The sequence below is a fragment of the Pacificimonas pallii genome (assembly GCF_019204005.1).
Taxonomy (GTDB): domain Bacteria; phylum Pseudomonadota; class Alphaproteobacteria; order Sphingomonadales; family Sphingomonadaceae; genus Pacificimonas; species Pacificimonas pallii.
In genome coordinates, this window is the sequence record NZ_JAGSPA010000002.1 from 394,609 (window position 1) to 621,065 (window position 226,457).

The window sequence follows — 226,457 nt, forward strand, 5'->3', positions numbered from 1 at the left end:
TGGGCTTCGTCTATCAGTTCCATCACCTGCTGCCGGACTTCAACGCGGAAGAAAATGTCGTGATGCCGCAGCTGATCGCCGGACGAAAACGCGCCGCGGCAGAGGAGCGTAGTCGCAAACTATTGACCGAACTGGGCCTTGGCGAGCGGCTGACGCACCGCCCAAGCCAGCTGTCGGGCGGCGAGCAGCAGCGCGTCGCCGTGGCGCGGGCGCTGGCGAACGATCCCGTGCTTGTCCTGGCCGATGAACCGACGGGCAATCTCGACGAGGCGACGTCGGAACGGGTGCTGGGCGAGTTTCTGAAAGTCGTGCGCGGCAAGGGCAGTGCCGCCCTGATCGCGACGCACAATACAGCGCTCGCACGGCAGATGGACCGGATCGTCGAACTGCATGAGGGGCGCCTCGTTTAGCGGGCCATGAATGGGGTTTCTGGAACACCGCCATCGTGCTGACTGTCGAATATTCTTACACTTTTGTTTTCGCTTCACGTCGAAAGTGTGAAACATCATGCGCTTAGCGGATTGGCACGAAGCTTGCTTTATTAACGGCAAACAGACGATCCGTCGGTATGCCATGTGGGCAGCGTTCGGTTCACGTCATCTTAGGAGCAGATCATGTCGGTGTTTTCCAAGAGCATTCTTCTTATCGGTACGACCATCGCCCTTGGCGCGTCCACTGCGGCGGTGGCAACGCCGCTATGTGCGGATGGCGGATATGGTCCCGGCGACTATGCTTGTCTGTATGACGGCCTGAAAGGCAATACGAACGACAACACCGCGAATGTGCAGGCGGCGATTCTGGCTGCGACCAGCAACGCGGTCATTTTGACTCAATATGGCAAGAGCGACGCCAACGGCGCGCTGTTTACATTTACGAATGCGACATTTTCCGGCGGTGAATGGGACTTTTCATCGCCTGATACGAATTTCAGCATTCTGGATGACGCCCTCGCGGCGACCTATATCACTGTGAAGGCGGCCAATGATTTCATCCTCTTTCATTATGAGGATGGTATCAGTGCGGGAAGCCTGGTCACGGACATCGTTAATAATGGCGGGAAAATCGCCGATATTTCACACGTGACGTTCTGGAATATGGTATCGAACGATCCTGGCCCCAGTAACAGTGTGCCCGCACCGGGTGCGCTCGGCCTGCTGCTGCTGGGTGTTGGCGGGCTTGTTGCGGCGCGGCGCAAGGCCTGATCCACAGGCACGTGTAAGCGGGCCGGTTAAATATAAAGGGGGCGGTTGCCTGGTCCTTTGGGACAAGGCTGCCGCCCCCTTATTTTGCGCAACTAGCGAAGATGCCGGTTTTCGCGACGATGCGTCATGCATGACTTCGACGTTGTCTTCATGTTTGGCAATGCCGCCTGTTTGGAAAGCGCCGCCGAACCTGCCGCGGACAGCAAGGTGATGGCGGATCGGACGGCGGCAGCCTTGGCTTTCCTTCGCGCGGTACGGCGACTGTAGTGCGCGCGGTCTGCCGCACTTGCCCCAATCACCGGCAAGACCCGCGCGGCGATGGTCTTTGATAAAATGAGCGAAGGGAACGCGAATAATTTCAAAGCACGCAGCACATCGGTTTCATCGCTGCCACCGCCCCGTTGATCTTCATCCTGTCATTCTTTGCTTGACCGGCGACTCGCGGCGTGATTCAAGTCGGGCAGGATGAGAATTTCCGACGCCTTTCGAGAGACCTGGGAAAGTCATGTGCGGCCCGTGCTGGCGCCGTCGCTGTTTCTGGTCGTTCTCGCTTTCTTCGGCTGGCATTCGCTGGCCGGCGACACCGGACTGCTGGCGCTGGGCGGCTATAAAGAGAAGCAGGCGCAGCTGGAGATCGAGGCCGCCGCGCTGGCCGAGGAACGCGCGCAGCTGGAGCATAAACTGTCCCTGCTGGGTGACCGGGTCGAAGCGGATTATGGCGAAGAACTGGTGCGGCAGAAGCTGGGCCTGATCCACGATGACGAGATGATCGTGCGCCTGAAAGACTGAAACTGCGAATCGGTCTTATTCGCACATCCAATCGATCGTTCCGGGCGTGCGGCCTGGTTTTCTTAAATGTTCATTTCGAACCCATTTGGTTGCCAATATTTTTGAGTAGAACTTTTTACATGTTCTGCCATTGTAGCGCCGCCTTTGCTTGGCTAGCAGCAGGCTGAGGCAGTTGCACAAGGGATGCGGTATGGCACCGAAAAAGGCGGCGAGAAAGCAGACGAAGACGGAACCATCGCGGGTCAGGGTCAGCGAGGCCCGTCCGGGTCTCGATCCTATCGAAGCCCCGGGCCGCTATGAAGCGACGCGCGAAGAGCTGACGGAATTCTATCGGCAGATGCTGCTGATCCGCCGCTTTGAGGAGAAGGCCGGGCAGCTTTATGGCATGGGTCTGATTGGCGGCTTCTGCCACCTTTACATCGGACAGGAAGCGGTCGTCGTCGGCCTTCAGTCCGCCATGAAGGAGCAGGACAGCGTCATTACCGGCTACCGCGATCATGGCCACATGCTCGCCTGCGGCATTCCCGCCAAGGTCGTCATGGCCGAACTGACCGGCCGCGCCGCGGGTATTTCAAAGGGCAAGGGCGGCTCCATGCACATGTTCAGCGTGGAACACGGCTTTTACGGCGGGCACGGCATCGTCGCGGCGCAGGTGCCGCTGGGTACCGGCCTGGCCTTCGCGCATAAATATAAGGGCGATGACGGCGTCGCGACCACCTATTTCGGTGACGGCGCGGCGAACCAGGGGCAGGTTTACGAGAGCTTCAACATGGCCGAGCTCTGGAAGCTCCCCGTGCTCTACGTCATTGAGAATAACCAATATGCCATGGGCACATCGGTGAACCGCGCATCGGCGGAGCATGAGCTGTTCCGCCGCGGCGAGAGTTTTCGGATCGAGGGCATGCAGGTCAATGGCATGGACGTGCTCGATGTGCGCGGCGCGGGCGATGCGGCCTATGACTGGATCCGTTCCGGCAAGGGCCCGCTGCTCATTGAGATGATGACCTATCGCTATCGCGGCCATTCCATGTCCGACCCGGCGAAATACCGGTCACGCGATGAAGTGACGGACGTCCGCACAAAGCGTGATCCCATTGAAGCGGCGAAGGTGCTGCTGCTGGAAATGGGTGAGACCGAGGACGGGCTGAAGGAACTGGAGAAGATTATCCGCGCTGAAGTCAACGAGGCGGCGGACTTTGCCGAACAGACGCCGGAGCCGGAGCTGAAAGAACTATATACCGACGTGCTGGTGGGGAGCTACGGCTGATGCCTATCGAAATCAAACTGCCTGCGATGTCCCCGACGATGGAGGAGGGCACGCTCGCCAAATGGCTGGTGGCTGAGGGCGACACGGTGGAGCCCGGAGCGCTGCTCGCCGAGATCGAGACCGACAAGGCGACGATGGAGCTGGAAGCGGATGAAGGCGGGACGGTCGCGAAGATCCTGGTCGCCGATGGCACGGAGGATGTGAAGGTCGGCACGCTGATCGCGATCATTGCCCGGGAGGATGAGGACGCCAGTGCCGTGGAGGCGCCGTCCGCTACGGCACCGGCATCCGCCGAGACGCAGCAGGCAGCGGCGACGCCCGATGTCGAGAATGTGACGCCGAAGGCCGGTGAAGACCCCGCAAGCCTGTCCACCGACCCGGAGGTTCCCGAAGGCACGGAGATGAAGCGCCAGACCGTGCGCGAGGCTTTGCGCGATGCGATGGCGGAGGAAATGCGCGCCGACGATACCGTCTTTGTCATGGGCGAGGAAGTTGCGGAATATCAGGGCGCCTACAAGGTGACGCAGGGCCTGCTGGACGAGTTTGGCGACAAGCGCGTCGTCGACACGCCGATCACGGAATATGGCTTTGCCGGTCTGGGTACGGGCGCGGCGATGGGCGGCCTGAAGCCAATCGTCGAGTTCATGACGTTCAACTTCGCCATGCAGGCGATCGACCACATCATCAATTCCGCGGCGAAGACGAATTACATGTCGGGCGGTCAGATGCGCTGTCCCATGGTGTTCCGCGGGCCAAATGGCGCCGCAAGCCGTGTCGCCGCGCAGCACAGCCAGAATTATGGACCGTGGTATGCAAGCGTGCCCGGACTGATCGTGATCTGCCCCTATGACGCCGCGGACGCCAAAGGGCTTTTGCGGGCGGCGATCCAGTCGCCGGACCCGGTTGTGTTCCTGGAAAATGAGCTGCTTTACGGCCAGAGCTTCGACGTGCCGGTCATGGACGACTGGGTGCTGCCCATCGGCAAGGCGCGCACGATGAAGTCCGGGACGGATGTATCGCTGGTCAGCTATTCCATCGGTGTCGGCGTTGCGCTGGATGCCGCCGCCAAGCTGGCGGACGAGGGAATCGACGCAGAGGTCATCGATCTCAGGACCCTGCGACCGCTCGACAAGGCGGCCGTGCTTGCCAGCCTGAGGAAGACGAACCGCATGGTCGTGGTCGAAGAAGGCTGGCCAACCTGCTCCATCGCGTCGGAAATCCAGGCGATCTGCATGGAGGACGGCTTTGATCATCTGGACGCGCCCGTGCTGCGTGTCACGAATGAGGACGTACCGCTGCCCTATGCCGAGAATCTGGAGAAGGCCGCGCTCCTGAAGGTGGAAGACGTCGTGAAGGCGGCGAAACGCGTTTGTTATAAGGACTGATCGAAACGAGTATTGAGTTTTTTCCGCATCCGTCATCCCGGTGCACGCCGGGGGTGACGAAAACGAAAAGGCAAGAAAACTCTTCGGACGATTTAGACGAGGTGAAACCGGAATGCCCATTACCATCACAATGCCTGCCCTGTCGCCGACGATGGAACATGGCACGCTCGCCAAATGGATCGTGAAGCCGGGCGATACCGTTGCACCCGGCGACCTGCTGGCGGAGATCGAGACCGACAAGGCGACGATGGAAGTCGAAGCGGTCGATGAAGGTACGGTCGCGCAGATCCTGATCGATGAGGGCACGGAGGAAGTGGCCGTCGGCACGGCGATCCTGCTGCTGGCCGAAGAGGGTGAGGATGCGGGCGCTGTAAGTGCGGACGCCGCGACGTCGAGCGCGCCCAAGACGGATGCGCGCGAAGAGGACAAGCCGGCTGAGGCGGCTGCGGCCGAGCCGGAACCAAAGGCGGTCCCGGCGCCGAAATCCGCGGATAAGGGGCATGGACGCGAGGCCGCGCTGTCCGGCGACCTGCCGCGCGCGGGCGCCGCGCCCAAGGTGGACGGCGACCGGGTGAACATCACGCCGCTGGCACGCCGCATTGCCGAGGCAAGGGGCCTGGACCTGTCCGCCATCAAGGGCTCGGGCCCGAAGGGCCGCATCGTGAAGGCCGACGTTGCCGATGCGAATGCCGGAGCATCCGCCCCCGCCGCCGCGGCCGCGAAATCCCAGCCATCCGCCGCACCCGCACCGGCGGCGGTGCAGACCGAAGCCAATGCGGATGCGCCGCACGAAATCGTGAAGCTGTCGAATGTGCGCAAGGTGACGGCGCGCCGCCTGACGGAATCGAAACAGACGGTTCCGCATTTCTACCTGACGCTCGACTGTAATCTGGATAAACTCTTGAAACTGCGCGGCGAATTGAACGCCGACCTGGTTGAGAAGGGCGTGAAGCTGAGCGTCAACGACCTCCTGATCAAGGCGCTCGCCGTGGCACTGACAGAGGTGCCGGAGGCGAATGTTCAGTTCGCGGGCGATAATCTGATCAAATATGACCGCGTGGACGTCAGCATGGCGGTCGCCATTGACGGCGGCCTGATCACGCCGATCATCCGCAACGCCGCCGAAAAACGCCTGTCGTCCATCGCGACGGAGTCTAAGGATCTTGCGGGCCGTGCGCGCGAAGGCAAGCTGAAGCCCGAGGAGTTCATGGGCGGTACCTGCTCCATCTCGAACCTTGGCATGTACGGCATCAAGGAATTCGGCGCGGTCATCAACCCGCCGCAGGGCATGATCATGGCCATTGGCGCCGGCGAGAAACGCCCGCATGTCGTCGACGAAGCGGTCAGCATCGCCACCGTCATGAGCGCGACCGGCAGCTTCGACCACCGCGCCATCGACGGCGCAACGGGCGCGGAGCTGATGGCGGCGTTCCAGCGGCTGGTGGAAAGCCCGATGGGGATGCTGGCGTAACGTATTTTCCTCTCCCCTCGAGGGAGAGAACAAGTGGAGCCTGGCAGCGTACTGCATGGCGGAACTTGGCAAGGGCGCCTTGAAATTTGGGAAAGAGATGCGAAATGTCCGCTAATATTTACGACCTCATCGTCCTCGGCTCCGGACCCGGCGGCTATGTCGCGGCGATCCGTGCCGCGCAGCTTGGCCTGAAAACGGCGATCGTCGAGCGGGAAAAGCTTGGCGGGATTTGCCTCAACTGGGGGTGCATCCCGACGAAGGCGCTGCTCAGGTCTTCCGAAGTGAAGCACATGATGGACAATGCGAAGGATTACGGGCTTTCGGCGACGGGGGTCAGTGCGGATCTGGATGCGGTCGTGAAGCGCTCGCGCGGTGTGGCGGGGCAGCTCAATAGCGGCATCAAGCATCTGATGAAGAAGAACAAGATCGACGTTCATGAGGGCGACGGCAAGATCACCGGCAAGGGCAAGCTGTCCGTCACCAAGGACGGCAAGACCACCGACCTTACGGGCGAGCACATCATCGTGGCAACAGGCGCGCGGGCGCGTGAGCTGCCGCATCTGAAGGCGGACGGGAAGCGCGTATGGACCTACCGCCATGCCATGACGCCGACGGAAATGCCGTCGAAGCTGCTGGTCATTGGGTCGGGCGCGATTGGCGTTGAATTCGCCAGCTTCTACAGCGACATGGGCGCGGACGTGACCATCGTCGAGATGATGGACCGGATCGTGCCGGTGGAGGATAAGGACATCTCTGCGCATATGCTGAAACGGCTGAAAGCCGACGGCATGACCATCATGACCGAGGCCGCCGTCGAGAAGATCGATGTCGGCGCGAAGGGCGTGAAGGCGTCGATCAAGGACAGGGCGGGCAAGGTCGATGTGACCGAATTCAGCCATGTCATCCTGGCCATCGGCATTGCGCCCAATACGGAAAATATCGGCCTGGAAGAGCTGGGCGTGAAGACCGATCGCGGGCACGTCGTCAACGACGCCCATGGCAGGACGAACGTGGAGACTGTGTGGGCGATCGGCGATGTCACCGGCGCACCGTGGCTGGCGCACAAGGCGTCACATGAGGGCGTCGTCGCGGCGGAAAGCATCGCGGAACAGCTGGGCAAGGGCAGCGGACATGCGCCGCATCCAATGGACAAGTCCAACATCCCCGGCTGCACCTATGCCCGCCCGCAAATCGCCAGCATCGGCCTGACAGAAGAAAAGGCCAAAGAGGCCGGTCACAAGCTGAAGGTCGGCCGCTTCCCGTTCATCGGTAATGGCAAGGCAATCGCGCTCGGCGAAGCTGACGGCATGGTGAAGACCATCTTTGACGCGGAAACAGGTGAGCTGCTCGGCGCGCACATGATCGGTGCTGAAGTCACGGAGTTGATCCAAGGCTTCGTCGTCGCCCGCCAGCTGGAAACGACGGAGGAGCAGCTGATGCAGACCGTCTTCGCCCACCCGACGCTAAGCGAAATGATGCATGAGAGCGTTCTCGACGCCTATGGCCGGGCACTTCACTACTGATTCCCTGACAGCTTTTGCGTCAGGGAATCAGTAATAACGATTCCGAATTAAGACTTCGGACGGCGACCCGCTGCAAGGAAAGCAATTCCGCCAAGCAGAAATAGCGATCCGGCGGGTGCAGGTACGGCAATGCCCCTTTCCGTTGCCGTGAATGTGCCGGATTCAATCAGGCCATTCTCATCGAAGTACTCCGCTTGTGACAGATTGGCATCATTGAACTGAATGCCTGTGGGAAAGCTGCGCGAAATATCCTGATGCAGAATATTCAGAGCGCCATCGTCAAAAAATGTTAACGTTCGGCTTCCCACGGCTCCGGAGAGCTGGATGCCTTCACTTACGAGGGAGTCCGTCGACGGAACGTCGCCATTCGCGGACGAAAGAAACAGGCCGAACCCGGCGATGTTAAACTCCCAGGAGAATCCGGTGAGCGAGGCAAATGACGCCTTGTTCGACGGATCGATGTCATCGAACTCATAATAGCCGCTGCCAGCCATCACGCCGTCCGCATCGAGAAACTCAAAATCGAAAATCACCGCATTAGCCGAGGCTGACGCCATAAGCAGGCTCAACGCCACAGCTGCTTTCCCACCAAAACCGATTGATATGGTCATCATATACTCCCCGCAAAAACTGTAATAAGTCGTCAAATAAAACTTCATGCAAATATTGCGCCAATTTCACATATTCTTTATAAGATATTGAAAAAGGACAAAACATAAATTTGCGAGTATATTGCTACTTGTTCATTCTGTAAAATTTGCCGACACCACAGCCCCGGAATCTTGATTTTCTGGAATTCACATGTTCGGGCTGATGGCGCCTGAGCTTCTGGTGAGGTTTGATAGAATGAGCCTGATCGGCACGTTTGTGGATATTTTTATAAATACAAAAGATTATGGAGTATGGTGAATGCATGTCAGTTGTCGGCGGCGCTATGTGATGGCAGTGGCTCCCCTGTTTCTCCGGACCTTCATGCTGGCCGCGATGGTGCACGCAGCAGCGCTGCCAGCGCGCGCCGAACAGGCCGGCGCGAGCGCTGTGAAATGGCAGTCTGCCGCCACTGAACTTAAAAAGCTTGTACCGGAAATATATGCCTATCCAGAACGGCTGGACAACACGGTCGGTCATGAATCAGACCTTCTTCGCGCCGAACGCCTGGCGATCGAGACGGAGCGGGACCTGTTCCTTTATGCCGAGAAGGTTGCGCTCGCGCTGGCCGACCATCATGCCTCGCTGAACCGATCCTCAAAACAGAGCTTCGCATTGGTGCCGACCTATGCGGACATGTGGGTCGAGGTTCAGGATGGCGCTTATGTGATCTCGTCCGTGCGGCGGGGGTCCCCCGCGGCGGGGGCCGGAATTGCCGCCGGGAATATGCTGGTTGCGGTGAATGGGACGCCTGCCGCCGAGGCGGTGGCGGCGTTCTGGGATGCGCTTGGATATGAGCCGGACGACGAGCGGAGAGGCTATGCGGCGCGGCTGCTGGCGAATGGCCGACAGGGCGGGGACCGCAAGCTGACGGTCAGAGACGCGGCGGGGGCCGAAACCGCGCTGACGTTGCCGACGTTATATGACGCGCCAATGCCGGAGCGGTCCGCCGTGACGGTCGAGGAGCGCGGCGGCGTACCGATCATCCGCATCGGCAATTCTTTGGGTGATATCGACACGGTCACCGCCTTCGATGCAGCAATGGCGGCCGCCAGCGTCGCGCCTGAGATCGTCATCGACCTGAGGGAAACACCGAGTGGCGGCAATACGTCGGTCGCGCGCGGGATCATGGGCTGGTTCGTCGACACGCCGACGCCGTATCAGGAGCACAGGCTGCGCGCGGACGCCGAACCGATGGGAATTACAAGGAGCTGGCGTGAACTCGTCTCGCCGCGGGGGACCGCGCGCTATGCCGGCTGTGTGACAGTGCTCGTCGGACGATGGACCGGCAGTATGGGCGAGGGCATGGGGCTTGGGTTCGACGCGATGGGTGCGGATGTGGTCGGGACGCTGATGGCAGGTTTGCTGGGGGCGATCGAGCAGTTCACGCTGCCCGAATCGGGTATCCGCATCAGCCTGCCCATTGAGCGGATGTACCATGTGGACGGCACTCCGCGCGAAGACTTCGTTCCGGCAGAGACGGCCACAACATGCCCGGTTGCCTCGACATGGGAGTCGGTCGGCGGAGAGCCGGGGTTTAGGCGATAAATCGCGCGGATGGACGGAACGTGCGGCCTGGCGGCTCGTTGTGACCGCCATGACCATCATCACCCGCGGCAGGACCGCCATTGCTCTTATCCCCGTCTCGTTACTGATGCTGACGGCATGCGGCGATGGCGGTGCCACGGATGCCGGCCCAACGCCTGATGAAGTTGTTGCGGATATCGAAGCCGAGATGCAGGCGGCGGAGATTGCTGTCGCGAATTCCGGAGAGCTGACCGAGGCACAGGATTTTATCGATAGGGTAGCCGCGGCAGGCGGGCTGATGGTGGGGATCGCGGATATCGCTTCGCGCGATGCCAAGCGCGATGACGTCAAGGCTTATGTCGAGAGCAGCATTGCGGATCACCGTCTCATGCTGGCCAGTCTGAAGGCCGCCATGCAGGAAACGTCCCCGGACCTGACGATGAACACCAAGGGAGACGCGTTCGAGCAGGCGATGGCCGAGATGCGCGGCGCGCTGAATGCGGACGACATGTATCTCAAGAAGACACGCGCAGCCCGCCGCGAGTTCGTCGCGGCCATTGACGACTATCTTGAAACCGGCACGTATCCGGCGCTGGTGTCATGGGCAAAGGACGTCAAAATCACTACCGAAGCGCATGGCGATCAACTCGCTAAATTATAGCGCAAGGCAGCCGCGCTAGATGCCGACTTCGTTGGGATCGAGCGGTTTGAACTCATTGTCCTCGTCGTCGAGCCGATAGAGAATGCCCTCCGCGATGCCGAAATAGGTGCCCTCCAGGCGGAGGGTTCCGGCGGCTTCGCGTTCCCTGACACTGGGGAAACTGCGCAGGTTCTTCAGGCTGACGCGGACGGCGGCGAGTTCCAGCGCGCGCTGGGCGTCAATATCCGGGTTGGTCCTTTTCAAGGCGGTCACCCGGTCGCGCTCTTCAGAAAGCATGCGCATCCATTCGCCGATGAAAAAGCCTTCGCCGACGGCCGCGTCATTGAAATCGCCCGACAGCGACGCCTTCACGCCGCCGCACTGCGCGTGACCCATGATGACGATATAATGCACCTCCAGCTGCGTGACCGCGAATTCCAGCGCTGCGGACACGCCGTGCAACCCGCCGCCATCATCGAAGGGCGGGACCAGATTGGCGACGTTGCGCAGAACAAAGATCTCACCGGGCTCGACATCGAAGATCTGTGCGGGATCGACGCGGCTGTCGCAGCAGCCGATGATCATCAGGCCAGGCTTCTGGCCGTGGGCGGCGAGGGCGTCGTAGCGCCGCCGCTGATCCTGATAAGGGCCGGCGCGAAACCGCCGATACCCGTCCAGCAGCGCTTTGAATTCCGGCACTAGTAGCGCTCCCCGCGCACAACTTCGACGTTGGATACGAATAGAACGAGACCATGGCTGTCGAGAAACGGTGTCAACGCTTCTATGAACCGGTCGGACGTCTCTTCGTTGCTTACGGCCAGGAACATGCGCTTTGCAAGCGCGCCCGTTAGCTGGTCATCGGACCAGCGGCCCGTATGCCCGCGCCCGGAATGCGCGGCGAAGATGGTGTAATGTTCGATCCCCGCCAGCTCAGCGTGCTTTTCGACAGTGCTCATCAGGGGCTTGTCCACGAGCACCTCGATACGGCGGCGGCGAACGGTGGTGGTCATGCGATAACTCCGGCGAACCAGGAGGCGAGCGCCGTGTAGAGCGGTATCCCCACGGTGATGTTGAACGGGAAGGTGATGCCAAGCGAAAGCGCCAGATACAGACCCGCATCGGCGCGGGGCAGCGCCATGCGCATGGCCGCAGGAACCGCGATATAAGACGCGCTGGCGGCCAGGATGGCAAGTGCGGACGCGCTGCCGACATCAAGGCCGATCAATATGCCGACAAGCGCGCCGATGGTGCCATTGAGAATAGGCAGCGCAATGGCGAGTACCGACAGGCGGACGGTGAGCGCGCGGGACTGTGTCAAACGGCGCGCCGCGACCAGACCCATGTCGAGCAGGAACAGGCAGAGGACGCCGCGAAACGCGGTTTCGAACATCGGCGCGATGGGCGTGAACCCGTCCTTGCCCGCGATGATGCCGATAAGGAAGCTGCCGACCAGCAGCACGACGGAGCCATTCAGCAGGACTTCGCGCCACAGCGCGCCGCCCTTGCCCTCTCCATTGCCGATGGCCGCGCCGCTGCGGTTCGCCAGAAACAGACCCACGAGGATCGCTGGCGTTTCCATGAGCGCCAGGACGGCAACCATATATCCGGCGGGCGCAAGGTCACCCACGGTCAGGACTTCGACGCCCGTTACGAAGGTGACGACACTGACGGAGCCGTAATGCGCTGCGACGGCACCGGCATTGACGCCGTCCAGCCTGCCGAACCAGCGCAGCGCGGGATATGCGATAAGCGGCAGGATGAAGCCCAGCGCGAGACCGGCGGCGAGCGCGGCGACGATGCCGAGGCTGAAGCCCGCTTCGGCGACCTGCACGCCGCCTTTGAGGCCAATCGCCGCCATCAGGTACAGCGACATGCCCTTCGCAATGCTCTCCGGGATGGCGAGGTCGGACCGCGCGAACCCGGCCAGCCCGCCGAGAATGAAAAACAGGATGACCGGCGAGAGGAGAGTCGAAATTGCAGCGTCCATGAATCCCGCGCTACTATGGAGCGTCAGAAGAGGCAATCTCTGACAGTTTCGGGCTCTGCCTGCGGACCATTACGTGAACCGTCGTGGCAGCCGACCTTGTATGGAAAAACGGCCGCCCCCGCATTCGCAGAAGCTGCCATTTTTCATGTCATTCGAGCGGTGAACTTATGCGCGGCGAGCGCGGCCCGCCATTACCAGAAGGCCAAGACCCAGAAGACCGAGCGCGCCCGGTGCGGGTACAGGGCCTGCGTCTACGCTGTTATACGAGAAGTTCATGAAGCGCAGACCCGACGCATCGGTGTTGTCACGAAACGCGACGCCGCGGAACGTGCCGAGCCCGCTATACGTGTAGACCTCATAACCCGACGGGACGAGCGCCTGGGTAACGGAACTTTGAAGGACACCGAGATCCGAATAGAAATCAATGGTGATCGTGCCCGAAGATGACGAGCCCATCGTCAGTGTCAGTGCATCGGCATCATCGTCCAGGAGCATGGCGAGCGGCGCGTTATTACCGGGCTGCGGCAGGAGCGAATTTGAAGCCGCCGACACGCCAGGGTCAAAAAAGCCGACTCAGCATCCCCGTCGCGGCGGCGCTCAGATCAACGTCAACGAGCGCAGCGTGTGCCGGAAGAGCGGCGGCAAGACATGCAACGGTGGCGGTGCACAGCTTCTTCATGTTTCGGTCCCTTTTGATGGTACCCGTTCGCGGGCAAATTTCGCACCAGAAAGCTAAGCCCTTCGATCAAAAGGTTTGATCGGACGCGCTATTCGATATGTGTGAAGGATACCGACACTTTTCCTGCCTTGCGGTGACTTGTCGCGAACCGATTGATTCTCCGCCATGGAACGCTACATCGGCAGCATGGCAACAGCACCCGACCAGATCCGTACCCGCAAGCCTGACTGGCTACGCGTGAAAGCCCCGACCTCCGTTGGTTTTGCCGAGACGCGCAAGCTGATGCGGCGGCTGAACCTGAACACCGTGTGCGAGGAAGCGGCATGTCCGAATATCGGCGAATGCTGGACCCAGAAACATGCGACGGTGATGATCCTGGGCGACACCTGCACGCGCGCCTGCGCCTTTTGCAATGTGAAGACGGGCATGCCGCAACCGGTCGACCCGCTTGAGCCCGAGCATGTCGCCGTGGCGGCGGGCGAGCTTGGCCTGCAGCATATCGTAATCACGTCTGTCGACCGGGACGATCTGGCCGATGGCGGCGCGCGCCAGTTCGTGCGCGTGATCGAGGCACTGAGGAAGAACGCGCCCAATACGACAATCGAAATCCTGACGCCCGATTTTCGCAACAAGGCGGATGAGGCGGTGCGGATGATCGTCGACGCGCGTCCCGACGTCTATAACCACAATCTGGAGACGGTGCCGCGGCTATATCCGACGATCCGGCCGGGCGCGCGCTATTTCCATTCGCTGCGCCTGCTCGAACGGGTGAAACAGCTCGATCCCACGATTTTCACGAAGTCGGGCATGATGATGGGCCTGTCGGAGGAGAGGCTGGAGGTGCATCAGGTGATGGACGACATGCGCTCCGCCGATGTCGATTTTCTGACGCTTGGCCAGTATCTGCAGCCGACACCGCGCCATGCGAAAGTCGTCGATTTCGTGACGCCGGATCAGTTCAAATCCTATGGCGACATTGCGCGCGCCAAGGGGTTCCTGCTGGCCGCATCATCGCCGCTGACGCGGTCAAGCTATCATGCGGGTGATGATTTCGCACGGCTGAAGGCCGCACGGGAAGCCAAGCTGGCGAAAGCCTAGGGCGGCGGAAAGCTGCACGCCAGCCGAACTGCTCTCTTTCCCCTGGATGTGCATGGTGAAAGGCGCGGCTAACCAAGGATATCTTATCCCGCGCCGGGCCATTCTGCCGATACTCCCCATGCTGACGGGTGTGAAAGCGGACGCTTTTGGCTAGGGTCGCGACAACCATGAGCGATATGAAATCTGACAAGCGAAACCCGCGGCTTTCGTCAGTGCTGTCAAAGGCGGCCGCCGCAGAGGTGACGGTGACGTCCATGACGGCCCTGTCCGGCGGGGCGGCGTCCATGAGTTATCTTGTTGAGACGGAGCGTGATGGCGGGCCATGGCCGCTGGTGCTGCAGGTTTCCTCCGGCGATGAAACTGGCGATCCATCGCGGACGATGTCACGCGCGGTGCAGGCGGCACTGCAGCAACGCGCAGCGAATGCGGGCATGCGCGTGCCGGCGATCGTCGCGGTCCTGGAACCTGAGGATGGGCTGGGCGACGGTTTCGTCATGGAATTCGTGAGCGGGGAAACACTGGCCCCGCGCTATTTGCGCAAGCCCGAATTCGCGGCGGCGCGGGAACGGCTGACGACGGACACGGCACAGGCGCTCGCGCAGCTACATGGTATCGCGCGCCTTGAATTCGAAGGGCTGGGCCTGCCTGTCCTCGACGGACCGGCACAGCTCGGCCATCTGCGCGATGTGTACGACAGTCTCGGCGGCGGCGTACCGGTTTTCGAGATGGCGTTCGCACGCCTGAAGGATCGCCTGCCGCCATGTAAGGCGCCGGTTCTGGTGCACGGCGATTTCCGTTCGGGAAATTTCATCGTCGGCAAGGACGGTCTGAGGTCGGTGCTGGACTGGGAGCTGGCACATATTGGCGATCCGCTTTTGGACATTGGATGGCTGTCGACGAACACGTGGCGTTTCGGGAACTGGCAAAAGCCGGTCGGCGGCTTTGGGCAGCGCGAGGCCTTTTACACCGCCTATGAAGCCGCGGGCGGGCGGCCGGTCGACCTGCGGACCGCGCTTGCGTTTGAAATGCTGGGATCGCTGCGCTGGGGTGTCATGTGCATGCAGATGGCGGCCGCGCATTTGAACGGAACGGCGCAAAGCGTCGAGCGGGCGGCGATCGGTCGGCGCGTTTCGGAAACGGAAGCGGATCTGATCCATATCATGAAACATGGGAGTGTCTGACATGGCAGGGCCGGTTTCCATCGCCGACCTTGCGGAGTCGGTGTCGATGTATCTGGACGAGATCGCGCCCGGCCTGTCGGGGCGGCAAGCCTTTCACGGGAAGGTGGCCCGCAATGTGCTGGCGATCATCGCCAGGGAGGCGCGGGCGGTCTCGCTCGCCGCGGAAGGCGACTGGTATGCGGCGCGGACCGGTGCGACGGGCGAGGCGGCACGGCGCGAATATTGCCGCCTGATCCGCAGCGGCGATGTCGATCCCTTCGATGACGGACTGGTCGCGCGGATGTCCACGTTCGTGGCGGCGCGGCTTGCCGTGGACAATCCCGGATTTTCGACGCTGGCGCGTTTGCAGGAGACAGAGTGATGAAGACGATCGACAGGAGCATCGATCCGACGGCGGATCAGGTCCGGGCATTGCGGGACAGTGACGTTTCCGGACCCGTGGTGATGGTCAACATGCTGAAATTCCGGGACCGGGCGGATTATCCAGAAGATTTTACGGGTGACCGCGACCTGTCGGGCAGGGAGGCCTATGCGCGTTATCAGCACGCCTTTACGGTGACCGTCGGAGAGACGTCGAAGGCCGAGGTTCTTTATGAAGGGCCGGTCCAGCAGGTCTTTATCGGCAGGGAAGGCGCGGCGGAGACCGACTGGGACGCGATGCTGATCGTCCGCTACCCGGACAAAGCGAACTTTCTTGGCATGATGGCGAATGAAGAATACCGCGCCGCGCTGGTGCACCGATATGCCGGTCTGCGGCGCACCGTGCTGCTGCAATGCGGCGGCTAGGCGTCTGGTCCGGGACCGTCTGACCGGAGGCGGATTTCCAGGCTGCGGGCCGCGCGTCTGAGGGCGGCATGTGGTGCTTCCGCGTCGCTTTGTCGGTTGCGGTCGCGCGGTCTTGGCGTAAAGACGGCCACGAGCACATATAATCATTGATGATAGCAGTAGTTGTAAGGGACGTTTGAACATGGCGACACGGCCGCAGGTAGGCGGAGGCGGGAGACCGCTTTCCCCGCATCTTTCGATCTGGCGCTGGCGCATCCATACGGTGACGTCGATCGTTCACCGGATCACCGGCGATGGGCTGGCGATCGTGGGCGGCGTTTTGTTTACATGGTGGCTGGTCGCGGCGGCAAGCGGGCCGGAAGCCTATCAGACCTTTCTGTCGGTCGCGACGGGGCCTGTAGGGCTGATCGTCGGGATCGGCCTGACCTGGGCGATGTTCCAACATGCCGCGTCGGGTATCCGTCACCTCGCCATGGACACCGGTGCGGGCTACGGACTTGAGATTTCCAAGACGACGGCGACACTGACCTGGGTCGCCTCCCTCCTTCTGACGGGCCTGCTCTGGGCCTTCATCCTGCTGCGTTAAGGAAAGCTGAAGACATGGCTGTTGAAAGAGGAACTGCTCTTGGCCGCGTGCGCGGTCTTGGATCTGCAAAAGGCGGCGCGCACCACTGGTGGGTGCAACGCCTGACGGCGGTCTCGAATCTGCTGCTGCTGACGTGGTTCGTCGCGTCGCTGGTCAGCCTGCCGACACTCGACTATTTCACGATGAGCGAATGGCTGTCGCAGCCGCTGGTCGCCGTACCCATGGCGCTGTTGATCCTTAGCGTTTTCTATCATTTGCGCCTCGGCCTTCAGGTCGTGGTGGAGGATTATGTCGACGGTGGTGCGCGCATTGCGCTGCTGCTGTTCATTTCCGCCTTCGCCATTACCGGTGCGGCGCTTTCGCTCTTCTCTCTCTTCACCATCGCCTTTGGGGCGTAGGGACACAAAATGACTGCCAAGCTGAACGAAGCCTACCCAATCACGGACCACACCTATGACGCCGTCGTTGTCGGCGCCGGTGGTTCGGGCCTGCGCGCCGCCATGGGGATCGCGGAAACCGGGCTGAAGACCGCCTGCATCACGAAGGTGTTTCCGACGCGTTCGCATACCGTTGCGGCGCAGGGCGGCATTGCGGCTTCGCTGGGCAATATGGGGCCGGATCACTGGACCTGGCACATGTACGATACGGTCAAGGGCTCCGACTGGCTCGGCGATCAGGATGCCATCGAGTATCTTTGTCGTGAAGCGCCCGCCGCGGTCTATGAGCTGGAACATTACGGTGTTCCGTTCAGCCGCACCGAAGAGGGCAAGATCTATCAGCGCGCCTTTGGCGGCATGACGCAGAATATGGGCGAAGGCCCCGCGGCGCAGCGTACCTGTGCCGCCGCCGACCGTACCGGCCACGCCATGCTGCACGCGCTCTACCAGCAATCGCTACGATATGACACTGATTTCTTTATCGAATATTTCGCGCTCGACCTGATTATGGACGAAGATGGCACTTGCCGCGGCGTGATTGCGATGGATATGGAAACAGGCTTGATCCATCGGTTTCGGGCGCACAACACCGTGCTGGCCACCGGCGGTTATGGCCGCGCCTATTTCAGCGCGACGTCCGCGCATACCTGCACGGGCGATGGCGGCGGCATGGTGCTGCGCGCCGGCCTTCCCATGCAGGATATGGAGTTCGTGCAGTTCCACCCGACCGGCGTTTACGGTGCCGGTGTGCTGATCACGGAGGGTGCGCGCGGCGAGGGCGGCTATCTGACCAATTCCGAAGGCGAGCGCTTCATGGAACGCTATGCGCCGTCCGCAAAGGATCTCGCGAGCCGCGATGTGGTGTCCCGCTCCATGGCGATGGAAATGCGCGAAGGCCGCGGTGTCGGTTCCGAGGGTGACCATATCAACCTGCACCTCGACCATATCGATCCGGAGACTCTGGCGGAGCGCCTGCCGGGTATTTCGGAGACGGCGAAGATCTTCGCCGGTGTGGATGTCACCAAGGGTCCGATCCCGGTGACCCCGACCGTGCACTACAATATGGGCGGGATTCCGACGAATTATCACGGTGAAGTCGTCACCAAAAAAGATGGCGACCCTGATTCGGTGGTTCCCGGCCTGTTCGCCGTGGGTGAAGCGGGCTGCGTTTCCGTGCACGGCGCCAACCGGCTCGGCTCGAACAGCCTGATCGATCTGGTTGTCTTCGGCCGCGGGGCCGCGCATCGTATTCAGGAAATCACGAAGCCCGGAACGAAGCACGGCGATATCAACGCGAGTGCCGATGAAAAGGCACTGACACGCCTCGACGGTTTCCGTCACGCGAAGGGCGGCTCACCCACTGCGGAAGTGCGCCTGGCGATGCAGAAAACCATGCAGTCGAACTGCGCCGTGTTCCGGACATCGGAAGTGCTGGATGAGGGCAAGGCGAAAATCAACGCGGTGTATCAGCGTATGGCGGACCTTTCGATCACCGATCGTACGCTTGTCTGGAACACCGATCTCATCGAAACGCTGGAGCTCGACAATATGATCGGGCAGGCGGTGATGACGATGGACATGGCGGCGAACCGTACGGAAAGCCGCGGCGCGCACATGCACGAGGATTTCCCTGACCGGAACGATGCCGACTGGATGGCCCACTCGCTGGGCTGGTTCCGCGACGGCAGGACCGAGCTCGAGACGCGCCCGGTGCACAGCTATACGCTCTCTCAGGACATTGATTATATCAAGCCGAAGAAGCGCGTTTACTAATAGCTGGCTGAACTGTCTTTCGGGATGATCGGTTTTGCTGATGCGGCGCGGCGGAAAGGCCGCTCGCCTTGCGTCGCTAATCACCGCTATCGTCTGGCGGGGCTTCGTATACGGGCAATGTGCACCCCTTGTGAACAGCATGACCTTTCAGATAGGATCGGCGCGCGACGCCCGCGATGACGGCCGCGCGGTATTCCCGCTCTTTTTTCGCGCTGCCGGAGATCTCGCGAACCACGCCGCGAAATGGGATCAACAGTCCCGCCCCGACACGGCCGGCAAGCCCAAGTGCGGCATCGCGGCGTTTCTTGGCATCGCTATTTTCCTGCGGGACCAGATCGTAATCCGGGCCAAGGACCTGCTCTAGCTGGCCAATCTCCGATGAGAGGCGCGCACAGCTGACGGTTTCGGGCAGGCGATAGGGTTCCTCCAGAATGCGCATCAGCGCGGCGTCGATACGCGGACGCATGATGCCCACATCGGTAAGCGGCTGCATCGCCGCATCGCGAGCGATCTCGCCCGTGGAGCGGTCGCGGGCCGTGCGGCTGACGGCACAGGCCGACAATGCCGACATCAAAAGGGCACTCGAAGCGAGTGCGGCGAGTGCCCTGTGTGATGTCCGTGTCAGCGCTTTTCCAGCGGCAGATATTCGCGCTGCACCGGGCCTGTATAGAGCTGCCGGGGCCGGCCGATACGCTGATCGGGATCCTCGATCATCTCATTCCACTGCGCGACCCAGCCGACAGTGCGTGCCAGCGCGAACAGCGCGGTGAACATCGACGTCGGAAATCCGATCGCGCTCAGGATGATACCGGAATAGAAGTCGACGTTCGGGAACAGCTTCTTCTCGATGAAATAATCATCGTTAAGCGCCATTTCCTCAAGTTCCAGCGCCACGTCGAAGACGGGATCGTCGACGCCCAGCGAGCCCAGCACCTCGCGCACCGTCTTGCGCATGACCGTCGCACGCGGATCGTGGTTCTTGTACACACGGTGGCCAAAGCCCATCAGGCGGAACGGATCGTTCTTGTCCTTCGCACGCTCGATATAGCCGGGAATCGCGGACGGATGGCCGATCTCCTTCAGCATGTTGAGCGCGGCTTCGTTGGCGCCGCCATGGGCGGGACCCCACAGGCAGGCGATGCCCGCAGCGATGCAGGCGAACGGATTCGCGCCCGAAGAACCCGCCAGACGGACCGTCGAGGTCGACGCGTTCTGTTCGTGATCGGCGTGCAGGATGAAAATGCGATCCAGCGCGCGCTCGACGACCGGATTCACTTCGTAAGGCTCGGCCGGAACGCCGAACGTCATTTTCAGGAAATTACCTGTGTAGCTGAGCGAATTATCGGGATACAGCGTCGGCTGGCCAACGGCATATTTGAATGCCATCGCGGCGATTGTCGGCATCTTTGCAATCAGGCGATGCGAGGCGATCGTGCGCTGCTCGGGATCCTTTATATCGGTGGAGTCGTGATAAAAGGCCGACATGGAGCCGACGACGCCGCACATGATGGCCATCGGGTGCGCGTCGCGGCGGAAACCGCGATAAAGCTCGCGCAGCTGCTCATGCACCATCGTATGGAGCGTGATCGTCCGGGTGAAGTCGTCATAATCGTCCGGCGTCGGCAGTTCGCCGTTCAGGAGCAGATAAGCCACCTCCATGAACGAGGAATCCTCGGCCAGATCCTCAATGGAATAGCCGCGATGCAGCAGAATGCCCTCTTCACCGTCAATATAGGTGAGCTTCGATTCGCATGAGGCAGTCGATGTGAAGCCGGGATCGTAGGTGAAGCGGCCAGACTGGCCGTACAGCTTGCGGATGTCGACGACGTCGGGACCGATGGTGCCTTTATGAACCGGAAATTCCACCTTGGTTTCACCAAGGTCCAGCGTTGCGGTCTTCTCGCTCATACTTACTCCGTTCAGTTCGTGCGGCCGTTCAGGACAGCCGATCGTCAATCCGTGCGAGACTTTCCTCGCGGCCAAGTAGTTCCAGAACCTCAAACACGCCCGGCGATTGTGTCCGCCCGGTCAGCGCCGCCCGCAGTGGCTGCGCCACCTTGCCGAGACCGACAGCCTCCGCTTCAGCCAGCGTCCGCAGCCGGTCGCCAAGAGGTTCCGTTTTCCATTCGTCCGCTTCGGAAAGAGCCTGACGGGCCTTCCCAAGCAAGACGCCTGCGTCCTTCTCTAGCACTCCTGCGGCCTTCTCGTCGAGATTTAAGGGGCGGGTGCGAAACAGAAACAGCGCGCCATCGGCCAATTCATTGATATTTTTGGACCTTGGCTTCAGTTCGGGTATTGTGCGTAGCAGCAATTCGCGGTCGGTTTCGGTGAGTTCGCGGCCCAGCGCAGCGCAAATGATAGGTTCGACGATCCCTGTAAGCCGCGCATCATCGGCTTCGCGCAAATAATGCGCGTTCAGGTTTTCCAGCTTCTTGGTGTCGAAACGGGCGGCATTGCGGCCAATATCGCCGAGTTCGAATATTTCAATCGCGCGCTGGCGGTCGACAATGTCTTCGTCGCCGTGCCCCCAGCCCAGCCGCAGCAGGTAATTTTCCAGCGCTTCGGGCAGAATGCCCATGTCGCGATAGGCTTCCACCCCAAGCGCGCCATGGCGCTTTGACAGCTTCGCGCCGTCAGATCCATGGATCAGCGGGACATGTGCCCATGTCGGCAATGCCCAGCCCATCGCGTCGATAATCACCTTCTGGCGAAACGCGTTATTGAGATGATCGTCGCCGCGGATTAGATGCGTGACGCCCATATCATGATCGTCCACGACGACCGCGAGCATATAGGTCGGAGTGCCATCCGACCGCAGCAGAATGAAATCGTCGAGTTCCGAATTGGGAACGACGACCGTGCCTTGCACGGCGTCATCGATCGTGGTTTCGCCGTCCCTGGGTGCCTTGATCCGCACAGTATAGGGTGCGCCGTCCGGGGCTTCCGACGCATCGCGATCACGCCAGCGGCCATCATAGCGGATCGGGCGTTTTTCAGCCTTTGCGACCTCACGCATTTCGGTGAGCTCTTCAGGTGTCGCGTAGCAGCGATAGGCGGCGCCCTTCTTCAGAAGGGCGTCCGCGACCTCGGCATGGCGATCGGCGCGGGCGGACTGATAGATTTCCTCACCGTCCCAATCGAGGCCCAGCCAGCGCATCCCCGATAGAATCGCGGCAATGGCGTCATCGGTTGAGCGGGCCTTGTCCGTATCTTCGATACGCAGCGTGAACCTGCCACCATTCGCTTTTGCGAACAGATAGTTGAAGAGCGCAGTCCGCGCCCCGCCAATGTGCAGATACCCGGTCGGTGAAGGCGCAAAGCGCGTCACGATCTCGCGGGAGGCGTTGCCTCTTTCCATCATATCCCCTGAAGCTATTGTGACGCACCGACGGGTTGAGGGGGCCAGTGCAGAAATGTCGTCTAGCAGCGCAGCCCGCCGCATTCAAACCCTTGCAGGCTGGCGCATATCCGGGCTTGAAAGCTGGCTGGCGGAGGAGCGCCACCAATTACCGCTGTTTATTCCCGTCTTTCTGGGCGCGGGCATTCTTTCCTGGTTCGCAATCGCGGGACCAGGCGGGTGGACGGCAGCGATATGCCTGGCCCTCGCCTTTGCGATGGCGGGGCTGCTTGCGGATGGCCTGATACGTCTTTCCGTGATGGCCGCGGGCATATTGTTCGCGCTGGGGGTCGCGCTGGTGTGGTTCCACGCGGGGCGTGTTTCCGCGCCGGTACTGGATGACAGCCGCTTTGGCGTGCAGCTGATTGGCGACGTGATCGCGGTCGAGCGCCTGCCGGCGCGGGAACGAACGCGGCTGCTGATCGCGCCGGATGATGACTTTCCGGCGGGGATGAGAATACGGATGTCGCTGCGGGGCGATGCACCCGACGGGATCGGGCCAGGCGCGCGGGTCGCTATGAAGGCGACCGTATCGCCGCCGCCCGGTCCGAGCGTTCCTGGCGGTTATCATTTCGCGCGCCGCGCCTGGTTTGAGGGCATCGGCGCGACGGGATATGCGCTTGGCGGCATTGAGGTCGTGACGCCCGCGCCGCCGCCCGGCGGACTGTCGGCGCGGCTTGCGGAACTGCGCGCCAATATGACGCAGCGTCTGCAGGACGGCGTCGGGGGCAGGGCAGGGGGCGTCGCGGCGGCTCTTGTCACAGGCGACAGGGGCGGCATTCAGCCGGAGGTCAGCGAGGCGATGCGTGACAGCGGGCTGGCGCACCTGATCGCGATCTCGGGACTGCATATTGGCGTTGTGGTTGGCGGAACGCTGTGGCTGGTACGACGCGCGCTGACGCTGTGGCCCTGGTTTGCGCTGCGCTACGATGCGCGATTGGCGGCCGCACTGGTCGCGGCGTTGATGGGCGTTGCTTATACGTTGATTGCGGGCGCGAGCGTGCCGACGGTTCGCGCCTGTATCGCGGTGCTGATTGTGCTCGTAGGCTTGTCGATCGGCCGGGAAGCGATCAGCTTGAGGCTGGTGGCCGCCGGGGCGACGGCCATCCTGATCTGGCGACCGGATTATGTGCTCAGCCCGAGTTTCCAGCTCAGCTTCGCCGCCGTGACGGGCATTGTCGCCTTGTACCAGTCGCCATGGGGACGGCGCTGGAGCGCGCCGGACGCGGACCGTCGCTGGCCCGCGAAAATGGCACGCGGCGCGCTGGCGCTGGTGTTGACCGGAATAGTCGCCGAGATCGCCATCGGGCCCATCGCGCTGTTCCATTTCAACCAGATGGGTCTTTACGGTGCGGGTGCCAATCTGATCGCGATCCCGCTGACAAGTTTTGTGATTATCCCGCTGCTGATGATGTCGGTTCTGACGGGTCCGTTCGGGCTGAGCGCAGGGCCGGATCGCGCGCTTGGCTGGACGCTCGACAGGCTTATCGACCTGGCCGAGGCGACATCGGCGCTGCCGGGGGCGGTCGCGATGCTGCCGGCGATGACGGGACTGGCGATGGTGCTGATCGTCGCGGGTGGACTATGGACGGCATTGTGGCAGGGACGCAGACGATGGTTTGGTGTCTTGCCTGCTGGTATCGGTATCGTGTCGGCATTGCTGACGCCGCGTCCTGACCTGCTGGTCAGTCCGGATGGCACGCATCTGGCAATTATCGACGGCAGCAGGATCGCGATGCTGCGACCGCGCGTCGGCGACTATTTGCAGGACATGTGGGGCGGCGCGGCGGGCGTGCGCACTCATGAGCGCATGGAGGAGCGGGCAGATACCGATTGCTCACGGGACGCGTGTCAGGTCCGGCTGGCGAGGGGCGGTCGCGACTGGAATATCCTGGCGACGCGAAGCCGCAACCTGATTGGACGGGCGGAATTCGAGACCGCGTGCCGACGAAATGACATCGTGGTCAGCGCGCGGCGGCTGCCAGACTGGTGCCGGCCGCGCTGGCTGCGTCTTGGGCGGGCCGAACTGGAACGACTGGGTGCCGTTTCCATTGATCTGAAGGCAGGAGCGATAAGAAGCGCCGCCGCGGAGGACGGCGCGCACCCATGGTCGCGCCGCACTGCCAGCGATAAGGGTGAAACAGGCTCATGATCCTCCCGGTCCGTGGTGCCCGTATGTCTTCTTCTCGCCAGCGCCGCCGACCTTTGGGACGCGCTTGCCCCTCTAGCGATGTTGCAGAAAAGCGGGCTTGTAGGCGCTAAAAATACAGCAGGGCCGATCATGCATGACGCACGACCGGCCCTGAACCGCATCTTCGTGTGAAGGGGCTAGAGGGATGCCTCTGACTTGGCGGCACTCGCAGCCGTTTTCGCGGCATCGACGGCCTGATCCTTCAGATCTGTCAAATGCGCCTTTGCCTGATCCTTGACGCCAAGCTCATCGGCGCGCTCCAGACCTGCATCCTTGGCGGCGCGCGCAGCCGCACTGGCCTGATCGAACAGCCCGTCACGAAGGCCGCCAATCGTGCGGTTCTCCTGACGTGTACGCGGCAGAAGGAACCCGAGAGCCGCACCGGCAATCAGGCCGATACCCGCGGCCACAAGTGGGCTGGCCTCTATTTCCTTCGCGGTACGCTCACGGGCGACAGCGGCGTTTTTCTGCGTCTTCTGCCAGCTTTCAGCGCCATATTCACGAGCGGCGTCGTAGCGCGCCTTGGAATATTCGCGGGCCTTCGAGTAGCGATCGGCGGAATAATCACGCGCGGCAGCGTATTTCTCCGCGCTATAGTCCTTGGCGGCCTTCGCCTGATCGGCCGTGTAATCGCGCGCATCGCCAGCTTTGCCCTTGACGGTTTCGGCGGCGCTGAGAATGGTTCCTTTCGCACGATCGATACGGCCTTCGGATCCATTTGTTTCCATGTTTGATTTGTTGGTCATTTCAAGCTCCAGTCTATTTATCGTTTGCCAGTCGCCGGGCTGCGATCAGGCCAATCACTGCGCCGAAGAAACCGACAGCGACAGGATGGCGCTGCAAGGTACTTCGCGCCGCCTCCACATTGCGTGCCGCATGCGCTTTGGCGGCGGTGGCGGCATCGTCGATCAGGCGTTCCGGAGAGAGGCGTGTGTGCATCCGGTCGATGATCTCGGCGATCCGCGCTCTGGCGTGATTGGCTTCCGCAGCGTTAACGGCGATTTTTTCGTGCGGATCGACCTTCATGGCCGCTTGCCCAGCGCGACGGGACGGCCGCCGAAGGTTCGCGCAAACCTTTCCTTGCCCATTTTCATGAGCAATGCGCTGATCACCAGACATACTGCCGCGACAATGAAGGCCGCGGCGACAGTGCTCAGCATCGTCGCCAGCCACGCCCCAAAAGCGAACATCACCGTCAGGAGCGCGATGAACGCGAATGACCCGGCCGCGCCCAGCATCATTATGGCCGGGCCGGAGGTATTCACGCGCTGCGCGAACTTCGCTTCCGCGAGATTTATCTCCGCATGGACAAGATCGCTCGCCGCAGCGGAAAGTTCGTGCACCATCTCCCCTAGGGAAGGTTCCTCGGGTCGCGCCCCCATCTGTCCGCCCTTACGCGTCGTAACGCTGCGTCGTGACGGACCTGTCGTCGGCACGATCGGTCGCCTTCATGAAGCGCGAGATCATGAAGCCAACTGCCGCTGCCGCACCAATGGCGATCGCCGGTGAGCGGCGAACCATTTCGCGGACGTCGTCGACGAGTTCATCAACGCTCTTCTCATCCAGAGTCCTGCCGAATTTCTCGATACTGTCCGCGGCGGTCTCAACATAGCCGGTCAGCGCCGCGGCCTGTGTTCCCTCAAACTGCTTCGCGGCATCCCGTGTGGACTTGGCGAGCGAGCCGATCGTTTCGGCAGCCTTCGCCTTGCCCTCTTCGGCAGCGCCGCGCGCCTTGGTACCGACTTCTCCGGCCAGGCGGGACGCTTCGCCCTTGATACGGTCGCGGCGGCCATCATTGCCAGTGCCCTCATCCTGATGCTCGGCGATGACGGGATGCGTCTGCGCGCCCATCGGTGCGGAGGGAGTTGTGACGACGGTTTCGCCTGGAATGTTATTTGCCATGTCTAACGGCTCCTTTCATGTGTCTTACGCTAACAATGCACCACAGGTCCGTCAGTTCCCGCGCCGGTGAGCATATCAGCCCCAGCATTGTTGAGCTTATATGCTGCACCCGCTAACAGCGCGCGCAAACGTCATTTCGACACACAGCATTTGGAGCCGTTCGCATGACCGCCATTATCGATATCCACGCCCGCCAGATTCTCGACAGCCGCGGCAATCCGACCGTCGAGGTCGATGTCCTGCTGGAGGATGGCAGCCTGGGCCGCGCGGCGGTCCCGTCGGGCGCATCGACGGGCGCATATGAAGCTGTCGAACTGCGCGACGGCGACAAGGATCGCTGGATGGGCAAGGGCGTGCAGAAGGCCGTCGATGCCGTGAACGGCGAAATCCTTGATGCCCTGCTGGGCGCCGAAGCCGAGGACCAGCTCGACATCGACAATGAAATGCGCGCGCTTGACGGCACGCCGAACAAGTCCCGTCTGGGCGCGAATGCGATTCTGGGCGTGAGCCTGGCGATGGCAAAGGCGGCCGCAGAGGCGCGCGGCCTGCCGCTTTACCGCTATGTCGGCGGCACGGCGGCGAATGTCCTGCCCGTGCCGATGATGAACATCGTCAATGGCGGCGCGCATGCCGATAATCCCATCGATTTTCAGGAATTCATGGTGATGCCGGTCGGTGCCGAGAGTTTCTCGGAAGGTCTGCGCTGGGGCACGGAGATCTTTCACACGCTGAAAAAAGCGCTTTCCGACAAGGGACTGTCGACGTCCGTGGGCGATGAGGGCGGCTTTGCGCCGGACCTCGCGAGCGCCGAGGCGGCGCTCGACTTCGTCATGGGCGCGATCGAAACGGCAGGTTTCAAGGCCGGCAGTGATGTGATGCTGGCGCTCGACTGTGCCGCCACGGAATTCTGCCATGACGGTGTCTATGACTTCGCGGGCGAAGGCGTGAAGCGGAGCGGCGACGAAATGGCCGCCTATCTGGCGAAACTGTCGAACGACTATCCCATCCTCAGCATCGAGGATGGCATGGATGAGGATGACTGGGACGGCTGGACCGCCCTGACCAATATGATCGGCGGCAAGGTCCAGCTGGTCGGTGACGATCTGTTCGTCACCAATCCGGAGCGTTTGAAGGCCGGTATCGAGAAAGGCGCGGCAAACTCGATCCTGATCAAGGTCAACCAGATCGGCACTCTGTCGGAAACGCTCGATGCCGTGAACATGGCGCACCGCGCGGGCATGACCAGTGTCATGTCGCACCGGTCGGGCGAGACCGAGGATGCAACCATCGCCGACCTCGCCGTCGCCACGAATTGCGGTCAGATCAAAACGGGCAGCCTTGCCCGCTCCGACCGGCTGGCCAAGTATAATCAGCTTTTGCGCATCGAAGAAGCGCTGGGCGAAGCAGCGGTTTACGCCGGGCGGAGTATTTTGCGCGGGTAAAACCCAGGCATATCGAATCAGGTGCGCTGGCGGCGATCCGGCGTTAGCCTTCCGCCATGCCAGAAACACCTGCTGCGACGCCTTACGTCCCCCTTCGTATCCAGTCGGCCTATTCGATGCTGGAAGGGGCGATGTATCCCGCGACGATTGCCGAGATCTGTGTGGCGGGCGGGATGCCGGCGGCGGCGCTGACGGACCGGGATGTACTGTTCGGCGCGATGGATTTTTCGCAAGGGCTGCGCGCGAAGGGCGTGCAGCCGATCATCGGGACGATGCTGTCTGTCGAGCGTCCCGGCGGGCGCAGGATCGGTTCGCGGCCGGTTATCGATTCCGTCGTGGTGCTGGCGCAGAATGAAGAGGGATACGCCAATCTGATCGCGCTGATTTCCGCGGCGCATCTGGGGAGTGAGCCCGCGGATGGGCCGCATGTCACGCTGGACGAGCTGGAGGCGCGGTCGAACGGCCTGATCGCGCTGACGGGCGGCGCGGACGGTGCGGTGGCGCGGCTGCTGGCCGAGGGACAGGCGGCGGCTGCGGAGGCGTATCTGGACGAATTGTCCGGGATGTTCGGCGACCGGCTTTATATCGAGATCGCGCGCACGGGCGAAAAGGTGGAGCTGTTGTCGGAAGCGGCACTGATCGAACTGGCACATGCCCGCGAACTGCCGCTTGTCGCAACCAATCCGGCGTGCTTTCCCGAGGAAGCATTTTCACCCGCGCATGATGCGATGCTGTGCATCGCCAACACGTCATATCTCGAAACGCAGGACCGGCGGCGCAGCAACCCGGGATGCTGGCTGAAGCCCGCGAAGGAAATGCGGCGGACTTTTGCCGATCTGCCCGAAGCGTTGGAGAATACGGCGGTCATCGCGCGGCGCTGCGCCGTCATGGCCCCGGAGCGTGATCCCATTCTGCCCAGTCTGGCGGGTGATCTGGACGGTGAGGTACAGGAACTGCGCCGACTTGCCCGCGAAGGCCTTGCAAGACGTCTGGAGCGCGATCCCGAGGCCGATACGAAGATATACGAAGACCGCCTGGAATATGAGCTCGGCATCATCGAAGGCATGGGGTTTCCCGGCTATTTCCTGATCGTCGCCGATTTCATCCAATGGGCGAAGGGAGAGGACATTCCGGTGGGGCCGGGACGCGGGTCGGGCGCAGGCTCCGTCGTGGCGTGGTCGCTCACCATCACCGATCTCGATCCCATTAAACTTGGCCTGCTGTTCGAGCGCTTCCTGAACCCGCAGCGCGTGTCGATGCCCGACTTCGATATCGATTTCTGCGAAACCCGGCGCGGCGAGGTCATTCGCTATGTGCAGCAGAAATATGGTCATGGGCAGGTTGCGCAGATCATCACCTTTGGAAAGCTGAAGGCGCGCGCGGTGATCAAGGATGTCGGCCGCGTCCTCCAGATGCCCTATGGCCAGATCGACCGGCTGGCGAAGATGATCGACAATAATCCCGCCAATCCGCAGGATCTGAAAACCGCGTTGGATGAGAACCCGGATCTGCGCCGGGAACGCAAACAGGACCGGCAGGTCAGGAAACTGATTGACCTGGCACTGAAGCTGGAAGGGATGCCGCGGCATTCCTCCACCCATGCCGCCGGTGTCGTCATTGGCGACCGGCCGCTGGCGGAGCTGGTGCCGCTGTACCGCGATCCACGCTCCGACATGCAGGTCACGCAGTTCGACATGAAATATGTCGAGCAGGCGGGCCTGGTGAAGTTCGATTTTCTGGGTCTGAAAACACTGAGCGTGTTGCAGCGCGCGCTGAGCCTGATCAAGGAGACAACGGGCGAGACGGTCGATTTGAGCGCGATCACATGGGACGATCCCGACGTCTACGCTTTGATCACGCGCGGCGACACGGCGGGCGTGTTCCAGCTGGAGTCGCCCGGCATGCGGTCTGCGCTGGCGCAGGTAAAGCCTGATAAGTTCGAGGATATCATCGCGCTGGTATCGCTCTATCGTCCGGGGCCAATGGACAATATCCCGCAGTTCGCGCGGCGCAAGCACGGGCAGGAAGACCCCGACTATCTGCACCCGCGGCTGGAGCAGTATCTGACCGAAACCTACGGCGTCATCATCTATCAGGAACAGGTGATGCAGGTGGCGCAGGAGCTGGCAGGCTACTCGCTGGGCGAAGCTGATCTGCTGCGCCGCGCCATGGGCAAGAAGAAGAAAGAGGAAATGGATGCGCAGCGCGTCCGGTTCCTGTCCGGCGCGAAAGAACGCGGCGTCGAAGAGCGGCAGGCGGGCGGTATCTTTGACCTGGTGGCGAAGTTTGCCGGATATGGCTTCAACAAGTCGCACGCCGCGGCCTATGCGCTCGTGAGCTATCAGACGGCATGGGTGAAGTCGCATTATCCGACGGAATTCTATGCCGCGACCATGGCGTTCGACCTGGCGCTGACGGACAAGCTCGCCGTGTTTCTTGAGGATGCGCGCAGGCTGGGAATTCAATGCCTGCCGCCCGATATCAATGCGTCAGGCGCGGATTTCACGGTCGAGGTCGGTGAGGACGGCGTACGTCGGGTACGCTGGGCGCTGGCGGCGCTGAAAAGCGTTGGGCTGAAAGCGATGCAGGGCATCGAAACCGAGCGAAAGGAAAACGGGCCGTTCAAAAGCCTTGGTGATTTTGCCAATCGGGTGGACCCGCAGCTCCTCAACAAGCGCCAGATCGAGCAGCTGGTCGGGGCAGGGGCGTTCGACAGTCTGGAGCCCAATCGCGCCGCGGCTCTGGCGATGGCGGAATCCATTCTGGCGGCCGCGAACAGCGCCGCGGAGGCGCGCCGAACCAATCAGGGCGCGCTGTTCGGTGGCGATTCCGGCGGCGGCGGTGAGATCGCCCTGATGGCCCCGAAGAATGTCGAGAAATGGTCACTTGCGGAAACCATGTCGCACGAGCGCGATGCGTTTGGCTTTTTCTTTTCCGCGCATCCCCTGTCGGCCTGGCAACATGTGCTGGACGACAAGCATGCCCGAACGTTCATGCAATTATGCGAGCGCGGCGGTCCGGCGGATGGCAAGGAAATGGCCACCATGGGCGCCATGGTCGATTCGGTACGCTGGCGGACCGCGCAGAAGAGCGGCAGGAAATATATCTTCGCGACCCTTTCGGATCAGGGCGGCCAGTATTTCGCGAGTGCCTTCGACGAAGACATGCAGGAGGTCTTGCAGGAGGCCGCCCGCTCCGGCGAATGCCTGCTCCTGAAGGTGGAACTGCGCTGGGGCGGTGACGAGGGCCCGCGCATCGCCGTTCGCGGTGCGACGCCGCTGTCCGACCTGGGCGGCGGCGGCCGCGCGACCATCGATATAGAATTGACGGACATGCGGTCGATCGACCTGTTGTCGCCGCTGTTCGCGGCCGAAGAGGGGAACGGCATCGCCTGCATCAATGTGCCATTGGCGGGCGGCGGGCGTGCGCAGATGAAGCTGAAAAGCGGCATGAATGTCGACTCAGAACTGGCGCATCGAATCGCCGACCTACCGGGAGTTGCGAGCGCGCAATTGCGGATCTGAGCGGGGCTGGGCGAGAGGCGCGCGCCGTGGCGGGCATGAGAAGATGTTATCCTCACCCTCCGATAACCATCGGATTTATAAGTCGAATTCATCCTGACAAGAGCGGGTCGTCAACTTAATTTGATTGCCACTCAAAATAACGCTTGCCTTTAATCTGAGTGTCACTTTAAAGGTTCACTCAGTTAAGTTGAGCGAAACTCAGAAACTAAGGACCTCCCCCCATGAATCGTTTCATCGCCATTACCGCTGCCCTCGCTGTCGCTTCCCTAAATGTGGGTATGGCCGTCGGCCCCGCCCACGCCAAGATGAGCGCCGAGGAGCAATGCGAAGTCATGCCCGCAAATATTCGCGCCGCCGTGCAGGGCGCCGAAGCCAGCAAGGCCCGCCGTGCGCTTTCCAAAGCCAGTATCGGTGCCGCCCTGTGCGAAGCCGGTAATGAGCGCGAGGCGCGCAAGAAGTTCGCACAGGCACTGAAGGCGCTCGGCATGACCGAGACGGAACTCGCTCAGCGCTAATATTACGTTCACGTTTCCTCCCCAAAAGGAAACACTGGGCCGTTTGCGACATCCCCCCGTCGCAAACGGTCCTTCTTTTTGCGGCGGTGGTCGCGGGCGCGATTTCAGGCTTGCGCCGCGCCGCCAACTCGGCTTCGTCGCCCCCGGTGATGAAGAGTTACGAACAGATAGAGGGCGGTGCCGCCATCCTGCTGCTTGCGGATCATGCGGGCAGCGACGTGCCCGACGGCATCGACCTTGGCATTTCGGATGAAGAGCGGTTGCTGCACATCGGTGTGGACATCGGCATTGCCGCACTGACGCGGCGCGTCGCGAAGGCGCTGGGCGCGCCCGCCCATCTGTCGCGTTTTTCACGGCTGGTGTTCGATCCGAACCGGGATGCGGACAGCGCAGGGCTGGCCCCGGAGGAAAGCGATGGCATATGCATTGCGGGCAATGTGTCGCTGACCGCAGAACAGCGCCGTGTCCGCCGCGCGCTACATGAGGAATATCACGGCGCGCTGACGGCAAGGATCGAGATGGCGGCGCCGGAGATGCTGGTTTCGATCCATAGCTTTACGCCCGTTCTGGCGAGCGCACCTGAGGCCGCGCCGCGGCCCTGGGACACCGCTTTCCTGTATAATGAAGACGCCGCGACGGCACGGATCGGTATCGACTTCATGACCTCTGAAGGTTTGCGTGTTGGCGATAATGAACCCTATTCCGGTGCGCTGACCGGCTACACCGTCATTCGCCATGCCGAGAGCCGCGGGATTCCTTCACTGTTCATCGAAATCAGGAACGATCATCTGCGCGGCGATTCGGGTGTGGACCAGTGGTCATCAAGGGTTGCGAGGCTGATCCGACATACGCAGAAGGTGCTGAACGAACAGAAGGGGGACCCATTCGATGGCCGATAAATCAAAACTTCCCAGCCGCCATGTATCCTCCGGACCGGAGCGCGCGCCGCATCGTTCCTATTATTACGCGATGGGCCTGACGGAGGAGGAGATTGCGCGGCCATTCGTCGGTATCGCATCGGCCGGCAACGATTCCGCGCCGTGCAACACATTGCTGGATGAGCAGGCCGACGCCTGCCGTATCGGCGTGAACGAGGCGGGCGGTATGCCGCGCCGTTTCAATACGATCACCGTGACCGACGGAATCGCCATGGGCCACCAAGGCATGAAATCCTCCCTCGTCAGCCGTGAAGTCATTGCCGATTCCGTCGAACTGAGCGTGCGCGGACATTGCTATGACGCGCTGGTTGGCTTTGCTGGCTGCGACAAGAGCCTGCCGGGCATGATGATGGCCATGCTGCGCCTGAACGTGCCGTCGGTGTTCGTCTATGGCGGTTCCATCCTGCCAGGACGTCACCACGGCAAGGATGTGACGGTGGTCGATGTGTTCGAGGCTGTTGGCGCGCATGCGGCGGGCAGTTGCCCGCTGCAGGAGCTGATCGCGCTGGAGAAAGTGGCCTGTCCCGGGCACGGCGCGTGCGGCGGCCAGTTCACGGCGAATACGATGGCCTGTGTGGCAGAGGCCATCGGCCTTAGCCTGCCCAATTCCAACATGGCCCCGGCGCCGCATGAAAGCCGCGAGGCCTACGCCATTGCGGCAGGCCGGGCGGTCATGAACGCCTTGGAAATCGGTTTGAGACCGCGTGACATCTGTACCCGGGAAGCTTTTGAAAATGCTGCGCGTGTTGTCGCCGCCACCGGTGGGTCAACGAATGCGGCGCTGCATCTGCCGGCGATGGCGGCAGAGGCGGGGATCGCGTTCGACCTGTTCGACGTTGCGGAAATTTTCAAATCCACGCCGTACATCGCCGACCTGAAGCCCGGCGGTAAATATGTCGCGAAGGACATGCACGCGGCGGGCGGCATTTACATGCTGATGAAAACCCTGCTGGCCAATGATCTGCTGAATGGCGATTGCATGACGATTACCGGCAGGACGCTGGCGGAAAATCTTGACGAGATCCGCTGGAACCCTGACCAGGACGTGATTTACGACGTCAAGAGTCCGCTATCGCCCACGGGCGGTGTCGTTGGCCTGCGCGGCTCGCTGGCACCCGATGGGGCCATCGTGAAGGTCGCCGGGCTGGAACATGTGACGTTCACCGGCCCCGCGCGGGTGTTTGAGTGCGAAGAGGATTGTTTCGCGGCCGTCGAAACCCGCGCCTATGAAGAGGGCGAGGTTCTGATCATCCGTTACGAAGGGCCAAAAGGCGGCCCCGGCATGCGCGAGATGCTGTCGACCACCGCTGCCCTTTACGGACAGGGGATGGGCGACAAGGTCGCCCTGATCACCGACGGCCGCTTTTCTGGCGCGACACGTGGTTTCTGCATCGGCCATGTCGGCCCTGAGGCGGCAGAAGGCGGCCCGATCGGGCTGGTGGAGAACGGCGATATCATCAGCATCGACGCCGATACCGGCACGATTGACCTGCATGTTGACGAGGCCGAGCTGGAGGCGCGGCGTGGACGCTGGATAGCGCGGCAGACGGACTATCAGTCAGGCGCGTTGTGGAAATATGCGCAGGGCGTGGGTTCGGCGCGTACCGGCGCCTGCACGCATCCGGGCGCAAAGGCGGAAACGCACGTTTACGCGGATATCTAGGCGCGTTCCTAGCGGAGCGGGCGGTCAGGGCTGGTCGGTAGCGGCTTGATGTCCGGAATATCCGCCGCGCCGCCGCCGAAACTCGATCCGACTTCGGTGATCGCGGGCGGGGGCTTCATTGCCGACAGCACGGGCTTGCCATAGGCATTCCGGGGCACTTCACCGGGTATCAGAACCTGTCCCTGAACATAATAGGGAGATGGCGCACAGGCCGTCATGGAAAGTGCGCCCGCACAAAGGAGGATCAGATTACGCATGCGTTGTCGCTATCATATCCATATTCCTGATTTCCAGCATAAGATGCGGTTAGAGATATGAATCGGGACAGAAAGATTCTCACGGGCGCGGAAATGCGCGCGTCTGAGCAGCGTGCCATCGCGGCCGGTGCGTCGGAGGCGGGACTGATGCAGGCGGCCGGAACCGGTGCCGCGGATTTGATCGCGCCCCTGGTCGAGGGACGTCCGGTTCTGATCCTGTGCGGCAGTGGCAATAATGGCGGCGATGGCTATGTCGCCGCGGAGGCGCTGCGCCGTGCCGGTGCCGAGGTGACCGTCGCGGCGTTCGCGGTCCCGGGCAAGGAGCCCGCCTCTATGGCGGCCCAGGCGTGGCGGGGAAAAACGCAGGCGCCGCAATCGGCAAAGCCTGCTGCGGTGTTTGTGGACGCGCTGTTCGGCACTGGCCTGACCCGGCCCGTCGGGGATCCGTACCATGCGGAACTGATGCGGCTCGCAGATGCGGCGGAAATGCGGATCGCGCTGGATATGCCGAGCGGAATCGATGCCGACCATGGTGCCTGCCTGTCGGATGTCGCCCGCTTTGATCGGACGATGGCGTTTGGCGCCCTGAAGCCGTCACATCTGCTTTACCCCGCTGCGGCGTTCTGCGGCCAGATAGAGGTGGTGCCGCTCGATATTGATACCGCCGCCGCGGCGGCTTTTGTGCTCACAGCACCCGAGCGGCTTGAAAGCGATCCAGCGGCGCATAAATATCAGCGCGGGTCGGTCGCGATCGCGGCGGGGGCGATGCCGGGCGCGGCCTGGCTGGCGGCGCGGGCGGCGCAGCGCGCAGGCGCTGGCTTTGTGACCGTCGCGGGTAACATCCATGCGTTTCCGCCATCGTCGCTGGTGATGCGGGATATTGGCGATTTGAAAGCGCAGCGAATTGATGCCGCCGTTGTTGGTCCCGGCCTTGGACAGGGCGATGACGCACGGCAGGCGGCGATATCGTTTCTCGATCTGGACATCCCCCTGGTGATTGACGGCGATATGTTTTCCCTGTTCAGCGAGGAGCATGTTCGCCTCGCCGGAAGGGGTGACATCATGACGCCGCATGAGGGTGAGTTCGTCCGGTTTTTCGGCGAGGTGCCGGGATCAAAGGTGGACCGCGCGCGGGCCGCCGCCATGAAGAGCGGCAATGTTATCGTGCTGAAGGGGGCCGATACCGTGGTCGCATCGCCGGACGGAGAGGTCGCGGTGAACGAACATGCGCATCCGCGTCTTGCCGTGGCGGGAAGCGGAGACATATTGGCAGGCGCGATTGCCGCGGAACGCGCGCGGGGGCGTCCGGCGTTCGAGGCGGCGTGCGCGGGGGTCTGGCGTCATGGCGATGCCGGGATCAGGGGCCGGGACGGCCTGATCGCCGAGGATCTGCTGGAGCTTATCCGACAATGACCCGGATCGTGCGAATGGCGGCGCGGGGCGACGGTGTGACCGCCGACGGTACCTTTGTCGCGGGTGCGGTCACCGGCGATGCTGTCGATGGCGGCCGGGTCATTCCCGGCCCGCACCATGTCGAGCCCGTCTGCCGACATGTCTCGGATTGCGGCGGGTGCCAGTTGCAGCATGCGGACGAACAGGTGCTTGCCAAATTTGCCGTCGGCCGCGTCCTCGCCACGCTGGCGAGCGTCGATCTGCAACCGGAGACAATGCGCCCCGTCCACCTGTCCCCGCCGAAAAGCCGCCGCCGCGTGTCGCTCCGCGCGGCGCTGACAGCGGAAGGGCTTGTGCTGGGCTTCAATCAGGAGGGGTCGCACAGCATCTTCGACATGACTGAATGTCACGTGATGACAGATGCGCTGCTGGCCTGCGTCCAGAGCCTGCGGCCAGTCATTGCCGGGCTGTTGAAACCGGGCTGGATGAGCGCGGTGGCGATCACCGAGACGGCAGGCGGCTTCGATGTTGTGCTGTCCAATCTGGAACCTTCACCGAAGACGACATCGGTGCTTTCGACATGGGCGAAACGTGCGGGCGCGGCGCGGGTGTCGCTGGAAACGCATATGGGCGTGGAGACGGCCGTGCAGCGGGCGGTGCCGACGATGCGATTTGCGGGCGTGGATGTGGAATTGCCGCCGGGGGCGTTCCTGCAGGCCACGGCCGATGGCGAAGCCGCACTGGTGGCCGCTGTCCGGCAGATGTGCGAGGAGGCAGGGCGTGTCGCCGACCTGTTCAGCGGGCTGGGCACGTTCGCGCTGCCGCTGTCGGATCATGCACGCATCATGGCGGTGGATGGGGCGCGGCCCGCGGTGCAGGCGCTGGCGACCGCCGCGCGCAGAGCCAGGCGGCGCATCGAAGTGCAGCATAGGGATCTGTTCCGGCAGCCGCTGGCGGCGAGGGAACTCGATAAATTTGATGTCGTGGTGCTTGACCCGCCCCGTGCGGGCGCAAAGGCGCAGGCCGAGATGATCGCCGCGTCCAAGGTCGATAACATCGCCTATGTCTCTTGCAATCCAAATACATTCGCGCGCGATGCGAGAATATTGTGTGCGGCTGGGTTCCGGATCGCGGAATTATGGCCTGTCGGGCAGTTCCGCTGGTCCACCCATGTCGAGCTTGCTGCCCATTTCATCCGCTAGGAAGCGGCAAGGCCGGATTGCGGGCATCTTGGGCGCTTCGGATCAGTTGCGGCCAAGCTTCGCGTCGAGCGTGATCGTGTCATCCTCCCGGAAAGCGATCATGACGACCGTTGCGACGGCGACGCAAAAGCTGGGGAAGAACAGCAATTGTCTGCTGTTTTCATCAAGCAGATACATGCCAAGCGGATCGAGAATATATTTCCAGATCGCAAGGGCGCCGACAATCAGCATCAATGCCTGTAGCGGGTAGAAAACTTTCCGGAACAGGCCAAGCACGACCATCAGGCCAACCCCGATCTGCGCCAGGCCGAAGGGAGTCTGGATCATTTCCGCCGAGACAAGCCCGCCATAATATTTGTCCGAAACGCCGATGGACGCCTCGGGCGCACCGATCTTCACCACGCCCCAGGCCATGAGCAGAACGCCCGTTGAAATGCGGAGCAGCAAGAGCGTAATGGCCTTCATGATCGTTCTCCCTGGATATTGATCGCCGCTGGCGCGGGTACAGTTATCGCACTCATTCGCGGCCCCGCGTCTGAAGGTTACAGTTGCAATCGGCAAGAGCGCGGCCTATGTGCCCCGCCATCTCACAGGCATGAGATCATATCCGGTGGGCGGCGATTGCCGCCTTATCACTCATGCCGAGGTTTAACTGGAAGGAGTTTATCCATGGCTGCACCAATCGTGCAGATGTCGGCGCTGCTTGAAGCCGGCACGCATTTCGGACACCAGACGCATCGCTGGAACCCGAAGATGAAACCATACATCTTTGGCGACCGTAACAACGTCCACATCATCGATCTTTCGCAGACCGTACCGCTGTTCCAGCGTGCGCTCGACTTTGTCGATGCGACGACAAAGGCCGGCGGCAAGGTTCTGTTCGTCGGTACCAAGCGGCAGGCGGCGGATCCGATCCGCGAAGCGTCGCTGCGTTCGGGCCAGCATTACGTCAACCACCGCTGGCTGGGCGGCATGCTGACGAACTGGAAGACGATTTCGGAGTCCATTCGCAAGTTCAAGGAGCTGGAAGAGCAGCTCGCCGGTGACACGTCGGGCTTCACCAAGAAGGAAGTCCTGAAGATGACGCGCCAGCGCGACAAGTTCGAGGCCTCGCTGGGCGGCATTCGCGACATGGGCGGCCTGCCCGACCTGATGTTCGTTATCGACACGAACAAGGAAGATTTGGCCGTGAAGGAGGCCAATGTTCTTGGCATTCCCGTCATCGCCGTGCTCGATTCCAACTCGGATCCAACCGGCATCGCATTCCCGGTACCGGGCAATGACGACGCGGCCCGTGCCATCCGCATGTACTGCGACATGGTCGCCGACGCATGCGCCGGCGGCGAACAGAGCCGTCAGGCCGATCTGGGTGTCGATATCGGCGCTTCGGCGGACGCTCCGGTGGAAGCCGCTGTGGCTGAGACGGCACCGGCAGAGGAAGCAGCGGCACCCGCCGAAGCTGCTCCCTCCGCTGAAGCGACCGCTGAGGAAGCCAAGGCGTAGGCGGTCCGCAGACGCGGATTTGTAATGAACCGGTGGCAGGCACGGGTGGCGAAACCGCCGCTCGTGCCTCCCGGTATTTATAGGAAAGGTTTATTGAAATGGCTGAGATCACCGCAAAGCTCGTGAAGGATCTGCGCGACAAGACCGGCGCAGGCATGATGGATTGCAAAAAGGCGCTGAACGAGACCGATGGCGACTTTGAAGCTGCCGTCGACTGGCTGCGTACGAAGGGCCTCGCCGCGGCTGCGAAGAAATCATCACGCACGGCCGCAGAGGGCCTGATCGGCGTGGCGACCGACGGTACCAAGGGCTGCGCCGTCGAAGTGAATTCCGAAACGGACTTCGTTGCCAAGAATGACAGGTTCCAGGGTTTCGTCCGCGAAGTCACTGAACTGGCGCTCGCCAGGGGTACCGACGACATTGAGGACGTGAAGACGGACATGATGGCGAACGGCAAGACGGTCGAGGATACGCTGACGGAGAACATTTCCACAATCGGTGAGAACCAGTCGCTGCGCCGTGCCGCGACCATCACCGTGGGCGAAGGCGTCGTGACGCCCTATATCCACAATCAGGCGGCGCCGGGCCTTGGCAAGATCGGTGTGCTGGTTGCGCTGGAATCCGCTGCGGACAAGGACGCGCTGAACGCATTCGCAAAGCAGCTCGCCATGCATATCGCGGCGGCGGCGCCGCTGGCCCTGGACGAGAGCGGCGTTGATCCTGTGACGGTCGAGCGTGAGCGCGCCATCGCCATGGAGAAAGCCAAAGAAAGTGGCAAGCCCGACAATATCGTCGAAAAGATGGTTGACGGTACCGTGCGCAAATTCGTCAGCGAAAACACGCTGCTGGGCCAGGTTTTTGTCATCGACGGCAAGGCAAAGGTCAGCGATGTCGTCGCGGCGAAGGCGAAGGAACTGGGTGCCGATATCAGGATCGCCAATTATGTCCGCTTCCAGCTGGGTGAGGGCATTGAACGCGAAGAAAGCGACTTCGCCGCGGAAGTCGCGGCCGCCGTCGGCGGCTGATTTCCTCCTGCGCTCCCTACGGGCGGGGGCGTATGCGAAGTCTGTAAAATGGGCCGGGTCGCGGGGATTGGTTCCTTGCCGCCCGGCCAGCGCGCGTCTAAGACCCGCGACAACTTGCCGTTTCTGCTGGAGTACAGGCCTGAGATGCCAACCCGTTCTTATAAACGCATTCTCCTTAAGCTGAGCGGTGAAGCCCTGATGGGCGACCAGCAGTTCGGCATCGATACCGAGACCGTCGCCGCCATTGCCGGGGAAGTGAAACTCGCCAAGGAAGCCGGTTTCGAACTGTGCCTGGTCGTGGGCGGGGGCAATATTTTCCGCGGCCTTGCGGCTGCGGAACAGGGGTTCGACCGGGCAAGCGCGGATTATATGGGCATGCTGGCGACCGTCATGAACGCTCTTGCGGTGCAGAATGCGCTGGAGCAGCAGGGGTGCGACACGCGCGTCATGTCGGCAATTCCGATGGCGAGCGTGTGCGAACCCTATATCCGGCGCAAGGCCGTGCGGCATATGGAGAAAGACCGGATCGTCATGTTCGCCGCCGGGACCGGCAATCCCTATTTCACCACCGACACCGCCGCGGCCCTGCGTGCGGCGGAGATGCAGTGTGACGCGCTGTTCAAGGGAACGAGCGTGGACGGCGTCTATACATCCGATCCCAAGAAGGACGCGAACGCAACCCGCTACGATACGCTAAGCTATGACCGGGTCCTTAGCGACAATCTGCGGGTGATGGATGCCTCGGCGGTGGCGCTCTGCCGCGATAATGACATCCCGATCGTGGTCTTCAACATTCGGGAACGCGGTAACCTCGCCCGCGTTCTTGCCGGAGACGGCGTCTCCACAACTGTAAGCAACTGACTGAAAGATAAAGACATGTCTGCTGGATACGATAAAGCCGATATTGAACGCCGCATGGACGGCGCGATTGACAGCCTGAAGGGGGACCTGGCCGGTCTGCGCACGGGCCGCGCCAATACGGCATTGCTCGATCCCGTAACCGTGGAAGTCTACGGCGCCAAAATGCCGCTCAACCAGGTCGCGACCGTGACGGCACCCGATGCGCGCATGCTGGCGGTCAATGTCTGGGACAAGGGGAACATCCAGCCGGTGGAGAAGGCGATCCGCGCGGCGGGCCTGGGGCTGAACCCCGTCACCGATGGTCAGAACATTCGCCTGCCGCTGCCTGACATGACGGAGGATCGCCGAAAGGAACTCGCCAAGCTGTGCTCGCAATATGCGGAAAAGGCGAAAATCGCCGTCCGCAATGTCCGCCGCGACGGTATGGAAGCGCTGAAGGCGTCAGAGAAGAACGGCGACATCAGCCAGGACGAGCAGAAAAAGGGCGAAGGCGAAGTTCAGAAAGTCACCGACGTGAAAATCGGGGAAATCGAAACCGTAACCGCCGCCAAGGAAAAGGAAATCATGAGCCAGTGACGGCCGCGACCGCCTCTGCAAAGGCGGGCGGTGCCGTCGCACCGCGCCACGTCGCCATCATCATGGACGGCAATGGCCGCTGGGCGAAGGCCCGGCACCTGCCGCGCGTCGCGGGGCACAAATCCGGTATGGAATCGGTGCGCAGCGTCGTGAAGATGGCCCCCGACCTGGGCATTGAGGTCTTGACGCTATATGCCTTTTCTTCTGAAAACTGGAAGCGTCCTGAAGAGGAAGTCGGCTTTCTCTTCAATCTCTTGAAGTCTTATCTTCAGAGTGAAATTGCAGAGCTGGATGCGAAGAACGTGCAGATTCGCTGCATCGGAAACTGGCGCGCCTTACCGGCGGATTTGGTGACGCTGATCGACGGCGCCATCGAGCGCACGAAAGACAATGCCGGTCTGAAACTGGTGCTGGCGCTCAATTATGGCAGTCATGACGAGATTACCCGCGCCGTTCGCGCCTGTGTCGCGGACGGATTGACGGGCGGCCAGATCGACGAGGCCGCGATCGAGGCACGCCTTGATACCGCCGGGCTTCCCGCGCCCGATCTGATCATCCGGACGTCTGGGGAGGAGCGCCTGTCGAACTTCATGATGTGGCAGGCTGCTTATTCCGAATTTGTATTTACGCCGGTGCTCTGGCCCGATTTTGACGGTGACGCCCTGGCGCGTGCCTGTGATCATTTTGCCGTGCGGGAGCGGCGTTATGGCGGTATCTGAGACCCCGCCCGAACCAGCCGGTGCGGAACCAGTCCGGTCTGAACGGACCCGCGAGACCCTTCGCGTTCGCTATAAGGATTTGATGCCGCGCTTTATCGTCGGTGTGCTGCTGATCGCGATTGCGATTTTCGGCGGCTGGCAGGGGGGGCTGTTTTTCAACTTCCTGATGGGCATCGCCGCGCTCCTCGTCTTTCGCGAGTGGACCCGAATGGTCGGCACGACCGCCGGAAACGACCGCATGGTCGGCTTTATCGGCATCGGTGCCGCGGTCGTTCTGGGTAATGACGGCCTTGTTATGTATGGCTTTGCCGCGCTTGCGGTGGCGGCGATCTGGTATCTGTTCACCGATCGCCGGGCGGCAATGGGCATCCTTTATGCGGGCCTGCCGTTCATGTGTCTGATCTGGCTGCGCTATCAGGAAAACGGATTTGGCCTGATTGTCTGGACGCTCGCCGTCGTGTGGGCGACGGATATAGGGGCGTATTTCAGCGGGAGGACAATCGGCGGGCCAAAGATCGCTCCGGCCATCAGCCCATCGAAGACGTGGGCCGGACTGGCCGGCGGCATGTTCGCCGCAGCAGGTGTCGGCGTTCTCAACGACTTTATTTTCCAATTGCCTTTCGAAGCCGTGCATGCCGCGGCGCTCGGTGCCCTCCTTGCCGTTATCGCGCAGGTGGGAGATTTTTATGAAAGCCATCTCAAGCGGCGGGCGGGTGTCAAGGATTCCGGGCACCTGCTGCCCGGCCATGGCGGCGTCATGGACCGTTTGGACGGCCTGGTGCCGGTGTCTATCCTGGTCGCCAGCGCGGTGTGGTTCATAGGACAATAATGCGATCCGTTTCGATATTTGGCGCGACGGGTTCTGTCGGCATTTCCGCGCTTGAGCTGATCGCGCACGAGCCGGACAGATGGTCGGTCGATGTCCTGACGGCCAATAGCAGCGCGGGCGATCTTGCCGCTCAGGCCAAGGCCTGCGGCGCCAGACTCGCCGTGGTGGCGGATGAAGGTGCCTATGGCGATCTGCAGGCCGCCCTTGCGGGTACGGATATCGAATGTGCCGCCGGAACCGCCGCGCTTGAAGAGGCGGCACGGCGCCCGGTTGATGTCACGCTCGCGGCCATCGTCGGCGCGGCCGGCCTGATGCCCACCCTGCGCGCGGTCGAGCGCGGCGGGATCATCGCGATTGCGAACAAGGAAGCGCTGGTGTGTGCAGGACCTCTCGTCACCGCGGCCGCGCGGGATTCCGGCGCGAAGTTACTGCCCGTCGACAGCGAGCATAACGCGATCTTTCAGGTTTTCGACTTCGAGACGCCTGAAAGTGTGTCGCGTATCATCCTGACCGCGAGCGGCGGTCCGTTTCGTACCAAAAGCCTGGACGAAATGCGGGCCATGACACCTGCGCAGGCCGTCGCGCACCCGGTCTGGTCCATGGGCGCGAAGATCAGTGTCGACAGCGCGACATTGATGAACAAGGGTCTCGAGATGATCGAGGCGGCCCGCCTGTTTCCGGTGCGTGCCGACCAGATTGACGTGATCGTGCACCCTCAGTCTATCGTCCATAGCTTTGTGGAATATGTTGACGGGTCCGTGCTGGCGCAGCTCGGCTCCCCCGACATGAAAACGCCGATTGCCTATGCGATGGCATATCCAAAGCGTATCAAGACGCCCGTGGCGCCGCTTGACCTGATTGCCGCCGCCAGACTGGAATTCGAGGAACCGGACCCCGTGCGGTTTCCGGCGCTTCGGCTTGCCCGCGAAGCCATGGTCGCCGATGGCACCGCACCCGTGTCGCTGAACGCGGCGAATGAAGTCGCCGTGGCGGCGTTTCTCGAGGACCGGCTCGCGTTTCTCGACATCGCGGCGGCGGTCGATCATGTCATGGCGCGCATGAGTACCTGTGCGGTCGCCACACTCGGCGATATTTTCGCATGCGACGCCGAGGCACGCCGCATTGCGAAGGATTTTGTCTCCGCGAGGGGTAGATAGATCATGCCCACGACTTTCGAACAGCCGAGTTTCCTGTTTACCGTCCTGATGTTCATCCTGATGATCGGCCCGCTGGTGTTCGTTCACGAGATGGGACATTATCTGGTCGGGCGTCTTTTCAGGACGAAGGTCGACAGCTTTTCCATTGGTTTTGGTCCGCAGATTGCCGGCTGGCGCGACAGGCGGGGGACGGTCTGGCGGCTAAGCGCTCTTCCGCTTGGCGGCTATGTGAAATTTGCAGGCGACGCGAATGCGGCGGGTGCGGGAAGCGAAGGCCTCAGCGATATTCCGCTAGCGGAACGCGGCGACTATTTCGCGTTCAAGCCGCTATGGCAGCGTGCCCTTATCGTGCTGGCGGGTCCGGCCATCAATTTCCTGTTCGCAATCCTGATTTTCGCAGGGTTTGCCTTCACCATGGGGCAGATCACCATGCCTCCTATTGTCGGGCAGGTGCAGGAGGGGTCCGCGGCTGACGCGGCAGGCTTTGAAGTCGGTGATCGCATCACGTCGATCGACGGGCGCGAGATCAATGAATGGCCAATCCTGGTGCAGGAAGTCCGGATGAATCCGGGCGTGCCCATGACGGTCAGCCTGGTGCGAGATGGCATGCCGCGAGAGGTTACCCTGACGCCAAAGATCATCGAGATGGAAGATCGGTTCGGTAATCGCGGTCGCATCGGCCAGCTGGGCGTGGCGAATGCCGACGCGCCGGAGGTTCGTCAGGTTGGCCTGATTGAAAGCGTCGGGATCGGTATTTCCGAAACCGCCCGCACCGTACGGTCCATGGTCGATCTGCTCAGCCAGCTGATCCGCGGACAGCGTTCCATCGAGGAACTGGGCGGCCCGCTGAAAATCGGTCAGATGTCGGGGCAGGTGGGCACGCTGGGGGCCGCGGCGTTCGTGTCGTTCATGGCGCTCATTTCCATCAATCTGGGGTTCATCAACCTTCTGCCAATTCCCATGCTCGACGGCGGACATCTCGCGCTTTATGCAGCTGAGGCTGCGCGCGGGGGCAAGCCGCTACCCGAAAGGGCGCAGCAATGGGCATTCATGGGTGGTTTCGCACTGGTAATCTCTTTCATGTTGGTCGTCACGTTCAACGACCTTGCTTCTTTCGGGGTCTGGCGTCATGCCCTCGAACTGCTCGGTTGAGACATGTGCGGGTGACGATTGCCGCAATGTTCGTAACAGATAAAAAATAAAGGTAAGGGGTTTGATGTCAGCTTTTTCCGCCGCGCGGTCGCGTCTGGTGCCGGGGCTGCTTGTCAGCTCCGCGGTACTTCTCGTTCCCGCCGTTGCTGCTGCCCAGGTCGCTGAACCAGTCGCCGAGACGTCAGAGGTCGACGCCCTGGATGCTGCGCCTGCCGCCGAAGAGGAGCGCCGCGTGCGGTCCATCACGGTGCGCGGCAATGAGCGTCTGGAGCCGGAAACGGTCGCCTCTTATATCGGTCTGAGCGCAGGCGAGCCCTATGATCGCAATCGTCTCGATACGGCGCTGAAGAGCCTTTATGCGACAGACCTGTTCGCGGATGTGACGATCCGTGATCGCGGCGGCGACCTGCTGGTCGAGGTGCAGGAAAATCCGGTCGTGAACCGGATCATTCTGGAGGGCAATCGCCGGGTCAAGGAGGACAAGATCGCGCCGGAAATCCGGCTCGCACCGCGGCAGATCTTCACGCGTGCGAAAGCACGCAGCGACGTCGCGCGTATCGTTGAACTCTATCGCCGTCAGGGCCGCTTCGCCGCTGCCGTGGAACCGCAGATCGTTCCGCTCGATCAGAACCGCGTCGATGTCGTTTTCGAGATCACCGAAGGTCCCAAGTCGAAAGTGAAGCGGATCAACTTCCTTGGCAATGAGCAGTTCGGTGACGGCAAGCTGCGCGGCGAAATCGCGACGCGCGAATCCAAATGGTTCCGCCTCTTCACATCGAACGATACCTATGATCCCGACCGCTCGGCCTATGACCAGCAGGTTCTGAGGCAGTTTTATCTGACCGAAGGCTATGCCGATTTCCGCGTCGCATCGTCGGTTGCGGAACTGACGCCGAACAATGAAGACTTCGTCCTGACCTATGTGATCGACGAGGGCGAACGCTACAATTTTGGCGAAGTCACGCTGGAATCCGAAATCCGCGATATCGATGAGACCAGTTTCCGCGCGCTCATCGGTATACAGGACGGCGACGTCTATAACGCCAAGCGTATCGAGGATACGATCACGGTGCTGCAGGAAACCGCTGGTCTGCTTGGTTATGCCTTTGCCGACGTCCAGCCGCAGTTCACCCGCAATCGCGAAGATCTGACCATGGATGTTGCGTTCGTGATCCGCGAGGCACCGCGTGTCTACATCGAGCGCGTCGATATTAACGGCAATGTCATCACGCGCGACAAGGTCGTACGCCGCGAGTTCCGCCTTGTCGAGGGCGATGCGTTCAATACGTTCAAGGTGAAGCGCACGCAGGCGCGTATCCAGAGCCTCGGCTTCTTCCAGGAAGATCTGGAGATCGAGCAGAAGCCCGGGTCCGGCCCGGACAAGGTCATTCTGGAAGTGAACGCGCAGGAACAGGCGACAGGCGAATTGCAACTGTCCGCCGGTTTCTCCTCGCTTGAGCGTTTCCTCGTCTCAGCGTCCATTCGCCAGCGCAACTTCCGCGGCCTGGGCCAGGAATTGCGGGCATCGGCAAACATTTCCAGCTACTCGAAATCGGTCGATGTCGGCTTCACCGAACCCTATCTCTTCAACCGTAACCTCGCGCTTGGTTTTGATGTGTTCCGCCGCGACTTCAATAGCTTCAATTTCAATGCGAGTGGCAATCGAAATACTACTTACGAGCAGGTGACGACCGGTCTGCAACTTCGTACGGGTTTCCCGATCACCGAGTTCTGGTCTGCATCCGTACGGTATAATTTGCAGCTCGACGACATTTCGTTGCCGTTGAATGCGAGCCGTTTTACCGATTTCAATGGCGATGGGGAATTCACCGAGGATGAGTGCGATCCGATCCGTTCGGGCCGCTTCCTGTGCGATGCGCTCGGCAAGCGCACGACCTCCGCCATTGGGTATAGTCTTGCCTTTGACAACACCGATAATCGTATCCGGCCGAGCCGCGGACAGCGTGTTGTCTTCAGTCAGGATATTGCCGGTCTTGGCGGCATCAAATATCTGCGCAGCCAGATTGACGCGGATAAATATTTTCGTATTGGCCGCAGTGACTTCATCGTCGGCGTTGGCCTCGAGGCAGGGTATATAACCGGCTATGGCGGTGACGATATTCGTATCAATGATCGCTATTTCCTTGGCGAACCGCGCATGCGCGGCTTTGATATTCGCGGCGTTGGTCCGCGTGTAATTCGTAACCGCTATATACCGGCAACGGCCGATGGCGACGGAAATTTGCCGGATGGCGCGATTGCCGTACCGGACCTGAACGGGTCGCCAGGCTTTGTTGTTATCGACACCAATCCCGATCGTCAGCAGGACGATTCCCTTGGCGGCCAGGCCTATTATCTTGGCCGCGTGGAGATGCAGATCCCGCTTGGCGAGGGTGTCGCTGAACTTGGCATTCGGCCCTCTATATTCGTCGATGTCGGCGCACTCTGGGATGTTGACTTCGACCCGGACAGCCAGCTGATCAATCGGCCGACATTCGATGTCCAGCGCTTTGTCGATGCAGATGGTGATGGTCGTCCTGATGAAGACGCGGACGGAAACCGGATTACCGAGACGGTGGGCACGCCAGGCTTCCGTGAACAGTTCTTTGGTGACAGCCCCAAACCGCGCGTATCTATCGGTATTGGTGCGTCGTGGAACTCGCCATTCGGACCGTTCAGGTTCGATATCGCCAAGGCTTTGCTAAGTGAGCCGGGCGACGATACGCAGCTATTCCAATTCAATGTAGGAACTTCATTCTGATGACTATTTCAAAAACCCTCCTCGCCGGTGCAGCTCTTGCGGCGGCGGCCATGACGACCGCTTCGCCCGCTTTCGCGCAGGCGCGCGCCGTTGCCGTTATTTCCACCGATGGTGCCGTTCAGGGCAGCACGGCTTGGACGAATGCGCAGACGGCGATCCGTTCGACCTATGCCGCGCAGATCCAGGCGCTGGAAACACGCCAGGCGGCACTGGCCGCGGAGCTGAAGCCAATGCAGGATGCGTATAACAACGCCGCGCAGCAGCCTAATGCGACACGTGAGAGTGTCGCTCCCTATGCGCAGCCCCTGGCACAGAAGCAGCAGGCGGCGCAGGCCGAAATGCAGCAGCTGCAGCAGCCGGTCGCACTGGCGCGTGCCTATGTCGCAGAGCAGATCAGCGTGCATCTGGACGCCGCCGCCAAGGCGGCAATGGCTGCGGCTGGCGTCGATCTGGCACTGCGCCCTGAAGGCGTGCTGGTCGTCGGCCAGGGTTCGAACGCGAACCTGACGGATGAGGTTGTGGCCGAGTTGAACAAGCGCGTGCAGAACGTGTCGGTAACGCCGCCGGCCGGATGGCAGCCTGGCCAGCTACAGCAGGCTGCCCAGCCGCAGCAGTAACATTCTGTAGGTAAAGAGAAAAAGGGGCGTGGCCGTGATGGCCGCGCCCCTTTTTCCTATGCGCTTTCAAGCTGTTTCATGCCGTTTCCGCGAAAAGTTCGCGGCCAATGAGGAAACGGCGGATTTCGCTGGTACCGGCGCCGATTTCATAGAGTTTCGCATCGCGCAGAAGGCGGCCGGTCGGATATTCATTGATGTAACCATTGCCGCCGAGCGCCTGAATGGCTTCGAGCGCCATCCATGTCGCCTTCTCCGCCGAGTAAAGAATGGCACCCGCAGCGTCCTTGCGCGCGGTCTCACCGCGATCGCAGGCCTTTGCCACTTCATAGACATAAGCACGCGCCGTGTTCCAGGCGACGTACATGTCGGCAAGCTTTCCCTGCATGAGCTGGAATGTGCCAATGGGTTTGCCAAACTGGCTGCGCTCGTGGACGTACGGCACGACAACGTCCATGCAAGCGGCCATGATGCCAAGCGGCCCGCCGGAGAGGACGACACGCTCATAATCGAGGCCCGACATCAGGATCTGCGCACCTTGTCCCTCTTCGCCAAGACGGTTTTCATAGGGGACTTCGCAATCCTCAAACACCAGTTCACAGGTGTCGGAGCCGCGCATGCCAAGCTTGTCGAGCTTCTGCGCCGTCTTGAAACCGGCCATGCCCTTTTCGATGAGGAAGGCGCTGATCCCCTTGGGACCCGCTTCCATGTCGGTCTTGGCGTAGACGATGAGCGTGTCCGCCTCCGGACCATTGGTGATCCACATCTTATTGCCGTTCAGGATATAGCGATCGTTGCGCGTCTCCGCGCGTAGCCGCATCGAAACGACGTCGGAGCCCGACCCGGGTTCGGACATGGCGAGTGAGCCGACATGTTCGCCGGACATCAGCCTGGGCAGGTATTTCGCCTTCTGCTCCGCATTGCCCCAGCGGCCAAGCTGGTTGACGCAGAGATTGGAATGCGCACCGTAGCTGAGCCCGACGCTGGCAGACGCGCGGCTGATCTCCTCGACGGCGATGGTATGCGCGAGATAGCCAAGGCCGGTGCCGCCATCCTCTTCTGAAATCGTGATCCCGAGCAGGCCGAGATCGCCAAGCTGGGGCCAGAGGTCGCGCGGAAATTGATTGCTTTCATCAATTTCGGCTGCCCGCGGGGCAAGCTTGTCGGTCGCCCAGCCGCGGATGCTGTCACGCAGCATGTCAATGGTTTCGCCGTGATCGAATTTCAGGGTCTGCATGGGAATAATGTCTCCGAAGGTGGCGAAGTTTGTGCCGGAATACGGTTTGTCTTGACGATACCGCAATAGGATTCGCCGGGTTCACAACATTTGATCATGAATTGGATGCGTAGGACAGGGGTTCCTTCATCTCCGCGTCGTGCCCGGGGGCTAGTCCGCTTCGATCTTCATCAGCATCGTCCCCTCGGCGACCTGGTCGTCCTTTGCGGTGTTGAGCGCGGTGACGGTGCCGGCGAAAGGCGCGGACAGGCGGTTTTCCATTTTCATGGCTTCCAGAACGCAGAGTCGGTCTCCCGCCGCGACCTTCTGTCCTTCCTCAACGTCAAGCGACAGGATGCGGCCGGGCATGGGCGCCAGAATGCTGCCATCGCTGGCCGCCCCGCCGCCCTGGCTTTCCGCGGTAAGGGCGAAGTTGTGGACGGCGCCGTCAAGCCGCACCTCTATCTGTCCATCCGAGCGGATAATGACGGCGCTGTGCAGCATGTCGTCAATGGCCGCCTCGAAGGCGGTATCGGTTCGCCAGTGCCCCGTGGCACTGTACGCATTCTCAAGACCGCTGATGCGGAATGTATCGCCATCACGGCGAAGTGTGAGATGCACCGGGTCCGACGAGACGGGGTAGAGGTCGATGAACCGGTCCACCGGCAAATTGTTGCGCCAGCCGGGGAAGCGGGAAAACATGGTCGCGGAAGTTGCCACCGCTCCCGCCTGAAGTTCAGCCAAAGCCGCGATGATGTAGGCGGCCGCCGGGATGGAAGTTGTCGGCGCGATCTCCTCGGCATGCTGTTCGATGAAGCCGGTATGCACCTCACCGGCGCGGAACGCCTTCGTATCGACGAGTCGGGTCAGAAACGCGCGATTGGTCTTCACACCAGTTACAATGGTTTCGCCCAGCGCGCGCACAAGCGCATCATTGGCGGCGGCACGGGTGGGACCATGCGTGATAATCTTGGCGATCATCGGATCGTAATGGACGCTGACTTCGCCGCCTTCTTCAACGCCCGAATCAATCCGGACCGAGCGGCTTTCCGCCGGGTAGGCAAGCCGGGCAAGCGTGCCGGTTGAGGGCAGAAATCCGCTTTCCGGGTCCTCCGCATAGAGGCGGGCCTCCATGCTGTGCCCGGTGATGGCGATGTCATCCTGCAAGAGCGGGAGCGCCTCACCGCGGGCGACGCGGATCTGCCATTCCACAAGATCTGTGCCGGTGATGAATTCCGTCACAGGATGTTCGACCTGCAGCCGCGTGTTCATTTCCATGAAGTAGAATGGGTTGTCGCCGTTTTCGTCCATCTGTTCGGTGTCGAGGATGAATTCGATGGTGCCGGCGCCGCGATAGTCGATGGCGCGGGCCGCCTTGACCGCCGCCTCGCCGAGCGCCGCGCGCGTCCGGTCGGACAGGCCGGGGGCAGGGGCCTCCTCAATCACCTTCTGATGACGGCGCTGCAAAGAGCAGTCGCGTTCGAACAGGTGGACGACATTGCCATGATCGTCGGCGAATACCTGCACCTCGACATGCCGGGGACACCCAATCAGTTTTTCGATAAGGACATTGTCATTGCCGAAACTGGCTTCACCCTCGCGTTTGGCCGCGAGCAGGGCCTCGGCGAATTCGTCTTCGCTGTCGACGCGACGCATGCCCTTGCCGCCGCCGCCGGCAACGGCCTTGATTAGGAGCGGATAGCCAACCGAGCGGGCCGCCGATTCAAGGCGCTGCAATGACTGGTCATCACCCTGATAGCCGGGCGTTACGGGAACTTTCGCCTTTTTCATGAGCGCCTTGGCGGCGTCTTTCAGACCCATCTTGTCGATCGCACTGGCGGGCGGGCCGACGAAAATGATGTTCGCCTCTGCGAGTTTGCGCGCGAAGTCGGCATTTTCGGACAGGAAGCCGTAGCCCGGGTGGACGGCGTCGGCGCCCGTCTTCTGCGCGGCCTCGATGATGCGGTGCGGCAGCAGATAGGACTTCGCCGCCTCGGCCGGGCCGATATTGACGGCCTGCGTCGCCTCGCGAACGTGCGGGGCGTTCGCGTCGGCGTCCGAATAGACCGCGACCGTCTCGATCCCCATGGCATGAGCTGTGCGGATGACGCGGCGGGCGATTTCGCCGCGATTTGCGATGAGGAGTTTATGCATTTGGATGGGTATCCGCGTGAGTGTTTGATGTGATGTCTTGAACTTCATCATCCCGAGCGCAGTCGAGGGACGCGTCATTGTTTTGCAGCAGCTTGAGTGCGTCCCTCGACTGCGCTCGGGATGATTGAGATGGAGTTTTGGTATCGGCCAAAATTCGCTGTTGGCGCTCCTTGGGCGGGGTTGCGAGAATGCTGAGGTCGCTCCAGCGTTGCTCCATGAACGCTTCTTTCTTGGCCCGAGACCAGCTTTTCAGACGGCGTTCCTGCTCAAACGCCTGCGTTCTGGTTTCGAATTGGTCGGCGTATACCAGGGTGCAGGGCAGGCGATTGGCGACGAAGCCATCGCCCTCACCGGACATGTGCTCACCGATTCTGCGGTCAAGGTCGCCAGTGTGACCGACATAATAGTGGCCCGTTCGAAGCTGCAGGATGTAGGTCCAGTAAGCGCTCATTGGCTGGACAACTCACCACGGCGACGCAACCGCTCAAATTCAATCATCCCTCGACTGCGCCCGGAATGATCGAGATTGGTGGGTTGCATTGGAAGCAGCGTCACCACTTCGGAGCGCGTTTCTCGAGAAAGGCGGTCAGGCCTTCTTTGCCTTCGGGGTCTGCGCGGCGGGCGGCGATGCGGTTTGCGCTGTCGGTGCGGAGCTCATCCGTAATTTCTTCGCCGGCATAGTCCATGATCAGCGTTTTCGCGTCCCGCACGGCGCCGGGCGCCGCTTCGCCCAGCAGCTCGATCCATTCGCCGATCTGCTGATCCGCATCGCCCGACGTGGTGAGCGCGCGGTGGACGAGGCCGATGCGGCGCGCTTCGGCCGCTGAAAAAGGCTCTGCGGTCATGAAATAGCGACGGGCGTGGCGCGCGCCGATGGCCTTGATCACAAAGGGGCTGATCGTGGCGGGCGTGATGCCAAGGCGGATTTCCGAAAGCCGGAACTGCGCGGTCTGTATCGCGATGGCAAGGTCCGCGCAGGCGATCAGGCCAACGCCGCCGCCATACACCGCGCCATGAGCGACGGCGATTGTCGGGACGGGGCAGGTGTAAATCGCGTTCAGCATGTCCGACAGGCGCTGCCCGTCGGCGATGTTTTCCGCTTCATCCCAGCCGCCCGCCTCTTTCATGTAACCAAGGTCGGCACCGGCGGAGAAGCTGCGCCCCTCGCCCTTCAGCACGACGGCGCGGATGCCTTTCATCCGGGCAATGGCGTCGAAGGCCGCGTGGAGGGCGGCAATGAGCTCGGGCGTGAAGGCGTTGTGCCGCTCTGGCCGGTTCATGGTCAGTCTGGCGACGTCGTGATTGTCGATCTCGGCAAGAAGCACGTCGGAGGTCGGGAGCGAGGCGGGGATGTTGTCGTTCATGATGGTGCGGTCTCCTTCTCCGAAGCGGTTCCCCTGATTTCATCATCCCGAACGCAGTCGAGGGACGCGCGGTCGTTCTGCAGCGGCTTCGTGCGTCCCTCGACCGCGCTCGGGATGATCGGGCCTTGCGTATCGCGGCCGTTTGCCATCACATCCGGAACACGCCGAACTGCGTGTCCTCAATCGGTTGCTGCAATGCCGCGTCAAGGCACAGTGCAACGACCGTGCGGGTGTCGGCGGGATCGATGATGCCGTCGTCCCACAGGCGCGCGCTGGAATAATAGGGGTGGCCCTGATGGTCGTACTGCGCGCGGATCGGTGCCTTGAAAGCCTCTTTCTCGGCGTCGGATTCGAAGCCGCCGCGCTTGACCTCGGCCAGCACGGACGCCGCCTGTTCGCCGCCCATGACGCTGATGCGGGCATTGGGCCACATGAACAGAAAGCGCGGGTCATAGGCACGGCCGCACATGCCGTAATTGCCGGCCCCGTAGCTGCCGCCAATGACGATGGTGAGTTTCGGGACGGCGGCGCAGGCAACGGCGGTGACGAGCTTCGCGCCGTGCTTGGCAATGCCCTCATTTTCATATTTGCGGCCGACCATGAAGCCGGAAATGTTCTGGAGAAACAGCAGCGGGATTTTCCGCTGGCAGCAAAGCTCGATGAAATGCGCGCCTTTTTGCGCGCTTTCGGAAAAAAGAATGCCGTTATTCGCGATGATGCCGACGGGCAGGCCCTCGACATGCGCAAAGCCGCAGACCAGGGTTTCGCCGTAGAGCGGCTTATATTCGTCAAACGCGCTGTCGTCGGTCAGGCGCGCGATAATCTCGTGCACGTCCACGGACTGGCGCGTGTCGGTCGGGACGAGGCCGTAAAGGTCGTCGGCGGGGAAACGCGGCGCGGCCGCCTTCTGCCGGTTCACCTGCGCACCGGGGACAGGCGGGAAGGTCGCCACGATATCGCGCATCAGGCGCAGGGCGTGCGCGTCGTCATCGGCCAGATGATCCACCACGCCGGACAGGCGCGCATGAACATCGCCGCCGCCAAGATCCTCTGCGGTGACTTCCTCGCCGGTCGCCGCCTTTACCAGCGGCGGGCCGCCGAGAAAGATGGTGCCCTGGTCCTTCACGATGATGGACTGGTCGGACATGGCGGGGACATAGGCGCCGCCCGCCGTGCAACTGCCCAGGACAGCGGCGATCTGCGGAATGCCCAGGCCGCTCATGGTGGCCTGGTTGAAGAAGATGCGTCCGAAATCGTCGCGGTCGGGAAAGACCTCATCCTGATTTGGCAGGTTCGCGCCGCCGGAGTCGACCAGATAAAGGCAGGGCAGGCGGTTTTCGCGGGCGATGGCCTGCGCGCGCAGATGTTTCTTGACGGTGACGGGGTAGTATGTGCCGCCCTTTACCGTGGCATCGTTGCAGACGATGACGCAGGTGCGTCCGCTGACCTGGCCGACACCGGAAATCATGCCCGCGGCGGGAATGTCATCCTCATACATGTCATGCGCGGCGAACAGGGACAGTTCGAGAAACGCGCTGCCCGGGTCGAGCAGGCGTTCGACACGCTCGCGCGGGAGCAGCTTGCCGCGATCGGTATGGCGCGTCCGGGCGCGCTCATTCCCGCCCTTCGCGATCATTTCCGATTTTTCACGGAGGTCTACAAGAAGGTCCGCCATGGCGGCGCTATTCGCCTTATGGTCGGCGTCGGTCTGGGCGAGGGGCATGCCGATGTGACGGGTCATGAGGGGTGCATAGTCGCAAGCGTAACCAGTCTCAAGTGGGGTTCAGCGGCTTGCATCCGGGGGCGCGCGGCGCTATGTGGCCGCCACCTCGCAATATCGCGATCCCATTGGCCTGCCGGTCTGTAATCGGCGGGTGCACGGAAAGTTTGTAACGCCATGAAGACCGATATCCATCCCGACTATCACATGATCAACGTCGAAATGACCGACGGCACCACCTATCAGACCCGCTCCACCTGGGGCAAAGAGGGCGATACGCTGAAGCTGGAGATCGATAGCGTTTCGCACCCCGCATGGACGGGCGGTAACAAGAAGTTGCTGGACACGGGCGGGCGCATGGCGCGCTTCAACAAGCGCTTCGGCAATATCTCGCTGGGCAAGAAAGCCGCCAGCTAGGGCTGAATTGCGGGCGACGTTTTTTGCGCCTCCCGCCATTATCCGGGCGGCGGTCGAAATCATCCCAGGAGGTGACGTGATCGCCGCGCAGGATGGCGGGGCCGCCGTGATCAACGACCGCTCCGAGCCAGGCGGCAATCGCGCCGAAGCTGAAGTCGGCCATGTCTCGTTTCTCCCCCTATCCCGGCATCAAACGCGGTCGTGCCGCCAGCCTGCGAGCACGGTTTCCAGGGCCGCGGCGAAAGCGATTGGCTGGTCCAGCATCAGATGATGGTGCGCATGGGGTATGCCGGTGATCGGAATCCTGGCGCCGATGCCGCGCAGCCAGTCCGCGGACTCGCCGTCGAAAAGGCGGCTTTCGCGGCCATGGATGATGGCGGAGCGTCCCGGAATGCCGACGATACGCTCGCCCAGCGTTCGCCAATAGGTTTCCCGGTCCCGGTCGTCGGCGAGGACGCGCGGGTCGAATTTCCAGCTATAGCCGCCATCCACGGTGCGCAGCGAGTGATACGCCATATATTCGGCGAGAATCGCCTCCCCCACGGGCTGCGGCGGCGACAGGACGAAACGTTCGCGCGCGGATGGGAAATCCGGATAGATCCGGTGCGGGCGGTTCGGGTCGCGCCTGCTCGGCGGGCCTGCGCCGCTTGAATAATGCCTGGCCAGTCGTTCGGGGCTCATCGCCATCATGTCACAGATGATGAATCCCGCGAACCGGTCATGATGCCGGTACATGGTGTCGAGACCGATGCCGCACGCATAGCTGTGCGCGATGAGAACCGGTTTTCTGTCCGCATCCATCAGGCCGGTATGGTGGGCCACCTCGACCATTTCCGCGACCCGCACGTCCTGAGGATATGACGGCCGGGACCCGCTGTCGCCCATGCCGGACAGGTCATAGGCGACGATGTGATAATCCTGTGCCAGGAACGGTGCGATGAAGGCGAAGCAGCGTGCGTGGCTGAGGAACCCATGTGCCATCAGCAGTCCGGGTTTCGACCGGTCGCCCCAGCGGAAATAATGAATTTCGGCCCCGGCCGCCTGGACCATGCCCTCTTCGCGCGGGACCGCGAGCGCCTGTCGCAGCCAGTCTGGGAGCGTATCGGGGTCGGCTGCCCATTCCGGGGCGATGTCATTCATATGCATGCGTGCGGGTGATTTCTCTGATCGGTTCGCCGGTAGAATGCCGGATCAGCCGCCCGGTTTCACGCTGCCAGAGTGGATAGAAAGGGCAATTGCCGGACCTTGCGCGCCCAAAGCACGCTTTTTTGCGCGCCCGCGCCGCGTCCGCAGGCCTCACCACCCCCAGCCCCTCCATCAGGGGAGGGGTGTTTTTCCAAGGCCTGCGCTTCAGAACCTGCCGCTGATCGTAAAGCGCGCATTCAAAGGTTTGCCTGTCGAGATATTGTCATTGCTGTGCGCGTCGGGAAAATAATCGGTGTTCGTCAGATTTTCGACGTTCAGCTGCAAACGCAGGGCATCGCTGACATCGTAGAAGACGGCGGCGTCGAGGCGGGTATAGCCGGGGACGCGCACGCTATTGTCCTCACGCACAAAGAATGAGCTTTGGTGGGTCAGACCGAGGCCAAGGCCGAGCTGTTCGGTCGCCTGATACTGGCTCCATAGCGAGACCATGGTTTCGGGGGTCTGGCGCGTCTTGTTGCCGTCCAGAGTGCCGCCATCGACATCGCCGTCGAGATAGCTGAAGCCCGTGTTGAGCGACCATTTATCCGTAAGCCTGCCGGTCAGCGTCAGCTCGATACCGTCCGTCACGACGCCGGGCAGAATGATCGAGCTGCCCTGATCCAGCGGGTCGACCGTCGTTACGCTCTGCTGTTCAAGGCGGAAGAGGGCAAGGGTCGCTGACAGGCCGTCACGAATGTCCCATTTCGCGCCGATTTCCAGATTTTCGAATTTCTGCGGCTCGAGCGCTTCGCTCGTGGGGCTAAGCGTCAGGAACTGGTCGCCGGAACGTGGCAGGAAGCTTTCGCTGTAGCTGCCGTAAATGGACAATGTTTCCTGCGGTTTCAGGATGAAGCCGATGCGCGGTGTGATCTCCTCATCCTTGCGGGACAGCAGGCCGTCATTGCCGTCGGCGGCGCCGTCATTCACCTCGATAATGTCGGTGACATCGATATCGAACCGGTCGAACCGCAGGCCGCCGACAATCTTCAGCCAGTCGGTGACGTCGACCTGATCCTGCAGGTAGATGGAAAGGAATTCGACCTGCGACGCGCGGTTGCGGCCGAGCACCGGGAACGAAAAGGCCGGGATGTTCAGTGGATCGGTGAACGGGATCACAATCTGATCGTCGCCATTTTGCGCGAAAAGATTGTCGGCGCGGCTGTTCTTCGAATCCTGGTCACCATATTCAAAGCCGAACAGAAGCGTATGACCGAAGCTGCCCGTGTCGAATTCACCAACCAGATTGGCCTGCATGATCAGGTTCTGCCGCTTCGTGATGTCACGGTAGCCATCCAGTTCCACGGACGGGAATGTGCCATTCGTGACAACGACCTCTTCGCTGGCGAACAGATTCTGGTACAGCTTGTCATAGTCGGCATATTGCGCCGTGAAATTGCCGCGCAGGCTGTCCGAGAAGGTGTGATCGACATGCGCTTTCACAATGTGCGCCTGCAGCGTGGTATAATTGGCGTCGGGCGAACCGAAGAACGTCCTGTCGAACCCCTTCAGCGGCACATCCGGTCCGTTCGCGACATTCTGTGAAGGTACGCCGCGATCGATGGTGCGGTCATCGTCGACATATTCATATGAAAGCACAATGTCGGTATTCGCGCCCGCCTTTAGCGTTACGGTCGGATTGAGGGCGAAGGCATCGCCGCCAACGAAATCACGATGGTTGTCGAAGCCGGTATAATAGCCGTTGAGGCGCACCGCGGCGCTGTCACTGGCGGCGAAATTCAGGTCGCCGGCAAGATAGACGGAACCGAACGTATCGACGCTGGCCGTGACGCCGGTGAATGTTTCGCTGAAGTCCGCTCTTTTCGTCACCCGGTTGATGACGCCGCCGCCGCCGCCGCGGCCGAACAGAAGCGCGTTCGCGCCGCGCAGGATCTCAACCTGTTCCAGATTATAAAGTGGGCGGTAATATTGCACGTCGTCGCGCAGACCGTCGATGAAGAAGTCCGCCGTCGTCTGGTTGCCGCGAATGATGATCGCATCGCGGTGCCCTTCGCCCTGGCTGGCCGATACGCCGGGCGTGTAGCGGGTAATGTCGCCAATGCTGGTGAACGCCTGATCGGCGATCCGGCGGCTGTCGATGATCGAAAGGCTTTGCGGGATATCGATGAGCGGTGTCGGTGTCTTGACGGCGTTCAGCTTGTCGATCGACAGATATTGTCCTTTGACAATGATTTCCCTGTCCACCGCGCCCGCGTCCATTTCCGCTGAACCGGCGGCAACATCAGCAGCCACGTCCGCAGCATATGCCGCAGCGGGAAACAGGGTCGTGGAAAGAATCGTGGTAACCGCAAAAGCGAATTTGTGCCGCATGGAAATATGAGCCTTTTTGAATGATGTGCGGCGCTGCTATTGCAAGTGTATATGCAAATCAATCGCAAAAAAGACGTGATGCGTGATCGTCATGATTTCCGAGCGGCTGGGTCAGCAGAAACACATGCCTGCCGGAATGTGCAGACGACATTATCCGCGGATATCAACGCTGAGGTCGCAGACTGGCACGCGCATTGGCGCGGTCCGGCGGGAGGCGTCCATCAGCGATAAATATTGGACTGGAGGAGATGTCACCGAACGGGCGCGCGGTCACGGCGCCAGCTGCGGAGGCTTTCAGCCACTTGTCGCCGCGTTGATGGACCGGGAACATGGATAGAGCGCATTCGTTTCGACAACACGTGCATTCCGCACGAGGATGACGATCATGAGCGAATATAGCGACAAGGCGGAGGGCAAGGCCAATCAGGCCGCCGGCAACATCAAGCAGGGTGTCGGCAAACTGACCGGTGACAAGGAAATGCAGCGCGAAGGACAGACGCAGGAGACCAAAGGCGACCTGCAAGAAGGCGTCGGCAAGGTAAAAGGCGCCGTCAAGGATGTCATCGACGACGTCTGATCACATTTGCAGGCCAGTTGCGCAGCAGCACCGCCCGTGAATTTCACCCGTCCGCCCCGGCTGTGAAATCCACGGGCGGCGGCCGTCCGGGGGAGGACGGCTCCGTCTGTCAGGCGGATGGCGGAACTTCGTGAGTGGGCGGACAGGAATCATGCCGAACCCGCCTATCTGGGGCGGTGTTTGCCTTTGCCGATCCTGAATTTTGATCCTGCTCAAGATACGGCAGGCTAGCGCAAGGCAAAGGCGGGGTCATGTGGACCTATCATCATGATCTGCTCGCCCGGCCCGTGCCGCGCTATACGAGCTTTCCCACCGCCGCCGAATTCTCTCCCGATACGTGCGCCGGCGATTATGCGGACGCCCTGGGCGCGGTTCGCGAAGACGCCGAAATATCGCTTTACGTGCACATCCCCTATTGCGAGCAGATCTGCTGGTATTGCGGCTGCAATACCGGCCGCGCCAATGGCAGGGCGCGCGTATCGAGCTATCTAGCTGCCCTCTTCGAGGAGATCTTTACGGTCGCCAAATGTCTTGGCGCGCGCGGGAAGATCGGACGCATCGCCTTTGGCGGGGGCAGCCCCAATGCGCTGAAGGCCGATGAATTTCAGGAGCTTGTCCGGCGGCTGACGAACAGCTTTGCGGCGGAGTCGCCGCTCGTCTCCGTCGAGCTTGACCCGCGCGGTTTCGGCCCGTCCTGGGCGCAGGCGCTATCGGAAGTTGGCGCGGCGCATGCGAGCCTTGGCGTCCAGACATTCGCGCCGCACGTGCAGCACGCCATTGGCCGCGTCCAGCCGGAGGCGGACATCCGCGATGCCGTGGCGGCCCTGCGCGCGGCGGGCATCCGTTCGCTTAATTTCGACCTGATGTACGGTCTGCCGGGACAGGATAGCGATGATCTGAGGGAAACGATCGAAACCGCCATAACCCTGCGGCCCGAGCGTATCGCGCTGTTCGGTTATGCCCATATGCCGAAAGCGATCCCGCGTCAGTGCCGGATTGACGCCCGCAGCCTGGCGGGTGCGGCGGAGCGGTTCGACATGGCGGCGCGGGGTCACGACATGCTGGTGGCGGCGGGCTATGAAGCGATCGGCTTCGACCATTTCGCGCTGCCGCATGACCCGCTGGCGGCAGCGGCGCGCGCGGGCAGGCTGCGGCGGAATTTTCAGGGCTTTACCGAGGACGGTGCGGACGTACTGATCGGTTTGGGTGCATCAGCGATCAGTCAGTTTCCCGACCTGATCGTACAGAATGAGAAAAATATCGGGCGCTACCGCATGCGTGCGGGCGCGGGACAGCTTTGCGCTGATAAGGGCGTCAGGCGCTCCGCCCGCGACCGGGCGCGCGGCCGGGCGATCGAGACCCTGCTCTGCCACGGCCATGCCGACCTGACGGGCACGGGGCTGACAGAGGCGGAATGGTCGGCATTCGCCGTCTTCCAGCGTCGCCAATTGCTGACCGTGGACGGCGGCACATTGCGGCTGGCCGCCGATGCCGCCCCCTATGCCCGCAGCATTGCCGCCGCGCTCGACCCCTATCGCCAGAACAGCGCAGGACGGTTCAGCCATGCGGTTTGACCGGGCCGCGCACATCCTGGCGACGCTCGCTCTGCCGGCCGCGATGCTCTCGCCCGCACCGCCCGCAGAAGCGAACATGCTGCGCCTGCCGCTATGCAGTGGCGGCAGCCTGGAAATTCCGTTTGACGGCGAGGACACGCCGCCCGCGCCGTCCCCGGCCTGTCATGCCGCCTGCCTGCGGGAACGGGAACCGAAATCCGCCGTGAGGAAATCCGTCGTGAGGCGGGCTGCTGCCTAACGATCCGCGTAAATGAGCCGGCCGGGGCCGAGCCGGTCGAGGACGCCCGCGATTTCCGATTGTTCGAACGCGAAACACCCCTGACTGCGGCCAATGCGGCCCTGGTCGCGCGCCATGCCCGAATCGACATACCAGGCGCCGTGCACGACAATGGCGCGGGGTTCGGCATTGCTGTTGCTGTCGTCCAGCCCGGCAAGGCGCAGCGACCGGCCATATTTGCCGCGATAATAGGTGGTGGTCAGATAAGCGCCCGATGACGTCGCGTGCGAGCCGGACCGGTTTGAGAAACGCTGCAGAAAGCCGCTATGATCGGGGTCGGAGCCGCTGCCATGGGCGACAAGCAGGCTTTGCGCCGCCCCGCTGGCGATATCGACGATGTGAAAGCGTGCCGTGCCGGACGGGCTCGCAAAGTCGGCGATGCCGATGCGGTCCCTGTGCGTGAATATATCGCCGTGCCGGTCAAGCGCGGCAAGGGCCCGGTCGAGGAGCCTTGGCCGGGCTGCCGAAGCGGCGCGGGCAGGAAGGGCGCGGGCGGCGGCAGCGGCGGCGGCGGCCAGCGTGATCATGCGCCGCCGTGTCATTGTAGACTTATCCATATTTGTCACTGCCCTGAAATTTCCATCTCCTGAACATGGCGGTTCGCATGGCAAACGCAGGTGCGGAGGGGAGCGTCGCCAGCGGTCACCCCAGGCATTCATAATCCAGGCCGTGCGGGCGCGCGTTGATCCCGGTCAAGCGGCAGCATCCGCGGATTTCCTAAGTCTCCTGCCATTCCCGATGGGCCGTGCGGCCTGGAAAGAGGCGACCGATGCGCGTTACACCAATATCTCCGAGTGCCATTAGCAGACGTGCCTTCGGCAAGGGGGTGCTGGCGGCCTCCTCCGCCGGCCTGCTGGCCGGATGCGGCGCTGCGGGCGCGATGGGCGGTTATGAGCAGCTTGCCGCGGCGCTGCGCGTCCCCCTGAGCGGTGAAGCGACCATGCCGGAGCTGATCCGGTACGCGACGCTCGCCGCCAACGCGCATAATGCCCAGCCCTGGCTGTTCGTGCCGGGAGAGGGCGGGACGCTTGCCATCATGCCCGATCCGTCGCGCCGGACGCCCATTGTCGATCCCGACGATCATCATCTTTACGTTAGCCTGGGCTGCGCGCTCGAAAATTTGCTGATTGCGGCGGAAGCGACGGGGCAGGCCGCGCTTCCCCACCCTCTTGCCGCCGCCAATCCCGGCGTGGGTGTGGCGTTTGGCAGTACGGGCAAACCGCCCGGGCCGCTATTCTGGGCGATCACGCGCAGGCAGTGCACGCGCAGCACCTATAGCGGGACGCCCGTCGCGAAAGCGGATCTGGACAAGCTGCTGTCGGCCGCCGCGATGGATGACATCGATATCCGGCTGATAACCGATGCGGGGCGCATGGCGCGCGTCGCGGAATATGTGGTGGAGGGCAATGAACGGCAACTCGACAATCCTGCGTTCATCGCGGAACTGAAGGACTGGATCCGTTTCGATACGAAAAGCGCGCTCAGGACGCGCGACGGGCTGTTCAATGCCGTCTCGGGCCAACCCGCCATTCCCGCCTGGCTCGCCAAAGGGCTGTTTCCTCTGGTGTTCAGGAAAGACAGCGAGAACAGCCGTTACCGGGAGCAGATCGCATCTTCCGCCGGGATCGCCGTGTTCACCGCCGCCGGCGAGGATCCCGATCACTGGATCCGGGTCGGCCGCAGTTATCAGCGGTTTGCCTTGATGGCGACGGCGATGAACATTCGTCACGCGCATGTGAACCAGCCTGTCGAGGTGGAAGACCTGCGCCCGGATTTCGCGCAGTGGCTGGGCGTCGGCGATGCCCGGCCCAGCCTGGTGATCCGGTTCGGTTATGCGCCCGCGCTGCCCATGTCGCTAAGGCGTTCGGTGGCGGCGGTAACGCGGCCCACCCGGACGAGCCCCTCTCAGGCCAGTCCCGCCTAGGCCGGGCGGGGATCAGCCAAGTGTCTTCGTTAACACCACAATGCTGCCGTCATCGGGATCGCTGGCGGCGGTAAAGCCCATTTCGCGTTCCATCTGGATGGCGGCGCGATGCTCGCGGCTTTCGATGGACTTCAGCGTCTGGAATCCGCGCGCTTCGGCAAATCGCGCGACATGGCTCAGCAGCGCCCAGCCTATGCCGCGGCCTTTATAATCCTCATGCATGACCATGGCGACTTCAGCCGTCTCCATCCTGTCATCGCCGGCCAGCATGGCGGTGGCGACCAGGTCATGTGTTTCCGCATCGAAGGCAAGGAAGTTTTCCGTTCGGCGATGATCGACGTGCGACAGGGCGTGGATCTGGTCCTCGCTCACCTGCCGCATCGGCGACAGGAAGCGGAAGCGCAGATCCTCGGGTGTGACGTGGCGAAAAAACGCATCGAGCCGGGCTTCGTCATCCTCGTGAGCGGGGCGCACACGGATATCGCGGCCGCTGCGTGTTTCCAGCCTGCCGCGCCAGCCATTGTGCGCATCGGGCAGGCCGTCTTCGATTTCGAGCATGGTCATGACGGTCTCTCCTGAAAAGCATGTGCCGACCTGCTAGGCGATGTTCGGAGGCCGGATATTGACGGGCATCAACCGCAGCCATGCGCACGCGCCGCAAGCGGCGGTGTCGATGCAGCCCGCGGCCTATGGCGAGAGGCGGCGGCAGGCACCGGTCAATCGGGCGGGCCTTCGCCGTTTGTGCCCCGCATGATGAGACCGCGGCTCAGCACCGGACGAGGCGCGAGACTGTCGGGGGTGACCACGACGGTCGTTCCCACGACGAGTTCCGCCGCCAGCAAATTCCGAAATGGCAAGGCGAGTCCCAGTTTGGCGCGCTCGTCAGCCGAAATTTGAACGGGCTGGTCATTGTCATCTGCGAGGGGGACTTTCAGCCACCGAAAGCTGTCCGCCTCCGGGTTCGCCGCAGCGAGCGTATAGACCTCAAGGCCGGTCACGTCGCGGCCAAGGACCACTGGTGCCGCGCCGATCTCGACGCCGTTCCTCAGCACGTGAATCTCGCGATCGGCCGCACTGACGATGATGGAAATCGGTCCTTTCGGCGCGCGTTCGGGATGCCAGCTAAGCTCCAGATGGTCCAGCGCGCCCTGCGGTTCGTCAGGCGTCAGAAGGGCAGGGCCAGGCGCAATGCGCGGGATGCTATCCACCTGCGTGACGATGACGGTCATGCCGACCGCGGATTCATCGTATAGCAGGCGGGCGAAGGCCTGCGGCAGGCGGATGCAACCGTCCAGAACCGGGCAGTGCCCCGCGTCATGGCCATGGAGCGAAACGCCCGACCAGGTCATCCGCTGCATGAAAGGAACGCGGCTTTCCGTACCTTCACTGGCGCGGTGCTCCAGCTGCTTTTCCAGGATGGTGAAGACACCGGGCGGAGCCGGTGCCCGCGGCGTTCCGGCATTGATGGCGGCGATGCCGATGGGAATGCCGTTCCTGTACATATAGGCGCGCGACGTCGGCACGCTGACGACCATCAGCAGTGGCCCTTCGGGTGCGACCGCTTCGGCCCAGAGAAATTCGCCTGGTTTTAACGCGGCGACGCGGCCCTCGATGGTCCCCTCGGTCAGCGCATGCTGCGCCGCGGTCGGCACGGCGAGCAGCATGACGAAGAGGCTGATGATGATCCTTATCATAATGGGGCTCCTGTTCCGGTTGCCAGCACGTCTGCCAGCTTGCCGCATCCCGCCACTTGAGCAGGATCAACAGCCGCCCGGTTCGAAAGCATAAGCGGAACAGCAGATCTTACGCACCAGGAGCGAATCACATGACACAGATGATGAGAGCGGCCGTCGTGACGGAACTCGGCAGGCCGCTGGAACTGCGCGAGGTTGCCGTTCCCGAAGCCGGACCTGGTCAGGTTCTTGTAAGGGTAAGGGCGTCGGGCGTCTGTCATACCGATCTGCACGCGGCCACCGGCGACTGGCCGGTAAAGCCCAGCGTTCCCTTCATTCCCGGCCATGAAGGTGTCGGCGAGGTCGCCGTCGTGGGGCAGGGCGTCACGCATCTGAAGGAAGGCGACCGGGTCGGCGTTCCGTGGCTGCACACGGCCTGCGCCCGCTGCGATCATTGCATGGGCGGCTGGGAAACATTATGCGAAAGCCAGCAGATGACCGGTTACACGGTCGACGGTGCCTATGCGGATTATGTCCGCGCTGACGCCGACTATGTCGGTGTGCTGCCCGACAGTCTCGATTTCGGAACCGCGGCGCCTGTCCTGTGCGCAGGGGTCACTGTCTATAAAGGGCTGAAGGAAACCGAAGTCCGCCCCGGCCAATGGGTCGCCATTTCCGGTATTGGCGGCCTTGGCCACATGGCGGTGCAATATGCCAAGGCCATGGGGATGCGGGTGATCGCGGTCGATATCGCCGAAGACAAGCTGGCGCTGGCACGCGATCTGGGCGCGGACGAGACCATCGACGCCTCCCGTAGCGACGCGGCGGCGGAGGTTCAGGCACAGATTGGCGGCGCGCATGGCGCGCTGGTGACGGCGGTCGGCAATGCGGCCTTCTCGCAGGCGGTGGCGATGCTGCGGCGGCGCGGTACGATCGCCATGGTCGGCGTGCCGCCGGGCAGCTTTCCGCTGCCGATTTTCGAGACCGTCGTAAAACGGCTGACCGTCCGGGGCTCGATCGTCGGCACGCGTCTCGACCTGAGGGAAGCGCTTGGGTTTGCCGCGCGCGGCGAGGTCAAGACGCATTTCAACTGGGGCAAACTCGATGATATCAACGGCATTTTCGATCGGATGCGCGCGGGGAAGATCGACGGCCGCGTTGTGCTTGAGATATGAACGCGCCGCTGATCGCAGGCCGGACCCGTCAGTCCTCGCTTTCCGGCGCCTCGATATTCCCCGCCTCCATGATGGTCAGCGGATCGCCGGTGCTGTCGCCGCGCAGCGTGTCGGGTGTCAGGATGACCGACGTGCCCGGCACGAGCACGGTATCGAGATGCTTCCGGAAGGCCCTGCTCGTGCTGAATTGCAAAGGAGCATCGTCGCTGAGTTTCCGGTCGCGGCCCAGCAGCTGGACCTCCAGCCACTCGATCCCCGTGTCCCCCTCCTGAATGACATAGGCATGGGTGGCATCGCCCGGCCCGGTGAGTTCGACAGGCGCGCGTCCGATTTCCCTGCCATTCCTCAGGATGTGCAATTCCCTGTCGGCGGCGCTGACGACGATCGAGACCGGTCCGGTGGGTGACAGGTCCGGCCGCCAATAGGTCATCCCCCGCTGGTGCGCAGGCGGTATCGAGACCCTGCCGTTCAGGAAAATCCCGGGTTCCGGCGCGAGCCTTGGGACCGCGTCGGCGTCGGTGATGACGACCGTGATGCCAAGTGCGGTCACGCCATAAAGCAGTCTGGCGAATTCGTGGGGCAGGCGGATACAGCCATGCGAGGCGGGATAGCCCGGCAGATTGCCCGCATGCAGGGCGACACCGCCCCAGGTCAGCCGCTGCATATAGGGCATGGGCGCATTATTGTAGAGATTGGAATAATGTTCGACGCGCTTTTGCAGCACGGTGAATAGCCCGGTCGGTGTTTCGTGTCCCTTGCGGCCCGTGGAAACGGTGGAAATACCGATGGGAACGCCGTTTCGATAAACATATGCCCGTTGCAGCGGGCGGCTGATGACGATGAGGACCGGACCCTGCGGCGCGGCGTTTTCGGCCCAGATGAAATCGCCGGGCGAGAGATCCGCCACCAGCGCCTCCACCGTGCCGCTGGTAAGCGGCGTCTGGGCCGCGGAAGGGAGTGCGGCGAATGTCAGCGCGAAGGTGGCGGCGAGGGAGGCGGCAAAGGGAACGGGTAGGAACGGTTTTGTCATCTCACATACTTTTTCCAGGATATTCATATGGCGGGCGTAATGTCTGGATGTCGTCCCGCCTTGTCGCCGGTCAAGTGAAGCCCGCCTGCTCCTGCGCGAAGGGCAGGGACCGGCCATGGACCGGCGGGAGAACACGCATTTCCCGCCGAACCGACGGGCGCGGTGTCGCTGTCGCGGACTGACGCGTTCGCGGCACTTGCGCGCGATCAAACCGGCCCCGTCGGGCAGCGCGTAACCTCCGGATACACAAATTCGGAAAAAGGAGGCCAACATATGAGCTGGTACCGGATCAGGCTGGAAATGGGCCGTACAAGGGAAAATCCCGAGGGGTCTCCCTCCCATGCCTATATGCTCACTCTGCCCCTGAATGCCGAAGGGCGGGTCGATGCCGCGACCTATGAGAAGGCGCCGGCGCGCGCCTCCATCCTTCACATGTCGCCCGAAGATGGCGAGGAAAGCGGGCGGTTGATCCTTCGCGCCGACGGCAAATGGGCGTTTTCCTATGAACCTGGCGACGAGGATGACGAAACCATCTTCGCCCTGGCGACACACGCCATTGAAACCGGCAATTACATTACCGTCACGGAACCGGACGGCGATCAGGTCCCCTATAAGATCGTCAGCGTGCGTGAGCTGATGGCGGTAAAGTCCTGAGCCTGTTTGGAGAGCGCCGAATGAAAACCCACAGGATCGCCATTTTCCAGTGCCATCCGGACCCCTCCGAAGAGCGTCTGTGCGATGCGCTGGGCGAAAGATATGCGCGTGCGGCGCGCGGGGCGCGGCACGAGGTGCGTGTCATCCGCACGGCCGATCTGGATTTCGACTGCATTCGCACGCAGCAGGAGTTCGAGGAGTCGGCGCTGCCCCCATCGCTCGCGGAAAGCCAGGAGGTCATTCGCTGGTGCGATCATCTGGTCATCATCTTCCCGCTATGGCTGGGCGACCTGCCCGGCCATACGAAATGTTTCTGGGAGCAGATCATGCGGCCCGGCTTTGCCCTCGGCAAGCAGGAGGAAGGATTTCCGCAGCGCCTGCTGAAGGGAAAATCGGCCCGGCTGATCACGACAATGGGGATGCCGGCGCTTGCGTACCGGCTCGCTTTTGGTGCCTTTGGGGTGCGCGCATTCGATCGCAGCGTCCTTAGACTGTCGGGCATTTCACCCGTGCGGCACAGTTTTGCCGGGCAGGTACATGGTGAGAACCGTGACCTTGGCGCGCTTTTCTCGAAAATCGACCGCCTCGCCAGAAGGGCCGGGTAAAGGCCGCGGCACTTGACCAGGCGGGAAATCCAGATCTTCGCCCTTCGATGTCGATGCCGATAAGGGCGTGAACGAGGCCCTGCTCCAGGCCCTTGGCAGGGCCTTCGGCATCGGAATGGCGCTATTGAAACGACATCGCCGCCAGCGCGCCTGGATCGACGACGTCGATCCGGTTGTGACGGGGCATGGCGATGACGCCGCTATCACGCATCTTCTTTAGCGAGCGGCAGACGGTTTCGGGCGTCAGCGCGAGATAATCCGCCATGTCGACCTGCGCGATGGCCTCTATGGTCGCGCCGCCCAGACGCCGGTAAAGTCCCGAGATGAAAGCGCACATGCGCTGCAGCGCGCCGTGGCGGCAGAGCAGTTGGCTGTGCAGTTCATCGGCACCCAGCTCCGTCTGCACGGTTTCGAACAGCCGCGCCGCGCCGCCGCTGCGGACATCATCGGCCAGCCTGTCGAGCAGAACCGCCGTGTAGGTGACATCAGTGACGGCCTCGGCGGTAAAGCGATACGCCCCCGCGACAGGAACGCCGATCATGTCTCCGGCAAAGTAAAAGCCGACGATATTGCGTTCGCCTTCCTCGGTGTAGCGCACACCGCGCACAATGCCGGACTCGATCCTGTAGAGCCGCTCGGCGGCATCGCCTTCCCAGAACAGCGTCTCACCCGTGGCGGCATGCGGCGCAGCCGTGACGGGCGCGGGACTTGCGGACATGATGATCGTCTGGGCAGGCATTGGATGCTCCTCATCGACTGTTGCGATGAGACGTAAAAAGCATGCGCGGGTGCGCGGTTTGAGTCGTGAAATCTACCTACGCATCCGATCGGTACGCAGCCGGTATAGCGGTAAATACCTACTTGCCGCCCGACAGGCCGCCCTCGACAGCCATGCGGACGAGGTCGGCCAGATTGCCCGCCTGCATCTTCGTCATGACGCGCGACCGGTGGATTTCCACGGTCCGCTGGCTGCACCCCAGATGATGCGCGATGATCTTGTTCGGATGCCCGGCGATGAGTTCATGAAACACGTCTGTTTCCCTGGGGGTGAGGCGGCCGAACCGGTCATGGACGGCATCGTCAGCGCCGGACGCGGCCTGCGCCGAGCGTCTGGCGCTGACCGCCTTCTCGATGGCATCCAGCAGGCGCCGGTCGGCAAACGGCTTTTCCAGAAAATCCATTGCCCCGGCCTTCAGCGCCGCGACGGCCAGTTCGACGTCGCCGTGGCCGGTCATCATGATGACCGGGAGGTGCGGCGCCCGTGTCCTGACATGTTCAAGAACCGCCATCCCGTCCGTCCCCGGCATCCGCATGTCGAGCAGAAGGCAGTCGCTTTCGTTCACATTGGCGGTCTTCATGAAGGCGGCCGGATCGGCAGAGGCGATGATGCCATAGCCCTCCAATTCCAGCCGCAGCGTCAGCGCGTCGAGGACGGCGTCGTCATCGTCGAGAATGAGGACCTGCGCTTTCGTCACGGGCGGTCCGCCGCGGGAAGCGTAAACCGGAAGCAGGTGCCGCCGCCAAGCGCGTCTTCGGCTTCAATCTGGCCGCCATGCGCCGTAACGATCGACCGGCATATGGCAAGGCCGATGCCCAGACCGTCGCGCCTGCCCGTTCTGAACCGCTCGAACAGCTGATCCCGCATATTGGGCGCGATGCCCGCGCCATTGTCCTCCACCACGATCTCTATCCTGCTCTTTCCGGTCGCGCGCGCCTTCAGCCTGATGACAGGTTCACTGGTTTCGTGCATCGCCTCGACCGCGTTTCTGAGGAGATTGTGCACCACCTGCTGAACCTGCACCGGTTCGCACAGGACGGGCGGAAGGTCGGCAGGAAGGTCGAAGCGAACGTCGATGCGCTCCATTTCCCGGTCGAGGAGGGAAAGATCGACGCTTTCCGACAGCAGGCGCGCGACATCGCACGCTTCGCGCCGTCCGGTTTCCGTTTTCACGAAGCGGCGCATCGAGCGGACCACGTCTCCCGCCCGCTGCGCCTGCGCGTTCGCCTTCCGCGCCAGTGCGCCTATGCCGGCGAGGTCGGGGGCATCCATGGCAAGGCTGGCGTTCAACGCGCTCAGATACTGAGTGATGGCGGTCAGCGGCTGGTTGAGTTCATGCGATATTTCGGCTGCCAGCTCACCCAGGGAAGCGACCCGCGACATATGCTGCATCGCCGCGCGCAATTCCTGTTCACGGGACTTCAGCGCTTCTTCCTCAGTCAGGTCGTGCAACATGCCGAGAAACATCGGCTCGCCGCCGTCCCACACCTCGGCGACCCGAAGGAATAGCGGAAACAGTTCGCCGTCTTTCCGCCGCCCGCGCACCTGCCGTCCGATGCCAATGATACGCGGTTCGCCCGTGGTCAGGAAACGCTCAATATATCCGTCATGCTGTTCCCGATCGGGCGAAGGCATCAAAATGGCGACGTTCTGACCGACAAGCTCATCATGGGCATAGCCGAACATGGTCTGGACAGCCTGCCCGAGCGACTGGATAATACCATGTCTGTTTATCGTGATGACCACATCTGGCGACAGTGTGAGCAGCGCCTTGAGCAACAGTTCATGCCGCGCCAGTTCGTCGGCGGGACGGTTCGGCACGTGAGCGGATCTGGACATGGCGATTCCTATCCTTGAACCAGCCATCTACCATCATATTTCATATTCTGCCATTTCCGGATTTCGTTGAATTTCGCGAGCGCCAAAACCCTTTTTCCGGCGGATATTGGCACCATATTCGCTGTGCAAGTTCGCATGTCCCGCCGGCAGGCTAATCGTGTGAAGAGCTATTGAGGGGGGTGCGCTTCAAAAGCCATTCACGGCCCTTCAGCATCCCTGCCCAGTAAAAATTCGGGATGATGTAGCGCTTTATCAGCCAGCCGAGGCGTGTCGCCCTGACGGGGTTGTTCAGCAGGCGGGGGACGCTGGGCAGCAGTTTTCCCTTATAACCAAACTCGGCGAGCAGCGCCTTGCCGCGTGCGACCGTCAATGGACAGGACCCATAACCGTCATAGGCGCGGGTGAGGGGCGCGCCGTTTAGATACTGTACCAGGTTTTCGGCGACGACCGGTGCCTGAGACCGTACCGCCGCCGCGGTTTTGGCATTGGGCGCTGAACAGCAATCGCCTAGGGCGAAGACATTGGGGAAGTCGACATGTTGCAAGGTTTCGGGGTCCACTTCCGCCCAGCCCTCGGCATCGCTCAATTTGCTTTCGCGCAACGCCCGCGGCGCCCGCTGCGGCGGCACGGCGTGCAGCATGTCGAAATGCCGCGTTTCCTGCCGTGTTCGGCCGTCAGTCTGGGTGATGGCGAACGTCGCCTGCCTGGTGGGGCCATCCACAGCGATCAGGCGCGACCCGAAATGGGGTTCGATCCCATAATGATCCACATAGCGGTTCAGTTCGGGAATGAAGTCCTTCACGCCGAACATGGCCGCGCCGGGCGTGTGGAATTCCACGTCGATATCGTTCAGCCGGTCCTTGGCGCGCCAGTGATCGCAGGCCAGGTACATTGTTTTTTGCGGCGCACCTGCGCATTTGATCGGCATGGGCGGCTGGGTGAAGACCGCCCGGCCGCCCTTTAGTCGCTCGGCAAGTTCCCACGTATAGGGCGCGGTCTCGAACGTGTAGTTCGATGTCACGCCATTTTCGCCGAGCGTTTCCGCCAGGCCGGGAATGGCGGTCCAGTCGAGCTCGATTCCCATGGCGAGGATAAGCGTGGCATAGGAAACCAGCCGTCCATCCTTCAACATCAACTGGCTATGTTCGGGATCGAAGCGAACAGCCTCCCCCTCCACCAGCGCCGCCCCGTGCGGGAGCAGGGGACCGAGGGGCCGCTCGGTTCCGGCGCGTGGATACAGACCGGCACCCACCAGCGTCCAGCCGGGCTGGTAATGGTGAACCCGCTTTGGTTCGACAATGGCGATATCGAGCTTTTTCCCGCGCCGCTTCAGACTTGCGGCGGCGGCAATGCCAGCGGCACCGCCGCCGATGATGACGATCTGGTGCGCCAGGGCGGGCGGCTGCCGCCTCCGTTCCCAGCTTTCCAGCTTTTTCAATAGGGCATCGCTGCCTGCCCGTGCGGCGAGCAGGTCCGAAGCCACCTCTTCCCTGGGCCGGCGGCGCATCTGGTCCAGCGCCCATAGCGTCGCCGAGCGCGTGCCGGAACGGCAGAAGGCAAGGACGGGCTTTGGCAGCTCCGCAACCGCCCGCACGAAATGATCGACATCCGTGTCATGGATGGCGGTCACGCTGCTCACCGGGACGCTGACGAAGGCAAGATTGGCACTCGCCGCCGCGCTGCGCAGCGCCAGCACGGGCAATTGCCCAGGTTCCTCCCTGTCCGGGCGATTCATGACGAGCGAACGATAGCCCGCCGCCGCGGCCGCAGCGATATCGGCGATCCCGGGCATTGACGAAACCGACACATTCTCGTCGAGTTTGCGGATTTCCACGACCTCAGACCTTGTCGATGGGAATTTTAAGATAGCGCGTACCGTTCGATTCCGCAGGCGGCAGATGACCGGCGCGGATATTCACCTGTACGGAGGGCAGTATCAGCCTCGGCAGATCCAGATCCGCGTCGCGCTTCGTGCGCATGGCGACGAAATCCTCTTCGGTAACGCCGTCATGGACGTGGATATTGTGCCTGTGCTGCGCGGCGATGGTCGTTTCCGTGACGAAGATGTCCCGCCCCGGTGCCTTGTAGTCATGGCACAGGAACACGCGCGTATCCGGTGGCAGCGCCAGCAGACGGCGAATGGAGCGGAACAGCGTTGCCGCGTCGCCGCCCGGAAAATCCGCCCGCGCCGTGCCATAGTCCGGCATGAACAACGTGTCGCCGACAAAGGCCGCATCGCCGATGACATAGGCCATGCAGGCAGGCGTGTGCCCCGGTACATGCAGGCAGGTGACCGGCATTTCGCCGATGCGGAACTGCTCGCCATCGTCGAACAGATGGCCGAATTCCGAACCATCAGATGAAAAACCCGCCTCCAAGTTGAACAGTTTCGCGAAGATATGCTGCACTTCGGTGATGTGCGCGCCGATGCCGATCGTGCCGCCCAGGCGTTTCTGGATGTGCGGCGCGGCGGACAGATGATCGGCATGGGCGTGGGTTTCCAATATCCATTCCACATGCCAGCCCTCCCGCTCGACCCGGGCGACGATTTCATCCGCCTTCCCTGTCGAGGTGCGGCCCGATGCCGGATCGTAGCCGAGCACCGGATCGATCACCGCGCAGCGTGTCGTTGCCGGGTCGCGCACGATATAGCTGGCGGTGAACGTATCCTCGTCGAAAAAGCGCACCACTTCGGAAACCAAAGGAGGATCCTCCCCGGCGGATCTGATCTGTGACGACGCCCTTTCCAGCGCCCGGTCCGTTCCCGGCATCTCGGTCATGGTGAAAAATCTCCATTGATGTGTGGAAGATAAGGATGTCGAAGAATATCGAATTGACGTCTGTCAAGCGCATCATAGACACCGCGCGTCACCATGGAACACACCGCAAAAAGGAACCTTGCCATGTCATATCTATCGGACGGCCTACCCGTGATGGAAATCGCCGGTGGTATCATGATCGGCCTGGCGGCGGTCCTCCTGATGGGCTTCAACGGCCGCATCATGGGGGTGAGCGGTATCGCCGGCGGGCTGATGACGCCGAAGCGGAATGACTGGGCGTGGCGACTGATGTTCATCGCCGGCCTCGCTGCGGCGCCCGTCGCCGTGACGCTGTTCGGCGGGTCATTGCCTCCCGTGCGGATGACGGGCGGCGCCGGGATCGCCGCCGCGGCGGGACTGCTGGTCGGCTATGGGACGCGGCTCGGGTCGGGTTGTACCAGTGGACACGGCGTCTGCGGCCTTGCCCGGCTCTCCCCCCGTTCACTTGCCGCCGTCATTATTTTCATGGTCGCGGGTGCGCTTGTCGCCAGCCTTGTCCATCCCCTGCTTGGGGAGGTCTGAGCCATGCAGTCCCTTATCGCATTGTTCGCCGGCCTTCTTTTCGGACTGGGCCTGACGGTTTCCGGCATGATCGACCCGGCCAAGGTTCAGGGGTTTCTGGATGTGACGGGACGCTGGGACCCCCGCCTCGCTTTTGTTCTTGGCGGCGCCGTACTGACCAGCTGGATCGGTTTCCAGATCCTGTTTGAGGCGAAGCGCCCGGTGCTCGCGGACAGCTTCACCTGGCCAACGGCGCGTCAGCTCGATCGTCCGCTCGTCATCGGTGCGATTCTGTTCGGCGCGGGCTGGGGGTTATTCGGATATTGCCCCGGACCCGCTTTGGCCGCGCTGTCGCTGGGACATCCGCAGACGATCATTTTCGTCATCGCGATTCTCGCCGGCATGGCGGCGCACCGGTTGACGCCCGTCAAGCGGCCACCCGGTTCGTCGCGGCAGAATGCCTGAAGCGGCACGAAAGCCGCATGACCATTCGAAATGAGGAGAGCATCATGACTGAGACGTCCCTGATCCCCGCGCTGCGCGCCGGGCGCCTTCCCGCCATCCATCCCTTTCGCAGCCTGCAGCACCAGATCGATCGCATGTTCGATGAGTTCGGGGCCGCCAGTGACGGCGGGGAGAATCTCGCCCTGCGCCCCAGGATCGACATTAGCGAAGATGACGGCGCCTACAGGATGACGGCGGAATTGCCGGGCGTTCCCAAAGGCGATGTCGACCTTCGCGTGGAGGAGGACCAGATTGTCCTGCGTGCGGAAAAGAAAAACAGCCGCGAAGAAAAAGACAGGAACTATCACCTCATGGAGCGCAGCTTCGGAATCTTCCAGCGCTCGATCGGCCTTGCCCATCCCGTCGATCCCGAAAAGGTCGAAGCCAGCTTCGAAGACGGTGTTCTTAACGTCACGCTGCCCAAACGCGCCGAAACGAAACCGAATACCCGCCGCATTCCGCTTAAGTAGAGCCGGGCGGATTATCCGGTCAGCCGGAAGGCGCATCGCCGAAGACCGGCATATGATCATCGCCTCTGGCATCTTAACGCTGGCACCGCGCTACCCCACCCCCACCTGACGCGGTGTCAGCGTTTTTTGTCCTGGCCGGGGGTTTCCAGAACGAATCGGCTCACCTGCGGGAGGGCGGGGCCGGACCGGGCCTGCCGGTCCATTCCGGAATGCCGGTGCCGCCTTTTCCGGGCAGAGGAAAGCGTGTGCCGCCTATCGACCTGCCGCACGGAGAGAAGCGCCGCCCTTATATTCAGGCCGCCGGTCATGGCGGGCTTCATCCCTTGCGATTTCCTCGCACCGGCGCGGCCATATCGCGCGGCGGTAACACTTGTCTGGCATCAGCCCGCTCGGCAATCGCACCGATCAGGAGAACACCATGAACAGCTCAGCGCCCGTCCATCCGCATCATGACCTTGCCGCCGCGCTGATCGAGCGGGCGCGGGCAGGGCGCGCGCCCCTGAGGACGGCGGTTGTGCACCCCGTCGACGCGGCGTCGCTGGGCGGTGCCATCGCCGCCGCCGATGCCGGACTGATCCGGCCGGTGCTGATCGGTCCCAAGGCCCGGATCGAGAGCGCCGGACGCGTGTCCGGCCATGACATGATCGACGTGCCGCACAGCCATGCCGCCGCCGCCAAAGCCGCGGCCCTGGCGGGCGCGGGCGATGTGGATGCGATCATGAAGGGTGCGCTCCACACGGACGAACTGCTCGCGGCCATTCTGGACAGGAAAGCGGGCCTGCGCACCGCGCGCCGCGTCAGCCATGTTTTCGTCCTGGATGTGCCGGACCTCAACCGACCGCTTTTCATCAGCGATGCCGCCATCAACATTGCGCCGGACCTCGCCGCGAAGCGCGATATCGTGCAGAATGCCATCGACCTCGCCTGCGCGCTTGGAATCAAGGAGCCGAAAGTGGCGATCCTGGCCGCCACCGAGGAGGTCGTGCCCTCAATGTGCGCGACGCTGGACGCGGCGGCGCTTTGCAAGATGGCGGATCGCGGCCAGATCACCGGCGGTATCCTCGACGGCCCGCTCGCCTTTGACAATGCCATGTCGCCCGAAGCGCTGACCGCGAAGGGCATGACCTCGCCCGTGGCCGGCGCCGCCGACATTCTGATCGTTCCCGATATCGAGGCGGGCAATATCATGGCCAAGCAGCTCGATTATCTATCGGGTGCGGACGCCTTTGGGATCGCCTTGGGCGCGAAGGTGCCGATCATCCTGACAAGCCGCGCCGACAGCATTGGCGAGCGGCTGGTGTCGGCGGCGCTGGCGAAGCTGGCGGCGCAGGCGCAATGAGCCGGGTCCTTACGCTCAACGCCGGGTCTTCCAGTATCAAATTCGCGCTATACGGCGAGGGTGGGAGCGAAACGCCCCTGGTGAAGGGGCAGGTCGTATTCGGTATAACGGAAAATGTCCTGCAGGTCGGCGGCGAAGCGGACATGCCCTTCCAGGCGGCGGGCGGTCATGCTCCGGTGGCGCTTCTCGAACATCTGCGCGCGCGCCCCGGCTTCGACGGGATTGCCGCCATCGGTCATCGCATCGTGCATGGCGGCCGCGATTTTGAAAGGCCGGTGCGCCTGACCGAAGACGTGATGTCGAAGCTGCGGGCGCTGGTTCCGCTGGCCCCTTTGCACCAGCCGCATAATCTGGCGGGCATCGCCGCGGCCAGCGCGATATGGCCGGAGGCGGTTCAGATCGGCGCCTTCGACACCGCGTTTCACTATACCCAGCCGCGGGTGGCCGGGATTTACGCGCTGCCCCCCGAATATGAAGCGCGCGGGCTGATCCGCTACGGTTTCCACGGCCTTTCCTACCAATATGTCGCCGAGGAACTGCGGCGCCGGGACGGCGGAATCCCGGAGCGCACCATCGTCGCGCATCTTGGCGCGGGGTGCAGCATGGCGGCGCTCAGAAACGGGCGCAGTATCGCCACCAGTATGGGATTCACGGCGCTGGACGGCCTGCCGATGGCGACCCGCAGCGGCCGCGTCGACCCCGGTCTGATCCTGCACCTGATCGGGCACGAGGGCATGTCGGCGGCCGAGCTGGGCGATCTTCTCTACCGGAAATCCGGACTGGCCGGTCTGTCGGGAACGACCGGCGACATGCGCGCCCTTGCCGCCAGCGACGCGCCCGATGCCCGCTTTGCCCGCGATTATTTCGCCTATTGCTGCCGCATGGAGATCGGCGCGCTCGCAGCGGCGCTGGGCGGCTGCGACGCGCTCGTCTTCACAGGCGGGGTCGGCGCGAACGATACCGCCATCCGCGCAGACATCATGCACGGCCTGGACTGGCTTTGTGTGCCGACGGTCCTCGCCATGCCGACGGATGAGGAGCGTGTCATCGCGGAAGGCTGCGCCGCGCTCCTCGGTGAGGTCAATGGGTGAACAGGACGGGAAATTCACGCTGGGTCAGCATGTGCTGCGTCACGCCGCCAAGCATCATCTCTGCCATGCGCGGACGGCCATAGGCGCCCATGACGATCAGATCGGCGGCAACGCCCTTGGCGGCGTCGAGGATCGTGTAGGAGTCCGTCTCCTTCTCGACGAGTTCGTCGATTTCGACTTCCAGCCCGTGATAGCCAAGATACCGGGCCGCGGATTCCAGGCCTTCATGGCCAACCTTGCCCTTGCCGACACGCACGACAAGCACATTGTCCGCCTGCTTGAGGAAAGGGATGCTTGACCGCAGCGCGCGGGCGGCTTCCTCGCTGCCGTCCCATGCGACAAGGACCTGCCCTTTTGGTTCGAAGCGCTTCAGGTCCTCGGGTATCCCCAGGACAGGGCCGCGAATGCCGGTGACGATCTCACCCAAAAACCGTTTGCTGCTTTGTATGCCCATATCGCGGTCGGTAAGGCTGACGATGGTGAGGTCGGCAAGGAGCGCCTTGCGCTGAAGTCCGTGGGCGCTGTCGATATGCAGCCGTGCCCAGGTCCATGGCACGTCTTCCTTGGCCAATTTGGCTTCCCACTTGTCGCGAAATCTCTGCCAGGCCTCTTCGGCTTCCTTTCGCAGCGCGTCGGTCGGGTATCCGGTCCAGACGCCGAGGGGATAGGTGTTGACGACCAGTGACGATAGCGAAATCGAATGGCAGCAGGTCAGATGCGCATCCATCACCCGCGCGGTCGCCAGCGCCGCCTCCATGCGCGAGCCCTGCGCCTCGTCGTCATTCATGTGCAAGAGAATGCTCTTCATCATCCCGTTCCTTTCCCGTCCCCCGAACAGCGATCCGGTTCGCATTCTCATCTGAAGGAACAGGGGCCGCGCGGGATTGACGCCCGTCAATCCGGGTCGGCGGAGAGTTCGGAACGGTATTCGAACCCGGCGCCACGCACACGGGGCCGCCGTGGTGGCTGCGCGCAGCGAAGAGTGGCGGACACGGAGGGATTCGAACCCTCGGTACGGGATAAACCGTACGGCGGTTTAGCAAACCACTGGTTTCAGCCACTCACCCACGTGTCCGCGCTGGCTTGGCCAAGGCGGCGGACTTAGCGAGGTCGCTCGTCGCTTTCAACGCTCTTTCGGCGGAGATTCGGTTTCCGGGCGATTTGCAGCTTTCAGTTCCTCGACAATCAGCTTCACATCCTGCGCACGGTCGCGGGGCAGGGCGACCACCGCGTCGCCGGTCGCGATCAGGACGATATTGTCCAGTCCCACGGCCGCAGCGAGGATGCCGTCGCCCCAGACGAGGCTGCCCGAGCAGTCTTTCGCGATGGCGTCACCCATAAGCGCATTGCCGTCCGCATCCTGGGGGAGAACGCCGTGCAACGCGTCGAAGCCGCCAATGTCGGACCAGCCCATGGTGACGGGAACAACCGCCTTGCGTTCGGCGGGCTCCATGATGGCGTAATCTATGCTTTGCGAGGCACAGGCGGCGAAATGACTGGCGTCGGGGCGAATGACATTGCCGGATGCGGTGCGACCCGCCCACGCCGCTGCACTTTCGCGTGCAATGTCGGCGGCGTGCCTTTCAAGGGCCTGAAGGTAACTGTCGGCGCGCATCAGGAAAATGCCCGCGTTCCAGTAATAGCCGCCTGCGTTTACATACGCCTCCGCTACGGCGAGTTCAGGCTTCTCCTTGAAGCTGCGGACGCGTTTGCTTTTTCCGGACAGGTCCTCTGCGGCTTCAATATAGCCATAGCCGGTTTCGGGGCGGTCGGGTTCAATGCCGAAGGTCACCAGCCATCCTTCATTCGCCGCCGGAACGGCCGCGGCGATGGCGGCGTGGAAGGCCGCCTCGTCCGCGATCAGATGGTCGGATGGCATGACGAGCATCAGGCCATCGGCGGCGGACTGGGCGACCATATGGGCCGCGAGCGCGATGGCCGGGGCGGTATTGCGCGCGGCCGGTTCCAGGATGAGGCCGGAAAGGGCGGTACCCTGAAGAGCCTCGGTCACGAGCGATTCGTGCGCTGCGCCTGCGACAATGACAGGCGCCGCAAATTCCGCACGGTTCGTCCGGGCCGCCGTTGCGGCGATCATGCTTTGCTGCTGGCCGAGATGCAGCATCTGCTTGGGTCGCAGCGCGCGTGACAGCGGCCAGAGCCGTGTGCCGCTGCCTCCGGAGAGGATGACGGGCCAGATCGAGGGGGAGGCGGTGGTCATATTTATCGTCCGGAAAAATGCTGTTTTTGAGGCGCGGCATGGGCAGATGGCGGTGTGCAGGCCGTCTCTATCCCGTGACTGCCCGCGTGACCAACTGTATGATGGAATTGGTAACGGTTTCGTTCTAAGCACCGCGGTTAATTCAGAGCCGATGTCCCCCACCTCGTTTTCCTGGAGTTGTCCTCGCCGTGATCCGGCTGTTCAAACATTATTTGCCGCGGTCATTGCTCATGCTCGGCATGTTCGAGATCGTGCTTGTCTTTGTCGCGGCCGTGCTGGCCTGGGAATTCGCCTGGATCATGGCGGATTCCGAAGCGCCGGCATTATCAGGCTTTATCGTGGAGGCTGTCGTCTTCACGGTGACGGTATACACGATGATGCTGGGCCTTGGCGCCTATCAGCTGTCGTCGTTCCGGTCATTCCGGATGACCAGCGCGCGTCTGGTCGCGGCCATGATGATGAGCATCGTCATTCTGTCGTTCCTGATGCTGATCGTGCCGACGCTGGTCGTCTGGCGCAGCGTGCTGCTGTACGCGGTGATCCTGTCTTTCCTGTTTATCGCGCTGACCCGAATTCTGTTTCTGGCGATTATCGGCTGGCAGCGGTTTCGGGAGCCGATCGTGGTACTGGGCGCGGGCGAACAGGGCGCGCGCATGCAGGAACTCGCGGCGGACCCGTCGGCCTCATTCGAGATTGTGAAACATCTGAGCCTGGCTCGCGATGAAGGCAATCTGGCGAGCGCCGAACCATTCGACGCGATCGGATCGCTGCGCAACTATTGCGCGGACCATGACGTCGAGGAGATTGTGCTGTCGCTTGACGAGCGGCGCGGGTCGCTGCCGTCCGACGCGCTTTTGAAAGCGAAGATGTCGGGTGTGAATGTGACCGACATGTCGTCATTCCTGGAACGCACCACCGGCCGTGTCGACCTGCGGTCCGTGCATCCAAGCTGGCTGATCTTTTCTGACGGGTTCCTGGGGTCGTCCGGGCTTGCCGTCGCCTCCAAGCGATTGTTCGACCTGGTGGCAAGCGGCGTGCTGCTGCTGCTTTCCTCGCCCATTCTGATTGTCACCGCAGCCGCCGTGAAGCTGACCAGTCCGGGACCCGTATTCTATCGGCAGGAGCGTGTCGGGCAGTTCGGCAAGACTTTCGAAGTGATGAAGTTCCGTTCGATGGTTCAGGATGCGGAGAAGGACGGCGCAGTCTGGGCGCAGAAGGGCGACGCGCGTGTCACGAAGGTAGGCAAGATTATCCGCGCGACGCGCATTGACGAAATTCCGCAGATTTTCAATGTCTTCAACGGCGATATGAGTTTTGTCGGACCGCGTCCCGAACGGCCGATGTTCGTTGAGGAACTGGCGAAGCAAATTCCGTTCTATGACGAGCGGCATGTCGTAAAGCCCGGGATCACCGGCTGGGCGCAATTGAACTACCCCTATGGTGCGAGCGTCGAGGATGCCCGGCACAAGCTGGAATATGATCTTTACTATATCAAGAATTACAGCCTGTTCCTGGATATCGTGACGTTGATCCAGACGGTGCGCGTCGTGGTGTGGCAGGACGGCGTTCGCTAATGGCCGCGTCTAGATGACGGCAGCTGAGGCAGTCCTCAGCCACTGGGTCGCGGCCGCGGCCTTTGCCGTCATGGCGATCGTTCTCGTGCTGCGCCCGCGCGGCGCGGCGCCGCGATGGCTCGCCCTGGCCGCGATCGTCATGGCAATCTGGGGCGCGGTGTTCGCCAACGCCGCGGCGACGGGTGTCAATTTCGCGCTGACGGTCTCCCTGGGCGAGACCCTGCGCAGCGGCGTGTGGATTCTTTTCATCGCCATGCTGATGCAGACGAGCTGGCAGGGTCAGGATCAGAACCCCTCCAGGGTCGTGCTGCGGGTCATGCTGCTGATCGTCGCTGCACAGCTGACGCTGGACATCGGCCTGATCATGGGCGCGGGCTTCAGCCGCGTGCTGGATTTCATGTCCGCCCTCTTTCGGGTGGCGGTCGCGATTGGCGGCCTCGTCCTTACGCACAACCTCTATGTGTCGAGCGCGCCGGCGAACCGCTGGAGCCTGAACATTCTGTGCATCGGGCTTGCCGGTATCTTTGGTTACGATCTCAACCTCTTCACCCTCTCCATGCTCGACGCCTCGCTGGAGGACCAGTTTCTGGATGCGCGCGGCTTTGCCAATGCGCTGACGGTACCGCTCTTTCTGGTGGCGGCGCTTCGCAACCGGTCGCTGGCGCTACAACTGTCGCGGCAGGCGGCGTTCCAGACATTCGCGCTGGGGGCGGTGGGCATCTATCTGGTCGGCATGTCGCTGGCGGCTTACGCGCTGGGCGCGCTGGGCGGCGACTGGGGCAGGCTGTTCCAGATCGTGCTGGTCTTCGGCGCGATTCTGCTGGGCGCGGTCGTCATGTTTTCCGGACGCGCGCGGGCCTGGCTGAGGGTCAAGATCAACAAGCACTTCTTTGCCTATAAATATGATTACCGCGAGGAATGGCTGCGATTCATCGCGACGGTATCGCGTTCCGGGCCCGGTTTTGGGGAATTGCCGGTGCGGGTCATCGAGGCGGTTGCCAGTATCGTCGATTCGCCCGGCGGCGCCCTCTACGTGCGCGACGATGACGGCGTTTTTCAGCCCGAAAGCAGATGGAATTTACGCAGCCTCGATCTTGCGCCGCTCGCACCTGGCGCCGAGCTGCTGAACGACATGGAAGCGAACGCGCGCATTATCGAATGCGACGGCGCCGACGGACTGCCGCCGGAGATCAGCGGCAATCCGCGCTGCTGGCTGTTGGTCCCGCTCGGCCATGTCGAGGCGCTGAGTGCCATTATTCTGCTGGAGCGCTCACGCTCCAAACGCGAGATGGACTGGGAAGACTATGACATTCTGCGCACCGTCGGCCGTCAGGCAGCGAGCTATATCGCCGAACAGAATGCGCTCGAAAGTCTGGAGGAATCCCGGAAATTCGAGGAATTCAACCGCCGTTTCGCGTTCATCATGCACGATATTAAGAATCTGGTGTCACAGCTGAGTCTGGTGGCGCGCAATGCCGAGCGACACGCGGATAAGCCGGAGTTCCGCGCCGACATGGTGGCGACCCTGCAAAGTTCCGTTGGAAAGATGAACGATATGCTGGCGCGCCTGTCGCAGGAAACCGCGAAGGACAAGCCAAGCGACCGGTTTGACCTGCGTGCCCTGCTGGAGGAGATTGCCACGGACAAAAATCGCGGCGGTGCGAATGTCCGCCTGGACGCGGAGGCTTACCCCCTTGAGATTGCGGGCACGCGTGCCAAAATGGAGCAGGGGATCGGACATCTGGTGCAGAACGCGATTGACGCGAGTATACCGGGAGCGCCGGTGGACCTGCGGCTGAGGAACGAGGCGGGGGCAATAAAATTGATCGTGGAGGACCGGGGTAGCGGTATGAGCGCGGAATTCATCCGCGACGGCCTGTTCAAGCCCTTCCGGTCCACGAAGGCCGCCGGATTTGGGATTGGTGCCTATGAATCCCGCGAAATCATTCGCGGTGCGGGCGGACGTCTGGATGTTCACTCGGCAGAGGGCGAGGGGACCAGCTTTATCATTCACTTCCCGGTAAGTCCGGCGCGGCAGGAATAAATTCGATATTATGGCGGATGCTGAAACCCGAACATTGCTCATCGTCGAGGATGATGAAGGCCTGCAGCGGCAGCTGAAATGGGCTTATGAGGACTATGAGACTGTCATCGCGGGCAACCGAAAGGAGGCCATCGAGGCGATCCGCCTGCATGAACCCGACGTGGTGACGCTGGATCTTGGGCTTCCGCCGGACCCCGACGGGACCACGGAGGGCTTTGCGACGCTTGAGGAGATCATGCGCCTGAAGCCCGATACCAAGGTGATTGTCGCGTCCGGCCACGGCGCGCGGGAAAGCGCGCTGAAAGCGATCAGTTCAGGCGCGTATGATTTCTATCAGAAGCCGGTGGACATCGACACGCTCGGACATATCGTCAGCCGCGCTTTCCACCTGCACGATATCGAAGTCGAGAACCGCGCACTGTCGGCGAAGGAAGCCAATACGGAACTTGGCGGGCTCGTGACCGGCGCCGAATCCATGCAGAAGGTCTGCCGCATGATCGAGCGCGTGGCGACGACCGATGTGTCCGTCATGCTGCTTGGCGCGTCAGGAACAGGCAAGGAACTGCTTGCGCGCGGTCTGCACGATGAGAGTCACCGCGCCGACAAGCCGTTCGTTGCCATCAACTGTGCGGCGATCCCGGAAAATCTGCTGGAATCCGAACTGTTCGGTTATGAAAAGGGCGCATTCACCGGCGCGGCGAAAACCACCGAGGGCAAGATCGAAATGGCCGAGGGCGGCACCCTGTTCCTGGACGAGGTCGGCGATATTCCGCTGCCGCTACAGGTGAAGCTGCTGCGCTTTCTGCAGGAGCGGGTGATCGAACGCATCGGCGGCCGCAAGACCATTCCGGTCGATGTCCGCATCGTCTGCGCGACGCACCAGAATTTGGAAGACATGATCGCCGCCGGATCATTCCGCGAGGATTTGTGGTACCGCGTTGCCGAAGTCGTCGTGCGCATCCCCTCCCTTGCGGAACGCGTGGGCGATCCGGTGCTGCTGTCCAATTTCTTCCTGCAGAAATTCGCCAAGGCGATGAAGCGCAAGGTAAAGGGATTTGAGCCCGGCGCGCTGTCCGCGATCGAGAATTGGGAGTGGCCGGGAAATGTTCGCGAGCTGGAAAACCGCGTCAAGCGTGCCATCATCATGGCCGACGATGCGTTCGTGTCTGCGACCGACATGGACTTTAGCGACGGTGAAGCCGCCGAACCGCTGAACCTGAAACAGGCGCGGGAAGAGGCCGACCGGAATGCGATCCAGGTTGCGCTGGCGCGAACAAAAGGCAATGTATCGAGTACGGCGAAGCTTCTGGGAGTGAGCAGACCGACGCTGTACGATTTGATGAAACAGTATGATTTTGAAGCGTAGTTTCGTATCCGAATTCAGGGACATGCGCCGCGCGCGGCGTAACAGGAGGAAAATATGAACAATAGCAGGATCGTTAACAGGAAAACCAGATTGTTGCGCGGCGCGGCGCTGGCGGCAGCCGTTGGCCTGTTGACACCGCTGGCGGCCACGCCTGCGCGCGCGGACGCCGAATCCGAATCCAACGAAGCCTATACCAAGGCCTTTGAAAGCTATTATGGCGGCGATTTTCGTACGGCCCGGATTCAGCTGCTCAACGCGCTGAAACAGAACCCTGAAAACAGCCTTGCCCGCATCCTGCAGGCGCGCGTGGCGCTGGAACTGGGCGGCGGCGTGCAGGCGCAGACCGAACTGGAGCGCGCCGTGGCGTCGGGTGTGCCGGGCGACAAGGTCCGGCACCTTCGCGCCCATGCGTTTCTGTTGCAGGGAAAGACCGATGAGGCGCGGGATCTGCTGCAGGCTTCGACTATCCCGCCCCAGTTCGAGGCGTATGCATCGCGCCTTCGCGGGTTGCTGGCGTTTCGCAAGCGCGACTTCGAGCTCGCCGAGCGCGAATTCAACCGCGCCCTGGCCCTGGCGCCCGAAGACCCCGCCACGGTGAACGCCGTTGCGAAGTTCATGGGCAGTATCGGCCAGCACGGCCAGGCCATTGAACTTCTTGACTATGTGCTGGAACGGCGCCCGACCCACGTGAAGACGCTGGTGGTACGCGGTGACATGGCGCGCAACGCCAAGGGTCTTGAGGCGGCATTGCCGTTCTTCAACCGCGCGGTGGAGATCGATCCCAATAATATCGAGGCGCTGCTGGAGCGTGCCGCCACGCTTGGCGATCTGCGGAAGGAAAAGGAAGCGCGCGCCGATATCAAGCGCGTGAACCAGCTGGTCGAAAAGCATCCTCTGGCGCTTTATCTGGAGGCCGTACTCGACACGCGCAATGGCCAGACGGACAATGCCCGTACGCTGATGACGGAAACGCGGGGTGTCCTCGACGATTTCCCGCCCGCCGTGATGTTGCAGGGCCTGCTCGCGCTCGACGCGGGTAATATCGAACAGGCGACCGATTTCCTGGGGAAGCTGGTCGGCATGATCCCGAACAGCAAGACGGCGCGGAAGCTTTATGCGACGGCGCAGTTGCAAAAGGGTGATCCGGAGGGCGCATTCGCCTCGATCAAGCCGATCCTGGACGCCAATTCGGCCGACGCCCGGACCTATGCGATTGCGGGCGCGGCGCGCGCGCGCGTCGGCATGATGAACGAAGCGCAGGATTATCTGCAAAAGGCGCAGGAGGCTGGCGGCGAGGTCGCCGTGCAGAACCAGCTGGCGATGACCCAGCTGCTGCAGGGCCAGACGGATCTGGCCGAGGAAACCGTCGCCACGGTGCTGAGGGACGATGAGACCTCATTAAGCGCAATGATGATGCAGACGCTGATCGATATGCGTCAGGGCGACTTTCAGGATGCCCTGAGATCGGCCTCGAAGATCGCGAAGGAACATCCCCAGCTTCCCATCGGCTGGAATCTGAGGGGCGGCGCCTATCTTGGCCTTGGCGACAGGGACAAGGCGGAGGCGTCGTTCCGCGCGGCCCTGAAGCGCAAGCCCGATTATCCCGAAGCGCGCCGCAACCTTGCCCAGCTGCTGATCGCCAAGGGCGACGCACGCGGGGCCAAGCGCCAGCTGCGCCAGGTGATCGCCAATGACGGCACCGACGTCCGTGCCCTGCTGACGCTGGGTGAACTCGCCGGCGTCGAGGGTGACCGTAAGGAACAGCTGGAATGGCTACAGCAGGCCGCGGGCATCAACCGCGGTGCCCCCGGTCCGCGCATCGCGCTGACGGACGCGTACATGGCGGCCGGTAACGAGAATGCCGCGAGCAACGAAGCCAATGCGTTGCTGCGGGACTTTCCGGAAAATCCGGATGCGCTGCTGACGGCGGCGCGCATCTATGAACAGACCGGGCGGCAGTCGCAGCTGGTATCGCTGTTCGACAGGATGGTATCGAGTGCGCCCGATGCGCTGCTTCCGCGCATTCTGCTTGGCCGTGCGCTACAGGCGAACGACCGGGTCGACGATGCCCGCAGCACATTTCAGCGCGCGCTGACGATCACCGGCGAATCGACCGTGCCTGCCTATCTGGAACTGATCGCGCTCGAGGCGCGTGCGGGACGGATGGAACAGGCGCGCGAATGGGCCGTGCGCCTGCGCAACGAGCGCCCGGATTCGAATATTGCCGAAAATGCGCTTGGCCGCGCCTATATGATTTCCGGCAAGCCCCAGGAAGCGCTCGCATCCTTCGCGTCGGCGCGGAAGAAGAATTTCGATCTGGCCACGGCACGCGGGATCGCGGATGCCTATGTGCGCCTGAACCGCCGCGACGATGCGATCAAGGTGCTGCAATCCTACCAAAGCGCGAATCCAAAGGATTCAGGCGCGCTGGCATCGATTGCGGAATTGCAGCTGGCACAGGGACAGTACCGGCAGGCGATCGCGAATTACGAGCAATTGCGTGAAGTTATCGGCAACCGGGACCCTGCGATCCTGAACAATCTGGCCTGGGCCTACATCCAGCTGGAAGATCCGCGGGCGATCCCGGTGGCGAAGATGGCGTATAATTTCGCGTCCCGGAACCCCAGCATCGCCGATACCTATGGCTGGGCCATGCTGAAGGCGGGCGGCGACAAGAAGGAAGCGCTGTCATTGCTGCGCCGCGCGTCACGCGCACTGCCGCGGAGCGCGGAAATCCGCTATCACCTCGCCGAAGCGTATCTTGCGAACGGAAAGCGCGCCGAGGCGTTGACGGAAGTGCAGCGGGCGCTGAAATCAAACCAGCAGTTTTCCGAGCGGACACAGGCGCAGGTCCTGCTGCGGCGCCTGCAAGGCAGCTGATCTCACTTGCGTTGCGGCGGGGCGCCGACTAAGGCCCCCGCCACGGTCGGAGCGTGGCGCAGCCTGGTAGCGCACTACACTGGGGGTGTAGGGGTCGCAGGTTCGAATCCTGTCGCTCCGACCAGCTTTTTCGGGAATAGGATAATTCTTTCGTGCCTTTTCAAAGAGCGCGGGAAATTTCCTGTTGTGAAATAGGATTTATGCTGTCTCTTGGTCTGGCTCCTGAAGATGAGGAGTGAGACGATGACCCGACCTATTGACTGTCTGCTCGACGAATTGATCGAGCGTGAAGGCGGCTTTGTTGCCCACCCGGATGACCGGGGCGGCCCTACGAAATACGGCATCACGCGGCAGACCGCCCGCGCCCATGGCTATGAGGGCGCGATGGCGGACTTTCCCCGCGCGCTGGCCCTGGAAATATACACGCAGCGCTATTGGGAAGGCCCCCGGTTTCATGAGGTTGCGAAGATCGCGCCGCATGTTGCCGAGGAACTGTTCGACACAGGTGTGAATATGGGACCGGCGACGGCCACGCTGTTCCTGCAGCGGGCGCTGAATGCACTGAACCGCAAGGGGAGGGACTGGGCGGATGTCGATCTGACGCGGCGTGTCGATGACGCAACGCGCGGTGCGCTGTCCGCTTTCCTGCGCAAGCGCGGCACGCGGGGAGAGACCGTGCTGGTGCGGGCGCTCGATGCGCTACAGGGCGCGCGCTACATCGAATTGGCGGAAGGGCGTCCGGCGAATGAAAGCTTCGTCTATGGCTGGCTGGCGAACCGGCTGGGCAATGTCGACGGCGCGGACCGTCGCGGAGGTCTGGCATGAGCGTGCTGGGCACCCTGATCGGGCCTATCGCCGGACTGCTGGACAAGATCATCCCGGACCCCGACGCACGGGCGCAGGCGAAGCTGGAACTGGTCCGGCTACAGGGGGCGCAGGAAATGGAGGCGGTGCGGACGCAGCTGTCGGCCATCATCGCGGAAGCCCATAGCGCCGACCCGTGGACGAGCAGGGCGCGGCCAAGTTTCCTTTACGTCATGTACACATTGCTGCTGTGGGCGATCCCGATGGGCCTGATCAGTGCGTTTCGCCCCGACATGGCGGCGGCGATCGCGCGCGGCATGACGGCCTATCTAAACGGCATTCCGGAACCGCTCTACGTGCTGTTCGGGACGGGCTACCTCGGCTACACGGCCGCGCGCAGCTGGGGCAAGGCGAAGGGCAGCGAGAAATAGACATGTCCCTGGGGAGGGGGATGCCAGCGGATATCCCCCTCCACCGGCATTTTCACGGTGGAAGCCTGCCTGACGGGCGGCCTGCCGAGAAAGCGGCGGCATATTCGTGAGGTTCGCCCGGCCATGCCAGGGTTTATACTGCCGTGCCCTGGGGGAGGACCGGACCATGAATATTCGCGCATATGCCCTGCTGCTGGGCGTTTCGATGATTGCCGCCTGCGGCGTGGAACCGGGCGCAGAGGCGGATGTGCGGGCCGCACGCTCCGCGGCGGCATTCGCGGTTGAAACCAATCCGGACAGGAATGCCTATTTCGGTGATTTGCACGTCCATACGCGGGCGAGCTTCGACGCCTATATCTTCAACATCCGCGCGACCGCCGATGATGCGTACCGGTTCGCCAAGGGCCAGCCGCTGAAACATCCGGCGGGATATGAGGTGTCCGCGCCCGCGCTCGATTTCTATGCGGTGACCGATCACGGCGAATATCTGGGCGTCGTGCCCGCCATGGACGGCACCGACTCGCCGCTTGCGAAGACGGCGCTGGCGCGGCAGATATTCGGAGCGGATGCGCTCGACCCGCGCGCGGCGTTCACACGGATCGGTCTAAGCGCGGTGACGGGACAGCCCATCGCCGAGATTTACGATCTGGACCATATCGCATCAGTGTGGAGGCGGCATGTCGAAGCCGCGGACCGGCATTATGAGCCGGGGCGCTTCACCACGTTCGCCGGATATGAATATACCGCCATGCGGCCCATCAATCCCATCGCGGGGACAGCGGCGAATTTGCACAGGAACGTGATTTTCGAGGATGCGGCGGCAGCGCAGCCCTTTTCCGCATCCAACTCCCCCAATCCGGAAGATCTGTGGGACTGGATGGATGGCGAGCGCAGCGCAGGACGGGACGTACTGGCGATCCCGCACAATTCGAACATCTCCGGCGGGCAGATGTTCGCGCGGGAAAGCTATCACGGCGAGGCGTTCACCGACGCCTATGCCGAGCAGCGCGGCATCAACGAGCCGCTGGTTGAGATTGCCCAGGTGAAAGGCACGTCGGAAACGCACCCGCAATTGTCGCCGAATGATGAATGGGCGTCGTTCGAGATGTACGAGGCCTATATTAACAGCAATGTGAAAAGCGATATCCCGGGCGGCTTTGTGCGGGAGGCGTATCGCAATGGCCTGGCCAAGGCGTCCGAGGGGAAGCCCAATCCATTCCGCTTTGGCATTATCGGGTCCAGCGACGTGCATATGGGCGGCGGGGCGCAGCGGGAGGATCGGTTCTGGGGCAAATTCGGTACGCGCGACGCGACACCGGCGCTGCGCGGCAGTGTGCCGCCGGGCGCTGCGAAATCCTGGGGTGACATGTCGGGCAGCGACCAGGCGATATCCGGAATTCAGCTAGGCGCGGCGGGCTTGGCGGGTGTCTGGGCGACGGCGAACACGCGCGAGGCGATATTCGCGGCGATGCGCAGGAAAGAGACGTTCGGAACATCGGGACCGCGCATCCGCGTGCGCATGTTCGCGGGTTATGATTTCCCCAACGGGCTGCTCAGCCGGACCGATGCCGTTGCACAGGCGGACAGGCTGGGCGTCGCCATGGGCGGGCGGCTGGCGGCGAAAGACGCGCCCCCGATGATCGCCGCGTGGGCCATGCGCGACCCGGGCACCGTGCCCCTTCAGCGATTGCAGGTCATCAAGGTATCGGCGGTCGGCGGGGTCTCTTCGGAGCAGGTTTACGATGTCGCCTGCGCGGACGGAATGGCACCGGATGCGGCAACGCACCGCTGCGCCGACAATGGCGCGCGGGTCGATGTGACAAGCTGCGAGACCATAGAGGGCAAGGGGGCAGGCGAGCTGAAGGCCATGTGGCGCGACCCCGATTATAAACCGGGCGAGCAGGCGGCCTATTATGTCCGCGCGCTGGAAAATCCCAAATGCCGCTGGTCGACATGGGACGCCGTCAGGAACGGCACGCCGCCGCGCCCGGACGTCCCCGCCACGGTGCAGGACCGCGCGTGGACGTCCCCGGTATGGGTGGACGCGCGCTAGGGGTTCCATTCCCGTCATACCGGCGTTCTGTCTCCCGGCGCGGGGTGCGCGGCGATAGAAGGGGAAAGATCGGCGTTGGCACCGTGGCGGACTTTCAGGCATAGAGCCGAATATGGAAAATGAACCCGAATCCGCACCGAAATCACGCCGGTGGCTGAAGCGCGTCCTGATTGCGCTTGGCGGCGTGACGGCATTGGGGCTGGCCGTGCTGGTCGGCGGCTATTTCTGGCTGGCGTCCGACCTGCCCGATACCGCGAAACTGGCGGAATATGAGCCGCCGCTGCCGAGCCACGTGCGCAGCATCAATGGCGAGCCGATCAGCACCTTTGCGCGCGAACGGCGTATCTACATCACTTATCCGGACATGCCCGCCCCCATGATCCAGGCGTTCATTTCCGCCGAGGACAAGACGTTCTTCGAACATAATGGCATCGACCCCACCGGCTTCATCAACGCCGTCATGGACTATACGTTGAAGATCGGTTCGGGCGACCGCGCCGTCGGCGGCTCCACCATCACGCAGCAGGTGGCAAAGAATTTGCTGCTGTCCGACGAATATTCGGTGACCCGGAAACTGAAGGAAATGATCCTCGCCACGCGCATCGAGGATACCTTTACCAAGGAGGAAATCCTTGAGCTGTACCTGAACCAGATTTTCCTCGGGCGGAACGCATATGGTGTCCAGGCGGCGAGCTTTGCCTATTTCGACAAGCCCGTCACGGAACTGAACACGCGGGAAGCCGCGTTCCTGGCGACGCTTCCCAAGGCGCCGTCCAATTACAACCCGTCCAATGCGCGCGGCCTGGAACGGGCGACGACGCGGCGGGACTGGATCCTGGGACAGATGGGTGAAAATGGCTTTTTGACGCCAGCGGAGGTGGCGGAGGCCCGTAGCGAGGCAATCGTGGTCCAGAACCGCCGCGAGCAACTGACAGCGCCAAGCCGCCTTGGCGATTATTTCGTGGAAGCCATTCGCCGCGACCTGATCGACCGCTATGGCGAAGAGGGGCCGAACGGCATTTATACGGGCGGGCTTTGGGTGCGCTCGACCATGGACCCCGACATGCAGATCGCCGCGGAGATGGCGGTTCGGGATGCGCTGGTCCGATATGACCGCGGTCGCGGCTGGCGCGGGGCGACGGACACGATCGAGCTGGGCGATGGCTGGCCGGAGCGGCTGCGCGGGGTCAATCTGCCGGTCGGTTATGATGACTGGCGCGCGGCCGTGGTGCTGGCGAAGAATGCCGGCCGCCTGACGCTTGGTTTTGCCGATGGCAGTGAAGGCGTACTGGTCAGCGGCAATGCGCAGTTGCGCGATCGCGGCGGGGCAGGGACGGCCTATAATGAGATCACCGCTGGCGACGTCATTCCGGTCAAGAACACATCGGGCAATGACTATACGCTGCGCCAGATCCCCGAAGTCGGCGGCGGCATGGTGGTGCAGGAGGTGTCGACCGGGCGCGTCCTGGCCATGGTCGGCGGTTTCGATGCGCGCAAATCCTCGTTCAACCGGGCGACGCAGGCCAAGCGGCAGCCGGGCTCCACCATCAAGCCCTTCGTTTACGCCGCGGCGCTGGAAAACGGCTTCACGCCCGCGTCGATCGTCATGGATGCGCCCTATTGCGTCTATCAAAGCCGTTCGCTTGGAAGAAAGTGCTTCCGTAACTTCTCCGGCCGTTCCGCGGGGGCGCAGACGATGCGCTGGGGGCTGGAACAGTCGCGCAATCTGATGACGGTACGCCTTGCCAGCAAGGCGGGAATGGAAAATGTCGTCGAGCTGATCGAGGAAATGGGGATTGGCAGCTACGATCCTTACCTGTCCTTTGCGCTTGGCGCGGGCGAGACGACGGTGATGGACCTAACGAACGCCTATGCCATGCTTGCCAATCACGGCAAGCGTCAGGCCCCCATCATGTACGATCTGATCCAGGATCGCCGCGGCAATGCGATCTACCGTGCCGACGACCGCGAATGCGCGGCCTGCAACCAGCAGGCGTACACCGCCGACACACGCATGCCGATGCCGCTCGACCAGCGCCCGCAGGCCATGGACCCGCGCACCGCCTATCAGGTCGTCCACATGCTGGAGGGTGTCGTCGAGCGCGGGACGGCTGTCGCACTACGACGGCTGGAGCGGCCGATGTTCGGTAAGACGGGTACCAATAATGGCCCAACGAATGTCTGGTTCGTCGGCGGCACCCAGGACATTGTCGCGGGGTTCTACATGGGCTTTGACCAGCCCAAGAATATGGGCGGATACGCGCAGGGCGGAACGCTGGCGGCACCGGCGGTGCGGCAGTTTTTTGAACTTGCGTTGGACAAGGATCACGTCTCTCAGCCCTTCCGGATCGCGCCGGGCGTCCGGATGGTGCGCGTCGACCGCCGGTCGGGCAAGCGCGTCTATGGCGCGTGGCCGGGGGGCGGGTCCAAACCTGCGGTCATCTGGGAAGCGTTCAAACCCGAGAACGAGCCGCGCCGTGTCCTTGCGCAGGTGGATAATTTCGAGGCGGCGAACCGTAGCGCGGACAGCCGGCGGGAAGTGCGGTCCGACAGCGAGTTCTTGCAGCAAGAAGGCGGAATTTACTAAGCCTGCGTCACGTCGGCGAAAGTCGGCGCCCGTTTTTCGCGTCCGCTCCCGGACATGATCGCACGGGCTTGATTCCGGCCGCCGCCGGAACGGCAAATGGAAATATCGGAAAGTCAGAATCACATGCGCGCAGAAGCACAGGCCCATATCGATCGCATCACCGACGCGCTCGCCCTTATCCGGAGGTTTCTTTGACTGGGACGTCGCAACCAAACGTCTGGCGGAGCTGAACGAGAAGGCGGAAGATCCGACACTGTGGGATGACCCCAAGGCGGCGCAGGCGATGATGCAGGAGCGTGGTCGTCTGGAGGAGGCCCTGACGGCGACCCGCGAGATCAAGTCCGAGATGGACGATGCGGTCGAGATGATCGAGCTTGCCGAGATGGAAGGCGATGACAGCCTGGTTGTCGATGCCGAAAAGGCGCTGGAGGCGCTCGCCGTGCGCGCCGACCGGGACAAGGTCGCCGCGCTGTTGTCGGGCGAGGCGGACGGCAACGATACCTATATCGAGATCAATGCGGGCGCGGGCGGTACGGAATCGCAGGACTGGGCCGAAATGCTTCAGCGCATGTATGCCCGCTGGGGCGAGAAGCGCGGCATGAAGGTCGAGCTGATCGACTATCATGCGGGCGAGCAGGCGGGTATCAAATCCGCGACACTGATGCTGAAAGGGCAGAACGCCTATGGCTATGCCAAGGTGGAATCAGGGGTGCACCGGCTGGTGCGGATCAGCCCCTATGACAGTGCCGCACGCCGCCATACGAGCTTTGCCAGCGTCTGGGTCTATCCGGTCGTCAATGACGATATCGATATCGAGGTCAATGAAAGCGATCTGAAAATAGATACCTACCGGGCGTCGGGCGCGGGCGGACAGCACATCAACACGACGGACAGCGCCGTGCGCATCACGCATGTGCCGTCCGGTATCGTCGTCGCCTGCCAGAATCAGCGGTCGCAGCACAAGAACAAGGCGCAGGCCCTGCAGCAGTTGAAGGCGCGGCTTTATGAAGAGGAACTGCGCCGCCGCGAGGAGGAGGCCAATGCAGCCAATGCCGCAAAGACGGATATCGGCTGGGGCCATCAGATCCGGTCCTACGTCATGCAGCCCTATCAGATGGTGAAGGACCTGCGCACCGGCGTCACCAAGGGCAATCCGAGCGCGGTCATGGACGGTGACCTCGACGAGTTCATGGCCGCCGCACTGGCGCAGCGCGTCACCGGCGAGACCGTCGATGTGGAGGATGTGGATTGATGAGGCTGCGACGCGCCCGCATGGCCGCCCCGCTTATGAGGGCCCTGGCGGACCAAAGGGACTGAAGCTCGGACACATATCGATTAATTGAATTACTGATTAGAAAATAATCAGTGAAACTGATGACCGCATTGAGGCGTATTAACCGCATAGCCCTCAAGCGGAAGATACAGATATGTCAGAGATTAAGAACAGGCTCACCACCACCGCGGGCGCGCCCATGCCCACCAACGAGCATTCGCAGACCGCCGGGCCGCGCGGGCCGCTTCTGCTGCAGGATTATCAGCTTCTCGAGAAGCTGGCGCATCAAAACCGGGAGCGCATTCCCGAACGCGCCGTGCACGCCAATGGCTGGGGCCTTGAGGGCATATTCACCGTCACCCATGACATCACCAGATATACGCGCGCGAAACTGTTTTCTGAAATCGGCAAAACAACCGACGTGCTGTCGCGCTGGTCCACCGTCGCCGGTGAGCAGGGCGCCGCCGATGCGGAACGCGACGTGCGTGGTTTCAGCCTGAAATTCTACACCGAAGAGGGCAATTGGGACATGGTCGGCAACAACACGCCGGTATTCTTCGTGCGCGACGCCTATAAGTTTCCCGACTTCATTCGCACGCAGAAGCGTCACCCGAAGACCAATCTGCGATCGCCAGAAGCCATGTTCGATTTCTGGGCCGCACAGCCGGAAAGCGTTCATCAGGTCACCATCCTCATGTCCGACCGCGGCATTCCTGTGAATCCGTCGCACATGAACGGCTATGGCAGTCATACGTTCAGCTTCTGGAACGCCGATGGCGAACGTTTCTGGGTGAAGTTGCATTTCAAGACGCAGCAGGGTCATGCCCACCACACGAACGCGGAGGCTGAGCGCCTGATTGGCAAGACCCGCGAGAATTATCAGGAAGACCTGTATAATATGGTCAATGAGGGCCGTTTCCCCAAATGGACCCTGTTCCTGCAGGTGATGCCGGAGCGGGAAGCGGAGACCGTGCCGTACAATCCGTTCGACGTCACGAAGGTGTGGCCGCATGCGGATTATCCCCTGATCGAGGTGGGCGAGCTGGAGATGAACCGCATTCCGGAAAACTATTTCCAGATGGTCGAAAATGCCGCCTATTCGCCGTCAAATGTCGTTCCGGGCATCGGCTTCTCACCCGACAAAATGCTCCAGGCACGCATCTTTTCCTATGCCGACGCGCATCGCTACCGGCTGGGAACGCATTATGAGGCGCTGCCCGCAAATGCGCCCAAGGCGGCAGACGTGAACCATTATCACAAGGATGGCAGCATGCGCTTCTTCCGCAACGATACCGGCAATCCCGACGCCTATTACGAGCCGAACCAGTATGAGAATGCACCGGTTGCCGACCCGAGCGTGCAGGAACCGCCGCTGACGATTTCAGGCGATGCGGACCGCTATGGCAATGCGCAGGACGTCGATGATTACACGCAGCCCCGCGCGCTGTTCAATCTGTTCGATGATGGGCAGAAGCAGCGCCTGTATGAAAATTACGCGGCGGCGATGGGTCCGGTGTCGAAGCCGGTGAAGGAACGCTGGTATGCCGTGCTCGCCAAGGTCAGCGCGGAATATGAGGCGGGCGTGCGCGCCGCCAATGATGCCCTCGACAGCGACGTCAATGCGGTGCCGGTCACGGACGATACGCCGGTTCCGGCCGAATAGACCGGCCGGGTTCGGCGGAGACCTGCGGCATATTAATAGGAAGGTTTCCGCCGAACCTTCTTCACAAATCCACGAAGCAATTGCCGCTTTGAGAATTCTTCGAACATGGCCGACGGCCCCTCCGGGTCGAGCACCTGATTATCGGCGAGGAAGGCGTCGACGGTGTCGAGGTCGGGGATTTGATAGGGGACCAGCGTTCTTTGGCCCGCATCCTCGGGCACACGCAGGGATTCGATGGCTGCCAGAAGAGAGCCTTCCTTCGTCAGGGCGCTGTCCACAATCTCGGTCGAAACGCCCAGATGCTCGCCAACAAGGCTCAGCAAATTCGCCCTGACCACATCGTCATGCCCGCTGTTCTGCGGAACGGCGGTGTCGATGGCCACATCGCATTCCGTATCGAGCCTGAGCGACCGGTTGTTCAGATTGGCGGACCCGACGCGCATGAGTTCGTCGTCGATGATCATGATCTTTGCATGAACATATATCGGCGTGCCCCTCGCGGTGACCGGATGATAGATGCGCAGCCGGCCGTTCGGGTCGTGTTCCTTTATCGCGCGATATAGCCGCGCGCGGGCGGAATCCATGGCCTTCGGTTCCAGCCAGCCTTCAGCGGTCAGCGGATTGATAATCACAATCTCCGGCCCGTCCGCTTCCGCAAGCCGTTCCGCCATCACCTCCGCAACGGCGCGCGCTGCAAAATACTGGCTTTCGACATAGATGTAGCGCTTCGCCCTCCGGATCTGCTCCAGAAACATGCTCTCCACCTCAAGAACGGCATCCCATTTCGGCATTTCGGGCAGGGTGCGGGCGATATCGACATCGACATCCCTGAATTGCGGCGCAAGGGTATCCGGCCAGCAGTCCTCCTCATTCTCAGGAACGGGAAGTTCACCGCCGCCCGCGCGCTTCCAGCGAAGCCGGACCAGGTCCCCCAGCGCCGCGGCAACCGGACCGCTGAGCGCCGTCGTGGCGTCGTGCCATGGGCCGTACGCGCGTCCGCTCGGCCGAATTCGCTTCGGATCTTCGTCAAGATGCTCGCGCGTGTCCCAGCGGTCGGCCGTCATGTCGATGCCGCCGCAAAAGGCGAACGTATCGTCGATGACCACGATTTTCTGATGATGGCTGGCGGCGTGCGGCGTCGCGCCGTCCAGCCTGAGATGTATGCGCGGGTGCAGCCACCATTTAATCAGGGTCAGAATGGTCTTGCCGCGCAGCAGGATCTTCAGCGCGCCGAGGCGCCAGCGCAGCAGGTAGACATCCAGGCGGGGGTTTTCCTTCACCAGCCGGTAGATGAAATCGCCCAGTTCCTCGTCCTGAACCGCGGGGTCGTCCAGTTCCAGCTTGATTCGCGCATCGAAGTCCCACCCGACCATCATGATGGCATCGCGCGCGTTCAGCATGGCTTCGCGCGCATGATGGAAATAGTTTTCAGCGTCGACGACGAGCGCGGCGCGGTCAGCGCGTTCACGCCGCCAGTAAGATTGTGTTTTCGTGGGCATTCCCGTCGTCTATCGCTCCTTGATACACATGGCCAGTATTGTGCCGCCGGGATGTTTTATGCCCGTGATCCTCGCGCCCTAGCTTTTCTGCCGCCGGCCGCTGGCGTCGAAGATCACCCCTTCGGGCAGGCTTTTCAGGTGTACGTCCTGCTGCGGGAACGGGATTTCGATGCCGTTTTCCTTGAACAGGTCCCACAGGCGGTTGAGGATCGCGCTTTTCACATTGCCGACGCCTTCTTCCGCATCGGAAATCCAGCAGAGGATATCGTGGTCGACGCTGCTGTCGCCATACCCTTTCAGCCAGACATTTGGCGGCGGTGTCTCAAGGACGCGCGTCGTTTCCTTGGCGGCCTGCAGCATCAGTTCCTGCGCCTTGTGAATATCGCAATCGTAGCTGACGCCGACGGGCACGTGGATACGGACATTGCGGCTGGAATAGCTCCAGTTTTCGACCTGTTCCGTCATCAGGATTTCGTTCGGAATGAGATATTCAATGCCGTCGCGCGTGATGATGGAAACGGCGCGGACGCCGATCTTGTTCACCCAGCCAAAGGTGTCGTCCACCACGATCACGTCGCCCGGCTTGATGGATCTGTCGATCAGCAGAATAAGACCGGAGATCAGATTGCCGAATGTCTTCTGCATGCCAAAACCGATGGCAATGCCAAGGCCGCCCGAGAAGAAGGCGAGGGCGGTAAGGTCGATCTCCAGAAGCTCGATCCCGAGGAAGAAGGCGATCGCAATGACAGCGATACCGGACAGCTTCTGAAAAAGCACACGCTGCGACAGGTCGAGGCGGCGGGCATTGCCGATGCGGCTGGACAGCAATTGAACGACGAACTTCGTCCCGGCGTAGAGCGTGATGATAACGATGATCGCATTGATCAGATCGAGGATGCTGATACGGCGGCTGCCAAGGCGTACAGCGGCACCGTCGAGCGCGCTGACGAGCGGTTCGAGACTGCCGAGGGAACCCGCGATCGAGGCGATTGCCGCGAACATGCCAAGAATGAACGCGAAGGCGGCGTTGAGCTTGATAATCCGCGCGATCACATAAACGAGCCGCGCGAGGGCAAGACCGAGCGCGAGCGCGACGAACACCGTGCCAAGTGCGCCAAAGGCGGTGATGGAGCGCGCCGCGATCAGAAGGGTCACGGTGGTGAACACACCGATCAGACGCGGCGCCCAGTCCCCCAGATGCTGGAGGGCGCTCGCATCGCGGGCGTTCAGAAAGGCCTTTAGCTTGGGACCGATCCACCGCTGCATTGCCCAGCCGGCGGCCACGGCGACGACGATGGCGATGCCCGCGAAAATCAACGCTTCCTGCCGCGCGACGCCGTCAATGGGAATGCCGAGACGAATGGCGAAGGTTTCGAGCTGCCTGATCACAGGGCTGCGGCCTGCGCGAACCGGTCGAGGCCCGCCATCAGGTCTGCGATCAGATCGTCCGCGTCCTCAAGTCCGCAATGGATGCGCAGAACGGGCGCGGTGCCTGTCCAAGGGGTCGCCGTCCGCACAGCCGCCGGGGTGATCGGCAGGATCAGGCTTTCAAAGCCGCCGAAGCTGAACCCCATGCCGAAAAGATCGAGATGATCGACCATGGCGGCGAGATTCTGCCTGCCGCCGCCGCTGAGTTCGATGGCAAAAAGACTGGAACATCCCGAAAAATCGCGCAGCCAGAGATCGTGCCCCGGGTCAGCCGGCAAACCCGGGCAAAGCACGCGTGCCACCGCGCGATGTCCGGCGAGGGCGGCGGCGATTTTGAGTGCGGTGTCGCCGTGCCGCTTCATGCGGAGGGAGAGCGTGCGAATGCCCCGCAAGGCCAGGAAAATGTCATCCGGCCCGGCGGTCTGGCCAAGCTGCAACGCCGTCTGCTTCAGACGCGGCCAAAGCGCCGGGTTCGCCGTGACGCTGCCAAGCAAGGCATCGGAATGGCCAATAATGAATTTGGTGAGCGACTGTACGGAGATGTCCGCGCCGCGCTCCAGAGCTGGAAAGAGAAGCGGCGTCGCCCACGTATTGTCGATAATGGTCGTGATGTTCCTGGCGCGCGCGACATCGCAAATCGCAGGGACATCCTGCACCTCGAACGTCAGTGAACCGGGGGATTCCAGAAAGATCGCGCTGGTATTCTCGCGTATAAAGGTTTCGATATCAGCGCCGATCAGCGGATCGTAGAACTCCGCCTTGACCCCCATCCGTTTCAGGATACCGCCCGCGAGCGCCCGGGTCGGTTCGTATACCGTATCGGCGATCAGAATATGATCGCCGCTCTTGCATACGGTCAGAAAAGCGGCGGCAAGGGCGGCGACGCCGGAAGGAAACAGTTTCGTCCCCGCCGCGCCCGGCTCCATCGCCGTCATCGCATCCTCCAGCGCCCAGATCGTCGGACTGCCCCGGCGACCATAATAAAGGCCGCTGTCCGGATTCTTCAGCCGCGCATCGAATTCTTCGAGTGTGTGAAAGACGCAGGTGGACGCGTGATAAACCGGCGGATTGACGATACCCTGGGTGAATTGCGAAGCGCGGCCGGACCGGATCAGCGCCGTATCGCGCGCAAATCCGGCTTCGTCAGTCCCGCTCACATCTGTATCGCTCAAGCCGGGCCCGTAACCTTACTGGTGTCGCTTCTGCCGCCCCACTCCGCCCAGCTGCCGTCATAAAGCGCGGTCTTCTCCGCACCGATCAGGTGGAGGGCGAACGACAAGGCGGCGGCGGTGACGCCGCTGCCGCACATCGTGACAACCGGCGAAGAGGGTTCGATACCGGCGTTCAGGAAAATCTGGCGCAATTCCTCCACCGATTTGTACGTGCCGTCATCGTTGAACAATTCGTTATGCGGCACGTTTTTCGCGCCGCGGATGTGACCCGCATCGACGCCTTCACGCGGATCGTCTTCCTCGCCGGTAAAGCGCGGGGCGGGACGGGCATCGACAACCTGTTCGGCCTTTGACTGCTGATTGTCTTTCATCTGTTCAAAACTGCGGATCTCGCTTTCGTCCTTCCACACGGTGAAGTGCCGGTGGCGAACGGTCGCCTTGCCGCTTTCGAGGGGACGGCCCTCGGACTTCCACTTGGCGAGGCCGCCATCGAGGATCGCAACCTCGTGAGCGCCATAGGTTTTCAGCATCCACCAGGCGCGCGCGGCGGTTTTCAAGTCGCTATCGTCATAGACAACGATGCGGCTGCCATCGCCCAGGCCAATGGACTGCATGCGGCTGGCAAATTTTTCCGAAGAGGGCGCCATGCCGGGAAGGTCGCTATCCTTGTCGGCGAGTTCGACGAGGTCCATGAAGACGGCACCCGGAATATGCGCGTTTTCAAACTTCGCGCGGGCATCGCGGTCGAGGAAATAGGTTGCGTCGACAACACGAAGATCGGGCTTGTCCAGTTCCTCGGCAAGCCATTCAGTTGTAACCAGCGAATCCATGTGTGCGCCTTTCGAAAACCACGTTGCGGCGCAGTGATAACGCGCCCCACTAGGCAAGGCTAGCTCCTACGGGCTACTTACACGCAAATGGAAACGACACATCTTGGCCGCATGAGCGCGCTGCCCGCTTCGCCCGAGGACGCCGACCTCGACTATCCCGAGAACCCGCGACCGAAAGAGCGCTATCTCGTGCGCTTTTCGGCACCGGAGTTCACCTCGCTATGCCCGGTCACGGGTCAGCCCGACTTTGCGCATCTGGTGATCGACTACGTCCCCGGCGACAGGATCGTGGAATCGAAATCACTGAAGCTGTTCCTGGGGTCGTTTCGCAATCATGCCGGCTTTCACGAGGATTGCACGGTCGGGATCGGCAAACGGCTGGCGGACGAGATGAAGCCCGTATGGCTGCGCATCGGCGGCTATTGGTATCCGCGCGGCGGGATACCGATCGATGTCTTCTGGCAGACCGGCGCGCCCCCCGCCAATGTGTGGATACCCGATCAGGCTGTGCCGGGATATCGGGGGCGCGGCTAGCCCCTCCTCCAGACGTTCGCCTTAGGAGGAAAGCCGCGTGGTCAGGTCCTCAATGCTGAGCGGCCTGTCGAAATAATAGCCCTGGCCGATTTCGCATCCGGCGAGCGCGAGCGCGTCGCGCTGGCCCTCCGTCTCGATCCCCTCTGCGACGGTCGTCATGCCGAGCGCTTTTGACAGCGACAGGATCGCGCGAACGATATTCTGGCTGTCCGTCGATTTCAGCATGCCATCGACGAAACTGCGGTCGATCTTCAGAATGTCGATGGGCAGCTTCTGGAGATAGCTAAGCGACGAATAGCCGGTTCCGAAGTCATCCATCGCGATCATGCAGCCAAGCGCCTTCAGCCGGACGAAGACATCGCGCGCGCGCTCCGGACTGCTGACGATGGCGCTTTCGGTCAATTCGATCTTGAGCGCGTTGCCGGGCATGCCGGTCCTGTCGAGCGCCTGGGAAACGGCATCGACAATGTCATCCCGCACCAGCTGCACACCCGATACGTTGACCGCGAGCTGCAGCTGTTCCGAATTGGGTACAGTTGTACGGAGTTTCATCAATTCGCGGCACCCGGTTTCAAGTGCCCAGCGGCCCAGAGGCACGATCAGGCCGCTTTCTTCCGCGACCGGAATGAAGTCGGCCGGGGAGACGAAGCCATGCTCCTCGCTGATCCAGCGCGACAGGGCTTCGACACCGCTGATCCGGCCGGTCTTGAGGTCGATGAGCGGCTGGTAGGCGAGCGTCAGGCCGTTCTTTTCCAGGGCATCTCTCAGGCCCGCCTCAAGCCGGAAACGTTCACGCGCCTTTGAATGGTCCTGCGGCTGGTAGAGTTCAACGCCGCTCGCGCCGGTGCGCTTCGCCTGGCTCAGCGCGAAATTGGCGTCGCGCATGAGCTCCTCGACATGCGCGGAGGATGATAATGTCGTCGCGATGCCGATGGTGGCGCTGGCATAGACCTCGCCGCCGGAAAGCTGGAACGGGATGGCGAGCCGCCGATGCAGGCGCGCCACGATTTCAGCCGTTTCGCCTTCGCTGGCGATCTCCGACAAGAGAAGCGCGAACTCATCGCCGCCCAGGCGCGCCAGACGGTCGCTGCCGCGGATGCATGTGCCGAGCCGTCGTGCGAGCGCGACGAGGAACTCGTCCCCGACGATATGCCCGAGGCTGTCATTGATTCGCTTGAACCGGTCGATGTTGAGCAGCAGGACCGCGACATGCGCTTTTCCGCGCTTGCTGATCGCCCTGTCGGTCAGTTCCTGAAAGCGAAGGCGGTTCGGCAGCCCGGTCAGGTCGTCACTGAGCATCGTCATGCGCAGATGCTGTTCCGCGCGGATTTCAGATCCGCGGTCGCGGACGCTGATCAGGATGTGGTCGTCCCTGCGTGTGAGAGCCGCTGAGAGATGCAGCAGCTCGCCATTCACGTTCGCCTTCCATGACAGCTCGCCCTGCGGCAGGGAATTCCCTTGCAGCGACAGTGCGATATAGCGCGACACCAGACTGCTGCTCCTGAGGAGCGCGATCTTTTCCAGCGCCTGACCGGTAAGGCCATGCTCCACGCTCTCAGCCCAATTCGCGAACGTCGCATTGGCCTCGACACAGATTGGCAGCCCTTTCGGGCTTAACTTGAATAGCGCGAGGCCGATGGGGAGGGCGTCGATGACGCCGCGATCGACAAGAGACAGCGCCGCGGCAGATCCCGTACGCACCATGAGGGGCGTTTCAGATTTCAGGCGGGCGGTCGGCGACATCGCGCCAATATGAACGGAACCCGCTTAAGAACGCGTTACCCTTAAAAACGATTTGTTTTCGGGAACCCCATTGGCGGCAGTCGGCCCGCCTGACCGCGTGCGGCACGCCACGGCGTCAGGTCCATTTCGGACCGGGTGCGTCCGCTATCGCCGCCCATTGCCCAGCTGAGCCCGTCCTCAAGCCGGATGGTCGTCGCATCCGACATGCCCTCCTGCTTGTAGCGTTGCAGCATGACACCCTGTCCGCGCGTCATTCTCGGCAGGTCTTCCAGCGGGAAGATCAGCATTTTCCGGTTCTCCCCGATCACCGCGACATGGTCATGGGCGTCGGGAATCGGATGTACGACCTTGAGTTTCGCGCCCGGCTTGAAACTCATGACCTGACGGCCTTTCCGGGTTTCGGCGATCATATCGGCGGCGGCGATGACAAAGCCTCGGCCGTCACTGGCAGCGAGCAGGAAACTGGGCGCGGACGCGCTCACGAACATCGACACGATGCCAGCGTCGGCGTCGATGTCGATCATCGCGCGTACCGGCTCGCCGAAGCCGCGCCCGCCGGGCAGGCGGTCGGCACCGATGGTGTAAAAACGGCCATTGTCGGCAGCCACGATCAGCTTGTCGATGGTGGAGGCGTGGAAAGCCTGTGCGAGGGAATCGCCCTCCTTGAATTTCTGGTCCTTCAGGCTGCCAAGCTCGACATGCCCCTTCATCGCCCGCAGCCAGCCGCGCGTCGATACGATGACGGTCACGGGTTCGCGCTCGATCATGGCCTCAAGCGGGATGTCCTGCGTCGGACCGGCCGCTTCGATGACGGTGCGCCGCGCATCGCCGAAGCTTTTCCTGAGCCGGGTGAGATCTTCCTTCAGGCGGCGGCGCTGTAGTGCGTCGGAACCGAGGAGTTCGGTAAGCTCATCCTTTTCCCGCCGCAGCTCGTCATCCTCGGTGCGAAGCTGCATTTCCTCCAGGCGGCGCAGCGAGCGCAGGCGCATGTTGAGAATCGCCTCCGCCTGACGATCATTGAGCGCGAATTCGGCGATCATGACAGCCTTCGGTTCGTCCTCGGTGCGAATGATCTCGATAACGCGGTCGAGGTTCAGATAGGCGATCAGATAGCCGGCGACGAGTTCCAGCCTGTCCTCGATCCTGCCAAGCCGAAACCGGGTGCGGCGCTGAAGCATGTCGAACTGATGCGTGACCCATGCGCCCAGAACCTCATGCAGCGCCATGACACCCGGCGTGCGGTCCTTGTCGAGGACGTTCATGTTGAGGCCGAAGCGCACCTCAAGGTCGGTCATCTTGAACAGGCTGTCCATCAGGACGGCCTTGGGCACGTTTTTCGAGCGCGGGGTGAGGACGATGCGCGTGTCCTCCGCGCTTTCGTCGTTCACGTCTTCGAGGATCGGCAGCTTTTTATCCGTGACCAGCGCGGCGCACTGCTCGATCAGCTTGGCCCGCTGCACACCATAGGGCGTTTCGGTGACGATCAGCTGCCATCTGCCGCCGCCAAGATCCTCATAGGGAATTTCGCGCTCGCCCTCGGTCGCAACCCTGTCGCCTGCGAACCTGGCGCGGACGCGGAACGACCCGCGGCCGGTTTCATAGGCGGCCAGAATGGTGTCCTCGTCCTCGGCCAGGATGCCGCCGGTCGGAAAATCCGGGCCCTTGATCTTCTGCAGCAGACGCGCGGTGCCGGCGGCCGGATTGTCGATGAGGATGCGGGCGGCGTCGGCGATTTCGGCAATATTGTGCGGCGGAATGTTGGTCGCCATGCCGACCGCGATGCCGGACGCGCCATTGGCCAGCAGGTTCGGGAACAGGCCGGGAAAGACCTCGGGCTCTTCATCCTCGCCATTATAGGTTTCGCGAAATTCGACCGTGCCCTCGGACAGGCCCTGCATCAGCGCGGACGCGGCGGCGGTCAGGCGCGCCTCGGTGTATCGCATGGCGGCGGCGTTATCGCCGTCGATATTGCCAAAATTGCCCTGACCGTCGACCAGCGGGTAGCGCAGCGCGAAGGTCTGCGCGAGGCGGACCATGGCGTCGTACACGGACTGGTCGCCATGCGGGTGATATTTGCCGATGACGTCGCCGACGACGCGCGCGCACTTCTTGAAGCCGGAGCCAGGGTCGAGCTTCAACAGGCTCATCGCCCAAAGCAGACGGCGGTGAACGGGCTTCAGCCCGTCGCGCACGTCGGGCAGGGACCGCGCGGTGATCGTCGACATGGCGTAAACGAGGTACTTCTCGCTCAGTTCACTGGCGAACGGACGGTCGATAATGTTCTTGTCGTCGAGCATGTGTCCCTAGAACCGCTTTCCGAGCCGCGCGTCAACGCGGTCTCTTGCGACAATCGTGCGATCGGCGCGATGTGTGGGCAGGAGGTCACGCAGGATGAAATGGCGCGTCAGCCCAAGCGCTCCCTGAATGTCCGCGCCGGTCGGCCTGACGCCGGAACCGAGCAGGAACGCGGGCAGGGCGAGCAGACGCTCCTTATACTGCGCGCCGGCGTCCCGGCTGACGGCGCGGCCTGATTTGGGCGAAACATAGATCAGATCATCGAGCTGTCCGGTCACGGCGCAACTGCCGAGATCGAGCTGAAAACCGAGATCGGCAAGCAGCGCGAACTCGAAACGGGCCAGCGCCTCGCCGACCCGCAGGGCACCGGCGTCCGCATCCAGCAGTGCCAGCATCGCGTTCATGCGGACATAGACATCCGGAAATGTCTCCCCCTCCGGCAATGTGTCGGCGACGAGCATCGTGAGCCATTCCACCATCGCAAGCGAGAGGGGATCGAGCGCGAGTGCGGCACGGCTGGTCTCCAGCTCAAGCCGCGCACGCGCCATCCGGCCCTCGCCGCGGGCCTCAAGTTCGGCGGCGACGAGGTTGCCGGGAGTGAGCACGCCCTTGGTCTTTCGCGAACGGCTGCCATGGACATAGGCGGCGATCAGGCCATCGCTTTTGGTGAGCAGGCGAATGACCGCGCCATGTTCGCCGTGGGCGCGCGCGGTGCAGACGATGGCCGGACTGTCGATCTGCACCGTTTCAGCCCGCCATTCGCATGCAAATCTCGCTCATGTGGTCCAGTCGAGGCCCATTTGCTCATAGCTTTCGCGATTGTCCGCCCAATCCGCTTTCACTTTCACGGTCAGGAACAGGTGCACGCGTTCGCCGAACAGATCTTCGAGCTCGGTACGCGATTCGGTGCCTATCTGCTTCACACGGCTGCCGCCCTTGCCAAGGACGATGCCTTTCTGGCTTTCGCGTTCCACGAGGATGGTCTGGTGGATGGAAATGCCGTTCGGACCATCCGTCCAGCTTTCCGTTTCCACCGTCGACGCATAGGGCACTTCCTGGTAAAGCTGCAGGAACAGCTTTTCGCGGGTGATCTCGGCGGCCAATAGCCGACTGGTGATGTTCGAGACCTGATCCTCGGGGAAATGCCAGGGCTCCTGCGGCATGGCGGCGGCGAGCGTTTCCTTGAGATCGGAAACACCATCGCCTGTGGGCGCGGACACCATGAAGGTCTCGGCAAATTCGATGTGCCGGTTCAGCTCCTGCGCCAGCGGGAGCAGGCGCTGTTTCTGCGCAACGTCGACCTTCGTGAGCGCCAGCATCTTGGGCTCCTTGCGCTGCGCCAGCGTCTCGAGGATGTTTTCGACGTCGTCGGTGATACCGCGCCTGGCATCGACGAGAAGCAGCACCAGATCCGCGCCGGACGCCCCTTCCCATGCGGCATGCACCATCGCCCTTTCAAGGCGCTTCGATGGCGTGAAGATTCCAGGCGTGTCGACCAGGATCAGCTGAGTGTCGCCGTCAATCGCCACGCCCATCAGGCGCGCGCGTGTCGTCTGTACCTTGGGACTGACGATGGCGACCTTCTGCCCCACGAGCGTGTTGACGAGAGTCGACTTGCCCGCATTCGGCGCGCCCACGACCGCGACAACTCCGCAATGACGTTCGCTCATAGCGCACCTTCTCTCTTCAACATGGCGAGCGCAGCGGCCTTCTGGGCCTCCTGCTTGCTTGCCCCTTCGGCTTCGATCGGATCGACGCCCCTTACCGCGACTTCGACACGGAATGAGGGCGCATGGTCAGGCCCGTCGCGCCATGTGATCGTATAGACCGGAATCGGCTTGCCGCGACCCTGTGCCCATTCCTGCAGGTGAGACTTCGGATCGCGCGGCGGTTTGCTATGACTGCTGACCCGGTCTGCCCAGCTCTTATGTATGAACGCCGACGCAACTTCCAGCCCGCCATCGATATACAGCGCGCCGATCAGCGCCTCGCAGACATCGCCAAGCAGGTTTTCCGACCGGTGCACGCCGGAAGCGCGGGCGGAGTCCTCGATCCGGACCTCCTTGTGGACGTCAAGCGCGCGCGCGACTTCCGCGCAGCTGTGCTTGTCGACCAGCGCCGCGAAGCGCCGTGCCATATCGCGTTCCGATTCTCCCAATTCGCGATAGAGCCAGTCCGCCATCACGCAGCCGAGCACCCGGTCGCCAAGAAATTCCAGCCGCTCATAGCTTTTGCGCTTGCCGCGCGCTGCGCTGGAATGTGTCAGTGCACCCTCGACCAGCGACAGATCGGCGAATTCATGGCCAAGCTTCGCCGCCGCCCAAACCGCAAGATCGCTCACAGCCGCTGTCCCAGCCGGTCCCAGCGGATCGCGGACAGCCATGTGGACGGCGCGCCGAATCTGGCTGACCCATCGACCGACAGGAAAATCATGTCCGTACGTCCCACCAGTGTCTCCATGGGGATCATCCCAAAGCCTTCGCGTGCCCTGCTGTCATCGCTGTTATCGCGATTGTCGCCCATGACGAACAGGTGATTTTCCGGGACTGTGAACAGGGCGGTATCATCCGCGGTAGACCCCCGCTGGCTATCGAGGACGCGAATGCTGCGCACACCGGACAATGTTTCACGATATTGAGGAAAGACGCAATCACCCGCCACGACACCGCCGCCATCACAGGGTGTCAGCGCCGTGACCGGGATGACGGCGTCCGCGATCCTTGTGCGCGGTACGGGCGTGCCATTCAGGATCAGCTGTCCGCCCCTGACCTGAACCGTATCGCCGGGCAGGCCGATGATACGCTTTACGAAGTTGGTGCCGCTGCCCCTGGGGTCCGTGAAAACGGCAACGTCGCCGCGATCGGGAAGCGCGCCGCCCCGACGGCCGGTGAACGGCGCGGTCCGCCAGGGCAGGGACGCCTGACTGTACCCGTAGGGATATTTGGCGACCAGAACATAGTCGCCCGCAAGAAGGCTCGGCTGCATTGAGGCGGATGGTATCGAGAACGGCTCGAAAATGAAGGTGCGGATGCCAAGTGCAAGCATGATGGCGAGCAAAATCGTGCGCAATCCGGCAAGCCATGTCGGCGTGCGCTGGACCTGCGCGCTCACAGGCGATTTTGCGATGAGGTGGGAGCCGTTCACGCTTTCGGCCTTTCCAGCGGTGCGGCGCGCTGTCAAGCGAGGCCGAAATGCAAAAAGCGGGCATGGAAAGAGAAGGTGAGGATCATGCAGGCAGAGTGGCGGGAGCTTGAAAGTGCGGTGAAGGCGGCGGCGGATGTTCCGCTGAAGACCAGGTTCGAGACCGAGCCGGGACGGCTTGGCAGGCTGGCGTTCGACGTTGCCGGGCTGCATATCGATCTTTCCAAGACGCACCTCGACATTCCTGTCGTCGACGCTTTTGAAACGCTGGCGCAGGCCGTCGATTTTCGCGGCGAGCGGGCACGGCTGCTGCATGGCCAGGTCGTCAACGCCACTGAAGGGCGTGCCGCCTCGCACACGGCGGAGCGCGGCATGGGCGCACCAGAACATGTTCGCGCGGCCGACGAGGCGCGCGCGGCAATGCGTGACGTGTATGACCGTATTGAAGGCGGCGCCTTTGGCGATGTCAGGCACATTATCCATATCGGCATTGGCGGTTCCTTCCTTGGTCCCGCGCTTGTCATCGACGCGCTGCGCAAGGCGGACATGCGCTACGACGTCCATATTGTCAGCAATATAGACGGACAGGCGCTGGAAAGGGCGCTGAAACAGGTCGATCGCACGCGCACGCTGCTCGTCACCGTGTCGAAAAGCTTCTCAACGCTGGAAACGATGCTGAATACCGAATCGGCACTCGCCGCGCTTGGCACGGATTCGAAACAGCGCCTGATCGCCGTGACGGCGGCGCCGGACAGGGCTGCCGCATTTGGCGTGCCCCGCGAAAATATCCTGCCCTTCGCGGACACTGTCGGCGGGCGCTATTCCCTATGGACAGGCGTCGGCCTTGCTGCCGTCCTTGCGCTTGGCTGGGACAGCTATGACGCGCTGCTGTCCGGCGCGGCGGCAATGGACCGGCATTTCGCCGATGCACCGCTGCGGGAGAACGCGCCGGTGATGGCGGCCATGATGGACCTTGCCTATGCGAGCGTTCTGGGCGCGGAGACACGGGCGATATTCGCCTATGACGAGCGGCTGGCGCTATTGCCGTCTTTTCTGCAGCAACTGGAAACGGAATCGAATGGCAAACTGGTCGACCGCGACGGAAAAAGGCTTGAGCGGGGTTCCGCGCCGGTCGTGTGGGGCGGCGTCGGCACCGACGCGCAGCACGCCGTGTTCCAGCTGCTGCACCAGGGTACGCACCTGATTCCGGCGGAGTTTCTGGCGGTGCGGGAGCCGGGTCACAGGCTGGGCGGCGCGCATCACCGGCACCTTTTGTCCAACTGCATCGCGCAAGGGGCGGCGCTGATGCGCGGCCGCAGCTTTGAAGAAGCGAAGGCGGCGGGGGCGGATGATGCGACGGCACATGCAAAGACGTTCCCCGGCGACCGTCCCTCGGCAACCATCCTGCTGAGGCGGCTCGATGCACGCACGCTTGGCGCGCTGCTGGCGTTTTACGAGCACCGCACCTTCAGCTTTGGCGCGCTGCTGGAGATTAACAGCTTCGATCAGATGGGCGTGGAACTGGGCAAGGATGTCGCCCGCGCCATCGCGGAGGGTGATCTTGGCGACCTCGACCCATCGAGCCGCGACCTGCTTGATCGCGCGGGAATTTTATAGCCGCGCCGGGCTGCGGCGCGCGCTACCAGCGAATGACGCCCGGCAGGATGAACCGGGAAACGCAAGCGATGCCGAGTATCGTCGCCATGTACCAAAGCCCGACATAAAGTACGCTGTCGAACGGACAATAAAGGACGAACGCACTGGTACCCGACGCCGCACTGGCCAGGCCGACTGCCCAACTCGCCTGCGCGATATCCGTGGGCGCGGCCTTCCTCATCCAGATGACCGATGCGGTCCAGACCGGAACCGTCGCCATGCCAATGCCGCGCATGCAGTCGAGTACCCATGCGCCATTGAACAGCCATTCCTTATGGCTCTCCGGCCCGGCGAAAAACGCGATGACCAGCGGCGCGGCGAACAGCAGCGCGATCAGCGCGAAAACCTTGTCGGTGCCGCCGCGAACGCCTCGCCCGGGTTTTCCCAGGCGGTAGACCAGAACAGCACCGGTCGCCGCCACGGCGACGGATGCGAATGCCTTCCAAATCATGACCGACACCCCGAATGTCGTGGCAGGCAGATCGCGCAAGCCGTAAAATATGAGGATCGAGGCCGCGGCGATCGCGATGCCGCCGCTGAACAGCGCCGCGAACAGCACGGCATTCGCGCGCCGCACCGGCGCAGCGTCCGCGACCAGTTTATCGAGCAGATCGTTGCTCATATTGCTTCACCCTCATCATAAACGAACGCGGATAATTTCTTCAATCCGCGATGTATATTCACTTTAACGAGACTCTCGCTCTGGCCAGACACCGCGCTTGCCTCGGCGATTGTCATCCCCTGCAGTTTCACCAGTCTGATCGCTTCGGCCTGACGACGGGGCAGGTTGTTCAGCAGCATGCCGACGGCATGGCCCGCGGCGGGCTGCTGCGGCGTACCGGGATCTCCATATGTGTCATCAAGTTCCACATGCGTGACACGATGCGTTTTTCGCAACCAGTCGATCCATTTATACTTCGCGATCGTGTTGACCCACGGCATCAACGGATAGGCCGGATCGTAGCTCGCACGCTTTGTATGCAAAGCGATCAGCACGTCCTGCACCAGATCGGCCGCATCGGCGGGCGGCGCCTTGCGAGCGAAAAAGCGTTTCAGGTGCGCTTCCGCGGCCTCCAGAAACGCGCGATAGGCATGACGGTCGCCATCCTGTCCGGCGACAAAGGCCGATTCCCAGTCTGATAAACTGCGCGGCAACCGAGACTCCCTCCGGTTACGCAGACTGCCTCGCATGGGGCCCAGTGACAACAGACCGATATCAATCATCTAAGAAAAGTGTCCTTGGTGCAGCGCGATCCTGACCTTTATTCGCCGCAGACTGGCTTCGCGTTACAGGCGATCGCGGGCGCGGGTCGTGGTTAAGCCAATTTTAGCAAGTCAACGATATCGACCCGAAATGAGTGACGTGGATGCGTCAACTCAGGTGATGCCGCTGTATCGGGAGGAGGATAGCGAACATGTTCATGAAACCGGTCATGGCGGCGGTCGTGCTATCGCTTTCAGCGTCGCCGCTCGCCGCGAAGCAATTCTGTCAGCCGGAACTTGGTGCGACCTGGCTGTCAATCCGCGATATCAAGAAAAAAGTCGAAGCCGCTGGCTACAAAGACTTTCGGATCGGCCTTGAATATGGCTGCTACGAAGCTGAGGGCTCGAAAAACGGGATCGACCTGGAAGTTTATGTCCATCCGGTCACCGGCAAAATCGTGAAAGTGCGCAAGGATCTTGATTAGGACAATGACCCGATCTCAGCTTGTTCTCACCATCGCCATTTCCGTGACGATATTGTGCGCGATGGTTGGCGCCTCGGGCGCGTATGCCGGCTCGCCTGAACAGCTCGACCAGCTTGAGCCGGAGGCCGGCGAATGGCAGCTTGAATATTACGGTCAGTTCGGGACGACCGAGGATACCGAAAGAAACCATGCGCTTGAGGCGTTTTACGGCGTCAGCGACGGTGTTGCGATCGGCTTCGAGATTGAGGGCGAGGCTGAAGATGGCACGTTCGAAATCAACGAGTTCGGCGCGATGGCGCTGTTCAAGCTTGTCGATCCCGACGACGCGCCGGTTGGCGCGGGCCTCATGCTGGCGGCGGCCATGAATGATGATGGCGAACTGACCGAGGCGGAAGCGCGTTTTATCGTGGAGCGCGTCACCGAAACATGGTGGGCTCAGGCAAATGTCATGCTGCGGCATGTCGATGAAGACGGCGAACAGGGTGAATTCGCCGCCTATTCCTGGTCTTTGCAGCACGCCATCGCCGACGATGTCTGGTTCGGAGCCGAGGGTTCGGGGCAGGCGTTCGATTTTGGCGGCTTCGATGACGAGGATGACGGTTTTGAGGCGGCACATTTTGTCGGTCCGAGCCTGACGGCGGAATTCGAACTTTCCGGGGACAGCGAGGTCGAGGCAGGCCTGGCCTGGTTCACGCGCCTTGGCGATGCAGGGGCTAAGCATACATTGCGGCTGTTCGTGCAGGTGGACCTCTGATGCTGAAATCCTGGGTTCGGAAATTCTTTGCGCCCAGCATCGCTGCGCGGACATTGCAGAGCGACCTGCTGCTCGCATTGCTGCTGTGCGCCGCCGCCGCTGTCGTCATGCGGGAGGGCAAGGAAAACATACAGACGATTGAGATTCAGCAGAATGTGGGAGCGGCCGAAGACCTCGCGAAGGGACTTCGGTTCGCAGCGCTCGAGGCGCAGCTCGCAAGCGACGACCTGCTTTTGCAAATGGAACTGAACGAAGGCGCCAGAGGTCAAAGGGAAAAGCTGGGCGATGCCCGGTCGCTCGTAACCGGCGTCATTGCCGTCCTGAGCCAGAGCGAATTTCTGGCCGGGAGCGATGAAATGCGCGCGGCCGAGGAAACCGGCGCCCGATTTGTCGCCCTGACGACAGATGTCATGGACGCACGCAACAACGATATCGCCATGGGCGATCAACTGCGTGAACTGCACAACAGGCTCGGCGTGCTCGGACCCGAGCTGAACGACCGCCTGTTCGCACTCGAGGAATCGCTTGAAGACCGGAATGACGAACTCCAGCGGAGCATCATCAACGACACGCAGCAGATGAAAGGGCTGGTCGTCGCTGTCGTTCTCGTTGGCCTGGTATGCCTGATCCTGAGGGCCGGCCATATTTTTCACGCGGTCATTCGCCCTGCCAATCGTCTTGCCGAAGTGACGACCGCCCTCTCAAGAGGAAAAATGGACACCGAAATTCCGGAAATAAGGGTTATTGAACTTGCCGCTATCGGCCGGGCCCTGGCGGTTTTCCGGGACATCGGGCTGGAGGCAGGGCGTCTGCGCACGGAGAAGCAGGAGGCCGAAGCGCGCGAACAGGCTGCGCGGACAGAACGGGCGACGGAGCGGGCAAAACTCGCGGCGCGCGCTCTGGAAGCCGAAAAGAAGGCGGCTCAGACCAGACGCGAGGCCATGCTGACGCTCGCAGAACGCTTCGACGAATCGGTGGCCGCCGTCGTCGAGGGTGTTTCGGTCGCGGCGCAGCAACTCGACGAATCCCTGTCGGTTATGACAGAGACAATGAAGCGCGCCGGATCACAGGCAGACGAGGTCGCGAGTGCAACGCGCAGCGCCGCCGAAAGCGTGCAGACAGTCGCGACCGCAACGCATGAACTGTCCTTGTCAATTCAGGAGATCGCGTTGCAGGTCGAGCAGCAGGCCAGCCTGTCCGTCGACGCTCAGGAGGTCTCGGAAGTCGGCGAAACCGAAGCGGCGCGCCTGACTCAGCAGACCGCGAATATCGGAAAGATATCAACCGCGATCAACGAGATCGCGTCGCAGACAAATCTGTTGGCATTGAACGCGACCATCGAGGCTGCCCGCGCCGGCGATGCCGGGCTGGGCTTTGCCATCGTCGCCGGCGAGGTCAAGGGTCTGGCGGCGCAAACGGGCCATTCAGCAACCGAGATATCGACGCTCATCGACGCGGTCAAAGCCCATGTGGATGGCACGGTCGGCTCCGTCCGCGACGTCGCCAGCTCGCTGGACAATGTCCGGCAGATCGCCGCGAATGTCAGCACGGCGGTCGAGCAGCAGCGCGCGGCGACTGAGGAGATCACGCGGCACGCCAGCGATGCCGCCGTCGGCACAGAGCAGGTGACGGCGGGCATCGACGGCGTTCACCGCGCCGTTTCGGATGCGAGCCTGCTGTCCGGCGAGATTCGCGACGCGTCCGCTTCGCTGCGCCAGCAGGCCGAGGAACTCAGCCGGGCGGCAGGTGAATTCACAAAGCATCTTCGCGCCGCATAGACTTCCGGCGGGTATGGCCTCATGATTTGATTGCCATGTTGTTGCAGCGCAGCAAGTCCGCTATACGCTTTGGAAGATTCCATTCCTTCCCGAAAGTCACTGCCCCATGGCGCTTCGCAATGTGGCCATTATCGCGCACGTCGATCATGGCAAAACCACGCTCGTTGACGAGCTTTTCAAACAGTCCGGCACGTTCCGCGAAAATCAGCGTGTGGAAGAACGGGCGATGGATTCCGGCGATCTGGAAAAAGAGCGCGGCATCACGATTCTCGCCAAATGCACCAGCGTGATCTGGAACAATGGCGGCGACGGTGACGATATCCGCATCAATATCGTCGACACGCCGGGCCACGCCGATTTTGGCGCGGAGGTGGAACGCATCCTCTCCATGGTCGACGGTGTCATCCTGCTGGTCGATGCCGCTGAGGGGCCGATGCCGCAGACGAAGTTCGTCACGGGCAAGGCGCTCGCGCTCGGCCTGAAGCCGATCGTGGTTGTCAACAAAATCGACCGCGGCGATGCGCGCCCCGCCGAAGTCCTCGACGAAGTGTTCGAGCTGTTCATGGCGCTGGATGCCAGCGACGAGCAGCTGGACTTCCCGCATCTGTTCGCATCGGGCCGCGGCGGCTTCGCCAATGAAGATCCGTCCATTCACGAGGGCACGCTGGAGCCGCTGTTCAAGCTCATTCGCGATCATGTGCCCGAGCCGGGCCTGGATGTGGACGCGAAATTTTCCATGCTCGCCACGCTGCTCGACCGCGACAATTTCCTCGGCCGTATCCTGACCGGACGCATCGAAAGCGGTCGGCTGAGGACCGGCATGCCGATCCGCGCCATCGACGTTGACGGCAATGTCGTCGAATCGGGCCGCGCCACGAAGGTCTTCGCCTTTGACGGTCTTGACCGTGTCCCGGTCGAAGAGGCGAAGGCGGGCGACATCGTCGCCATCGCTGGCCTGACGACAGCGACCGTCTCCAACACCATTGCCGATCCTGAGGTTACCCAGCCGATTTACGCGGCCCCCATCGACCCGCCGACGCTCAGCATGACCTTTGCCGTCAATGACAGCCCGTTCGCGGGCAAGGATGGCGACAAGGTGCAAAGCCGCGTCATCCGCGACCGCCTGGAACGCGAAGCCGAGGGCAATGTCGCGATCCGCATCTCCGAAAGCGCGGAACGCGACGCGTTCGAAGTCGCTGGACGCGGTGAATTGCAACTGGGCGTCGTCATCGAAACCATGCGCCGCGAAGGGTTCGAGCTCAGTATCAGCCGCCCGCGCGTGCTGTTCCGCGATGGCCCGGAGGGGCGTGAAGAACCCTATGAAACCGTGGTCGTCGACGTGGACGATGAATTTTCCGGCACCGTTGTCGAAAAAATGGCGCTCCGGAAAGCCGAAATGACCGATATGCGTCCTTCGGGCGGCGGCAAGACGCGGCTGACCTTCTCGGCGCCGTCGCGCGGCCTGATCGGCTATCATGGCGAATTCCTGTCCGACACGCGCGGCACCGGCATCATGAACCGCCTCTTCGAGAAATACGGTCCTTACAAAGGCAAGATTTCAGGGCGCCTTGTCGGCGTGCTCATCTCCATGGAGCAGGGCAAGGCGGTGCCTTATGCCCTCAACATGCTGGAAGAGCGCGGCACGCTGTTCATCGGCGGCGGTGAAGAACTTTATCAGGGCATGGTCATCGGCGAGAATGCCAAGCCGCAGGACATGGAGGTCAACCCTCTGAAGTCAAAGCAGCTGACCAACTTCCGCTCCACCGGCAAGGATGACGGCATCCGCCTGACGCCGCCACGAAAGATGACGCTGGAACAGGCCATCGCCTACATCCAGAATGACGAATTGGTCGAAGTCACACCGAAATCCATCCGCATCCGCAAACGCCACCTCGACCCGCACGAGCGCAAGCGGGCATCGCGCAAAGCCGAGGATTGATCGCAGGCAGCCGTAGCGGCCGGCTGGAGCGGGGCGCAGCCATCCGGTCGGCCGCTTCGCCGCTACCGCGCCAATCGCGCAGTGATTTCGTCTGGCAGCGCGTGGCTAGCTGAACTTCGGGCGCGTGGTCGCAGCCCCGGAAGTGTCATGTCGATTGTCCAGGCATAGCTGCAATTCGGATCGCAGCGTTTCAACCAGTGCCGCCGCTGGCATGGCGCGTATGTGCGGCGCGCCTTGCCCGGCCCATTGTGCGCCAAAGCCATGCTCGCCGCGCGCTTTGGCGGCGGCATGAAGCGCTTTTCCCGCATCATATGCGATGGGATAATCAGGCGGCCGGTGATGAGCCATGCCGTCAGCCAGCGCGGTGAAGCGATTGGGGAGCGCGCGCGCGGGACGACCGGAAATCAGCGACGTCATAACGCTATGATGCGCGGCGTCACTCGCCAGGGCGGCGCGGTAAGCGTCGTCCGCCGCGGATTCCGGGCAGGCGACGAACGCCGTGCCCAGCTGCGCCGCGACGGCGCCCCTGTCGAGCGCTGCGAACATATCGCCGCCATTCATGATGCCGCCGGCCGCCACGACGGGTACGCCGCTTTTCTCGGCAAGCAGGCGCGTGAGCGCAGCCGTCGACAGGCCCTCATCAGGTTCCTCTGGATCGAACATACCGCGATGGCCGCCCGCTTCGATGCCCTGCGCGATGATGACGTCGATCCCATGCCCCTCGATCGCCGCTGCCTCCCGCAGGTTTGTGGCAGTCGCCATCAGAAGGATGCCCCGAGACCGGAGCGCGGCGATCATAGCGGCCGGGGGCAGGCCAAAGTGGAAACTGACGACAGCGGGTCTCACCTCCAGCAACATCGACAGCATATCAGGATCGTCATGCAAGCTCTGATAGATGGGTCGAAGCGTCTTTGGCGGCCGCGCGCCGAACGCGGCAAAATGCGGTGCGAGCCAGTCCAGCCATGCCGCCTCGCGCACCGGGTCGGCCCTGGGTGTCCGATGAACGAACAGATTCACGTTGAACGCACGGTCCGTGCGCGCGCGCAGCTCCTCGATCATGTTCCGCGCGCCGCCAGGGTCGGTCGCGCCAATACCGATTGAACCAAGCGCGCCTTCATTAGAAACGGCGGCAGCCAGTTCGGGTGTGGAAATTCCGGCCATCGGCGCCTGAATCAGGGGAACGGAAAGATCAAGCCGCTGCAGGAAGGTCATCCACGCCCCCAAAAGAAGTGTCGCCTCTTCTACCTAAAATTCGCGCCTTTTGCATGAACATTCGCGATCAGGCCGGTGCCGATACCGCGCCGGGAGGTCACTGTGAGGATGGCCATGGCGCCAGCCTGTCTATGTCGCCAGCAACAGCAGCACGGTATATCCCGCCGTGCCCGCCAGAAACGCCGCGAAACTGGACTGCCGGTCCTCGGGCAGCTCTTCCTTCAGCACGTTCAGGATGACGCCGCCGCCCAGGAAAGCGACCATGCTCAATATGGCGAGTTCGCTGATGTCGGTGGTGAGCGCCAGACCCGCGCCGAGTATCGGCATGGCGGCAAGCACCCACCGGCCCTTGTCATGGTAGAGCTGGCCGTGCGCGAGCCGCAGGCCGACGTCGACGACAATCATGTGCAGCGCCATGGCGATGCCATAGGTGGCAAGCGCGGCCGGAGTCCGGTCTTCCCCCTGGATCAAAAGGTAGCCGATGATAATGCTGTAAACGGCGAATGTGGACAGGTGCAGCCAGAACAGCCGGGGCGTTGTCACCATGTCCCGTCTTGCGGCGGATGAGGACATGACCTGCTGCAAACCGTAGAAGAGGACGAGACCGACGAGCGCGATCAGATAGATGTGCGTTTCGATGGCGGCGAAATCGGTTCCCTCCGCCTGTTTGCCGAGCAGGCTTTGCGCATGCGCCAGCTCAGGCAGCAAATGGACAAATACATAAGCGACCGACGACCCGCCTGCGGCACTCAGCCAGCGACTGCGCGGCAGGCGCTCCAGAAATTTGAGCTTGCCGGAAAACAGGTGCACGGCGACGAGGAGCGCGACCAGGGCAGGGCCCAGAACCGGAAACGTCATGGCGGCGACGCGCCCCGTGGGAAGCGATATCGCCGCAAGACTATTCGACGCCGCCCATGCAGAGATATTTCATCTCCAGATAGTCATCGATGCCATATTTCGAGCCTTCGCGGCCAAGTCCCGATTGTTTGACGCCGCCAAAGGGGGCGACCTCGGTGGAGATGATCCCGGTATTGTGCCCGACGATGCCATATTCGAGCGCCTCTGCGACCCGGAATATGCGGGCATAGTCACGGGCATAGAAATAGGCGGCGAGGCCGAAAACGGTGTCATTGGCCAGGCGAATACCCTCTTCTTCGGTTTCGAAACGGAAAACGGGGGCGAGAGGCCCGAAGGTTTCTTCCTGGCTGACCATGGCGCCGGTTGGCACGTCGGCAAGGAGGGTGGGGGCGTAGAACAGGTCGCCTTCGCCGCATTCGCCGCCCTCGATGACGATGCGCGCGCCTTTGGCGACGGCGTCGTCGCGATGCTCCTTCACCTTGGCGATACCGCCGGCGTCGATCATCGGGCCCACGTCGATGCCCTCGGTCATGCCATTGCCGACCTTCAGGGCGCGCACGGCGGTTTCGAATTTGCGCATGAAGTCATCATAGACGCCGTCCTGCACGTAAATGCGGTTCGCGCAGACGCAGGTCTGGCCGGCATTGCGGAATTTGCAGGCGATGGCGCCCTCGACCGCGGCATCGAGGTCGGCGTCGTCAAAGACGATGAAGGGGGCATTGCCGCCAAGTTCCAGACTGATCTTGGTGATATTTTCGGCGCACTGTTCATAAAGTGTCCGCCCGATTTCCGTGGAGCCGGTGAAGCTGAGTTTGCGGACAGTGAAATTGCTGGTCAGTTCACCGGCAATATCGCCCGCCTTGCCCGTGACACACGATAGCAGGCCTTTTGGTATCCCGGCCTCTTCCGCAAGCACGCAAAGCGCAAAGGCGCTGAGCGGTGTGGCGGTGGCGGGTTTGATGACCATAGCGCAGCCCGCCGCGAGCGCGGGGCCAGCCTTGCGCGTGATCATCGCGGCCGGGAAGTTCCAGGGCGTGATCGCGGCGCACACGCCGATCGGCTGCTTCATGACGAGCAGGCGCTTGTCGGGCTGATGCCCCGGAATCATATCGCCATAGACCCGCTTCGCCTCTTCTCCGAACCATTCGATGAAGCTGGCGGCATAAGCGATTTCGCCGCGCGATTCCGTCAGCGGCTTGCCCTGCTCGGCGGTCATGATGATCGCCAGGTCCTCCTGATGCTCGATCATCAAATCGGCCCATCGGCGCATGACCTTGGCGCGGTCCTTCGCGGTCTGCGCCGCCCAAGGCTTCATGGCGGTCGCGGCGGCCTCGATCGCGCGCTTCGTTTCCGCGGCACCGAGTTTCGGGACATTGGCGATAATTTCGCCAGTAGCGGGGTTGGTGACCGGGATGCGCGCCTCCCCGCCGGTCCATTCGCCTGCGATATAGCAGTCTTCGCGCAGCAGGTCGGGGCGGGAGAGGTTCAGGTCGGTCATGGGGACATTTTCCCTATCTGGATGTTTGATGTGGGTACGCGGTGCACGCGCTTCTGATTGCGCCTCTATGGGGCGCTGGGCGCGATATCCAGGTCACCGGATTCGATGTGCCAGTCACCGGCAGAACTGGCCGGGCGGCGCAGGGTGTAGACACCGCTGTAGGAGCGGCCGGTGCCGTCGCTCATCAGATCCTCGACATTGACCGGGACCGTGACGACCGCAAAGTCGTCCTTGATGCCGACATCGATCATTTCACCGATCTCCACCGCGGTCAGTTCGGTTTCCGCAAAGCCGCGCATGAAAGTCTGGAAGGCGTCCGGATCGGCCTTGGGGTCCTGCCCCCATAATTGCCATGCCGTGTCGAAATCGCGCTGCGATATGGCGTCATAATACGCCTTGATGACCGCCTTGGGCCCGGTAGCGGCGGCCTCTTCGGCTTCCTGCGTCGGTTCGTCGGGCGCGGTTTCGGCGGTGCATGAGACGGTAAGCGCGAGCGCGGGGGCGAAAAAAACCGCGGGAAGAATCGATCTGAACATGCGTCAGATGATGCCGCCCCCAATCATCAGACGCAAGGTCGCCACGATGAGAATGAAGATGTTCAGATTGCGCCCCATATTGCTGCTCGACATCGCCCCGAGCGCGCCGCCAAATATGGCAATTGGCAGCGAAATCCAGTTCGCCCATCCCAGCAGCGGGATCAGGCCGGGAATTACGAAAAGCAATGCGATGAGGCCCAGGAAGATAGAGGCAATGTTGAGCATGAACGGACATCCCTATGTGTATTACGGGGGTACGACACCTATTTAGAACGCGGCGGCGTGTATGCAAGGGGAATGGCATGTTTCTCGACCCCGAAGAATTGCGCGCATTCTTGATCGCAGCCGCCCGTGCCCGCGAGTCCGTTACCTATTCCGAAGCGCTCCAGAGCCAGGGATATGCCTTCACGCGTCCGAAGATGCGCGCGCTGTGTTCTGTCCTGGGCGATATCGACGCCGAAGGGCGCGGCCGGGACGAGCCGGAACTGGCCGTTCTCGTCGTCCGGCAGTCCGATGGGTTGCCCGGACAGGGCTGGTGGACGATGGGGGGCGCAGATGGCTATTCCGGACCTTGGGAAGGGCCAGAAGCACGGCGGCATGTCACATGCCTGCAAAACCGCGCGTTCGACTATTGGGGCGGTGCCTAGACGGTTAGATCAGGCCTGGCGTCACCGTCCGTACGCATATCCGATCGCAGGTCGGTAGCGCGGCCGTCCGACCTTGCGCCTAAGCGCCAAACGTGTCGCAGCTGCTGGGGTCGCCCGTTTGCAGGCCGCGCTGGAACCATTCCTGACGCTGCGCCGAGCTGCCATGGGTGAAGCTGTCGGGAACGACATAGCCCTGCGCCTCGCGCTGAAGGCGGTCATCACCGATCGCATTGGCGGCGGCGAGCGCCTCCTGAATATCGCCGCGCTCAAGATATTCGCGGTTTTCATAGGCGAATACGCCGGCATAGCAGTCAGCCTGCAATTCCATCTTTACCTGTAGCGCGTTGGATTCCGTGCGACCCGCGCGTGCCTGCATCTGGCGCACCCGGTCGGAAATGCCGGTGACGGTCTGGATATGATGGCCGACCTCATGCGCGACGACATAGGCGGCCGCGAAATCACCGGCGCCTCCCATCTGCGCGAGCTGATCGAAAAAGCTGGTGTCGATATAGATGCGCTGATCCGCCGGACAGTAGAACGGACCCGTCGCAGATTGCGCCGTACCGCAGCCGGATTGCCCGCGGCCTGCGTAGAAGATCAGCGTAGGTTCGGGATAGTCGGCACCCTGCTGGGCGAATTCAGCGTTCCATACATCCTCGGTGTCGGCAAGGACGACACATGTGAAGGCATGTATTTCGCTTCGTTCGCAGCCTTCGCCGCTGCCTGCCGCGGCGGGTGCGGCCTGTTGCTGCACGGCGGGCTGGCCGCCGCCCATGCCAAGGACCGAAAGCGGGTTGCCGCCCAGGATCCAGATGACGATGCCGATCACGATGAGCGTGCCGATGCCCATGCCGCTTTTGCCGCCGATCGGAAGACCGCCGCCGCGGCGTCCCATGCGGAAGCCACCGCCGCCTCTGCCGGTCTGATCGCCAATATTGCTGCTACGCCTGCGGCCACGCCATTTCATCGCACAGTCTTCCCTTTTTTCGTCTTCATGCACAGGACGCGCGACGGACCATGCCGGTTCCCGTTCGAAAAGGATAGCCGCCAGGATCCGCCGGATCGCGCTCTTTTTTGACTTCGCCGGAATTCCAGAGACAGCAACAGTCACCCACGGCTGTTCCCGATGGCTGATGGCCATGACCGCGATACCTCGTCGCATTCCAGGTGGATCAGGGTTGACGATCCCTGACCGCGCGGCAATAATCCCGGCCAGCATCAATTTAGTGAAAGGAGGTGATCCGATGTCTCATGGTTCAGAAGCGAGGTCGGTTCAGTCCGTTCGGAGGATCGCTGCCTAAACGCGGCAATGAAGGGTCTTCCGGGCCGCACTCCGGCCACTGACCATGTATGAGGGTCGTCATTTCTTTACTGAAATGGCGGCCCTTTTCATTTGGGGCGATAGGATCCGGCCTTGTCACATCTTTGGCGGAACGACCGCAACGCTGACGACCGTCGCCGCTGGTACGCTGGTGACGCAGATTGAGGGGCAGGGCATGAAACCGACCCGGGTCGATGGCGGTGCTGTCCATATACCCGAAGGGGATGCGGTGGCGCTAATGGCGTCATTCACGAAATTAATTCGGTACTGCTTCCGTAAACCGAAGGAATATCCGATCGCGACAATGACGGGCTGCCTTGACGGGTGGCCCGTTTTTGCGTGAGCAGGGCGCAATGAAGACACGCATATTCTCCGCCGGCATCGGGCTGCTCCTGACCGCATGCGGCGGGATCACGCCGCCGTCCGCCCAGCAGCGGGAGGCAGCGCGCGCGGCATTGCCGCCCTTGATCGAAGGCGTTGCGCAGTCGCAGCGCACGAAAGGGCGCGTCATCGCGCTTCGCTGGGATATCGATGATCTGGTGCTGACGCCTGAGCGCTGGTCCTGGCGCGAGGTCGAGGTCATTGCGGAAAGCACCGAACGGGGCGCCGAAGCCGTCACGACGGAATGGACGGTCTCGCTAAACCCCGCCGATCTTGGCGACCAGGTACCCGCCAGCCTGTCCCGCCAGGCATGGGGGTTGCAAATGGTCTGCGCCGAAGGCGGCTGTATCACGCGGTCCGGAACGCGCACGACCATCCTTGATGGGGAGCGGACGATCGAGGTGCTGCCCGAAGAGCGCGTGCGGCGCGCCGAGTGGCTGTTCGAAGATTATGAAGTGCGCGACGACGCCATTTTGCTGGTGAAGACCGCGCTTGGCTACCTTCCCCGATAACGCGCCCTTTTGCGTTCGGCTGAAAGCCGCTAAAGCTGGCGCGTTCATTATGCGGGGAGAGAGAAAATGCTTAAAACAACAACATTCCTTACAATTTTCGGTGTTGCCGGACTTGGTCTGGCGGCGTGCGATGCCCCCGAACGCGATCCGCGCGTGAAGGTGGATGAACCGGTCGTCGAAGAACCAGCCGGTCCGTCAATGAGCGAAGTCGTCGGCACGAAGGAAGAACTGTCGCAATTTGTCGCGGCAATCGGCCCCGACACGGCCAATATGGGGCCGTATCTGGACGGTGCGAAGAACATGACGCTGCTGGCACCCAGCAACGACGCCTTCGACAGCATGGAGCCGACTGCCAAGGCATTCCTGTTCGACGAAGCAAACCGCCCATCGCTCAGGGCTGCGCTGGGCTATCACATGTTGCGCGGAGATCTGGACGCCGCCGCAATCATGGAACGGATCGCCGCCGATGAAGATGGTGAGATCACGCTGCCAAACAATGCGCGCACGCCGATGACGGCGAAAATGGTCGATGACGCACTGGTGATCGTCGATGCGCGCGGCAATGAGGCGAAGGTGCTGAGCGCCGATATTCCGACCGCCAATGGTACCGTGCATATCATCGATACGGTGCTGATGCTGCCAGAGGGCTGACGCGCACTGACCGCCATTGGCCGCCGCCATTCAGGGGTGGCCAATGGCGATCGGACGTCATCGTCCGGGCGCGGGCATGCAACTGAATACGGCTTTGGTGGTTGGTCGTTCCAGGCGAACATCGTCGCTGGCACGATAAAGGCAAAGGGGCATGGCCACGTGGAAGAGGCAATGGTGACTGCGGCTGCGGAACGGTCGTCACGGCCGGGTACACCGATACAGCCGCCGCCCTCGCGTAGGGTGGAAAGCCGCCGGATCGCCTATCGCCGCGATCGCCTGTTGAGCGCGCTCAATCTGATCATGGCGGCGGCTTTGCTGCTTGCGCTTCCCTTTGCGCTGCAGGCCGGGTCGGCGTTTTTCCTGCCCCTGACGGCGGGGCTGACCATCGGCATGATGCTTGTGCCGCTGCAATTGCGGCTGGAGCGCTTCATGCCCGGTGTTCTTGCCGCGACAACCAATATTTTTCTTTGTTTCGGTGTGATTGCCATTGTCAGCTATGTTATCGTGACACCGGCGCTGGCATGGCTGAACGCGCTTCCCGAGCGGATGTACAATGTCCGGATCAATCTGGACCCGCTCATCGACATGTTCGACACTGTGGACCGTTCCGTCGACCGCCTGTCCGAAGAGCTTGGTGTCGATACGGCAACGCAGCAGGAACCGGTCATGGTGGTCGATGCGCCGCGTTCTGTGTACGAGGCGGCCACCACGGCGGCGCCAAGCGCGCTCATTCAGACCTTTTTCGCACTGCTCATCCTGCTGTTTTTCCTCGCGACGTTCACGCGGATGCGCAAGCGTCTGGTCGCCTCGACGGGTACGGAGATCGGCGGCGATACGGCGGACCGGCTGCTGACGGATGTCGCGTCCGACACCGGACGCTATGTCGGCGTGATCGCCGCGATCAACATCGTGCTCGGCATCGTGGTGACGGTCGTCTTTTACCTGATCGGGGTGGAAACGCCGTGGATGTGGGGCGGCCTTGCCGCACTCCTTAATTTCGTGCCCTATGCCGGGCCGGTGGTGTTCTTCTTTCTCGCAACGCTCGGGGGTATGGCGACGGCGGCGGACCCGCTGACGGGCATGGTGCCCGCGCTTGCCTATCTGGCGATCAACCTCACCGAAGCGTATATTTTTACGCCATTGCTGCTGGGGCGGCGGTTTCACGTCAATCCGCTGCTCATCATGGTCGCGCTCAGCTTCTGGGGATGGGTATGGGGTGCCGTCGGTGCCCTTTTGGCGGTGCCGTTGCTCATCATCACCAAATCCCTGTTCGAGCGCATCGGCGGCCCCAATGTGACAGGGTTTCTGCTCGACCAGAGTACGTTGATCAGAGAGCGCCCGTTGAGAGCCGATCGGAAAAACGAGACGTAACGAGGCTGCGGATACCAAAAGGCGGGCCGAAGCGCTTCCGGACGATGACGCCGCGGCACATTCACGGCCGGCCACACCGGATGATGACAAAAGCGGGGCATTTCATTCAGGAAGATTGTGGCACTCAACGGCCGCGCGAGATTATTTCGGTCATGAATCTGGATTAAGCGAACAGTTGCTTGACGAATCCCGGTGCGCCTCATAGGGACGCGCCTTCGCTGCTGAATATGGCAGCGACCAAGGATGCGCGGGTGTAGCTCAGTTGGTTAGAGCGCCGGCCTGTCACGCCGGAGGCCGCGGGTTCAAGTCCCGTCACTCGCGCCATCCTTTCCCCTGAAAATAGTGATGCGCACTCCCGGGGGACCTACCTTCGCGATGTGGAGCGGTTGACTATAACTTGACCCGGGTCATATCTCGCAGTCCACCTGCGATGAAGGCCAGTGCCAATGCCGAATTTCAGCCGAAGAATGTTCATGGGGACCGCGGCGGCGGGTCTGGTGTCAGCCTGCGCCCGAAAAGAAGGGCTTGGTGTTTCCGCCGGATCGCAGGACCGGATTTACGTCGATGGGCTGAGTTTCCTGCGTGGTCCGGCCGACGACCTCAAGGCCTCGGGCCTGAATGCCGCGATCATTGATGCCTCCGAGGTGACCGAGATCGTGCGCCCGGACGGATCCCTAGGCTGGATTCGGACTTTCGAGGCCTGCGACAGGCATATCGATGAAATCAAGGCGTCGACCGGAGGCACGTATAGCGGCGCGTTCATCGCCGAGTCGGGCTCCGACATCGGCCGAACCGGCGACCTTGCGGTATTCCTGCAATTTCAGTCCTGCGAACCTATTGAGGATCAGCTGGACCGGATCGGCTATTTCCACGCGAAAGGCCTGCGTGTCCTGCAGTTCACGCACCATCATGACAATCTGTTCGCCGGGGGGGCGCTGGAACCGGCTCAAAGCGGGCTGACGTCGCTTGGCCGGGATGGGCTGAGGGAGATGAACCGGCTGGGGATCATTCCCGACGTGTCGCACAGTTCAGAGCCGACCGCGCTGGATGTGGCGGCGATGTCAAAAACGCCCTTCATCCTGTCGCACGGCGCGTGCCGCGCGATTGTCGACAATCCGAGATGCGCGACTGACGACATGATCCGCGGCGTCGCGAATTCGGGCGGTGCCATGGGCGTCTTCATGATGAGCTTCTGGCTGACCGACGAGCCGGTGCCGACCGTCGATCACTATATCCGGAATCTTCGGCATCTCGTAAATGTCGGCGGCATTGACGCTGCCGCGATTGCCAATGATTTTCCGATGAGCGGTCAGCAGGAACTGCGCGCGCTGAACAATGATAATGCCGAGGGCGTGAAACAATATCACGACTGGTGGAAATCCATTGACGCCAGCGGCGTGCCCGGGTTTGACCGCCTGCCTGTGCACGTCGTCATTCCCGAACTCAACACCATCCACCGGATGAAGCTGATCGAGCAGGCGCTGGAGCGGGACCCTTCTTTCCGCAGCAGCGATATCGACAAGATCATGGGCGGAAACTGGCAGCGCGTCCTGACGGACGTGCTTGGCTAGCGCCGACGTGCGCTGATATGGCCCGGCAGTTGATCAGATAGCGGATTTTGCCGCGCGGTCGCTCACGCTAAACCGCTTACATGAAACTTGTTTACATTCTCGGCGATCAACTGACCCGAACGCTGGCGTCGCTGCGCGGCTGTACGAAGGACGACACCGTCATTCTGATGGCGGAGCTGGATGAAGAGACCAGCTATGTGTCGCACCATAAACAAAAGCTGGTCTTCATCCTGTCGGCGATGCGCCACTTTGCAGAGGAGCTGCGCGGGGATGGCTGGACGGTTGATTATGTGAAGCTGGACGATCGCGGGAATAGCGGCAGTTTTACCGGTGAACTGGCGCGCGCGCTGGAGCGGCATGACGTCAGGGAAGTTCGTGCGGTCAAGGCGGGGGAATGGCGTGTTCTGAGCGCGATGGAGACGTGGGAAGACCGCTTTAATGTCGATGTGCGCCTGTTCGATGATGATCGCTATATCTGCGAGATTTCCGAGTTCGCGCACTGGGCCGAGGGGCGCAAACAGCTGCGCATGGAGTATTTCTACCGTGAAATGCGGCGAAAAACCGGTCTGCTGCTGGACGAAGATGGCAAGCCTGAGGGCGGCAAGTGGAACTATGATAGCGAAAATCGCAAACCGGCCGAAACCGACATGTTCATGCCGAAGCGCGCCGGTTTCACGCCGGACGAGGTGACGAGGGATGTAATGGCGCTGATCGACCAGCGCTTTTCCGGCAATATCGGTAATCTCGATACATTCGCTTTTGCCGTCACGCGGGACGATGCCGAAGCGGTGTTCGCGGCATTTCTGCAGGATTCGCTGGCACGCTTCGGCGATTTTCAGGATGCCATGCTGACGGGTGAGGCGTTTCTGTATCATGCGATCATCTCACCCTATCTGAATATCGGTTTGCTCGACCCGCTCAAGGTCTGCCAGCAGGTCGAAGCGGCCTATAGGGCAGGGGACGCGCCGCTGAACGCCGCCGAGGGATTTATCCGCCAGATCATTGGATGGCGCGAATATGTGCGCGGCATCTACTGGCGCGAAATGCCGGACTATGCGCAGCGCAATTTCCTGAAGGCGGACCGTGACCTGCCGACCTTTTACTGGACGGGTGAGACGGATATGCACTGCCTGTCGCAGGCGATCGGGCAGACCATCGACCATGCCTATGCGCATCATATCCAGCGGCTGATGATTACCGGCAATTTCGCGCTGCTGATCGGCGCAGACCCGCATCAGGTGCATGAATGGTATCTGGAGGTTTACGCAGACGCCTATGAATGGGTTGAGCTGCCCAATACGCTTGGTATGAGCCAGTTTGGCGATGGTGGTCTCCTGGCATCGAAACCCTACGCATCTTCAGGATCTTACATCAACAAGATGTCAGATTACTGCAAGTCCTGCCGATATGATGTCGGCAAGAAAACCGGCGACGGGGCATGCCCATTCAACGCACTATACTGGCATTTCCTGGACCGGAACCGGGAGCGACTGGATGGCAATCACCGGCTCACCATGCCGTACCGGACATGGGACCGGATGGATCATGAAAAGCAGGATGCATATCGGGAAAGCGCGCGAAAGTTCTTGAACGAACTGGGTTAGGTCTCATTTTCCCATCACGGCCGCGAATGGTGCCATGACGCACCTGTCCGGCCGGGCGCTTATTCAGCGCGCGTCGAACTTGACGAATTCATGTGCGATGGAACGCTCCACCAGCAGTTCATAAAGATCGCCAACCAGGCGATCGTCGAGGCCGCCTGCGCGCGCGGCGGCTTTCGCCTTGGCGATGACATCCGCCTTCCGCGCCTCGTCCCGGACCGTGTCGCGTGTCGGTTTGACGCGCGCGGCGGCCTCGATATAGCGCATGCGCTCGGCAAGGCGGCTGACGATCTGGCGGTCCAGTTCGTCAATACCGGCGCGGATGTCTGCCATCGTCTGGCAGTCCGCCGGAGCAACGATCTGATCTCGCGTCATTTAAAGCGTCCGGTCTCGATCCAGACAATGACCGGCTTCAGCGGGAAGACCCAGAGGATACCAAGCACGATCCAGATCGGCAGTTGCAGCAATATCGGCAATGTCAGGATCGGGTCGGCCAGACCCATGATGATACCCGAATAGATCGCAATGAACGCGATAATGCCGAGCACGCCAAGCGGCTTTCTGAGTTTTGGTGTTTCGTCCGTCATGCGCGGGCATATAGCCGTGTCGGCGTGGCGATCATATCGAGCATTTCGTCCCATGTGTCAGTGGGGACCTCCTCCACCATCTGACAGTCCCAGGCGAGCCCGATTGTCGTCAGCGGACCCTCCCCCCTCAGCGCCGATATGCAGCGATCGAAATGGCCCTGTCCCTGACCCAGACGGTCGCCGGCCGGTGTCGCGCCGACAAGCGGCACGAGGAGCACGTCCGGCCGCGACGGCGCGGCACGGGAAGGCGGCTGCATGACGCCCCACGGGCCGGGCTCCAGCGCTCCGGTGACATTTCGAAACATCATCGGAGACGCCCGGTTGGAAAACCACGGCAAAGCGATGACGCCCTTGCCCCTTTCCTCGATAGCGGCAGGATTGATCTCATGCCCCATGGGCGCATAGCTGCCGAGACAGGATGCCGCGGCGACGACATCCTGAATCTGTTCGGCGACCGCCTGTTCGGCGGCGCGGCGTCCGGTATCGGAAAGTCCGCCGACATGGGCGGCGCGGGCCGCTCTCAGATCGCGGCGGAGGCGGTCTTTCGCACTTAGGTCATGCATGCGGGACGTGTCTCTGGCTGGGCGGGGCAGGATAAGGTGACGGAACCGCCATGGCCGTTAGCAGGAATATCCTCTGACGCCTAATACGTCAGGTGGGGGCCATATGCGTCGGGTCTAGGACCCGGGCAGGGACAGCTCCCTTGGATGTCTTATCGCCTCAGGGATGTTCGCTTCGCGCGTACCTGGCAGTATCCGTCAGGGATCAGTTAGGCGGTCGCGGCCTGTTTCTCAAGCAGATCGGCAATCTGGTTCACGCGCGCCGCGGCCGCGTCGACGGCTTCCCGTGCGCGCGCGTCGGCGTCCGGGACCGGTGCGGGTATATCCGCGGCGACATCGGCCGACGTTGCCGTGCGGCCCGCCAATTCCGTCAATTCATCGGCGAGCATGATCGCCGACATCAGGAGCAGGCGGGTCTCGGGAACCTGACCCAGCTGGTTCGCAAGCATCTCCGCCTTTTCATTCACCCGGCCGGCCAGGCCAACCAGCAGGTCTTCCTCACCATCCTTGCAGGCCAGGGGATAGCTGCGCCCGCCGACACTCACGCGTACCTGACCCATCAGCGCATCTCCGCAATCGTCAGCAACCGATCGAGTTCTCCGATCGCCTCGTCTGTTTCCCCCAGCAGCGCGTCATGTTTGCGGCGCAGCTGGTCTCGCTCCGCCTTTATGGCGGCAAGGGCACCACCGGGAGCCTCCCGCGCCGTGCGCGCCGCCGACTCGAGTCGCGCAAGCGCATCGTCGAGTTGACGCAGGGACTGGTCGAAACTGATGGATCCAGACATTCTAAAAACGTCCATGTAACAATTATTTGGAGCGTCAGCGTAAGACACGACCTCATGATTCGTCAAATGTCCGCGATCGCGGGTGGTTGACCCAAGGGGGGCGTCTGTCCAGAAGACACGCGCAACCGTGCGCGCCAGCCAAAAAAAGGGCCTGACTTGACCGCTAGCCACAATGACCTCGCCAACGCCATCAGGGCGCTTTCCATGGACGCCGTCCAGGCCGCGAATAGCGGGCATCCGGGAATGCCGATGGGAATGGCCGATGCGGCGACCGTCCTGTTCACAAAACATCTGAAATACGATCCCACGCGTCCTGACTGGGCCGACCGGGACCGGTTCGTCCTGTCCGCCGGACACGGATCAATGCTGATCTACAGCCTGCTATATCTGACCGGCTATGCGGCGCCCACGATAGACGACATTCGCAATTTCCGGCAGACCGGCAGCCCGTGCGCGGGCCACCCGGAAAATTTCCTGCTGGACGGCGTGGAGGCGACGACGGGACCGCTTGGACAAGGTCTGGCGATGGCCGTCGGCATGGCCATGGCGGAACGCCATTTGAACGCACGCTTCGGCGACGCGCTGGTCGATCACAGAACATGGGTTTTGGCGGGTGATGGCTGCCTGATGGAAGGCATTAATCACGAGGCTGTCGGATTGGCCGGGCATTTGCAGCTTGGCCGGCTGAACGTCATCTGGGACGATAATCGCATCACGATCGACGGGCCGACCGATCTGTCGACGAGCGAAGACATCAAGGCGCGCTATGCCGCCACCGGCTGGCATGTGGTCGAATGCGACGCGCATGACGCCGGGGCGCTGGACGCCGCGATGAAAGCCGCGAAGGCCGATCCCCGGCCCAGCCTGATCGCCGCGCGCTCCATTATCGGCTACGGCGCGCCCACCAAGCAGGGAACGTCGGCCACGCATGGTGCGCCGCTCGGTCCCGACGAAATTGCAGGAACGCGCGACGCGCTTGGCTGGAATGCGGAGCCCTTCGTCATTCCCGACAATGTCCTGTCGGCATGGCGCAGTGCAGGCGAACGCGGCGCGGAAATGAGCGCGTCATGGCGGAGTAAGGCGGAACGTCAGCCCGAGTGGGATGACTTTTCCGCGGCAATGTCAGGCGAAATCGGCGATGCGCTCGAAACCGCCATCGAAGCCCACATTGCCGGGCTGATCGACGCGCCGGTGAAGGAAGCGACCCGCAAATCGAGCGAGGAAACGCTGAAGGTCGTCAATGCGGCGCTCGCCAATACGATTGGCGGTTCTGCCGACCTCACCGGCTCCAACAACACGCGCACAGCCGATCTGGGAATTTTTTCGGCGGAAAATTACGCCGGACGCTATGTCTATTACGGCATTCGCGAATTTGGCATGGCCGCCGCGATGAACGGCATGGCGCTGCATGGCGGCGTCATACCTTATGGCGGCACATTCCTGATTTTCAGCGATTATTCGCGTCCCGCGATCCGCCTGGGCGCGCTGCAGCAGACCCGCGCGGTCCACGTTCTGACGCATGACAGCATCGGCCTTGGCGAAGATGGTCCGACGCATCAGCCGGTCGAGCAGGTCATGACGCTGCGGGCGATCCCGAATCTGAATGTGTTCCGTCCGGCGGATGCTGTCGAAACGGCGGAATGCTGGGCGCTGGCGCTGCAGTCGAAAGAGGCGCCCTCGGTACTTGCCCTTACCCGGCAGGGTTTGCCGCAGATGCGTAAGGAGGGCGTGGTCGGCAATCTGTCTTCACGCGGGGCGTACCGGCTGAAAGCCGCCGATGCGGAGCGGAAGGTGATCTTCCTGGCCACTGGTTCCGAAGTGCATCTGGCCATGAACGCGGCCGCGCAGCTTGAGAATGAAGGCGTCGGCTGCGACGTGATTTCCATGCCATGCTGGGAGCTGTTTCGGCAGCAGCCGGACAGCTACCGCCGGGACCTGCTGCCGGATGTCGATCCTTCGCGGATCCTGCGCGTTTCCATAGAGGCTGGTGTAACGCTGGGCTGGGCCGAATATACCATGGCCAATGGCCTCAATATCGGCATTGACAGTTTCGGCGCGTCGGCGCCGGCAAGCGAGCTGTTCGAAAAATTCGGTTTCACGACGGACGCCGTCGTATCACGCGTAAAAGATAAATTAAACAAAAGCTAAGCGAGCGGAGTTCAGAATGACCACGAAAGTTTCGATCAACGGTTTCGGGCGCATTGGCCGCCTTGTGGCGCGCGCCATCCTGGAACGTACCGACCATGATTTTGAACTCGTTGCGATCAACGATCTGGCGGACGCGAAGGCGAACGCGCTGCTGTTCCAGTATGACAGTTCGCATGGCCGCTTCCCGGGGACCGTCACGGCTTCCGACGACAGCATCACTGTGAACGGCAAGACCATCGCCGTGACCTCGGAACGCGATCCGGGCAATCTGCCGCACAGGGATATGGGTGTCGAACTGGTGCTTGAGTGCACGGGCTTCTTCCAGTCTCATGAGGCTGCGCAGCCGCATATCGATGCCGGCGCGAAGCGCGTGCTGATCTCGGCGCCCGCGAAGAATGTCACGAAGACGGTCGTTTACGGCGTCAACCATGACTCGCTGACCGCAGAAGATATGATCGTTTCCAACGCGTCCTGCACGACGAACTGCCTGGCCCCTGTTGCCAAGGTTCTGAATGACACGGTCGGGATCGAGCGCGGCTTCATGACGACGATCCACAGCTACACCAATGACCAGCGCATGCTGGACCAGATGCACGGCGACATGCGGCGGGCCCGCGGCGGCGCGCAGAACATGATCCCGACAACCACAGGCGCCGCCCGCGCGGTTGGCCTGGTCCTGCCGGAACTGAACGGCAAGCTGGACGGCAGCTCGGTTCGGGTGCCGACACCGAATGTCAGCCTGATCGACCTCGTCTTCACGCCGAAGCGCGACACAAGCGCGGACGAATTGAATGCCGCGCTGAAGGCGGCGGCTGACGGCCCGATGAACGGCGTTCTGGACTTCACGGATCAGCCGCTCGTCAGCAGCGATTTCAACCATTATCCCGCAAGTTCGACGGTCGACAGCCTCGAAACGTCGGTGATGGAAGGAAAGCTCGCCCGCGTGGTGAGCTGGTACGACAATGAATGGGGCTTTTCGAACCGCATGATCGACACCGCAAAGGTGATGGCAGCGCTGTAAGCCACGAAAATTCCCTTCCTTTCCGTTACCGGAGGGGGAGGGCGCGGCGCCGGTGGTCGTCAGCGTGCGCCAGCGTTGACATCTTGCCCCTCTCCTGCGGAAGGGAATTGGAGACTATATGCCTGATTTCAGGACTCTCGACGATCTCGACGATCTGACCGGCAAGGTCGCGCTGGTACGCTGTGACCTGAATGTGCCGGTACGCGACGGCGACATTGGCGATGTGACGCGCCTGCGTTCGGCCATCCCGACGCTGACGGAATTGTCGGAAAAGGGTGCCAAGGTTCTTGTCCTTTCGCATTTCGGACGGCCCAAGGGTAAAGACGCGATGCTGAGCCTGTCGCCGATTTCCAGTGCGCTTGAGAAGGTGCTGGGCCGTGAAGTGATCTTCATCACCGAGACTTATGGTGACGCGGCGGCGCAGATGGTGGGCCTGATGAAAGCGGGCGATATCGCGTGTCTGGAGAACACACGCTTCCACGATGGGGAGACGAAGAACGATCCGGAACTGGCGAAGAAGATCGCGGCGCTTGGTGATATCTTCGTATCGGACGCGTTTTCCGCGGCGCACCGCGCGCATGTATCGACCGTGGGTGTCGCCGAACTGCTGCCCGCTTATGCGGGCCGGGCGATGGAGCGGGAGCTGTCGGCGCTGGACGCCGCGCTCGGCACGCCGGAACGGCCGGTGGCGGCTGTTGTCGGGGGCGCGAAAGTCTCGACGAAGCTCGACGTTCTCAACAATCTGGTGAAGAAGGTCGATCATCTGATCATCGGCGGCGGCATGGCGAATACCTTTCTCGCCGCGAAGGGTGTCGATGTCGGCGCCAGCCTTTGCGAGCATGACCTGACCGACACGGCGCTTCGCATCCTGTCGGCGGCGGAGGCGGCCAATTGCACCGTGCATCTGCCCTATGACGTCGTCTGCGCGCGGGAATTCGCCGCGAATGCGGAACATCGCACAGCCAATGTGCATGAAGTCGCCAAGGATGAAATGATCCTTGATATCGGCCCGGCCGCCGTCGAGGCGCTTGGCGATGTTCTGAAAACCTGCCGCACGCTGGTCTGGAACGGCCCGCTTGGCGCGTTTGAATTGGCACCATTCGATACCGCAACCGTGGCCCTGGCGCGAACGGCGGCGGCACTGACCAATGACGGCGGGCTGACGTCAGTTGCAGGCGGCGGCGATACCGTCGCCGCCCTCAATCATGCGGGTGTGGCCGACGACTTCAGCTTCGTTTCCACCGCAGGCGGTGCTTTCCTGGAATGGATGGAAGGCAAACCGCTCCCCGGTGTCGAGGCCCTGAAGCGATAGGGAAGGTCGATGGCGGCGGATGCTCCGGACAAGCTTCTGGCGCGTGCGGAACGCGACATCCGGTCTGGAAAGTCCGCCGGCGTCAATGAACTGGCGCGCGCCGTCGCTCAAAACCCGGGATGGGTACGGGGTCATATAAAGCTCGCCGACGCATATTGGGAGGCGGGTCACGGACTTGGGGCATTCCGTTTTTTCGAAGACGCGCTGAAGGCCGAACGCCGCAATGCCGCGCTTTGGAATGCCTATATTGCGGCCCTCCTTGAATCCGGGCATCCCGCAGAGGCGGCCGATGCCGCTTCGGATGCGTTTCTGATTTTCAACGCGCCGATCCTGCAGCTCATGGTGGCGTCCTATGCAAGTCAGGCTGGCCAGCTTGACCGCGCGGATCGCCTGTTCCGTCAATTCGAGATGCCGCAGGCGGATCATAGCATCAGCGAAGCGCTCGTGCGTCACGCGCTTCGTATGGGCGATTATGTAAAAGCGGCCGCGATATTGGACGATCTGCTGCGTGCCCGCCGGGAGGATATTGCAATCTGGGCCTTGGCACAGATCATCTGGCGGTTGACCGACGACCCCCGCCTGGAATTTCTTATTGGCAGAGATGCGCTGGTCAAATTTTTCTCGCTGGATTTAGATTCCGAGGACCTGTCGGCACTTGCGGGCCTTTTGCGAGCCAAGCATGTATCGCGCGCAGCCCCTCTAGGACAAAGCGTGCGCGGTGGTACGCAGACGCGTGGCGATCTTTTCGAGGGCGCTGGATCGTCAATCCTGACGCTGAAACGCGCCCTTGCAAATGCCCTTGAGGCGTATCGGCGGACGCTGCCCGAACCCCGCGCCGATCATCCGCTGCTGAAATATGCAGATCGTCCATTTTCCATTCTGCATGGGTGGTCGGTCCGGCTGACAGAGGGCGGGCACCACGTCAGTCATTTGCATCCCGTGGGCATTGTCAGCTCCGCCTGCTACATTTGCCTGCCTTCCGCACTGGGCCAGCGCCGCCAAGGCGTGCTGCAGCTTGGCGTGCCGCCAGAAGACCTCGGCCTTAGCCTCCCCGCCTTGAGTGAAATTCACCCGAAGATCGGACATGTCGCGTTGTTCCCGAGTTTTCTGCACCACGGCACCACGCCTTTTTCCGAAGGTGAGCGCCTTAGCGTTGCGTTTGACGCGGTTCCGGTGCGTTAAAAGACGGCCTTAAAACCTGAAAAATCGCCTTCACATGTTTCGTGAATATTCATCAGGCGGTCCGCAGGCATCGCCCGAACCCTTGCATTGCCGTCAAGTAGACAGTCCGCTATCAGCCCGGCCAAAGTTACAAATGCAAACACCAAGGAGCGAAGTTCGATGCACGATGTGAAGATGATGGCCCAGATTGTCGGTGGCTCCGGTTTTATCGCTGCACTGGACCAGAGCGGCGGTTCAACGCCAAAGGCGCTGAAAGGCTACGGCGTCGATGAGAGCGCGTGGTCGACCGAAGACGAGATGTTCGGCCTGATCCATCAGATGCGCAGCCGCATCGTCACCGCGCCGTCTTTTTCCGGACAGAAGGTACTGGGCGCGATCCTTTTTGAAAAAACCATGGACGGCGATGCGGATGGCAAACCGCTTCCGACGCTCCTGTGGGAGCGCGGCGTGGTACCCTTCCTGAAAGTCGACAAAGGGCTTGAGGATGAGGAGAATGGTGTCCAGCTGATGAAGCCCAATCCAGGCCTTGAGGCTCTCCTCGATCGCGCAAAGGCCAAGGGCGTGTTCGGTACCAAGATGCGCTCGGTCATCAACGCCGCCAACCAGGCCGGTATCGCCGCCATCGTCGATCAGCAGTTCGAGGTTGCGAACCGCATCATCGACAAGGGGCTGATGCCGATCGTCGAGCCGGAGGTGAACATCAAGTCGGGCACGCGCGCCGAATGCGATGACATTCTGCTCACCGAGCTGACGCGGGCGCTCGATGCGCTGCCCGATGGCCGCCGCGTCATGCTGAAGCTCTCCATTCCGGTGAAGGCCGATCATTACGCTTCCCTCGTCGCGCACCCGCGGGTTGCCCGCGTGGTCGCGCTTTCCGGTGGATATTCGCAGGATGAAGCCTGCCGGGAGCTTGCGAAGAATCGCGGCATGATCGCCAGTTTCAGCCGCGGCCTGTTGCAGGATCTGCGTCACGGCATGGACGATGCCACGTTCGACAGCACGCTGTCGGGGGCCATCGACCAGATATATGACGCGTCCACGTCCAACTGCGCGTGATGTCAGAGGGCGGCAAGGTTGAGCTGGACCCCGCGTTCGCCGATCGCTTTGGCGGCGCGATGAAGAATAAGGGCGGAGACGGGCGTCCGCCCTGCCAGCTTTATCTGATTTCTCCGTCCAGCTATGATCCGGGCTTTCCGGAGCAGCTGAAGGCCGTCCTGGATGCAGGGGCCGCCGCGGCATTTCAGCTGCGCCTGAAAAATGTCAGCGACATGGAAATTCTCCGGGCGGGCGAAGTCATTCGGCCGATTCTGGAGGCATATGATGTCGCCTTCATCGTCAACGACCGCGCTGATCTCGCGCAGCAGCTGGGCGCGGATGGTGTGCATCTGGGGCAGGGCGACGGCGATATTGCGGAGGCGCGCGCACGTCTTGGTCATGCGGCCCAGATCGGTGTCACCTGCCACGGCAGCCGCCACCTCGCCCTCGAAGCGGGAGAGAAGGGGGCGGACTATGTCGCTTTCGGCGCCTTCTACGAGACCCAGACCAAGGAAACCCAGCACCGTCCCGACCCGTCGATCCTTGGCTGGTGGACGACGATCAGCGAGATTGCCTGCGTCGCCATTGGCGGCATCCGGCCGGACAATGCGAAACCACTGGTCGAGGCGGGCGCGGACTTCATCTGCGCGAGCGGTTCGGTCTGGAAGGCGGACAGTCCGCCCGGCGCAATGGCCGCGTTTGCCGCCGTGCTTGAGGCGACCCCGAACGCCTGATAAGGGCGCACGACATTCCCAGAACATTCAGGTGCACCCATGAAGATTTCCGGCGTGGACATTCGTCCGGGCAACATTATCGAATTCGAGGGCGGGCTGTGGCGCGCCGTGAAGATCCAGCATACGCAGCCGGGCAAGGGCGGCGCCTATATGCAGGTCGAGCTCAAGAACCTGATCGATGGACGGAAATCCAACAATCGCTTCCGCTCGTCGGAGACGGTGGAGAAGGTGCGGCTGGACACCAAGGATTTCCAGTATCTCTATGCCGAGGGTGATATGCTCACCTTCATGGATGTCGAGAATTACGAACAGGTCATGCTGCCCTCGGACCTTCTGGGTGATCAGGCGGCGTATCTGCAGGACGGCATGCAGGTCATGCTGGAAATGTACGAGGATCGTCCGCTGTCGGTGCAGCTTCCCGAACAGGTCGAGGCCGAGATCGTCGAAGCCGATGCAGTGGTGAAAGGCCAGACCGCCTCATCCAGCTACAAGCCCGCCATGCTCGACAATGGCGTGCGCATCATGGTGCCGCCGCATATCTCGACCGGAACGCGCGTTATCGTGGACACCACCACCAATGAATATGTGAAGAGGGCCGAATGATGATCCGCAATTCACTTCTCGCCGCTGCCGCCGTTTCGTTTCTGTCGCTATCCGCCTGCGGCGGCAATCAGGATGCCGAGGACGGTACGAGTGTTGTCGCGACGCCTGAAGAGCAGGCCGCTGCCGCCGCTGCGCTGGCGGCGGATCCGCCAACGCCGGACGAACTGGCCGGCGCCTCGCGCACCTTCGGCTTTATCGCGGCGCTGCTGCGGTCGCCCGAAGTGTCGGTTGAAGTGAAGAACACGATCTTCGGCTGCCTCTACGAAAACCCGCTGGGGGAGCTTTCGGTCGACCTTGAGGCGGAGAAGGTCAAGCGGAACATTCCGGCCGACGATGCCGACCGTTCCATGCAGCTGCTCGCGTTGATGTGCGGCTTCGACGCTACGGAACAGGCTCAGTAGCGACATGCCCGCACGCCCGGCTCTCATTACCGTCATGGACAAGGCGGCACGCAAGGCTGCGCCGAAGATCCGCCGCGATTTTGGCGAGGTCTCCCAGCTACAGGTCAGCCGCAAGGGGCCGTCAGACTTCGTGTCGAATACCGACCGCGAAGTCGAGGAAATCATTCACGACGTTCTTTCCCAGTCCCGTCCCGAGTGGGGCTTTTTGATGGAAGAGCGCGGCGTCATCGAAGGAAAAGAGGGCGAACCGCGCTGGATCATCGATCCCATTGACGGCACCAGCAACTTCATCCACTCGATCCCGCATTTTGCCATCAGCATCGCCGCGGAAATTCGCGGTGAGGTGGTCGCGGGCTGCGTCTATCAGCCGCTGACCGACGAGTTTTTCTGGGCCGAGCGCGGCAAGGGTTCATTCCTGCATAACCGGCGCCTGCGTGTGTCATCGCGGCGCGATCTTGGCGACTCAATCATCGCGACCGGCGTGCCGTATCGCGGACATGGCGACCTGGACAGCTGGAACCGCCAACTTACCACCATTGCTCCCGAAGTGGCCGGAATTCGGCGTTTCGGCAGTGCGGCGCTCGATCTCGCATGGGTCGCGGCAGGGCGCTTCGAGGGCTATTGGGAAACGAACCTCAGCATATGGGACGTCGCCGCCGGTGTGCTGCTGGTGCGCGAAGCGGGCGGCTTCGTCACCGATTATCGCGGCAGTGAGGCGAAGGTGATGGACGGCGAAATCATCGCCGCCAATGGTGGGCTGCACTCGAAACTGCACAAGATGGTCGCAGGCGGGCTTCGCAGGTAACGCGTCCGGCGTAGACCGGAATGACGGTCGTTGAAGAGAGGCGTCCGGCTTCGATACCCTATCTCGCGACCATATCCCGGTAAAAGCCGCCGACGACGCTTTCCCAATATTCCAGATTGTCCTGAAACAGCGCCGCTGACATGCCGCCATCCTCCAGATTGACATCCATCTTGATGATGGGATCGCCCTCTTCGTCGACATAAACACTGCCGAAGCGGTTTTCCTTGTTCCAGTCATTTGCGGCCTGAAGCGAAAAAATGTCGTCGGTGGACCAGCCCGCGACGAACTGCACGGTCTTACAGTTCTTGCCATCGCAACCGTAAAACAGCACGTCGAAGTTCACCCCGCCCGCGGCGCTGCTGATCTTTGGATCGCCAACATCGTCCGTCCCGGGGGTTGCGCGGTAACCTGCGTCCTGCATGACCGCTGCGATCGCATCGGGATTGGCCGTCAGATTCTGGGCGCTGGCCGATCCCGTGGCCGCGGCCGCCATGATAGCGGCGATGAATGTCGTCTTCATATTTCACATTCCCCGTTATATCAGATAGATAGACCCCGTTATCTTAGGAAGCAGAGCCAGTCAGATAAAAGGATAAGCGGCCTGCGACCAGATCGCAAGTCGGCCGCGGCGGACGGACGGTGACAGGCAGAAGATGGCGACATCGCTTCCCTGTGGCATTCCCGTCCTTGCACCCTCGCGCCGCCCCTCCTAGAAGCGGCGCAAAGTTACATATCTGAAGGCGTAGCCATGTCATCGGTCGCGGCAGAGTATCTGCCAATCCTTATTTTTCTCGGTATTGCAGTGGCGCTGAGTTGTGTTTTCGTCGGTTTGCCCGTGCTGGTGTCGAATCTGACCGGGACCAACCAGCCTTATGACGCCAAACTCGCGGAATATGAATGCGGTTTTCCCGCGTTCGAGGATGCCCGCCGTCAGTTCGATGTACGTTTCTACCTGGTGGCGATCCTGTTCATCATTTTCGACCTGGAGGTTGCATTCCTGTTCCCCTGGGCTGTGTCCCTGGGCGCGACGGGTGTGTTTGGCTGGACCTCGATGATGATCTTTCTGGGCATCCTGACCATCGGTTTCATCTATGAATGGAAGAAAGGCGCCCTGGAATGGGAGTAGACGCCCCCGCCATCCGCATTCCCGAGGAAGGCGCCGTCGCCAAGGACGGTTTCCTGCAGGATGTGAATACGGAACTCGACAATAAGGGCTTCCTGACCACGACGACGGAGGACCTGTTCAACTGGGCGCGCACGGGCTCGCTATGGTGGATGACCTTCGGCCTCGCATGCTGCGGTGTGGAAATGATGCACACCAACATGCCGCGTTACGACATGGAGCGCTTCGGCGCGGCGCCCCGCGCCAGTCCGCGCCAGTCGGACGTGATGATCGTCGCGGGTACGCTTTGCAACAAGATGGCACCGGCGCTGCGCCGCCTGTACGACCAGATGCCGGAGCCGCGCTACGTGATTTCCATGGGCAGCTGCGCCAATGGCGGCGGCTATTACCACTACAGTTACTCGGTCGTGCGCGGCTGCGACCGCATCGTGCCTGTGGACATTTATATCCCCGGCTGTCCGCCAAGTGCCGAAGCGCTGCTTTATGGCATCATGGCACTGCAGCGGAAAATCCGCCGGGTGGGGACGTTCGAACGGTGACCCATCCTGCCCCCACCATGAAAAGCGCGAAAGACGTCGCGTCCGCTTTTGCCGCTACCGAGATGATAGAGCATCGCGGCGAGACGACATTGCTGGTCGCGCGGGACGACCTGCACGCGACACTTCTGTCGCTGCGCGACGATCACGGCTTTCAGCAGCTGGTCGAAATCGCCGGGTGCGATTATCCCGAGCGGCCCGAGCGGTTCGAGGTGAACTACCACCTGCTCTCACTGACTTTGAATCGACGTATCCGCGTGAAGGTGTCGACAGATGAAGCGACGCCGCTGCGTTCCATTACCGATATCTGGCCGGTCGCGGACTGGCTGGAGCGTGAAGTCTGGGACATGTACGGCGTGATGTTCGACGGTCATCCCGACCATCGCCGCATTCTGACCGACTATGGGTTTTCGGGTCATCCGTTCCGCAAGGATTTCCCGCTGACCGGCTATACCGAACTGCGCTGGTCGGAAGAGCAGAAGCGCGTGGTCTATGAACCCGTGAAGCTGCAACAGGATTTCCGGACGTTCGACTTCGAAAGCCCGTGGGAAGGCCCGGCCTACAATCTGCCCGGCGATGAAAAGGCCGAAGGAGACCCCGCATGAGCGAGACGGACCTGAAGGACCGGGAGGATTCGATCGCGACAGGCGTTGACGAGGTTGCTGACCAGCACGGCGACCGTGACGTTGAAATCCAGAATTATTCCATGAACTTCGGACCGCAGCACCCTGCCGCGCACGGCGTGCTGCGCCTGATCATGGAGATGGACGGCGAGATTATCGAGCGTGTCGATCCGCATATCGGCCTGCTGCACCGCGGCACTGAAAAGCTGATCGAATATAAGACATATTTGCAGGCGCTGCCCTATATGGACCGCCTGGATTACGTGTCGCCGATGTGCATGGAGCATAGCTATGTGCTCGCCATTGAGAAGCTGCTCGATCTGGAGGTACCGCTGCGCGCGCAATATCTGCGCGTTCTGTTCGCCGAACTGACCCGCATCACCAATCACATCATGAACACGACCGCGCATGCGATGGACGTCGGCGCGATGACACCGATGCTGTGGCTGTTCGAGGAACGCGAACATATCTGCGAATTTTATGAGCGGGCTTCGGGTGCGCGCTTTCACGCGGCCTATTTCCGTCCCGGCGGCGTGCATCAGGATATCCCGCCGGCGCTGATCGCGGATATCGCCGACTGGGCCGACCGCTTCCCGAAGGTGCTGGCGGATTTCGAGACGCTGGTTGTCGGCAACCGCATTTTCAAACAGCGCAACGTCGGTATTGGCCAGATCAGCCGGGACGATGCCATCGCGCACGGTTTTTCCGGGCCGTGCCTGCGCGCGTCGGGCGTGCCTTGGGACCTGCGCAAATCGCAGCCCTATGACGTCTATGACCGGATGGAATTCGATGTGCCGGTCGGCACGCAGGGCGACTGCTATGACCGCTTCATGGTCCGCATGCAGGAAATGAGGGAAAGCCTGAAGATCGTGAAGCAGTGCATTGCCGAGCTTCCCGAAGGCCCGGTAATGTCCGCCGATCCCAAGGTCGGCCCGCCAAAGCGCGGCGAGATGAAGCGCTCGATGGAAGCGCTGATCAATCATTTCAAACTCTACACCGAGGGCTTTCACGTGCCCGAGGGCGAGGTCTATGTCGGCACGGAAAGCCCCAAGGGCGAGTTCGGCATTTATCTGGTGAGCGACGGGTCCAACAAACCGTATCGCTGCAAGATCAAGCCGACCGCCTTCTCGCACCTGCAGGCGATGGAATTCCTGTGCAGAGGCCACATGCTGGCCGATGCCCCTGCAATCCTGGGCAGTCTCGACATCGTGTTTGGCGAATGCGACCGTTAGTCATGACCATGTGTGCTTTTTTTGCTTCGGGGTGTGATGGCTGGCGCGAGCCGGATGCGCCATCGCCCTATGTCGACCAGGGCATATCCACACAGGATATCCCGCATGCCTATCGCGCGCCGATCGGACTGATGTCGGCAATCGGCAGAAACGGGCTGATCGAAGATCTGCCTACATGTGAAGGCTTTTCCATTGGCGGCCTCTCGGATGCGCGTGATTGGCGGGCGTTCCAGCGTGACGTGAACGCGCGGCTCGGAGAACGCGCCGGTGTCCTGACCGACATATCCGCTTTCGATGCGAAGGCGCACCGGATTTCGGTGACCTCGCGCCCTATCGGCGGCGGCGCGTCGCCGCTAGAGACCGAGTGGACCGTGCGCACCAAGGCAGATGACGACTCCGCGCATGGTGCGGAACATGTTCTGGACTGTATTGAATCCGTATTCCTGAAAGACCTGACGCAATGACCGCCGCCACCTATTCCAGCGTTGACCATGCCAAGGCGGAAGCGCCGGCAAGGCCGGATCATCACGCGTTCGATGGCTTCGCCTGGACGCAAGAGAATGCCAAGCTGGCGGCCAAGCATATCGCAAAATACCCCGAGGGGCGTCAGGCGTCGGCCGTGATGCCGCTTCTCGACCTTGCGCAGCGTCAGGTCGGAGCGCAGACGGGGACGCAGGGCTGGCTGCCCATTCCGGTGATCGAGTTCGTCGCCAAGGAACTCGCCATGCCATATATGCGCGTTTACGAGGTCGTCACTTTCTACACGATGTATAATCTGAACCCGGTCGGGAAATTCCACGTCCAGCTCTGCGGCACGACGCCCTGCATGCTGCGCGGGTCGGACGATGTCATGAAGATGCTGAACGACAAGGGCATCAGAAAGGGTATGACGACGCCGGACGGCATGTTTACGCTGACCGAGGTCGAATGTATGGGCAATTGCGCGACGGCACCGATGCTCCAGATCAATGACGACAATTATGAATGCCTGGACGCGGACAGCACGGCAAAGATCATCGATGCGCTTGCCGCGGGTGAGCAGCCAACGCCTGGTCCGCAGGATGGACGGCACTCGTCGGAACCGGCGGGCGGCCTGACGTCGCTGAAGGAGTTTGCGGCATGACTTTCCTTGACGACAAGGACCGCATCTTCACAAACCTTTACGGCTTTCAGTCCGCGGGCCTGAAGGCGGCGCAGACGCGCGGCGACTGGGATGGCACGAAGAAACTGCTGGCGATGGGGCAGGACGCGATCATCGACCAGGTGAAGGAATCCGGCCTGCGCGGACGCGGCGGGGCGGGTTTCCCGACCGGCGTCAAATGGTCCTTCATGCCGAAGGCGCCAACGGCGGAGCGTCCGTCATACCTCGTCATCAACGCCGACGAGTCCGAGCCGGGATCGTGCAAGGACCGCGAAATCCTGCGGCACGACCCGCACAAGCTGATCGAAGGTGCGCTGGTCGCGGGCTTCGCGATGCGCGCCAAGGCGGCCTATATCTATATTCGCGGCGAATATATTCGCGAGGCCGAGGCGCTGCAAAAGGCGATAGATGAGGCCTATGACGCTGGCCTGATTGGCAAGAACGCCTGCAAGTCGGGGTTCGATTATGACGTTTATCTGCACCGCGGGGCAGGGGCATATATCTGCGGTGAGGAAACCGCGATGATCGAAAGTCTGGAGGGGAAGAAAGGCCAGCCGCGCCTGAAGCCGCCTTTCCCAGCCGGCGCGGGTCTTTACGGTATGCCGACGACCGTGAACAATGTTGAAAGCATCGCCGTCGTTCCGACGATCCTGCGGCGCGGCGCCGCCTGGTTCGCAGGCTTTGGACGCGAGAATAACAAGGGCACGAAGCTGTTCCAGATTTCCGGTCATGTGCAGAACCCCTGCGTGGTCGAGGAAGCCATGTCGATCCCGTTCCGCGACCTCATTGAAAAGCACTGCGGCGGCATAACCGGTGGGTGGGACAATCTGCTGGCCGTGATCCCGGGCGGTTCATCCGTGCCGCTGGTTCCGGCGGCCGAGATCATGGACTGCCCCATGGACTTTGACGGCCTGCGCGAGCTTGGCTCCGGCCTTGGCACCGCCGCTGTCATCGTTATGGACAAGTCCACCGACATCGTCCGCGCGATCAGCCGGATCAGCTATTTCTACAAGCACGAAAGCTGCGGCCAGTGTACGCCGTGCCGCGAGGGCACAGGCTGGATGTGGCGCGTCATGGAACGCTTGGTGACGGGCGAAGCGGACCTTGAGGAGATCGATATCCTTCACGATGTCACGAGGGAAGTCGAAGGCCACACCATCTGCGCCCTTGGCGACGCCGCCGCATGGCCGATCCAGGGCCTGATCCGCCACTTCCGCCCCGAACTCGAACGCCGCATCCGCGACTATCGCGGCACCGCGCAGCCCATGATGGAGGCGGCGGAATGAGCGCGCTGCCTTTCTACGTTTCTGGCTTACGCGGGGTCATTTATGGCTTCTCCGCATTATTACTCGCATTCGCGGCTGACGCAGGAAACGCTTTCGAAAAAAGCAGCGAGCAGCCTAATTTCGCAGAAGATACGAAACTAGCAAGAGATTTCCTGGATCAGATTATTTATGAGTTCGAAGACCGGGAGGTCGTGCGCGATCTTAGCCGCTTGCAGGCTCCCAGACCGGACATCATCAAGTCTCTCATGCCATGGTTTGCGATCAGGCACGATCTACGTCCTGATATTCGTGAGATCGCAATGAGGCTAATGACGTTTCAAGCGTTGCCGGAAGAGTTCAAAAACGAGAGCATACCGTTGAGTTATCCGCCGAAATCTGCCGCCGTGAAAACACTTTACGGTCAGGTTATTCGCGATCGTAAACTAATGTGGGATTTATTCGACGATATCGAAGAGAGCTTTCCTGGCGGAGCCGTGCCTGACTTTCCAGAAGGGCGGCTGCTCATTACCGTCGACGATAGAGGCTGGCGACCCGGCACTCCCGAAGACTTTATAGTTGAGAAGACCTCTGAAGGCCTTGTGATCCGTACTCCATCCGAGAAGAACGACTAATGCCTAAACTCACCGTAGACGGTATTGAGGTCGAGGTCCCCGCCGGCGCGACTGTCCTGCAGGCTTGCGAGATTGCCGGGAAGGAAATTCCGCGGTTCTGCTATCATGAGCGGCTGTCGATCGCGGGCAATTGCCGCATGTGCCTGGTCGAAGTGAAGCCCGGGCCGCCAAAGCCGCAGGCGTCATGCGCGCTGCCAGCCGCCGATGGGCAGGAGGTGCTGACCGCGTCGCCGATGACGAAGAAAGCACGCGAAGGGGTGATGGAATTCCTCCTCATCAACCATCCGCTGGACTGTCCGATCTGCGATCAGGGCGGGGAATGCGACCTGCAGGATCAGGCGCTGAACTACGGGCGTGGGCGCTCGCGCTATCAGGAGAATAAGCGCGCGGTTACCGAGAAATATATGGGGCCCATCATCAAAACGGTGATGACCCGCTGCATTCACTGCACGCGCTGCGTACGTTTCGCCGAGGAAGTCGCGGGCGTTGAGGAAATCGGCGCGATCGGCCGCGGCGAGAATATGCAGATCACGACCTATCTGGAAAAGGCGGCGACGTCGGAACTCTCCGGTAATGTCATCGACCTGTGTCCGGTCGGCGCGCTGACCTCCAAGCCTTACGCCTTCGAGGCGCGGCCTTGGGAGCTCGTCAAGACGAATGGCATCGATGTCATGGACGCCGTCGGCGCGAACGTGCGCTACGATGCGCGCGGACCGCAGATTCTGCGCGTGCTGCCGCGCGTGAATGACGATGTGAACGAGGAATGGATCAGCGACAAGGCACGTTACGGCCCGCTCGGCCTGATGAAGCGCCGCCTCGATACGCCTTGGGTACGCAAGGACGGCCGTCTCCAGAAAGCCAGCTGGAATGAGGCGTTTGGCGCGATCAAGGCCGGTCTGGCGGGCGCGTCCGGCGATCAGATTGCCGCGATCGCCGGTGATCTGCTGGACGTTGAAAGCATGGTCGCCATGAAGGATCTGCTCGGCACGCTTGGTTCATCGCGGCATGAATGCCGTCAGGACGGCGCACAGATTGGCGGCGAATTTTCCGCCGACCGTGGCAGCTACCTGTTTAACACTGGCATTGCGCCGCTTGAAACAGCAGACGTTATCCTGCTGATCGGCGCCAATCCGCGCTGGGAAGCGCCACTCGTGAACACGCGGATTCGCAAGGCGGTCCGGAAGGGCGGTGCCAGGGTGTTTGCCATTGGGCCGGAAGTCGACCTGACCTATGCGGTGGAATGGCTTGGCGATACGCCCGCAAAACTGGGACGCGTACCAAAGGAACTGTCAGAAGCGCTATCCGCCGCTGAACGTCCCGCGATCATCGTCGGGGCAGGGGCGCTTGCCCGCGCCGATGGCGGCGCGATCCTGGCCAAGGCGCACGGCCTTGCCGCGCGTTCGGGTGCGTTTCGCGACGACTGGGCTGGATTTGGCGTTCTACATGATGCCGCCGCCCGTGTGGGCGGCCTGGATATTGGCTTCACGGCAGAGGGCGGCGTCGATGCCATCCTGTCCGATGCCGAGAATGGCGCGCTGAAGGCGCTGTTCCTACACGGCGCGGACGAGATCGACACGGGACCGCTTCCGGGCGTGTTCAAGGTCTATATCGGACATCACGGCGACCAGGGCGCGCACGTGGCGGACGTCATTCTTCCCTCGGCAAGTTTTGCCGAGAAGTCCGGCACCTATGTGAACATGGAAGGACGCGTGCAGCGATCCGGCCGCGCGGTATTCCCGCCAGGTGACGCGCGGGAGGACTGGGCGATCCTGCGGGCGCTGTCCGATATGCTGGGCAAGGCACTGCCTTATAACGACCATGACGCCTTGCGGGCCCGTATCGCAGGCGAGTGGGCGCATCTGGCGGATGTGGATCTGCCGGCGACACCCTCCCGGGATGTGAAGATCACGAGTGACGGCAAGATCGGCGATGCGCCGTTCAGCTATTCGGTCGGGAATTTCTACATGACGAACCCGGTCGCGCGCGCGTCCGAAGTGATGCAGGACTGTGCGGCTGTCATTCTTGGCGATGGCGACGCGCTGCAGGAGGCTGCGGAATAATGGTCGAGGCATTTCAGAACTCGTTCCTTGGGCCTTATGTCGGTTATGTCGCGGCCTATGTGATCCTGATCCTCGCGATCGTACTGCCGCTGCTGATCGGTGTGGCCTATGCCGTTTACGCCGACCGCAAGATCTGGGCGGCCGCGCAGATGCGGCGCGGTCCGAACGTCGTCGGGCCGTGGGGCCTGCTGCAGAGTTTCGCCGATGGACTGAAGGTGTTCCTGAAGGAAACCATCATTCCCGCGGGCGCGAACAAGGGTGTCTTTCTCCTCGCGCCGATCATCATGTTTACCGTGGCGCTGCTTGGCTGGGCGGTCATTCCGTTTAGTGCGGAAATGGTGCTGGCCGACATCAATGTCGGCATCCTCTATATCTTTGCGGTCTCGTCGCTGGGCGTGTACGGCATCATCATGTCAGGGTGGGCATCGAACAGTAAATACCCGTTTCTCGGCGGTTTGCGTTCGGCGGCTCAGATGGTGTCTTATGAAGTCTCCATCGGCTTCATCATCATCACCGTCGTCCTTTGGGCGTCGTCATTCAACCTGAACGACATCGTGCTGAGCCAGAAGGGCACCATTCTGGGCATCATCAACATGCACATGTTCAACCCGCTGCTGTTCCCGATGTTCATCATGTTCTTCATCTCCGCACTGGCGGAGACGAACCGCCCGCCCTTCGACCTTCCCGAGGCGGAGGCGGAACTCGTTGCCGGGTACCAGACCGAATACAGCTCAATGGCGTTCGCGCTGTTCTGGCTCGGCGAATATGCCGCCATCCTGCTGATGTGCGCGCTGATGAGTGTATTGTTCCTCGGCGGCTGGCTGCCGCCCTTCGACTGGGCACCGCTCTATGTGATCCCCGGCGCGATCTGGCTGATCCTGAAGATCTGCTTCCTGTTCTTCCTGTTCGCCTGGGTCTTCGCCACCGTCCCGCGTTTCCGCTACGACCAGCTGATGCGCCTGGGCTGGAAAGTCTTCCTGCCCCTCAGCCTGTTCTGGGTGGTCGTGGTATCGGGATATCTAATGTTCTTTACGGATAAGTTCGCATGAGTTTCGCACAAGCCGCCAAGTCACTCCTCCTTCTCGAATTTGTTAAGGGCATGGGGTTGACGCTGAAATATATGTTCAGGCCGAAGGCGACGCTGAACTACCCCTATGAGAAGGGCCCGCAGTCACCGCGCTTCCGGGGCGAACATGCCCTGCGCCGCTACCCGAACGGCGAGGAGCGCTGCATTGCGTGCAAGCTGTGCGAGGCGGTCTGTCCTGCGCAAGCAATCACCATCGAAGCGGAACCGCGCGAAGATGGCTCGCGCCGGACGACACGCTACGACATTGATATGACGAAGTGCATTTTCTGCGGTTTCTGTCAGGAGGCGTGTCCGGTCGACGCGATCGTCGAGGGGCCGAACTTCGAATATTCCACGGAAACGCGCGAAGAACTGATCTACGACAAGCACAAACTGCTGGAGAATGGCGAGCGCTGGGAACCGGCGCTGGCTGCGAATCTTGCGGCGGATGCGGCCTATCGTTAGGGGCGCGACAGGTTTCGGTGGCTAACCAGCCACCATCTCTAGCATCCCGAGCGCAGTCGAGGGACGCACGATGCGGAAACAGGTGTTTCGTAAGGCAATGGTGCGTCCCTCGACTGTGCTCGGGATGATGAACATACGATGTGACGGCAACTGGCGCATCGAACAGAGAATTAGGGGCGAGTGTACCGTTGGTTGAAGCAATCATCTTTTACATGCTGGCGGGCATCATTCTCCTTTCGGGAACCGCCGTCATCCTGTCGCGCAATCCGGTGCACAGCGTGCTGTGGCTGATCCTCGCCTTCTTCAACGCGGCGGGCCTGTTCCTGATGCTGGGGGCGGAGTTCCTCGCGATGATTCTGGTGATCGTCTATGTCGGCGCGGTCGCGGTGCTGTTCCTGTTCGTCGTCATGATGCTGGACATCGATTTTGCGAAGCTGCGCGAGGGCTTTGTCAGTTATCTGCCTTTCGGCCTGATCCTGGCCGGCGTCCTTGCCGCCGAACTGATCGTGGCGGCAATGGCGGCCGTTGTTGTCGGCAGCCCGGGTGAACCCGTGGCGCCCGTGATTGCCGCGGCGGCGGACGTGTCGAACACCGAGGCGCTCGGCGCGCTCATCTATACGAAATACGCCTATGTTTTTCAGGCGTCCGGCATGGTTCTGCTGACGGCGATGATCGGGGCCATCGTGCTGACGCATCGCCAGCGTTCAGGCGTGAAGCGGCAGAATATCGGACAGCAGGTTGCGCGGCGTCCCGAGGATGCCGTTATCATCACCAAACCGGGCGTCGGGCAGGGGGTGGAGCTGTGATCGGCCTTTCCCACTATCTGACCGTCGCGGCGATCCTGTTCGTGCTGGGTGTGCTTGGCATCATTCTCAACCGCAAGAATGTCATTGTCATCCTGATGTCGATCGAGCTGATCCTGCTGGCGGTGAACATCAACATGGTTGCGTTCTCCAGCTATCTTGGTGACCTGACCGGGCAGATTTTCGGGATGTTCATCCTGACCGTCGCGGCGGCCGAGGCGGCCATCGGTCTTGCGATCCTCGTCCTCTATTTCCGCAACCGCGGCACCATCGCGGTCGACCAGATCAACCAGATGAAGGGGTGATGGACGTGCAGAATATTGCCATCATTCCCTCCCCCGCAAGCGGTGGAGCGGCGAAACTGTAATGCTGAATATTATCGTATTCCTGCCGCTTCTGGCTGCGCTGATCGCCGGACTTGGCAATCGCGCGCTTGGCAATGTCGCCGCGAAGTCGGTCACGACGGGCAGCCTGTTCGTCAGCGCAGCACTGTCATGGCTGCTGTTCTTCCAGGTCGGTTTTGGCGATACGTCCTACACACAGCCGGTGTTCGAATGGTTCCGGTCCGGTGACCTGGTCATCAACTGGGCACTGCGCCTCGATACGCTGACGGCTGTCATGCTGATCGTCATCACGACGGTCTCGGCGCTCGTGCACCTGTACAGCTGGGGCTATATGGCGGAAGATCCGGATCAGCCGCGTTTCTTCGCCTATCTCAGCCTGTTCACCTTCGCGATGCTGATGCTGGTGACGGCGGATAACCTCGTACAGATGTTCTTTGGCTGGGAAGGTGTTGGTCTCGCCTCCTACCTTCTCATCGGCTTCTGGTATCACAAGCCCAGCGCAAACGCCGCCGCGATCAAGGCGTTCGTCGTCAACCGCGTTGGCGATTTTGGCTATTCGCTCGGCATCTTCGGTATTTTCCTTGTGTTCGGCACGACGGACCTGTCGCTGATCAACGAAACCGCTGGAGAATTTCAGGGCCGCACATTTGAATTTCTTGGCTATCAGGTCGACATCCTGACGACGCTCTGCCTGCTGCTGTTCGTCGGCGCGATGGGCAAATCGGCGCAGCTTGGCCTGCATACCTGGCTGCCGGATGCCATGGAGGGGCCGACCCCCGTCTCCGCCCTGATCCACGCCGCCACCATGGTGACGGCAGGTGTTTTCATGGTCTGCCGCATGTCACCGCTGTTCGAGGCCGCGCCCGCGGCGCTGACCGTGGTGACCTATGTCGGGGCCGCCACCGCGCTGTTCGCCGCGACGGTTGGCACGGTGCAAACCGACATTAAGCGTGTCATCGCCTATTCGACCTGCTCACAGCTAGGGTATATGTTCTTCGCTGCCGGTATCGGTGCCTATGGCGCGTCGATGTTCCACCTGACGACGCATGCCTTTTTCAAGGCGCTGCTGTTCCTGGGCGCGGGCAGCGTGATCCATGCCATGCATCACGAACAGGACATGCGCTATTATGGCGGCCTGCGGAAGGAAATTCCGTTCACCTTCTACACGATGCTGATCGGCACGCTGGCCATTACCGGTGTCGGCATTGTCGGCGTGTTCGGCTTTGCGGGCTTCTATTCCAAGGATCTCATCATCGAGAGCGCGTTCGCCGCCGGTTCCGAAGCGGGTTATGTCGCCTTCGCCGTTGGTGTCTTTGCCGCGCTGCTGACGAGTTTCTATTCCTGGCGGCTTATGTTCCTGACGTTCTGGCAGACGCCGCGCTGGAACGAGTCGGAGCATATCCGCCACGTCACACATAGCGAGGACAGGACCGGCACCGGCGGCTACAAACCGCATGAAAGCCCGATGACGATGCTGATTCCGCTTGGCGTGCTGTCGGTCGGTGCGGTTTTCGCTGGCTATGCGCTTTACTACCCCTTCTCGGGAGAGGAGCAGGGTGCGGCCTTCTGGAATGGCAGCATCGCATTCAATGTCGAGCTGATGGCGGCGGCGCATCATGTGCCGCTGTGGGTCAAGCTGGCATCCACCGTGGCCATGCTGACGGGTCTCGCCGTCGCGCTGGTTTACTACATTTGGAAGCCGCACAAGCCGGCGGCCTTTGTCGAGCAGTTCCGCAGTCTGCACGCCTTCCTGATGCGCAAATGGTATTTCGATGAGCTGTATCACTATCTGTTCATTGTCCCGTCGCTCTGGTTTGGCCGGGTGTTCTGGAAACGCGGCGATCAGGGGACGATCGACCGTTTCGGCCCGAATGGCGCGGGCTGGCTTGTCGAGCGCGGTGCCGGCGTCGCGCGCCGCCTGCAATCCGGATATCTCTATAATTATGCACTTGTCATGCTGATCGGCCTTGCCGCCGCCGCCGCCTGGTTCCTGCCGCGCGCGATGGGGGGCGAATAATGCCAATCCTTTCCATCATGATCCTGCTGCCACTGCTGGCCGGTGCGGCGATGCTCATCTGGCCGGGCAGTGAAGCCGCGCGGGCAGGCGCGGCGCGCTTGGCCGCGCTCGGCACGACGCTCACCATGTTCGTGCTGGGCATCATCCTGTGGCTGGGCTTTGACCTGAATATCGGCGGTTTCCAATATCGTGAGAATGTCGCGCTGTTCGGCACGTTCTTCTCCTGGTCGCTTGGCATTGACGGAATCAGCCTGGTGCTCATCATGCTCAGCGTGTTCCTGATGCCGATCTGCATCCTTGCGAGCTGGGACAGCATCAAGACGCGCGTGCCGGAATATATGGCCGCGTTCCTGTTGATGGAGGCGCTGATGATCGGCGTCTTTGCGGCAACCGACATGTTCCTGTTCTATGTGATGTTCGAGGCGGGCCTCATTCCGATGTACCTGATTATCGGCATCTGGGGCGGCGCGGAGCGCATCTACGCCAGCTACAAGTTCTTCCTCTACACGCTGCTCGGCTCGGTGCTGATGCTGCTGGCGATGATGTACATGGTGAATGTCGCCGGAACGACGGACATCCCGTCGCTGATGTCGTACGATTTCGATCCCGATGTGCAGTTCTGGCTGTGGCTCGCCTTCTTCGCCAGCTTTGCGGTGAAGATGCCCATGTGGCCCGTGCACACATGGCTGCCCGATGCGCATGTGCAGGCACCGACCGCCGGCTCGGTGATCCTGGCGGGTGTGCTTCTTAAAATGGGCGGCTACGGCTTTATCCGCTTCTCGCTGCCGATGTTCCCCGACGCGAGTGTCGATCTGGCCTGGGTCGTCTGGGGGCTGTCGATGATCGCGGTCGTCTACACCAGCCTTGTCGCGCTGGTGCAGGAGGACATGAAGAAGCTGATCGCCTATTCATCCGTCGCGCATATGGCGTTCGTCACCGTCGGCCTGTTCGGCTTCAACCAGCAGGCCATTGAAGGCTCGATCGTCGTCATGCTGTCGCACGGCCTGGTATCGGGCGCGCTCTTCCTGTGCGTCGGGGTCGTCTACGACCGGCTGCACACACGTGAGATTTCGAAATATGGCGGTGTCGCGAATGTGATGCCGAAATACGCCATATTGTTCATGCTGTTCACAATGGCGAGCGTCGGCCTGCCGGGAACAAGTGGTTTTGTCGGCGAATTCATGGTCATGCTGGGCGCGTTTCAGGCCTCGACCTGGGCGGTGTTCATTATCTGCACCGGCATCATTCTCGGTGCGGCCTACATGCTCCTTCTGTATCGCCGGGTCGCATTTGGCGTCATCACCAATGAAGCCGTGAAGACGATGAAGGATCTCAGTCCGCGCGAATATGCCTGCCTGCTGCCGATTGCGGGGGCCGTCCTGTGGATGGGCGTCGCTCCGAATGTCTTTATCGACCCTGTGCGCCAGCCGGTTGCCCAGATCGTCGCGCGCCTCGCCGCCGCCGACGCACCGCAGCAGCGGATTGTCGATGCTCTCCCCGCAGCCGCGCCGACAGCCGAACCCATAGAACAGACTGAAGCCGCGGAATGATCATGCAGCCAATCGCAGAATCCATTGGTATCGCCGCGCCCGAACTGGTGCTGGCAACGGGGGCCATGGTCCTTTTGATGCTGGGTGTGTTTCGCGGCAATCGCAGCCTGCACGGCCTCACCTATGGCGGTGTGATCATCTATGCGATTGCGGGTTTCGCGCTGCTCGGCGATGCCCAGAGCGAGCTGGCCTTTGACGGTCTTTATATCGCCGATGATTTCAGCGCCTATCTGAAGGTGCTGATCTTCGCAGCCGCGGCGATCTGCAGCATTATCGCGCTGCCCTATCTGGTGCGGGCGCGGTCCGATAAATTCGAATATCCCGTACTGATCATGCTGGGCGCGCTCGGCATGTCGATGATGGTGTCGGCGAACGACCTCCTGTCGCTTTATATCGGTCTGGAACTGCAAAGCCTTGCCGCCTATGTGCTCGCCGCGTTTCATCGCAACGAAGCCTCGTCATCGGAGGCGGGCCTTAAATATTTCGTCCTTGGCGCGCTCGCGTCCGGCATTCTCCTATATGGTGTCAGTCTGGTTTACGGCTTTACGGGGACCACCGATTTCCGCTTATTGCAGGTGGCCGTGACCGAAACGCCCGCCGTCGGCACGGTCATAGGGTTGGTGTTCATCCTCGCCGGCCTGGCCTTCAAGGTAAGCGCGGTGCCGTTCCACATGTGGACACCGGACGTCTACCAGGGTGCGCCGACACCGGTTGCCGCGTTCTTTGCGTCCGCGCCAAAGGCGGCCGCGATGGGGCTCCTCGTGCGTGTCTGCATGGACGCGTTTGGCGGGATGATGTCCGAATGGCAGCAGATTATCGCTTTCATGGCCATCGCGTCCATGGTTCTGGGGGCGGTCGGTGCCATTGGGCAGCGCAGCATCAAACGCCTGCTGGCCTATTCCTCGATCAACAATATCGGCTTTGCGCTGATCGGCCTCGCCGCCGCATCGGAGCTCGGCATTTCAGGCGTGCTGTTCTACATGGCGATTTACCTGCCGATGACGATTGGCGCGTTTCTGGTCGTGCTGTCGCTGCGCGGTGCCGACGGCAGGCCGCTCGACACGATGAATAGTCTGAAGGGCCTGTCGAAGACGCGGCCCGGCCTTGCCATCGCCCTTCTTATCTTCATGTTCTCGCTGGCGGGCATTCCGCCGCTATTCGGCTTCTGGCCAAAATTCGCCGTGTTCAACGCCGCCATCGACGCGGAAATGTACGTCCTGGCGGTGATTGGCGTCGTGACGTCGGTCGTCGGCGCCTTCTACTATCTGCGCATCATCAAGCTTGCCTATTTCGATGAGCCGGAAGGCACGGTCCTGCCGCAGGAAAGCCGTGTGAACGGCGCGCTGCTCGCAGGCATCGCGGTCTTCTGCTCCCCGCTCGGTCTGTTCCTGATGGGTCCGATTACCGTGGCGGCCGCGCGGGCCGCCAGGGCCATGCTGACATTTTGACGGCGCCTGTAACGCCGCCAGACATCGTCCATCTGGCGGAAGTCGGCAGCACCAATGACTGGATCGCGGCCGCCGCGGCGCGGGGCGATCCGGATGGTCTTTGGGTGCAGGCCGATATTCAGACCGCCGGACGCGGCCGGCGCGGGCGTCACTGGACGAGCGAGGGCGGCAATCTGTTCGCCAGCACGCTCGTTCGCCCCGCAGCCGGTGAACCGCCGCCGCAGCAACTCAGTTTCGTCGCTGCGCTCGCCCTTTACGATACCGCGCGCGCGTATATTGCCTCCGAACGCCTGTCGCTGAAATGGCCGAATGACCTGATGCTCGATGGAATCAAATGCGCAGGCATTCTGGTTGAGGGCAGGGACGGCTGCATCATTATCGGTATCGGTGTGAATCTGTCGCATCATCCTGAGGGGACGGAGCGTCCCGCGACCTCATGGCCCGCTCGCGGTGTGCTCGCTCCCCCGACGCGAGAGGTTGCCAATGGTCTTGCGCGCACATTCGCGGCCCGGCGGCGTCAATGGCGTGAGACGGGCTTCGCGGCCACGCGCACTGACTGGCTGAAACAGGCGCACGCCCTTGGCCAGCAGATCGAGGCGCGCATCGGCGATGAAACGCATGTCGGTATCTTCGAAACCATTTCCGACGACGGCGCACTGATCCTCAATCAAGGCGAAGCGGGCCGAAGGCTTATCCATGCGGGCGAGGTATTCGGCCTTTAAACGGCAGCATTCCTCGCATTATGCTTGCTATTGCAAATGGCATCTGGCTACACGCTGCGAAACCGGATCGGCCGGATATGACCTCGGGGGGAGTCGTATGTGCGATCGTGAAATTCGCGACTGGTGCGCGCGCTGGTCAGAGCAGGTTCGCAGACGCGATATCGCGGGGGGACAAAAGCTGTTCTGCGACGACGTCGTCGCATTCGGGACGCGCAACCGGATCATGCACGGCCTCGATGAATTGGCCCGGCTTCAATGGACGCCGACCTGGAACGCGACGTCGGATTTCACGATCCATGACGAGAGCGTGTTTATCAGCGTATCGAATGACGGTCACAGTGCCTGGCTCGCTGGTCTGTGGTCCAGCACGGGAATCGCGGACGATGGCACGACCTTTCCGCGCGGCGGCCGGGTCACATTGGCGTTCCGGAAGGACGGGAACGGTGCGTGGCTGTGTGTGCACTCGCATCTCTCCGACCAGCCGTCGCCGGACCTTTAGGCCGGACAGGTGAGCGCCAAAGCGACTTTTCTTGTCTGGAGGCGGCATGGCCGCGGCTTCGTCAACCTGCTCGCCGACTGGACACCGGATCTTCAGGGCCGGATCGACATTCTTCATTATGACGACATCCTGAAAACACAGGAGATATCAGCCCATCCTCTGGTGATCTTCAGCGATATCGACTGGCTGGCGAAGGATGAACTGGCGACCGCGATTCGCATGGCGGATCGGCTGATTCTGGACGGACACAGGGTATTGAACCATCCTGCGGCGTTCGTCGGACGGCTCCCCCTGCTGAACCGGCTGCACGAGGCTGGCTTCAACGAGTTCAAGGCGTGCAGGATGACCGACCTGCGAAGCCTTTCGCGCCTTCGTTACCCTGCCTTCGCACGGGACGAGGTCGCGCATTCGGGCGCGCTTTCCGGGCTCGTAAATGGTCCGGTGCCCTTACTTTCCAGCGTCGCCCGGCGCATCGTGCGCCACGGGACCAAGGGGCTGCTCGCTGTTGAATATCAGAATATGGCCGATCCGGAGACGGGTCTTATCAGGAAATATTCATATATGCGCGTCGGTGACCAGTACATCCCGAGGCACCTGTTCGTCAGCCGGGAGTGGGTGATCAAATATGCCGATGTGATGTCGGAAGACATCCTGCAGATGGAAATGGACTTCATTCAGTCGTCCGATTTCCTCACCCAGGTGAAGCCCGTCTTCAGAATGGCCGGGATTGAATATGGCCGTATCGACTTTTCAGTGCGCAGGTCCGACGGTCGTCTTCAGGTTTGGGAAATCAACTCCAATCCTTCCATCGCGCCGCCGCGCAGCGACGTCGGAAAGAACAGGATCGCACCGCAGGAACTGGCGACGCGCAATCTCGCAAAGGCGCTCATCGCGGAAATGGACGGGGCGGCAATCTGAAAGGCTTGCGCAACCCGCCCGCGCGCGCTTTGACACCCGCTTACACGAAGATCTACGCCAAAGGGGGCCTCGGCATGCTGCTCGCCATTGATGTCGGCAATACCAACACCGTCTTTGCGCTGATCGATCAGGGCGAGATCCTGCATCGCTGGCGCATATCGACCCATGCGCAGCGGACATCGGATGAGTATCTCGTCTGGCTGACACAGTTGATGGACATCGCCGAACGCGGCGGCAGCCGCATCGCGAACCTGACGATCGACCGCGTGATCATCGCGACGGTCGTGCCGCCAACCCTGTTCAACCTGACGCGGCTTGCCCGTACGCATTTGAACGTCGCGCCCATTACCGTCGGTCCTGACCTGGATCTGGGTGTCGGCGTCGATGTGCCAAATCCAAAGGAGGTTGGTGCGGACCGCCTGGTGAACAGCGCGGCTGCGTTTCACGAACATGGTGACGGGCTTATCATCGTGGATTTCGGGACGGCGACCACCTTCGACGTCGTGCTGAACGGTGCCTATTCCGGCGGGGCGATTTCGCCCGGTATCAATCTGGCCGTGGACGCGCTTTACGCGGCATCCGCGCAGCTGCCGCGGATCGCGGTCGCACCGCCCGAGGACGGCAGGGCGCTCGCCACCGGAACCGTCAATGCGATGCAGTCCGGCATCTTTTTTGGCTATGTTGGTCTGATCGACGGGCTATGCAGGCGTATTGCCGCAGAAGCGGGGCGAGACATGAAGGTCATTGCGACCGGCGGGCTGGCCACCATATTCTTGGAACATAGTGAAATGATCAGCGAGGTCGATATCGACCTGACCGTGAAGGGTCTGATGCTGATCGAACAGAGGAATTCCGTTTGACCCCAAAAAAAGAACTGATCTTCCTGCCGCTCGGCGGTTCAGGAGAGATCGGCATGAATGTTAACCTGTATGGCTGTGACGGCAAATGGATCATGGTCGATCTCGGCATGACGTTCAGCGATCCGCAATATCCCGGCATCGAACTCGTCCTGCCTGATCTGGAGTTCATCGAGGCGCGGCGCAAGGATCTGCTCGGCGTGGTGCTGACACACGCGCATGAGGATCATATCGGCGCGATCCCGTACCTGATTTCGGAACTTAACGTTCCTCTCTATGCCACTCCATTTACAGCAGGACTGATCCGCAAGAAGCTGGAAGAGGAAGGTCTGGACAAGGACATCAAGCTGCACGTCATCGAGAATGATGGGAATGTCGAACTTGGCCCCTTCAACTGCCGCTACGTGCCGCTGGCGCACTCCATTCTGGAGGGCAATGCGCTGGTTATCGAGACGCCTTACGGCAAGATATTCCACACGGGCGACTGGAAGCTGGACGAGACGCCCGTCACCGGCGAACCGGCCAGCCCGGAAGAACTGACCGCGATTGGCGATGAGGGCATTCTCGCGCTCGTGGGGGACAGCACCAATGTCTTCAACCCCCGCGCCAGCGGCAGCGAGCAGGGCGTCCGCGAGGGTCTGGAGGACGTTGTCCGCAAGCAGAAAGGCCGCGTGGTCATCACGACGTTCGCCTCCAATGTCGGCCGTGTGAAGACGATTGGCGAGGTTGCGAAGGCCACGGGCCGCGAACTGCTGATGGTCGGCCGCTCGCTCCATCGTATCGTCGAAGTGGCGCAGGCGAACGGCTATCTGACTGATTTTCCAAAGTCGATCCGCGAGGATGACGCCATGAAGCTGCCGCGGGGAAAGCTGCTGATCCTGTCGACGGGTACACAGGGCGAACCCCGCGCCGCGCTCAGCCGGATCGCCGAGGGCAGCCATCCCCGCGTACGGCTGGAAACCGGCGATACCGTGATCTATTCCTCAAAGGAAATCCCCGGAAACGAAGTCGGTATCGCCATTGTGCAGAACGCATTGGCACGGGCAGGGGTGAACATCATCACCGAGCGGCAGGCGCATGTGCACGTCTCCGGCCACCCCGGCATTCCGGAACTGGAGAAAATGTACGGCTGGATCCGCCCGGAAATCAGTGTGCCGGTCCACGGCGAGCAGCGCCACATGGAAGCGCATGCGAAGCTTGCGAAACGCCTGAAAGTGCCCAGGCAGGTGGTCCCGAATAATGGCACGGCCATCCGGCTTGCCCCGAACGGCCCTGAAATTGTCGAACATGTCCCGCATGGACGGCTTGTGCTGGACGGCGATGTGATCATTCCTGCCGACGGTCAGACGATCGTCGAGCGTCGGCGGCTCGCGCATAACGGATATATTGCCGTGACGCTGCCGCTCAGGTCGGGAAAGCTCGCCGCAAAGCCCGTTCTTCACGTGCAGGGCGTCCCGGTCGAGGACGACATGGACGATTTTCTCAGCGAATGTACTGAGGCCATTGAAAATGCCATAAAAAAAGGCAAATCGAAATCGGCGGAAACGGTGGCGGAGGCTGTCCGTATGGGCGTTCGCCGCCTGGCGCGGGAATGGACGGGCAAAAAGCCGATCACCGAAGTCCAGATCGTCGAGGTTTAGCCTATGGGTATCGGAAGCGCTTTTGCGGTATATTTGCTGATCTGGATGGTGACGCTGTTCGTCGTGCTTCCGTTCGGTGTCCGGACGCCGTCGGACGAGGGGCGGGACGCCGTGACCGGGCATGCCGACAGCGCGCCCATCCGTCCGATGCTGGCGAAGAAGCTGCTGTGGAATTCGGTCCTGTCCGCTATCATCTTCGGCCTGCTATGGCTCAACTACAAGCTGGGCTGGATCACGCCGGACATGTTGCCATCCTATTGAACGGACAGGGTTCGCGCTTTGCGCGCCAGCCTTATGACCGTAGCGCCCAACACCGCCCGTCCTGGTCCGGTCAAAGGCCCGGCATGATAGGCCTTGCAACGCGGCGGTGACAGGAGACGCCAGGTGAGGCGCTGACCCTGCCTAGCTTCGCAGCCGCTCGGTGCTTTGTGCCAATGCCACGTAAAGCCTGCCCACGTCGGAAGAGAGCAAAGCCACCGAAAAGGCGTTGCTGCTGCGGTCTTTCATGACGCGCCGCATCATCGCCTCAAAGTCGTGAATGTAGCGCCGCACGGCGTCCCGGAACTCAGGCTCTTCCTCATAATGACGCGCAATGCTCTTGGCGTCGGCATTCTCGATAAGGCGCGTCGCCTTGCGGGTGAAGACGTTGCGGTCACCCTCCTGATACTGCCGCCACGCGGATTCCGTCACGTCCGTCGACAGCACCTTGGTGATATCGATGGCGTTGGAGTTCAGCGCCTCGATTAACAGGTTCGATTGTTCCGCCAGGTCGTTTTTCTGCGCCCGGTCGAGATGCTCATCAGCTTCCTGCACGCGGGCCTCGATCGCCGCAGCCGTTTCGGCAACCGAAACAAGCGAGCGCGACAGGCGTTCCGCCGCGGCGCTGGCCGCCTCCGCAGACCGGTTGCTGATGGCCTCCATCTCGCCGATCTGCTGCGTGACCGGGGCAAAGGTCGCGGCGTGAACAGCATCGCCGCTCGCCTTTCCAAGGGCTTCGACAGCTTCATCGACAACGCCGCCAAGCGTTGCGCGTACGGTTTCCGAAGCCTGCGCGGCCACCTCGCGCACGCGGCCGAGCGTATCGATCAACTGCGATGCCGAGGCGAGCGCGGTATCCTCCGCCATCCTCTGGGTTTCGCCAAGCGAAGCGGCGGCGTCGGCAAGGTCGCTGCGCAGCCGCGCGGTACTGTCTTCCAGCGCGCCCTGTGCCTTCTCGACATCGGATATGGACGCGGCGACTTCGTGACGTGCATTGCCAATGGGTCCGGTAAGTGCGCCGGCCGTTTCCGAAAGGCGGCTGAGATCGGATTCCAGCTGCGCGATATCCGCGCGCAGTTTTCCGAGATGAGCGTCACTGTCGCTGCCGATCTCGGGCAGGCGCCGGGTGAGCGTGTCGATGGACTCGCCAAGTCCCGCGCGGATGGAGGCGATATTTTCGGACAGCTCATTCGCCAGCTCCTTGTGGCGGAGCAGCGGTGCACCGACCGCGTCCGCCTCGCCCTGCAGCCAGGCCATGCGGCCCTCCATCGTCGTCACGAGCGCGGTCAGGCCATCGCCAAGGCCGGCGAGCCTGCCTTCGATGCTGCCAAGGCCGTCTTCGGCGCGGGTGAACAGGCCGGCGCTTGCCTCGTCCTGCGCGCGAAAGCCCTCCTCCAGCCGCTCGCTGCGTTCGCTAAGCGCGCGAAGGCGGCCCTCAATGGCGTCACCGGCGGCATTGCCGGTCTGATTCAGCTCCAGATTCGCCGCCTCGACTGCCGAACGCAGCGCTTCGGCCTGTGCCGTGATCCCCTCACGGCTCTGCTCAAGGGCGCTGGCGGCGCGATGCAGGACGTCGTCCACCTTGGCCGTCATATCGTCGGCCTGTTCGCGCATCTGCGCCTCCACATCGCGGGCTGTGGTGTCGATATGGGTCAGCAGCTGATTGGCATCGTCGGCGCGCTGCAGCGCCTGTTCGTGGGCCCGGCGCCCGCTCTCATCCAGCGCGGAAAATCGGTCTTCCAGCGCGCTCAGGCGTTCGTTCACACCATCCACATAGCCGGTTAGCGACTGGCCGATCCGGTCGGTGCGTTCGGCGGCGTCCGGCAGCAGGTCGGCCAGGCCGACAAAGCGCGCATGGGTCTCCTCTCCCCGCTCGGCAAGCGCGGTGACAAGCAGGTCCAGTCGTTCGCGGTCCTCGTTCAGAGTCCCCGACATGGCGCGGGCCGTATCGGCGGCGCGTGATGTCGTCTCCTCGAATGCGGCGCCGTGGCGGGCAAGGCCGCTGCCCAATGTATCGAGCCTTTCCTCGACGGCCACCAGCAACCTGTCGATCCCATCGACCTGGCCGCGCACGCTTGCCGCGCTTTCGGAAAAGCGCGCCTCCGCGGCCTCCAGTCTGGCGAGTGTCTCCCGGCCTCGCCCGGGGTCGATCCGCGCGACGACCAGAGCGATCAGCCAGACCGCCGTCAGCGGTGCGAACACCCCGGCGGAAATGGCGGCCCATTCCGTCAAAGTGACGTCACTCAATGGTATTTCCTGTAAAATCAGCCAGAACAGGGCGGCGACCGCCGCAAGCCATGCGATGGAAAGCAATCCGGCGAACCACAGCACCTTTGCGCCCCGACCGCCGCTGACGGCATCATCCGCGTCGAAATCATCACTTTGCTCAAAACCCGACATCGACATGGCCATAGGCCGCATTTCCACTTCGCCTGGCGCCTCGTCGGCATCGGTTTCAATCAAATTGTCGGGCTGCGTTGCCATGAACTCAATTTCCGCATATCTGGATATTTACCACGTCATCCTAACAGCGGCTGCTGCTGCATGACAGGCCAGAGTCTCCCCACCGGCACTCCATATTCGAGGTTTCATGCGACAGGCGCACTGAATTATGGTTTCGACGGCGATTTACGACATTGCGGGCGGCGACCCCGCGATCATGGAGAAACTCCTGTCGGAGTTTCGCATATCGATCATGAAATCGGTCGAGCTGCTGTCGAAATCCACGACGCCCACGGAATGGTGCGATCGCGGTCACCGGCTGAAGGGCGGCGCGCTTGCCATTGGCGCGGAGCGCCTCGCCGCCGTGGCCGCGAAAATAGAAAGGGGCGATCTGGCCGGTCCCGAAGCGCTCGCCAGGGTTGAGGACGCGCTTCAGGCCGACCTGCCGGAAGATTAGGTCGCCTCGATCGACAGCAGGCTGGCATTGCCGCCCGCACTGGTCGTGTCCACGGTGACGGTCCGCTCCACCGCGAACATCGGCAGATAATGCGGCCCGCCCGCTTTGGGGCCGGTGCCGGAAAGCCGCTCACCGCCAAAAGGCTGGGAACCGACGACCGCGCCCGTCATGGAGCGGTTCACATAAAGGTTCCCGACCCGTGCCCAGCGCGCCACATCCTCCGAAACATCGGCGATGCGGCTGTGCAGGCCCATGGTGAGGCCGTAGCCGCGCGCATTGACGCCTTCGACCGTGCGCGCAAGCGTTCCTGCCTTCCATGTCGCGACATGCAGGATTGGGCCGAACCATTCCTGCTCAAGGTCGTCGGGGGAATCGAGCCGGATCAGCGTCGGCGGAATGAAATTCCCCGCCTCGGGCGCGGCCACATGATGCACCCAGCGGGACTTCATCGATTGCCGGTAGGTTTCGAGCCGCTGCCAGGCATCGCCGTCGATAACGGGACCGATATCCGTTGCGGGATCGGCAGGGTCGCCGACGATCAGCGTGTCCATCGCCCCCTTCAGCATGGTGATGGTCCGGTCGTAAATATCCTCTTGCAGCAGGAGCAGGCGAAGCGCGGAACAGCGCTGGCCCGCCGACAGGAAGGCGCTGGTGACGACATCCTGCACGACCTGTTCCGGCAGCGCGGTCGAATCCACGATCATGGCGTTCAGCCCGCCTGTTTCCGCGATCAAGGGCACGATGGGGCGCGTTGCATCCTCAGCGAGCGTACGCTGGATCGCCTTGGCCGTCCTGGTCGAACCCGTAAAGGCAATGCCCATGACGCGCGGGTCGCCTGTCAGCGCCGCGCCGGTTTCCGCGCCGCCCGGCGCAAGCTGGAGAATATCTGCCGGTATGCCGCACGCATGGGCGAGCGCGACCGCGCGCGCGGCAATGCGCGGCGTCTGCGGTGCCGGTTTGGCGATGACCGCATTCCCGGCGACGACCGCGGCCACGGCCTGTCCCGTGAAGATGGCCAGCGGGAAGTTCCACGGCGCGATGCAACCAAAGACGCCGCGCCCTTCCAGCGTCAGCCGGTTCGTTTCGCCGGTGACACTGGGAAGGTCCTGAGGGGCAAAATCCTGGCATGCCCTGCGGGCGTAATAGCGGCAGAAATCAATGGCCTCGCGGACCTCGGCTACGGCGTCGTCATAGGTCTTTCGGGCCTCGTGCACGCATAGTGAAACGAGCGGCAGCATATCATCCTGCATGCGATCGGCCAGTTTCTCCAGCGCCTCCGCACGGACGCCAACGGGTGCCTGCGCCCATGCCGGTGCCGCCGCCTCGGCGCGGGTGATCATATCAGCGACCTGATCGGCGGATGCCTCGGCCGGAGCGGGCGGCATTTCAAAAGCCTGCACCGCGTCTGCGACGTCATCCAGCGTGCGCGAATCGTCGAGGTCGATGCCAAAGGAATTTGACCGCGCGGGTTCGAAGACGTCCCGTGGATGCGGGATCGACGGATGCGGCGTCAGACCGACGGACTGGATCTTTTCGACAGGATCGGCGAGCAGGTCGTCGACGCTGACGCTCTCATCGGCGAGCTGGTGCACAAAACTGGAATTAGCACCGTTTTCCAGCAGGCGGCGCACGAGATAGGCCAGAAGGTCGCTATGACCGCCGACCGGTGCATAGATGCGGCAGGAATAGCCTTCCTCCTGCACCATGCGGTCGTAAAGGCCCTCGCCCATGCCGTGCAGACGCTGGAACTCGAAATCCTTCTTGCCGCCCGACCATTCCAGGATCGTTGCGACAGTTAAGGCATTGTGGCTTGCGAACGCCGGATAGATGTGCGGCGAATCGAGCATGTCGCGCGCGCAGGCCAGATATGAAACGTCGGTGGCAGGTTTGCGCGTAAATAGCGGATAATCCTCAAGACCTTCCTGCTGGGTGTGTTTGATCTCCGTATCCCAATACGCGCCCTTCACTAGGCGGACGGCAAGCGTTCTGCTCGTTTCCGCGCCCAGTGATTCCGCCCAGTGCACGACGGTGCGTGCGCGCTTCGAATAGGCTTGTATCGCCATCCCCAGGCCGTCCCAGTCGGACAGGGCCTTCGCCCTGGCGGTTTCCGCGATGACGTCGAGCGAGATCTTCAGCCGTTCCGACTCTTCGGCATCGACAGTCAGGCCAATGCCCGCATTCGCTGCCTTCAGGGCAAGATCACGCAGCATCTCGGCAAGGGCAGGGACGCACCGTTCCGCCTGGGATGTCTCGTAGCGGGGATGCAGGGCGGACAGTTTCACCGAAATGGAGTGGTCATGCTTGCGATTGGACGCACCCAGCCGGTCGATCGCGGCGGCATAGGCATCATAATAGCGTTCGGCATCCGCGAAGGTCCTGGCCGCCTCTCCCAGCATGTCAAAGCTTGCCGTGAACCCCTTGTGTTCAGGGCGTTCCATGCGCGTCAGCGCTTCGTCGATATGGCGGCCCATGACGAAAACCTGACCCATGACCCTCATGGCGGCGGCAACCGCGCCGCGCACGAACGGTTCCGATGTGCGGCCGATCAGACGCGTCAGCGCATTCTTTTTCGCATCGTCGCCCACCAGGGCGCGCGTAACGACCAGGCCCCAGGTCGCGCTGTTCACCAGCGGGGAATCGCTTGCGCCCTTGTGATCGTGCCAGTTCGCGCCGCCCAGCTTGTCGGCGATAAGCAGGTCGCGCGTGGAATCGTCCGGCACCCTGAGGAACGCCTCGGCGAGCGCGAGAAGGGCGACACCCTCATCGGTATTCAGCCGGTACTCATGCAGGAATTTCGCGATCCAGCTGTCGCGCTCCGCCGCCTTCAGGTCGGCCAGAAGACCGAGTGCGCGTTCTTCCACCCGGACGCGGGCGGCGGCGTCCAGCCTGGCCGAATCAATGAGGCCCAGCAAAACGTCGCGTTCGGAAGAGCGGTGCAGCCTTCTCATCTCGGCAAGATAGGGGCCGGGGCTGGTGTCAGTCATAGGGTGCAAGTCCTGAAGTAAGGCAATAGGAAGGTCGGGTATTTAACCACATCGAAGGAACACCGCCATGGCCCGAAAAACGCTCACGAAGGAAGAATTCCTGGCAATGACGGGGCAGGAAATCGGGCGCTCGGACTGGATGGAAATCACGCAGGAACGGATCAACCAGTTCGCAGACGCGACAAACGATCATCAGTTCATCCACGTCGATCCCGAGGCGGCGGCGAAGACGCCATTCGGCCAGACAATTGCGCATGGTTTCCTGACATTATCGTTGATTGCTGGCATGGGATTTGAATGCCTTCCCGGTGTCGAAGGGGCGAAGATGGGGGTCAATTACGGTGCCAACAAGATTCGGTTCATGACGCCGGTGAAAAGCGGCAAGCGCGTGCGCGGTATTTTCAAGGTGCAGGAAATCAAGGAACGCGGCCGGGGAATTTTGCAGATGATCTACGATGTGACCGTCGAGATCGAAGACGAAAAAAGGCCGGCGCTGAAGGCCGAATGGATTTCGCTGACCTATGTTTAAGCGCGCCCGCGCAACCATAAGCGCTTACGGATCAACATAAAACCAACGAGGAACACATAATATGCGTGAAGCCGTCATCGTCTCAACCGCCCGCACCCCGATTGGCCGCGCCTATCGCGGTGCGTTCAACAATACCCCGTCGCCGACGCTCGCCGGCCATGCCATCGAACATGCCGTCAGGCGTGCCGGTATCGACGGCGCGGAAGTGGACGACGTTATCGTCGGCGCCGCGATGCAGCAGGGCGTGCAGGGCGGCAATATCGGCCGTAACGCGTCGCTTCGCGGCGGGCTTCCGGTCAGCGTTTCCGGCATGTCTCTCGACCGTCAATGCGCGTCCGGGCTGATGGCGATCGCAACGGCGGCCAAGCAGATCATCGTCGACAATATGCAGGTCGCCATCGGTGCGGGCGTGGAAAGCATTTCCATGGTTCAGACGCCAGAAATGCGCGTCGGCGCGGACCCCGAGCTGCTGGAGATGCATCCGCATATTTACATGCCGATGTTGCAGACTGCCGAGGTCGTGGCCGACCGCTACAATATCAGGCGTGACGTCATGGATGAATATGGCCTGGCCTCGCAGCAGCGTACGGCGGCGGCCCAGGCGGCAGGCAAGTTCGACGATGAAATCGTACCGCTGACCCGCAAGATGATGATGAAGAACAAGGAAACCGGCGAGATCACCGAACATGAGGTGACGCTCGACAAGGATGAAGGCAATCGTCCTGAAACGACGCTGGAAGGCCTGCAGGGACTGAAACCTGTCCTTGGCGATGACAAGACGATCACGGCGGGCAACGCCTCGCAGCTGTCGGACGGCGCCAGTGCATCCGTACTGATGGAGGCAAAGGAGGCCGAGAAGCGCGGCCTGACGCCGCTTGGCCGTTATGTCGGCATAGCGGTTGCCGGTCTTGCGCCTGACGAAATGGGCATTGGGCCGGTTTATGCCGTGCCAAAACTGCTTGAGCAGACCGGCGTCAAAATGGACGAGATCGGCCTTTGGGAACTGAACGAGGCCTTCGCCGTGCAGGTACTCTACTGCCGCGACAGGCTGGGCATTCCCGACGAGCTGCTGAACGTCAATGGCGGCGCGATATCGATCGGCCACCCTTATGGCATGTCAGGTGCCCGCATGACCGGCCACGCCCTGATCGAGGGCAAGCGCCGCGGTGTGAAATATGTCTGCGTGACGATGTGCGTCGGCGGCGGCATGGGCGCAGCGGGACTGTTCGAAGTCCTCTGATATTGATTGTTAATCGGTCAAAGCGTATATTTCTTATGAAGGAGTCGAAAGATGAAAATTGAAGGCAAGCCAATCATCTAGAATGGCACCGATTCGAGGACGATCCCATTAGCGGGATCGTCCCCTGGATCGGCCTGCTGTTTGCCACGATCGGTTGGGTCGTGACGAATCGCGTACGGATCTTAAGTCTTAGACGTACCCACACCTTCGCTCTTTTGCAGCGGCATACTGACTGGCCTAGTTTCGACGAAAAACTAAGGTTCGTCAGATTATTGGCTGACAAAGGCGCCTTTCCCGACATCACAAACCTGGTTCTTCAGGCAGACCGGGATGCGATGCATGAAATCGACTATATTCTCGACTATTATGAATATGTCGCCGTCGCTGTCTGGAATGGCACCCTTGACGAGAACTTTGTCAAGGAATGTGAGAATAGCCGATTTCAGCACCTTTCCGATAAGCTGAAACCATATATTGAGCAAAATCGCACATTGGCGAATAGCGATGATGTTTGGCGTTCCCTCGAAACCCTGGCGGATAGATGGAAACGGATTGACGCTGGTACGTATCGTGACTGGCCACACGACAGACTACTTTCATTGCTACTCATGCGGCCCGTGCCGCCTATGAGATGGTTCAAATAGTCTGCATCTGGTACAGTGCCTTAGATCGGGCACTTCGCGTTAACGTATGTTTTTGATATACTTATCAATCACATCATCGAGCGTCGTCATCGGAACGGCACCGCCCAGAACGACGGCGTCGTTGAACGCCTTCAGATCATATTTATCGCCAAGCTGCGCCTGCGCCCGGTCGCGCGCGCGGTTGATGGCGATCTCGCCGATCTTGTAGCCGCAGGCCTGGCCCGGCCAGACACAGTAGCGGTCGATCTCGCTCTGCACTTCGTCGCGGCTGGAGCCATTATTGGTGACGAACCAGTCGATCGCTTCCTCCCGCGTCCAGCGCATGGCATGCATGCCGGTATCGACGACCAGACGGCAACAGCGAAACGCATTGGCCTGCAAATATCCCAGCACACCAAGCGGGTTATCATCATAGGCTCCGAGCTCGTCTGAAAGCTGTTCCGCATATAGCGCCCAGCCTTCGGAATAGGCATTGAAGGCCATCAGGGTCCGGATCAGGCGCTGCTTGAAAGTATATTCACCCTGCCAGACATGACCCGGGATGGCTTCATGGTAGCTAAGCGTCGGCAGCCCGAACTTCGGATGCAGGGCGGTATCGCGCAGGTTGATGAAATAGGTCCCCGGCTCCTGGCCGTCGATGGAGCCGGGGCCAGCCATGCCGCCCGGTGCACCCGCCTCGACTTCCGGCGCGATACGCTTCACTTCCAGAAATCCAGGAACGAGCGTATTAAAGGCCTGCGGCATCCGCGCGCGCATATCGTCGACAAGGCCGCGAACATAAGTCAGCAGTTCCTCACGGCCCGCAGCGGTGTTTGGAAAAAGCTGTTCGGGGTTCCGGGCGAGCGCAGCCATGCGCGCGCCAACCGTCCCGCCGCTCATGCCATTCGCCGCGAGGACATCGTCCATGCGCGCCTGAATTTCGCGGAGCTTGTCCTGCCCGATCTGGTGAATCTCTTCGGCTGAGAGCGTCGTCGTCGTCCCGGCCCACAATGCCCAGCGGTAATATTCATCGCCGCTGGGCAGTGCCCACACGCCTGCATGGCCATTCGCCGCCGCAGCATGGGCCCGCAGTTCAGATAGCTGCATCGCCAGCGCTGGCTTCACTCTCTGGTCTATCAGCGCGGCGACCTGCTTTGCCTGGGCGGGCGGTGCCGTCTCCACTCCTGCAATGGCGCGGTAGATGGGCATATCGCCGGTGTCCTGCGACAGGCTGGCCTGCACCGCCGCCAGTGTCTTCTTCAGGATGAAATCGGGCGCGACAACTCCCTTTGCCCGGTCGCGCATCAGCCGTCCGGTTTCGCCTTCCAGCGCGACGGCGAAGCTTTCGATACGCGCGACATAATCACCACGGTCTTCTTCATTATCAACGACATGTAAATTCGTCATGACGTCAGGTACGTCGATATAGGCGCCCATATTCTGCGTGACGACATAGGGGCCGTTGCGATACCCGAAATAGGGGTCGAGATTGACGGTATCGCCATATCCAAAGGCGTAACCATCGACGGCAATTGCATGCGCTTCAATGGCGACTTCGGTATCCAGCCGCGCACTGCCTTCAAGCGCGGGCAGGGCGCCTTTCAGCGCCGCCAGACGCGCAGCCGCGCCTTCGGCGCGTACCGCGACGCCCGCCACGCTCCGGTCGGCCAGCCGCGCGTTCAACGGTGCCCGCTCACCTTTTGTGAGCCCCAGCCATGTCGCGCTTTCCGGATATTCGCCGAGCAGTTCGCCGGCGATACCGTCAAGAAGGGTGTCGCCCGCCGAACCGCTGGCATGGCGCAGCGACGGGCTGCAGCCGGGGATTAGCAGTGCTGTCGAGGCGAGTGCCGCTGTCCTGATGAACGTGCGTCTGTCGTAAGTCATGTCGATCGCTGCTTCCCGCCCCAAACCGTATAATCGCGATCACTATGCGGACCGAGGAGGGCACCGGCAACCCGGCGCGGAACCTGCGGCGGAACTGCGAAATATAAGCGGTGCATAAGGGCCTTCGGGCAATGCGGGCTTTTTTCTTCAATTTTTCATGCTTATGACCATCAAAAACAGGATCGGGTCCATATTGGATGAAAACTACGCTAGATTACGGCGTCCATCGTCCGCGCGTGCAGCTCGCGCTTTCCGGCGACCGCGTTCGCGAATTCGCGGAGATCCTGACGGATTGGGAAATCGGATACAGCACGATCGACCATAAACTCCTGTTCGCAGGGGCGGACACGCGTCCGATCGTCGGTGGCTCCCCCCTATTTGTCGATATTGATGAAACGCTGGCGGAAAGAGGATTGAATACAATTCGAGATACGTTCGCCGCGCTTGCGGCCCGCACTCGCATTATTGCCGTTCTGGATGCACCTTTACTGGACGGAATTGCACCCCTTCTGGATGTTCCGGGGATCGAATTTTTGGTCTGGCCTGAACAGAGGGAGGGATTGATGGCGGCGCTCCAGCCGATCGAACTTTCTGATCGTGTAGCTGAACGCATACGGCGCGAGGGACAAGTCGATCTCGACAGCTTGCGCGGTGAGGTTGAGCGCATCGCAAAGGCGCTGTCGACCCTCGTTCAGAACTCTGAAAATGACCGGGAAAGCGGCGGCGGGAGTGGTCGGTCTCCAGCCGAAAGCGCGCACCTGCTGCGCAGGATCATACGCAGGCGCCGGGCAAGGGCGGACTTCTTTCCGCCCGATCTGTTCGCGGACCCGGCCTGGGACATATTGCTCGACCTTTCCGCGGCGCGTCACGAGGGCACGCCGGTGTCGATCAGCAGCCTGTGCATCGCGGCGGCGGTGCCGACCACGACCGGTTTACGCTGGATCAAGGCGCTGACAGAAGCCGGGGCACTGGAGCGGCAACCCGATCCGCTCGACGGTCGGCGTCACTTCGTGACGATCACCGATCGAACCGCTTCTCAGATGGAACTGTATCTTGATGCGATTTCATAGCAGCTAGAACGGGACGATGTTTCGCCTTTTCGAGAATTTCAGATAGCCGACATTCGCCCCGACACGCCAGCCGACGCCGAGTTTGACGGGAACGACCGCGACATTCTCGCGCTGCAGGTAGTTCGCGGTAAATCCGCCAACCACGTAAACCTTGCCCTCAACCGCCGGATAGCGCCGGAAAAGGTCCTCGGTATCATAAAGGCCATAGATGAGCGTGAATACCCGGTTCGCGTCACCGCCGACGTCAAAGCCGATCGAAGGGCCGGACCAGTGCACTTCCCTATTGCCTTCGACCCGGTGATAAAGGGTGCCAGCGCCGTAGCGCAGACCAACACCGACGGCGCCCGATCCTTCGCGGCCGACAATATATGCATTGGGACGACCGCGATCGTTGACAATGTCCTCGATCAGCTTGGCAAGACCTTCGGCACCCTTGCCGAAAACACCTTCGGCCGCCGCGATGACCTCGGCTTCGTCAAATCCGTCTTCCGCGGCCACGGGCGGCGGCGGCTCAGGCATTTCGGCAGTCTCCGGCGACCGGTTCTGACCGGTTGTAGCACATGCCGAAGCGAGCAGGGCCAGGGCCCCCACAAGCAGGCCTTTCGAAAGAACGGGCGCAGATCGCATATCATTTCCTACGACATGAGGTGTGGTTGTCCCCTACGCCTAAGGCCGCGGCCGGGATCAGATCAATAGTCGTGTGGTGACGGCATCGCCATGTGCCTTTGTGTCACTGCCTTCGTATCGTGCTTGAATTGAGATACGAGTCGTGCTCAAACCTTATGAAGGCATCAGATCCCGCAACAGTATTTTTAAGCCTGGGGAGGCAAATAGCGATGTCGACAGTGTCGGACGTCATTCAGAAAGTTTCGGTTCGCAGCCAGGAGGATGTGCGGCCCGCAGCGATCGCGCTTCATGCCGAATGCACGGCGCGCCTGCCGGGCTGGTGGTTTATTCCCACGGCGAACATCGCCTCAAAAGCGCCCATGGTTGCGGCGGATGGCGACGTTCTGGCGCTCAGTGTGTTCGGGTTTTCCGAAGAGATCGAGCAGGGCTGGGAGGACAGCCGCATCGCGCTTCATTCCCCGGTGCACCGGGCCTGCCGATATGAAAGCGAACCCTTCTGGGCGAATGAGAGCGGCTTTCACACCGCGCAGCACAATCCGTACCTTGACGATATCGACACGAACAACTTCGTGAAACGAGCGCAATGCTCCGCCGCGGTCGCGATTCCCATTCATCTGCCCTTTGGAGTCATCGGAGCGCTGCTGTTCGGACCGTTGGATCAGGAAAAAACCGATCTGTCGAAGGAGTTCGCCGCGCATGCCGATGAGCTGAGCGTCTATGCGCATCGGATGATCGCAGGGTATCAGAAGGTCACGCGCAAGCGGCAGTGGCTGCCAGCCGATTGCCAGCTGACAAAGCGGGAAGTCGAGTGTCTGCGCTGGGCCTCGATCGGCAAGACCGACAAGGAAATCAGCATGATCCTGTCGCGCAGTCACGCCACTGTCCGGTTCCACATTCAGAATGCCGGCGAAAAACTGGATGCGGTCAATCGCAGCCAGACGATATTCAAGGCGGGACAGCTTGGATATCTGGGTCTGGCGGCCTGACAGTCGCGTTCGCAGATTTGCGCGTTATGCCGCGCCGTCCTATTCGGATATGCAATGGCCGGTACCCCGCTCTCCCTCACTGACCGCGGCCAGCGGATCCGTCGGCGGCTGAGCCGGCTGAGCGGGCGCGTGGAAATTTACCCGCGTCTCGAACTGCTCATGGGCGTGCTTGCGATTGCAAGCGGTATCATCGGCTATCTCATGCTGACGGGGCAGGTGGAGACGGGCGCGATGGGCCCGCTGCTCCGTACCTTGCTGCTCATCGCCGTCATCCTGCCGCTCATGGGGCTGATCATCCTGATCGCGCGGCGCCTCGCCGTCCTGTGGCTGGAGCGGCGCCGGGGATTGAAGGGCGCGCGGATGCACGTCCGCCTCGTCGGGCTGTTCGCCGGCCTGGCCGCGGTACCGACGATACTGGTCGTGACCTTCGCCTCGCTCTTGTTCCAGTCGGGGACGCAATTCTGGTTTTCCGACCGTGCCCAGACCGTCCTTCGCAATGCGGAGGAGGTGGCCCAGGCCTATGTGGAGGAAAACCGCCAGCGCATTGTCGGCGATATCGTCGCGATGGGCGGCGATCTTGACGGTTATGCGCGCGAATATGGCATAGACGACCAATTGTTTCTGGACGGCGTTCGCTGGCAGCTGGCAGCGCGAAACCTGACGGAAGCCGTGGTTTTCGAAGGAGAGGCGACAGGCGGGTACCAGATCTTGTCATTCGCCGGGGACGACGATGTTCTTGGACAGGCCGCCGTTCTTGAACAGCGGCTGGTCATGGCTGACCTCTCCCGCGCGGCGGCGGGAGAGACCGCCATTCTCGGCGGCCGCGACGACCGGATCGAGGCCATCGTTCGCCTCAATCTTCGCGACGAGATCTACCTATATGCCAGCCGCACGGTCGATCCGGCGGCCGTTCAGGCGGCGGACCGGGCCGCCAGTGCGCGTTCGGAATATTCCGCATTGCTGGCGAATAGCCGCGACCTGCAATGGCGGTTCAACCTGATGCTGGGCGTTGTGGCGCTTTTGGTGCTCGCCGCGGCCATCCTCTCCGCCCTATGGCTTGCGAACCGCATGACATCCCCGATCGCGCGGTTGGCTGCCGCGGCCGAAAGGCTGGGCGAGGGCGATCTGGGCGCGCGCGTGCCGGTGCGGGGAAGCCCTGACGAACTGGGTATTCTTGCCCATAGTTTCAATCGCATGGCATCACAGCTTGAGACACAGACTGATGCCCTGGTCGCTGCCAATAACGCCGCGGAAGAGCGCCGACAGTTCATCGAAGCCGTGCTTGAGGGCGTGACGGCCGGCATTATCTCGGTTGACCAGGGCGGCAGGATCGCTCTTGTGTCCGCAGCGGCTCAGGAGCTTCTGGGACGTCCGGAGGCGGCGTTGATGACCCAGCCTTTGCACGCGGCGATCCCCGAATTTTCGGAGCTTCTGGCCCGCGCGGGCGAAGGCGCGGCTGCGCAGGGACAGGTCCGCCTCGATCATCTCGATCATGTCAAGACATTGCTGGTAAGGGCAGGGGCCGTGCCGGGTGGCCACGGTTTCGTGCTCACTTTCGATGACGTCACGCAGCAGCTGACCGACCAGCGCCGGGCGGCATGGGCGGACGTGGCGCGCCGCATCGCGCATGAAATCAAGAACCCGCTCACGCCCATTCAGCTCTCTGCCGAACGCCTGCAGCGCCGGTTCGGCAAGCAGGTGCAAGAGGGCCGGGAGACCTATGACCAGTTGACGGAGACAATCATACGGCAGGTGGGCGACCTGCGCCGTATGGTCGACGAGTTCTCTTCATTCGCGCGAATGCCAAAGCCCGAATTTCATGAGGAAAACCTCACGGAGCTCGCGCGTCAGGCCGTCTTCATGCAGGAGGTGGCGAACCCCTCGGTGCGGTTCCATATCGATCCGCAAGAAGAAGATACGCGGATGATCTGCGATCGCGGACAGATGAGCCAGATGTTCACCAACCTGTTGAAAAATGCAGCGGAGGCGATCGAAGAGTTTGATGCCGCCGAGGATCCCTTCATTGCCATCGTCTTCAGCGCTGATGACAATCTGCAACGCATCGAAGTCGTCGATAATGGGCGCGGAATGCCCGAAGATTTGCGTGAACGCATAACCGAGCCTTATGTTACGACCAGAACGAAGGGCACCGGCCTTGGCCTCGCCATTGTCAGCAAGATTGTGGAGGAACATTGTGGCACGCTTTCATTTCATAATGCGGACGGCGGCGGTACGTGCGTGCGCATGATGTTTGATCGCGAGCAACTACATGAACGCCTCGAACGAAACGAAGGCGACGACCGGGTCGTCCCGTTCGTCGCAGCGCGGGGCTGATCCGCGATGGCGCTCGATATCCTGGTTATCGATGATGAAAAAGACATCCGCGATCTGGTCGCCGGCGTGCTTGAGGATGAGGGCTATGAGGCCCGCACAGCCGGAAACAGCGACGATGCGATAGCGGCGATCACGGAACGCCGACCTGCGCTCGTTGTCCTCGACGTCTGGCTGCAGGGCTCACGGCTTGATGGCATCGAGCTTCTCGATGAGATCAAGCAGCGCGATCCCATGCTGCCGGTGATTATCATTTCCGGCCACGGCAATATCGAAACCGCGGTCGCCGCCATCAAGCGCGGCGCATATGATTTCATTGAAAAGCCGTTCCAGGCCGATGCGCTGCTGCTGACGATATCGCGCGCCACCGAGACGGAGCGACTGCGGCGCGAGAATGAAGAGCTGCGCAGCCGGGCAGGTGTCGATACCGAACTGACAGGCGACAGCGCCGCGCTCGCCAATGTGCGGGCCACGTTGAAACGCGTGGCACCCACCGGCAGCCGTGTATTGATCGAAGGCCCTCCCGGCTCTGGTAAGGAGGTTGCCGCGCGGCTGCTTCACATCCAGTCGGCGCGCGCGGCCGGCCCGTTCGTGACGGTGTCCTGCGCCCGCCTGCATCCCGACCGGGTGGAGGAAGCACTGTTCGGCGTCGAGGACGGCGCCAATGGCACCCGCGTCGGCCTTTTCGAGCAGGCGCATGGCGGGACGCTGTTTCTGGATGAAGTCGCGGACATGCCGCTGACGACGCAGGGGAAGATCCTGCGTGTGCTGACCGACCAGGTCTTTGTGCGTGTGAACGGGACGCGCCCAGTGCAGGTTGATGTCCGGGTCATTTCATCGACCTCGCGCGATCTGGCGATCGCGATCGCTGAACAGACATTCCGCGAGGATCTTTACTACCGGCTCGCGGTCGTTCCTCTCGCGATGCCGTCTTTGGAGGACAGGCGCGAAGATATCCTGCCGCTTGCCAATCATTTTCTGGCGCGCTTTGCTACGGAACGCGGCCTGCCGACGCCCACATTGTCGGATGACGCTGCCGCGGCGCTGCAAAGTTACGAATGGCCGGGCAACATCCGTCAGCTGCGCAATGTGATCGAGCGTGTGCTTATCCTCGCGCCGCCCGAATCGGTGCGTGAGCTCGATAGCAGCGCGCTACCCCAGGAAATTGTGCAGGGTGCCTCCGACATTGTGTCCGGCGATTCCAGCAAATCGATCATGGGGTCACCGCTTCGGGAGGCACGAGAATCCTTCGAGCGCGAATATCTGCGTGTGCAGATCAAGCGGTTTTCGGGTAATATCAGCCGGACGGCGGCCTTTGTCGGCATGGAGAGATCAGCTTTACATAGAAAACTTAAGGCTTTACAGCTCGGTGACGCTGCGCATGAGGAACGGAAGGACTAGCTGTTCGGGGGCGCCGACATGACCTGCGCCGGATCGCCGCACCTTAACATGCCGCAGTGCCACGTTACGTTGTAAGCAGAAAACAATGTGCAATGAAGGGGCCGGCCCGACATGGCTGACAAAACGAATAATCTTCAGGACGTTTTTTTAAACGCGATCCGGAAATCGAAGAATCCGGTCACGATATTTCTGGTGAACGGTGTGAAACTTCAGGGGAATGTGACCTGGTTCGATAATTTCTGCGTGCTGCTTCGGCGCGAAGGGCAATCGCAGCTGGTTTACAAACACGCCATTTCCACCATCATGCCGTCCGGCCCCGTGCAATTGTTCGAGGCCGAGGAACGAAACGAGGAATAGTATCAGCACAATCACGGAAGAGGTAAGTGGCAGAAATTACGGGGCGCGCGCGCTCGTGATCCTGCCGGAGCTTAGCCGTTCGGGTAATCCCCGTGAGCCTGGGGCGCGGCTGGAAGAGGCGGTCAGCCTGTCGCAGGCAATCGCCCTGAACGTCGTCGATTCCGAGGTCATCCGCGTCCGCGCGCCGCGTCCGGCGACGTTGTTCGGATCCGGACAGGTCGAGATGCTGAGGGCGTCCGCCGCGGCCAGCGATGCGGAACTGATCGTCATCGATGGCGCGCTCAGCCCGCTGCAACAGCGGAATCTCGAACGCGATACCGGCGTCAAGATCATCGACCGTACCGGGCTGATCCTCGAAATCTTCGGTGAACGCGCGGCGACGCATGAAGGCCGGTTGCAGGTGGAGCTCGCGCATCTGGAATATCAGGCAAGTCGCCTGGTCCGGTCCTGGACTCATCTGGAGCGCCAGCGCGGCGGTTTCGGTTTTCTGGGCGGCCCGGGTGAAACGCAGATCGAAACCGATCGCCGCCTGATTCGCGACCGCATGGCAAAGATACGCCGCGCGCTGGAAAGCGTGACGCGCACGCGCACGCTGCACCGCGAACGCCGACAGAGGGCGCCCTATCCGATTGTCGCGCTCGTCGGCTATACGAACGCGGGAAAGTCGACACTTTTCAATCGCCTGACGGGCGCGGATGTGATGGCACGTGATCTTCTGTTCGCGACACTGGATCCCACCATGCGCGCCGTTGAGCTGCCGGGCATCGACAAGGTGATCATGTCGGATACCGTGGGCTTCATCTCCGAGCTGCCGACCCAGCTGGTGGCCGCGTTTCGGGCGACCCTTGAGGAAGTGCTTGAGGCGGACCTGATCGTCCATGTCCGCGATATTTCCCATCCTGACAGTCAGGCGCAGTCGGACGACGTCTATGACGTGCTTGCCGAGCTAGGCATTGAGCGGGACGGGGACGTGCCCATTATCGAGGTGCTCAACAAGCTGGACCTGCTGGACGAGGATCGGCGGGACGGCCTGCGCGCCGATGCGTTTCACATCCCGGTGTCGGCGACCACGGGCGAGGGTGTCGAGGCGTTTCGCGAAAAGGCCGCCGCAATCCTGCTCGAATCATCCAGCGTCTATGATCTTGACGTACCAGTGACCGACGGGCGGGGCCTGGCGTGGCTTGAGGCGCATGGACGCGTCCTTGACCGCCAGCTTGACGGAGAGACGATGCGCATGCGTGTCCGCCTTGCGCCTGTCGACCACGCCCGTTTCGCAGCGATGGCGGCCTAGGCACGTTCGCGCTACGGTCTTCCGTTCCGTTCGGCGGACTTTGCGGCCTGCCAATAGTCTTCAAGTTCCGTGATCGTATGATCCTTCAGCGGTTTTGCGCTATTCTCCTCGACATATTGAAAGCGCGTTTCGAAACGTGAATTTGCCTGTCTTAGGGCGACTTCCGGGTCGATGTTCATATGCCGCAGCAGGTTGACGACCGAAAACAGCAGATCTCCCGCTTCGTGAAGCCGTTCGGCCTCTCCCTCGGCAGCTTCAAGCTCCTGCAACTCTTCGGAAATCTTTGCCTTCGGCCCCTCGCTGTCGGGCCAGTCGAACCCCACCCGCGAGGCTCGTTTCTGCAGTTTCGCCGCACGCATCAGCGCGGGCAGGGCGAGGGCGACACCGCCAAGCGCACCGGCATCGCCGCGCTCCTGCGCCTTCATCATCTCCCACGCCGATGTCTGAGCCTCTGCGGTCCGCACATCCGCGTCACCGAATACATGCGGATGCCGGGCGACCATCTTGTCCGATATCCCCCTGACCACCTCGGTCAGGTCGAACGCGCCCGCTTCTTCGGCCATCTGTGAATGATAGACGACCTGTAGCAGCAGATCGCCAAGTTCTCCGCGAAGTTCGCCCATATCCTCACGCTCTATCGCGTCTGCGACTTCATAGGCCTCCTCGATCGTATAGGGCGCTATGCTTTTGAAATCCTGCTCGATATCCCAGGGACAGCCGGTCTTGGGATCACGAAGTGACGCCATGATGGCGCGCAGGCGCTGGATTTCGCGGGGCAGGCTGCTGTCGGTCATCAATTCAGGTCCGCACATCGGTGGTGATCGGCAATGCTGTCCGATATCGGCGCCGGAAAGTAAACGCCCCGCCCATATCCATGTCCATATCCATGCCGATGATCCACCCGCTTTGAGGGCATCGGTTGCGTTACGCCTGCGGCGGAATGTCGGATGCATAAGGCGGAATGAATGCCGGATTGCGCTCATCGCGGACGCCGTCCTGTTCGTCGCTTCATGGGTGGCTTTTGCTGCCGGTAAGCCGATCTTAGGGACGCTGGGGGCGTAGCAAAGGTATGATTATCATGCGTAATTCCAAGCTCGTAACAGCGATCATCGGTGCCGCTCTTTTTTCCGGCCCCGCATTCGCACAGGACGAAGGTGCACCCGTGGAGCCCGCCGCGGCCATGGAATCGGCCGCGTTGCCTCCGGCAACGATCGACACGGATGGCGACGGTGTAATGGATGCCTGGGACCAGCGCGGCGATGGCCGTGCCGATACCTGGGACACCGATGGCGACGGCAAGCCCGACGCCTATGACAATGACGGTGATGGCAAGCCAGACTCCGTCTAGAACCGTGTTCACACCTGCGGCCGTCGCCAGCGGCGGCCGCAGGTAACGGGGACGGCCGGACCAGATCAGGAAGAGTGGGACAATCCACACTGATGCGACATACAGAAAGAACGATAATAAATATTATGTAAAATAATATCCAGGAAACCGTCGACCCCCAGGATTTTCCTCTGGCCCTTCCCACGCGGCTTGTCGCATAGCTAAGCGGGAAAATGAGGAGATGATCATGGACGATACGACGATTGTTCCGGTTCCGGCCACCGCAAAGGCAGATGCCAGCTGCACCGCCGAACAATATCGGACGGCCTATGCGCGCTCTCTCGATGAAAGCGAGGCGTTCTGGCTGTCACAGGCTGGGCGTATCGACTGGATGAAAAAACCGACGGTCGCCGGAAACTGGAAATTCGCGCCCAAGGTCGACATCAAATGGTTCGAGGACGGCCAGCTAAACGCGTGCTGGAACTGCGTCGACCGCCATGCCATTGCGACGCCCGACCGCATGGCGATCATTTCAGAGCCTGACGATCCCGATGCCGCGGTTCGCCGGATCGACTATCGCACGCTGAAATCCGACGTGGCCCGCTTTGCGAATGTCCTGAAAGAGATGGGCGTTTCGCGCGGCGACCGCGTCACAATCTATATGCCCATGATAGCGGAGGCGGTCTACGCAATGCTCGCATGCGCCCGCATCGGCGCCGTGCATAGCGTTGTTTTCGGAGGATTTTCGCCAGAGGCATTGCGGGGCCGCATCGAGGGCTGCGATAGCCGTTTCGTCATCACTGCCGATGCGGGCCGCCGCGGCGGCAAGTCCATTGCCCTGAAAGCCAATGTCGACGCCGCGCTTGATGGTGGTCCATCCGCTGACGCTGTCCTTGTCGTTCGCGTCACTGGCGAGCCTGTGACCATGACGCCGGGCCGGGACCGCTGGTATCATGAGGCGCTGGAAAGCGTCGACGATGACTGCCCCTGCGCGCCGATGAACGCGGAGGACCCGCTGTTCATTCTCTATACCTCGGGTTCGACGGGAAAGCCGAAGGGCGTCGTCCATACGACGGGCGGCTACATGGTGTGGACGGCGTCGACCTTCGCCCATGCCTTCGATTATCGCGAGGACGATCTGTTCTTCTGCACGGCCGATGTCGGCTGGATCACCGGACATTCCTATGTCGCCTACGGGCCGCTCGCCAATGGCGCGACGCAGCTGATATTCGAGGGCGTTCCCAATCATCCAGACGAAAGCCGCTTCTGGCAGATCGTCGAGAAGCACAAAGTGTCCATCCTTTATACCGCCCCCACCGCCATTCGCGCGCTGATGCGTGAAGGCGATGCGCCGGTAACGAAACATGACCGCTCGTCACTGCGTATCCTGGGCACGGTGGGTGAGCCGATCAATCCGGAGGCCTGGCGCTGGTACCACCGCGTCGTCGGCGACGGACAGGTGCCGGTCGTCGATACATGGTGGCAGACGGAAACCGGCGGTATTATGCTGACCACCCTGCCCGGCGCCCATGACATGAAACCTGGGTGGGCGGGTCTGCCCATGTTCGGCGTAAAGCCGCTGATCGTCGATAATGACGGCAGGCCGCTCGATGGCGAGGCGGAAGGAAATCTATGTATTTCCGAAAGCTGGCCGGGACAGGCGCGTAGCGTTTATGGCGATCATGCGCGCTTTCACCAGACCTATTTCAGTACCTATGAGGGGCTCTATTTCACCGGTGACGGCGCGAAGCGCGACGCGGACGGCTATTACCGCATTACCGGGCGCGTCGACGATGTCATCAATGTCAGTGGGCATCGCATGGGCACTGCCGAAGTCGAAAGCGCGCTCGTGTTGCACGGCGACGTCGCAGAGGCCGCTGTCGTGGGATATCCTCATGATATCAAGGGGCAAGGCATATATTGCTATGTCACACCCAATGCCGGTGTGGCCATGACGTCAGAGCTGGAGGCGGAACTGCGCGCGCATGTTCGCAAGGAGATCGGACCGGTTGCGACGCCGGATCATATTCACCTGACCGCGGCCCTGCCGAAAACGCGCTCTGGCAAGATCATGCGGCGTATCCTGCGGAAAATCGCCGGCGGCGAATCCGACAGCCTTGGCGATACGTCGACACTGGCTGACCCGAATGTCGTCGACGCGCTGATCGCGGGGTGCAAGGCGTGAACCATCGCCCTGCCGTCGCCTAATTCTTCACAGGCAGCGTCTCGGCCTTGGCAACGCTCTCGGCGCTTTCGATAGCAGGCGGACCGGAGGCGATGACGGCGGCAAGCCGTTCCGCCTGTGCGCATTCCCGGGCGCACAGGTCGCGAATGCGCTCCAGATTCTTTTCCGCGCGGGCCACCGCGCCGCGATCGACCAGCGCTTCGCCCTGCTCCTCAAGCGCCGTCAGGTTCGCGGGATCGATCGTCAGGCCTTCGCGGTAGAATTTGACTGCCCTGCCCGGCAGGCCGAGCATGTCATGCGCGCGGGCCATGCCGATATAGGCGCGCACATTTTTGGGATCGACCGCAAGCGCGGTCTCGAACTGGCGGATCGCACCTTCGGCATCGCGCGCGTTGAGCAGGCCCTCACCGGCCTTGGTCAGCGATATGGACTGGGGCGCAATGCGCGGCTCCGCCGTATCGCACCAGGCGACTGTCGACACACCGGCTACGGCAGCGGCGAGCGCGGCGACGAATACCGTTTTGTTCATGAACTTCTCCATCCTTGACCCGGAACCTAACATGCCTTTTCGAAACGTGCGATGAAGAAACCGTCACTGCCGTCCGTTTTGGGCGTGAGGAGTTTACGGCTGACTTCCGAAAACCCACTCGAATCAAACCCATCGGCTTGTGCGCTGCCTTCTTCTGGAAGCAGGCTGCACACGGCGTAGATCAGCGCGCCGCCGGGTTTTACCAGCGCTGCGGCCACATGCATGAGCCGCGCCTGCAGAATCGTTAGCTGCGAAAGACGGTCTGCCGTCAGCCGCCATTTCGCCTCTGGGTTACGCCGCCACGTTCCGGTGCCGGAACAGGGGGCGTCCACCAACACGATATCGGCGCGGCCCCGCCATTGCGCAAGCGCCTCGATCTCCGCCCCCGGATCCAGACGTATCGGCGCAATTATCGAGGCGCCCGCACGTTCCGCTCTGGCCGGTAGCTCGCCAAGCCGCCGCCAGTCGGTGTCACTGGCGAGCAGTACGCCGTCATTCCGCATGTCCGCTGCCAGGGCGAGCGCCTTGCCGCCGCCGCCTGCGCAGAGGTCGACAACGGTCATGCCCGCGCTTGCCGCGCATATGGCGGCGATGCGCTGGCTGCCGCGGTCCTGCACCTCGACCAGCCCCGACAGATATTCGGGGCGGCGGGATATATCGGCGGGGGCACCGGCGAGCGCGTGCGGAAACCCGTCGATCCGGCTGCCCAGATGCAGCAATTGATCCGGCTCCGCCTTCAGCGCGTTCACGCGAAGGTCGATACCGGCCCGCATCAGGAGGTCGGCGTCGGCACGCTCGCCTAGCCGCGCACGCAGCCATTGCGGCGCCAGTCCGCGGGTCGCCGGCGTCTCGCTGGGGTCAACTGGCGCGGGCGCATGGCCGTCGCCTGTGAAAAGCAGCGTATCGGATGGCTGCGCGCCCATGATCGCTGCCCGGCCATTTGCGGGGATTTCATCCAGGCCGCGAATGCAGTCATAGACGATCTCCCGAACGGCACGCCGGTCCTTTGATCCGGCATAACGTCTTGTTTTGAAATATCTTGCGATCAGCACATCGGCGGCCGCACCGCCCTCCCGCGCTGACGTGATGACGTCGTCCAGAATTTCGATGGCCGCGGCGACCCGTGCGCCAGGCGTCATGCGCCGCCTTCCGTTCCGCGCGGACTAGCGGGTCGGATAGTTAGGGGCTTCGCGCGTAATCGCAACATCATGCACATGGCTTTCGCGCAGTCCCGCACCTGTGATCTGGACGAACTGTGCACGGCTCTGAAAATCCTCGATCGTTGCAGAGCCCGTATAGCCCATCGCGGCCTTCACGCCCCCGGCGAGCTGGTGAAGAATATCCTTCGCAGCGCCCTTATAGGGAACCTGGCCCTCGATCCCTTCCGGCACCAGCTTCATATGGTCTTTGATGTCCTGCTGAAAATAGCGGTCGGCGGAACCGCGGGCCATCGCGCCAACGCTTCCCATACCGCGATAACTCTTGTAACTACGTCCTTGATAAAGAAATGTTTCTCCCGGGGCTTCCTCGGTACCCGCCAATAGGGACCCCACCATCGCGGCAGCGGCGCCGCCAGCAATGGCCTTCGCGACGTCGCCCGACGTGCGGATGCCGCCGTCGGCAATGACCGGAACACCGCGCCTGGCCGCCGCTTCCGACGCATCGACGATCGCCGTGAACTGCGGCACGCCAACACCGGCAACGATCCGCGTTGTACAGATCGACCCCGGCCCGATACCCACCTTGATGCAGTCGGCGCCCGCATCGATCAGAGCCAGCGCGGCATCCCCGGTCGCGACATTGCCAGCGATGATCTGAACGTCGTTCGAGAGCTTCTTGATGCGCGAAACGGCCTCCGCCACGCGAACCGAGTGGCCATGCGCGGTATCGACCACGATGACATCGCATTCGGCATCGATCAGCGCCTCTGTCCGTTCAAAGCCGGCATCGCCCACCGTCGTCGCCGCCGCCACGCGCAGACGGCCCGCGCTATCTTTCGTCGCGGCCGGGTAGTTCACGGCCTTTTCAATGTCTTTCACGGTGATCAGGCCAAGCAGTCTGAAGTCGTCGTCGACCACCAGCAACTTCTCGATCCGGCGTTTGTGCAGCAGGCGGCGCGCGTCTTCGTGACTGACGCCGGGATGCACCGTGGCAAGGTCATCCCTGGTCATCAGTTCACTGATCGGCTGATCGTGATTTTCGGCGAAGCGCACGTCGCGATTGGTCAGAATACCGATAAGGCGTCCAGGCAGGCCGCCCGAGGGCGCTTCGGTAACGGGAATGCCGCCGATCCTGTACCGGGCCATGGTTTCCAGCGCTTCACCCAGCGTCTGGCCGGGCAGCATGGTCACGGGATTGACCACCATGCCGCTTTCGAAACGCTTCACCGCCCGCACGGCGGCGGCCTGCTCCTCGACCGTCAGATTGCGGTGCAGCACGCCAAGGCCGCCCATCTGCGCCATGACGATGGCCATGTCCGATTCCGTGACCGTGTCCATGGCGGCCGACAGGATCGGCATGTTCAGGGCAATGTCACGGGTCAGCTGCGTCGTCAGCGACACTTCGGACGGCATAAGGCCGGATTCCATCGGCACCAGCAGCACGTCATCGAAAGTAAGACCGTCGCGAATCTGAACCACTGATGCTGCTCCTGGGCAAAGGGAATCGGGGGAGCGCCGCCTTATACGATCAGGACGGCGATGCCGCTAGGGGCGCTGATAGGGCGAATGCGGCCGCCATTCGGGGGCCTGTGCCGCATCGGCGATCATCCGGCCAAATCGGTGGACAAGTCCGGCGTCCGCCTGCGCGCCCGACCAGTCTATGACGGCCCCGGCTTCGTCTCCGGCCCGGTGATAACGGTGTCGCATATATTGGGTGGCATTGATGCCGCCGTCCGCCGGATCGAACAGTCCGGAAAGCATCACCGCCGGAATGCCCGCCTCAGCGAACGGAAAATGATCCGACCGGTCGTAGAAATCCCGCGATTCGCGCGATCTGACCAGCCTGCGCCCGTCCGCGGCGGCCGCCTGTGCGGCCAGCGGGTCCAATGTCGTCAGTCCCTCGCCAAGAAGCGCGACATGATGGCGGTATCCCCGGCCCGCCAGCGTGTCCATGCCGATGACGGCGCGGATATTCGCTAGCGGCACCGGTGGATCGGCGATGAAGGCCCGCGCGCCGCGCAATCCCTGCTCCTCCGCCGCGCTTGCCAGGAAAATAAGGGAACGTTTCGCCGGGTGTCTGGCGAATAGCCGTGCAAGTTCGATCAGGACGGCGACGCCGCTCGCATTGTCGACGGCGCTGTTGCAGATGTCATCGATCGGCGCGGCGTCGAGGCAGAGCGTGCCGCCGCGCCCCTGCCCGTCATGGTGCGCGATGTAGAGGACATATTCGCCGGGAACGTCGGTGCCTGGGACCATCGCCATGACGTTCCGCGACACGCGTTCTTTTCCGGTGGCCACCATCTGCTCCGATATGCCGCCCGGCAGCGCAACAGCCCCTGCCTGTTCGAAAGCGCCCGCAATATAGTCGGTCGCCACCCTGTCTCCCGGCGATCCAGCCAACCGGCCTTCCAGCGCGTCGTCGGCAAGAAACGCGACATGGGCGGCAAGCACGCCGCGGTCGATGATATAGGGCGCAGGGGCGATGGTATCGCCGACGCAGCCCGCCAATATCAAAAGAAAAAGCGGCGCGCGCCAGGCCGCTCCTGTGCTCAACGGCGCGCCGCCCTGTTCGTGCAAACCAGGTTCACTTTTGAGGAATGAACCGCTCTACGCGGCGTCATCCGCCACTTTTTTCGCTTTTTTGGCAAAGACCTTGATGGGATCCTTCGTGCCGGCAACCACATCCTTGTCGATGCGGATTTCGTCGACGCCGTCCATGGATGGCAGGTCGAACATCGTATCGAGCAGGATACCCTCCATGATCGATCGCAGGCCGCGGGCGCCCGTCTTCCGGGCAATCGCCTTTTTCGCGACCGCCGACAGCGCATCCTTTGTGAAATTCAGCTTCACCTCTTCGATATCGAAAAGCTTCTGATATTGTTTCACAAGCGCGTTCTTCGGCTCGGTCAGGATGGTCACCAGGGCATCCTGGTCCAGATCCTCGAGCGTCGCGAGAATGGGGAGGCGGCCGACGAATTCGGGGATCAGGCCGTGCTTCAGCAGATCCTCAGGCTCGATCTGGCGCAGCACCTCACCCGTACGGCGTTCGTCCGGCGCCGCAACATGCGCGCCGAAGCCTATGGATTTGCCCTGCAATCTGTCCGCGATGATCCGTTCCAGACCGGCAAACGCGCCGCCACAGATGAACAGGATATTGGTCGTGTCGACCTGCAAAAATTCCTGCTGCGGATGTTTACGGCCGCCCTGCGGCGGGACGGAGGCGGTGGTGCCCTCCATAATCTTGAGGAGGGCCTGCTGGACACCCTCGCCCGATACGTCGCGCGTGATCGACGGATTGTCGGCCTTGCGGCTGACCTTGTCGATCTCGTCGATATAGACGATGCCGCGCTGCGCACGTTCGACATTATAGTCGGACGCCTGCAACAGCTTCAGGATAATATTCTCGACATCCTCGCCGACATAGCCCGCTTCGGTCAGCGTTGTGGCATCGGCCATGGTGAACGGCACATCGAATGTCTTTGCGAGCGTCTGCGCCAGCAGTGTTTTGCCGCAGCCGGTGGGACCGATCAGCAAAATATTGGATTTCGCCAGTTCGATATCGGCGCCCTTCGCGCCATGCGCGAGCCGCTTGTAATGATTGTGCACCGCGACGGAGAGAACGCGCTTCGCAAAGTCCTGTCCGATGACATAATCATCGAGAAGGTCGCAGATTTCGCGCGGTGTGGGAACGCCGTCGGAACTCTTGTCGACAAGGTTCGATTTCGTCTCTTCGCGGATGATGTCGTTGCACAGTTCGACGCATTCATCGCAGATGAAAACCGTCGGCCCCGCAATCAGTTTGCGGACTTCATGCTGCGATTTTCCGCAGAACGAGCAGTATAGCGTATTTTTGGAATCACTGCCGGACCCGTCTCCCGAACCCGTGTTTCCACCCGTAAGCTTGGTCATGAATTTCCTTTCCGTAAGGTCACCAAACTGCGGCGACCTTCCCCGCCCGGCTACTGCGGCTACCCTATAGCTGTGTCATAGCGGGGCAATGATGAACACCCCGAAAAGAACCGTCAATGTGACGTTTTTATCGCATCTATCTCAACAGGAGGTGAATGACTTCGCGCCAATGTGGGGCGCCGGGATCGCAGCGCAAGTGGGACAGCGCCGGACGAAACCGCTTGGGCCTTGGCAGGGCTTGCCCTTATAGACGTTTCATTCGGCGAGCGGGGACGGCCTATTTTACGTGTAAGGTTTCCAGCATGATGGGTTTAGATCCGGCGCTGCTGAGTGCGGCCGTCCTGATGGTCGCGCTGGTCCTGTTCGTCAGTGACAGGATGCGTCATGATCTCATCGCCCTGATTGCGCTGATCCTGTGCGTTCTTGTCGGCATCGTTGCGCCGCGTCAGGCGCTGTCGGGATTTGCCGATCCCGCCGTGATCACCGTCGGTGCCGTTCTTGTGATTGGCCGCGCGATCGAACTTTCCGGTATCGCGTCGGTCTTCACCGGCCGGCTGACAAAAAGCCGGGCGCCGTTCGAAGTGCAGTTGATGATCGTCATGGTCATTGGCGCCCTCCTCAGCGCGTTCATGAACAATATCGCCGCGCTGGTCATTGCGATGCCCGTCGCGTCGAAGCTCGCCATCGATGCGAAGCGTTCACCCACGGCGGCACTGATGCCGCTGGCCTTCGCGACGATCCTTGGCGGCATGACGACGCTAATCGGGACGCCGCCGAACCTGATCCTGTCGTCCATCCGGCGCGATCATGTTGGCGAGGGATTCGGCTTTTTCGACATGTCGGGCATCGGGGTTTCGGTCACGATCGTCGGCCTGATCTACATGGCGGTCATCGGCTTCCGTCTGCTGCCCGAGCGCCGCGCCGCGGTCCGCGGGGTGGATAATCCGTGGCGGGTTTTCGAACTGATCGTGCCGGAAAGCTCCGCGGGAACCGCCGGGCTGCGTGAAACCCTGCGGCAGGCGGGCGCCCGACTGCTGAAGGTCTACGAACCCGGCGAACGCCGCTGGAGATCGGGTCAGGGTGCAAGCCCGGGTCGGCGCATCGTCGTCCTGTCGCGCCAGAACCCGTGGACACTGGCCGAAGAGAGTGGCTACACCGCCGTGCACCGCCGCGACGATAGTCCGGACGCCGTCACCGTCCGCACCGCCGTCGCGCATGGCAGCTTTCTGATCGGCCGTGCCTATGACGCCGTTGCCAGCCAGACCGAAGGGCGGCTTTCCATCGTTGCGGCCGGCCCGCGCGCGGCCCGTGCGCGCCAGCCGCTGCGCACCATGGAGATCAAACCGGGCGATCAACTGTTCATCCACGGGTCCGCGACCGCCATTGCGGAATTCATTCCCAATGCCCGCCTGCTGGAGATTGGCCGCCATGATTTGCAGGATGTCGATTTCCGCCGTGCGGGCATGATCCTTGCCATTTTCATAGCCTCGATCATCGCAACGGCGTTTTTCGACGTTCTGCCCGCCATTGCGTTCGTGGCCGCCGCTGCCGCCATACCGGCGCTCAAGCTGATGCCCGCCGAGGAGATTTACCGGAGCGTCGACTGGCCCGTCATGGTGCTGCTGGCGGCGATGATCCCCGTGGGTCAGAGTTTTGAGACGACGGGCGCGGCATCGGAAGTGTCGGCCTGGCTGAGCGTGGTCCTCGACGGCGCTCCTGTGTGGGTGTCGCTGTTCACTCTGGGCGGAATCACACTGCTGCTGTCGGCGATTCTCAACAATGTGGCGACGGCGATCATCATGGGTCCGCTCGCCTATCAGATCGCGGAAATCCAGGGATTTGATTCAGATGAAGCCCTGCTGATGGTGCTTGTCGGCGCATCGGCGGCATTCCTGACGCCCATTGGTCATCAGAACAATCTGCTGGTCATGCGGCCGGGCGGATATCTCTTCAGCGACTATGCCCGCATGGGCGCGCCGCTGTCGCTGCTGATACTCATTGTCGCAACATTGTATCTTTCCTTCCTCCCCTTTTAGCGGGTAAGACCACTTTTGAGTGAAACTTGAAAGATGGTTCATGCGTGCATCTCTTGCAGGTCTTCTGCTACTCGCCGCCTGTAGCGGCGATGCGTCCGAAGACGAGAACGCGGCAATTGCCCTCCCGCCGCCAGTCATCAAGGTCGCGGAGGTCGGCAATGCCGCATTTCGTGCGACGACCGAGGTTGTGGGTACGGTCCGCCTCGCCGACGAGGCGGACCTCGCCTTTACGACGAGCGGCCGCATAAAGTCGCTCACCGTGCGAAGCGGGGACCGCGTCAGCAAGGGACAGCTCCTCGCACAGCTCGACATGACGACTGTTTCCGCCGACGTGTCCGCCGCACGCGCGGAACAGCGCCGGGCATCGCGTAGTCTCGAACGCAGCCGAAAGCTGTTCGCCGATGGCTGGGTCACGCAGGCCCGCCTTGATGAGGCGGTTGCCGCTGTCCAGGCGGCCGATGCGCGGGTGCAATCTTCGGGCTTTGCGGCCAGGACCGCGAAAATCCTGGCACCTGCGGATGGTGTCATTCTCGACCGCAGGGCCGAACCTGGACAGACCGTCGCGGGCGGCGCACCTGTGCTGCTGTTCGGCAGTGAGGCGCGGGGCTATGTTCTTGTCGCACCGCTGACCGACCGGCTGGCCGCCGACCGGCGGATCGGTGAGACCGCGTCGGTGAGCATTCCGGCTCTTGGCGATACGTCCATCAGGGCGGAACTGGTCGAGCTGTCCGGCCGAGCCGATGGCACGACAGGAACATTCGACGCCGAGTTCAGGCTGGGCGATCATGCGGGACTTCGTTCCGGTCAGGTCGGACGTGTCCGCCTTTCCACGCAGGAGAGCAGCCGCGCCGTGACGATTCCGCCGGGCGCGATCTTCGCCGCCCGCGCTGGCGAGGCGCTCGTCTGGGTATATGATGCCGCGACCCAGACCGTCGTCACCCGCTCCATCGTGCCCGGCCCGCTCTCCAATGACGGCGTTCGTGTGCTGTCGGGGCTGGAGACTGGAGAATTTGTGGTCACCGCCGGCCTCGATGACCTGCAACAGGATATGAAAGTGCGGGCGAACTAATGACCGGCTTTGCAGTTCGCCGCTGGCAGTTGACGCTCATCATCGCATCGCTTTTCGCTTTTCTCGGGATGAGCGCGCTGTTCACGATTCCGCGGACGGTCGACCCTCATTTCGACATTCCCTTCATCATCGTCATTGCAAGCCAGCCGGGTGCAGATGCCACCGACATGGAACAGACGGTCGCAAAACCAATCGAACAGGCGCTGATCCAGCTGGATGATGTTGTGGAGGTGTCGTCAAATTCGGCTGACGGGCTGGCGACGATCCAGGTGGAATTCTCATGGGGCGTTGATTCCGATGAGAAATATAATGACGTCATTCGGGAAGTGTCAGCGATCCGCGACCGGCTGCCGGAGGGGCTTGCCGATATAGAATATCGCCAGGCGCGCACGACTCAATCTGTTCTCATGCAATATGCGCTTGTCTCCGAAACGGCGTCATGGAAGCGCATGCAGAAATATGCCGAGGACCTGCAGGAGCTTATGCTGCGTGTCGAAGGCGTGCGGCAGGCGGACGTGTTCGGCGTCGCCGACCCAGAGGTACGGGTGGCCATCGATGCGGCCCGTCTGTCTGAATATCGCATCCCCTCGACCGCGGTCGCAGGCGCCATTTCGCAGGGCGGCGTCGACCTGCCTGCTGGCATCGTGCATTCGGGCGAACAGCGGCTGAATGTGGATGCGGGCGGTGCCTATCGCGGCCTCGACGAGGTGGGCGCTGTCCCCCTGCGCGCCGAGGGCGGCGCTGTCGTGACGATCGCTGACGTCGCCGACGTCAGCTGGGCCACCGATGAGCGTCTGCACATCGTCCGCTATAATGACGAACGCGCGGTCATCGTTGCCGCGCAGCAGAAAAACAATGTCAACGGCCTGACCGTGCAGGCTGGTCTGGAAGAGGCGATTGAGGGTTTTCGCGCGGCCTTGCCCCCCGACATGCGTCTGGAAAAGGCTTATGACCAGACCGAAGAGATCAACGACCGCATGGGCATGCTGCTGCGCGATTTCGGCATCGCCCTCAGTCTCGTCCTCATCACGCTGCTGCCATTGGGGCCGCGCGCGTCCGGCATCGTCATGGTCTCCATTCCGCTCAGTCTTGCCACTGGTCTCTTCTGCATGTGGCTCATTGGCCACTCGCTGAACCAGCTCAGCATCGCCGGTTTCATCCTCTCGCTCGGTCTGCTGGTCGACGATTCGATCGTGGTCACCGAGAATATCTCGCGCCATCTCCGTATGGGGAAAGCGCGCCTGACCGCCGCTCTCGATGGCACCAGAGAGATCGCCGCGGCCGTCTTCGGATCGACGTTCGTCCTCATCTTCGCGTTTCTGCCGCTCATCTTCCTGCCGGGCGGCGCGGGCGTCTTCACGCGCACATTGCCGCTGGCAACCCTGTTCACGGTCAGTGCGTCGCTGATCATCTCCCTGACGATCATTCCCTTCATCGCCAGCCGGGTTCTGAAACGCGATGACGATCCAGAGGGCAATGCCATCATGCGGTTCGTGTCGCGCGGCATTCACAAGGTCTACCGGCCCATTCTACACCGCGCACTCGACCATCCACGCCGCTGGTTCGTCGCCACCATGGCCATTTGCCTCGCGGCGTTCGCGCTCATTCCGCAGATCGGCTTCGCCCTGTTCCCGGACGCCGACGTGCCGCATTTTCTCGTCGAAATCCGCGCGCCCGAAGGCACCAGCGTCGCCGGTACCGACCGCATTGTCAGACACATTTCCGAGGAGATCGCGAAAGAAGACGGCATTCGTACCCGCGTCGACAATGCGGGTGCCGGCGGCCCGCAGGTTTTCTACAATGTCTTCACCAATTTCGAACGTACGCGGGAAGGCAATGTCCTGGTTGTTCAAAAGGAATGGGACGCCGATGAAACCCCTGCCCTCATCGAGAGGCTTCGTACGAAATTCGCTGATTATCCAGAGGCGGAAATCAACGTCCGCACCTTTACGAACGGCGTTCCCGTCGAAGCGCCTGTCGAATTCTTCGTCGTCGGCCCTGACCTCGATATTATCAAGCGTATTTCCGGACAGGTTGAAGGCAAATTGCGGGCCAATCCCGCGATCCGCGACATCAATAACCCCTTGAAGGTCGAGCGGACCGACCTCAACATCGGCCTCGACGCGCCCAAGGCCGCCCTGCTCGGCGTGGCGCCCGGCTCGCCTCGCCGCGTCATCCGCCTGGCCCTCGTTGGCGAACGCGCCGGCACCTTTCGCGACAGCGAGGGCGATCCCTACCCGGTCGTCGTCCGCCTGCCGATGGACGAACGCCGGATGGTTTCTGCGCTCGATGACATTTATCTGCCAACGACGGCAGGCGGCAGCGTTCCCCTTGGCCAGGTCGCAACGCCCTATCTGGAAAGCGTCCCGCCCCGCGTCGACCGCTACCAGCAGGAGCGTACGAACAGCATCACCGCTTTCGTGCGCACCGGTTACAATGAAAACCGCGTCATGGGCGAGTTGTTCGAGGAACTGCAGCAGATGGAGCTACCCGCCGGGTATCAGATCGTGCCGGGCGGGGTCATTCAGGCCACCGAGGAAAGTTTCGGCGGTCTTGGCCCCATCATCGCTTTTGCGATGCTTGGCATGCTCGCTGTGCTGATCGCCGAATTCGGGAATTTCCGGGAGACCATTGTCGTCGCCGGTGTCGTTCCGCTCGGCATGTTCGGCGGCATCATCGCGCTCTTCATCACCGGCTTTCCGATCAGTTTCACGGGCGTCATCGGCTTCGTTGCGATGGTCGGGATCGAAATCAAGAATTCCATCCTGCTGGTCGATTTCACGCGCCAGCTGCGTGATCGCGGCCTTCCCTTGCGAGAGGCGGTGGAACAGGCTGGCGAGATTCGCTTCCTGCCCGTGCTCCTGACGTCGGTGACGGCGGTCGGCGGCCTGTTGCCCCTCGCCCTTAGCGGTACGGCGCTTTACGCGCCGCTCGCCTGGGTCATCATCGGCGGCCTCATTTCATCGACGATTCTCAGCCGCATTGTCACACCGGTCATGTATCTGCTCGTCGCGCGGGCCGTTGCCCCGGCCCGTTCAGGACCGGAAAGCCCGGACGCGGCGCACCTGGAAACTTCCGGTTAACCCTAGCAGGTTAACAATAGGGATGAGCTGTTTCGACAGGTACTGCTGATGACAATTGTAAGTGAGGTTGTGAAGCGAGATGCACGCGCAAAGATCTTGCGTGCCGGCGTCGTGCGGTCGGGTAGCTTTGAACGTAAGGTCATCATCCGGGACGTGTCTGAATCGGGCGCGATGATCCAGAGCGATGTTGAATTTGAGAAAGACGAGGAAGTCTGGCTGGAATTCAGCGGTATGACGCCCATTCGTTCGATCGTGCGCTGGGCATCCGACAACCGCTACGGCATTCAGTTCGAACGCCGTATCGAGCTCGACAAGCACGGCAAGCCTGTCGCCGCCTCGCTGAATACCGAGACGCGCGAAAAGTCCTTTGTCAGCTGGAAGAGATAGCGACGCGCATCCGCACGCAGCGCTAGCCGATTTTCGGCGGCCCCTTGGTGCTTCCGATCTGCGACGCCAGCGACTCCAGCGCATTCCGCAGATCGTCGTCCCTCACCACTTTCAGCTCGTCTTTCACTGCCGATGACACCGGCTGTGCGGTGTCCCTGCGCCTGGAGACAGGCCGGGCGGGCACGGGTTCGCCCTGCCGGATCGCCATCCGCGTCACAGCCGCATATCCGAAATAGCGGTTGACGCGTTCGATGATAATGGGTGCTTCATGCTGAAGCGCAAGCGCATGCGCGCCGTGCACGGACAGATTCAGTGTGCCGCCGGATCGTTTGCCCTGCGGGAACCTGATCGAGTCGGGTGTTGAGCGCCGCGAAACCTCCTGTCCCACAATTTCGGCCCAGCGCGCGACGATGGCGGATTCGACGAAACCAAATTTGCGAAAGCTCTTCCGGCCCACGCGCGGGACCAGCTCTGCCACGGAGCGGGCGAAGCCAATCCGTTTATATCCCGGAAGGTCATGGGGTGGTTTGCCGCGCTTGCTCATCAAGGGTCTTCACTGCCAGAAGCCGCTCATGAGCACCATAGCCGCGACCGCATTTCAAAGCGCTCTTCTCGACTGGTATGACATCCACGCCCGCGCCCTGCCCTGGCGCGTCCCGCCCGGTTCGGCGCGGACCCCCGACCCTTACCGGGTCTGGCTGTCAGAGATCATGTTGCAGCAGACCGTGGTGCAGACGGTGAAATCCTACTTCGAAACCTTCGTTTCGCGCTGGCCCACCGTGCATCATCTCGCCGCCGCCCGGGATGAAGACGTCCTCGCCGCCTGGGCAGGTCTTGGCTATTATGCCCGCGCCCGCAATCTGATCGCCTGCGCCCGCGCCGTTTCAGGGCGCGGCGCGTTTCCGGGTACCGAGGCGGAACTGCTCGAACTGCCCGGCATCGGCCCTTATACCGCAGCGGCCATTGCAAGCATCGCCTTTGGCCGCCCGTCAGTCGTGGTTGATGGCAATATCGAGCGGGTCATGGCGCGCCTGTTCGCGATCGAGACCCCCCTGCCCGCGGCGAAGACCGAGATGAAGGCGCGCGCCGCCGACCTGACACCCAGGCGGCGGCCCGGCGACCATGCGCAGGCGCTGATGGACCTGGGCGCCACGATCTGCCGGCCAAAGGCGGCCGCCTGCCTCGCCTGCCCCGTCCGGCAGTTCTGCGCCGCCACCGGGAACGCGCCCGAGCGGCTTCCCAGGAAACTTTCCAAGGCGGCCAAACCGGAGCGCAGGGGCATTGCCTATTGGCTGACGCACGGGGAGGATGTCCTCCTGGTGCGCAGACCGGACAGGGGATTGCTGGGCGGCATGCGGGCGCTTCCCGCGACACCGTTTGTGGCGGATCGCGAGCCGATCCCCGCACCGCCCTTCGAAACGGAATGGAAAGCGGTGTCGAAGCCGGTCGTCCATGTCTTCACGCATTTTCGTCTGGAGCTGACAATCATGACCGCGGATATCTCCGCGATGCCGCGACCGTCCGGTGACTGGCACCCGGTTGCCGACATCGTTAATGCCGGTCTGCCAACCCTTTTTGCAAAAGCCGCGAAGCTGGCTGCCGGAGATCTTCTGCATGACTGACCGTTCTCGTGACCGCCGTGCCGCGCTCATCGGCGTCCTGATCGTCGCGGTCCTCGGACTTGGCGTCAACAGGCTGCTGCTACCGGGAGGTACGGGGGAGTGGTACCTGTCGCTCGTCAAGCCCGACCTCAATCCCCCATCATGGCTGTTCGGCGTCGTATGGCCCATCCTCTACATTCTCATCGGCGCGGCCGGCGGCCTGATCTGGAAAGCGAGCTTCAACCGGGCGCGGTTCTGGTACATTCTGCAGCTGGCGCTGAATTTGCTCTGGAGCCCGGTGTTTTTCGGCATGCAGCGCGTGGATATCGGCCTCGGCGTCATCGCGGCGCTCAATATCGCCGCCATCATCGCAACCATCCGCATGGCCGCGGTGCGCCGTCTGGCGGCGTGGCTGATGGTTCCCTATCTGATATGGATTGCGTTCGCGGCGATCCTGAACCTGCGCATCTGGCAGTTGAACGGCTGACCCCCTATCTTCTCACTGACAAGCAAAGGATACCGGTAGCATGCAGAGCCAGAACAAATTTCTCGACGATATTTCCCGGCTGGCGACGGGCGCAGCGGGGACCGTCGCCGGAATGGGCCGCGAAATGGAATCGCGGCTGAAGGAACGCCTGCAGGAAATGGTCGGCGGCATGGACATGGTGTCGCGTGAAGAGTTTGAAGCCGTTAAGGAAATGGCGGCCAATGCGCGCGCCGAAGCCGATGACCTTCGTGCGCGGATCGAGGCGCTTGAGGCAGGTCGGCAGACATAGCTCCCATGGCCGGGTCACAAGATGTTGTGCCTCGCGGCGTGGTTTATCCACAGGAAATGCGACATTGGCCCCTTGCGCGGACTCGGTGATCCCGTGCAGGCTTCGCGCATCAAGAATAGTCACAGGTTCCGCCAAACATGATCGATATCGAATATGCCGAACTGGAATCGGCGGCGCCGCCCCTCGACATGCTCGCGCATTATTTCGAGGCGCATGGCTGGGGCTTTGAACGTCTTGGCGACGATGAGATCGTGGCGAAGGTCGAAGGCAGCTGGACGACATATCAGCTGCGGGCGCTATGGCGCGAAGAGGAACGCGTTCTCCAGTTGATCGCCTTCCCCGATATTCGCGTGCCGCAGGAGAAACGCGGGATTCTGTACGAGACGCTGTCGTTGATCAACGAGCAGATGTGGCTCGGGCATTTCGAAATGTGGTCGTCTGACGGCACGCTCGCCTGCCGCCACGGCGCGCTTCTGGAAGAAGGTGACGGCGAGGGCGGCATTTCACTGGCGCAGACCGAGACGCTGGTGGAAGCCGCAATTGACGAGTGCGAGCGCTATTATCCGGTGTTCCAGTTCGTTCTGTGGGGGGACAAGTCGCCGGCACAGGCTCTCAAATCCGCTCTTATCGACACTGCGGGCGAAGCCTGACCTGCCGACCCTAGCAAAACTGCCGCACTTTCCGCTGGGGCCAACCTCTCTTAAGGTCGTGCCGAACGTTCTGGGGAGGACATATGCGGTATATCGCGATCGGCGCGGCAATCGGCGCTCTGGCCATCATGTCGGCCTGCGCGCCCGAGGACCGGGCGCCTGAAAACCGGCCCGCCGCCGACGTCACCGACGAACGCCTTCTGAACGCCGCCGCCGAGCCGGGTAGCTGGCTAACCCATGGCGGCACCTATGAAGAGCAGCGCTTCGCACGGCTTACCGGAATAGACCGGACGAACGTCGATAAGCTTGGGCTCGCATGGATGTACGAATTCGACACCAATCGCGGTCAGGAGGCGACGCCGCTGATCGTTGACGGCGTCCTTTATACAACCTCCGCATGGTCGAAGGTGTTCGCGTTCAACGCGAAGACCGGCGAACTCCTCTGGTCCTACGACCCCGAAGTACCGCGCGAAGCCGGTTTCAATGCCTGCTGCGACGTCGTCAACCGCGGTGTCGCCATTTACGGCGGCCGCGTCTATTCGGGCACCATCGACGGCCGCCTGATCGCCATTGATGCGCAGACCGGCAAACTCGCCTGGGAAAAGGTCACGGTCGACCAGTCGAAACCCTATACGATCACGGGCGCGCCGCGCGCGGCGAAGGGCCGCGTGCTGATCGGCAATGGCGGCGCCGAATATGGTGTGCGCGGCTATGTCAGCGCTTACGACGCCGAGACAGGCGCGCTCGACTGGCGTTTCTACACGGTCCCGCCCGGTCCGGATGCAGGCCCGGATGGCGCGGCGAGTGACAGCACGATCGACCTCGCCAAAGCCACCTGGAACGGCGACTGGTCGGAACATGGCGGCGGCGGAACTGTATGGGATGCAATCGTTTACGATAGGGATTTCGATCAAATTCTCATCGGCGTCGGCAATGGCGCGCCGTGGAATCACAAGCTTCGCTCGGACGGTGAGGGTGACAATCTTTTCGTGTCGTCCGTGGTTGCGCTCGATGCCGATACCGGCACCTATAAATGGCACTATCAGGGCACGCCTGGGGAAACATGGGACTTCACGCAGACGCAGCCCATCATTCTGGCTGACCTGCCTATTGATGGTATCGCGCGCAAGGTGATGATGCAGGCACCGAAAAACGGTTATTTTTATGTCATCGACCGCGGCAATGGAGAATTGATTTCCGCTGAGGGTTTCGTTCCCCAGACCTGGACGACGGGCATCGACATGGCCACCGGACGACCGATCGAGGCCGAGAATGCGCGATTTACGGATGGCACATTTCTTTCGATGCCATCGGCACTTGGCGCGCACAACTGGCATCCGATGGCATATAGTCCGGACGAACGGCTGGTCTATATTCCAGCGCAGGATGTGCCTTATGCTTATGTCGACGATGCCAATTTTGAATCGCGACCGGGGGCGTGGAATATTGGCGTCGACTATCTCGCCAATCCCGTCCCGGAAACGAGGGGCGAATTCAAGGCGCTGAAAGCCCTTCTCAAGGGCCATCTGGCCGCGTGGGATCCCGTGACGCAAACAGAGAGGTGGCGCGTCCAGCATGACGGTCCCTGGAATGGCGGCGTGCTCGCGACGCAGGGCGGCCTCGTTTTTCAGGGAACGGCGAAGGGCGATTTCAAGGCCTATGACGCGGAAAATGGTGAGGAATTGTGGAGCTTCGCCGCCGGTACCGGCATCATAGCCGCGCCCGTCAGCTACGAAATCGATGGGGAGCAATATGTCGCCGTCATGGCCGGTTATGGCGGCGCCTATCCCCTGACCACGGCCTATGAGGACAATCCGAAACCGCAGATCAACGGCCGCCTGCTGGTGTTCCGGCTTGGCGCTGCCATTCCCTATGACGTCGCGTCGCTGGAATATGGGGACCCGGTACAGGTCGAGGCTTTCTGGACCGAGGACCAGCTTGCGCATGGCAACCGATTGTACGAATCGAATTGCGGCGTCTGTCACGGCGCCGCGGCGCGCTCCTCAGGCGTGCTTCCCGACCTTCGCCGCTCGGGCTGGCTGGAAACGCGCGAACTCTGGCAGGAGGTGCTGATCGGCGGCGCGCTGAAGGATCAGGGCATGATCAGCTTCGCGAAATGGTTCTCGCCAGAGGATGCGGAAGCCGTTCGCGCATTCGTCGCCAGCCGGGCCAACAGGCTGATTGAAGACGGCGATATCGGCGCAGCGGACGGGCAGCGCGCGGCGCCCTAGCCGCGTACCGCCATGCCAAGCGGCTCCGCCGTGACCGGATAGCCAAGGTCGTCCGGAATGGTGAGGTGCGGACGGCCATCAATATCCCGCACTTCCGGGGCGATCAGGCGCGGTTCAAAGGCCAGCGCATGTGCGAACAGATCGTCAACATGGCTGAACTGCGCCAGCCGCTCCAGATTCCGCTGCGTCGGAAAAATAACCTTGCCGTTGCCCCGCGCCGCATTGCCAAGCGCGTCCTCGGCCGTTGTCCATAGCGACGTGACCGCTTCATTGCCATCATGCCCCGCCTTCAGATGTTTTCCGACTTTTGCAAGATAGAACCTTGTATCATATCGCTTATTTTTCATAAGGGCGGACGGGCACCATCTTGACCATGGCGTCATGATCCCGGGGTCGATGCGCTGTTCATATGCTGCGAGAAAATCGCTGAACGCCAGTTCGCGCGCGGCGATCGCCGGCGCTGCCGCGGCCAGCACGGCCTCGTCGATTTCGGGTCCGTCGGTCAGAAGAACGCCCGCCTCTTCAAAACTCTCCCGAATGGCGGCAACGCGCGCCGCTGCGTCATCTTCGTCAAGCGCCGGGGACAGTCCGGCGCTTTTCGCCAGCGCATGGTCACCGGCATCCACTTTCCCGCCAGGAAAGACCATCATTCCAGCGGCAAAGCCCATTGTCTTGGCACGCCGCTGCATGAAGATTTCCGGCGGCCCGCTGACCGTTTCGCGCACGAGTATCAGGGTGGCGGCAGGCTTCGCAGGATTATTGGCATTGTCAGGCGATGTGAGTGGGTTGACGTCGGTCATGTTCGAAAACATGCGCGGTTCCGGCGATATTTCCTAGCCCTCACTTGAAAGGGTAAGGCCGCAATGACGCGGCTCAGGCCCTGCCCTGCTCGCCGCGCGGCGTCTTTGGCGGTGTTCCGGTAACGGCCAGATCTTCGTTTAACTGCCGCTCGGGGATCAGTTCGCCTTCACCGGCGATCGTCTTTTTGAGGGCGGCGGGGTCCATTCCGTCTTTTGCTGGCGTTTTCATATCTTTGCTCCTTCATGGCTGAACGCGCCATTGCATGGATGGCTCCATCAGGGTGTCAGTGGCGCGCTCAGCAGCCAGACATTTCCAAGCGTGACGACGGCAACAGCAAGCATGAGCAGTCCCTTCGTGCGCTCGGCGCGTGGCCGCCTGACCAGGATAAACGCTCCCCCGGCCGCAAGTATGAAGGCAAACAGCACTGCCAGGGACATGGCAATATTCACAAATCCACTCATGTCACTGTCCCTCGAATGATAAACGCGGCGCTCAGCTGCGGGCGCAGAGCCGTCTGTTCGAAACGCGTCGCAGCGGATGATATGCCAGAATGACCGGCCGCGACAGTCCGCGCATGAAGGCAGCTCAACTTGTCACCCGTGCCGCCGGTTCGCGCCACATGGCTTCCAGCGGCGGCGCGCCCTTTTCGACGTGGATCAGCTCATGGCGGCGGAACCCATGAGCGGCGTAAAAGCCGTGATTGGCCGGATTACTGTTCTCAAGATAAACGGGCATATTCGTAGCGTCGCAATGCGCCAGAACCGGGGCCAGCAGCGCCTTTCCCAGCCCCTGTCCGCGCCGATCCGGCAACGTACCGACCGTAAATAAATACCAATGTGTTTCAGGGGGATGGTGTGCCGCCATGACGTCACCGGCCAGCTTTGCCCGCCGCGCCGCCGCCGGACCGCCATACCAGGTGATCGCGGCCAGCAGTTTTGCAAGCGGTATCGCCCCAAGTCCGTCATCCGCGCCCGGCGGCAGCCACATGCTCGCACCGCCGCCATCGGTCAGCAAATGCGCTGTGCCCGCGCCGGTATAAATGGCTTGGGAAAGCGCGCGAAACGCCGCGCGCATAGCCCGGAAGTCACCGAACAGCCACTTGTTGAACGGATCGTGCCGAAACGCCTCGGCCGTCAGGTCGGCAACCATGCGCGCCTGCGAACGCTGTGCCACGCACAGGGTCTCCGGCAGGACGAGCCGGCGGGCGGCGGTCATGATCGCGCGCTCGCCAGGCCCGCTTGCACCTGCGCGACGGCGCGCCGCCAGTTCGCACGGCGGTCCTCGCGCTCGTCACCGCTGGTTCGCGGCCGGAATGTCCTGTCAACGCGGCGCATGGCTGCCTCGGCGTCCTCGAGGCTGCCGAAGAGGCCGGCACCGACCGCCGCGAGCATTGCCGCGCCCATGGCGGTGGTTTCGATGATCTCCGGCCGCTCTATCTCGACACCCAGCGCATCGGCGAGATCCTGACATAGCCAGTCATTTTTCACCATGCCGCCGTCGACCTTGACCACGCCCGGTGACACGCCGTCGGCGGCCATCGCTGTCAGCACGTCCGCCGTCTGGTTTCCCATTGACTCCAGACAGGCGCGGACGATGTGCGCGCGCCCCGTGCCTCCCGACAGGCCCGCGATCACGCCGCGGGCCTCCGGCTGCCAGTACGGCGCGCCCAAACCGGCGAAGGCGGGTACGAACATGGCCCCGCCGCTATCGGGCACCGATGCCGCGAGCGCTTCGGTCTCACCGGCGCTGCCGATCAGGCCAAGCTGGTCGCGTAGCCATTGCACCGCGCTGCCCGCCACGAAAATGCTGCCCTCCAGCGCATAGGTCGCCTGACCGCCCAGGCGCCAGCCCATGGTCGACAGCAGGCGATGTTCCGATTTTGGCGGCGTCTTTCCCGCATTCGCGATCAGGAACGCTCCCGTGCCATAGGTCGCCTTGACGCTGCCCGGCGCGAAACACCCCTGCCCGGCCGCCGCCGCCTGCTGATCGCCCGCCGCTCCGGTTACCGGAATCCGGCGCCCGGCGATCTTCGCTGTACCAAGCGTGCCCGCGCAGTCCCCTATGGCCGGCAGCAATGTCTCCGGGACACCCAGGACCGCGCATTGCCCGGCATCCCATGTGACGTCATGAAGCCGCATCAGCAATGTGCGCGCCGCATTTGATGCATCCGTTTTAAAGACTTGCCCGCCCGATAATCGGTAGCGCAGATAGCAGTCCACGGTCCCCACACGCAGCCGGCCCTGCCCGGCGGCAGTGCGGACCTCCGCCAGATGTTCAAGCGCCCAGGCGATCTTGGTTGCGGAAAAATACGGATCGAGCAGCAGCCCGGTCACGGCCTGCGTCTCCGGCTCATGCCCCGACGCCTTCAGCGCAGCGCAGATGTCGGAGGTCCTGCGGTCCTGCCAGACGATCGCGGGGGCGAGCGGCTCACCCGTCTCGCTGTCCCAGAACACCACCGTCTCGCGCTGGTTGGTGATGCCTGCACATGCGATCGTCTCGACACCCACCGCCGCCGCGACCGCTTCGGCGCAGGCGATGGTGTTCGCCCATATCTCGGCGGCGTCATGTTCGACCCAGCCTGGTTTCGGATAGCTTTGCGTCAGGGGCTTCGACGCCTCGGCCGCAATGCGGCCATCAAGCGTGAAGGCGGCGGCGCGCGTCGACGTCGTCCCCTCGTCGATCACCAGAATGTGCGGGTCACTCATGCCAACCCCCTAGCAAATGACGGCCTTCCCGCCAAAGTCCATCGGGCCGCTACTCAAGACTCCGCAAAACATGATCACGCTCCGTCATACAAGGGGCCCCGCGCGTATACGTCCTCTTAAGGCTCTCCGGCGTAAGGCTTTCCCCGGAATGGCGAGGGTTTGCGCTATGGGTGACAGGACAGACGTGACGGTCGAGGGTGTAACCGCCTGCGACTATATAAGCGAAACGGCGATCGGGCTCCTCGATGCGCTTCATGACGCCATGACGCTGGCGCGGCCCGGAAAGGACTGCTCCCGCTATGCAGACGACCTTCGCCGGCTCGGTGAAGGATCGGCTTTCGTCGCGCAGGAACTCGAGGCGATTTTGCGCAGTTCAGGCAAGGCCAGCGTCCCGGCGGACGGCAAACGCGAAACCGCGCGCCATGCCGAACGGCGCGCCAGGTCCGCCGTCAGCTAGGACGTCAGCACCTTCGCGAACAGGGCAGGGTCGACATTTCCTCCCGACAATGTCGCCAGCACGACCTGGCCCTCAACATCGATCTTGCCGGACAGCAGCGCCGCCAGCGCGGCGGCCCCGCCAGGTTCCACCACGACCTTCAGCTCGGTAAAGGCGGTTCGCATCGCCTGCGCCACATCGGCATCGCTGACCGCGACGCCCCGCGCACCGGCGCGCGACATGATGTCATATGTCAAAGGCGCGATCCGGAAGGTCTGCAGCGCGTCGCAAAGTGTCGGCCCCGCATGCGTGACGGGAACGATCGTGCCGGTTCGCAGCGATTCGCCTGCGTCATCATAGCCGGCCGGTTCGGCCAGCCACAGCGCGGCTTCGGGCAGTGCGAGCGCCAGCCCGCTGGCCAGTCCGCCGCCACCGCAGCAGGCGATGATTGCGTCCGCCGCCAGACCGAACGCTGCCAGCTGCGCGGCGCTTTCCAGACCCGCCGTTCCCTGCCCGGCGACGATATGGGGGTCGTCGAATGACGGCACCAGAATCGCGCCGCGCTCTGCGGCAAGCGCGGCGGCAATCTCCTCGCGCGGTCCGGTGATGCGGTCATAAAATATGATTTCGGCGCCGTCGGCGCGCGTTCGCTCCACCTTCAGCGGCGGCGCATCGCGCGGCATAACAATGGCGGCGGGCATTCCCAGCAGCAGGGCGGCGCGCGCCACACCCTGCGCGTGATTCCCGGACGAAAACGCAACGATTCCTGCTTCCCTCTCCTTCTCAGAAAGTGCAGACAACCGATTGTAAGCGCCGCGAAACTTGAATGATCCTGTGACCTGAAGGCATTCCGCCTTAAAGAATATGCGCGCCTTTGTGGCCGCGTCTATCGCATCCGATCTCAGGAGCGGTGTCTGCACCGCATGTCCGGCAAGGCGCGTCGCGGCGTCCCGCACATCCTCGATCCTTGGGGGGCTGGTCTCAGGCATCTTTACGCGTCCCGTTCAACTTCCTATATCGCGCACGCTGCCTCAAGGGCGAACCTCCGGCAAGGCGGCGCATGTTTACATACGCCATTGGAGGTCCCGTGCCTTGCGAAAGTACCCTAACGCACTCGGTGTAGCGGCCGCTACGCGGCCGACTTCGCCAGTAACACTTGTCCGCCCGCATGCAGCGGCACGGGCAGCCCGTTATTTTGTCGAGAATTTTCCCGGCAAGAGCATGTATGCGGTGAAGGCGAATCCGTCGCCCGACCTGCTGCGCACGCTCTGGAATGCCGGCATCACGCATTACGACGTCGCGTCGATCAACGAAGTGCGGCTGGTGCGTGCCGTTCTTCCGGATGCCACGCTGTGCTTCATGCACCCGGTGAAGGCGGCCGAGGCGATCACCGAATCCTATTTCGAACATGGCGTGCGGACATTCTCGCTGGATTGTCAGGAAGAGCTCGACAAGATCATCAGCGCCACGGGCGCGCCGGACGATCTGTGGCTGTGCGTGCGTGTCCGCGTCTCGTCGGAGCATGCCAAGCTTAGCCTCGCGTCCAAGTTCGGCGCGCGCGCCGAAGAGGTTGGCCCCCTCCTCATGGCCGCCCGCCAGGCCGCGGACGCCCTCGGCGTCTGTTTCCACGTCGGCAGTCAGGCCATGACGCCGCAGGCCTATAGCGATGCCATTCGCCTGGTCCGTACCGCCATTGTCGATGCTGGCGTGACCGTTGATGTCGTCGATGTCGGCGGCGGCTTTCCCAGCATCTATCCGGGCATGGACCCGGCCCCGCTGGCTTCTTTCTTCGAGGTGATCGACCGCGAATATGAGGATATGCCGATCAGCTATTCCGCGGAACTCTGGTGCGAGCCTGGCCGCGCATTGTGCGCTGAATATGCCAGCGTGCTGGTGCGCGTCGAGCAGCGCCGGGGCGACACGCTCTATATAAATGACGGCGCTTATGGGTCGCTGTTCGACGCCGCCCATGTGAACTGGCGCTTCCCGGTGGAGCTGGTGCGCGCGGAACCGTCGACCGATGCCGACGAGCCGTTCAGCTTCTTTGGCCCGACCTGTGACGACATTGATCACATGCCTGGTCCATTCCCGCTGCCCGCCGACGTGAAGGCGGGCGATTATATCGAGATCGGCATGCTCGGCGCTTACGGCGCGGCGATGCGCACGGCTTTTAACGGCTTTGGCGACAGCGAAACCGTCGAAGTCGAAGACGAACCGATGGCCAGCCTTTATGTGGAGGAAAGCGATGCTCTCAAGGCTGGCGACGTTGTCCCGATCTTCGGGCAGACACAATAAGGCGTGCTGACCTTTGGTATCGTACGCCCCGATGCAATACGAAGCGAAAGTCTGATTTCATGACAAACCCATCCACACCCGGCCACGTCCTTGTCATCGGCGCAGGCGGCGTTTCCTCAGTCGCGGTCCACAAGATGGCAATGAACCCCGCCATTTTCGGCAAGGTGACGCTGGCCAGCCGTACGGTTTCAAAATGCGATGCCATTGCCGCCTCGGTCAAGGAACGCACCGGTCAGACCGTCGACACGCACAGCATTGACGCCGATGACGTCGCCGCGACCACGGCCCTTATCAATCAGGTGAAGCCGGACCTGCTGGTGAACCTCGCTCTGCCCTATCAGGATCTAAACCTGATGGAGGCCTGCCTTGCGACCGGCACGCCCTATCTGGACACGGCCAATTACGAGCCTCTCGACACTGCGAAGTTCGAATATAGCCATCAATGGGCCTATCAGAAGCGGTTCGAGGAAGCCGGGCTGATGGCCGTGCTCGGCTCCGGCTTCGACCCCGGCGTCACCAGCATCTTCGCGTCTTGGGTCCGCAGGCATCACATTCCGCAGATTCGCACCATCGATATTCTCGACTGCAATGGCGGCGACCATGGGCAGGCCTTTGCGACGAACTTCAACCCGGAAATCAACATCCGCGAAGTCACCGCCCCGGCGCGGCATTTTCAGGATGGCAAATGGGTGGAAACCGCCGCCCTTTCCACAAAGCGCGCTTTCGACTTTCCAGAGGTCGGGGAACGCAACATGTATCTGATGTATCATGAGGAACTGGAAAGCCTCGTCACGCACTTTCCGGAAATCGAGCGCGCCCGCTTCTGGATGACGTTCGGCGATGCGTATCTCACCCATTTGGAAGTGCTGCAAAATGTCGGCATGACGTCAATCGAGCCGATCATGTACGAAGGCAGGGAAATCGTGCCTTTGCAGTTCCTGAAGGCCGTCCTCCCGGAACCTGCTGGCCTCGGCGCGACCACGAAGGGAAAAACCTGCATCGGCGACATCATCACGGGCAGCACCGGGGACGGCGCCGAAAAATCCGTCTACATCTATAATGTCTGCGATCATGAAGACGCGTATCGCGAGACCGGCAACCAGGCCGTCAGCTATACGACAGGTGTCCCGGCGATGATCGGCGCGGCGCTGATGCTTCAGGGCAAATGGTCAGGCGCGGGCGTCTTCAACATGGAACAGCTCGACCCCGACCCGTTCATGGACATGCTGAACGAACACGGCCTGCCCTGGCAAATGGTGGACTGGAAGCTTCCACCGATTTCCTAGCCGACAGAATCGGTAGCGCTGACGAAGCCGGGCGCGGCAGGGCCCTGCATCTCTGGCGCGACACCCCCCGCCATGAACGCGGCCATCGTCGGCCCAGCATCCGTAAGTGCGAGCATGGTGATTCTGCTTTCCTATTGCGGTGGAAATCGGCGACAATGCGCATATGCGAATTTATCGTGAAATCACTCGCCCATGGCGGATATGTCGTGTTCGGTCCGGCGCCCCGGCCCGGGTCCGGCTGACGGCCGCCGACATAGTGTGAAGTTGGTGTGAAGCCAGGGAAGGAAGATAGGCGGAAATGACGGATCTGATGTCGACAAAAGCGGGTGGCCCCGGCGCCTTTGCCGATTTCGACCTTTTACGTGTCGATACGCCCGCCTTTGTGGTGGACACCGCGGCGCTTCGCCGAAATCTTCAGATCCTTGCCGACATCAAGGCGCGTTCCGGCGCGAAGATCCTGCTCGCGCTGAAGGCGTTCAGCATGTGGGAAACGGCGCCGGTCACTCAGGCCGTTCTCGACGGCACATGCGCGTCGGGCCTTTGGGAGGCGCGGCTGGCGGCAGAACATTATGCGGGCCACCTTGAGACCTATTGTCCCGCATTCAAGGCTGGGGACCTGCCGGAAATCGCGCGGCTGTCGGACACTATCGTGTTCAATACCCCGTCGCAGCATCTCCGCTTTCGCGACCTCCTCGCGCAAACGGGCGAGACCTTCGACGTCGGGCTGAGGATCAATCCGGAACATTCGACCGGCGAGGTGGCGAAATATGATCCCGCCGGTCCGGGGAGCAGGCTTGGCTTTCCCGTCAGCCAGCTGCGGGAGGAACATCTGTCGGGCGTGCACGGCCTCCATATACACAGCCTGTGCGAGCAGGGTCTTGAACCGCTCGCGGAAACATGGGCAGCCCTTGAATCGCATATCGGGCCGTTTCTGCACAGGCTGGCATGGCTGAACCTCGGCGGCGGGCACCACATCACACGTGCGGACTATGACCGCGACGGCCTCGTTCGCCTGCTTCGCGGTATCGCCGACAAATATGATGTGCAGCTGTGGCTGGAACCCGGCGAAGCGGTCGCGCTGGATGCGGGAATCCTGGCGGGTCAGGTCCTCGACACGTTCCGGAATGACGAAACGAATATCGCGATCACCGACATCAGCGCGACCTGCCATATGCCCGACGTTATCGAGGCTCCCTACCGGCCTGCCATGCTCGGCGAAGCGGCCGGCGGCGAACAATTCCGGCTGGGCGGCCCATCCTGTCTGGCCGGTGATGTCATCGGCGATTATGCGTTTGCCGCGCTTCCGAAACCCGGCACGCGCTTCGCGTTTCTCGATCAGGCGCATTACTCAATGGTGAAAACGACCACATTCAACGGTGTCCCGCTGCCATCGATCTGGCTGTGGGATTCCGATACCGACACGCTCAGGAAGGTTCGCGAATTCGGCTGGCAAGAATTCGCAGGACGGCTTTCCTAGCAGTCCGGTTCGGGGGCATCCTTGCGCGTTGCCGTCGATTCAAACTCCCCCGGCGTCAGCGTTTCGGTCGCGTCGCAGTCAGAGGCGTCGAAGCGCGCACGCTGTTTGACAGAATATTCTATGAAATCAATGACTCCGTCGCCATTGCTGTCCATTCGGTCGAAGCTCTTCTGCCGCGATTGCAGATATTCCGCTTTCGCGACCACACCGTCCCTGTCCTTGTCACTGCGGGCAAAGCGCCGTTGCTCTCGCAGGACCGGGTCCGCCTTTGGCGCCGGTTCAGGCGGCGCGGCGACGCGGCATTGCGGTACGGCCGGACATGAGGCCGGTGCGGCTGGACCCGGAACGACCGGCGGCGGCGCAGCGGCAAAGTCGGCAGGCGCATCCGCCTCCCTCATCAGCGCGAAAGCGGCAAGCGCAATGAGGGCCAGGATCGCCGTCAGGACAAGTATCGTTCGCAGCGTCATTACGCGCCCCTTCCCGTCAGGATGTGCCATGTCATCATCCACTGCCTGCGGGTCGGCGAGCGGTGCGCATTCCGGCTCGCCAGCGCCGCGGCGCCGACGATCCGCGCGGCCGTCTTCTCACCCAGCAGCGGCTGGGCGGCGGCGCGCAGTGCTGGCCACACCGTACCGCCATCCATCCCTTCGACCCGGTCCATATGCGCCTCGGCCAGTGCGCTCCAATATTTATAATGGGCCGCCGGAATTCTGCGCCGAATGTCCGCGAGCAAAGGCTCGCCCCGCACCTCTCCCGCCGCCAGCGCCGCCAATTGGTCACGCCACCATGCCAGCCTGATCAGCGCAGGGTACACATCCTCTCCCCGGGCCTCTATCTGACCAAGCCTCAGATCATATGCGTTCAGCAGCAGGAAAGCGTCACGGGTCTCCGGCGGCGCGAAAAGGGATGCGAAATAGCGGTCCGGTGACTGTCTACCGACGCTTTTCGCCAGGTTGGTCTGCCGTCCTTCGCTCATCCCATTTCCCTAACCGCTGATTCAGCACGCTCTTTAACCGCATTTGCGAAACATATCTTAATTTTGGCCGCGTAGGTCGGCGTTTCGAATTCCGTGCGCGGTCACATTCAAGGGGCCCGTGCAAAAGAAGGGGCGAGAAAAGCGATGCAAGGGCCAATGGCATCCAAACCAGCACAACAGGGTATCTTGCGCAGACTGGTTCGCGACGAACGCGGCAATGCGATGATCATCGTCGTCGCCAGCGTATTTCCCTTGCTGGGCGCTATTGGCGGCGGCATCGACATGACGCGCGGCTATATGGCCGAAGCGCGCCTGGCCCAGACGTGCGACGCCGCCGCCCTCGCCGGTCGCAAGCTTCTTCAGGACGGCGTGACCCCTTCAATGGGTGCCGATGATATCGGGTCCCGGGAAATCGACAAGTTCGTGGATTACAATTTCGCCGACGGCCTGTTCGACGCCGAAACGGTAGACTGGGAGAGCGAGGTCGATGCCACATCAGGGGAACTAACGCTCACACTCAACACGTCGGTCCCAACCACACTGCTAAATATTGTCAATATCCAAAGCCTGCCCATCAGTCTGGAATGCAAGTCGATCCGGTCCGGCAATAATGTCGACGTTGTCCTGGTTCTCGATACGACTGGGTCGATGATTTGGGATCTGGACCGCGATGAAGGCAATGCCAATGAGCGCCTGAAGGAAATGCAAAAGGCGACCCTTAGCTTTCTCGGTGTCATGGATACCCTGCGCGGACAGCTAAATGCCGCAGGGCTTCGCGTTCGTGTCGCCTTGGTTCCGTACAGCCATACGGTGAATATCGGCAAGCACCTGATCGCTGAAAATGCCGATTACGTCGATACGCAGTGGCAGCAATACGCCAGAGAAAGACGACCAATTCGCTGCGAATCGTCGAATAACTACTGCTATTCAGGGAACAACGTCTATGATCAAGAATGGTACGAATATAGCAGTTTTGGCAAGCGCACTGTTGATCTGAGCGGGTTCGTGCAGCGCGGAATAGCCGCAGAAAGTCCAGGCGCCTATGATTGGCGGGGCTGCGTTGAAATGCGGACGACGGTCGATACGATCGACACCGCCGACTCTTATGTGAGTATGCCCCAAGGCGCTTGGGATATTATCGACCAGGCACCCGGTGCGGCCGCGCCGAAATGGCAGCCATATTTCAACGCGCCAGATCGCGATGCCTATGGATCCAATGCAAGATACTCATGGCCGACGTCCGGCGGCGTCAATTCGGCAGCCGCGGCGGACCCAGCATTTGCGAAACCAACGGATAATGATTTCACAGGCGAAGTCATTTATCGGCACAAGTATCGCGAAGAAGGTCCTAAACCAGTATACTCAGAAGCCACGGGGACATCTAAGGCGTCCACGGGACCCAATCGCGCTTGTGGCCAAGAAGTTGTTCTTCTGGAAGAACTTAGTACCGAGGACCTGACAGAAAAAGTCAACGCGCTTGAGCCCGATGGGGGTACATATCACCACATCGGCCTATACTGGGCGCTCACGCTCCTCAGCAATAAACTCCCTTTTGAGAACACCGATACGTGGATCGAGCCGGGAGAAGGCGGGACAGCCAGACCAGTAGCGAAATATATCGTGTTTCTGACCGACGGCACGATGGACACGTCGGGGCGGGAATATACCGCATATGGCCTGGAGTATGAATCCGACTACAATAATGATGTCCGCAGCGATACCAATTCTAATACGGGATCGCGTCATCGCGCCCGTTTTCGCTATCTGTGCGAGAACGCGAAACAGCAAGGTATACAGATTCATACAGTCGCATTCACCAGCAGCGTGGGTGCCACCGACCGCACCTCTCTTGAAAAATGCGCAACCACGGAAGATGATTTTTACCTCGCCAATAGTGGTGAGGAAGGTGAGCTGGAAGATGTGTTTGAACGGATCGGCCGAAACATCGGCTATCTGCGGGTCTCGAAATGAGCGGCCTGTTCAAGCGTGCGGCCGGCGATGATCGCGGCAGCTACATTGTCGAGTTTGCGGTTCTCGCATTACCGATGATGACCATGCTGCTCGGCATGATCGAAGTCGGCTATTATTCCTATGCCAAATCCCGCACCGAAGGCGTGCTGAGAGAGGTTTCGCGCCTTTCGGCGACGGGTTTTTTCATCACGGAAGAGGAAACCGTCGATGAAGATGATGGCGATGGCGACGGTGAGGAAGACGAGGATGCCCCTCAGACATCCCTCGAGCTCATCACCGAATATATCGCTGCCGAGATCAACACGATCCCGGGTGCCGAGTTCGATGTCGATGTCCGATCCTATCAGGATTTTCAGGATATCGGCAATCCCGAGCCAATCGTGTCGGATGCAGACCCTCTTGGCGGAGCACCCGGCATCGGCGACTGCTTCGTCGATGTCACGGGCGATGGTGAGTGGACGGAGGATATCCCCGGCATTGACGGTGTCGGCGGCTCTGAAGACATTGTCTATTTCGGCCTCGCCGTGCGTTATAAACCGCTTTTTGGCCTGTCGCGTACCTTCGCGGGTGATGAACTCGTCATCGATCTCAACGCCGGTATCAAGAACGAGCCGTTCGCCAATGCCGCCAATTATGCGAGGGCGACAGTATGTATCGAGGAGTAGTCGGCAGGCTTGCCGCGAAGCTGGGCTGGGCAAGACGCCTGGGGCGCCGCGCCCGAAACGACGAAAGCGGCGTGGCGTTCATGGAATTCGCGCTCACCCTGCCCTTCCTGACAATGTCGTTTCTCGGCGGTGTCGAACTCGTCAATCTGACGGTCAAGCATCAGCAAATGAGCCGGATCGCCACAACGACGGCGGACCTTGCGGCGCGATTCCGTTCGTCAATCGACGAAACCGACGTGGAAACGCTCTTTCTTGGCGCGCGCCTCGCGCTCAAAGACGCCGAATTCGACGAACGTGGACGCGTCATCTTATCGGCGATTACCGCATTCCAGCCCGATGGTGACGGGAACTCCAATGGACACCAGATCCGCTGGCAGCGCTGCGACGGTGACTATGATATTGTCAGCACCATCGGCGGCGAAGGCTGGGGGGTCGACGAAGAGGGCGAACCAACGGGCGAGATTCCCCTTGTGCACGGCATGGAGGTTCTCTGGCCAAACACGGTGATGTTCGCCGAAGTGACCTATGTCTATGAGCCGATCTTCGGCGCGGGTGGATTTCTTTCGGATATTTCCGAGGTTTTCGAGGAACGTGAAATTAGCTACCGCGCCGCGTTTATCGCCCGCGAACTCTCGCTGCAGACGATTACCAACACTACAAACATACCCGAGCCCGACCTCTCCACGTGCCCGCAGCCGATTCGCGGCGAACTTGGGGAGGGCTAGGGAAACCGCCTGACAGATGGCACGGCGCTCAAGGAAAGCGTCCGGCGCCATCGGCCAGACTTTTGAATGTACGCGCGGGCAATAAACTAGCGCGTGAGTTTTCTGTAGGTCATCCGGCTTGGCCGGTCCGCCGCATCGCCGAGGCGTCGGCGCTTATCTTCCTCATAAGCCTCGAAATTGCCCTCGAACCATTCCACGTGGCTGTCGCCCTCGAAAGCCAGAATATGCGTAGCCAGACGATCTAGGAAAAAACGGTCATGGGAAATAACGACGGCACAGCCCGCGAAATTCTCAAGAGCATCTTCCAGCGCACGCAGCGTTTCAACATCGAGGTCGTTCGTCGGTTCGTCGAGCAGCAGCACATTGCCACCCTTTTTGAGCATCTTGGCGATGTGGACCCGGTTACGTTCGCCGCCCGATAGCTGTCCGACGACTTTCTGCTGATCGCTGCCCTTGAAGTTGAAAGCTCCGACATAGGCCCGGGTCGAAATTTTCTGTTTGCCGAATTCAAAATAATCCATCTCGTCTGACACTTCCTGCCAGACATTCTTCTTTGGATCGAGGTGATCCCGGCTCTGGTCCACATAGCCCAGATGCACGGTGTCGCCGATTTCGATCTTGCCGCTATCAGGTTGTTCCTGACCGGTGATCATCTTGAATAATGTCGACTTACCCGCGCCATTGGGGCCGATCACACCGACAATGCCGCCGCGCGGCAGGATGAAGTCCAGGTTTTCGAACAGCAGCTTGTCGCCGTACGCCTTGGAAAGGCCCCTCGCCTCGATAACCTTGCCACCAAGACGCTCGGGATTCTGAATAAGGATCTCCGCGGCGCCGATTTTCCGGTTTTCCTGGCTGGCCACAAGGTCATCGAAGCGGTTGATACGCGCCTTCGATTTCGATTGACGGCCTTTCGCGGATTTCTTGATCCACTCCAGCTCTTCCTTGATGGCCTTTTGCTTGCCTTCGTCTTCGCGGCCTTCCTGGTCCAGGCGCTTCGCCTTCTGTTCCAGATAGCCGGAATAGTTCGCTTCGTAGATATAATAGCGACCACGATCCAGCTCGAGCACCCAGCTGACCACATTGTCCAGAAAATAGCGGTCATGGGTGACCAGGATGACATTGCCGGCATAGTCGACCAGATGCTTCTCCAGCCAGGCGACACTTTCCGCATCAAGATGGTTCGTCGGCTCGTCGAGCAGCAGAATGTCCGGCTTTTGCAGCAGCAGGCGGCAAAGCGCGACGCGGCGTTTCTCACCGCCCGACAGATTTTCGACGCCGCTATCGGCGGGCGGACAGCGCAGCGCTTCCATCGCGATATTCAGCGTGGTGTCGAGATTCCAGCCATCCGCGGCATCGATCTCTTCCTGAAGCGTGCCCATCTCGGCCAGCAGCGCGTCGAAATCGACGTCGTCGGGCGGATCGCCCATAAGCGTCGAAATTTCATTGAAGCGGGCCACCTTATCAGCAACGCCGCCCATTCCGTCCATGACGTTCTCTTTGACCGTTTTGGTCGAGTCGAGCTCTGGCTCCTGTTCCAGATAGCCAACGGTGATATTCTCGCCGGCCCACGCCTCACCGACGAAATCCTTATCGCGCCCCGCCATGATTTTCATCAGCGTGGATTTGCCGGTACCGTTCGGCCCAACAATGGCGATTTTCGTTCCCGGATAGAATTGCAGCGTCAAATTGCTGAAAACAGGCTTTGGCTGACCAGGGTAGGTCTTGGTCAGCTCTTTCATAACAAAGGAATATTGGCCCGCGCTCACTGGCTCAGCTCCGTATCTTAAAGGGAAGTGCGATGCGCCGCAGATAAGGACTGACGGAACCGAGAGCAAGGTGAGCCGGATACCAGCTTGTAATGAATCTTGCATGAACGTGATGGGCTGCTAATGAAGCGGCGCGGTACGGATGGCGAGTTGTGCCTACCCGGCCGAGTAAACGTGCCGAGGGAGGCATATTTTTTGGCGAAACAGACCAGCCCAATTCGGTGCCAAGGTTTTTAAGTCCAACCCCCTTCCGCAACGAATCCCATCAGGAAGCCGGAACCAATATCAATCCACGACCGTTCGGTTTCTGATAAATAAGGAGAGTATCAATGAAGAAGTTCGCAATTGCATTCACCGGTATGAGCGCCCTCGCCCTTGCTGCATGTGGCCCTCAGGAAGCTGCTGAAGACGTGGCTGAAGAGAAGCTGGAAGCGCAGGAAGACATCCTCGAAGAGGAAGCTGATCTTGCTGACGAGCTGGGCATGGAAGCCGAGAGCGACCAGCTCGACGCAGAAGCAGATGCCATGGGCGAAATGGCTGATGACGTCGACGGCACGAACCTTGTCGACGATTCAGGCCTGACGGAAGACGGCGGCAACACCGAAATGTAATTTCGGTTCGATGCCTGTCGAATGATGGAAAGGGCGTTCCGGAAACGGGACGCCCTTTTCTTTTCGCCGATATGGCTGTGCATTGCGAAGCGATCTGCTGAAGGACCCAAATCATGCCTACCGAGATGTTGAGATTTCCCAGTGCGAAAGGTCATGAGCTTGGCGGTACGCTTGTCCAGGCTGAGGGTGAATGGGTAGATGCGCCGCGCGCGACCGCGCTATTCGCCCATTGTTTTACATGCACAATGAAAAGCCATGCCGCCGTTCGGTTATCCCGCGCGCTCGCCCAGCAGGGTGTTCAGGTTTTGCGGTTTGATTTCACCGGCCTTGGAGAGTCCGAAGGTGCATTCGCCAGAAGCGGCTTTGCGGCAAACGTCAATGATGTCGTCTCCGCGAGCGAAGCCCTTTCCGCTGGCGGTCATGCCCCCGCCCTTCTTATTGGACATAGCCTTGGCGGTGCCGCCGTGCTGGCAGCGGCCAGCAGGATTCCGAGCGCGCGCGCCGTGGTCACTCTCGGCGCGCCATATGAGGTCGATCATGTTCTCGACCAGCTTGGCGATAGTCTGAAGCGAATCGAAAAAGATGGTTCCGCACAGGTGGAAATTGGCGGTCGACCATTCGAGGTTAGCAGGGAATTTCTGGATGGCACGCGGGGACAGGGACAACGGAGCCGCATCGAAACCCTGCGCCGCGCGCTCCTCGTCATGCATTCACCAACCGACCAGATCGTCGGAATTGAGCATGCGGCAAAGATATTCACCGCTGCGAAGCATCCGAAAAGCTATGTTTCCCTCGACGATGCAGATCATTTGCTGACGCGTGCCGCTGACACCGAATATGCCGCGGGCGTCATAACCGCATGGTTGCAGCGATATGTAGACTTACCGCGCGAGTGACGGCAGGCACGCCGCGAACGTCATTCCTGAAAGGCTCTGTCATGTCCATCCGCATCCTTGTGACCGGTTCAACACGCGGTATTGGCGCAGCCATTGTGAACGCACTGCCGGATGCGAACACCATCATGCACGGCACACGCGACGATAAGGGGACGATCGGCGTTGATTTCGAGGCGCCGGACGGCGCAGCGACATTGTGGCGCCGCGCGCTCGACGCCGCAGGGGGGCAGATCGATGTGCTGGTCAACAATGCCGGGCTGTTCAGCCCCGTCCCGATTGACAGCGAGCCGGACGACTGGTCCGATGGCTGGCGACGAAGCCTTTCGATCAACCTGCAGGCGCCTGCGGATCTGTGCCGACTGGCCGTCAATCACTGGCGGGAGCGCGGCGTGGGCGGACGGATCGTGAATATAGCGAGCCGGGCTGCATATCGCGGCGATGGGATCGATTATGGCCATTACGCCGCGGCGAAGGCAGGACTCGTGGGGCTCTCAAAGACGCTCGCACGCGGCCTGGCGGCAGAAGGCATTCTCGTCTTTACGGTCACGCCAGGCTATGTGATGACAGGAATGGCGGATGACTATCTGGCATCACGCGGCGGCGATGATCTTCTCGCCGACATTCCCCTTGGCCGCGTCGCGCAGCCAGAGGAAGTGGCGTCAATTGTCCGCTATCTTGTCATGGAAGCACCAGCCTCCATGACAGGCGCCGTCATTGACGTGAACGGCGCCAGCTTTGTCAGATAATAAGGCGCTTAAGCGCGCCAGGCGTGAAACAGCGGCATGGCGCGTGTGGCGCGCACGACGGTACGGCGGACATTGCGGCTACGGAGGCCCAGGAACATCGCGGGGCGGGAGGACTTGGTCTGGATCGACATGATGCTATCCCTTCATAAGATGAACCGCCGAGGCCTGCGGGGAGTGGGGGAGTAGGCCCCGGCGGTCTGCGCATCATATGCGGCAAGTCGACACCGATAAGTAGGCGACAAAAATCGCTGGCAGCCATGCATTGAACGCATGGCTTTCGTTAACTATTTCAGTTAAGACGTTTTTAAGACACTTTCATGTCAGTCGGCGGTGTCCCACGAAATTGGCGAGAGCCGAAGGCGATCAATCGCGCATCATGGTGACCATCTGCTTGCGATAGCCGTTCACGAAGCAGGATTCGACCCGTACAGGCTCTTCGGTACAGGTGAGGCGCATATTCCGTTTCACCATTTCCTCAACCAGCGTCGTCAGCTGCAGTTCGGCAAGCCGCGCACCGACACAGCGATGAATCCCATAGCCAAAGGCAATCTGGCGGCGGGCATTCTCACGATCGGCAATGAACTTATCGCCGTCCTTGAACATGTCTTCATCGCGATTGGCTGACGCGTACCACATGATGACCTTGTCGCCTTTACGGATCAGCTTCCCGTTCAGCTCATAATCTTCCGTTGCCGTACGGCGCATATGGGCGAGCGGCGTCTGCCAGCGGATGAGTTCCTGAACGGCCGTCTTGACGATTTTTGATCCCTCGCCTTCACCGCGCACCTTGTCCCACTCTTCCGGCCATTGATGCATGGTACGCGCAATGCCCGTCATGGAATTGCGGGTCGTGTCATTGCCGCCGACGATCAGCAGGATCAGATTGCCGATGAACATCTGCTCGGGCATATCACTCATGGCAGGCGATGCCTGCATCATCGAAATCAGGTCCCGGCCCGGAGGTTGCTGCTTTTTCATTTCCCACAGACCGGCGAAATACATGCCCATTTCATACATCTTGTTCATGCGCTCTTTGCTGAAGCCCTCATCCTTCGCGGCATTGATATCGCCGGCATAGTCGGACCATTCCGTCAGCTTTCTGCGGTCGGCCCAGGGAAAGTCGAACAGCAGCGCGAGCATGCCAGTGGTAAGTTCGATGGACACCCGGTCGACCCAGTCGAACGCCTCATTGATGGGCAGGCCGTCGAGTACTTCGGCCGTCCGGGCGCGGATTTCCGGCTCCATGAAATTCATTTCGGACGGCGTGAATTTCGGAGCGACCGTCCGGCGCTGCGGGGTATGTTCGGGCGGATCCATGGCGATGAACATGGGCATCGGCTCCGCGTCGGCAAATTCCTCGACGCGGTCCGCGATCGTGATGCCGCTATATTCCCAGGACGATGAGAAAATTTTCGGAAGCGCTTCGATTTCCACGATGTCCTTATATTTCGTCGCCGACCAGTAGGCGCCAAACTCGCTGTCCTCGGTATAGTGCAGCGGATCGGTAGCGCGCATTTTCGCGAACAGATCCGGCCAACTCCGCTGGGTCCAGTGGATGTTCGCCGACGGATCGAACGTCGGCATATCGGTCTTCACCTGTGTGGCCATTGCAAATCTCTCCCAAGTTCAATCAGAGCATCACTCAGTTTGCGATCAATTGCAAACCCCTGCATTAGAGAGGAATGCCAGGATTGATTGCACTCGAGGTCCCCGAATTGGCCGCCGTCGCAGAGGAGGATGGCCTGCTGTTCGCTGTCCGTCTCAATCGCGAGGGCGGCGGTACGCTGCTTCATTGGAAAGACGTCCTGACATGGACGCCCGCTGACGGGCCGCTCTGGTTGCACGTCGATGCCAGCTCGCGGCGCGTGCGCGAATGGCTGGACCATGATAGCGGCCTGACCCCGATTACCATCGAGGCCCTGCTCGATCCCAGGCCGCGTCCGCGGGTGTTTCAGGGCAAGAACGGCTATGTGACGATCCTGCGCGGTATAAATCTGAATGAGGGGGCCGATCCCGAAGACATGGTGTCCCTTCGCCTCTGGTCTGACGGTGTCCGCCTGATCAGCTTGCGGCAGGAATATCTGAAGACACCGCGTTTCGTCCTTGATGACGTCCTGCGCGCCGGCGCAGGCCCGGTGGACGCACCTGCGCTTTATGAACGGATGATCAGCAAGCTCATCGATTTCCTTGGTGTCGCTATCGAGGAATATGAAACACGGATCGAGGATATCGAGCAGCGGATCGACAAAGGTGACATTGACGCGCTTCGTTCCGACGTGTCGGAATTGCGGCAAAATCTCGTTTCCATGCGCCGTTACATGGCACCCCAGGTCGGCGCACTGCAACGCCTCACCGCATTGCCGCCGGAATGGCTCGCGCCGCATGAAGCACTGCTGCTGCGAGAGAGCGCCGACCAGTTCGAACGCTATCTGGAAGACCTGGATGAATTTCGTGAGCGCGCCATCGTTGCCAAGGACGACATCGTCAATCGTCAGAGTGAACGCATGAACCAGACAATGTATGTATTGTCGATTGTGGCGGCGATTTTCCTGCCGCTCGGCTTCCTGACAGGGCTGTTCGGGATCAATGTCGGCGGTATGCCCGGCGTCGATGATGATATGGGGTTCTGGATCGTCACCATTTCCATGGGGCTCATCATAGCCGCGGAATTATGGATATTCAGAAGGCTTGGCTGGCTCTAGGCTAGCAGATCAGCAGGTCAGCAGACCGGCCTGAAGCTTTCCGCCTGCGCCATCTGCCAGTGCCGCGCATATCGCGTCGCGCCGGGTTCCGCCAGCAGCTGGCCGGTTTCCAGAAACTCGTAGATCATGTCGACGGACTTCATCTGCGACGGGTTCAGCCGCATGCGCAGGTGAAATGGCCGGAAATCAGTGTGCTCGCGAATCCCCGAGGCCACCATGATATCCCTGAGCGATTTCACCGTTTTGGCGTGAAAGTTCGCCACGCGGGGGGCCTTGTCGGCGATCACCAGCCCGCGCTGGCGCGCTGCCGATGTGGTCGCAACGGCGCTTGGGCATTTGCCAGTGTGACAATGCTGCGCCTGTACGCAGCCCAGGGAGAACATGAACGCGCGCGCGGCGTTGCACCAATCCGCGCCAATCGCGAAATTCATGGCAAGCCCGGCGGCGCTGTGCACCTTCCCCGAGGCAACCAGGCGGATGTCGTCCTTTAGGCCGCAGCCGACCAGGGCGTTGCGTGTCATGATCAGCCCCTCGCGCAGCGGCATGCCTACACGGTCCGACATTTCCTGCGGCGCGGCACCGGTACCGCCTTCGCCGCCATCGACGACGATAAAATCCGGACGGATGCCGGTTTCCAGCATGGCCTTGCACAGCGCGAACAGCTCATGCGGGTACCCGACGCAGAATTTGATCCCGGCGGGCTTGCCGCCGGACAGGTCGCGCATCTTCGCCAAGAACTCCAAAAGCCCGATTGGCGTCGTAAAAGCGCTATGTGCGGCGGGTGACAGAACGTCCTGCTGTTCAGGGACACCGCGAATGTCGGCGATCTCCTTCGTCACCTTCGCGCCTGGAAGCATGCCGCCTTTTCCCGGTTTCGCGCCCTGCGATAATTTCAGCTCGACCATCTTCACCTGATCGTCCTGCGCCTTGTCGCGGAACCGTTCGGGGTCGAAAGCGCCGTCCGGCGTTCGCGCCCCGAAATAACCGGTGCCCAATTCCCAGACGAGGTCTCCCCCCTGCCGGTGATAGGGACTGATGCCGCCTTCCCCGGTATCGTGGTAGAATCCGCCCGCTTTCGCGCCAAGGTTGAGCGCCGTGATCGCATGTGCGCCAAGAGAGCCATAGCTCATGGCGGAAATGTTCAGACAGCTTGCCGAATAGGGCCGCTTGCACTGGGCATTGCCCACCATGACCCGCGGGTCATGAACGGCGTGAATTTCCGGTGACATGGAGTGCGAGAGCCATTCGAAATCCGCACCGTAAACGTCAAGCTCGGTCCCGAAGGGCTGCGCATCCGTCTGCCGCTTCGCCCGGGCATAGACCAGCGCGCGCTGGTCGCGACTGAACGGCATGCCTTCATGATCGCCTTCGACTATGTAGGAACGAAGAAACGGTCGCAAGTCTTCGAAAAACCAGCGAAAGCGCGCTGTGAATGGATAAAGGCGCCGCAGCGTATGCTTGGTTTGAAAGAGATCGAAAATGGCGATCAGAAAGGGCGGCACCGTCAACAGCAGCAGGCCAAGCAGCGGCGCCCAATATCGCGCCGCCAGCACGATGGCGACGCTCAGAATCGGGGGAAACCACAAGAACATGTTGCGCGCGATCGGATCGTCACCGCTTAGCAGATGGTCTTTCGTATCGGTATAATCGCGTGTTTTCATATGCGCGCTGGTCCTTTCAGGTCTGAACGACCGGCGATGTCCGAAAGGTCCGCCCGCGAAATCATGCGCCCGCCACGATACCAAGCCATGCGGCCTCGTCGATAATTTCAATACCGAGGCTTTCCGCTTTTTTGAGCTTCGAACCGGCCCCCGGACCAGCGATCAGCAAATCTGTTTTGGAAGAGACCGACCCGGATACTTTGGCACCCAATCTTTCCGCCTGCGCCTTGGCTTCATCGCGGGACACATCCTCCAGCTTTCCGGTAAACACCAGCGTTTTTCCTGAGACCGAAGATGCCACCGATTCAAATATTTCTGGCTGCACGTTCATTGACGCCATGACGTCATCCACGGTGTCCCGGTTGTGCGCCTCCGCCCAGAAATCGGTCAGCGCCGCCGCGATTTCGGGTCCAATTCCCGCAATGCCAATTTCGGCGGCGAGCGCTTCATTGGCACGTTTTTGCGCCTTCTCTTCCGTTTCACCCAGTTGCGGCTGAAACGCGGCGCGATGTGCGACCAGCTTGTCCAGCTGCGTCCTCAGCGTCCCCCAGTCCGCATATGCGCGCGCCAGATCACGGGCCGTGATTTCGCCAACATGACGAATGCCGAGGCCAAAAAGAACGCGCGACAAGGCGACCGCTCTGCTGCTTTCGATGCTCGCCACCAAATTGGCAGCCGACTGCGCCCCCCAACCCTCAAGCGCGGCGATATCCGCCTGGCGATCCACCAGACGGAAGATATCGCCCGGTCCCTCAAGCCAGCCTTTCTCGAAAAACAGCCGGATCGACTGTTCGCCGAGACCGTCAATATCGACCGCGCGGCGCTGGACGAAATGTTTCAACCGCTCGACGCGCTGCGCTTCGCAGGTCAGTCCCCCTGTGCAGCGGCGATCGACTTCGCCGGGTTCCCGTACCGCGAGCGCGTGGCAAATGGGGCAGGTTTCAAGCGGTTCGAACCTTGGGCGCCGCGCATGATCATCAGGGTCAGATACCTGCGCCAGGACCTGCGGAATGACGTCACCGGCGCGCTGCAATTCCACGCGATCTCCGACTCTTACGTCCAGACGTTCAATCTCGTCCTCATTATGCAGCGTCGCGTTGGTGACGACGACGCCGCCAACCGTGACCGGCTGCAGCCGCGCGACAGGCGTCAGCTTACCCGTGCGCCCGACCTGGATATCTATGCCCAGCAGGCGCGTAACGGCCCGCTCGGCCGGGAATTTATGGGCGACGGCCCAGCGCGGCGCACGGCCGACACTGCCCATCCGCTGCTGCCAGTCCAATCGGTCGACCTTGTAGACAATGCCGTCAATATCATATGGCATGTCACCACGCTCGCGCTGGATCTGGTGATAAAATTCCAGGATCGCGGCGGCATCACCATGCCTGCGCTCAGTCGTCTGAAAACCCATACTGGCCAGCCATTGCATCGCGTCCGACTGGGTTTCCAATTCCAGTTCGGATATGTCTCCCCAGCCATATGCATAGAATCTAAGCGGCCGACCCGCCGTTATCGCGGGGTCCTGCTGACGCAGCGAGCCCGCGGCGGAATTGCGCGGATTGGCGAATATCTTCCCGCCCGCCGCGATCTGCCGCTCGTTCAGCGCGGCGAAATCAGCCTTCGACATATAGACCTCGCCGCGCACCTCAAGGACAGCGGGGGCATCCGGCAGTGTCTCGGGAATGTCCTCAACGGTTCGCAAATTGGCTGTGACATCCTCCCCAACGCGGCCATCGCCGCGCGTCGCGCCGCGCACCAATATGCCATCTTCATATCGCAGAGATACGGCCAGCCCATCGATCTTGGGCTCGGCAAGCAGGTTGATCTCTTCATCGTCAGCCAGGGACAGGAAACGCCGCACGCGCGCGATGAATTCCGTCACGTCCTCATCGGAAAACGCATTGTCGAGCGACAGCATCGGCTGCGCGTGCGTTACCTTTTCAAATGACGAGGACGGCGCTGCCCCGACCTCTTCCGTAACAGACCCGGCCGCGAGGGCAGGCCATGCCGCCTCCAGCGCCAGCGCACGCCTGACCTTGGCATCATATTCGCCGTCGGTCAGTATCGGTGCCGCATCGCGGTACGCGAGATTCGCCGTCTTTATCTCGGCCGTCAGCGCTGCATGTTCCGCATGTGCAGCGGCTTCCTTATCGGCGCTCATGGCTGCATCCTGGCGAACTGTAGGTAAACGGGCATGACTTCATCCCAGGACGAAGTTCCAGGCGCGATCATATTGAAATGCCCTGCATTCTCCATCGCGATCAGCGTGACGTCATCGCCGTTGGCGCGTACCGCAGCGGCATAGTCCGCGCCCTGCCCATGCGGCATGATGACAGAGGCGACGACCAGCTGCCGCACACCGGATGGCAGCAGCGCGACGGGCGACCCCTGCGCATAGCGGCCAGGCTGCTCATCCGGCAGACCGCCCATCACGCCCGCAATGCCGTCCGTGCCGCAGATCGCGGCCGCGGCGTCACGGCCCCGCGCCAGATCGCCGGGGCCATCGATCGCAACGGCCGCCTGCACGCGCAGCGGGTCGCCGTCGCGGATCTCGCTATCCTGCGGCAATCTGTGGCGGGCCGCCGCAAACAGCGCGGCATGTGCCCCTGCCGAATGACCGAATACCGACACCCGGTCGAGGTCGAGCGGATAATCCTGCGCCAAAATGCGGACATGATCCACCGCCCTGCCCCAGTCTAGGAACGTCCCCGGCCAGCCGGCACCCTCATCGCCCAGCTGGCGGTAACTGACATTCCACGTCGCAATGCCCTCAGCCGTCAGCGCCGCCGCGAGCGGTGCCATATATTCCTGTGTGGCACCAATGGCCCTTGTCCAGCACCCGCCATGGATCACCACCGCGATTGGAAAGGGGCCATCGCCATCCGGCAGGCGCAGCTCTCCCATCTGCATGGGCGCGTCGCCGTACGCGATTACCGCATCGGGCTCCGTGCGCGGCATGATGCGCACATCCTCATGTCCCAGCATTGTGGACATTGTCTCTCCAACCGGGTCCGGCAAATGTGCGGCATCGCAAGCCGCGACGAGTCCCGTCAGTGCGGCGGCCAGCAGGATCGGCTTCACATCGGCTCCCCATTCTTGATCAGTTTCCGCTTAGCAGTCTTGCCGCCTGTGCGCGTGCTTCTTCGGTGACTTCGGCCGCGGACAGCATGCGGGCGATCTCTTCCTGCCGCTCTCCGGCGCTCAGCGGGACAACGCTGGTCCGCGTGCCCGCATCGACCTGCCGCTTGGAAATCCGGAAATGTGCGTCACCCCGCGCCGCGACCTGCGGCGAGTGTGTGACGACAAGCACCTGACCGTCGCCGGCCAGACGTGCCAGGCGGTCGCCAATCGCACTTGCGGTCGCGCCGCCGACGCCCCGGTCGATCTCGTCGAAGATCATGGTTCCGGCATCGCCCGACGCCGCCAGGGCGACTTTCAGCGCCAGCAGGAACCGCGACAGCTCACCGCCGGAAGCAATCTTGATCAGCGCTCCAAAATCGGATCCGGGATTGGTGGAGATTTCAAACTGCACCTCGTCCGCACCATCGGCGCCCTGCGCATTCCGCGGCAGAGACGAGATCACGGTCCGGAATTTTGCGGCGTCCAGCTTCAGTGGCGGCAGCTCCGCTGCCACGGCGGCATCCAGCCCCTTGGCCGCTGTCGTCCGCGCGGCTGTGAGCGCCGCCGCCGCCTTCACATAGGCCGCTTCAGCGTCACGGAGCTCGGTTTCCAAAATGGCGAGATTTGCGTCGCCTTCATTCAGCGCCATGCGGCGTTCCGTCAGCGAGACAAGGAAATCGCCCAGCGCTTCGGGCGCGACATTGTGCTTTCGCGCCAGTGCCCGCAGCTCGAACAGCCGCTCCTCGGCATCATCCAG

At 61.8% G+C, this 226,457-nt stretch carries 212 protein-coding genes, 3 tRNA genes, 1 other RNA gene and 2 pseudogenes (2 of these 218 only partly in view); 134 read left to right on the top strand and 84 right to left on the bottom strand.

What is annotated here, in order from left to right; all coding sequences use genetic code 11:
• From KCG44_RS07020 to lpdA, 7 genes are all read left to right on the top strand, one after another.
• On the top strand, positions 1 to 410 hold the 3' portion of the coding sequence (locus KCG44_RS07020; protein ID WP_218445187.1) for an ABC transporter ATP-binding protein. Its footprint begins 280 nt before the window's first position; the window shows 410 of its 690 coding nt (coding positions 281–690); its start codon lies beyond the left edge, outside the window; it ends in the stop codon at positions 408 to 410.
• A gap of 204 nt (positions 411 to 614) precedes the next feature.
• Positions 615 to 1,202, top strand: coding sequence for a PEP-CTERM sorting domain-containing protein (locus KCG44_RS07025; protein ID WP_218445188.1), 588 nt, complete (start codon positions 615 to 617; stop codon positions 1,200 to 1,202).
• Positions 1,203 to 1,667: 465 nt separating this feature from the next.
• Complete coding sequence (locus KCG44_RS07030) at positions 1,668 to 1,991, top strand: FtsB family cell division protein (RefSeq protein ID WP_218445189.1); 324 nt, start codon at positions 1,668 to 1,670, stop codon at positions 1,989 to 1,991.
• Between the two features lie 190 nt (positions 1,992 to 2,181).
• On the top strand, positions 2,182 to 3,258 hold the full coding sequence (pdhA, locus tag KCG44_RS07035) for a pyruvate dehydrogenase (acetyl-transferring) E1 component subunit alpha (RefSeq protein ID WP_218445190.1): 1,077 nt from the start codon (positions 2,182 to 2,184) through the stop codon (positions 3,256 to 3,258).
• On the top strand, positions 3,258 to 4,643 hold the full coding sequence (locus KCG44_RS07040) for a pyruvate dehydrogenase complex E1 component subunit beta (RefSeq protein WP_218445192.1): 1,386 nt from the start codon (positions 3,258 to 3,260) through the stop codon (positions 4,641 to 4,643). Before pdhA ends, KCG44_RS07040 begins: the two co-directional genes overlap by 1 nt.
• Before the next feature lie 112 nt (positions 4,644 to 4,755).
• Positions 4,756 to 6,114: a pyruvate dehydrogenase complex dihydrolipoamide acetyltransferase gene (locus KCG44_RS07045; RefSeq protein ID WP_218445193.1), complete on the top strand. Its 1,359-nt coding sequence runs from the start codon at positions 4,756 to 4,758 to the stop codon at positions 6,112 to 6,114.
• Between the two features lie 104 nt (positions 6,115 to 6,218).
• Entirely contained in the window at positions 6,219 to 7,637 is a 1,419-nt protein-coding gene (lpdA, locus tag KCG44_RS07050) for a dihydrolipoyl dehydrogenase (RefSeq protein WP_218445194.1), read from the top strand.
• Between the two features lie 47 nt (positions 7,638 to 7,684).
• On the opposite strand, the gene KCG44_RS07055 is transcribed toward lpdA, so the two are convergent.
• Complete coding sequence (locus KCG44_RS07055) at positions 7,685 to 8,251, bottom strand: VPLPA-CTERM sorting domain-containing protein (protein WP_218445195.1); 567 nt, start codon at positions 8,249 to 8,251, stop codon at positions 7,685 to 7,687.
• 325 nt (positions 8,252 to 8,576) lie between these two features.
• On the opposite strand from KCG44_RS07055, the gene KCG44_RS07060 reads away from it, so the two are divergent.
• Positions 8,577 to 9,833, top strand: a complete 1,257-nt coding sequence (locus KCG44_RS07060) for a S41 family peptidase (protein ID WP_218445196.1) — start codon at positions 8,577 to 8,579, stop codon at positions 9,831 to 9,833.
• Positions 9,834 to 9,882: 49 nt separating this feature from the next.
• Complete coding sequence (locus KCG44_RS07065; RefSeq protein ID WP_218445198.1) at positions 9,883 to 10,473, top strand: DUF4142 domain-containing protein; 591 nt, start codon at positions 9,883 to 9,885, stop codon at positions 10,471 to 10,473.
• A 15-nt stretch (positions 10,474 to 10,488) separates the two neighbouring features.
• On the opposite strand, the gene KCG44_RS07070 is transcribed toward KCG44_RS07065, so the two are convergent.
• From KCG44_RS07070 to KCG44_RS14550, 4 genes are all read right to left on the bottom strand, one after another.
• A complete protein-coding gene (locus KCG44_RS07070) occupies positions 10,489 to 11,151 on the bottom strand; it encodes a carbonic anhydrase (RefSeq protein ID WP_218445199.1) in 663 nt (220 codons plus the stop codon).
• Positions 11,151 to 11,462, bottom strand: a complete 312-nt coding sequence (locus KCG44_RS07075; protein ID WP_218445200.1) for a P-II family nitrogen regulator — start codon at positions 11,460 to 11,462, stop codon at positions 11,151 to 11,153. Before KCG44_RS07075 ends, KCG44_RS07070 begins: the two co-directional genes overlap by 1 nt.
• Complete coding sequence (locus tag KCG44_RS07080; protein ID WP_218445201.1) at positions 11,459 to 12,439, bottom strand: sodium-dependent bicarbonate transport family permease; 981 nt, start codon at positions 12,437 to 12,439, stop codon at positions 11,459 to 11,461. The genes KCG44_RS07075 and KCG44_RS07080 overlap by 4 nt, the downstream gene beginning before the upstream one ends.
• A 165-nt stretch (positions 12,440 to 12,604) precedes the next feature.
• A complete protein-coding gene (locus tag KCG44_RS14550; protein ID WP_218445203.1) occupies positions 12,605 to 12,991 on the bottom strand; it encodes a PEP-CTERM sorting domain-containing protein in 387 nt (128 codons plus the stop codon).
• 292 nt (positions 12,992 to 13,283) lie between these two features.
• Between KCG44_RS14550 and lipA the strand changes: the two genes are divergently transcribed.
• The 7 genes from lipA (at position 13,284) to sdhA (ending at position 18,979) form a co-directional block, all read left to right on the top strand.
• Positions 13,284 to 14,216 carry a lipoyl synthase gene (gene lipA / locus KCG44_RS07090; protein ID WP_255536388.1) on the top strand — a complete coding sequence of 311 codons (933 nt, stop codon included), beginning with the start codon at positions 13,284 to 13,286 and terminating at the stop codon, positions 14,214 to 14,216.
• Positions 14,217 to 14,383: 167 nt separating this feature from the next.
• Positions 14,384 to 15,397 (top strand): phosphotransferase family protein, encoded by a 1,014-nt coding sequence (locus tag KCG44_RS07095; RefSeq protein ID WP_218445204.1) that lies wholly within the window; start codon positions 14,384 to 14,386, stop codon positions 15,395 to 15,397.
• Between the two features lies 1 nt (position 15,398).
• A complete protein-coding gene (locus KCG44_RS07100) occupies positions 15,399 to 15,758 on the top strand; it encodes a DUF6285 domain-containing protein (RefSeq protein ID WP_218445205.1) in 360 nt (119 codons plus the stop codon).
• Positions 15,758 to 16,183: a DUF1330 domain-containing protein gene (locus KCG44_RS07105; protein ID WP_218445206.1), complete on the top strand. Its 426-nt coding sequence runs from the start codon at positions 15,758 to 15,760 to the stop codon at positions 16,181 to 16,183. The genes KCG44_RS07100 and KCG44_RS07105 overlap by 1 nt, the downstream gene beginning before the upstream one ends.
• 181 nt (positions 16,184 to 16,364) lie before the next feature.
• A complete protein-coding gene (gene sdhC, locus KCG44_RS07110) occupies positions 16,365 to 16,769 on the top strand; it encodes a succinate dehydrogenase, cytochrome b556 subunit (protein WP_218445208.1) in 405 nt (134 codons plus the stop codon).
• Positions 16,770 to 16,783: 14 nt separating this feature from the next.
• A complete protein-coding gene (gene sdhD / locus KCG44_RS07115) occupies positions 16,784 to 17,167 on the top strand; it encodes a succinate dehydrogenase, hydrophobic membrane anchor protein (RefSeq protein WP_218445209.1) in 384 nt (127 codons plus the stop codon).
• 9 nt (positions 17,168 to 17,176) lie between these two features.
• A complete protein-coding gene (gene sdhA, locus KCG44_RS07120; protein WP_439651429.1) occupies positions 17,177 to 18,979 on the top strand; it encodes a succinate dehydrogenase flavoprotein subunit in 1,803 nt (600 codons plus the stop codon).
• A gap of 76 nt (positions 18,980 to 19,055) precedes the next feature.
• Here the strand turns inward: sdhA and KCG44_RS07125 are convergent, their stop codons facing one another.
• The 3 genes from KCG44_RS07125 to gltX are packed head-to-tail and all read right to left on the bottom strand — an operon-like array spanning position 19,056 to position 22,337.
• Entirely contained in the window at positions 19,056 to 19,550 is a 495-nt protein-coding gene (locus KCG44_RS07125) for a hypothetical protein (RefSeq protein ID WP_218445210.1), read from the bottom strand.
• A 50-nt stretch (positions 19,551 to 19,600) separates the two neighbouring features.
• Positions 19,601 to 20,887 carry a citrate synthase gene (locus KCG44_RS07130; RefSeq protein WP_218445211.1) on the bottom strand — a complete coding sequence of 429 codons (1,287 nt, stop codon included), beginning with the start codon at positions 20,885 to 20,887 and terminating at the stop codon, positions 19,601 to 19,603.
• Positions 20,888 to 20,915: 28 nt separating this feature from the next.
• Positions 20,916 to 22,337, bottom strand: coding sequence for a glutamate--tRNA ligase (gene gltX / locus KCG44_RS07135; protein ID WP_218445653.1), 1,422 nt, complete (start codon positions 22,335 to 22,337; stop codon positions 20,916 to 20,918).
• A gap of 55 nt (positions 22,338 to 22,392) precedes the next feature.
• Here gltX and KCG44_RS07140 point away from each other — a divergent pair, with 55 nt between their 5' ends.
• On the top strand, positions 22,393 to 24,528 hold the full coding sequence (locus KCG44_RS07140; protein ID WP_218445212.1) for a ComEC/Rec2 family competence protein: 2,136 nt from the start codon (positions 22,393 to 22,395) through the stop codon (positions 24,526 to 24,528).
• 176 nt (positions 24,529 to 24,704) lie between these two features.
• Here the strand turns inward: KCG44_RS07140 and KCG44_RS07145 are convergent, their stop codons facing one another.
• Genes KCG44_RS07145 through KCG44_RS07160 form a run of 4 tightly spaced genes read right to left on the bottom strand, consistent with a single transcriptional unit; the run spans position 24,705 to position 26,469 of the window.
• Entirely contained in the window at positions 24,705 to 25,313 is a 609-nt protein-coding gene (locus KCG44_RS07145; RefSeq protein WP_218445214.1) for a hypothetical protein, read from the bottom strand.
• Between the two features lie 13 nt (positions 25,314 to 25,326).
• Positions 25,327 to 25,593, bottom strand: coding sequence for a DUF3618 domain-containing protein (locus KCG44_RS07150; RefSeq protein WP_218445215.1), 267 nt, complete (start codon positions 25,591 to 25,593; stop codon positions 25,327 to 25,329).
• Positions 25,590 to 25,913, bottom strand: coding sequence for a phage holin family protein (locus KCG44_RS07155; RefSeq protein ID WP_218445216.1), 324 nt, complete (start codon positions 25,911 to 25,913; stop codon positions 25,590 to 25,592). The genes KCG44_RS07150 and KCG44_RS07155 overlap by 4 nt, the downstream gene beginning before the upstream one ends.
• 46 nt (positions 25,914 to 25,959) lie before the next feature.
• Positions 25,960 to 26,469 carry a hypothetical protein gene (locus KCG44_RS07160; protein ID WP_218445217.1) on the bottom strand — a complete coding sequence of 170 codons (510 nt, stop codon included), beginning with the start codon at positions 26,467 to 26,469 and terminating at the stop codon, positions 25,960 to 25,962.
• Between the two features lie 164 nt (positions 26,470 to 26,633).
• Between KCG44_RS07160 and eno the strand changes: the two genes are divergently transcribed.
• The 5 genes from eno to ilvD all read left to right on the top strand — a co-directional run bounded on the left by eno (position 26,634) and on the right by ilvD (position 34,551).
• A complete protein-coding gene (gene eno / locus KCG44_RS07165) occupies positions 26,634 to 27,911 on the top strand; it encodes a phosphopyruvate hydratase (protein ID WP_218445219.1) in 1,278 nt (425 codons plus the stop codon).
• 56 nt (positions 27,912 to 27,967) lie between these two features.
• Positions 27,968 to 31,435: a DNA polymerase III subunit alpha gene (gene dnaE / locus KCG44_RS07170; RefSeq protein WP_218445220.1), complete on the top strand. Its 3,468-nt coding sequence runs from the start codon at positions 27,968 to 27,970 to the stop codon at positions 31,433 to 31,435.
• A 221-nt stretch (positions 31,436 to 31,656) separates the two neighbouring features.
• Positions 31,657 to 31,950, top strand: coding sequence for a hypothetical protein (locus KCG44_RS07175; RefSeq protein ID WP_218445221.1), 294 nt, complete (start codon positions 31,657 to 31,659; stop codon positions 31,948 to 31,950).
• 149 nt (positions 31,951 to 32,099) lie between these two features.
• Positions 32,100 to 32,849, top strand: coding sequence for an N-formylglutamate amidohydrolase (locus KCG44_RS07180; RefSeq protein WP_218445222.1), 750 nt, complete (start codon positions 32,100 to 32,102; stop codon positions 32,847 to 32,849).
• Entirely contained in the window at positions 32,839 to 34,551 is a 1,713-nt protein-coding gene (gene ilvD / locus KCG44_RS07185) for a dihydroxy-acid dehydratase (RefSeq protein ID WP_218445224.1), read from the top strand. The genes KCG44_RS07180 and ilvD overlap by 11 nt, the downstream gene beginning before the upstream one ends.
• Before the next feature lie 8 nt (positions 34,552 to 34,559).
• Here ilvD and KCG44_RS07190 read toward each other — a convergent pair whose 3' ends face one another.
• Positions 34,560 to 34,808, bottom strand: a complete 249-nt coding sequence (locus KCG44_RS07190; RefSeq protein WP_218445225.1) for a hypothetical protein — start codon at positions 34,806 to 34,808, stop codon at positions 34,560 to 34,562.
• Positions 34,809 to 34,865: 57 nt separating this feature from the next.
• Here KCG44_RS07190 and KCG44_RS07195 point away from each other — a divergent pair, with 57 nt between their 5' ends.
• Together KCG44_RS07195 and KCG44_RS07200 are read left to right on the top strand one after the other, a co-directional pair.
• Complete coding sequence (locus KCG44_RS07195) at positions 34,866 to 36,221, top strand: NAD(P)H-hydrate dehydratase (RefSeq protein WP_218445226.1); 1,356 nt, start codon at positions 34,866 to 34,868, stop codon at positions 36,219 to 36,221.
• Positions 36,218 to 37,402, top strand: coding sequence for a class I SAM-dependent RNA methyltransferase (locus KCG44_RS07200; protein WP_218445228.1), 1,185 nt, complete (start codon positions 36,218 to 36,220; stop codon positions 37,400 to 37,402). Before KCG44_RS07195 ends, KCG44_RS07200 begins: the two co-directional genes overlap by 4 nt.
• A 42-nt stretch (positions 37,403 to 37,444) precedes the next feature.
• Here the strand turns inward: KCG44_RS07200 and KCG44_RS07205 are convergent, their stop codons facing one another.
• Entirely contained in the window at positions 37,445 to 37,867 is a 423-nt protein-coding gene (locus tag KCG44_RS07205; protein WP_218445230.1) for a DoxX family protein, read from the bottom strand.
• Between the two features lie 204 nt (positions 37,868 to 38,071).
• Between KCG44_RS07205 and rpsB the strand changes: the two genes are divergently transcribed.
• The 10 genes from rpsB to KCG44_RS07255 all read left to right on the top strand — a co-directional run bounded on the left by rpsB (position 38,072) and on the right by KCG44_RS07255 (position 48,602).
• The gene (rpsB, locus tag KCG44_RS07210) at positions 38,072 to 38,905 is read left to right on the top strand and encodes a 30S ribosomal protein S2 (RefSeq protein WP_218445232.1); all 834 of its coding nucleotides are present in this window, start codon (positions 38,072 to 38,074) and stop codon (positions 38,903 to 38,905) included.
• Between the two features lie 98 nt (positions 38,906 to 39,003).
• Complete coding sequence (gene tsf / locus KCG44_RS07215) at positions 39,004 to 39,930, top strand: translation elongation factor Ts (RefSeq protein ID WP_218445234.1); 927 nt, start codon at positions 39,004 to 39,006, stop codon at positions 39,928 to 39,930.
• Between the two features lie 144 nt (positions 39,931 to 40,074).
• A complete protein-coding gene (gene pyrH, locus KCG44_RS07220; RefSeq protein ID WP_218445236.1) occupies positions 40,075 to 40,791 on the top strand; it encodes a UMP kinase in 717 nt (238 codons plus the stop codon).
• A gap of 15 nt (positions 40,792 to 40,806) precedes the next feature.
• Positions 40,807 to 41,367 carry a ribosome recycling factor gene (gene frr, locus KCG44_RS07225; protein WP_218445238.1) on the top strand — a complete coding sequence of 187 codons (561 nt, stop codon included), beginning with the start codon at positions 40,807 to 40,809 and terminating at the stop codon, positions 41,365 to 41,367.
• On the top strand, positions 41,364 to 42,086 hold the full coding sequence (gene uppS, locus KCG44_RS07230) for an undecaprenyl pyrophosphate synthase (protein ID WP_439651433.1): 723 nt from the start codon (positions 41,364 to 41,366) through the stop codon (positions 42,084 to 42,086). The genes frr and uppS overlap by 4 nt, the downstream gene beginning before the upstream one ends.
• On the top strand, positions 42,073 to 42,915 hold the full coding sequence (locus KCG44_RS07235) for a phosphatidate cytidylyltransferase (RefSeq protein ID WP_218445240.1): 843 nt from the start codon (positions 42,073 to 42,075) through the stop codon (positions 42,913 to 42,915). The genes uppS and KCG44_RS07235 overlap by 14 nt, the downstream gene beginning before the upstream one ends.
• A complete protein-coding gene (dxr, locus tag KCG44_RS07240; protein WP_218445242.1) occupies positions 42,915 to 44,072 on the top strand; it encodes a 1-deoxy-D-xylulose-5-phosphate reductoisomerase in 1,158 nt (385 codons plus the stop codon). The genes KCG44_RS07235 and dxr overlap by 1 nt, the downstream gene beginning before the upstream one ends.
• Before the next feature lie 3 nt (positions 44,073 to 44,075).
• The gene (rseP, locus tag KCG44_RS07245; RefSeq protein ID WP_218445244.1) at positions 44,076 to 45,224 is read left to right on the top strand and encodes an RIP metalloprotease RseP; all 1,149 of its coding nucleotides are present in this window, start codon (positions 44,076 to 44,078) and stop codon (positions 45,222 to 45,224) included.
• Positions 45,225 to 45,288: 64 nt separating this feature from the next.
• Positions 45,289 to 47,985, top strand: a complete 2,697-nt coding sequence (bamA, locus tag KCG44_RS07250) for an outer membrane protein assembly factor BamA (protein ID WP_218445245.1) — start codon at positions 45,289 to 45,291, stop codon at positions 47,983 to 47,985.
• Positions 47,985 to 48,602, top strand: a complete 618-nt coding sequence (locus tag KCG44_RS07255) for an OmpH family outer membrane protein (protein WP_218445246.1) — start codon at positions 47,985 to 47,987, stop codon at positions 48,600 to 48,602. The genes bamA and KCG44_RS07255 overlap by 1 nt, the downstream gene beginning before the upstream one ends.
• Before the next feature lie 76 nt (positions 48,603 to 48,678).
• Here KCG44_RS07255 and KCG44_RS07260 read toward each other — a convergent pair whose 3' ends face one another.
• From KCG44_RS07260 to KCG44_RS07280, 5 genes are all read right to left on the bottom strand, one after another.
• The gene (locus tag KCG44_RS07260; RefSeq protein ID WP_255536389.1) at positions 48,679 to 49,836 is read right to left on the bottom strand and encodes an isovaleryl-CoA dehydrogenase; all 1,158 of its coding nucleotides are present in this window, start codon (positions 49,834 to 49,836) and stop codon (positions 48,679 to 48,681) included.
• A gap of 150 nt (positions 49,837 to 49,986) precedes the next feature.
• Positions 49,987 to 51,969 carry an acetyl/propionyl/methylcrotonyl-CoA carboxylase subunit alpha gene (locus KCG44_RS07265; protein ID WP_218445247.1) on the bottom strand — a complete coding sequence of 661 codons (1,983 nt, stop codon included), beginning with the start codon at positions 51,967 to 51,969 and terminating at the stop codon, positions 49,987 to 49,989.
• Entirely contained in the window at positions 51,962 to 52,420 is a 459-nt protein-coding gene (locus KCG44_RS07270; protein ID WP_218445249.1) for a GIY-YIG nuclease family protein, read from the bottom strand. Before KCG44_RS07270 ends, KCG44_RS07265 begins: the two co-directional genes overlap by 8 nt.
• 100 nt (positions 52,421 to 52,520) lie before the next feature.
• The gene (locus KCG44_RS07275; RefSeq protein WP_218445250.1) at positions 52,521 to 53,333 is read right to left on the bottom strand and encodes an enoyl-CoA hydratase-related protein; all 813 of its coding nucleotides are present in this window, start codon (positions 53,331 to 53,333) and stop codon (positions 52,521 to 52,523) included.
• A gap of 148 nt (positions 53,334 to 53,481) precedes the next feature.
• Positions 53,482 to 55,074, bottom strand: a complete 1,593-nt coding sequence (locus KCG44_RS07280; RefSeq protein ID WP_218445251.1) for a carboxyl transferase domain-containing protein — start codon at positions 55,072 to 55,074, stop codon at positions 53,482 to 53,484.
• A 156-nt stretch (positions 55,075 to 55,230) separates the two neighbouring features.
• Here KCG44_RS07280 and rpmE point away from each other — a divergent pair, with 156 nt between their 5' ends.
• Positions 55,231 to 55,470: a 50S ribosomal protein L31 gene (gene rpmE / locus KCG44_RS07285; protein WP_218445252.1), complete on the top strand. Its 240-nt coding sequence runs from the start codon at positions 55,231 to 55,233 to the stop codon at positions 55,468 to 55,470.
• Between the two features lie 189 nt (positions 55,471 to 55,659).
• Here the strand turns inward: rpmE and KCG44_RS07290 are convergent, their stop codons facing one another.
• Together KCG44_RS07290 and KCG44_RS07295 are read right to left on the bottom strand one after the other, a co-directional pair.
• Entirely contained in the window at positions 55,660 to 56,610 is a 951-nt protein-coding gene (locus tag KCG44_RS07290; RefSeq protein ID WP_255536390.1) for an alpha/beta fold hydrolase, read from the bottom strand.
• Between the two features lie 210 nt (positions 56,611 to 56,820).
• Entirely contained in the window at positions 56,821 to 58,983 is a 2,163-nt protein-coding gene (locus tag KCG44_RS07295) for a TonB-dependent receptor (RefSeq protein WP_218445255.1), read from the bottom strand.
• 385 nt (positions 58,984 to 59,368) lie between these two features.
• Here KCG44_RS07295 and KCG44_RS07300 point away from each other — a divergent pair, with 385 nt between their 5' ends.
• From KCG44_RS07300 to KCG44_RS07310, 3 genes are all read left to right on the top strand, one after another.
• Positions 59,369 to 59,560, top strand: coding sequence for a CsbD family protein (locus tag KCG44_RS07300; protein ID WP_218445256.1), 192 nt, complete (start codon positions 59,369 to 59,371; stop codon positions 59,558 to 59,560).
• Between the two features lie 251 nt (positions 59,561 to 59,811).
• Positions 59,812 to 61,134 (top strand): radical SAM protein, encoded by a 1,323-nt coding sequence (locus tag KCG44_RS07305; RefSeq protein WP_218445257.1) that lies wholly within the window; start codon positions 59,812 to 59,814, stop codon positions 61,132 to 61,134.
• Positions 61,124 to 61,372 carry a hypothetical protein gene (locus KCG44_RS07310; RefSeq protein ID WP_218445259.1) on the top strand — a complete coding sequence of 83 codons (249 nt, stop codon included), beginning with the start codon at positions 61,124 to 61,126 and terminating at the stop codon, positions 61,370 to 61,372. Before KCG44_RS07305 ends, KCG44_RS07310 begins: the two co-directional genes overlap by 11 nt.
• Here KCG44_RS07310 and KCG44_RS07315 read toward each other — a convergent pair.
• The gene (locus tag KCG44_RS07315) at positions 61,369 to 61,968 is read right to left on the bottom strand and encodes a murein L,D-transpeptidase catalytic domain family protein (RefSeq protein WP_218445260.1); all 600 of its coding nucleotides are present in this window, start codon (positions 61,966 to 61,968) and stop codon (positions 61,369 to 61,371) included. The genes KCG44_RS07310 and KCG44_RS07315 overlap by 4 nt on opposite strands.
• A 212-nt stretch (positions 61,969 to 62,180) precedes the next feature.
• On the opposite strand from KCG44_RS07315, the gene KCG44_RS07320 reads away from it, so the two are divergent.
• Positions 62,181 to 63,335: an Acg family FMN-binding oxidoreductase gene (locus KCG44_RS07320; protein ID WP_218445261.1), complete on the top strand. Its 1,155-nt coding sequence runs from the start codon at positions 62,181 to 62,183 to the stop codon at positions 63,333 to 63,335.
• Positions 63,336 to 63,347: 12 nt separating this feature from the next.
• Here KCG44_RS07320 and KCG44_RS07325 read toward each other — a convergent pair whose 3' ends face one another.
• Together KCG44_RS07325 and KCG44_RS07330 are read right to left on the bottom strand one after the other, a co-directional pair.
• Positions 63,348 to 63,899 carry a GNAT family N-acetyltransferase gene (locus KCG44_RS07325; RefSeq protein WP_255536391.1) on the bottom strand — a complete coding sequence of 184 codons (552 nt, stop codon included), beginning with the start codon at positions 63,897 to 63,899 and terminating at the stop codon, positions 63,348 to 63,350.
• 152 nt (positions 63,900 to 64,051) lie between these two features.
• On the bottom strand, positions 64,052 to 65,077 hold the full coding sequence (locus KCG44_RS07330; protein ID WP_255536392.1) for a L,D-transpeptidase family protein: 1,026 nt from the start codon (positions 65,075 to 65,077) through the stop codon (positions 64,052 to 64,054).
• Positions 65,078 to 65,160: 83 nt separating this feature from the next.
• Between KCG44_RS07330 and adhP the strand changes: the two genes are divergently transcribed.
• Complete coding sequence (adhP, locus tag KCG44_RS07335) at positions 65,161 to 66,183, top strand: alcohol dehydrogenase AdhP (RefSeq protein ID WP_218445264.1); 1,023 nt, start codon at positions 65,161 to 65,163, stop codon at positions 66,181 to 66,183.
• Positions 66,184 to 66,211: 28 nt separating this feature from the next.
• Here the strand turns inward: adhP and KCG44_RS07340 are convergent, their stop codons facing one another.
• Positions 66,212 to 67,213, bottom strand: a complete 1,002-nt coding sequence (locus tag KCG44_RS07340; RefSeq protein ID WP_218445265.1) for a L,D-transpeptidase — start codon at positions 67,211 to 67,213, stop codon at positions 66,212 to 66,214.
• Positions 67,214 to 67,486: 273 nt separating this feature from the next.
• Between KCG44_RS07340 and KCG44_RS07345 the strand changes: the two genes are divergently transcribed.
• The gene (locus KCG44_RS07345) at positions 67,487 to 67,867 is read left to right on the top strand and encodes a hypothetical protein (RefSeq protein WP_218445266.1); all 381 of its coding nucleotides are present in this window, start codon (positions 67,487 to 67,489) and stop codon (positions 67,865 to 67,867) included.
• A 20-nt stretch (positions 67,868 to 67,887) separates the two neighbouring features.
• On the top strand, positions 67,888 to 68,472 hold the full coding sequence (locus KCG44_RS07350; protein ID WP_218445268.1) for an NAD(P)H-dependent oxidoreductase: 585 nt from the start codon (positions 67,888 to 67,890) through the stop codon (positions 68,470 to 68,472).
• A 121-nt stretch (positions 68,473 to 68,593) separates the two neighbouring features.
• Here KCG44_RS07350 and KCG44_RS07355 read toward each other — a convergent pair whose 3' ends face one another.
• From KCG44_RS07355 to KCG44_RS07375, 5 genes are all read right to left on the bottom strand, one after another.
• On the bottom strand, positions 68,594 to 69,211 hold the full coding sequence (locus KCG44_RS07355) for a Crp/Fnr family transcriptional regulator (RefSeq protein ID WP_218445269.1): 618 nt from the start codon (positions 69,209 to 69,211) through the stop codon (positions 68,594 to 68,596).
• Between the two features lie 118 nt (positions 69,212 to 69,329).
• Positions 69,330 to 69,947, bottom strand: coding sequence for a response regulator transcription factor (locus KCG44_RS07360; protein WP_218445270.1), 618 nt, complete (start codon positions 69,945 to 69,947; stop codon positions 69,330 to 69,332).
• Positions 69,944 to 71,089 (bottom strand): sensor histidine kinase, encoded by a 1,146-nt coding sequence (locus tag KCG44_RS07365; RefSeq protein ID WP_218445271.1) that lies wholly within the window; start codon positions 71,087 to 71,089, stop codon positions 69,944 to 69,946. Before KCG44_RS07365 ends, KCG44_RS07360 begins: the two co-directional genes overlap by 4 nt.
• A 151-nt stretch (positions 71,090 to 71,240) precedes the next feature.
• The gene (locus KCG44_RS07370; RefSeq protein WP_218445272.1) at positions 71,241 to 72,923 is read right to left on the bottom strand and encodes a bifunctional protein tyrosine phosphatase family protein/NAD(P)/FAD-dependent oxidoreductase; all 1,683 of its coding nucleotides are present in this window, start codon (positions 72,921 to 72,923) and stop codon (positions 71,241 to 71,243) included.
• 4 nt (positions 72,924 to 72,927) lie between these two features.
• Positions 72,928 to 73,860 (bottom strand): MBL fold metallo-hydrolase, encoded by a 933-nt coding sequence (locus KCG44_RS07375; protein ID WP_218445657.1) that lies wholly within the window; start codon positions 73,858 to 73,860, stop codon positions 72,928 to 72,930.
• A 132-nt stretch (positions 73,861 to 73,992) separates the two neighbouring features.
• Between KCG44_RS07375 and KCG44_RS07380 the strand changes: the two genes are divergently transcribed.
• The 5 genes from KCG44_RS07380 (at position 73,993) to KCG44_RS07400 (ending at position 77,813) form a co-directional block, all read left to right on the top strand.
• On the top strand, positions 73,993 to 74,430 hold the full coding sequence (locus KCG44_RS07380) for a YeeE/YedE family protein (RefSeq protein ID WP_218445274.1): 438 nt from the start codon (positions 73,993 to 73,995) through the stop codon (positions 74,428 to 74,430).
• Positions 74,431 to 74,433: 3 nt separating this feature from the next.
• Entirely contained in the window at positions 74,434 to 74,874 is a 441-nt protein-coding gene (locus KCG44_RS07385; RefSeq protein ID WP_218445275.1) for a YeeE/YedE family protein, read from the top strand.
• A 44-nt stretch (positions 74,875 to 74,918) separates the two neighbouring features.
• Entirely contained in the window at positions 74,919 to 75,383 is a 465-nt protein-coding gene (locus tag KCG44_RS07390; protein ID WP_218445276.1) for an Hsp20/alpha crystallin family protein, read from the top strand.
• Between the two features lie 418 nt (positions 75,384 to 75,801).
• A complete protein-coding gene (locus KCG44_RS07395) occupies positions 75,802 to 76,722 on the top strand; it encodes a bifunctional enoyl-CoA hydratase/phosphate acetyltransferase (protein ID WP_218445278.1) in 921 nt (306 codons plus the stop codon).
• Entirely contained in the window at positions 76,719 to 77,813 is a 1,095-nt protein-coding gene (locus tag KCG44_RS07400; RefSeq protein ID WP_218445279.1) for an acetate/propionate family kinase, read from the top strand. The genes KCG44_RS07395 and KCG44_RS07400 overlap by 4 nt, the downstream gene beginning before the upstream one ends.
• On the opposite strand, the gene KCG44_RS07405 is transcribed toward KCG44_RS07400, so the two are convergent.
• The 3 genes from KCG44_RS07405 to KCG44_RS07415 form a co-directional block, all read right to left on the bottom strand.
• A complete protein-coding gene (locus tag KCG44_RS07405) occupies positions 77,803 to 78,621 on the bottom strand; it encodes a universal stress protein (protein WP_218445281.1) in 819 nt (272 codons plus the stop codon). The genes KCG44_RS07400 and KCG44_RS07405 overlap by 11 nt on opposite strands.
• Positions 78,622 to 78,796: 175 nt before the next feature.
• Positions 78,797 to 78,888 (bottom strand) — tRNA-Ser (locus tag KCG44_RS07410).
• A gap of 48 nt (positions 78,889 to 78,936) precedes the next feature.
• Positions 78,937 to 80,031 (bottom strand): mannose-1-phosphate guanylyltransferase/mannose-6-phosphate isomerase, encoded by a 1,095-nt coding sequence (locus KCG44_RS07415; protein WP_218445282.1) that lies wholly within the window; start codon positions 80,029 to 80,031, stop codon positions 78,937 to 78,939.
• Between the two features lie 188 nt (positions 80,032 to 80,219).
• Between KCG44_RS07415 and KCG44_RS07420 the strand changes: the two genes are divergently transcribed.
• From KCG44_RS07420 to KCG44_RS07470, 11 genes are all read left to right on the top strand, one after another.
• Entirely contained in the window at positions 80,220 to 81,605 is a 1,386-nt protein-coding gene (locus tag KCG44_RS07420; RefSeq protein WP_218445283.1) for a TIGR03013 family XrtA/PEP-CTERM system glycosyltransferase, read from the top strand.
• 13 nt (positions 81,606 to 81,618) lie between these two features.
• Entirely contained in the window at positions 81,619 to 83,649 is a 2,031-nt protein-coding gene (gene prsK, locus KCG44_RS07425) for an XrtA/PEP-CTERM system histidine kinase PrsK (RefSeq protein ID WP_218445284.1), read from the top strand.
• Between the two features lie 10 nt (positions 83,650 to 83,659).
• Complete coding sequence (gene prsR / locus KCG44_RS07430) at positions 83,660 to 85,015, top strand: PEP-CTERM-box response regulator transcription factor (protein ID WP_218445285.1); 1,356 nt, start codon at positions 83,660 to 83,662, stop codon at positions 85,013 to 85,015.
• Positions 85,016 to 85,069: 54 nt separating this feature from the next.
• Positions 85,070 to 87,895 carry an XrtA/PEP-CTERM system TPR-repeat protein PrsT gene (gene prsT, locus KCG44_RS07435; protein ID WP_218445287.1) on the top strand — a complete coding sequence of 942 codons (2,826 nt, stop codon included), beginning with the start codon at positions 85,070 to 85,072 and terminating at the stop codon, positions 87,893 to 87,895.
• A gap of 47 nt (positions 87,896 to 87,942) precedes the next feature.
• Positions 87,943 to 88,019: transfer RNA gene (locus KCG44_RS07440), tRNA-Pro, on the top strand.
• A gap of 119 nt (positions 88,020 to 88,138) precedes the next feature.
• A complete protein-coding gene (locus KCG44_RS07445; RefSeq protein WP_218445288.1) occupies positions 88,139 to 88,720 on the top strand; it encodes a glycoside hydrolase family 108 protein in 582 nt (193 codons plus the stop codon).
• Positions 88,717 to 89,130, top strand: a complete 414-nt coding sequence (locus KCG44_RS07450) for a holin family protein (protein WP_218445289.1) — start codon at positions 88,717 to 88,719, stop codon at positions 89,128 to 89,130. The genes KCG44_RS07445 and KCG44_RS07450 overlap by 4 nt, the downstream gene beginning before the upstream one ends.
• Positions 89,131 to 89,296: 166 nt before the next feature.
• The gene (locus KCG44_RS07455) at positions 89,297 to 91,183 is read left to right on the top strand and encodes a DUF3604 domain-containing protein (RefSeq protein WP_218445290.1); all 1,887 of its coding nucleotides are present in this window, start codon (positions 89,297 to 89,299) and stop codon (positions 91,181 to 91,183) included.
• 112 nt (positions 91,184 to 91,295) lie between these two features.
• Positions 91,296 to 93,770 (top strand): penicillin-binding protein 1A, encoded by a 2,475-nt coding sequence (locus tag KCG44_RS07460; RefSeq protein ID WP_218445291.1) that lies wholly within the window; start codon positions 91,296 to 91,298, stop codon positions 93,768 to 93,770.
• Positions 93,771 to 93,893: 123 nt separating this feature from the next.
• Positions 93,894 to 95,022 (top strand): peptide chain release factor 2 gene (gene prfB, locus KCG44_RS07465; protein ID WP_218445293.1). Its coding sequence is split into 2 segments (ribosomal slippage): positions 93,894 to 93,962 and positions 93,964 to 95,022, totalling 1,128 coding nucleotides; the frame shifts between segments, so codons are not numbered across the junction.
• A gap of 175 nt (positions 95,023 to 95,197) precedes the next feature.
• Complete coding sequence (locus tag KCG44_RS07470; protein ID WP_218445294.1) at positions 95,198 to 96,706, top strand: catalase; 1,509 nt, start codon at positions 95,198 to 95,200, stop codon at positions 96,704 to 96,706.
• Between the two features lie 32 nt (positions 96,707 to 96,738).
• Here KCG44_RS07470 and KCG44_RS07475 read toward each other — a convergent pair whose 3' ends face one another.
• The 4 genes from KCG44_RS07475 to sseA all read right to left on the bottom strand — a co-directional run bounded on the left by KCG44_RS07475 (position 96,739) and on the right by sseA (position 101,635).
• Positions 96,739 to 98,205: a phospholipase D-like domain-containing protein gene (locus tag KCG44_RS07475; protein WP_218445295.1), complete on the bottom strand. Its 1,467-nt coding sequence runs from the start codon at positions 98,203 to 98,205 to the stop codon at positions 96,739 to 96,741.
• A gap of 78 nt (positions 98,206 to 98,283) precedes the next feature.
• Complete coding sequence (locus KCG44_RS07480; RefSeq protein WP_369411943.1) at positions 98,284 to 99,594, bottom strand: mechanosensitive ion channel family protein; 1,311 nt, start codon at positions 99,592 to 99,594, stop codon at positions 98,284 to 98,286.
• Positions 99,591 to 100,790: a cystathionine beta-lyase gene (gene metC, locus KCG44_RS07485; protein ID WP_218445296.1), complete on the bottom strand. Its 1,200-nt coding sequence runs from the start codon at positions 100,788 to 100,790 to the stop codon at positions 99,591 to 99,593. The genes KCG44_RS07480 and metC overlap by 4 nt, the downstream gene beginning before the upstream one ends.
• 11 nt (positions 100,791 to 100,801) lie before the next feature.
• Positions 100,802 to 101,635: a 3-mercaptopyruvate sulfurtransferase gene (sseA, locus tag KCG44_RS07490; protein WP_218445298.1), complete on the bottom strand. Its 834-nt coding sequence runs from the start codon at positions 101,633 to 101,635 to the stop codon at positions 100,802 to 100,804.
• A gap of 87 nt (positions 101,636 to 101,722) precedes the next feature.
• Between sseA and queF the strand changes: the two genes are divergently transcribed.
• Positions 101,723 to 102,169, top strand: coding sequence for a preQ(1) synthase (queF, locus tag KCG44_RS07495; RefSeq protein ID WP_218445299.1), 447 nt, complete (start codon positions 101,723 to 101,725; stop codon positions 102,167 to 102,169).
• A gap of 21 nt (positions 102,170 to 102,190) precedes the next feature.
• Here the strand turns inward: queF and KCG44_RS07500 are convergent, their stop codons facing one another.
• Genes KCG44_RS07500 through lepB form a run of 6 tightly spaced genes read right to left on the bottom strand, consistent with a single transcriptional unit; the run spans position 102,191 to position 109,351 of the window.
• Positions 102,191 to 103,912, bottom strand: coding sequence for a putative bifunctional diguanylate cyclase/phosphodiesterase (locus tag KCG44_RS07500; RefSeq protein WP_218445300.1), 1,722 nt, complete (start codon positions 103,910 to 103,912; stop codon positions 102,191 to 102,193).
• 41 nt (positions 103,913 to 103,953) lie between these two features.
• The gene (gene parC / locus KCG44_RS07505; RefSeq protein ID WP_218445301.1) at positions 103,954 to 106,209 is read right to left on the bottom strand and encodes a DNA topoisomerase IV subunit A; all 2,256 of its coding nucleotides are present in this window, start codon (positions 106,207 to 106,209) and stop codon (positions 103,954 to 103,956) included.
• A 6-nt stretch (positions 106,210 to 106,215) separates the two neighbouring features.
• Complete coding sequence (gene recO / locus KCG44_RS07510; RefSeq protein WP_218445303.1) at positions 106,216 to 106,950, bottom strand: DNA repair protein RecO; 735 nt, start codon at positions 106,948 to 106,950, stop codon at positions 106,216 to 106,218.
• A gap of 33 nt (positions 106,951 to 106,983) precedes the next feature.
• Positions 106,984 to 107,877 carry a GTPase Era gene (era, locus tag KCG44_RS07515; RefSeq protein ID WP_218445304.1) on the bottom strand — a complete coding sequence of 298 codons (894 nt, stop codon included), beginning with the start codon at positions 107,875 to 107,877 and terminating at the stop codon, positions 106,984 to 106,986.
• Positions 107,874 to 108,548, bottom strand: a complete 675-nt coding sequence (gene rnc / locus KCG44_RS07520; protein ID WP_369411944.1) for a ribonuclease III — start codon at positions 108,546 to 108,548, stop codon at positions 107,874 to 107,876. The genes era and rnc overlap by 4 nt, the downstream gene beginning before the upstream one ends.
• Complete coding sequence (gene lepB, locus KCG44_RS07525; protein ID WP_369411945.1) at positions 108,545 to 109,351, bottom strand: signal peptidase I; 807 nt, start codon at positions 109,349 to 109,351, stop codon at positions 108,545 to 108,547. The genes rnc and lepB overlap by 4 nt, the downstream gene beginning before the upstream one ends.
• 84 nt (positions 109,352 to 109,435) lie before the next feature.
• Here lepB and pgi point away from each other — a divergent pair, with 84 nt between their 5' ends.
• Positions 109,436 to 110,965, top strand: a complete 1,530-nt coding sequence (gene pgi / locus KCG44_RS07530) for a glucose-6-phosphate isomerase (RefSeq protein ID WP_218445306.1) — start codon at positions 109,436 to 109,438, stop codon at positions 110,963 to 110,965.
• A gap of 22 nt (positions 110,966 to 110,987) precedes the next feature.
• Here pgi and KCG44_RS07535 read toward each other — a convergent pair whose 3' ends face one another.
• Together KCG44_RS07535 and KCG44_RS07540 are read right to left on the bottom strand one after the other, a co-directional pair.
• Positions 110,988 to 111,626 carry an NrsF family protein gene (locus KCG44_RS07535; RefSeq protein WP_218445308.1) on the bottom strand — a complete coding sequence of 213 codons (639 nt, stop codon included), beginning with the start codon at positions 111,624 to 111,626 and terminating at the stop codon, positions 110,988 to 110,990.
• Positions 111,623 to 112,159 carry a sigma-70 family RNA polymerase sigma factor gene (locus tag KCG44_RS07540; RefSeq protein WP_218445309.1) on the bottom strand — a complete coding sequence of 179 codons (537 nt, stop codon included), beginning with the start codon at positions 112,157 to 112,159 and terminating at the stop codon, positions 111,623 to 111,625. Before KCG44_RS07540 ends, KCG44_RS07535 begins: the two co-directional genes overlap by 4 nt.
• Positions 112,160 to 112,419: 260 nt before the next feature.
• Between KCG44_RS07540 and KCG44_RS07545 the strand changes: the two genes are divergently transcribed.
• The 4 genes from KCG44_RS07545 to typA all read left to right on the top strand — a co-directional run bounded on the left by KCG44_RS07545 (position 112,420) and on the right by typA (position 117,163).
• On the top strand, positions 112,420 to 112,692 hold the full coding sequence (locus KCG44_RS07545; RefSeq protein ID WP_218445310.1) for a PepSY domain-containing protein: 273 nt from the start codon (positions 112,420 to 112,422) through the stop codon (positions 112,690 to 112,692).
• 4 nt (positions 112,693 to 112,696) lie between these two features.
• Positions 112,697 to 113,446 (top strand): hypothetical protein, encoded by a 750-nt coding sequence (locus KCG44_RS07550; RefSeq protein ID WP_218445312.1) that lies wholly within the window; start codon positions 112,697 to 112,699, stop codon positions 113,444 to 113,446.
• Complete coding sequence (locus tag KCG44_RS07555) at positions 113,446 to 115,224, top strand: methyl-accepting chemotaxis protein (RefSeq protein ID WP_218445314.1); 1,779 nt, start codon at positions 113,446 to 113,448, stop codon at positions 115,222 to 115,224. The genes KCG44_RS07550 and KCG44_RS07555 overlap by 1 nt, the downstream gene beginning before the upstream one ends.
• A gap of 106 nt (positions 115,225 to 115,330) precedes the next feature.
• Entirely contained in the window at positions 115,331 to 117,163 is a 1,833-nt protein-coding gene (gene typA, locus KCG44_RS07560; protein ID WP_218445316.1) for a translational GTPase TypA, read from the top strand.
• A 105-nt stretch (positions 117,164 to 117,268) separates the two neighbouring features.
• Here the strand turns inward: typA and KCG44_RS07565 are convergent, their stop codons facing one another.
• From KCG44_RS07565 to KCG44_RS07585, 5 genes are all read right to left on the bottom strand, one after another.
• Positions 117,269 to 118,375: an NAD(P)H-dependent flavin oxidoreductase gene (locus tag KCG44_RS07565; protein ID WP_218445318.1), complete on the bottom strand. Its 1,107-nt coding sequence runs from the start codon at positions 118,373 to 118,375 to the stop codon at positions 117,269 to 117,271.
• 129 nt (positions 118,376 to 118,504) lie between these two features.
• Entirely contained in the window at positions 118,505 to 119,233 is a 729-nt protein-coding gene (locus tag KCG44_RS07570; RefSeq protein ID WP_218445320.1) for a hypothetical protein, read from the bottom strand.
• A gap of 40 nt (positions 119,234 to 119,273) precedes the next feature.
• Entirely contained in the window at positions 119,274 to 120,731 is a 1,458-nt protein-coding gene (locus tag KCG44_RS07575) for an NAD-dependent succinate-semialdehyde dehydrogenase (RefSeq protein ID WP_255536393.1), read from the bottom strand.
• A 65-nt stretch (positions 120,732 to 120,796) separates the two neighbouring features.
• Positions 120,797 to 121,267, bottom strand: a complete 471-nt coding sequence (locus KCG44_RS07580; RefSeq protein ID WP_218445322.1) for a Cif family virulence factor — start codon at positions 121,265 to 121,267, stop codon at positions 120,797 to 120,799.
• Positions 121,268 to 121,270: 3 nt separating this feature from the next.
• Positions 121,271 to 121,492, bottom strand: a complete 222-nt coding sequence (locus KCG44_RS07585) for a hypothetical protein (protein WP_218445324.1) — start codon at positions 121,490 to 121,492, stop codon at positions 121,271 to 121,273.
• A 77-nt stretch (positions 121,493 to 121,569) separates the two neighbouring features.
• Between KCG44_RS07585 and KCG44_RS07590 the strand changes: the two genes are divergently transcribed.
• Positions 121,570 to 121,914, top strand: coding sequence for a ribose-phosphate pyrophosphokinase (locus tag KCG44_RS07590; protein ID WP_218445326.1), 345 nt, complete (start codon positions 121,570 to 121,572; stop codon positions 121,912 to 121,914).
• A 79-nt stretch (positions 121,915 to 121,993) separates the two neighbouring features.
• Here the strand turns inward: KCG44_RS07590 and ypfJ are convergent, their stop codons facing one another.
• Positions 121,994 to 122,881, bottom strand: coding sequence for a KPN_02809 family neutral zinc metallopeptidase (ypfJ, locus tag KCG44_RS07595; protein WP_218445328.1), 888 nt, complete (start codon positions 122,879 to 122,881; stop codon positions 121,994 to 121,996).
• A gap of 707 nt (positions 122,882 to 123,588) precedes the next feature.
• Here ypfJ and KCG44_RS07600 point away from each other — a divergent pair.
• From KCG44_RS07600 to KCG44_RS07625, 6 genes are all read left to right on the top strand, one after another.
• Positions 123,589 to 124,128: a hypothetical protein gene (locus tag KCG44_RS07600; protein WP_218445329.1), complete on the top strand. Its 540-nt coding sequence runs from the start codon at positions 123,589 to 123,591 to the stop codon at positions 124,126 to 124,128.
• A gap of 66 nt (positions 124,129 to 124,194) precedes the next feature.
• Positions 124,195 to 124,779, top strand: a complete 585-nt coding sequence (locus tag KCG44_RS07605) for a fasciclin domain-containing protein (RefSeq protein WP_218445330.1) — start codon at positions 124,195 to 124,197, stop codon at positions 124,777 to 124,779.
• Positions 124,780 to 124,950: 171 nt separating this feature from the next.
• Entirely contained in the window at positions 124,951 to 126,150 is a 1,200-nt protein-coding gene (locus KCG44_RS07610) for an AI-2E family transporter (RefSeq protein ID WP_218445332.1), read from the top strand.
• 247 nt (positions 126,151 to 126,397) lie between these two features.
• Positions 126,398 to 126,474, top strand: a tRNA-Asp gene (locus KCG44_RS07615).
• A 149-nt stretch (positions 126,475 to 126,623) separates the two neighbouring features.
• Positions 126,624 to 127,721: a membrane dipeptidase gene (locus KCG44_RS07620; protein ID WP_218445333.1), complete on the top strand. Its 1,098-nt coding sequence runs from the start codon at positions 126,624 to 126,626 to the stop codon at positions 127,719 to 127,721.
• 80 nt (positions 127,722 to 127,801) lie between these two features.
• Positions 127,802 to 129,325 (top strand): cryptochrome/photolyase family protein, encoded by a 1,524-nt coding sequence (locus tag KCG44_RS07625; protein WP_218445334.1) that lies wholly within the window; start codon positions 127,802 to 127,804, stop codon positions 129,323 to 129,325.
• Positions 129,326 to 129,388: 63 nt separating this feature from the next.
• On the opposite strand, the gene KCG44_RS07630 is transcribed toward KCG44_RS07625, so the two are convergent.
• From KCG44_RS07630 to KCG44_RS07650, 6 genes are all read right to left on the bottom strand, one after another.
• Complete coding sequence (locus KCG44_RS07630) at positions 129,389 to 129,697, bottom strand: chorismate mutase (RefSeq protein ID WP_218445335.1); 309 nt, start codon at positions 129,695 to 129,697, stop codon at positions 129,389 to 129,391.
• A complete protein-coding gene (locus KCG44_RS07635) occupies positions 129,694 to 129,909 on the bottom strand; it encodes a DUF2842 domain-containing protein (RefSeq protein WP_218445336.1) in 216 nt (71 codons plus the stop codon). The genes KCG44_RS07630 and KCG44_RS07635 overlap by 4 nt, the downstream gene beginning before the upstream one ends.
• On the bottom strand, positions 129,906 to 130,472 hold the full coding sequence (locus KCG44_RS07640) for a 5-formyltetrahydrofolate cyclo-ligase (RefSeq protein ID WP_218445338.1): 567 nt from the start codon (positions 130,470 to 130,472) through the stop codon (positions 129,906 to 129,908). The genes KCG44_RS07635 and KCG44_RS07640 overlap by 4 nt, the downstream gene beginning before the upstream one ends.
• Before the next feature lie 38 nt (positions 130,473 to 130,510).
• Positions 130,511 to 130,667: non-coding RNA, 6S RNA (gene ssrS, locus KCG44_RS14620), on the bottom strand.
• 11 nt (positions 130,668 to 130,678) lie between these two features.
• Positions 130,679 to 131,029 carry a cell division protein ZapA gene (locus KCG44_RS07645; protein ID WP_218445339.1) on the bottom strand — a complete coding sequence of 117 codons (351 nt, stop codon included), beginning with the start codon at positions 131,027 to 131,029 and terminating at the stop codon, positions 130,679 to 130,681.
• Positions 131,029 to 131,253, bottom strand: coding sequence for a hypothetical protein (locus tag KCG44_RS07650; RefSeq protein ID WP_218445340.1), 225 nt, complete (start codon positions 131,251 to 131,253; stop codon positions 131,029 to 131,031). The genes KCG44_RS07645 and KCG44_RS07650 overlap by 1 nt, the downstream gene beginning before the upstream one ends.
• A gap of 156 nt (positions 131,254 to 131,409) precedes the next feature.
• On the opposite strand from KCG44_RS07650, the gene tkt reads away from it, so the two are divergent.
• The 9 genes from tkt (at position 131,410) to KCG44_RS07695 (ending at position 140,494) form a co-directional block, all read left to right on the top strand.
• Positions 131,410 to 133,401: a transketolase gene (gene tkt, locus KCG44_RS07655; RefSeq protein WP_218445341.1), complete on the top strand. Its 1,992-nt coding sequence runs from the start codon at positions 131,410 to 131,412 to the stop codon at positions 133,399 to 133,401.
• Positions 133,402 to 133,417: 16 nt separating this feature from the next.
• Positions 133,418 to 134,422, top strand: coding sequence for a type I glyceraldehyde-3-phosphate dehydrogenase (gap, locus tag KCG44_RS07660; RefSeq protein WP_218445343.1), 1,005 nt, complete (start codon positions 133,418 to 133,420; stop codon positions 134,420 to 134,422).
• Between the two features lie 118 nt (positions 134,423 to 134,540).
• Positions 134,541 to 135,734, top strand: coding sequence for a phosphoglycerate kinase (locus KCG44_RS07665; protein WP_218445344.1), 1,194 nt, complete (start codon positions 134,541 to 134,543; stop codon positions 135,732 to 135,734).
• A gap of 9 nt (positions 135,735 to 135,743) precedes the next feature.
• Complete coding sequence (locus tag KCG44_RS07670) at positions 135,744 to 136,916, top strand: 2OG-Fe(II) oxygenase family protein (RefSeq protein WP_218445345.1); 1,173 nt, start codon at positions 135,744 to 135,746, stop codon at positions 136,914 to 136,916.
• Positions 136,917 to 137,075: 159 nt separating this feature from the next.
• Positions 137,076 to 137,972 (top strand): fructose bisphosphate aldolase, encoded by an 897-nt coding sequence (locus tag KCG44_RS07675; RefSeq protein WP_218445346.1) that lies wholly within the window; start codon positions 137,076 to 137,078, stop codon positions 137,970 to 137,972.
• On the top strand, positions 137,972 to 138,685 hold the full coding sequence (thiE, locus tag KCG44_RS07680; protein WP_218445348.1) for a thiamine phosphate synthase: 714 nt from the start codon (positions 137,972 to 137,974) through the stop codon (positions 138,683 to 138,685). Before KCG44_RS07675 ends, thiE begins: the two co-directional genes overlap by 1 nt.
• Positions 138,686 to 138,724: 39 nt before the next feature.
• Complete coding sequence (gene efp / locus KCG44_RS07685) at positions 138,725 to 139,288, top strand: elongation factor P (protein WP_218445349.1); 564 nt, start codon at positions 138,725 to 138,727, stop codon at positions 139,286 to 139,288.
• Positions 139,285 to 139,689, top strand: a complete 405-nt coding sequence (locus KCG44_RS07690; RefSeq protein ID WP_218445350.1) for a hypothetical protein — start codon at positions 139,285 to 139,287, stop codon at positions 139,687 to 139,689. Before efp ends, KCG44_RS07690 begins: the two co-directional genes overlap by 4 nt.
• A 4-nt stretch (positions 139,690 to 139,693) precedes the next feature.
• Positions 139,694 to 140,494 (top strand): inositol monophosphatase family protein, encoded by an 801-nt coding sequence (locus tag KCG44_RS07695; protein WP_218445351.1) that lies wholly within the window; start codon positions 139,694 to 139,696, stop codon positions 140,492 to 140,494.
• A gap of 58 nt (positions 140,495 to 140,552) precedes the next feature.
• Here KCG44_RS07695 and KCG44_RS07700 read toward each other — a convergent pair whose 3' ends face one another.
• Positions 140,553 to 141,014, bottom strand: coding sequence for a YbjN domain-containing protein (locus KCG44_RS07700; protein ID WP_218445352.1), 462 nt, complete (start codon positions 141,012 to 141,014; stop codon positions 140,553 to 140,555).
• Positions 141,015 to 141,242: 228 nt separating this feature from the next.
• On the opposite strand from KCG44_RS07700, the gene KCG44_RS07705 reads away from it, so the two are divergent.
• The 22 genes and pseudogenes from KCG44_RS07705 to KCG44_RS07810 all read left to right on the top strand — a co-directional run bounded on the left by KCG44_RS07705 (position 141,243) and on the right by KCG44_RS07810 (position 161,696).
• Complete coding sequence (locus KCG44_RS07705) at positions 141,243 to 141,620, top strand: NADH-quinone oxidoreductase subunit A (RefSeq protein ID WP_218445353.1); 378 nt, start codon at positions 141,243 to 141,245, stop codon at positions 141,618 to 141,620.
• Entirely contained in the window at positions 141,611 to 142,156 is a 546-nt protein-coding gene (locus KCG44_RS07710; protein ID WP_218445354.1) for a NuoB/complex I 20 kDa subunit family protein, read from the top strand. The genes KCG44_RS07705 and KCG44_RS07710 overlap by 10 nt, the downstream gene beginning before the upstream one ends.
• Positions 142,153 to 142,752 (top strand): annotated as a pseudogene (locus KCG44_RS07715) (NADH-quinone oxidoreductase subunit C); the annotation flags it as partial. The gene KCG44_RS07710 and the pseudogene KCG44_RS07715, both read left to right, overlap by 4 nt.
• 107 nt (positions 142,753 to 142,859) lie before the next feature.
• Positions 142,860 to 144,008, top strand: a complete 1,149-nt coding sequence (locus KCG44_RS07720) for an NADH-quinone oxidoreductase subunit D (protein WP_255536444.1) — start codon at positions 142,860 to 142,862, stop codon at positions 144,006 to 144,008.
• A gap of 2 nt (positions 144,009 to 144,010) precedes the next feature.
• Entirely contained in the window at positions 144,011 to 144,472 is a 462-nt protein-coding gene (locus tag KCG44_RS07725; RefSeq protein ID WP_218445356.1) for a hypothetical protein, read from the top strand.
• A complete protein-coding gene (nuoE, locus tag KCG44_RS07730; RefSeq protein ID WP_218445357.1) occupies positions 144,469 to 145,131 on the top strand; it encodes an NADH-quinone oxidoreductase subunit NuoE in 663 nt (220 codons plus the stop codon). Before KCG44_RS07725 ends, nuoE begins: the two co-directional genes overlap by 4 nt.
• Entirely contained in the window at positions 145,128 to 146,435 is a 1,308-nt protein-coding gene (gene nuoF, locus KCG44_RS07735) for an NADH-quinone oxidoreductase subunit NuoF (protein ID WP_218445358.1), read from the top strand. Before nuoE ends, nuoF begins: the two co-directional genes overlap by 4 nt.
• Positions 146,432 to 147,046 carry a hypothetical protein gene (locus tag KCG44_RS07740; RefSeq protein ID WP_218445359.1) on the top strand — a complete coding sequence of 205 codons (615 nt, stop codon included), beginning with the start codon at positions 146,432 to 146,434 and terminating at the stop codon, positions 147,044 to 147,046. Before nuoF ends, KCG44_RS07740 begins: the two co-directional genes overlap by 4 nt.
• Entirely contained in the window at positions 147,046 to 149,106 is a 2,061-nt protein-coding gene (gene nuoG / locus KCG44_RS07745) for an NADH-quinone oxidoreductase subunit NuoG (protein ID WP_218445360.1), read from the top strand. Before KCG44_RS07740 ends, nuoG begins: the two co-directional genes overlap by 1 nt.
• The gene (nuoH, locus tag KCG44_RS07750) at positions 149,106 to 150,155 is read left to right on the top strand and encodes an NADH-quinone oxidoreductase subunit NuoH (RefSeq protein ID WP_218445361.1); all 1,050 of its coding nucleotides are present in this window, start codon (positions 149,106 to 149,108) and stop codon (positions 150,153 to 150,155) included. The genes nuoG and nuoH overlap by 1 nt, the downstream gene beginning before the upstream one ends.
• Entirely contained in the window at positions 150,152 to 150,637 is a 486-nt protein-coding gene (gene nuoI / locus KCG44_RS07755; RefSeq protein ID WP_218445362.1) for an NADH-quinone oxidoreductase subunit NuoI, read from the top strand. The genes nuoH and nuoI overlap by 4 nt, the downstream gene beginning before the upstream one ends.
• A 188-nt stretch (positions 150,638 to 150,825) precedes the next feature.
• Entirely contained in the window at positions 150,826 to 151,443 is a 618-nt protein-coding gene (locus tag KCG44_RS07760) for an NADH-quinone oxidoreductase subunit J (protein WP_218445364.1), read from the top strand.
• A complete protein-coding gene (nuoK, locus tag KCG44_RS07765) occupies positions 151,440 to 151,745 on the top strand; it encodes an NADH-quinone oxidoreductase subunit NuoK (RefSeq protein WP_218445366.1) in 306 nt (101 codons plus the stop codon). Before KCG44_RS07760 ends, nuoK begins: the two co-directional genes overlap by 4 nt.
• 61 nt (positions 151,746 to 151,806) lie before the next feature.
• Complete coding sequence (gene nuoL / locus KCG44_RS07770) at positions 151,807 to 153,801, top strand: NADH-quinone oxidoreductase subunit L (RefSeq protein ID WP_218445368.1); 1,995 nt, start codon at positions 151,807 to 151,809, stop codon at positions 153,799 to 153,801.
• A complete protein-coding gene (locus KCG44_RS07775) occupies positions 153,801 to 155,351 on the top strand; it encodes an NADH-quinone oxidoreductase subunit M (protein ID WP_218445371.1) in 1,551 nt (516 codons plus the stop codon). The genes nuoL and KCG44_RS07775 overlap by 1 nt, the downstream gene beginning before the upstream one ends.
• 2 nt (positions 155,352 to 155,353) lie before the next feature.
• The gene (gene nuoN, locus KCG44_RS07780) at positions 155,354 to 156,799 is read left to right on the top strand and encodes an NADH-quinone oxidoreductase subunit NuoN (RefSeq protein ID WP_218445373.1); all 1,446 of its coding nucleotides are present in this window, start codon (positions 155,354 to 155,356) and stop codon (positions 156,797 to 156,799) included.
• The gene (locus KCG44_RS07785; protein WP_218445375.1) at positions 156,796 to 157,521 is read left to right on the top strand and encodes a biotin--[acetyl-CoA-carboxylase] ligase; all 726 of its coding nucleotides are present in this window, start codon (positions 156,796 to 156,798) and stop codon (positions 157,519 to 157,521) included. The genes nuoN and KCG44_RS07785 overlap by 4 nt, the downstream gene beginning before the upstream one ends.
• 97 nt (positions 157,522 to 157,618) lie before the next feature.
• Positions 157,619 to 158,020: a YybH family protein gene (locus KCG44_RS07790; RefSeq protein ID WP_218445377.1), complete on the top strand. Its 402-nt coding sequence runs from the start codon at positions 157,619 to 157,621 to the stop codon at positions 158,018 to 158,020.
• Between the two features lie 9 nt (positions 158,021 to 158,029).
• Positions 158,030 to 158,938, top strand: coding sequence for a hypothetical protein (locus KCG44_RS07795; RefSeq protein WP_218445379.1), 909 nt, complete (start codon positions 158,030 to 158,032; stop codon positions 158,936 to 158,938).
• Between the two features lie 74 nt (positions 158,939 to 159,012).
• Entirely contained in the window at positions 159,013 to 159,798 is a 786-nt protein-coding gene (locus KCG44_RS07800; RefSeq protein WP_218445382.1) for a type III pantothenate kinase, read from the top strand.
• Positions 159,795 to 161,435, top strand: a complete 1,641-nt coding sequence (locus KCG44_RS07805; RefSeq protein ID WP_218445383.1) for a ribonuclease J — start codon at positions 159,795 to 159,797, stop codon at positions 161,433 to 161,435. The genes KCG44_RS07800 and KCG44_RS07805 overlap by 4 nt, the downstream gene beginning before the upstream one ends.
• Before the next feature lie 3 nt (positions 161,436 to 161,438).
• Complete coding sequence (locus tag KCG44_RS07810) at positions 161,439 to 161,696, top strand: DUF1467 family protein (RefSeq protein ID WP_218445384.1); 258 nt, start codon at positions 161,439 to 161,441, stop codon at positions 161,694 to 161,696.
• 141 nt (positions 161,697 to 161,837) lie between these two features.
• Here the strand turns inward: KCG44_RS07810 and KCG44_RS07815 are convergent, their stop codons facing one another.
• The gene (locus KCG44_RS07815) at positions 161,838 to 164,177 is read right to left on the bottom strand and encodes a coiled-coil domain-containing protein (protein WP_218445385.1); all 2,340 of its coding nucleotides are present in this window, start codon (positions 164,175 to 164,177) and stop codon (positions 161,838 to 161,840) included.
• Between the two features lie 127 nt (positions 164,178 to 164,304).
• Here KCG44_RS07815 and KCG44_RS07820 point away from each other — a divergent pair, with 127 nt between their 5' ends.
• A complete protein-coding gene (locus KCG44_RS07820; RefSeq protein WP_218445386.1) occupies positions 164,305 to 164,592 on the top strand; it encodes an Hpt domain-containing protein in 288 nt (95 codons plus the stop codon).
• On the opposite strand, the gene KCG44_RS07825 is transcribed toward KCG44_RS07820, so the two are convergent.
• Positions 164,589 to 167,576: an L-glutamate gamma-semialdehyde dehydrogenase gene (locus KCG44_RS07825; protein WP_255536394.1), complete on the bottom strand. Its 2,988-nt coding sequence runs from the start codon at positions 167,574 to 167,576 to the stop codon at positions 164,589 to 164,591. The genes KCG44_RS07820 and KCG44_RS07825 overlap by 4 nt on opposite strands.
• A 67-nt stretch (positions 167,577 to 167,643) precedes the next feature.
• On the opposite strand from KCG44_RS07825, the gene KCG44_RS07830 reads away from it, so the two are divergent.
• The 3 genes from KCG44_RS07830 to KCG44_RS07840 all read left to right on the top strand — a co-directional run bounded on the left by KCG44_RS07830 (position 167,644) and on the right by KCG44_RS07840 (position 169,989).
• On the top strand, positions 167,644 to 168,105 hold the full coding sequence (locus KCG44_RS07830; RefSeq protein ID WP_218445388.1) for a MaoC family dehydratase: 462 nt from the start codon (positions 167,644 to 167,646) through the stop codon (positions 168,103 to 168,105).
• 61 nt (positions 168,106 to 168,166) lie between these two features.
• Positions 168,167 to 169,345 carry an acetyl-CoA C-acyltransferase gene (locus KCG44_RS07835; protein ID WP_218445389.1) on the top strand — a complete coding sequence of 393 codons (1,179 nt, stop codon included), beginning with the start codon at positions 168,167 to 168,169 and terminating at the stop codon, positions 169,343 to 169,345.
• Between the two features lie 161 nt (positions 169,346 to 169,506).
• Positions 169,507 to 169,989, top strand: coding sequence for a DUF4760 domain-containing protein (locus KCG44_RS07840; protein WP_218445390.1), 483 nt, complete (start codon positions 169,507 to 169,509; stop codon positions 169,987 to 169,989).
• Positions 169,990 to 170,028: 39 nt separating this feature from the next.
• On the opposite strand, the gene KCG44_RS07845 is transcribed toward KCG44_RS07840, so the two are convergent.
• Entirely contained in the window at positions 170,029 to 171,852 is a 1,824-nt protein-coding gene (locus KCG44_RS07845) for a DUF885 domain-containing protein (protein WP_218445391.1), read from the bottom strand.
• Between the two features lie 197 nt (positions 171,853 to 172,049).
• Here KCG44_RS07845 and KCG44_RS07850 point away from each other — a divergent pair, with 197 nt between their 5' ends.
• Positions 172,050 to 172,922, top strand: a complete 873-nt coding sequence (locus KCG44_RS07850; RefSeq protein WP_218445392.1) for a helix-turn-helix domain-containing protein — start codon at positions 172,050 to 172,052, stop codon at positions 172,920 to 172,922.
• Between the two features lie 3 nt (positions 172,923 to 172,925).
• Here KCG44_RS07850 and KCG44_RS07855 read toward each other — a convergent pair whose 3' ends face one another.
• Positions 172,926 to 173,549 (bottom strand): DUF1134 domain-containing protein, encoded by a 624-nt coding sequence (locus KCG44_RS07855; RefSeq protein ID WP_218445394.1) that lies wholly within the window; start codon positions 173,547 to 173,549, stop codon positions 172,926 to 172,928.
• A gap of 209 nt (positions 173,550 to 173,758) precedes the next feature.
• Between KCG44_RS07855 and KCG44_RS07860 the strand changes: the two genes are divergently transcribed.
• The 5 genes and pseudogenes from KCG44_RS07860 (at position 173,759) to hflX (ending at position 179,915) form a co-directional block, all read left to right on the top strand.
• Positions 173,759 to 174,535, top strand: coding sequence for a helix-turn-helix transcriptional regulator (locus tag KCG44_RS07860; protein WP_218445395.1), 777 nt, complete (start codon positions 173,759 to 173,761; stop codon positions 174,533 to 174,535).
• Between the two features lie 129 nt (positions 174,536 to 174,664).
• A complete protein-coding gene (locus KCG44_RS07865; RefSeq protein WP_218445396.1) occupies positions 174,665 to 176,869 on the top strand; it encodes a sensor histidine kinase NtrY-like in 2,205 nt (734 codons plus the stop codon).
• A gap of 6 nt (positions 176,870 to 176,875) precedes the next feature.
• Positions 176,876 to 178,267 (top strand): nitrogen assimilation response regulator NtrX, encoded by a 1,392-nt coding sequence (ntrX, locus tag KCG44_RS07870; RefSeq protein ID WP_218445397.1) that lies wholly within the window; start codon positions 176,876 to 176,878, stop codon positions 178,265 to 178,267.
• 111 nt (positions 178,268 to 178,378) lie between these two features.
• A pseudogene (hfq, locus tag KCG44_RS07875) lies at positions 178,379 to 178,618 on the top strand (RNA chaperone Hfq); the annotation flags it as partial.
• A gap of 61 nt (positions 178,619 to 178,679) precedes the next feature.
• A complete protein-coding gene (gene hflX / locus KCG44_RS07880) occupies positions 178,680 to 179,915 on the top strand; it encodes a GTPase HflX (RefSeq protein WP_500797176.1) in 1,236 nt (411 codons plus the stop codon).
• Positions 179,916 to 179,926: 11 nt separating this feature from the next.
• Here hflX and mazG read toward each other — a convergent pair whose 3' ends face one another.
• Positions 179,927 to 180,709 (bottom strand): nucleoside triphosphate pyrophosphohydrolase, encoded by a 783-nt coding sequence (gene mazG / locus KCG44_RS07885; protein ID WP_218445400.1) that lies wholly within the window; start codon positions 180,707 to 180,709, stop codon positions 179,927 to 179,929.
• A gap of 284 nt (positions 180,710 to 180,993) precedes the next feature.
• Between mazG and KCG44_RS07890 the strand changes: the two genes are divergently transcribed.
• Together KCG44_RS07890 and acs are read left to right on the top strand one after the other, a co-directional pair.
• Positions 180,994 to 181,263 (top strand): hypothetical protein, encoded by a 270-nt coding sequence (locus KCG44_RS07890; protein ID WP_218445401.1) that lies wholly within the window; start codon positions 180,994 to 180,996, stop codon positions 181,261 to 181,263.
• Between the two features lie 226 nt (positions 181,264 to 181,489).
• Positions 181,490 to 183,427 carry an acetate--CoA ligase gene (acs, locus tag KCG44_RS07895; protein WP_255536396.1) on the top strand — a complete coding sequence of 646 codons (1,938 nt, stop codon included), beginning with the start codon at positions 181,490 to 181,492 and terminating at the stop codon, positions 183,425 to 183,427.
• 19 nt (positions 183,428 to 183,446) lie between these two features.
• Here acs and KCG44_RS07900 read toward each other — a convergent pair whose 3' ends face one another.
• From KCG44_RS07900 to clpX, 5 genes are all read right to left on the bottom strand, one after another.
• A complete protein-coding gene (locus KCG44_RS07900; RefSeq protein WP_218445403.1) occupies positions 183,447 to 183,956 on the bottom strand; it encodes a tetratricopeptide repeat protein in 510 nt (169 codons plus the stop codon).
• Between the two features lie 26 nt (positions 183,957 to 183,982).
• Complete coding sequence (locus KCG44_RS07905; protein ID WP_218445404.1) at positions 183,983 to 185,095, bottom strand: RsmB/NOP family class I SAM-dependent RNA methyltransferase; 1,113 nt, start codon at positions 185,093 to 185,095, stop codon at positions 183,983 to 183,985.
• 24 nt (positions 185,096 to 185,119) lie between these two features.
• Positions 185,120 to 186,595 carry an IMP dehydrogenase gene (gene guaB, locus KCG44_RS07910; RefSeq protein ID WP_218445406.1) on the bottom strand — a complete coding sequence of 492 codons (1,476 nt, stop codon included), beginning with the start codon at positions 186,593 to 186,595 and terminating at the stop codon, positions 185,120 to 185,122.
• A 66-nt stretch (positions 186,596 to 186,661) separates the two neighbouring features.
• Entirely contained in the window at positions 186,662 to 187,669 is a 1,008-nt protein-coding gene (locus tag KCG44_RS07915) for a M28 family peptidase (RefSeq protein WP_218445409.1), read from the bottom strand.
• Between the two features lie 54 nt (positions 187,670 to 187,723).
• Positions 187,724 to 189,025, bottom strand: coding sequence for an ATP-dependent Clp protease ATP-binding subunit ClpX (gene clpX / locus KCG44_RS07920; protein ID WP_218445411.1), 1,302 nt, complete (start codon positions 189,023 to 189,025; stop codon positions 187,724 to 187,726).
• A gap of 302 nt (positions 189,026 to 189,327) precedes the next feature.
• Between clpX and KCG44_RS07925 the strand changes: the two genes are divergently transcribed.
• Genes KCG44_RS07925 through KCG44_RS07940 form a run of 4 tightly spaced genes read left to right on the top strand, consistent with a single transcriptional unit; the run spans position 189,328 to position 195,600 of the window.
• Positions 189,328 to 191,061 (top strand): SLC13 family permease, encoded by a 1,734-nt coding sequence (locus KCG44_RS07925; RefSeq protein WP_255536397.1) that lies wholly within the window; start codon positions 189,328 to 189,330, stop codon positions 191,059 to 191,061.
• 40 nt (positions 191,062 to 191,101) lie between these two features.
• Positions 191,102 to 192,130: an efflux RND transporter periplasmic adaptor subunit gene (locus KCG44_RS07930; RefSeq protein WP_218445413.1), complete on the top strand. Its 1,029-nt coding sequence runs from the start codon at positions 191,102 to 191,104 to the stop codon at positions 192,128 to 192,130.
• Complete coding sequence (locus KCG44_RS07935; RefSeq protein ID WP_218445415.1) at positions 192,130 to 195,213, top strand: efflux RND transporter permease subunit; 3,084 nt, start codon at positions 192,130 to 192,132, stop codon at positions 195,211 to 195,213. The genes KCG44_RS07930 and KCG44_RS07935 overlap by 1 nt, the downstream gene beginning before the upstream one ends.
• A 48-nt stretch (positions 195,214 to 195,261) precedes the next feature.
• Complete coding sequence (locus KCG44_RS07940) at positions 195,262 to 195,600, top strand: PilZ domain-containing protein (RefSeq protein ID WP_218445417.1); 339 nt, start codon at positions 195,262 to 195,264, stop codon at positions 195,598 to 195,600.
• Positions 195,601 to 195,622: 22 nt separating this feature from the next.
• On the opposite strand, the gene KCG44_RS07945 is transcribed toward KCG44_RS07940, so the two are convergent.
• The gene (locus KCG44_RS07945) at positions 195,623 to 196,144 is read right to left on the bottom strand and encodes a DUF721 domain-containing protein (protein WP_218445420.1); all 522 of its coding nucleotides are present in this window, start codon (positions 196,142 to 196,144) and stop codon (positions 195,623 to 195,625) included.
• Positions 196,145 to 196,172: 28 nt separating this feature from the next.
• Between KCG44_RS07945 and KCG44_RS07950 the strand changes: the two genes are divergently transcribed.
• The 5 genes from KCG44_RS07950 (at position 196,173) to KCG44_RS07970 (ending at position 200,858) form a co-directional block, all read left to right on the top strand.
• Positions 196,173 to 197,222: an A/G-specific adenine glycosylase gene (locus KCG44_RS07950; protein ID WP_218445422.1), complete on the top strand. Its 1,050-nt coding sequence runs from the start codon at positions 196,173 to 196,175 to the stop codon at positions 197,220 to 197,222.
• Positions 197,215 to 197,688 (top strand): TspO/MBR family protein, encoded by a 474-nt coding sequence (locus KCG44_RS07955; protein WP_218445424.1) that lies wholly within the window; start codon positions 197,215 to 197,217, stop codon positions 197,686 to 197,688. The genes KCG44_RS07950 and KCG44_RS07955 overlap by 8 nt, the downstream gene beginning before the upstream one ends.
• A 40-nt stretch (positions 197,689 to 197,728) precedes the next feature.
• Positions 197,729 to 197,977 carry an accessory factor UbiK family protein gene (locus KCG44_RS07960; RefSeq protein ID WP_218445426.1) on the top strand — a complete coding sequence of 83 codons (249 nt, stop codon included), beginning with the start codon at positions 197,729 to 197,731 and terminating at the stop codon, positions 197,975 to 197,977.
• Between the two features lie 137 nt (positions 197,978 to 198,114).
• Positions 198,115 to 198,627: a type III secretion system chaperone family protein gene (locus KCG44_RS07965; protein ID WP_218445428.1), complete on the top strand. Its 513-nt coding sequence runs from the start codon at positions 198,115 to 198,117 to the stop codon at positions 198,625 to 198,627.
• An 83-nt stretch (positions 198,628 to 198,710) separates the two neighbouring features.
• Complete coding sequence (locus tag KCG44_RS07970; RefSeq protein ID WP_218445430.1) at positions 198,711 to 200,858, top strand: PQQ-dependent dehydrogenase, methanol/ethanol family; 2,148 nt, start codon at positions 198,711 to 198,713, stop codon at positions 200,856 to 200,858.
• On the opposite strand, the gene KCG44_RS07975 is transcribed toward KCG44_RS07970, so the two are convergent.
• The 5 genes from KCG44_RS07975 to glpK form a co-directional block, all read right to left on the bottom strand.
• Positions 200,855 to 201,658, bottom strand: coding sequence for an NUDIX hydrolase (locus KCG44_RS07975; RefSeq protein WP_218445432.1), 804 nt, complete (start codon positions 201,656 to 201,658; stop codon positions 200,855 to 200,857). The genes KCG44_RS07970 and KCG44_RS07975 overlap by 4 nt on opposite strands.
• 73 nt (positions 201,659 to 201,731) lie before the next feature.
• Positions 201,732 to 201,887 carry a hypothetical protein gene (locus KCG44_RS07980; protein WP_218445434.1) on the bottom strand — a complete coding sequence of 52 codons (156 nt, stop codon included), beginning with the start codon at positions 201,885 to 201,887 and terminating at the stop codon, positions 201,732 to 201,734.
• 47 nt (positions 201,888 to 201,934) lie between these two features.
• Positions 201,935 to 202,120 carry a hypothetical protein gene (locus KCG44_RS07985; protein WP_218445436.1) on the bottom strand — a complete coding sequence of 62 codons (186 nt, stop codon included), beginning with the start codon at positions 202,118 to 202,120 and terminating at the stop codon, positions 201,935 to 201,937.
• 124 nt (positions 202,121 to 202,244) lie between these two features.
• Positions 202,245 to 202,874: a GNAT family N-acetyltransferase gene (locus KCG44_RS07990; RefSeq protein WP_218445438.1), complete on the bottom strand. Its 630-nt coding sequence runs from the start codon at positions 202,872 to 202,874 to the stop codon at positions 202,245 to 202,247.
• Positions 202,871 to 204,364 (bottom strand): glycerol kinase GlpK, encoded by a 1,494-nt coding sequence (gene glpK, locus KCG44_RS07995; RefSeq protein ID WP_218445440.1) that lies wholly within the window; start codon positions 204,362 to 204,364, stop codon positions 202,871 to 202,873. Before glpK ends, KCG44_RS07990 begins: the two co-directional genes overlap by 4 nt.
• A gap of 166 nt (positions 204,365 to 204,530) precedes the next feature.
• On the opposite strand from glpK, the gene KCG44_RS08000 reads away from it, so the two are divergent.
• Positions 204,531 to 204,821, top strand: a complete 291-nt coding sequence (locus KCG44_RS08000; protein ID WP_218445442.1) for a hypothetical protein — start codon at positions 204,531 to 204,533, stop codon at positions 204,819 to 204,821.
• Here the strand turns inward: KCG44_RS08000 and KCG44_RS08005 are convergent.
• Positions 204,818 to 205,789, bottom strand: a complete 972-nt coding sequence (locus KCG44_RS08005) for a threonine ammonia-lyase (protein ID WP_218445444.1) — start codon at positions 205,787 to 205,789, stop codon at positions 204,818 to 204,820. The two genes, KCG44_RS08000 and KCG44_RS08005, sit on opposite strands and share 4 nt — an antisense overlap.
• A 103-nt stretch (positions 205,790 to 205,892) precedes the next feature.
• Here KCG44_RS08005 and KCG44_RS08010 point away from each other — a divergent pair, with 103 nt between their 5' ends.
• The 3 genes from KCG44_RS08010 to KCG44_RS08020 all read left to right on the top strand — a co-directional run bounded on the left by KCG44_RS08010 (position 205,893) and on the right by KCG44_RS08020 (position 209,858).
• The gene (locus tag KCG44_RS08010) at positions 205,893 to 207,095 is read left to right on the top strand and encodes a type III PLP-dependent enzyme domain-containing protein (RefSeq protein ID WP_218445447.1); all 1,203 of its coding nucleotides are present in this window, start codon (positions 205,893 to 205,895) and stop codon (positions 207,093 to 207,095) included.
• 59 nt (positions 207,096 to 207,154) lie between these two features.
• Positions 207,155 to 208,381 (top strand): saccharopine dehydrogenase family protein, encoded by a 1,227-nt coding sequence (locus KCG44_RS08015; RefSeq protein ID WP_218445448.1) that lies wholly within the window; start codon positions 207,155 to 207,157, stop codon positions 208,379 to 208,381.
• A 310-nt stretch (positions 208,382 to 208,691) separates the two neighbouring features.
• Positions 208,692 to 209,858 carry a carboxynorspermidine decarboxylase gene (locus tag KCG44_RS08020; protein ID WP_218445450.1) on the top strand — a complete coding sequence of 389 codons (1,167 nt, stop codon included), beginning with the start codon at positions 208,692 to 208,694 and terminating at the stop codon, positions 209,856 to 209,858.
• Here the strand turns inward: KCG44_RS08020 and KCG44_RS08025 are convergent.
• Both KCG44_RS08025 and KCG44_RS08030 read right to left on the bottom strand, forming a co-directional pair.
• Entirely contained in the window at positions 209,855 to 210,355 is a 501-nt protein-coding gene (locus KCG44_RS08025; RefSeq protein WP_218445452.1) for an EF-hand domain-containing protein, read from the bottom strand. The two genes, KCG44_RS08020 and KCG44_RS08025, sit on opposite strands and share 4 nt — an antisense overlap.
• Positions 210,325 to 210,834: a squalene/phytoene synthase family protein gene (locus KCG44_RS08030; RefSeq protein ID WP_218445454.1), complete on the bottom strand. Its 510-nt coding sequence runs from the start codon at positions 210,832 to 210,834 to the stop codon at positions 210,325 to 210,327. The genes KCG44_RS08025 and KCG44_RS08030 overlap by 31 nt, the downstream gene beginning before the upstream one ends.
• A 156-nt stretch (positions 210,835 to 210,990) precedes the next feature.
• Here KCG44_RS08030 and KCG44_RS08035 point away from each other — a divergent pair, with 156 nt between their 5' ends.
• From KCG44_RS08035 to KCG44_RS08045, 3 genes are read left to right on the top strand one after another with little or no spacing between them, the layout of a single operon-like run.
• Positions 210,991 to 212,805 (top strand): TadE/TadG family type IV pilus assembly protein, encoded by a 1,815-nt coding sequence (locus KCG44_RS08035; RefSeq protein WP_218445457.1) that lies wholly within the window; start codon positions 210,991 to 210,993, stop codon positions 212,803 to 212,805.
• Positions 212,802 to 213,470, top strand: coding sequence for a TadE/TadG family type IV pilus assembly protein (locus tag KCG44_RS08040; RefSeq protein WP_218445459.1), 669 nt, complete (start codon positions 212,802 to 212,804; stop codon positions 213,468 to 213,470). The genes KCG44_RS08035 and KCG44_RS08040 overlap by 4 nt, the downstream gene beginning before the upstream one ends.
• The gene (locus tag KCG44_RS08045) at positions 213,455 to 214,195 is read left to right on the top strand and encodes a TadE/TadG family type IV pilus assembly protein (protein ID WP_218445461.1); all 741 of its coding nucleotides are present in this window, start codon (positions 213,455 to 213,457) and stop codon (positions 214,193 to 214,195) included. The genes KCG44_RS08040 and KCG44_RS08045 overlap by 16 nt, the downstream gene beginning before the upstream one ends.
• Positions 214,196 to 214,281: 86 nt before the next feature.
• Here the strand turns inward: KCG44_RS08045 and ettA are convergent, their stop codons facing one another.
• A complete protein-coding gene (gene ettA, locus KCG44_RS08050; RefSeq protein ID WP_369411947.1) occupies positions 214,282 to 215,964 on the bottom strand; it encodes an energy-dependent translational throttle protein EttA in 1,683 nt (560 codons plus the stop codon).
• A 329-nt stretch (positions 215,965 to 216,293) separates the two neighbouring features.
• Here ettA and KCG44_RS08055 point away from each other — a divergent pair, with 329 nt between their 5' ends.
• The 3 genes from KCG44_RS08055 to KCG44_RS08065 all read left to right on the top strand — a co-directional run bounded on the left by KCG44_RS08055 (position 216,294) and on the right by KCG44_RS08065 (position 218,217).
• Complete coding sequence (locus tag KCG44_RS08055) at positions 216,294 to 216,575, top strand: hypothetical protein (protein ID WP_218445465.1); 282 nt, start codon at positions 216,294 to 216,296, stop codon at positions 216,573 to 216,575.
• A 113-nt stretch (positions 216,576 to 216,688) separates the two neighbouring features.
• A complete protein-coding gene (locus tag KCG44_RS08060) occupies positions 216,689 to 217,471 on the top strand; it encodes an alpha/beta hydrolase family protein (RefSeq protein WP_218445467.1) in 783 nt (260 codons plus the stop codon).
• Positions 217,472 to 217,512: 41 nt separating this feature from the next.
• On the top strand, positions 217,513 to 218,217 hold the full coding sequence (locus tag KCG44_RS08065) for an SDR family NAD(P)-dependent oxidoreductase (protein WP_218445469.1): 705 nt from the start codon (positions 217,513 to 217,515) through the stop codon (positions 218,215 to 218,217).
• 8 nt (positions 218,218 to 218,225) lie between these two features.
• Here the strand turns inward: KCG44_RS08065 and KCG44_RS14395 are convergent, their stop codons facing one another.
• Complete coding sequence (locus tag KCG44_RS14395) at positions 218,226 to 218,348, bottom strand: hypothetical protein (protein WP_255536398.1); 123 nt, start codon at positions 218,346 to 218,348, stop codon at positions 218,226 to 218,228.
• Positions 218,349 to 218,580: 232 nt separating this feature from the next.
• Complete coding sequence (locus tag KCG44_RS08070; RefSeq protein ID WP_218445471.1) at positions 218,581 to 219,825, bottom strand: cytochrome P450; 1,245 nt, start codon at positions 219,823 to 219,825, stop codon at positions 218,581 to 218,583.
• An 83-nt stretch (positions 219,826 to 219,908) separates the two neighbouring features.
• Here KCG44_RS08070 and KCG44_RS08075 point away from each other — a divergent pair, with 83 nt between their 5' ends.
• Positions 219,909 to 220,919: a zinc transporter ZntB gene (locus KCG44_RS08075; RefSeq protein WP_218445472.1), complete on the top strand. Its 1,011-nt coding sequence runs from the start codon at positions 219,909 to 219,911 to the stop codon at positions 220,917 to 220,919.
• 17 nt (positions 220,920 to 220,936) lie between these two features.
• Here the strand turns inward: KCG44_RS08075 and KCG44_RS08080 are convergent, their stop codons facing one another.
• The 4 genes from KCG44_RS08080 to recN form a co-directional block, all read right to left on the bottom strand.
• Entirely contained in the window at positions 220,937 to 222,580 is a 1,644-nt protein-coding gene (locus KCG44_RS08080) for an FMN-binding glutamate synthase family protein (RefSeq protein WP_218445475.1), read from the bottom strand.
• Positions 222,581 to 222,641: 61 nt separating this feature from the next.
• Positions 222,642 to 224,741, bottom strand: coding sequence for an NAD-dependent DNA ligase LigA (gene ligA, locus KCG44_RS08085; RefSeq protein ID WP_218445477.1), 2,100 nt, complete (start codon positions 224,739 to 224,741; stop codon positions 222,642 to 222,644).
• Positions 224,738 to 225,661 (bottom strand): alpha/beta hydrolase family protein, encoded by a 924-nt coding sequence (locus KCG44_RS08090; protein WP_369411948.1) that lies wholly within the window; start codon positions 225,659 to 225,661, stop codon positions 224,738 to 224,740. Before KCG44_RS08090 ends, ligA begins: the two co-directional genes overlap by 4 nt.
• A 19-nt stretch (positions 225,662 to 225,680) precedes the next feature.
• A protein-coding gene (gene recN, locus KCG44_RS08095) for a DNA repair protein RecN (RefSeq protein WP_218445478.1) crosses the window boundary here: on the bottom strand, positions 225,681 to 226,457 show its end. Its footprint extends 888 nt past the window's final position; the window shows 777 of its 1,665 coding nt (coding positions 889–1,665); the start codon falls outside the window, past its right edge; it ends in the stop codon at positions 225,681 to 225,683.

What these genes read in the sequence shown, in the direction of transcription:
- KCG44_RS07740 (WP_218445359.1), top strand. Translation starts at nt 146,432, where the DNA reads ATGAGCGCGCTGCCTTTCTACGTTTCTGGCTTACGCGGGGTCATTTAT.
- KCG44_RS08070 (WP_218445471.1), bottom strand. Translation starts at nt 219,825, where the DNA reads ATGGCCACACAGGTGAAGACCGATATGCCGACGTTCGATCCGTCGGCG.
- KCG44_RS07690 (WP_218445350.1), top strand. Translation starts at nt 139,285, where the DNA reads ATGATGATCCGCAATTCACTTCTCGCCGCTGCCGCCGTTTCGTTTCTG.
- KCG44_RS07205 (WP_218445230.1), bottom strand. Translation starts at nt 37,867, where the DNA reads ATGAAGGCCATTACGCTCTTGCTGCTCCGCATTTCAACGGGCGTTCTG.
- typA (WP_218445316.1), top strand. Translation starts at nt 115,331, where the DNA reads ATGGCGCTTCGCAATGTGGCCATTATCGCGCACGTCGATCATGGCAAA.
- KCG44_RS07950 (WP_218445422.1), top strand. Translation starts at nt 196,173, where the DNA reads ATGAGCACCATAGCCGCGACCGCATTTCAAAGCGCTCTTCTCGACTGG.
- rpsB (WP_218445232.1), top strand. Translation starts at nt 38,072, where the DNA reads ATGGCTGCACCAATCGTGCAGATGTCGGCGCTGCTTGAAGCCGGCACG.
- KCG44_RS07445 (WP_218445288.1), top strand. Translation starts at nt 88,139, where the DNA reads ATGACCCGACCTATTGACTGTCTGCTCGACGAATTGATCGAGCGTGAA.
- KCG44_RS07935 (WP_218445415.1), top strand. Translation starts at nt 192,130, where the DNA reads ATGACCGGCTTTGCAGTTCGCCGCTGGCAGTTGACGCTCATCATCGCA.
- ligA (WP_218445477.1), bottom strand. Translation starts at nt 224,741, where the DNA reads ATGAGCGCCGATAAGGAAGCCGCTGCACATGCGGAACATGCAGCGCTG.
- KCG44_RS07675 (WP_218445346.1), top strand. Translation starts at nt 137,076, where the DNA reads ATGCACGATGTGAAGATGATGGCCCAGATTGTCGGTGGCTCCGGTTTT.
- KCG44_RS07455 (WP_218445290.1), top strand. Translation starts at nt 89,297, where the DNA reads ATGAATATTCGCGCATATGCCCTGCTGCTGGGCGTTTCGATGATTGCC.
- frr (WP_218445238.1), top strand. Translation starts at nt 40,807, where the DNA reads ATGTCTGCTGGATACGATAAAGCCGATATTGAACGCCGCATGGACGGC.
- KCG44_RS07365 (WP_218445271.1), bottom strand. Translation starts at nt 71,089, where the DNA reads ATGTCCAGATCCGCTCACGTGCCGAACCGTCCCGCCGACGAACTGGCG.
- KCG44_RS07450 (WP_218445289.1), top strand. Translation starts at nt 88,717, where the DNA reads ATGAGCGTGCTGGGCACCCTGATCGGGCCTATCGCCGGACTGCTGGAC.
- KCG44_RS08020 (WP_218445450.1), top strand. Translation starts at nt 208,692, where the DNA reads ATGTCGACAAAAGCGGGTGGCCCCGGCGCCTTTGCCGATTTCGACCTT.
- KCG44_RS08035 (WP_218445457.1), top strand. Translation starts at nt 210,991, where the DNA reads ATGGCATCCAAACCAGCACAACAGGGTATCTTGCGCAGACTGGTTCGC.
- KCG44_RS07635 (WP_218445336.1), bottom strand. Translation starts at nt 129,909, where the DNA reads ATGACGGACGAAACACCAAAACTCAGAAAGCCGCTTGGCGTGCTCGGC.
- KCG44_RS07905 (WP_218445404.1), bottom strand. Translation starts at nt 185,095, where the DNA reads ATGACGCCTGGCGCACGGGTCGCCGCGGCCATCGAAATTCTGGACGAC.
- KCG44_RS07320 (WP_218445261.1), top strand. Translation starts at nt 62,181, where the DNA reads ATGCGCGTTACACCAATATCTCCGAGTGCCATTAGCAGACGTGCCTTC.
- bamA (WP_218445245.1), top strand. Translation starts at nt 45,289, where the DNA reads ATGTCAGCTTTTTCCGCCGCGCGGTCGCGTCTGGTGCCGGGGCTGCTT.
- KCG44_RS08040 (WP_218445459.1), top strand. Translation starts at nt 212,802, where the DNA reads ATGAGCGGCCTGTTCAAGCGTGCGGCCGGCGATGATCGCGGCAGCTAC.
- KCG44_RS07945 (WP_218445420.1), bottom strand. Translation starts at nt 196,144, where the DNA reads ATGAGCAAGCGCGGCAAACCACCCCATGACCTTCCGGGATATAAACGG.
- KCG44_RS07650 (WP_218445340.1), bottom strand. Translation starts at nt 131,253, where the DNA reads ATGTCTGGATCCATCAGTTTCGACCAGTCCCTGCGTCAACTCGACGAT.
- KCG44_RS07810 (WP_218445384.1), top strand. Translation starts at nt 161,439, where the DNA reads ATGGGTATCGGAAGCGCTTTTGCGGTATATTTGCTGATCTGGATGGTG.
- prsR (WP_218445285.1), top strand. Translation starts at nt 83,660, where the DNA reads ATGGCGGATGCTGAAACCCGAACATTGCTCATCGTCGAGGATGATGAA.
- clpX (WP_218445411.1), bottom strand. Translation starts at nt 189,025, where the DNA reads ATGACCAAGCTTACGGGTGGAAACACGGGTTCGGGAGACGGGTCCGGC.
- parC (WP_218445301.1), bottom strand. Translation starts at nt 106,209, where the DNA reads ATGCTCGACGACAAGAACATTATCGACCGTCCGTTCGCCAGTGAACTG.
- KCG44_RS07830 (WP_218445388.1), top strand. Translation starts at nt 167,644, where the DNA reads ATGGCCCGAAAAACGCTCACGAAGGAAGAATTCCTGGCAATGACGGGG.
- KCG44_RS07820 (WP_218445386.1), top strand. Translation starts at nt 164,305, where the DNA reads ATGGTTTCGACGGCGATTTACGACATTGCGGGCGGCGACCCCGCGATC.
- nuoE (WP_218445357.1), top strand. Translation starts at nt 144,469, where the DNA reads ATGACCGCCGCCACCTATTCCAGCGTTGACCATGCCAAGGCGGAAGCG.
- KCG44_RS07570 (WP_218445320.1), bottom strand. Translation starts at nt 119,233, where the DNA reads ATGACGTTTCCGGTTCTGGGCCCTGCCCTGGTCGCGCTCCTCGTCGCC.
- KCG44_RS07095 (WP_218445204.1), top strand. Translation starts at nt 14,384, where the DNA reads ATGAGCGATATGAAATCTGACAAGCGAAACCCGCGGCTTTCGTCAGTG.
- KCG44_RS07565 (WP_218445318.1), bottom strand. Translation starts at nt 118,375, where the DNA reads ATGACCTTCCTGCAGCGGCTTGATCTTTCCGTTCCCCTGATTCAGGCG.
- KCG44_RS07260 (WP_255536389.1), bottom strand. Translation starts at nt 49,836, where the DNA reads ATGCAGACCCTGAAATTCGATCACGGCGAAACCATTGACATGCTGCGT.
- KCG44_RS07575 (WP_255536393.1), bottom strand. Translation starts at nt 120,731, where the DNA reads ATGACCGACCTGAACCTCTCCCGCCCCGACCTGCTGCGCGAAGACTGC.
- mazG (WP_218445400.1), bottom strand. Translation starts at nt 180,709, where the DNA reads ATGACCGACAGCAGCCTGCCCCGCGAAATCCAGCGCCTGCGCGCCATC.
- KCG44_RS07355 (WP_218445269.1), bottom strand. Translation starts at nt 69,211, where the DNA reads ATGCCTGCCCAGACGATCATCATGTCCGCAAGTCCCGCGCCCGTCACG.
- KCG44_RS07380 (WP_218445274.1), top strand. Translation starts at nt 73,993, where the DNA reads ATGTCATATCTATCGGACGGCCTACCCGTGATGGAAATCGCCGGTGGT.
- KCG44_RS08025 (WP_218445452.1), bottom strand. Translation starts at nt 210,355, where the DNA reads ATGGCACATCCTGACGGGAAGGGGCGCGTAATGACGCTGCGAACGATA.
- KCG44_RS07970 (WP_218445430.1), top strand. Translation starts at nt 198,711, where the DNA reads ATGCGGTATATCGCGATCGGCGCGGCAATCGGCGCTCTGGCCATCATG.
- KCG44_RS07310 (WP_218445259.1), top strand. Translation starts at nt 61,124, where the DNA reads ATGCGGTTTGACCGGGCCGCGCACATCCTGGCGACGCTCGCTCTGCCG.
- adhP (WP_218445264.1), top strand. Translation starts at nt 65,161, where the DNA reads ATGACACAGATGATGAGAGCGGCCGTCGTGACGGAACTCGGCAGGCCG.
- KCG44_RS07235 (WP_218445240.1), top strand. Translation starts at nt 42,073, where the DNA reads ATGGCGGTATCTGAGACCCCGCCCGAACCAGCCGGTGCGGAACCAGTC.
- KCG44_RS07395 (WP_218445278.1), top strand. Translation starts at nt 75,802, where the DNA reads ATGAACAGCTCAGCGCCCGTCCATCCGCATCATGACCTTGCCGCCGCG.
- nuoH (WP_218445361.1), top strand. Translation starts at nt 149,106, where the DNA reads ATGGTCGAGGCATTTCAGAACTCGTTCCTTGGGCCTTATGTCGGTTAT.
- KCG44_RS07300 (WP_218445256.1), top strand. Translation starts at nt 59,369, where the DNA reads ATGAGCGAATATAGCGACAAGGCGGAGGGCAAGGCCAATCAGGCCGCC.
- KCG44_RS07265 (WP_218445247.1), bottom strand. Translation starts at nt 51,969, where the DNA reads ATGCATAAACTCCTCATCGCAAATCGCGGCGAAATCGCCCGCCGCGTC.
- KCG44_RS07470 (WP_218445294.1), top strand. Translation starts at nt 95,198, where the DNA reads ATGTCAGAGATTAAGAACAGGCTCACCACCACCGCGGGCGCGCCCATG.
- KCG44_RS07180 (WP_218445222.1), top strand. Translation starts at nt 32,100, where the DNA reads ATGAAGAGTTACGAACAGATAGAGGGCGGTGCCGCCATCCTGCTGCTT.
- KCG44_RS07075 (WP_218445200.1), bottom strand. Translation starts at nt 11,462, where the DNA reads ATGACCACCACCGTTCGCCGCCGCCGTATCGAGGTGCTCGTGGACAAG.
- KCG44_RS07775 (WP_218445371.1), top strand. Translation starts at nt 153,801, where the DNA reads ATGCCAATCCTTTCCATCATGATCCTGCTGCCACTGCTGGCCGGTGCG.
- sdhA (WP_439651429.1), top strand. Translation starts at nt 17,177, where the DNA reads ATGACTGCCAAGCTGAACGAAGCCTACCCAATCACGGACCACACCTAT.
- efp (WP_218445349.1), top strand. Translation starts at nt 138,725, where the DNA reads ATGAAGATTTCCGGCGTGGACATTCGTCCGGGCAACATTATCGAATTC.
- KCG44_RS07415 (WP_218445282.1), bottom strand. Translation starts at nt 80,031, where the DNA reads ATGACCACCGCCTCCCCCTCGATCTGGCCCGTCATCCTCTCCGGAGGC.
- nuoF (WP_218445358.1), top strand. Translation starts at nt 145,128, where the DNA reads ATGACTTTCCTTGACGACAAGGACCGCATCTTCACAAACCTTTACGGC.
- KCG44_RS07255 (WP_218445246.1), top strand. Translation starts at nt 47,985, where the DNA reads ATGACTATTTCAAAAACCCTCCTCGCCGGTGCAGCTCTTGCGGCGGCG.
- KCG44_RS07055 (WP_218445195.1), bottom strand. Translation starts at nt 8,251, where the DNA reads ATGATGACCATATCAATCGGTTTTGGTGGGAAAGCAGCTGTGGCGTTG.
- KCG44_RS07665 (WP_218445344.1), top strand. Translation starts at nt 134,541, where the DNA reads ATGCCTGATTTCAGGACTCTCGACGATCTCGACGATCTGACCGGCAAG.
- KCG44_RS07160 (WP_218445217.1), bottom strand. Translation starts at nt 26,469, where the DNA reads ATGGCAAATAACATTCCAGGCGAAACCGTCGTCACAACTCCCTCCGCA.
- KCG44_RS07555 (WP_218445314.1), top strand. Translation starts at nt 113,446, where the DNA reads ATGCTGAAATCCTGGGTTCGGAAATTCTTTGCGCCCAGCATCGCTGCG.
- KCG44_RS07270 (WP_218445249.1), bottom strand. Translation starts at nt 52,420, where the DNA reads ATGAGCGCTTACTGGACCTACATCCTGCAGCTTCGAACGGGCCACTAT.
- KCG44_RS07645 (WP_218445339.1), bottom strand. Translation starts at nt 131,029, where the DNA reads ATGGGTCAGGTACGCGTGAGTGTCGGCGGGCGCAGCTATCCCCTGGCC.
- KCG44_RS07535 (WP_218445308.1), bottom strand. Translation starts at nt 111,626, where the DNA reads ATGAGCAACGATCTGCTCGATAAACTGGTCGCGGACGCTGCGCCGGTG.
- KCG44_RS07290 (WP_255536390.1), bottom strand. Translation starts at nt 56,610, where the DNA reads ATGAATGACATCGCCCCGGAATGGGCAGCCGACCCCGATACGCTCCCA.
- KCG44_RS07155 (WP_218445216.1), bottom strand. Translation starts at nt 25,913, where the DNA reads ATGGTGCACGAACTTTCCGCTGCGGCGAGCGATCTTGTCCATGCGGAG.
- KCG44_RS08000 (WP_218445442.1), top strand. Translation starts at nt 204,531, where the DNA reads ATGGGTGACAGGACAGACGTGACGGTCGAGGGTGTAACCGCCTGCGAC.
- KCG44_RS08015 (WP_218445448.1), top strand. Translation starts at nt 207,155, where the DNA reads ATGACAAACCCATCCACACCCGGCCACGTCCTTGTCATCGGCGCAGGC.
- KCG44_RS07925 (WP_255536397.1), top strand. Translation starts at nt 189,328, where the DNA reads ATGATGGGTTTAGATCCGGCGCTGCTGAGTGCGGCCGTCCTGATGGTC.
- KCG44_RS07030 (WP_218445189.1), top strand. Translation starts at nt 1,668, where the DNA reads ATGAGAATTTCCGACGCCTTTCGAGAGACCTGGGAAAGTCATGTGCGG.
- KCG44_RS07850 (WP_218445392.1), top strand. Translation starts at nt 172,050, where the DNA reads ATGAAAACTACGCTAGATTACGGCGTCCATCGTCCGCGCGTGCAGCTC.
- KCG44_RS07630 (WP_218445335.1), bottom strand. Translation starts at nt 129,697, where the DNA reads ATGACGCGAGATCAGATCGTTGCTCCGGCGGACTGCCAGACGATGGCA.
- KCG44_RS07190 (WP_218445225.1), bottom strand. Translation starts at nt 34,808, where the DNA reads ATGCGTAATCTGATCCTCCTTTGTGCGGGCGCACTTTCCATGACGGCC.
- KCG44_RS07200 (WP_218445228.1), top strand. Translation starts at nt 36,218, where the DNA reads ATGACCCGGATCGTGCGAATGGCGGCGCGGGGCGACGGTGTGACCGCC.
- KCG44_RS08005 (WP_218445444.1), bottom strand. Translation starts at nt 205,789, where the DNA reads ATGCCTGAGACCAGCCCCCCAAGGATCGAGGATGTGCGGGACGCCGCG.
- KCG44_RS07345 (WP_218445266.1), top strand. Translation starts at nt 67,487, where the DNA reads ATGAGCTGGTACCGGATCAGGCTGGAAATGGGCCGTACAAGGGAAAAT.
- gap (WP_218445343.1), top strand. Translation starts at nt 133,418, where the DNA reads ATGACCACGAAAGTTTCGATCAACGGTTTCGGGCGCATTGGCCGCCTT.
- KCG44_RS07835 (WP_218445389.1), top strand. Translation starts at nt 168,167, where the DNA reads ATGCGTGAAGCCGTCATCGTCTCAACCGCCCGCACCCCGATTGGCCGC.
- KCG44_RS07390 (WP_218445276.1), top strand. Translation starts at nt 74,919, where the DNA reads ATGACTGAGACGTCCCTGATCCCCGCGCTGCGCGCCGGGCGCCTTCCC.
- KCG44_RS07640 (WP_218445338.1), bottom strand. Translation starts at nt 130,472, where the DNA reads ATGCATGACCTAAGTGCGAAAGACCGCCTCCGCCGCGATCTGAGAGCG.
- KCG44_RS14395 (WP_255536398.1), bottom strand. Translation starts at nt 218,348, where the DNA reads ATGTCGATCCAGACCAAGTCCTCCCGCCCCGCGATGTTCCTGGGCCTC.
- KCG44_RS07580 (WP_218445322.1), bottom strand. Translation starts at nt 121,267, where the DNA reads ATGTTCAGATCGATTCTTCCCGCGGTTTTTTTCGCCCCCGCGCTCGCG.
- KCG44_RS07105 (WP_218445206.1), top strand. Translation starts at nt 15,758, where the DNA reads ATGAAGACGATCGACAGGAGCATCGATCCGACGGCGGATCAGGTCCGG.
- KCG44_RS07460 (WP_218445291.1), top strand. Translation starts at nt 91,296, where the DNA reads ATGGAAAATGAACCCGAATCCGCACCGAAATCACGCCGGTGGCTGAAG.
- KCG44_RS07790 (WP_218445377.1), top strand. Translation starts at nt 157,619, where the DNA reads ATGTGCGATCGTGAAATTCGCGACTGGTGCGCGCGCTGGTCAGAGCAG.
- prsT (WP_218445287.1), top strand. Translation starts at nt 85,070, where the DNA reads ATGAACAATAGCAGGATCGTTAACAGGAAAACCAGATTGTTGCGCGGC.
- KCG44_RS07605 (WP_218445330.1), top strand. Translation starts at nt 124,195, where the DNA reads ATGCTTAAAACAACAACATTCCTTACAATTTTCGGTGTTGCCGGACTT.
- KCG44_RS07325 (WP_255536391.1), bottom strand. Translation starts at nt 63,899, where the DNA reads ATGACCATGCTCGAAATCGAAGACGGCCTGCCCGATGCGCACAATGGC.
- KCG44_RS08080 (WP_218445475.1), bottom strand. Translation starts at nt 222,580, where the DNA reads ATGAAAACACGCGATTATACCGATACGAAAGACCATCTGCTAAGCGGT.
- KCG44_RS07305 (WP_218445257.1), top strand. Translation starts at nt 59,812, where the DNA reads ATGTGGACCTATCATCATGATCTGCTCGCCCGGCCCGTGCCGCGCTAT.
- KCG44_RS07585 (WP_218445324.1), bottom strand. Translation starts at nt 121,492, where the DNA reads ATGCTCAACATTGCCTCTATCTTCCTGGGCCTCATCGCATTGCTTTTC.
- KCG44_RS07150 (WP_218445215.1), bottom strand. Translation starts at nt 25,593, where the DNA reads ATGAAGGTCGATCCGCACGAAAAAATCGCCGTTAACGCTGCGGAAGCC.
- KCG44_RS07040 (WP_218445192.1), top strand. Translation starts at nt 3,258, where the DNA reads ATGCCTATCGAAATCAAACTGCCTGCGATGTCCCCGACGATGGAGGAG.
- eno (WP_218445219.1), top strand. Translation starts at nt 26,634, where the DNA reads ATGACCGCCATTATCGATATCCACGCCCGCCAGATTCTCGACAGCCGC.
- KCG44_RS07175 (WP_218445221.1), top strand. Translation starts at nt 31,657, where the DNA reads ATGAATCGTTTCATCGCCATTACCGCTGCCCTCGCTGTCGCTTCCCTA.
- KCG44_RS07960 (WP_218445426.1), top strand. Translation starts at nt 197,729, where the DNA reads ATGCAGAGCCAGAACAAATTTCTCGACGATATTTCCCGGCTGGCGACG.
- KCG44_RS08060 (WP_218445467.1), top strand. Translation starts at nt 216,689, where the DNA reads ATGCCTACCGAGATGTTGAGATTTCCCAGTGCGAAAGGTCATGAGCTT.
- lipA (WP_255536388.1), top strand. Translation starts at nt 13,284, where the DNA reads ATGGAACGCTACATCGGCAGCATGGCAACAGCACCCGACCAGATCCGT.
- KCG44_RS07385 (WP_218445275.1), top strand. Translation starts at nt 74,434, where the DNA reads ATGCAGTCCCTTATCGCATTGTTCGCCGGCCTTCTTTTCGGACTGGGC.
- KCG44_RS07955 (WP_218445424.1), top strand. Translation starts at nt 197,215, where the DNA reads ATGACTGACCGTTCTCGTGACCGCCGTGCCGCGCTCATCGGCGTCCTG.
- KCG44_RS07330 (WP_255536392.1), bottom strand. Translation starts at nt 65,077, where the DNA reads ATGCGGCAAGCTGGCAGACGTGCTGGCAACCGGAACAGGAGCCCCATT.
- pyrH (WP_218445236.1), top strand. Translation starts at nt 40,075, where the DNA reads ATGCCAACCCGTTCTTATAAACGCATTCTCCTTAAGCTGAGCGGTGAA.
- KCG44_RS07855 (WP_218445394.1), bottom strand. Translation starts at nt 173,549, where the DNA reads ATGCGATCTGCGCCCGTTCTTTCGAAAGGCCTGCTTGTGGGGGCCCTG.
- KCG44_RS07980 (WP_218445434.1), bottom strand. Translation starts at nt 201,887, where the DNA reads ATGAAAACGCCAGCAAAAGACGGAATGGACCCCGCCGCCCTCAAAAAG.
- KCG44_RS07405 (WP_218445281.1), bottom strand. Translation starts at nt 78,621, where the DNA reads ATGAAGAGCATTCTCTTGCACATGAATGACGACGAGGCGCAGGGCTCG.
- KCG44_RS07295 (WP_218445255.1), bottom strand. Translation starts at nt 58,983, where the DNA reads ATGCGGCACAAATTCGCTTTTGCGGTTACCACGATTCTTTCCACGACC.
- pgi (WP_218445306.1), top strand. Translation starts at nt 109,436, where the DNA reads ATGCAGGCAGAGTGGCGGGAGCTTGAAAGTGCGGTGAAGGCGGCGGCG.
- lpdA (WP_218445194.1), top strand. Translation starts at nt 6,219, where the DNA reads ATGTCCGCTAATATTTACGACCTCATCGTCCTCGGCTCCGGACCCGGC.
- KCG44_RS07930 (WP_218445413.1), top strand. Translation starts at nt 191,102, where the DNA reads ATGCGTGCATCTCTTGCAGGTCTTCTGCTACTCGCCGCCTGTAGCGGC.
- KCG44_RS07800 (WP_218445382.1), top strand. Translation starts at nt 159,013, where the DNA reads ATGCTGCTCGCCATTGATGTCGGCAATACCAACACCGTCTTTGCGCTG.
- nuoL (WP_218445368.1), top strand. Translation starts at nt 151,807, where the DNA reads ATGCTGAATATTATCGTATTCCTGCCGCTTCTGGCTGCGCTGATCGCC.
- ilvD (WP_218445224.1), top strand. Translation starts at nt 32,839, where the DNA reads ATGGCCGATAAATCAAAACTTCCCAGCCGCCATGTATCCTCCGGACCG.
- KCG44_RS07500 (WP_218445300.1), bottom strand. Translation starts at nt 103,912, where the DNA reads ATGTCGCCGACCGCCCGCCTGAAATCTGAAACGCCCCTCATGGTGCGT.
- KCG44_RS07900 (WP_218445403.1), bottom strand. Translation starts at nt 183,956, where the DNA reads ATGAACAAAACGGTATTCGTCGCCGCGCTCGCCGCTGCCGTAGCCGGT.
- KCG44_RS07060 (WP_218445196.1), top strand. Translation starts at nt 8,577, where the DNA reads ATGGCAGTGGCTCCCCTGTTTCTCCGGACCTTCATGCTGGCCGCGATG.
- KCG44_RS07550 (WP_218445312.1), top strand. Translation starts at nt 112,697, where the DNA reads ATGACCCGATCTCAGCTTGTTCTCACCATCGCCATTTCCGTGACGATA.
- rseP (WP_218445244.1), top strand. Translation starts at nt 44,076, where the DNA reads ATGCCCACGACTTTCGAACAGCCGAGTTTCCTGTTTACCGTCCTGATG.
- KCG44_RS07065 (WP_218445198.1), top strand. Translation starts at nt 9,883, where the DNA reads ATGACCATCATCACCCGCGGCAGGACCGCCATTGCTCTTATCCCCGTC.
- KCG44_RS07400 (WP_218445279.1), top strand. Translation starts at nt 76,719, where the DNA reads ATGAGCCGGGTCCTTACGCTCAACGCCGGGTCTTCCAGTATCAAATTC.
- sdhD (WP_218445209.1), top strand. Translation starts at nt 16,784, where the DNA reads ATGGCTGTTGAAAGAGGAACTGCTCTTGGCCGCGTGCGCGGTCTTGGA.
- tsf (WP_218445234.1), top strand. Translation starts at nt 39,004, where the DNA reads ATGGCTGAGATCACCGCAAAGCTCGTGAAGGATCTGCGCGACAAGACC.
- KCG44_RS07965 (WP_218445428.1), top strand. Translation starts at nt 198,115, where the DNA reads ATGATCGATATCGAATATGCCGAACTGGAATCGGCGGCGCCGCCCCTC.
- KCG44_RS07280 (WP_218445251.1), bottom strand. Translation starts at nt 55,074, where the DNA reads ATGACCCGTCACATCGGCATGCCCCTCGCCCAGACCGACGCCGACCAT.
- KCG44_RS07815 (WP_218445385.1), bottom strand. Translation starts at nt 164,177, where the DNA reads ATGGCAACGCAGCCCGACAATTTGATTGAAACCGATGCCGACGAGGCG.
- ntrX (WP_218445397.1), top strand. Translation starts at nt 176,876, where the DNA reads ATGGCGCTCGATATCCTGGTTATCGATGATGAAAAAGACATCCGCGAT.
- KCG44_RS07845 (WP_218445391.1), bottom strand. Translation starts at nt 171,852, where the DNA reads ATGACTTACGACAGACGCACGTTCATCAGGACAGCGGCACTCGCCTCG.
- KCG44_RS07315 (WP_218445260.1), bottom strand. Translation starts at nt 61,968, where the DNA reads ATGGATAAGTCTACAATGACACGGCGGCGCATGATCACGCTGGCCGCC.
- KCG44_RS07195 (WP_218445226.1), top strand. Translation starts at nt 34,866, where the DNA reads ATGAATCGGGACAGAAAGATTCTCACGGGCGCGGAAATGCGCGCGTCT.
- KCG44_RS07545 (WP_218445310.1), top strand. Translation starts at nt 112,420, where the DNA reads ATGTTCATGAAACCGGTCATGGCGGCGGTCGTGCTATCGCTTTCAGCG.
- KCG44_RS07670 (WP_218445345.1), top strand. Translation starts at nt 135,744, where the DNA reads ATGGCGGCGGATGCTCCGGACAAGCTTCTGGCGCGTGCGGAACGCGAC.
- KCG44_RS08030 (WP_218445454.1), bottom strand. Translation starts at nt 210,834, where the DNA reads ATGAGCGAAGGACGGCAGACCAACCTGGCGAAAAGCGTCGGTAGACAG.
- nuoI (WP_218445362.1), top strand. Translation starts at nt 150,152, where the DNA reads ATGAGTTTCGCACAAGCCGCCAAGTCACTCCTCCTTCTCGAATTTGTT.
- KCG44_RS08055 (WP_218445465.1), top strand. Translation starts at nt 216,294, where the DNA reads ATGAAGAAGTTCGCAATTGCATTCACCGGTATGAGCGCCCTCGCCCTT.
- KCG44_RS08065 (WP_218445469.1), top strand. Translation starts at nt 217,513, where the DNA reads ATGTCCATCCGCATCCTTGTGACCGGTTCAACACGCGGTATTGGCGCA.
- KCG44_RS07620 (WP_218445333.1), top strand. Translation starts at nt 126,624, where the DNA reads ATGGGGACCGCGGCGGCGGGTCTGGTGTCAGCCTGCGCCCGAAAAGAA.
- KCG44_RS07080 (WP_218445201.1), bottom strand. Translation starts at nt 12,439, where the DNA reads ATGGACGCTGCAATTTCGACTCTCCTCTCGCCGGTCATCCTGTTTTTC.
- rpmE (WP_218445252.1), top strand. Translation starts at nt 55,231, where the DNA reads ATGAAGACCGATATCCATCCCGACTATCACATGATCAACGTCGAAATG.
- KCG44_RS07600 (WP_218445329.1), top strand. Translation starts at nt 123,589, where the DNA reads ATGAAGACACGCATATTCTCCGCCGGCATCGGGCTGCTCCTGACCGCA.
- KCG44_RS07340 (WP_218445265.1), bottom strand. Translation starts at nt 67,213, where the DNA reads ATGACAAAACCGTTCCTACCCGTTCCCTTTGCCGCCTCCCTCGCCGCC.
- sdhC (WP_218445208.1), top strand. Translation starts at nt 16,365, where the DNA reads ATGGCGACACGGCCGCAGGTAGGCGGAGGCGGGAGACCGCTTTCCCCG.
- KCG44_RS07275 (WP_218445250.1), bottom strand. Translation starts at nt 53,333, where the DNA reads ATGAACGACAACATCCCCGCCTCGCTCCCGACCTCCGACGTGCTTCTT.
- KCG44_RS07350 (WP_218445268.1), top strand. Translation starts at nt 67,888, where the DNA reads ATGAAAACCCACAGGATCGCCATTTTCCAGTGCCATCCGGACCCCTCC.
- KCG44_RS07825 (WP_255536394.1), bottom strand. Translation starts at nt 167,576, where the DNA reads ATGACTGACACCAGCCCCGGCCCCTATCTTGCCGAGATGAGAAGGCTG.
- dxr (WP_218445242.1), top strand. Translation starts at nt 42,915, where the DNA reads ATGCGATCCGTTTCGATATTTGGCGCGACGGGTTCTGTCGGCATTTCC.
- ypfJ (WP_218445328.1), bottom strand. Translation starts at nt 122,881, where the DNA reads ATGAAATGGCGTGGCCGCAGGCGTAGCAGCAATATTGGCGATCAGACC.
- nuoN (WP_218445373.1), top strand. Translation starts at nt 155,354, where the DNA reads ATGCAGCCAATCGCAGAATCCATTGGTATCGCCGCGCCCGAACTGGTG.
- nuoG (WP_218445360.1), top strand. Translation starts at nt 147,046, where the DNA reads ATGCCTAAACTCACCGTAGACGGTATTGAGGTCGAGGTCCCCGCCGGC.
- acs (WP_255536396.1), top strand. Translation starts at nt 181,490, where the DNA reads ATGGACGATACGACGATTGTTCCGGTTCCGGCCACCGCAAAGGCAGAT.
- glpK (WP_218445440.1), bottom strand. Translation starts at nt 204,364, where the DNA reads ATGAGTGACCCGCACATTCTGGTGATCGACGAGGGGACGACGTCGACG.
- KCG44_RS07705 (WP_218445353.1), top strand. Translation starts at nt 141,243, where the DNA reads ATGTCATCGGTCGCGGCAGAGTATCTGCCAATCCTTATTTTTCTCGGT.
- era (WP_218445304.1), bottom strand. Translation starts at nt 107,877, where the DNA reads ATGAGCGAACGTCATTGCGGAGTTGTCGCGGTCGTGGGCGCGCCGAAT.
- KCG44_RS07625 (WP_218445334.1), top strand. Translation starts at nt 127,802, where the DNA reads ATGAAACTTGTTTACATTCTCGGCGATCAACTGACCCGAACGCTGGCG.
- dnaE (WP_218445220.1), top strand. Translation starts at nt 27,968, where the DNA reads ATGCCAGAAACACCTGCTGCGACGCCTTACGTCCCCCTTCGTATCCAG.
- KCG44_RS07025 (WP_218445188.1), top strand. Translation starts at nt 615, where the DNA reads ATGTCGGTGTTTTCCAAGAGCATTCTTCTTATCGGTACGACCATCGCC.
- KCG44_RS07045 (WP_218445193.1), top strand. Translation starts at nt 4,756, where the DNA reads ATGCCCATTACCATCACAATGCCTGCCCTGTCGCCGACGATGGAACAT.
- KCG44_RS07100 (WP_218445205.1), top strand. Translation starts at nt 15,399, where the DNA reads ATGGCAGGGCCGGTTTCCATCGCCGACCTTGCGGAGTCGGTGTCGATG.
- KCG44_RS07145 (WP_218445214.1), bottom strand. Translation starts at nt 25,313, where the DNA reads ATGACCAACAAATCAAACATGGAAACAAATGGATCCGAAGGCCGTATC.
- pdhA (WP_218445190.1), top strand. Translation starts at nt 2,182, where the DNA reads ATGGCACCGAAAAAGGCGGCGAGAAAGCAGACGAAGACGGAACCATCG.
- KCG44_RS07610 (WP_218445332.1), top strand. Translation starts at nt 124,951, where the DNA reads ATGGTGACTGCGGCTGCGGAACGGTCGTCACGGCCGGGTACACCGATA.
- KCG44_RS07375 (WP_218445657.1), bottom strand. Translation starts at nt 73,860, where the DNA reads ATGCCGGGAACGGACCGGGCGCTGGAAAGGGCGTCGTCACAGATCAGA.
- KCG44_RS08045 (WP_218445461.1), top strand. Translation starts at nt 213,455, where the DNA reads ATGTATCGAGGAGTAGTCGGCAGGCTTGCCGCGAAGCTGGGCTGGGCA.
- KCG44_RS07140 (WP_218445212.1), top strand. Translation starts at nt 22,393, where the DNA reads ATGTCGTCTAGCAGCGCAGCCCGCCGCATTCAAACCCTTGCAGGCTGG.
- prsK (WP_218445284.1), top strand. Translation starts at nt 81,619, where the DNA reads ATGACGGCAGCTGAGGCAGTCCTCAGCCACTGGGTCGCGGCCGCGGCC.
- KCG44_RS07860 (WP_218445395.1), top strand. Translation starts at nt 173,759, where the DNA reads ATGTCGACAGTGTCGGACGTCATTCAGAAAGTTTCGGTTCGCAGCCAG.
- sseA (WP_218445298.1), bottom strand. Translation starts at nt 101,635, where the DNA reads ATGGATTCGCTGGTTACAACTGAATGGCTTGCCGAGGAACTGGACAAG.
- KCG44_RS07125 (WP_218445210.1), bottom strand. Translation starts at nt 19,550, where the DNA reads ATGTCGGCATTGTCGGCCTGTGCCGTCAGCCGCACGGCCCGCGACCGC.
- KCG44_RS07700 (WP_218445352.1), bottom strand. Translation starts at nt 141,014, where the DNA reads ATGAAGACGACATTCATCGCCGCTATCATGGCGGCCGCGGCCACGGGA.
- KCG44_RS07130 (WP_218445211.1), bottom strand. Translation starts at nt 20,887, where the DNA reads ATGAGCGAGAAGACCGCAACGCTGGACCTTGGTGAAACCAAGGTGGAA.
- KCG44_RS07710 (WP_218445354.1), top strand. Translation starts at nt 141,611, where the DNA reads ATGGGAGTAGACGCCCCCGCCATCCGCATTCCCGAGGAAGGCGCCGTC.
- KCG44_RS07975 (WP_218445432.1), bottom strand. Translation starts at nt 201,658, where the DNA reads ATGACCGACGTCAACCCACTCACATCGCCTGACAATGCCAATAATCCT.
- queF (WP_218445299.1), top strand. Translation starts at nt 101,723, where the DNA reads ATGGAAACGACACATCTTGGCCGCATGAGCGCGCTGCCCGCTTCGCCC.
- KCG44_RS07890 (WP_218445401.1), top strand. Translation starts at nt 180,994, where the DNA reads ATGCGTAATTCCAAGCTCGTAACAGCGATCATCGGTGCCGCTCTTTTT.
- gltX (WP_218445653.1), bottom strand. Translation starts at nt 22,337, where the DNA reads ATGGAAAGAGGCAACGCCTCCCGCGAGATCGTGACGCGCTTTGCGCCT.
- KCG44_RS07720 (WP_255536444.1), top strand. Translation starts at nt 142,860, where the DNA reads ATGAACTTCGGACCGCAGCACCCTGCCGCGCACGGCGTGCTGCGCCTG.
- KCG44_RS07990 (WP_218445438.1), bottom strand. Translation starts at nt 202,874, where the DNA reads ATGACCGCCGCCCGCCGGCTCGTCCTGCCGGAGACCCTGTGCGTGGCA.
- KCG44_RS07695 (WP_218445351.1), top strand. Translation starts at nt 139,694, where the DNA reads ATGCCCGCACGCCCGGCTCTCATTACCGTCATGGACAAGGCGGCACGC.
- KCG44_RS07940 (WP_218445417.1), top strand. Translation starts at nt 195,262, where the DNA reads ATGACAATTGTAAGTGAGGTTGTGAAGCGAGATGCACGCGCAAAGATC.
- KCG44_RS07590 (WP_218445326.1), top strand. Translation starts at nt 121,570, where the DNA reads ATGTTTCTCGACCCCGAAGAATTGCGCGCATTCTTGATCGCAGCCGCC.
- KCG44_RS07985 (WP_218445436.1), bottom strand. Translation starts at nt 202,120, where the DNA reads ATGAGTGGATTTGTGAATATTGCCATGTCCCTGGCAGTGCTGTTTGCC.
- KCG44_RS07475 (WP_218445295.1), bottom strand. Translation starts at nt 98,205, where the DNA reads ATGCCCACGAAAACACAATCTTACTGGCGGCGTGAACGCGCTGACCGC.
- thiE (WP_218445348.1), top strand. Translation starts at nt 137,972, where the DNA reads ATGTCAGAGGGCGGCAAGGTTGAGCTGGACCCCGCGTTCGCCGATCGC.
- KCG44_RS07725 (WP_218445356.1), top strand. Translation starts at nt 144,011, where the DNA reads ATGACCATGTGTGCTTTTTTTGCTTCGGGGTGTGATGGCTGGCGCGAG.